The 230,686-nt window shown below is 44.5% G+C and carries 215 protein-coding genes, 13 tRNA genes, 1 rRNA gene, 2 pseudogenes, 4 riboswitches and 1 other annotated feature (1 of these 236 cut by a window edge); of the genes and pseudogenes, 56 read left to right on the forward strand and 175 right to left on the reverse strand.

Annotated features, from left to right (window positions below):
* Positions 1-30: 30 nt before the first annotated feature.
* The 25 genes from P343_RS25255 to acpS all read right to left on the reverse strand — a co-directional run bounded on the left by P343_RS25255 (position 31) and on the right by acpS (position 14,268).
* Positions 31-1,581: ribosomal RNA gene (locus tag P343_RS25255) — 16S ribosomal RNA — on the reverse strand.
* Between the two features lie 114 nt (positions 1,582-1,695).
* Positions 1,696-1,772, reverse strand: a tRNA-Ile gene (locus P343_RS25260).
* A gap of 10 nt (positions 1,773-1,782) precedes the next feature.
* Positions 1,783-1,856: transfer RNA gene (locus tag P343_RS25265), tRNA-Gly, on the reverse strand.
* 5 nt (positions 1,857-1,861) lie between these two features.
* Positions 1,862-1,938, reverse strand: a tRNA-Pro gene (locus P343_RS25270).
* 5 nt (positions 1,939-1,943) lie between these two features.
* Positions 1,944-2,020 (reverse strand) — tRNA-Arg (locus P343_RS25275).
* Between the two features lie 13 nt (positions 2,021-2,033).
* A tRNA-Leu gene (locus P343_RS25280) sits at positions 2,034-2,119 on the reverse strand.
* A gap of 13 nt (positions 2,120-2,132) precedes the next feature.
* Positions 2,133-2,217 (reverse strand) — tRNA-Leu (locus P343_RS25285).
* A gap of 6 nt (positions 2,218-2,223) precedes the next feature.
* Positions 2,224-2,295, reverse strand: a tRNA-Lys gene (locus tag P343_RS25290).
* A 3-nt stretch (positions 2,296-2,298) separates the two neighbouring features.
* A tRNA-Gln gene (locus tag P343_RS25295) sits at positions 2,299-2,373 on the reverse strand.
* Between the two features lie 49 nt (positions 2,374-2,422).
* Positions 2,423-2,498: transfer RNA gene (locus P343_RS25300), tRNA-Asp, on the reverse strand.
* Between the two features lie 21 nt (positions 2,499-2,519).
* A tRNA-Glu gene (locus P343_RS25305) sits at positions 2,520-2,594 on the reverse strand.
* Between the two features lie 6 nt (positions 2,595-2,600).
* Positions 2,601-2,692, reverse strand: a tRNA-Ser gene (locus P343_RS25310).
* A 1-nt stretch (position 2,693) separates the two neighbouring features.
* Positions 2,694-2,768 (reverse strand) — tRNA-Asn (locus P343_RS25315).
* A 153-nt stretch (positions 2,769-2,921) separates the two neighbouring features.
* Positions 2,922-3,398: a SprT family protein gene (locus P343_RS25320; protein ID WP_023509562.1), complete on the reverse strand. Its 477-nt coding sequence runs from the start codon at positions 3,396-3,398 to the stop codon at positions 2,922-2,924.
* A 24-nt stretch (positions 3,399-3,422) separates the two neighbouring features.
* Entirely contained in the window at positions 3,423-5,591 is a 2,169-nt protein-coding gene (locus P343_RS25325) for a Tex family protein (RefSeq protein WP_023509563.1), read from the reverse strand.
* Between the two features lie 241 nt (positions 5,592-5,832).
* Entirely contained in the window at positions 5,833-6,621 is a 789-nt protein-coding gene (sigB, locus tag P343_RS25330; RefSeq protein WP_023509564.1) for an RNA polymerase sigma factor SigB, read from the reverse strand.
* Positions 6,593-7,072 (reverse strand): anti-sigma B factor RsbW, encoded by a 480-nt coding sequence (gene rsbW / locus P343_RS25335; RefSeq protein WP_023509565.1) that lies wholly within the window; start codon positions 7,070-7,072, stop codon positions 6,593-6,595. The genes sigB and rsbW overlap by 29 nt, the downstream gene beginning before the upstream one ends.
* On the reverse strand, positions 7,065-7,403 hold the full coding sequence (locus P343_RS25340; RefSeq protein ID WP_023509566.1) for an STAS domain-containing protein: 339 nt from the start codon (positions 7,401-7,403) through the stop codon (positions 7,065-7,067). Before P343_RS25340 ends, rsbW begins: the two co-directional genes overlap by 8 nt.
* 63 nt (positions 7,404-7,466) lie before the next feature.
* The gene (locus tag P343_RS25345; RefSeq protein WP_023509567.1) at positions 7,467-8,468 is read right to left on the reverse strand and encodes a PP2C family protein-serine/threonine phosphatase; all 1,002 of its coding nucleotides are present in this window, start codon (positions 8,466-8,468) and stop codon (positions 7,467-7,469) included.
* 587 nt (positions 8,469-9,055) lie between these two features.
* A complete protein-coding gene (locus P343_RS25350) occupies positions 9,056-9,406 on the reverse strand; it encodes a type II toxin-antitoxin system PemK/MazF family toxin (protein ID WP_023509568.1) in 351 nt (116 codons plus the stop codon).
* Between the two features lie 3 nt (positions 9,407-9,409).
* Entirely contained in the window at positions 9,410-9,688 is a 279-nt protein-coding gene (locus P343_RS25355) for a CopG family ribbon-helix-helix protein (protein ID WP_023509569.1), read from the reverse strand.
* A 156-nt stretch (positions 9,689-9,844) separates the two neighbouring features.
* Positions 9,845-11,035, reverse strand: coding sequence for an alanine racemase (gene alr, locus P343_RS25360; RefSeq protein ID WP_023509570.1), 1,191 nt, complete (start codon positions 11,033-11,035; stop codon positions 9,845-9,847).
* Positions 11,036-11,280: 245 nt separating this feature from the next.
* Positions 11,281-12,288 carry a LolA family protein gene (locus P343_RS25365; RefSeq protein WP_023509571.1) on the reverse strand — a complete coding sequence of 336 codons (1,008 nt, stop codon included), beginning with the start codon at positions 12,286-12,288 and terminating at the stop codon, positions 11,281-11,283.
* A 47-nt stretch (positions 12,289-12,335) separates the two neighbouring features.
* Entirely contained in the window at positions 12,336-13,850 is a 1,515-nt protein-coding gene (locus P343_RS25370; protein ID WP_023509572.1) for a bifunctional ADP-dependent NAD(P)H-hydrate dehydratase/NAD(P)H-hydrate epimerase, read from the reverse strand.
* A 55-nt stretch (positions 13,851-13,905) separates the two neighbouring features.
* The gene (gene acpS / locus P343_RS25375; protein ID WP_023509573.1) at positions 13,906-14,268 is read right to left on the reverse strand and encodes a holo-ACP synthase; all 363 of its coding nucleotides are present in this window, start codon (positions 14,266-14,268) and stop codon (positions 13,906-13,908) included.
* Positions 14,269-14,487: 219 nt separating this feature from the next.
* Here acpS and P343_RS25380 point away from each other — a divergent pair, with 219 nt between their 5' ends.
* Entirely contained in the window at positions 14,488-15,099 is a 612-nt protein-coding gene (locus P343_RS25380) for a rhomboid family intramembrane serine protease (RefSeq protein ID WP_023509574.1), read from the forward strand.
* 132 nt (positions 15,100-15,231) lie between these two features.
* Positions 15,232-15,471 carry an indolepyruvate ferredoxin oxidoreductase subunit alpha gene (locus tag P343_RS25385; RefSeq protein WP_023509575.1) on the forward strand — a complete coding sequence of 80 codons (240 nt, stop codon included), beginning with the start codon at positions 15,232-15,234 and terminating at the stop codon, positions 15,469-15,471.
* A gap of 162 nt (positions 15,472-15,633) precedes the next feature.
* Here P343_RS25385 and P343_RS25390 read toward each other — a convergent pair whose 3' ends face one another.
* The 3 genes from P343_RS25390 to P343_RS25400 all read right to left on the reverse strand — a co-directional run bounded on the left by P343_RS25390 (position 15,634) and on the right by P343_RS25400 (position 18,100).
* On the reverse strand, positions 15,634-15,897 hold the full coding sequence (locus P343_RS25390) for a late competence development ComFB family protein (RefSeq protein ID WP_023509576.1): 264 nt from the start codon (positions 15,895-15,897) through the stop codon (positions 15,634-15,636).
* Positions 15,898-16,195: 298 nt separating this feature from the next.
* Complete coding sequence (locus P343_RS37660; protein WP_023509577.1) at positions 16,196-17,152, reverse strand: peptidoglycan-binding protein; 957 nt, start codon at positions 17,150-17,152, stop codon at positions 16,196-16,198.
* Positions 17,153-17,347: 195 nt separating this feature from the next.
* Positions 17,348-18,100, reverse strand: coding sequence for a DsbA family protein (locus tag P343_RS25400; protein ID WP_023509578.1), 753 nt, complete (start codon positions 18,098-18,100; stop codon positions 17,348-17,350).
* 280 nt (positions 18,101-18,380) lie between these two features.
* Between P343_RS25400 and P343_RS25405 the strand changes: the two genes are divergently transcribed.
* Positions 18,381-18,986, forward strand: a complete 606-nt coding sequence (locus P343_RS25405) for a DedA family protein (protein WP_023509579.1) — start codon at positions 18,381-18,383, stop codon at positions 18,984-18,986.
* 43 nt (positions 18,987-19,029) lie between these two features.
* On the opposite strand, the gene P343_RS25410 is transcribed toward P343_RS25405, so the two are convergent.
* The 13 genes from P343_RS25410 to P343_RS25470 form a co-directional block, all read right to left on the reverse strand.
* On the reverse strand, positions 19,030-19,929 hold the full coding sequence (locus tag P343_RS25410; RefSeq protein WP_023509580.1) for a DUF1002 domain-containing protein: 900 nt from the start codon (positions 19,927-19,929) through the stop codon (positions 19,030-19,032).
* A gap of 205 nt (positions 19,930-20,134) precedes the next feature.
* The gene (locus P343_RS25415) at positions 20,135-20,440 is read right to left on the reverse strand and encodes a Dabb family protein (protein WP_023509581.1); all 306 of its coding nucleotides are present in this window, start codon (positions 20,438-20,440) and stop codon (positions 20,135-20,137) included.
* 237 nt (positions 20,441-20,677) lie between these two features.
* The gene (locus P343_RS25420) at positions 20,678-22,540 is read right to left on the reverse strand and encodes a bifunctional homocysteine S-methyltransferase/methylenetetrahydrofolate reductase (protein WP_023509582.1); all 1,863 of its coding nucleotides are present in this window, start codon (positions 22,538-22,540) and stop codon (positions 20,678-20,680) included.
* Positions 22,540-23,727: a cystathionine beta-lyase gene (gene metC, locus P343_RS25425; RefSeq protein ID WP_023509583.1), complete on the reverse strand. Its 1,188-nt coding sequence runs from the start codon at positions 23,725-23,727 to the stop codon at positions 22,540-22,542. The genes P343_RS25420 and metC overlap by 1 nt, the downstream gene beginning before the upstream one ends.
* Positions 23,720-24,841 carry a PLP-dependent transferase gene (locus P343_RS25430; protein ID WP_023509584.1) on the reverse strand — a complete coding sequence of 374 codons (1,122 nt, stop codon included), beginning with the start codon at positions 24,839-24,841 and terminating at the stop codon, positions 23,720-23,722. Before P343_RS25430 ends, metC begins: the two co-directional genes overlap by 8 nt.
* Positions 24,842-24,977: 136 nt before the next feature.
* Positions 24,978-25,091: riboswitch (SAM riboswitch) on the reverse strand.
* An 82-nt stretch (positions 25,092-25,173) separates the two neighbouring features.
* On the reverse strand, positions 25,174-25,707 hold the full coding sequence (gene msrA, locus P343_RS25435) for a peptide-methionine (S)-S-oxide reductase MsrA (protein ID WP_023509585.1): 534 nt from the start codon (positions 25,705-25,707) through the stop codon (positions 25,174-25,176).
* Positions 25,691-27,001: a sensor histidine kinase gene (locus P343_RS25440; RefSeq protein WP_023509586.1), complete on the reverse strand. Its 1,311-nt coding sequence runs from the start codon at positions 26,999-27,001 to the stop codon at positions 25,691-25,693. Before P343_RS25440 ends, msrA begins: the two co-directional genes overlap by 17 nt.
* A gap of 8 nt (positions 27,002-27,009) precedes the next feature.
* Complete coding sequence (locus tag P343_RS25445) at positions 27,010-27,681, reverse strand: response regulator transcription factor (protein ID WP_023509587.1); 672 nt, start codon at positions 27,679-27,681, stop codon at positions 27,010-27,012.
* A 67-nt stretch (positions 27,682-27,748) separates the two neighbouring features.
* Complete coding sequence (locus P343_RS25450) at positions 27,749-28,912, reverse strand: ABC transporter permease (RefSeq protein ID WP_023509588.1); 1,164 nt, start codon at positions 28,910-28,912, stop codon at positions 27,749-27,751.
* Positions 28,912-29,598 carry an ABC transporter ATP-binding protein gene (locus P343_RS25455; protein WP_023509589.1) on the reverse strand — a complete coding sequence of 229 codons (687 nt, stop codon included), beginning with the start codon at positions 29,596-29,598 and terminating at the stop codon, positions 28,912-28,914. Before P343_RS25455 ends, P343_RS25450 begins: the two co-directional genes overlap by 1 nt.
* Positions 29,595-30,608, reverse strand: a complete 1,014-nt coding sequence (locus P343_RS25460; protein ID WP_023509590.1) for an efflux RND transporter periplasmic adaptor subunit — start codon at positions 30,606-30,608, stop codon at positions 29,595-29,597. Before P343_RS25460 ends, P343_RS25455 begins: the two co-directional genes overlap by 4 nt.
* Positions 30,609-30,972: 364 nt before the next feature.
* Positions 30,973-32,805: an APC family permease gene (locus P343_RS25465; protein WP_023509591.1), complete on the reverse strand. Its 1,833-nt coding sequence runs from the start codon at positions 32,803-32,805 to the stop codon at positions 30,973-30,975.
* Entirely contained in the window at positions 32,753-33,073 is a 321-nt protein-coding gene (locus P343_RS25470; RefSeq protein WP_023509592.1) for a hypothetical protein, read from the reverse strand. Before P343_RS25470 ends, P343_RS25465 begins: the two co-directional genes overlap by 53 nt.
* A 420-nt stretch (positions 33,074-33,493) precedes the next feature.
* Between P343_RS25470 and P343_RS25475 the strand changes: the two genes are divergently transcribed.
* From P343_RS25475 to P343_RS25530, 11 genes and pseudogenes are all read left to right on the forward strand, one after another.
* Entirely contained in the window at positions 33,494-35,698 is a 2,205-nt protein-coding gene (locus P343_RS25475) for an anthranilate synthase component I (protein WP_023509593.1), read from the forward strand.
* Between the two features lie 227 nt (positions 35,699-35,925).
* Entirely contained in the window at positions 35,926-36,669 is a 744-nt protein-coding gene (locus P343_RS25480; RefSeq protein ID WP_023509594.1) for a glycerophosphodiester phosphodiesterase, read from the forward strand.
* Between the two features lie 131 nt (positions 36,670-36,800).
* The gene (locus tag P343_RS25485; RefSeq protein ID WP_023509595.1) at positions 36,801-39,569 is read left to right on the forward strand and encodes a sigma 54-interacting transcriptional regulator; all 2,769 of its coding nucleotides are present in this window, start codon (positions 36,801-36,803) and stop codon (positions 39,567-39,569) included.
* Positions 39,570-39,751: 182 nt separating this feature from the next.
* On the forward strand, positions 39,752-39,994 hold the full coding sequence (locus P343_RS25490) for a hypothetical protein (protein ID WP_023509596.1): 243 nt from the start codon (positions 39,752-39,754) through the stop codon (positions 39,992-39,994).
* Positions 39,995-40,050: 56 nt separating this feature from the next.
* The gene (locus P343_RS25495) at positions 40,051-40,368 is read left to right on the forward strand and encodes a PTS sugar transporter subunit IIB (RefSeq protein WP_023509597.1); all 318 of its coding nucleotides are present in this window, start codon (positions 40,051-40,053) and stop codon (positions 40,366-40,368) included.
* 21 nt (positions 40,369-40,389) lie between these two features.
* A complete protein-coding gene (locus P343_RS25500) occupies positions 40,390-41,715 on the forward strand; it encodes a PTS sugar transporter subunit IIC (RefSeq protein ID WP_023509598.1) in 1,326 nt (441 codons plus the stop codon).
* A gap of 12 nt (positions 41,716-41,727) precedes the next feature.
* The gene (locus P343_RS25505) at positions 41,728-42,069 is read left to right on the forward strand and encodes a PTS lactose/cellobiose transporter subunit IIA (protein ID WP_023509599.1); all 342 of its coding nucleotides are present in this window, start codon (positions 41,728-41,730) and stop codon (positions 42,067-42,069) included.
* 447 nt (positions 42,070-42,516) lie between these two features.
* Positions 42,517-43,191 carry a ribose-5-phosphate isomerase RpiA gene (gene rpiA / locus P343_RS25515; RefSeq protein ID WP_023509601.1) on the forward strand — a complete coding sequence of 225 codons (675 nt, stop codon included), beginning with the start codon at positions 42,517-42,519 and terminating at the stop codon, positions 43,189-43,191.
* Between the two features lie 216 nt (positions 43,192-43,407).
* A complete protein-coding gene (locus P343_RS25520; protein ID WP_023509602.1) occupies positions 43,408-43,824 on the forward strand; it encodes an Rrf2 family transcriptional regulator in 417 nt (138 codons plus the stop codon).
* 57 nt (positions 43,825-43,881) lie between these two features.
* A complete protein-coding gene (locus P343_RS25525; RefSeq protein ID WP_023509603.1) occupies positions 43,882-44,520 on the forward strand; it encodes an NAD(P)-dependent oxidoreductase in 639 nt (212 codons plus the stop codon).
* A 156-nt stretch (positions 44,521-44,676) separates the two neighbouring features.
* Positions 44,677-45,130: pseudogene (locus P343_RS25530) on the forward strand (YceI family protein).
* Positions 45,131-45,199: 69 nt separating this feature from the next.
* Here P343_RS25530 and P343_RS25535 read toward each other — a convergent pair.
* The 11 genes from P343_RS25535 to argC all read right to left on the reverse strand — a co-directional run bounded on the left by P343_RS25535 (position 45,200) and on the right by argC (position 59,809).
* On the reverse strand, positions 45,200-45,586 hold the full coding sequence (locus tag P343_RS25535) for a hypothetical protein (RefSeq protein ID WP_023509604.1): 387 nt from the start codon (positions 45,584-45,586) through the stop codon (positions 45,200-45,202).
* Between the two features lie 15 nt (positions 45,587-45,601).
* Complete coding sequence (locus P343_RS25540; protein ID WP_023509605.1) at positions 45,602-46,837, reverse strand: multidrug effflux MFS transporter; 1,236 nt, start codon at positions 46,835-46,837, stop codon at positions 45,602-45,604.
* A gap of 527 nt (positions 46,838-47,364) precedes the next feature.
* Complete coding sequence (gene argH, locus P343_RS25545) at positions 47,365-48,753, reverse strand: argininosuccinate lyase (protein WP_023509606.1); 1,389 nt, start codon at positions 48,751-48,753, stop codon at positions 47,365-47,367.
* Positions 48,713-49,972: an argininosuccinate synthase gene (locus P343_RS25550; protein WP_023509607.1), complete on the reverse strand. Its 1,260-nt coding sequence runs from the start codon at positions 49,970-49,972 to the stop codon at positions 48,713-48,715. The genes argH and P343_RS25550 overlap by 41 nt, the downstream gene beginning before the upstream one ends.
* Positions 49,973-50,221: 249 nt before the next feature.
* Complete coding sequence (argF, locus tag P343_RS25555; RefSeq protein WP_023509609.1) at positions 50,222-51,181, reverse strand: ornithine carbamoyltransferase; 960 nt, start codon at positions 51,179-51,181, stop codon at positions 50,222-50,224.
* A gap of 5 nt (positions 51,182-51,186) precedes the next feature.
* Positions 51,187-54,423: a carbamoyl-phosphate synthase (glutamine-hydrolyzing) large subunit gene (gene carB, locus P343_RS25560; RefSeq protein WP_023509610.1), complete on the reverse strand. Its 3,237-nt coding sequence runs from the start codon at positions 54,421-54,423 to the stop codon at positions 51,187-51,189.
* Positions 54,407-55,495 (reverse strand): carbamoyl phosphate synthase small subunit, encoded by a 1,089-nt coding sequence (locus P343_RS25565; RefSeq protein WP_031263763.1) that lies wholly within the window; start codon positions 55,493-55,495, stop codon positions 54,407-54,409. The genes carB and P343_RS25565 overlap by 17 nt, the downstream gene beginning before the upstream one ends.
* Before the next feature lie 17 nt (positions 55,496-55,512).
* Entirely contained in the window at positions 55,513-56,709 is a 1,197-nt protein-coding gene (locus P343_RS25570) for an aspartate aminotransferase family protein (protein ID WP_023509612.1), read from the reverse strand.
* The gene (gene argB / locus P343_RS25575; protein ID WP_023509613.1) at positions 56,702-57,505 is read right to left on the reverse strand and encodes an acetylglutamate kinase; all 804 of its coding nucleotides are present in this window, start codon (positions 57,503-57,505) and stop codon (positions 56,702-56,704) included. The genes P343_RS25570 and argB overlap by 8 nt, the downstream gene beginning before the upstream one ends.
* Before the next feature lie 26 nt (positions 57,506-57,531).
* Entirely contained in the window at positions 57,532-58,749 is a 1,218-nt protein-coding gene (gene argJ / locus P343_RS25580) for a bifunctional ornithine acetyltransferase/N-acetylglutamate synthase (protein ID WP_031263765.1), read from the reverse strand.
* 22 nt (positions 58,750-58,771) lie between these two features.
* Positions 58,772-59,809, reverse strand: coding sequence for an N-acetyl-gamma-glutamyl-phosphate reductase (argC, locus tag P343_RS25585; protein ID WP_023509615.1), 1,038 nt, complete (start codon positions 59,807-59,809; stop codon positions 58,772-58,774).
* Between the two features lie 144 nt (positions 59,810-59,953).
* Positions 59,954-60,356, reverse strand: a binding site (T-box leader).
* A gap of 277 nt (positions 60,357-60,633) precedes the next feature.
* Between argC and bacA the strand changes: the two genes are divergently transcribed.
* On the forward strand, positions 60,634-61,437 hold the full coding sequence (gene bacA / locus P343_RS25590; RefSeq protein ID WP_023509616.1) for an undecaprenyl-diphosphate phosphatase: 804 nt from the start codon (positions 60,634-60,636) through the stop codon (positions 61,435-61,437).
* 85 nt (positions 61,438-61,522) lie between these two features.
* Here bacA and P343_RS25595 read toward each other — a convergent pair whose 3' ends face one another.
* The 3 genes from P343_RS25595 to P343_RS25605 all read right to left on the reverse strand — a co-directional run bounded on the left by P343_RS25595 (position 61,523) and on the right by P343_RS25605 (position 66,295).
* Complete coding sequence (locus P343_RS25595) at positions 61,523-63,994, reverse strand: SH3 domain-containing protein (protein WP_023509617.1); 2,472 nt, start codon at positions 63,992-63,994, stop codon at positions 61,523-61,525.
* A gap of 518 nt (positions 63,995-64,512) precedes the next feature.
* Entirely contained in the window at positions 64,513-65,322 is an 810-nt protein-coding gene (locus tag P343_RS25600; protein ID WP_023509618.1) for a C39 family peptidase, read from the reverse strand.
* A 43-nt stretch (positions 65,323-65,365) separates the two neighbouring features.
* Positions 65,366-66,295 (reverse strand): ketopantoate reductase family protein, encoded by a 930-nt coding sequence (locus tag P343_RS25605; protein ID WP_023509619.1) that lies wholly within the window; start codon positions 66,293-66,295, stop codon positions 65,366-65,368.
* Between the two features lie 295 nt (positions 66,296-66,590).
* Between P343_RS25605 and rnhA the strand changes: the two genes are divergently transcribed.
* On the forward strand, positions 66,591-67,049 hold the full coding sequence (gene rnhA, locus P343_RS25610) for a ribonuclease HI (protein ID WP_023509620.1): 459 nt from the start codon (positions 66,591-66,593) through the stop codon (positions 67,047-67,049).
* A gap of 80 nt (positions 67,050-67,129) precedes the next feature.
* On the opposite strand, the gene P343_RS25615 is transcribed toward rnhA, so the two are convergent.
* The 4 genes from P343_RS25615 to P343_RS25630 all read right to left on the reverse strand — a co-directional run bounded on the left by P343_RS25615 (position 67,130) and on the right by P343_RS25630 (position 72,914).
* A complete protein-coding gene (locus tag P343_RS25615) occupies positions 67,130-69,139 on the reverse strand; it encodes an FAD-dependent oxidoreductase (RefSeq protein ID WP_023509621.1) in 2,010 nt (669 codons plus the stop codon).
* Between the two features lie 163 nt (positions 69,140-69,302).
* The gene (nrdG, locus tag P343_RS25620) at positions 69,303-69,803 is read right to left on the reverse strand and encodes an anaerobic ribonucleoside-triphosphate reductase activating protein (RefSeq protein ID WP_023509622.1); all 501 of its coding nucleotides are present in this window, start codon (positions 69,801-69,803) and stop codon (positions 69,303-69,305) included.
* 67 nt (positions 69,804-69,870) lie between these two features.
* The gene (gene nrdD, locus P343_RS25625) at positions 69,871-71,769 is read right to left on the reverse strand and encodes an anaerobic ribonucleoside-triphosphate reductase (RefSeq protein WP_084297742.1); all 1,899 of its coding nucleotides are present in this window, start codon (positions 71,767-71,769) and stop codon (positions 69,871-69,873) included.
* Between the two features lie 287 nt (positions 71,770-72,056).
* The gene (locus P343_RS25630; RefSeq protein ID WP_023509624.1) at positions 72,057-72,914 is read right to left on the reverse strand and encodes a Cof-type HAD-IIB family hydrolase; all 858 of its coding nucleotides are present in this window, start codon (positions 72,912-72,914) and stop codon (positions 72,057-72,059) included.
* Between the two features lie 324 nt (positions 72,915-73,238).
* Between P343_RS25630 and P343_RS25635 the strand changes: the two genes are divergently transcribed.
* The gene (locus P343_RS25635; protein WP_031263774.1) at positions 73,239-74,573 is read left to right on the forward strand and encodes a gluconate:H+ symporter; all 1,335 of its coding nucleotides are present in this window, start codon (positions 73,239-73,241) and stop codon (positions 74,571-74,573) included.
* Between the two features lie 61 nt (positions 74,574-74,634).
* The gene (locus P343_RS37110) at positions 74,635-74,784 is read left to right on the forward strand and encodes a DUF5670 family protein (RefSeq protein WP_023509626.1); all 150 of its coding nucleotides are present in this window, start codon (positions 74,635-74,637) and stop codon (positions 74,782-74,784) included.
* 347 nt (positions 74,785-75,131) lie between these two features.
* Here the strand turns inward: P343_RS37110 and P343_RS25640 are convergent, their stop codons facing one another.
* Complete coding sequence (locus P343_RS25640; protein ID WP_023509627.1) at positions 75,132-76,430, reverse strand: aspartate aminotransferase family protein; 1,299 nt, start codon at positions 76,428-76,430, stop codon at positions 75,132-75,134.
* A gap of 227 nt (positions 76,431-76,657) precedes the next feature.
* Here P343_RS25640 and P343_RS25645 point away from each other — a divergent pair, with 227 nt between their 5' ends.
* Positions 76,658-77,542: a LysR family transcriptional regulator gene (locus tag P343_RS25645; protein WP_023509628.1), complete on the forward strand. Its 885-nt coding sequence runs from the start codon at positions 76,658-76,660 to the stop codon at positions 77,540-77,542.
* 30 nt (positions 77,543-77,572) lie between these two features.
* Here the strand turns inward: P343_RS25645 and P343_RS25650 are convergent, their stop codons facing one another.
* The 5 genes from P343_RS25650 to P343_RS25670 are packed head-to-tail and all read right to left on the reverse strand — an operon-like array spanning position 77,573 to position 82,512.
* Positions 77,573-78,298 carry an amino acid ABC transporter ATP-binding protein gene (locus P343_RS25650; RefSeq protein ID WP_023509629.1) on the reverse strand — a complete coding sequence of 242 codons (726 nt, stop codon included), beginning with the start codon at positions 78,296-78,298 and terminating at the stop codon, positions 77,573-77,575.
* Positions 78,285-78,962 carry an amino acid ABC transporter permease gene (locus P343_RS25655; RefSeq protein ID WP_023509630.1) on the reverse strand — a complete coding sequence of 226 codons (678 nt, stop codon included), beginning with the start codon at positions 78,960-78,962 and terminating at the stop codon, positions 78,285-78,287. Before P343_RS25655 ends, P343_RS25650 begins: the two co-directional genes overlap by 14 nt.
* 30 nt (positions 78,963-78,992) lie before the next feature.
* Positions 78,993-79,766 (reverse strand): transporter substrate-binding domain-containing protein, encoded by a 774-nt coding sequence (locus tag P343_RS25660; RefSeq protein WP_023509631.1) that lies wholly within the window; start codon positions 79,764-79,766, stop codon positions 78,993-78,995.
* Positions 79,767-79,823: 57 nt separating this feature from the next.
* Complete coding sequence (locus P343_RS25665) at positions 79,824-81,491, reverse strand: M20/M25/M40 family metallo-hydrolase (RefSeq protein ID WP_023509632.1); 1,668 nt, start codon at positions 81,489-81,491, stop codon at positions 79,824-79,826.
* Between the two features lie 31 nt (positions 81,492-81,522).
* Positions 81,523-82,512 (reverse strand): dimethylarginine dimethylaminohydrolase family protein, encoded by a 990-nt coding sequence (locus P343_RS25670; protein WP_023509633.1) that lies wholly within the window; start codon positions 82,510-82,512, stop codon positions 81,523-81,525.
* A gap of 345 nt (positions 82,513-82,857) precedes the next feature.
* A riboswitch (purine riboswitch) is annotated at positions 82,858-82,958 on the forward strand.
* Positions 82,959-83,215: 257 nt separating this feature from the next.
* Between P343_RS25670 and P343_RS25675 the strand changes: the two genes are divergently transcribed.
* Both P343_RS25675 and P343_RS25680 read left to right on the forward strand, forming a co-directional pair.
* On the forward strand, positions 83,216-84,553 hold the full coding sequence (locus P343_RS25675; RefSeq protein ID WP_023509634.1) for a 5'-deoxyadenosine deaminase: 1,338 nt from the start codon (positions 83,216-83,218) through the stop codon (positions 84,551-84,553).
* 133 nt (positions 84,554-84,686) lie between these two features.
* On the forward strand, positions 84,687-85,316 hold the full coding sequence (locus tag P343_RS25680; protein ID WP_023509635.1) for a superoxide dismutase: 630 nt from the start codon (positions 84,687-84,689) through the stop codon (positions 85,314-85,316).
* A 91-nt stretch (positions 85,317-85,407) separates the two neighbouring features.
* Here the strand turns inward: P343_RS25680 and P343_RS25685 are convergent, their stop codons facing one another.
* Complete coding sequence (locus tag P343_RS25685) at positions 85,408-86,061, reverse strand: helix-turn-helix transcriptional regulator (protein WP_023509636.1); 654 nt, start codon at positions 86,059-86,061, stop codon at positions 85,408-85,410.
* A 99-nt stretch (positions 86,062-86,160) separates the two neighbouring features.
* Here P343_RS25685 and P343_RS25690 point away from each other — a divergent pair, with 99 nt between their 5' ends.
* The gene (locus P343_RS25690; protein ID WP_023509637.1) at positions 86,161-86,412 is read left to right on the forward strand and encodes a YuzB family protein; all 252 of its coding nucleotides are present in this window, start codon (positions 86,161-86,163) and stop codon (positions 86,410-86,412) included.
* Positions 86,413-86,440: 28 nt separating this feature from the next.
* Here P343_RS25690 and P343_RS25695 read toward each other — a convergent pair whose 3' ends face one another.
* The 5 genes from P343_RS25695 to P343_RS25715 all read right to left on the reverse strand — a co-directional run bounded on the left by P343_RS25695 (position 86,441) and on the right by P343_RS25715 (position 90,515).
* The gene (locus P343_RS25695) at positions 86,441-87,481 is read right to left on the reverse strand and encodes a lactonase family protein (RefSeq protein WP_023509638.1); all 1,041 of its coding nucleotides are present in this window, start codon (positions 87,479-87,481) and stop codon (positions 86,441-86,443) included.
* Between the two features lie 64 nt (positions 87,482-87,545).
* The gene (locus P343_RS25700; RefSeq protein WP_023509639.1) at positions 87,546-88,397 is read right to left on the reverse strand and encodes a hypothetical protein; all 852 of its coding nucleotides are present in this window, start codon (positions 88,395-88,397) and stop codon (positions 87,546-87,548) included.
* Positions 88,398-88,400: 3 nt separating this feature from the next.
* Entirely contained in the window at positions 88,401-89,144 is a 744-nt protein-coding gene (nfsA, locus tag P343_RS25705; RefSeq protein WP_023509640.1) for an oxygen-insensitive NADPH nitroreductase, read from the reverse strand.
* Between the two features lie 91 nt (positions 89,145-89,235).
* Entirely contained in the window at positions 89,236-89,466 is a 231-nt protein-coding gene (locus P343_RS25710; protein WP_023509641.1) for a DUF1653 domain-containing protein, read from the reverse strand.
* 119 nt (positions 89,467-89,585) lie between these two features.
* Entirely contained in the window at positions 89,586-90,515 is a 930-nt protein-coding gene (locus P343_RS25715) for a manganese-dependent inorganic pyrophosphatase (RefSeq protein ID WP_023509642.1), read from the reverse strand.
* A gap of 295 nt (positions 90,516-90,810) precedes the next feature.
* Here P343_RS25715 and P343_RS25720 point away from each other — a divergent pair, with 295 nt between their 5' ends.
* The gene (locus P343_RS25720) at positions 90,811-91,941 is read left to right on the forward strand and encodes a glycerol dehydrogenase (protein WP_023509643.1); all 1,131 of its coding nucleotides are present in this window, start codon (positions 90,811-90,813) and stop codon (positions 91,939-91,941) included.
* A 72-nt stretch (positions 91,942-92,013) separates the two neighbouring features.
* Here the strand turns inward: P343_RS25720 and psiE are convergent, their stop codons facing one another.
* From psiE to P343_RS25760, 9 genes are all read right to left on the reverse strand, one after another.
* Positions 92,014-92,418 carry a phosphate-starvation-inducible protein PsiE gene (gene psiE / locus P343_RS25725; protein ID WP_023509644.1) on the reverse strand — a complete coding sequence of 135 codons (405 nt, stop codon included), beginning with the start codon at positions 92,416-92,418 and terminating at the stop codon, positions 92,014-92,016.
* Positions 92,419-92,645: 227 nt separating this feature from the next.
* Positions 92,646-93,116 (reverse strand): DUF2178 domain-containing protein, encoded by a 471-nt coding sequence (locus P343_RS0118665; protein WP_023509645.1) that lies wholly within the window; start codon positions 93,114-93,116, stop codon positions 92,646-92,648.
* On the reverse strand, positions 93,113-93,328 hold the full coding sequence (locus tag P343_RS25730; RefSeq protein WP_023509646.1) for a helix-turn-helix transcriptional regulator: 216 nt from the start codon (positions 93,326-93,328) through the stop codon (positions 93,113-93,115). The genes P343_RS0118665 and P343_RS25730 overlap by 4 nt, the downstream gene beginning before the upstream one ends.
* A 131-nt stretch (positions 93,329-93,459) precedes the next feature.
* Positions 93,460-94,122 (reverse strand): methionine ABC transporter permease, encoded by a 663-nt coding sequence (locus P343_RS25735; RefSeq protein ID WP_023509647.1) that lies wholly within the window; start codon positions 94,120-94,122, stop codon positions 93,460-93,462.
* Complete coding sequence (locus P343_RS25740; RefSeq protein WP_023509648.1) at positions 94,122-95,135, reverse strand: methionine ABC transporter ATP-binding protein; 1,014 nt, start codon at positions 95,133-95,135, stop codon at positions 94,122-94,124. The genes P343_RS25735 and P343_RS25740 overlap by 1 nt, the downstream gene beginning before the upstream one ends.
* A 12-nt stretch (positions 95,136-95,147) precedes the next feature.
* Complete coding sequence (locus tag P343_RS25745; protein WP_023509649.1) at positions 95,148-95,966, reverse strand: MetQ/NlpA family ABC transporter substrate-binding protein; 819 nt, start codon at positions 95,964-95,966, stop codon at positions 95,148-95,150.
* Between the two features lie 142 nt (positions 95,967-96,108).
* A riboswitch (SAM riboswitch) is annotated at positions 96,109-96,215 on the reverse strand.
* Positions 96,216-96,323: 108 nt separating this feature from the next.
* Positions 96,324-97,328, reverse strand: coding sequence for a UDP-glucose 4-epimerase GalE (gene galE, locus P343_RS25750; protein WP_023509650.1), 1,005 nt, complete (start codon positions 97,326-97,328; stop codon positions 96,324-96,326).
* A gap of 73 nt (positions 97,329-97,401) precedes the next feature.
* Entirely contained in the window at positions 97,402-99,084 is a 1,683-nt protein-coding gene (locus tag P343_RS25755) for a Ppx/GppA family phosphatase (protein WP_236620337.1), read from the reverse strand.
* A 25-nt stretch (positions 99,085-99,109) separates the two neighbouring features.
* On the reverse strand, positions 99,110-99,892 hold the full coding sequence (locus P343_RS25760) for a polyphosphate kinase 2 family protein (RefSeq protein WP_023509652.1): 783 nt from the start codon (positions 99,890-99,892) through the stop codon (positions 99,110-99,112).
* A 229-nt stretch (positions 99,893-100,121) separates the two neighbouring features.
* Between P343_RS25760 and P343_RS25765 the strand changes: the two genes are divergently transcribed.
* Positions 100,122-100,310, forward strand: coding sequence for a hypothetical protein (locus P343_RS25765; protein WP_023509653.1), 189 nt, complete (start codon positions 100,122-100,124; stop codon positions 100,308-100,310).
* 143 nt (positions 100,311-100,453) lie between these two features.
* Here P343_RS25765 and P343_RS25770 read toward each other — a convergent pair whose 3' ends face one another.
* Both P343_RS25770 and P343_RS25775 read right to left on the reverse strand, forming a co-directional pair.
* Positions 100,454-101,809 (reverse strand): PFL family protein, encoded by a 1,356-nt coding sequence (locus tag P343_RS25770; RefSeq protein ID WP_023509654.1) that lies wholly within the window; start codon positions 101,807-101,809, stop codon positions 100,454-100,456.
* 21 nt (positions 101,810-101,830) lie between these two features.
* Positions 101,831-102,100 carry an ACT domain-containing protein gene (locus P343_RS25775; RefSeq protein WP_023509655.1) on the reverse strand — a complete coding sequence of 90 codons (270 nt, stop codon included), beginning with the start codon at positions 102,098-102,100 and terminating at the stop codon, positions 101,831-101,833.
* Between the two features lie 189 nt (positions 102,101-102,289).
* Here P343_RS25775 and P343_RS25780 point away from each other — a divergent pair.
* Positions 102,290-102,360: transfer RNA gene (locus P343_RS25780), tRNA-Gly, on the forward strand.
* A 52-nt stretch (positions 102,361-102,412) separates the two neighbouring features.
* Here the strand turns inward: P343_RS25780 and P343_RS25785 are convergent.
* Positions 102,413-103,009: a histidine phosphatase family protein gene (locus P343_RS25785; RefSeq protein WP_023509656.1), complete on the reverse strand. Its 597-nt coding sequence runs from the start codon at positions 103,007-103,009 to the stop codon at positions 102,413-102,415.
* Positions 103,010-103,213: 204 nt separating this feature from the next.
* On the opposite strand from P343_RS25785, the gene P343_RS25790 reads away from it, so the two are divergent.
* On the forward strand, positions 103,214-103,780 hold the full coding sequence (locus P343_RS25790; RefSeq protein ID WP_023509657.1) for a sugar O-acetyltransferase: 567 nt from the start codon (positions 103,214-103,216) through the stop codon (positions 103,778-103,780).
* A 96-nt stretch (positions 103,781-103,876) separates the two neighbouring features.
* Here the strand turns inward: P343_RS25790 and P343_RS25795 are convergent, their stop codons facing one another.
* The 4 genes from P343_RS25795 to P343_RS25810 all read right to left on the reverse strand — a co-directional run bounded on the left by P343_RS25795 (position 103,877) and on the right by P343_RS25810 (position 108,648).
* Positions 103,877-104,842 carry an ABC transporter permease gene (locus P343_RS25795; RefSeq protein WP_023509658.1) on the reverse strand — a complete coding sequence of 322 codons (966 nt, stop codon included), beginning with the start codon at positions 104,840-104,842 and terminating at the stop codon, positions 103,877-103,879.
* On the reverse strand, positions 104,839-105,906 hold the full coding sequence (locus P343_RS25800; RefSeq protein ID WP_023509659.1) for an ABC transporter permease: 1,068 nt from the start codon (positions 105,904-105,906) through the stop codon (positions 104,839-104,841). The genes P343_RS25795 and P343_RS25800 overlap by 4 nt, the downstream gene beginning before the upstream one ends.
* Entirely contained in the window at positions 105,903-107,426 is a 1,524-nt protein-coding gene (locus tag P343_RS25805) for an ABC transporter ATP-binding protein (protein WP_023509660.1), read from the reverse strand. Before P343_RS25805 ends, P343_RS25800 begins: the two co-directional genes overlap by 4 nt.
* A gap of 136 nt (positions 107,427-107,562) precedes the next feature.
* Complete coding sequence (locus P343_RS25810) at positions 107,563-108,648, reverse strand: BMP family lipoprotein (protein WP_023509661.1); 1,086 nt, start codon at positions 108,646-108,648, stop codon at positions 107,563-107,565.
* Positions 108,649-108,994: 346 nt separating this feature from the next.
* Here P343_RS25810 and P343_RS25815 point away from each other — a divergent pair, with 346 nt between their 5' ends.
* A complete protein-coding gene (locus P343_RS25815) occupies positions 108,995-109,354 on the forward strand; it encodes a Lin0512 family protein (RefSeq protein WP_023509662.1) in 360 nt (119 codons plus the stop codon).
* Between the two features lie 96 nt (positions 109,355-109,450).
* Here P343_RS25815 and P343_RS25820 read toward each other — a convergent pair whose 3' ends face one another.
* A complete protein-coding gene (locus tag P343_RS25820) occupies positions 109,451-109,786 on the reverse strand; it encodes a MazG nucleotide pyrophosphohydrolase domain-containing protein (RefSeq protein ID WP_023509663.1) in 336 nt (111 codons plus the stop codon).
* A gap of 240 nt (positions 109,787-110,026) precedes the next feature.
* Between P343_RS25820 and P343_RS25825 the strand changes: the two genes are divergently transcribed.
* Complete coding sequence (locus tag P343_RS25825; protein ID WP_023509664.1) at positions 110,027-111,232, forward strand: MFS transporter; 1,206 nt, start codon at positions 110,027-110,029, stop codon at positions 111,230-111,232.
* Between the two features lie 211 nt (positions 111,233-111,443).
* Here the strand turns inward: P343_RS25825 and P343_RS25830 are convergent, their stop codons facing one another.
* The 36 genes from P343_RS25830 to P343_RS26005 form a co-directional block, all read right to left on the reverse strand.
* Positions 111,444-112,091 (reverse strand): DUF6612 family protein, encoded by a 648-nt coding sequence (locus P343_RS25830; RefSeq protein WP_023509665.1) that lies wholly within the window; start codon positions 112,089-112,091, stop codon positions 111,444-111,446.
* Positions 112,092-112,260: 169 nt separating this feature from the next.
* A complete protein-coding gene (locus P343_RS25835) occupies positions 112,261-112,644 on the reverse strand; it encodes a hypothetical protein (RefSeq protein WP_023509666.1) in 384 nt (127 codons plus the stop codon).
* 24 nt (positions 112,645-112,668) lie between these two features.
* On the reverse strand, positions 112,669-113,139 hold the full coding sequence (locus P343_RS25840) for a hypothetical protein (RefSeq protein WP_023509667.1): 471 nt from the start codon (positions 113,137-113,139) through the stop codon (positions 112,669-112,671).
* A 131-nt stretch (positions 113,140-113,270) separates the two neighbouring features.
* Entirely contained in the window at positions 113,271-113,903 is a 633-nt protein-coding gene (locus P343_RS25845) for a hypothetical protein (protein WP_023509668.1), read from the reverse strand.
* Between the two features lie 58 nt (positions 113,904-113,961).
* Positions 113,962-114,987, reverse strand: coding sequence for an ADP-ribosylglycohydrolase family protein (locus tag P343_RS25850; protein WP_023509669.1), 1,026 nt, complete (start codon positions 114,985-114,987; stop codon positions 113,962-113,964).
* A gap of 9 nt (positions 114,988-114,996) precedes the next feature.
* Positions 114,997-116,706 (reverse strand): ADP-ribosyltransferase, encoded by a 1,710-nt coding sequence (locus tag P343_RS37435; protein ID WP_023509670.1) that lies wholly within the window; start codon positions 116,704-116,706, stop codon positions 114,997-114,999.
* Positions 116,706-117,029, reverse strand: a complete 324-nt coding sequence (locus P343_RS25855) for a hypothetical protein (RefSeq protein ID WP_023509671.1) — start codon at positions 117,027-117,029, stop codon at positions 116,706-116,708. Before P343_RS25855 ends, P343_RS37435 begins: the two co-directional genes overlap by 1 nt.
* A complete protein-coding gene (locus P343_RS25860; RefSeq protein WP_023509672.1) occupies positions 117,029-117,733 on the reverse strand; it encodes a DUF5081 family protein in 705 nt (234 codons plus the stop codon). Before P343_RS25860 ends, P343_RS25855 begins: the two co-directional genes overlap by 1 nt.
* A gap of 2 nt (positions 117,734-117,735) precedes the next feature.
* Positions 117,736-118,053: a WXG100 family type VII secretion target gene (locus tag P343_RS25865; protein WP_023509673.1), complete on the reverse strand. Its 318-nt coding sequence runs from the start codon at positions 118,051-118,053 to the stop codon at positions 117,736-117,738.
* Between the two features lie 7 nt (positions 118,054-118,060).
* The gene (locus P343_RS25870) at positions 118,061-118,426 is read right to left on the reverse strand and encodes a hypothetical protein (protein WP_023509674.1); all 366 of its coding nucleotides are present in this window, start codon (positions 118,424-118,426) and stop codon (positions 118,061-118,063) included.
* A gap of 20 nt (positions 118,427-118,446) precedes the next feature.
* Positions 118,447-118,770, reverse strand: a complete 324-nt coding sequence (locus P343_RS25875; protein ID WP_023509675.1) for a type VII secretion EssA family protein — start codon at positions 118,768-118,770, stop codon at positions 118,447-118,449.
* A complete protein-coding gene (gene esaA, locus P343_RS25880; RefSeq protein WP_023509676.1) occupies positions 118,751-122,125 on the reverse strand; it encodes a type VII secretion protein EsaA in 3,375 nt (1,124 codons plus the stop codon). Before esaA ends, P343_RS25875 begins: the two co-directional genes overlap by 20 nt.
* A 39-nt stretch (positions 122,126-122,164) precedes the next feature.
* Positions 122,165-126,652 (reverse strand): type VII secretion protein EssC, encoded by a 4,488-nt coding sequence (essC, locus tag P343_RS25885; protein ID WP_023509677.1) that lies wholly within the window; start codon positions 126,650-126,652, stop codon positions 122,165-122,167.
* Positions 126,653-126,701: 49 nt separating this feature from the next.
* Positions 126,702-128,027 carry a type VII secretion protein EssB gene (gene essB, locus P343_RS25890; RefSeq protein WP_023509678.1) on the reverse strand — a complete coding sequence of 442 codons (1,326 nt, stop codon included), beginning with the start codon at positions 128,025-128,027 and terminating at the stop codon, positions 126,702-126,704.
* A gap of 12 nt (positions 128,028-128,039) precedes the next feature.
* Positions 128,040-128,279 carry an ESX secretion system protein YukD gene (yukD, locus tag P343_RS25895; protein ID WP_023509679.1) on the reverse strand — a complete coding sequence of 80 codons (240 nt, stop codon included), beginning with the start codon at positions 128,277-128,279 and terminating at the stop codon, positions 128,040-128,042.
* Positions 128,280-128,337: 58 nt separating this feature from the next.
* Positions 128,338-128,631, reverse strand: coding sequence for a WXG100 family type VII secretion target (locus tag P343_RS25900; RefSeq protein WP_023509680.1), 294 nt, complete (start codon positions 128,629-128,631; stop codon positions 128,338-128,340).
* A gap of 694 nt (positions 128,632-129,325) precedes the next feature.
* Positions 129,326-129,859: a chromate transporter gene (locus tag P343_RS25905; RefSeq protein ID WP_023509681.1), complete on the reverse strand. Its 534-nt coding sequence runs from the start codon at positions 129,857-129,859 to the stop codon at positions 129,326-129,328.
* Positions 129,856-130,476 (reverse strand): chromate transporter, encoded by a 621-nt coding sequence (locus P343_RS25910; RefSeq protein ID WP_023509682.1) that lies wholly within the window; start codon positions 130,474-130,476, stop codon positions 129,856-129,858. Before P343_RS25910 ends, P343_RS25905 begins: the two co-directional genes overlap by 4 nt.
* Positions 130,477-130,562: 86 nt before the next feature.
* Positions 130,563-132,170, reverse strand: a complete 1,608-nt coding sequence (locus P343_RS25915; RefSeq protein ID WP_023509683.1) for a gamma-glutamyltransferase family protein — start codon at positions 132,168-132,170, stop codon at positions 130,563-130,565.
* Positions 132,171-132,348: 178 nt separating this feature from the next.
* On the reverse strand, positions 132,349-133,233 hold the full coding sequence (locus tag P343_RS25920) for a M23 family metallopeptidase (RefSeq protein ID WP_023509684.1): 885 nt from the start codon (positions 133,231-133,233) through the stop codon (positions 132,349-132,351).
* A gap of 490 nt (positions 133,234-133,723) precedes the next feature.
* Entirely contained in the window at positions 133,724-134,716 is a 993-nt protein-coding gene (spoIID, locus tag P343_RS25925; RefSeq protein WP_023509685.1) for a stage II sporulation protein D, read from the reverse strand.
* Between the two features lie 269 nt (positions 134,717-134,985).
* On the reverse strand, positions 134,986-136,317 hold the full coding sequence (gene murA, locus P343_RS25930) for a UDP-N-acetylglucosamine 1-carboxyvinyltransferase (protein WP_023509686.1): 1,332 nt from the start codon (positions 136,315-136,317) through the stop codon (positions 134,986-134,988).
* 119 nt (positions 136,318-136,436) lie between these two features.
* On the reverse strand, positions 136,437-137,201 hold the full coding sequence (locus P343_RS25935) for a YwmB family TATA-box binding protein (RefSeq protein WP_023509687.1): 765 nt from the start codon (positions 137,199-137,201) through the stop codon (positions 136,437-136,439).
* Positions 137,202-137,312: 111 nt separating this feature from the next.
* Positions 137,313-137,549, reverse strand: a complete 237-nt coding sequence (locus P343_RS25940; RefSeq protein WP_023509688.1) for a DUF1146 family protein — start codon at positions 137,547-137,549, stop codon at positions 137,313-137,315.
* A 717-nt stretch (positions 137,550-138,266) separates the two neighbouring features.
* A complete protein-coding gene (gene atpC, locus P343_RS25945; RefSeq protein ID WP_023509689.1) occupies positions 138,267-138,695 on the reverse strand; it encodes an ATP synthase F1 subunit epsilon in 429 nt (142 codons plus the stop codon).
* A 48-nt stretch (positions 138,696-138,743) separates the two neighbouring features.
* The gene (atpD, locus tag P343_RS25950; protein WP_023509690.1) at positions 138,744-140,153 is read right to left on the reverse strand and encodes a F0F1 ATP synthase subunit beta; all 1,410 of its coding nucleotides are present in this window, start codon (positions 140,151-140,153) and stop codon (positions 138,744-138,746) included.
* 75 nt (positions 140,154-140,228) lie between these two features.
* Entirely contained in the window at positions 140,229-141,098 is an 870-nt protein-coding gene (gene atpG, locus P343_RS25955; protein WP_023509691.1) for an ATP synthase F1 subunit gamma, read from the reverse strand.
* A 322-nt stretch (positions 141,099-141,420) separates the two neighbouring features.
* The gene (atpA, locus tag P343_RS25965) at positions 141,421-142,935 is read right to left on the reverse strand and encodes a F0F1 ATP synthase subunit alpha (protein WP_023509693.1); all 1,515 of its coding nucleotides are present in this window, start codon (positions 142,933-142,935) and stop codon (positions 141,421-141,423) included.
* Between the two features lie 7 nt (positions 142,936-142,942).
* Positions 142,943-143,488: a F0F1 ATP synthase subunit delta gene (locus P343_RS25970; RefSeq protein WP_023509694.1), complete on the reverse strand. Its 546-nt coding sequence runs from the start codon at positions 143,486-143,488 to the stop codon at positions 142,943-142,945.
* Positions 143,485-143,973 carry a F0F1 ATP synthase subunit B gene (atpF, locus tag P343_RS25975; protein ID WP_023509695.1) on the reverse strand — a complete coding sequence of 163 codons (489 nt, stop codon included), beginning with the start codon at positions 143,971-143,973 and terminating at the stop codon, positions 143,485-143,487. The genes P343_RS25970 and atpF overlap by 4 nt, the downstream gene beginning before the upstream one ends.
* Positions 143,974-144,064: 91 nt before the next feature.
* On the reverse strand, positions 144,065-144,289 hold the full coding sequence (atpE, locus tag P343_RS25980; protein WP_023509696.1) for a F0F1 ATP synthase subunit C: 225 nt from the start codon (positions 144,287-144,289) through the stop codon (positions 144,065-144,067).
* A 70-nt stretch (positions 144,290-144,359) separates the two neighbouring features.
* Entirely contained in the window at positions 144,360-145,100 is a 741-nt protein-coding gene (atpB, locus tag P343_RS25985) for a F0F1 ATP synthase subunit A (RefSeq protein ID WP_023509697.1), read from the reverse strand.
* Positions 145,057-145,509, reverse strand: a complete 453-nt coding sequence (locus tag P343_RS25990; RefSeq protein WP_023509698.1) for an ATP synthase subunit I — start codon at positions 145,507-145,509, stop codon at positions 145,057-145,059. The genes atpB and P343_RS25990 overlap by 44 nt, the downstream gene beginning before the upstream one ends.
* A gap of 6 nt (positions 145,510-145,515) precedes the next feature.
* Positions 145,516-145,737, reverse strand: a complete 222-nt coding sequence (locus P343_RS25995; protein WP_023509699.1) for an AtpZ/AtpI family protein — start codon at positions 145,735-145,737, stop codon at positions 145,516-145,518.
* Positions 145,738-146,183: 446 nt separating this feature from the next.
* Complete coding sequence (upp, locus tag P343_RS26000) at positions 146,184-146,813, reverse strand: uracil phosphoribosyltransferase (RefSeq protein WP_023509700.1); 630 nt, start codon at positions 146,811-146,813, stop codon at positions 146,184-146,186.
* 99 nt (positions 146,814-146,912) lie between these two features.
* Positions 146,913-148,169 carry a serine hydroxymethyltransferase gene (locus P343_RS26005; RefSeq protein ID WP_023509701.1) on the reverse strand — a complete coding sequence of 419 codons (1,257 nt, stop codon included), beginning with the start codon at positions 148,167-148,169 and terminating at the stop codon, positions 146,913-146,915.
* A gap of 387 nt (positions 148,170-148,556) precedes the next feature.
* Between P343_RS26005 and P343_RS26010 the strand changes: the two genes are divergently transcribed.
* On the forward strand, positions 148,557-150,335 hold the full coding sequence (locus tag P343_RS26010) for a glycoside hydrolase family 66 protein (protein WP_023509702.1): 1,779 nt from the start codon (positions 148,557-148,559) through the stop codon (positions 150,333-150,335).
* A gap of 59 nt (positions 150,336-150,394) precedes the next feature.
* Here P343_RS26010 and P343_RS26015 read toward each other — a convergent pair whose 3' ends face one another.
* The 13 genes from P343_RS26015 to rpoE all read right to left on the reverse strand — a co-directional run bounded on the left by P343_RS26015 (position 150,395) and on the right by rpoE (position 163,919).
* Positions 150,395-150,967, reverse strand: coding sequence for a TIGR01440 family protein (locus P343_RS26015; RefSeq protein ID WP_023509703.1), 573 nt, complete (start codon positions 150,965-150,967; stop codon positions 150,395-150,397).
* Between the two features lie 220 nt (positions 150,968-151,187).
* The gene (locus P343_RS26020; protein WP_023509704.1) at positions 151,188-151,757 is read right to left on the reverse strand and encodes a manganese efflux pump MntP; all 570 of its coding nucleotides are present in this window, start codon (positions 151,755-151,757) and stop codon (positions 151,188-151,190) included.
* A 383-nt stretch (positions 151,758-152,140) separates the two neighbouring features.
* Positions 152,141-153,184: an L-threonylcarbamoyladenylate synthase gene (locus P343_RS26025; protein WP_023509706.1), complete on the reverse strand. Its 1,044-nt coding sequence runs from the start codon at positions 153,182-153,184 to the stop codon at positions 152,141-152,143.
* Between the two features lie 118 nt (positions 153,185-153,302).
* Positions 153,303-153,998, reverse strand: coding sequence for a stage II sporulation protein R (spoIIR, locus tag P343_RS26030; protein WP_023509707.1), 696 nt, complete (start codon positions 153,996-153,998; stop codon positions 153,303-153,305).
* A gap of 67 nt (positions 153,999-154,065) precedes the next feature.
* Positions 154,066-154,947 carry a peptide chain release factor N(5)-glutamine methyltransferase gene (gene prmC / locus P343_RS26035; RefSeq protein WP_023509708.1) on the reverse strand — a complete coding sequence of 294 codons (882 nt, stop codon included), beginning with the start codon at positions 154,945-154,947 and terminating at the stop codon, positions 154,066-154,068.
* Complete coding sequence (prfA, locus tag P343_RS26040) at positions 154,944-156,017, reverse strand: peptide chain release factor 1 (RefSeq protein WP_023509709.1); 1,074 nt, start codon at positions 156,015-156,017, stop codon at positions 154,944-154,946. Before prfA ends, prmC begins: the two co-directional genes overlap by 4 nt.
* 107 nt (positions 156,018-156,124) lie before the next feature.
* The gene (locus P343_RS26045) at positions 156,125-156,697 is read right to left on the reverse strand and encodes a thymidine kinase (protein ID WP_023509710.1); all 573 of its coding nucleotides are present in this window, start codon (positions 156,695-156,697) and stop codon (positions 156,125-156,127) included.
* Between the two features lie 191 nt (positions 156,698-156,888).
* A complete protein-coding gene (locus P343_RS26050) occupies positions 156,889-157,134 on the reverse strand; it encodes a type B 50S ribosomal protein L31 (RefSeq protein ID WP_023509711.1) in 246 nt (81 codons plus the stop codon).
* A gap of 320 nt (positions 157,135-157,454) precedes the next feature.
* On the reverse strand, positions 157,455-158,726 hold the full coding sequence (gene rho / locus P343_RS26055) for a transcription termination factor Rho (RefSeq protein ID WP_023509712.1): 1,272 nt from the start codon (positions 158,724-158,726) through the stop codon (positions 157,455-157,457).
* 488 nt (positions 158,727-159,214) lie between these two features.
* Entirely contained in the window at positions 159,215-160,510 is a 1,296-nt protein-coding gene (locus tag P343_RS26060; RefSeq protein ID WP_023509714.1) for a UDP-N-acetylglucosamine 1-carboxyvinyltransferase, read from the reverse strand.
* Positions 160,511-160,758: 248 nt separating this feature from the next.
* The gene (locus P343_RS26065) at positions 160,759-161,166 is read right to left on the reverse strand and encodes a response regulator (protein ID WP_023509715.1); all 408 of its coding nucleotides are present in this window, start codon (positions 161,164-161,166) and stop codon (positions 160,759-160,761) included.
* Positions 161,167-161,348: 182 nt separating this feature from the next.
* On the reverse strand, positions 161,349-162,947 hold the full coding sequence (locus tag P343_RS26070; protein WP_023509716.1) for a CTP synthase: 1,599 nt from the start codon (positions 162,945-162,947) through the stop codon (positions 161,349-161,351).
* A 510-nt stretch (positions 162,948-163,457) separates the two neighbouring features.
* A complete protein-coding gene (gene rpoE / locus P343_RS26080) occupies positions 163,458-163,919 on the reverse strand; it encodes a DNA-directed RNA polymerase subunit delta (protein ID WP_023509718.1) in 462 nt (153 codons plus the stop codon).
* Between the two features lie 506 nt (positions 163,920-164,425).
* Between rpoE and P343_RS26085 the strand changes: the two genes are divergently transcribed.
* Positions 164,426-165,688 (forward strand): phospholipase D-like domain-containing protein, encoded by a 1,263-nt coding sequence (locus P343_RS26085; protein ID WP_023509719.1) that lies wholly within the window; start codon positions 164,426-164,428, stop codon positions 165,686-165,688.
* Between the two features lie 67 nt (positions 165,689-165,755).
* Here P343_RS26085 and argS read toward each other — a convergent pair whose 3' ends face one another.
* Both argS and P343_RS26095 read right to left on the reverse strand, forming a co-directional pair.
* Positions 165,756-167,426: an arginine--tRNA ligase gene (argS, locus tag P343_RS26090; RefSeq protein WP_023509720.1), complete on the reverse strand. Its 1,671-nt coding sequence runs from the start codon at positions 167,424-167,426 to the stop codon at positions 165,756-165,758.
* 210 nt (positions 167,427-167,636) lie between these two features.
* Entirely contained in the window at positions 167,637-168,071 is a 435-nt protein-coding gene (locus P343_RS26095) for a YwiB family protein (RefSeq protein ID WP_023509721.1), read from the reverse strand.
* Between the two features lie 291 nt (positions 168,072-168,362).
* On the opposite strand from P343_RS26095, the gene P343_RS26100 reads away from it, so the two are divergent.
* The 3 genes from P343_RS26100 (at position 168,363) to P343_RS26110 (ending at position 171,465) form a co-directional block, all read left to right on the forward strand.
* The gene (locus P343_RS26100) at positions 168,363-170,369 is read left to right on the forward strand and encodes a transglycosylase domain-containing protein (protein WP_236620338.1); all 2,007 of its coding nucleotides are present in this window, start codon (positions 168,363-168,365) and stop codon (positions 170,367-170,369) included.
* A 159-nt stretch (positions 170,370-170,528) separates the two neighbouring features.
* The gene (locus tag P343_RS26105; protein ID WP_023509723.1) at positions 170,529-170,978 is read left to right on the forward strand and encodes a DMT family transporter; all 450 of its coding nucleotides are present in this window, start codon (positions 170,529-170,531) and stop codon (positions 170,976-170,978) included.
* Positions 170,979-170,991: 13 nt separating this feature from the next.
* On the forward strand, positions 170,992-171,465 hold the full coding sequence (locus P343_RS26110; RefSeq protein ID WP_023509724.1) for a DMT family transporter: 474 nt from the start codon (positions 170,992-170,994) through the stop codon (positions 171,463-171,465).
* 22 nt (positions 171,466-171,487) lie between these two features.
* Here the strand turns inward: P343_RS26110 and P343_RS26115 are convergent, their stop codons facing one another.
* Positions 171,488-172,018 carry a YwhD family protein gene (locus P343_RS26115; protein WP_084297745.1) on the reverse strand — a complete coding sequence of 177 codons (531 nt, stop codon included), beginning with the start codon at positions 172,016-172,018 and terminating at the stop codon, positions 171,488-171,490.
* Between the two features lie 452 nt (positions 172,019-172,470).
* On the opposite strand from P343_RS26115, the gene P343_RS26120 reads away from it, so the two are divergent.
* The 3 genes from P343_RS26120 to P343_RS26130 all read left to right on the forward strand — a co-directional run bounded on the left by P343_RS26120 (position 172,471) and on the right by P343_RS26130 (position 174,410).
* Positions 172,471-173,670: a glutathione synthase gene (locus P343_RS26120; RefSeq protein ID WP_023509726.1), complete on the forward strand. Its 1,200-nt coding sequence runs from the start codon at positions 172,471-172,473 to the stop codon at positions 173,668-173,670.
* Positions 173,671-173,886: 216 nt separating this feature from the next.
* A complete protein-coding gene (locus P343_RS26125) occupies positions 173,887-174,117 on the forward strand; it encodes a hypothetical protein (RefSeq protein ID WP_023509727.1) in 231 nt (76 codons plus the stop codon).
* A 65-nt stretch (positions 174,118-174,182) separates the two neighbouring features.
* The gene (locus P343_RS26130) at positions 174,183-174,410 is read left to right on the forward strand and encodes a YdbC family protein (protein WP_023509728.1); all 228 of its coding nucleotides are present in this window, start codon (positions 174,183-174,185) and stop codon (positions 174,408-174,410) included.
* Positions 174,411-174,536: 126 nt separating this feature from the next.
* Here the strand turns inward: P343_RS26130 and P343_RS26135 are convergent, their stop codons facing one another.
* The 4 genes from P343_RS26135 to P343_RS26150 form a co-directional block, all read right to left on the reverse strand.
* On the reverse strand, positions 174,537-175,055 hold the full coding sequence (locus P343_RS26135; protein WP_023509729.1) for a YwgA family protein: 519 nt from the start codon (positions 175,053-175,055) through the stop codon (positions 174,537-174,539).
* Positions 175,056-175,457: 402 nt separating this feature from the next.
* Positions 175,458-176,750 (reverse strand): HD domain-containing protein, encoded by a 1,293-nt coding sequence (locus P343_RS26140; protein ID WP_023509730.1) that lies wholly within the window; start codon positions 176,748-176,750, stop codon positions 175,458-175,460.
* Positions 176,751-176,883: 133 nt separating this feature from the next.
* A complete protein-coding gene (locus P343_RS26145) occupies positions 176,884-177,672 on the reverse strand; it encodes a PHP domain-containing protein (RefSeq protein WP_023509731.1) in 789 nt (262 codons plus the stop codon).
* The gene (locus tag P343_RS26150) at positions 177,662-178,345 is read right to left on the reverse strand and encodes a YczE/YyaS/YitT family protein (protein ID WP_023509732.1); all 684 of its coding nucleotides are present in this window, start codon (positions 178,343-178,345) and stop codon (positions 177,662-177,664) included. Before P343_RS26150 ends, P343_RS26145 begins: the two co-directional genes overlap by 11 nt.
* A 465-nt stretch (positions 178,346-178,810) precedes the next feature.
* On the opposite strand from P343_RS26150, the gene ilvD reads away from it, so the two are divergent.
* The 3 genes from ilvD to P343_RS26165 all read left to right on the forward strand — a co-directional run bounded on the left by ilvD (position 178,811) and on the right by P343_RS26165 (position 183,018).
* Positions 178,811-180,538, forward strand: coding sequence for a dihydroxy-acid dehydratase (gene ilvD / locus P343_RS26155; RefSeq protein WP_023509733.1), 1,728 nt, complete (start codon positions 178,811-178,813; stop codon positions 180,536-180,538).
* Between the two features lie 96 nt (positions 180,539-180,634).
* Positions 180,635-181,618 (forward strand): bile acid:sodium symporter family protein, encoded by a 984-nt coding sequence (locus tag P343_RS26160; RefSeq protein ID WP_023509734.1) that lies wholly within the window; start codon positions 180,635-180,637, stop codon positions 181,616-181,618.
* Positions 181,619-182,043: 425 nt separating this feature from the next.
* On the forward strand, positions 182,044-183,018 hold the full coding sequence (locus P343_RS26165) for a bile acid:sodium symporter family protein (protein WP_023509735.1): 975 nt from the start codon (positions 182,044-182,046) through the stop codon (positions 183,016-183,018).
* Positions 183,019-183,119: 101 nt separating this feature from the next.
* Here the strand turns inward: P343_RS26165 and P343_RS26170 are convergent, their stop codons facing one another.
* The 3 genes from P343_RS26170 to P343_RS26180 form a co-directional block, all read right to left on the reverse strand.
* Positions 183,120-185,108, reverse strand: coding sequence for a beta-glucoside-specific PTS transporter subunit IIABC (locus P343_RS26170; protein ID WP_023509736.1), 1,989 nt, complete (start codon positions 185,106-185,108; stop codon positions 183,120-183,122).
* Between the two features lie 368 nt (positions 185,109-185,476).
* Positions 185,477-186,268: a GNAT family N-acetyltransferase gene (locus tag P343_RS26175; RefSeq protein ID WP_023509737.1), complete on the reverse strand. Its 792-nt coding sequence runs from the start codon at positions 186,266-186,268 to the stop codon at positions 185,477-185,479.
* 165 nt (positions 186,269-186,433) lie between these two features.
* Positions 186,434-186,763: a GlpM family protein gene (locus P343_RS26180; protein ID WP_023509738.1), complete on the reverse strand. Its 330-nt coding sequence runs from the start codon at positions 186,761-186,763 to the stop codon at positions 186,434-186,436.
* Positions 186,764-187,386: 623 nt separating this feature from the next.
* On the opposite strand from P343_RS26180, the gene P343_RS26185 reads away from it, so the two are divergent.
* Together P343_RS26185 and P343_RS26190 are read left to right on the forward strand one after the other, a co-directional pair.
* Positions 187,387-188,343: an NAD-dependent epimerase/dehydratase family protein gene (locus tag P343_RS26185; RefSeq protein ID WP_023509739.1), complete on the forward strand. Its 957-nt coding sequence runs from the start codon at positions 187,387-187,389 to the stop codon at positions 188,341-188,343.
* Positions 188,340-189,533, forward strand: coding sequence for a glycosyltransferase family 4 protein (locus P343_RS26190; RefSeq protein WP_023509740.1), 1,194 nt, complete (start codon positions 188,340-188,342; stop codon positions 189,531-189,533). Before P343_RS26185 ends, P343_RS26190 begins: the two co-directional genes overlap by 4 nt.
* A gap of 97 nt (positions 189,534-189,630) precedes the next feature.
* On the opposite strand, the gene P343_RS26195 is transcribed toward P343_RS26190, so the two are convergent.
* The 3 genes from P343_RS26195 to P343_RS26205 all read right to left on the reverse strand — a co-directional run bounded on the left by P343_RS26195 (position 189,631) and on the right by P343_RS26205 (position 192,698).
* The gene (locus tag P343_RS26195; protein WP_023509741.1) at positions 189,631-190,089 is read right to left on the reverse strand and encodes a hypothetical protein; all 459 of its coding nucleotides are present in this window, start codon (positions 190,087-190,089) and stop codon (positions 189,631-189,633) included.
* The gene (locus tag P343_RS26200; RefSeq protein WP_051384731.1) at positions 190,089-191,156 is read right to left on the reverse strand and encodes a CotS family spore coat protein; all 1,068 of its coding nucleotides are present in this window, start codon (positions 191,154-191,156) and stop codon (positions 190,089-190,091) included. Before P343_RS26200 ends, P343_RS26195 begins: the two co-directional genes overlap by 1 nt.
* A 411-nt stretch (positions 191,157-191,567) precedes the next feature.
* Positions 191,568-192,698, reverse strand: coding sequence for a glycosyltransferase family 4 protein (locus P343_RS26205; protein ID WP_023509743.1), 1,131 nt, complete (start codon positions 192,696-192,698; stop codon positions 191,568-191,570).
* A gap of 508 nt (positions 192,699-193,206) precedes the next feature.
* Between P343_RS26205 and P343_RS26210 the strand changes: the two genes are divergently transcribed.
* Positions 193,207-194,286 carry a CotS family spore coat protein gene (locus P343_RS26210; protein ID WP_031263799.1) on the forward strand — a complete coding sequence of 360 codons (1,080 nt, stop codon included), beginning with the start codon at positions 193,207-193,209 and terminating at the stop codon, positions 194,284-194,286.
* A gap of 111 nt (positions 194,287-194,397) precedes the next feature.
* Here the strand turns inward: P343_RS26210 and queC are convergent, their stop codons facing one another.
* The 7 genes from queC to P343_RS26245 all read right to left on the reverse strand — a co-directional run bounded on the left by queC (position 194,398) and on the right by P343_RS26245 (position 199,580).
* Positions 194,398-195,090, reverse strand: coding sequence for a 7-cyano-7-deazaguanine synthase QueC (queC, locus tag P343_RS26215; protein WP_023509745.1), 693 nt, complete (start codon positions 195,088-195,090; stop codon positions 194,398-194,400).
* 93 nt (positions 195,091-195,183) lie between these two features.
* Positions 195,184-195,672 (reverse strand): preQ(1) synthase, encoded by a 489-nt coding sequence (gene queF / locus P343_RS26220; RefSeq protein ID WP_023509746.1) that lies wholly within the window; start codon positions 195,670-195,672, stop codon positions 195,184-195,186.
* Positions 195,673-195,684: 12 nt separating this feature from the next.
* The gene (locus P343_RS26225) at positions 195,685-196,356 is read right to left on the reverse strand and encodes a queuosine precursor transporter (RefSeq protein ID WP_023509747.1); all 672 of its coding nucleotides are present in this window, start codon (positions 196,354-196,356) and stop codon (positions 195,685-195,687) included.
* Positions 196,357-196,532: 176 nt separating this feature from the next.
* A complete protein-coding gene (locus P343_RS26230) occupies positions 196,533-197,156 on the reverse strand; it encodes an NUDIX hydrolase (RefSeq protein ID WP_023509748.1) in 624 nt (207 codons plus the stop codon).
* Between the two features lie 21 nt (positions 197,157-197,177).
* Positions 197,178-197,879, reverse strand: a complete 702-nt coding sequence (locus tag P343_RS26235; protein WP_023509749.1) for an isoprenyl transferase — start codon at positions 197,877-197,879, stop codon at positions 197,178-197,180.
* 14 nt (positions 197,880-197,893) lie between these two features.
* Positions 197,894-198,610, reverse strand: coding sequence for an HD domain-containing protein (locus tag P343_RS26240; protein ID WP_023509750.1), 717 nt, complete (start codon positions 198,608-198,610; stop codon positions 197,894-197,896).
* 130 nt (positions 198,611-198,740) lie between these two features.
* A complete protein-coding gene (locus P343_RS26245; RefSeq protein WP_023509751.1) occupies positions 198,741-199,580 on the reverse strand; it encodes an aldo/keto reductase in 840 nt (279 codons plus the stop codon).
* Between the two features lie 250 nt (positions 199,581-199,830).
* On the opposite strand from P343_RS26245, the gene P343_RS26250 reads away from it, so the two are divergent.
* On the forward strand, positions 199,831-200,661 hold the full coding sequence (locus tag P343_RS26250; RefSeq protein ID WP_023509752.1) for a lipoate--protein ligase family protein: 831 nt from the start codon (positions 199,831-199,833) through the stop codon (positions 200,659-200,661).
* A 92-nt stretch (positions 200,662-200,753) separates the two neighbouring features.
* Entirely contained in the window at positions 200,754-201,377 is a 624-nt protein-coding gene (locus P343_RS26255; RefSeq protein ID WP_422784809.1) for a L,D-transpeptidase, read from the forward strand.
* Positions 201,378-201,464: 87 nt separating this feature from the next.
* Here the strand turns inward: P343_RS26255 and P343_RS26260 are convergent, their stop codons facing one another.
* From P343_RS26260 to P343_RS26290, 7 genes are all read right to left on the reverse strand, one after another.
* The gene (locus tag P343_RS26260) at positions 201,465-201,716 is read right to left on the reverse strand and encodes a hypothetical protein (protein WP_023509754.1); all 252 of its coding nucleotides are present in this window, start codon (positions 201,714-201,716) and stop codon (positions 201,465-201,467) included.
* A 185-nt stretch (positions 201,717-201,901) separates the two neighbouring features.
* On the reverse strand, positions 201,902-202,858 hold the full coding sequence (locus P343_RS26265) for an ABC transporter permease (protein WP_023509755.1): 957 nt from the start codon (positions 202,856-202,858) through the stop codon (positions 201,902-201,904).
* Entirely contained in the window at positions 202,851-203,792 is a 942-nt protein-coding gene (locus P343_RS26270) for an ABC transporter ATP-binding protein (RefSeq protein WP_023509756.1), read from the reverse strand. The genes P343_RS26265 and P343_RS26270 overlap by 8 nt, the downstream gene beginning before the upstream one ends.
* Positions 203,782-204,474: an ABC transporter ATP-binding protein gene (locus tag P343_RS26275; RefSeq protein ID WP_023509757.1), complete on the reverse strand. Its 693-nt coding sequence runs from the start codon at positions 204,472-204,474 to the stop codon at positions 203,782-203,784. The genes P343_RS26270 and P343_RS26275 overlap by 11 nt, the downstream gene beginning before the upstream one ends.
* Positions 204,475-204,682: 208 nt before the next feature.
* Positions 204,683-205,054: a GntR family transcriptional regulator gene (locus P343_RS26280; protein ID WP_023509758.1), complete on the reverse strand. Its 372-nt coding sequence runs from the start codon at positions 205,052-205,054 to the stop codon at positions 204,683-204,685.
* A gap of 43 nt (positions 205,055-205,097) precedes the next feature.
* Positions 205,098-205,898 (reverse strand): hypothetical protein, encoded by an 801-nt coding sequence (locus tag P343_RS26285; RefSeq protein WP_023509759.1) that lies wholly within the window; start codon positions 205,896-205,898, stop codon positions 205,098-205,100.
* 136 nt (positions 205,899-206,034) lie between these two features.
* The gene (locus P343_RS26290; protein WP_023509760.1) at positions 206,035-206,994 is read right to left on the reverse strand and encodes a CPBP family intramembrane glutamic endopeptidase; all 960 of its coding nucleotides are present in this window, start codon (positions 206,992-206,994) and stop codon (positions 206,035-206,037) included.
* A 157-nt stretch (positions 206,995-207,151) separates the two neighbouring features.
* Between P343_RS26290 and P343_RS26295 the strand changes: the two genes are divergently transcribed.
* The 7 genes from P343_RS26295 to P343_RS26325 all read left to right on the forward strand — a co-directional run bounded on the left by P343_RS26295 (position 207,152) and on the right by P343_RS26325 (position 216,605).
* Positions 207,152-207,646, forward strand: coding sequence for a hypothetical protein (locus P343_RS26295; protein ID WP_031263806.1), 495 nt, complete (start codon positions 207,152-207,154; stop codon positions 207,644-207,646).
* A gap of 318 nt (positions 207,647-207,964) precedes the next feature.
* On the forward strand, positions 207,965-209,434 hold the full coding sequence (locus P343_RS26300) for an FTR1 family iron permease (RefSeq protein WP_023509762.1): 1,470 nt from the start codon (positions 207,965-207,967) through the stop codon (positions 209,432-209,434).
* Between the two features lie 8 nt (positions 209,435-209,442).
* Positions 209,443-210,600 (forward strand): iron uptake system protein EfeO, encoded by a 1,158-nt coding sequence (efeO, locus tag P343_RS26305; RefSeq protein ID WP_023509763.1) that lies wholly within the window; start codon positions 209,443-209,445, stop codon positions 210,598-210,600.
* Between the two features lie 20 nt (positions 210,601-210,620).
* A complete protein-coding gene (gene efeB, locus P343_RS26310) occupies positions 210,621-211,862 on the forward strand; it encodes an iron uptake transporter deferrochelatase/peroxidase subunit (RefSeq protein ID WP_023509764.1) in 1,242 nt (413 codons plus the stop codon).
* 263 nt (positions 211,863-212,125) lie between these two features.
* The gene (locus tag P343_RS26315; RefSeq protein ID WP_023509765.1) at positions 212,126-212,998 is read left to right on the forward strand and encodes an aminoglycoside 6-adenylyltransferase; all 873 of its coding nucleotides are present in this window, start codon (positions 212,126-212,128) and stop codon (positions 212,996-212,998) included.
* Between the two features lie 587 nt (positions 212,999-213,585).
* The gene (locus P343_RS26320; RefSeq protein ID WP_023509766.1) at positions 213,586-214,800 is read left to right on the forward strand and encodes a nitroreductase family protein; all 1,215 of its coding nucleotides are present in this window, start codon (positions 213,586-213,588) and stop codon (positions 214,798-214,800) included.
* Between the two features lie 611 nt (positions 214,801-215,411).
* Positions 215,412-216,605: an MFS transporter gene (locus P343_RS26325; RefSeq protein ID WP_023509768.1), complete on the forward strand. Its 1,194-nt coding sequence runs from the start codon at positions 215,412-215,414 to the stop codon at positions 216,603-216,605.
* Between the two features lie 71 nt (positions 216,606-216,676).
* On the opposite strand, the gene P343_RS26330 is transcribed toward P343_RS26325, so the two are convergent.
* The 3 genes from P343_RS26330 to pta all read right to left on the reverse strand — a co-directional run bounded on the left by P343_RS26330 (position 216,677) and on the right by pta (position 219,831).
* The gene (locus tag P343_RS26330; RefSeq protein WP_023509769.1) at positions 216,677-217,132 is read right to left on the reverse strand and encodes a GNAT family N-acetyltransferase; all 456 of its coding nucleotides are present in this window, start codon (positions 217,130-217,132) and stop codon (positions 216,677-216,679) included.
* A gap of 47 nt (positions 217,133-217,179) precedes the next feature.
* Entirely contained in the window at positions 217,180-218,451 is a 1,272-nt protein-coding gene (locus P343_RS26335) for an MFS transporter (RefSeq protein WP_023509770.1), read from the reverse strand.
* 387 nt (positions 218,452-218,838) lie between these two features.
* Complete coding sequence (pta, locus tag P343_RS26340) at positions 218,839-219,831, reverse strand: phosphate acetyltransferase (RefSeq protein WP_023509771.1); 993 nt, start codon at positions 219,829-219,831, stop codon at positions 218,839-218,841.
* A gap of 262 nt (positions 219,832-220,093) precedes the next feature.
* Between pta and hemQ the strand changes: the two genes are divergently transcribed.
* The 4 genes from hemQ to gerQ all read left to right on the forward strand — a co-directional run bounded on the left by hemQ (position 220,094) and on the right by gerQ (position 222,559).
* Positions 220,094-220,840, forward strand: a complete 747-nt coding sequence (hemQ, locus tag P343_RS26345) for a hydrogen peroxide-dependent heme synthase (RefSeq protein ID WP_023509772.1) — start codon at positions 220,094-220,096, stop codon at positions 220,838-220,840.
* A gap of 156 nt (positions 220,841-220,996) precedes the next feature.
* Complete coding sequence (locus P343_RS26350) at positions 220,997-221,311, forward strand: nitrous oxide-stimulated promoter family protein (protein WP_023509773.1); 315 nt, start codon at positions 220,997-220,999, stop codon at positions 221,309-221,311.
* A 249-nt stretch (positions 221,312-221,560) separates the two neighbouring features.
* On the forward strand, positions 221,561-221,983 hold the full coding sequence (locus P343_RS26355) for a cell wall hydrolase (protein ID WP_023509774.1): 423 nt from the start codon (positions 221,561-221,563) through the stop codon (positions 221,981-221,983).
* Between the two features lie 36 nt (positions 221,984-222,019).
* Positions 222,020-222,559 carry a spore coat protein GerQ gene (gerQ, locus tag P343_RS26360; protein ID WP_023509775.1) on the forward strand — a complete coding sequence of 180 codons (540 nt, stop codon included), beginning with the start codon at positions 222,020-222,022 and terminating at the stop codon, positions 222,557-222,559.
* 94 nt (positions 222,560-222,653) lie between these two features.
* Here the strand turns inward: gerQ and P343_RS26365 are convergent, their stop codons facing one another.
* The 3 genes from P343_RS26365 to P343_RS26375 all read right to left on the reverse strand — a co-directional run bounded on the left by P343_RS26365 (position 222,654) and on the right by P343_RS26375 (position 225,659).
* Entirely contained in the window at positions 222,654-223,028 is a 375-nt protein-coding gene (locus P343_RS26365; protein ID WP_023509776.1) for a DUF423 domain-containing protein, read from the reverse strand.
* A gap of 418 nt (positions 223,029-223,446) precedes the next feature.
* A complete protein-coding gene (locus tag P343_RS26370) occupies positions 223,447-224,316 on the reverse strand; it encodes an NAD(P)-dependent oxidoreductase (protein ID WP_023509777.1) in 870 nt (289 codons plus the stop codon).
* A gap of 83 nt (positions 224,317-224,399) precedes the next feature.
* On the reverse strand, positions 224,400-225,659 hold the full coding sequence (locus P343_RS26375; protein WP_023509778.1) for a glycosyl hydrolase family 18 protein: 1,260 nt from the start codon (positions 225,657-225,659) through the stop codon (positions 224,400-224,402).
* A gap of 278 nt (positions 225,660-225,937) precedes the next feature.
* Here P343_RS26375 and P343_RS26380 point away from each other — a divergent pair, with 278 nt between their 5' ends.
* Positions 225,938-227,125 (forward strand): aminotransferase class I/II-fold pyridoxal phosphate-dependent enzyme, encoded by a 1,188-nt coding sequence (locus tag P343_RS26380; RefSeq protein WP_023509779.1) that lies wholly within the window; start codon positions 225,938-225,940, stop codon positions 227,123-227,125.
* A gap of 59 nt (positions 227,126-227,184) precedes the next feature.
* Here P343_RS26380 and P343_RS26385 read toward each other — a convergent pair whose 3' ends face one another.
* The 5 genes and pseudogenes from P343_RS26385 to P343_RS26395 form a co-directional block, all read right to left on the reverse strand.
* Entirely contained in the window at positions 227,185-227,514 is a 330-nt protein-coding gene (locus P343_RS26385; protein WP_023509780.1) for a DUF1516 family protein, read from the reverse strand.
* Between the two features lie 273 nt (positions 227,515-227,787).
* Positions 227,788-229,179: an amino acid permease gene (locus P343_RS26390; protein WP_236620341.1), complete on the reverse strand. Its 1,392-nt coding sequence runs from the start codon at positions 229,177-229,179 to the stop codon at positions 227,788-227,790.
* A gap of 235 nt (positions 229,180-229,414) precedes the next feature.
* Positions 229,415-229,596, reverse strand: a riboswitch (Lysine riboswitch).
* Positions 229,597-229,835: 239 nt separating this feature from the next.
* Positions 229,836-229,973 (reverse strand): annotated as a pseudogene (locus P343_RS37440) (MFS transporter); the annotation flags it as partial.
* Between the two features lie 42 nt (positions 229,974-230,015).
* The gene (tnpA, locus tag P343_RS37775; RefSeq protein ID WP_422784808.1) at positions 230,016-230,213 is read right to left on the reverse strand and encodes an IS66 family insertion sequence element accessory protein TnpA; all 198 of its coding nucleotides are present in this window, start codon (positions 230,211-230,213) and stop codon (positions 230,016-230,018) included.
* 358 nt (positions 230,214-230,571) lie between these two features.
* The coding region annotated (locus P343_RS26395) for a LysR family transcriptional regulator (RefSeq protein WP_236620339.1) crosses the window boundary (this coding region is incomplete at its 5' end): on the reverse strand, positions 230,572-230,686 show 115 of its 915 nt. 800 nt of the annotated region lie beyond the right edge of the window.

The following is a 230,686-nucleotide window of genomic DNA, read 5'->3' on the forward strand; positions in this document are numbered from 1 at the left end:
CAAACGTTTCGCTATCGATCGTTTCCTTAGAAAGGAGGTGATCCAGCCGCACCTTCCGATACGGCTACCTTGTTACGACTTCACCCCAATCATTTGTCCCACCTTCGGCGGCTGAGTCCATAAAGGTTCTCGCACCGACTTCGGGTGTTACAAACTCTCGTGGTGTGACGGGCGGTGTGTACAAGGCCCGGGAACGGATTCACCGCGGCATGCTGATCCGCGATTACTAGCAATTCCGGCTTCATGCAGGCGAGTTGCAGCCTGCAATCCGAACTGGGGGTGGCTTTATGGGATTAGCTCGACCTCGCGGTTTCGCTGCCCTTTGTACCACCCATTGTAGCACGTGTGTAGCCCAGATCATAAGGGGCATGATGATTTGACGTCATCCCCACCTTCCTCCGGTTTGTCACCGGCAGTCACCTTAGAGTGCCCAACTGAATGCTGGCAACTAAGATCAAGGGTTGCGCTCGTTGCGGGACTTAACCCAACATCTCACGACACGAGCTGACGACAACCATGCACCACCTGTCACTCTGTCCCCCGAAGGGGAACGGCCTATCTCTAGGCTTGTCAGAGGATGTCAAGACCTGGTAAGGTTCTTCGCGTTGCTTCGAATTAAACCACATGCTCCACTGCTTGTGCGGGCCCCCGTCAATTCCTTTGAGTTTCAACCTTGCGGTCGTACTCCCCAGGCGGAATGCTTAATGTGTTAACTTCAGCACTAAGGGGTTGGACCCCCCTAACACCTAGCATTCATCGTTTACGGCGTGGACTACCAGGGTATCTAATCCTGTTTGCTCCCCACGCTTTCGCGCCTCAGCGTCAGTTACAGACCAGAGAGCCGCCTTCGCCACTGGTATTCCTCCACATATCTACGCATTTCACCGCTACACGTGGAATTCTACTCTCCTCTTCTGCACTCAAGCTTCCCAGTTTCCAATGACCGTTTGCGGTTGAGCCGCAAGATTTCACATCAGACTTAAGAAGCCGCCTGCGCGCGCTTTACGCCCAATAATTCCGGACAACGCTTGCCACCTACGTATTACCGCGGCTGCTGGCACGTAGTTAGCCGTGGCTTTCTGGCTGGATACCGTCACAGTACGAGCATTTCCTCTCGCACTCGTTCTTCTCCAGCAACAGAGCTTTACGATCCGAAAACCTTCTTCGCTCACGCGGCGTTGCTCCATCAGACTTTCGTCCATTGTGGAAGATTCCCTACTGCTGCCTCCCGTAGGAGTTTGGGCCGTGTCTCAGTCCCAATGTGGCCGATCACCCTCTCAGGTCGGCTATGCATCGCTGTCTTGGTGGGCCGTTACCCCGCCAACTAACTAATGCACCGCGGGCCCATCTGTCAGTGATGGCCGAAACCATCTTTCAACTCCGCACCATGCGGTGCGAAGGATTATCCGGTATTAGCTGCGGTTTCCCACAGTTATCCCGATCTGACAGGCAGGTTACCCACGTGTTACTCACCCATCCGCCGCTCACTTCAGGGAGCAAGCTCCCTTCTATGCGCTCGACTTGCATGTATTAGGCACGCCGCCAGCGTTCGTCCTGAGCCAGGATCAAACTCTCCAAAAAGTGTGNGTTCATAAGATCCATAGCAATTTTGAATTTATTAGGGGTTTGCCCTTTTAAATCACGCTTGGCTTTTGTTCAGTTTTCAAGGAACATTCATATACATTAAATTAATAATGGTGGGCCTGAGTGGACTTGAACCACCGACCTCACGCTTATCAGGCGTGCGCTCTAACCAGCTGAGCTACAGGCCCATTATGATAATGGAGCGGGTGATGGGAATCGAACCCACGACCAGAGCTTGGAAGGCTCTTGTTTTACCACTAAACTACACCCGCATATATGGTCGGGAAGACAGGATTTGAACCTGCGACCCTCTGGTCCCAAACCAGATGCTCTACCAAGCTGAGCCACTTCCCGATATATGGTGCGCCCTAGAGAAGTCGAATCCCCAACCTTCTGATCCGTAGTCAGACGCTCTATCCAATTGAGCTAAGGGCGCATATTAAATTAAATGGTGCGGTCGAGAGGACTCGAACCTCCACGAAGTTGCCTCCACTAGCCCCTCAAGCTAGCGCGTCTGCCATTCCGCCACGACCGCATATTAAATAAAATGGTGCGGGTGAAGGGACTCGAACCCCCACGTTGGAAAACACTAGATCCTAAATCTAGCGCGTCTGCCAATTCCGCCACACCCGCTAAAAATGAGCCACGAAGGATTTGAACCTTCGACCCTCTGATTAAAAGTCAGATGCTCTACCCCTGAGCTAGTGGCTCATGTGGCTGGCCCAGCTGGATTCGAACCAGCGCATGACGGCACCAAAAACCGTTGCCTTACCGCTTGGCGATGGGCCAAAAACAATTATGTATGCAAACACACATCGTTTTATCGTTATTTTTTAAATGGCGGATCCGAGCGGATTTGAACCGCCGATCTCCTGCGTGACAGGCAGGCATGTTAACCCCTACACCACGGATCCTCATATATTGTTTATTATTAATGGTGACCCGTACGGGATTCGAACCCATGAACCCACCGTGAAAGGGTGGTGTCTTAACCACTTGACGAACGGGCCATAAAATGGCGGAGAAGGAGGGATTCGAACCCTCGCACGATTTACACCGTCTACTCCCTTAGCAGGGGAGCCCCTTCAGCCGACTTGGGTACTTCTCCATGGCTCCACAGGTAGGGTTCGAACCTACGACCGATCGGTTAACAGCCGATTGCTCTACCACTGAGCTACTGTGGAATAAGTGGTTCAAAAAATCAAATGCATACGCTATTCTACACTGTGTTGTCCCAATTGTCAACAGCGATTTGAGCGACACAATCGCTTGTCCTTTTGACGACTTAAATAATTTAACACAGAATCAAATACCACGTCAACCCCTTTTTTTATTTCTTATGAAAAATGATCAATTCGCTTCTTGCTGATCAATCGAATTTTCCCTCCACAAGCGCCGCAAACGTATCGTTTGGTATCTAATTTTCGCTTTCTGAAAAAAGGTGTTCCGCATGACACGCATTGATATTGATAGCGAATACCCGAGTTATTTCCTGCATTCGGAATTGCTCCGCAAAAGCGTGAACCGCCTACCCTCTTTAACAGCGTTCGAAAATCGGCATCTCGATGCCGATATCCCATTCCGCAAAGATGAAGATGGTAATGGCACAGTTCATGCTTGACGATCTTAATAAATGCTTCTATACCAAAGTGCTGAAGCTGCTGAACGTTGAATTCCAGGCCGTGTGTCGACAGCAGATAGCGCCCGCCAGTAGTACGAAGCCGGGAATTAAAAACTGCTTGGTGACAAAAAGGGCGATGAAAGCTCTCTAGAGACACATGCTCAACAAGCTTTTGAAGCTCCTCATCGTTCATGACCACACCTCCAAACAAAGTCCATCACGCTTTTACTTTCTCCTTTGGAGCCACCATAGTTAGCGAAATACGTCCTTTCGCGATATCTACCTGCTCAACCCATACGGTCACAATTTCACCAACACGAACAACATCAAGTGGATGACGGACAAAGCGTGCGGCAAGCTTTGACAAATGGACAAGTCCGTCTTGTTTAACACCGATATCAACAAAAGCGCCAAAATCAACAACATTGCGTACGGTTCCTTCAAGCTGCATCCCAGGCATCAGGTCTTCCATTTTCAAAACATCTGTCTTTAATAATGGTTTTTTCAAGTCGTCGCGGGGATCACGGCCGGGACGAATCAACGATTGGATCATATCTTGTAAAGTCGGCTGCCCTATGGAGAGTACACCGGCAGTCCGGACAACGTCCAGCGCTTCAAGTTTTTCCTTCAATTCCGGAGTGCCAATTGCATCCATCGTGCCTCCCGCTGTTTCAACGAGTTTTCTCGCTACCTCATAGCTTTCCGGATGTATCGGGGTATTATCCAATGGATTGTCTCCGCCGCCGATCCTCAAAAATCCCGCCGATTGTTCAAACGCTCTCGCTCCGAGTCTCGGAACTTCCTTAAGCTGCGCGCGGCTTTCGTACCTTCCCCTTTTCTCTCTTTCAGCAACAACATTTCCAGCTACTGTTTTTGATAGGCCTGCCACATATTGGAGCAGTTGAGGAGATGCCGTGTTGACATTGACACCCACTCGATTGACAACTGTCTCTACAACAAATTGCAGCGATTTATTCAATTCTCGCTGCGACACATCGTGCTGGTATTCGCCAACGCCGACCGACTTAGGATCAACTTTAACCAACTCTGCAAGCGGATCCTGAAGACGCCTGGCGATTGATACGGCACTTCTTTCCTCAACATGAAGATTAGGAAATTCCTCTCGTGCAAGCGGAGATGCTGAATAGACGCTGGCCCCCGCCTCATTAACAATCATGTAAAAGAGTTTACGACCCTGTACCTCTTTCAGCGTTTCAGCGATGAAAGCTTCTGTCTCACGCGATGCAGTGCCATTGCCAATTGCAATAATGTCAACATGATATTTTTCAATCAATGAAAGAACTGTTCGTCTTGATCCTTCGATGTCCGATTTCGGCGGTGTCGGGTAGATCAGTGAAATGTCCAGCACTTTACCCGTCGGATCTACAACTGCAAGTTTGCAGCCTGTGCGGTACGCAGGATCTACACCAAGCACTGTTCTTTCTTTTAATGGCGATTGAAGGAGCAAACCGCGAAGATTCTCTGAAAAAATATGAATCGCTTGCTGTTCCGCTTTTTCAGTAAGTGCCTGCCGCAGCTCACGTTCAACAGCCGGAGCGACCAATCGGCGATAGGCGTCTTCACCACAAGCATCGAGAAGATTCGCTGCAGTGGTCTTTTTCCCGGGATTCAGCGCCTTTTGCATGGAAGAAATGATCGTATCTTCGGGAGCAGCGAGCGCTACCTTCAAAATATCATCTTTCTCCCCGCGGTTGATTGCGAGAATACGGTGCGGAACAATCTTTTTCGCTTGCTCTTCATAGTCATAATAATTCTCGTATACTTTCTTCTCATCAAGTTCCTTATGCTTTGCCTGAACTTGGATGACTCCGCGATCAAAGGTCAACTTGCGGGCCATCGCCCTAAGATCCGCCCGGTCAGCCAGCCGTTCTGCTATAATATCTTGCGCACCTTGGACTGCTTCCTGAGCAGATGCGACCTGCTGATCGTCAGAGACGTAGTGTTTTGCTATCTGCTCAATCGGGTCGGTAGGCAAAGTCATCAACCAATCAGCAAAAGGTTCCAGTCCCTTTTCTTTGGCGATGGCCGCCCGAGTCCGCCGTTTTTGGCGATAAGGGAGATAGAGATCTTCCACTTCTTGAAGAATCATCGCTCCATTAATTTTGTTTTTAAGCTCTGCTGTCAGCTTTCCTTGTTCCTCAATACGCTTGATCACTTCTTCTTTGCGTTTATCGAGTTGCTTGATATATGTATACGAATCTTGAATTTTTTCAATTTGAACTTCATCGAGCCCACCGGTCATTTCTTTCCGATAACGGGCAATAAAAGGTATGGTATTGTCATCGTCCAGAAGTTGGACCGTACGCGCCACCTGACCGGCACCAATATCCAGCTTTTTTGCAATATGTAAAATGACTTCATCCATGTTCATCGTCTCCTTCCTGTTTATCATAGCAGAATTTGCATACGTTCTGAAAAAGATTAACAGGAAAAAAGATGAAAAAATCCTAGCTTCATAAATCTGTATGAAACATCAGCATTGGATGAATTTTATTTTTTTCTCTGGTTCTGGCCGCACTTTAAGCTGTTGCGCAGTATCCTTCCTAAAATTCTCTTACCCGCACAAAAAAACAGCTCGTCCATGCAAGCTGTTTATGAACAAAACTTTATTTTGAAATGGATAAACCAATTTCATCTTTATTTGGAAGGTTGTCCCGAAGTTTGCGGAGCGCATTTCTTTGGAGACGCGAAACATGCATTTGCGAAATTCCAAGACGCGTTCCTGTTTCCTTTTGGCTGAGATTCTCAAAATACGTACAGATCAGAATTTCTTTCTCCCGTTCAGACAGCACTTGGAATGCTTTGCTTAGAATTAATTTCTTATGCACATATTCATATCCGTTATCCTGCCTGCCCACGACATCAAGTAGGGTCATTGCTGCGCCTTCGGATTCACCGTCGATCCTTGAATCGACAGACAGCGTATTGTACCCGCGCGCCATCTCCATTGTTTCCAGCACACTTTCCTCACTTTCGCCTACCGCTTCAGCAATCTCATCAATTCTCGGTGACCGCTGCAATGTTCTTGTAAGCTCTTCGGTCGCCTTGCGAATCTTAGGGCTTAGTTCTTTGACCCGTCTTGGAACGTGAACACTCCATGTTTTATCACGAATGTAACGCTTTATTTCACCAACTATAGTAGGAATCGCAAAAGACTCAAAGCTCCCGCCGACGGAAGCATCAAAACGCTTGAAGGCCGCGATCAGCCCAATCATGCCCACCTGATAAAGATCTTCCTGGACGTCACTGTTTTTCGCAAACTTCTTAGCCAGTGCTCCAACCATTTTTTCATAATAATGAATTAACATTGTTTGCAGATATTCATTTTCAGGGTTTTTTTGGAAGTCAGAGATCCATCTCAGAATCTCATTCTGTTGTTGAGACCTTGTCGACAATGTGCCCCACCCCGTCTCTGTTGAGAAACTTGATCATCTGGACAGCCACACCGTATTCCGTGCTAATCGTTACATGGTCCATCAGCGCATTAATCAAAAAAAGTCCCAGCCCTCCTTCACTAACTTCATCAAGGTCGGTTGAAGGATCCAGCGGTTTAAGCTCCTGAAGGACTCGGCTGGCATCAAAACTTTCTCCATTGTGTGTCACGGTAATCGTCATGGCGCCGCTGCCGCATTCCATCACAATGCCAATCTGTCCGTTGCCCATTTGTTTATAACCATGGCTGACCGCATTCGTACAAGCCTCAGATACCGCAACTTTGATATCTTCAATGGCATCAAATGAATAGCCCATTCTGCTTGCCGCTCCGGAACTCGCAAGCCGCGCAATGCTGACAAATTCCGGTTTCGCAGGTATCGTAAGCCGAATTACATCATTCGTTTCAGTCATCTGCGTTCCCCCCGTTTGTCTGTTCTCTCTTTAAAATGTCCATCAAACCGGTAATTTCAAAAAGCCTTTTGATCCGCGGCGTCAAGCCGGTTACCACAAATTGGCACTGATGCTTCGAAGCTGATTTTAATGCCGCTACAATCACGCCAAGTGCCGTACTGTCCATATACTTAGTCTCATTAAGGTCAAGCGTTAGCTTGCTCCCTATTATTTCTGTCAAAGGCAGCAATCCCTGTTTTAGTTCCGGAGCTGTAAAAACGTCGATTTCTCCTTCGACCGCGACAAGAAATAGATTTTCTCCATTCGCTTCTCGCTGAATAGAAATGTTCATGACCATCCTCCTGCGCTCATATTCTCTTTTTTAAGAGATACCCGTCCATGGATCGAGTCAAACTTAAAATTTCATGGCAATGAATGTAAAATCATCATGTAAATTAAAATGTTGCATTTTTTTCAGTTCATAAATGATTTGCTTTACCATTTTCGCGGCAGGAAGATGCATCGATTGACGAATTAAGTCGACAATATCTTTCCGCTCTATAAATCCATTATCGGTGCGCGCCTCGGTCACTCCATCTGTGAGGAGAAAAAGCATGTCTCCTTTTGCTATCTCCCGTGAATATTCCTTATAACGGGTTCCAGGTGCAAGGCCAAGGGATAATCCCCTCGCTTCAAGCTCCTCAAATTGGTCTTTGGATGCAGAATAATAGAAGCCCGGTTCATGTCCTGCAGAAGCAAATGAAAAAACGCGTGATAAAGGATCATAAACACCGTAAAACATCGTGATAAACATACTAGGATCCACGTTGCGCTCAACCACCCGATTAAGGCTTGAGAGTATAAAAGGCGGAGCTCCCTGACTATTTTCAGGGAGGCTGTCCATCGCATATTTAATCATAGACATACACATAGCCGCGGGGATGCCCTTCCCGACAATGTCGGCGATGGTGACCGCCAGCCTTCCTCCATCATTAACAATGCGATAATAATCACCGCTCATTTTCTTCGCCGGCTCGCTGATCGCACCGATATCTGCGAATGAACAGGCCGGCACCTTGCCTTCAAGCAATGCTTTTTGCACTTCCGCCGCCACATCAAGTTCCGTATCCAGCTGCTTCTGTCTATTTTTTAGCGTTTGGTGCTCCCGGTATTCCGATCCGTATCCCTCCATTATTTTTGATAGAAAATAAAGAGATCGAAGGGTTGCATTATCTAAATTGCTGCTTACATTTTTCAAAACATCGATATGCATGTTTACAAGATCATCCGGAGATACACCACGCGCACGCAATGCTCCGCTCAGCAGTTCGCTATCCTCCGACATCGAGTACGAATCCTGGGAGACATAGCGCATAAGTAAATTCCGATACGCAATAAGTTGAGGTTGATCCTCCATTTTCCCCGCTCCCCTCGAACCGCCATCATTCTACTAATTTTTCAAAAAATGAAAATTTTTACTATAGACAATAAAACGATATTAGGCACGAAAAGTTCGCTTTAAGGCATAATTTGAAAAGATACCGCTGTCATTTTATTATTTCATGTAATCACAATTATGGCAAAAAATACGACCGACAAAATTCATCATTTTTTCAAGTTTTTAAAATAAAATCATGTGTATTAGAGGCTACGCCTGGTCCTTTCCTGTCACTCTATATGCGGCTTTGAATCATCAATCTTGTGCTTAAACGACACTTCAGCTGCTCACTTGCCGCGGGCAGTCCGAGAGCCTCCTCGATCAACCGAGCCCCGCGGGGTCTCCCCTGACCTGCGATCAACAGGATCGCTCCGCAGGCGTCTCGCGCTTCCGTGTCCCGAACTTAATTTATTGAGGGAGCACCGCTTCGCACCGTATCAGCAAGCCCCAAATTTTATGCTTTCCTATCTTGTAAAAAAAACACGCCCTCAAACGAGAACGTGTTTTTACCGAAACCGATTCAATTATTTTTGAAGTAACAAAGCAGGATTCTCACAAACCACATCTTAAAAATCAATTAAGCTGAGGCTGATTTGAATTGCTTTATTTACCCGGCCCATCATTTCTTCATCCAAATGTGTGATCTTATCCGTCAGCCGCTGCTTGTCAATGGTCCTGATCTGCTCGAGCAAGATGACCGAGTCACGATCAAAGCCGTATCTTTTCGCGTCGATTTCCACATGAGTAGGCAATTTGGCTTTCTGAATCTGGGCGGTGATCGCCGCCACAACAACCGTTGGGCTAAATCGATTGCCAATGTCGTTCTGGATGATCAGAACAGGGCGTACGCCACCTTGCTCCGAACCAACGACGGGTGAAAGATCCGCAAAATAGACATCGCCGCGCTTAACAATCACTGGTTACACCCCGCTAACGGAGCGTTCCATAGTGATCTCTGCCTCCTCCTCAGCAAGAAATGCCTCAGAAGCAATGTTAAGGTTGATTTTAGCCATTTCCATGTAGCCCTGACGCATAATTTCACGGACATAGCCCCTGTTTCGCTCACGCAGATACAATCTGATGGCACGATGGAGAAATTCACTGCGGTTCATCTTATCTCGACTAGCCATTCCATCAATTTCATTCAGCAAATGTTGCGGCAAACTCAGCATGATTTCTTTTATCTTGGATTCCGACATGCCTGCACCCCCACCACTTTCGTCAGAGTATATCTTTTTAAATCTAAAATTTATGTTATCATTTCAAAAACGTTTTGCAAAGCTATTTTCGCCAAAAATCGAGTCCTTTTATGCTTAATTGTGAAATATTTTTCATTTTTTGGCGAAATTCCAAGTTTAGTTCGTGTTTGCACATGAGAGAATCGGATTGCAAATCTCAATTTTCTCGCCATTTTGCCAGTAGATCCTTGGAATTCGGGGGTGCACTGTGCATGTTATCTCATAATTGATCGTCTGCAGCTGCTCTGCGCGCTCGTCTGCCGTAATCTCTTCATTGCCATCTTTGCCAATAAGAGTGACTTCTGTCCCGACCGGATACGGCTGTGGAAGACGGCACATAAATTGATCCATACAGATGCGTCCAACAATCTGGCATCTTTGGCCATCAATCAGCACCTCAGTGTCATGGAAGCCTCTCAGCCAGCCATCCGCATAACCAACAGGTACGGTGCCAATCCATTCGTCTGTTTTCGCCTGATAGGTTGCGCCATAGCCAATGAACGATCCCGCTTCTACCTTTTTCACGTAAGTCAGGCGGCTATGCACAGACATCACCTTTTCAAGTTCAAATGGGAGATGTTTCACCATTTCCGGTGAAGGCGACAAACCATACATGGCAATGCCATAACGCACCATAGTAAACAAGTGGCGCTTTTCCGCCGGATACTTGAGTGTGGCTGCGCTGTTGCCGCAGTGGATCACCGTCGGCTTAACGCCAAGATCATGGATCCAGTCGACCATTTTTTCGAATTGCGCATACTGTTCATCAAAATAAGCTTCATCATCCTGATCCGCCGTCGCGAAATGGGTGAACATCCCTTCAATGACAAAGCGACGATCGAGACCTATCTCTTGAACGAGAGCCGCCGCTTCTTCCTTACTGCGAATGCCAATTCTGCCCATGCCCGTGTCACAAGACAGATGCAACAGCACAGGTTCACCCGAATCATCTGCTTCCCTCGCCTGTCTTACCCATTCCGGATCAGAGACCGTTAATGAAATATGATATTTCGCAGCAAGACCTGCGTGCTGCGCGGGGATGGGGGAAAGTACGAGAATTGGCGCGTTCACACCTTGTTTGCGAAGCGCAAGTGCTTCATCAAACAGGGCGACAGCCAGCCATTCCGCACCATTGTCTAGAGCAATGCGCGCGACCTGCAAAGCACCATGGCCATATCCGTTTGCTTTGACGACAGCCATCAACGCCACCTGCTCAGGAATGCGTTTCTTCATATTCACTACATTGCTTGCTACCGCATCTAGATCAATATCCGCCCATGTCTCTCTATAAAATGACGTCGCTTCCATTGTTTGCTCCGACCTTTCAATCTTTCAAAGTAAATAAATCCTTGATTCGACAAGGTTCTCTTTCTCTATTTAATCACTTATCGACAAAAAACGAAAGTTGCTTTTCAACGTTAATCTTTTTGGTATTCAATCATTATCTACTTTTATTTTTTCATTCTTGAATTTAGAAGACTACATAAAAAAAATAGTATTTAAACAGAAAAAGAGCGCCCGATTACTGCAATCGGTACGCCATCATTTGAACTTTATTTAGTCGCGATTCCGTTGACAGATTGAGCAATCGTCATCAGCTCACTCTGAGTTAATTTATCTGAGGCAAGAAAATAGTCTGTACCGCCATAGGACCAGGAAAGCGAACGGTTACCACTTGAACCAATCGCAAATCCGAGGTTTTCCGGGCTTCCCGTTGCGAGTGTAGGAACACTGGATACAGAAGTCTCACTTTTTGATTCAATTAACGTAAAAGACTTTTTCCCTGCATATTTCAGAACATAGCGGTCGCCTAATGTCGTAATCTCCGGCTTAATTGAAGCCAGTTTCGTGCCTGAGAGAATTGCGGTCGGCTGCAAAAGTTTGAAGGACGATGAATTTTCAGCTGTTGTTGTCTGCGTCTTTGAAATACGTGCAGCCGTCATGTTCTGTTTTACATCGAACGTCTTGTTATCAATGGACGGATTGACCTTAAATGATTTAAATTTAACCGTAACCACCACATTCTGATCCTTGTCCTTGATCTGCACCTTCTCAGGGGTCAAGTCTTTTTTCAGCGAAATGCTCTGATTGGCCAGTTGTGATGTATTGTAATTCGTCTTGGTTTCAAAAATATACTGATTATCCTTCGCCGTAAATCCTGGATTCGGATCATTCAAGATATCCTTCGCAAGGGAATGGAAGAGATATGCCTGACTGCGGTTATTCGGCCAGTTGCTGTCAAATCGGTAACTTTTATTCAACTCAGGAGTAAGAACAAATACTCCCTCGGGATTACGTAAGATCATTTGGTTATTTTCTTTCTTTCCGTCACTGAGCGCCACTTTATAATAACTTGGTTTCTTATAAGTGATATTTACCTGATACGTCTGCTTTTTTCCATTATGTTGGAAAGTCATGACCGCATCGGTTTTGTAGCTATTGATGTTTTCATATTGCTTATTCAGATCGTTAATCACATCTTTTTCCGATTTGGTGCCGCATCCGCTTAATAGTGCAAAAATCAGGATCGCTCCAAACCATAGTGCCGACCACTTTTTCATGTATCTCCAACCCCTTTGCCTCTATTCAGTGACAAAGGAGGGACAGTTTACCGGCACGCTGTATCGCTGTAAAGCTGATGCAGAACAGGAGGAATCGCTTCAATGACATCCGTCGCCAATACATCGAGCAGAGAATGACCGTTCCGGACTAGATGATCCGCAGCAGCACCGTGCAGATAAACAGCGTTGCATACTGCGTCCATGATCTGCTTGTGCTGCAGGAGAAACGCAAGCAGGATACCGGTTAGAACATCACCGGAACCGCCTTTCGCCATAGCCGCATTGCCGGTCGGATTGACGACTTGTCTCCCATCCGGCGCGGTCACTAAGGTATATTTGCCTTTTAACACAAGATATACATTATATTTTTCTGCAAATGCTTTTGAAATGCTGAATCGATGACTTTCGATATCCTTAACGGAGGTGCCCAATAAATCGGCCATTTCTCCCGGATGCGGCGACAGCACCGCCGGAATACTGCGCTGCCGAAGCAAATCCAAATGATTTTTTAGATGAAACAGTCCATCTGCGTCTATGACACAAGGGATCTCGCCGCAAGATTCAAGGACAAGACTGACTAGTCTGCCTTCATCGGGCTCACGCCCAAGCCCCGGGCCAATAGCTACACCTGTCAGGCCATCAAAGTTGATGTTCTCCCTGTGCATGAACATCGTCTCAGGCAAACGTCCCGCAACAATCGCTGCAATCTGATCTGGTACACTGACTTTCAGCAAGCCGATTCCCGAACGCAGCGCAGCTTTAGCTGAGAAAAAAGCTGCTCCCGGCATTTCCACTGCACCGGCAATCAGTAATCCCTTCCCGTGTGATCCTTTATGTGAAAAAGGATCACGTACAGGCAATGTACGGATAACATCCGCAAGTGTCCGCACTTCCCTCAGGATGTTGAGTTCTCGGAACACAGCATTTGGGATGCCAATGGGAAGCACCTGGACGTTTCCGAAGTAACGAGCTGCGGGTTGAACAAATTGAGCCAGCTTCGGGCATTCCAGTGTCATTGTCCGGTCGGCAAGAACAGCCGGGTGAGAAAAAATCTCGCCATTCGCTTGGACGCCGCTTGGCAGGTCGACAGCAACCACTTCCGCCTTTGACTGATTAATTTGTTTAATCGCGTCAATATATTCGGGATAGGGTTCCCCATGAATCCCTGTGCCAAGCATAGCGTCCACAATCAGTTCTGCCTGCCTTACATGCCTTGCGAAACGGTCCGGTTCGCCCGTCACCAGGCGCGCCTTGCCGCCGCAGGCAAAATAAGCCTTCATGTGGTATGCGGCGTCTCCGGTAATGCCCTCCGGATCTGTCATCAGCCATGTGTCGACAAAAGCTCGGCTGTCCAGCAACATCCGGGCAATGACAAAACCATCGCCGCCATTGTTTCCTTTGCCGATAATGACCATGACTTTTTCTCCTGCTTTTAAAAGCGGCTCGAGTGCTGCAAAGACTGCCCGACCCGCGTTTTCCATAAGCACCGGTCCTCCCAGCCCGATTTTCGCTATGGTGTGACGATCAATGTTCTGCATCTCTTCACGCGATACAACGTGCACAATGGTCCCTCCCAGCGTAGTAAACTATATGAGACAAGTTTCTTTAATATGCAGACTAGCATGACAAGCTTTCAATTATGGCCACTGCCGCCGCCCCATGATCTGTATGGGTTATCGACACGTGAATCGCACAGCCGTCTGACGTCCGGTCTGTAAGAACCGGTTTGCCCATTGAATCGTTGACAACGGTCAGGTCCTGAAAGGAGACTGATTTCCCAATACCGGTCCCCTTCGCTTTGGCGTAGGCTTCCTTCACTGAAAAATGTCCTGCCAAGAATTCAACTTTCCGTTTGTCTCCTAGATGGTCAAATGTCTCTCGTTCTGCCGTTGTAAGAACACGGTTGATAAAAGCATCATTATGAATGTGTTTTTCAACGCGTTCAAGCTCTATAAGATCAATGCCAATTCCAGAAATCATTTTTTCCCGCCTCGCATTCTTTTCATTACGGCATCAATGAAATCTCCCATCCATCAAGGTGTTGTGTAAAAGTACCTTTTTTCGGCCATGATGCAGGAGGTGGTGACCGTTCATCGAGATTTCATTTTGCCGCAAGACGAACGCCTTTTTTCTACCACTGTCGTCTATTTTACCCTATACTTAGTACAAGATCATTCTTCAAGGGGGTTTCATACTGCTTTGTTTATACGAAATGAACCGTTCAAACTTTTTTTAAAGCTCTATCCGGTCACCTCAATAATCCTTGCGGTCGATCTGTTGATTTATTTGATGTTTGTCGTTTCAGGTACCTGGGGTCTTGCGCCTGAATTCGCCTTTCGCGCGTTTGAATTTGCGGCAGGATCCAATGAAGCGATTCTTAATGGCGCATGGTGGCAGCTGATCACGCCAATCTTTCTTCATATTAATTTCTCGCATATTCTATTCAATGCGTTTTCTATCCTGATCTTCGCTCCGGCACTTGAAGCAATGCTAGGCAAAACACGATTTGTGACTGCTTTTCTCGGAACCGGCATTATTGCCAATATTGCTGCCTTATTTCTCGAGCCTGCCGGCTTTCGCCACTACGGAGCGAGCGGCGCACTGTTCGGCCTGCTTGGTATTTATATCTTTCTCGTAATTTTTCGCAGAGACACCATCTCTCGCCAGGATCAGACGATCATCTTTGTCATTGTGCTGATCAGCCTGATCAGTTCGTTTATTTCTGCTGATGTAGATGTGCTGGGCCATCTGATTGGTTTTCTGTCGGGACTAGTGCTGGCTCCACTGTTCTTTTTGAATAAGACTAGATAATACGGCAAAATTACCACACTTATCCAAATGCTGCGTAATTGTGGAAAAACAATTGTTTTTTGTTCAAAATTTGTCCATAATATTAACTATAAATACGGCTAAAGATTTCCATTTTGAGAGGAGCTCCTTACTATGGCTTTCGTTATCACTTCTGCCTGCGAAAATGAAAAAGCGGGCGAATGTATCGAAACATGTCCTGTTGATTGCATCGTTGAAGACCAAAAGCAAATGTATATCGATCCGGATGTTTGCATTGACTGCGGCGCTTGCGAAGCGGTTTGCCCGGTTGAAGCGATTTATCCCGAAGATGAGGTACCGGAAAGCGAACAAAAATACATCCAGATTAATCGCGATTTCTTCAAGTCGAGATAATCATCTTTAAATAGAAATCCCCGTTGCCGAATTGGGCAGCGGGGATTTTCTTTTATACTATAATCAAAAAGTTGTTAAGAAAAATAGTATCAAAGGTCGGATAAATAATGGAACTTCTCAGTACACAAGATCTTTCCGTTAAGATCTGTGAAGCCAAATTTTTCAATGATGCGGGTAAGCAGACACAACTTTAGCACTCTCAGTAATCGCAGTCAGAATGGTCGCCCGTGCCTGAGTAGTCATCAGATTGGCCTTTGCATACATGCTTCCCGACTGATCCCTGACATAATGGGGTTTGAGCCGATTCAAGCTTAATGCAAACACATCCGCTTTGCACGTCTCACAATGACAGGATACTGAAAGATTTCTCCAGTGTTTTTCAAGGAGATCCTTTACCGCTTCTTCCATAACGTTATGTACCGGCATACTTAAGCCTTCCTTCTTTCAGCGTATCAAAAAAACATAGCTGAGTGTACCCGCTGACGTACCTCGCCTCTATAAAATCTCTCTATTCATTCTGAATCGTAGCATAGAAGTAAAGATCCCTCAAGAACCATTTGGTATGAATTTCCTTTTGAGGAAAAACAATAAGATTCTGCTAGTAGATAGTGTTTATCTACGCGAAATACGGATCGTAATCAACAGAAGAAATGAACAGAGCCAACAGCAAAAAGACACCGCTGTTTCTCGCGATGTCCTGCCACTTTTCATAACTATTTAATGTTTAATCAAGAACTCTGACTTTAACTGTTCGTCTTCCCCACTGCAACGCATCCGAATTACTGTTAAAAAAGACATCGATCTTTCTGCCTTTAATTGCGCCGCCTGTATCGCCGGCAATTGCATAGCCGTACCCCTCTACATATAATTTTGTTCCTAGCGGGATAACGGAAGGATCAACAGCAATGACTTTCGTATTCGGATTTTTTATCAAATCGATACCTGTCGCTGTTGTGCCAGAGCAACCGGTACAACGCGCTGTATAGGCCGTGCTGTTCGCATAGAATTCTTTAACCGCCGCCACTGTCTCTGTCTTCCTGATGACACGAGTCTGTTTTTTCGGCTGATTTGTTGCAGGTTGGCTCTGCACCTGTTTTGATTGATCCTCAGTCTTCGTGGATTGAGTTGTATCCGGCAATGGCTTCGGGTTCTGCAACAGTTTTTCAATGCTTCCCCATGTCTGCTGCCCAACGATCCCATCGACTTGAATACTGGTCGCTTTCTGGAGCGTAAATACACTCTTTTCCGTTTGTTCACCAAAATAGCCGTCAACAGGAAGATTTATGAATCCTACCCTCTTCAGTATTTCCTGCAGATAGGCGACTTTATTCCCTTTTGCACCTCTGGACAGCATATCCATGTTTTTATTAATGTAAGCAATCAATGCTTCTTTCGTCTGAGCACCAACCACGCCGTCAGTAACCAAATCATTTTTCTCTTGAAACTGTTTTACCGCTTTTTCAGTATTATTACCGAAATAGCCGGTTGACTTGGCCAGAGGATAGTCACCTGTCGCTTTCAAGATGGATTGGATCGTTTTTATTTCATCGCTGTGCATGCCTTTATAAAGGACGGTATCATCGTTCAGATGTGCAGCTGCATATTGCGGCAGGATAAAAAATGTTGAGGTAAATGTTGCCGCAACTGCAGCACTTTTTGCAAGTGCAGTTCCGCTATACATTGATGTTTCCTCCCGTCTTTGATTCTCTTCTTTACTACTATGAACATAGGCAAAGGAACATACTTTACAATCACATGACAGGACATGCACTCATGCTTACTATTCATTAACTATGACCTGACAACCAATTCAGGATCAACAGTAAAAATAAAAAAAACTGAGAAACAGGTGTCTCTCAGCTGTGTCTTATTGTGTTTATTTTTTTTCACTAAGTGCTTTGTCGATTGCTTTCTTTAAGACCTTGTAATCCTGTCCACCATCAATCATCTGATCGCCAACAAAAATAACCGGTGTTCCCGGAACGCCGAGTGATTCAGCTAAATCATTGTCCTTATCCACTTCACTTTGGCGTGATTTGGTATCAAGTGCATTCTGGAACGCTTTGATATCAATGGACGGAACCGTTTTTTGAGCAATGGATGTGAGCAGCTTTTCGGTCACCCACTGTTCTTTTTCATTCTTTTGGGCGTCAAATACTGCTTTGTGGAATGCCCAAAACGCTTTCGGATTTTGATGATAAACTTCTTCGGATGCGTTGGCAGCTAGCACAGAGCCGGGGCCGAGAATGGTATCATTAATAAAGTAAAGGCTGATTTTACCGGTTTTCACATATTCTTTGTCTAATTCAGGAACCACATTTTCCTCGAATTCCTTGCAATAAGGGCAGCGGTAATCCGAGAATTCCACCACTTTTACCGGAGCGTTACTGCTGCCGATGAACGGCTGCCCTTCATAGTCAATGCGGGTTACTTTCTCCGTTCGATGTGTCGGCTCTTTTTTCTTCGGTTTCGCTTCATTACCATGCTGATTGCTGAAAATCATAAACGCAATTGCTGCGATGAGAACAATAACAATAACCGAACTAAAAATAACAATACGCCCGTTCTTTTGATCCTTATTATTCTTCTGATCAACCGCCCCTTTGTCGGGACGCTTTGTGTCTGACATGATCTCACCTCTCGCTTTTCTATCGTCAATCACGTCTTGCTCTATGTATTTTCCAAGATTTGCCGAACTGATCAGCCGGCTGCCGTCAGACAGTGATAGACCCCTTCGATTCTTTATATTATCAGGTTGTCCAGACTTTCAGCCAGCAAACAGTCTCATTTATTACCTAAAAATGTGTTTGTAATCATTGAAACGAAATTGCGGCTATAATTCTCGGAGATATTGACCATGCTGTTGCTAAGATCTGTGCAGCAGTTTATTAATTAAGTGGGGCCATAAAATGGAACATATTCAATCCTTATTTTATACATATGGTTATTTTGTAGTTTTTCTTTTCTTGTTTTGTGGCCTGATCGGCATCCCGGCAGCCGAAGAATCTTTTCTGCTTTTTATTGGCGTCACCCTTTCTCAAATTGCTGTCACCGACATTCGACTTAGTCTTACACTCTGCATACTTATGGGCGTGCTTGGCGCAACTTCGGGCATGGTCAGCGCCTACCTTATCGGATATTATATTGGCGAACCGTTTATCCTGAAATATGGCAAATATATCGGCCTGTCACCAAAGCGATGGAAGATCGCTCAAGATCGATTTCAGCGGCATACCTTTCTTGCAATCATCGTTGGCTATTTCATTCCCGGCATCCGCCAGATTAATCCCTATTTGGCCGGACTCAGCCGTGCACGCTTTGTAACCTATCTTTCGGCGAGCGTTTTTGGCGCAGTGATCTGGTCAACTCTATTTCTGTTGCTTGGTTACTTCATGGGCAATCAAATTCACCGTTTCCTTGGGTTCCGCCTGTTCCACGCCGTTCTAATTGGTGTTGTCCTATTTATCGGTTTTATTATTATTACAGCCTTTCAATTCAGAAAAAAGCGAGTCTGAACTTATAGAAAAGCGGCCCTTCATCCGGCCGCTTTTTACTCAATTAATGAAACAGTGATGAAATTGCATTGAAAATGGCGGAGAAAAAGTCGCCGATCGCTTTGAAAACTTGTGCTAAAAATCCTTTGGTCTGACTTGAATTAGCCAGCTGGCTGACTTTATCTTTGAGCTGCTGCATCTGGTTGCCGACCTGACCCCAGTCAATATGCAGTGTACGCATTTTATCAAAAAGATCTACCAGTTTTTGAATATCTGCGTCGCTTAATTTCACATTAACCTGATTGGCGGCATCGCGCACTGCCTGTTCGACATCTGCTCTGGAATTTGGTTTGTTTTTTGCGAGATTGTCCTTAATCGCTGTGACCAGTTCCGCAGCTTTTTCCTTGCCGACACCGTCCTTATTTGCGAGCTCGGCAGTCGTCACGACTTCCTCATTGGCTACTTGTTTCTTTGCCTCGGGAATAACTTCCCCGGTCTTTGCTTCGTATGCCTTGATCAGTCCGGTAAGCGCTGCTGTACCCGACACTGGGAAAGGCGCGGTCACGTATACATCGGCATCCTTCACGCCCGCTGTTGCCAGCGCATTAATGTACATGTCTTTTGAGACATAAGTGATATTATGCGTGCTGGCAGTTAACCCTGAACCTGATTTCCCAATCGTGATTTTCGACGAACTGATTGAGCGTGTGCCGATCTGTGCTTGAGACAGGTATTTATCCAGATATTTGTGTTCTTCACTATTGTTGACGGTAATGATCTGAGCTGAGTTCGCATCAACATCCATTTCATTCAAAATCGACTGACGCTGGTCTGCTGTCAAATTGGCACCCAAAGTTACGATGACATCACCAGGAGCGGCATCGGCGAATGCTTTAGCCGGTCCAAGAAGAGAGATTGTAAGAATTGCCGCGAAAACGAGCATTCCCATTTTTTTGAGTTTCATAGTCTTGTTCCTTTCTCGGAATCACAGCCGAATTGACGTAATCCCACAAAAATATTCACCTAATCTATTCGATGAAGCCCCATTTATTTTGACTTTAAACAAGGTCTCCATTTTTTAACAAGCTATGAAAAAAAGCCTGAAACAAGTCCACTCACTTCTTTCAGGCAACGATTACTCATTAGTACATGATTAATCAGTTAACTACTCAGTTCGCATCGGCGATTTCAAAATCAATCGCCAGCGAATCGATGAGTCCAACTTCTTTCAAGTAAGAAACACAAGCTTGATGTTCCGGTGAAGGTGTATAGAATTCATGGTCTGCCTTCGAACGGAAACGTGTGGTCAGTGCCATGGAATAGCCCTTTCCTCGGTCAGAATAATTCTGTCCCGCCTGAATATCCAGAATGCCCGGCAATTTATCCTTCAGTTCGCGCAACCTACGTGCACCCTCTTCTTTCTGTGCTTCAGTCGTCTCATCGCTAAATTTGAATAACACAATGTGTTCAATCATCCGTTTCCCTCTTTTCCAGATCTTCTCTATTACTTTCCGTTCCTATCATAGCATCTTTTGACTTGTGCGCACTTATTTTAAACAACTTTACACAGATTAATAAGACGTTAGACAGAAAACGGTGGCAGCTCCATTTATCCACGTAGATGATCCAGTAATTCAAAAAAAGAAGAACACCTTGATTGCCTCAAGAACTGTTCTCCTTACTGTAGAATTTATTTCAAGTTTCCGTGTGATTTATAATGTTACCCCGGCTCCGTTTGCCTGAACCGCAAGTTTGCTCTCTTTTTCCTTAATATATTTTATCAATTCAACGCTCATTGTATAGTGACCCATTGGAGTAATCAGATAGATGCCTCTGAAATGTTCCATTGCTGTATCAATCAATTCACGGGCAATGTCTAGGCTCACGCGGCGAGCTTCTTCCTTATCACGAGCAGCAGCCATACGGGCGCGTACATCATCTGGAAGACGGATTCCAGGTACTTCATTATGCAAGAACTCAGCATTGCGTGCCGAGGTCAGCGGCATGATGCCAATATAGATCGGCGCTGAGACTTCACGTGTTGCTTCGCTGATTTCAATAATCCGTTCCTTGTCGAATACCGGTTGAGAAATAAAGTAATCCGCACCGCATTCCGCTTTTCGCTCAAGCCGCTGCACAGCGCGTTCCAAATTGCGGACGTTTGGATTAAATGCTGCCGCCACCCGGAAATGGGTCGGTTGCTTTAGACTTTTTCCGGAATAAGAGATCCCTTCATTAAATCGTTTGATTAGCTTAATCAGCTCCATTGAAGAGACATCATAGACAGAAGTTGCTCCCGGGAAATCGCCGATCTTTGTCGGGTCTCCGGTAACAATCAAAAGATTGTGAAGACCAAGCACATGCAAGCCGAGTAGATGTGACTGTAGTCCGATCAAGTTCCTGTCCCGGCACGTCAAGTGGACGAGTGGAGGCACATCAAAACGATCCTTGATCAACCTTCCGATTGCGGCATTGCTGATTCTCGGGGAAGCGAGCGAATTGTCTGCCATCGTGATCGCGTCCGCTCCTGCATCCTGAAGCGCTTTGACACCTTTAAAAAAGTTTGCTGTATTGAGGTGACGCGGTGTGTCAAATTCAACAAATACAGAACGTCCGGTTAAGACCTTGTTGTAGAGCGACGATTCAGGAACATCACCTGAATTGCTTACCTTAATTACTTCTTGATGAAGCGTGACGACTTTGGATTCTAGAGGTTCAAGCTCTGAAATGCCTTGCTTGAACGCTTGAATCTGTATCGGCGTTGTGCCGCAGCAACCGCCAAGCAACCGAACACCTTCGTTTCGAAATTCGACCGCGTATTTTTTAAAATATTCCGGTTCATTTTCATAATGCAGCTTGCCTTCGCGGTAGTCTGGGAGGCTGCTATTCGGATAGGCCGATAGAAATGCTTTTTTCGGCAGTGGAATTCCGCGCAAGGCTTCAATCATATGAAACGGACCGAGCCGGCAGTTTGTGCCAACAATATCTGCGCCGAGTTCTTCCAAATTTTTTAATGCTTGCGAGAGTGTCATGCCATTGAGCAATACACCTGGCTCCTGCATCGACACGTGCGTAATGATCGGAAGATCGGTCAACGCCCGCGCAATTTGAAGCACTTCACGCAATTCATCAAAGTCATAATACGTTTCAAGTAGCAGACCATTAACGCCTTCACTGAGCAGCGCATCTGCCTGTTCACGAAAACCAGCGCGAATTTCTTGTAATTCAACGGATTGCTTCTGAAAGCCGCGAATACCGCCGATCGTACCGATTACATAGGTTTCCGGTCTTGCCGCCTGCTTAGCAAGCTGGACCGACGCGCGATTAAAGCGCGTGACTTCATGTTCAACGCCATAACGTGCAAGCTTGATTCTGTTTGCTCCATAGCTGTTGGTCTGAATGACATCGGCGCCCGCATTAATATATGCCTCGTGAACATGCCTCACCTCTTCGGCTTGAGAGACGTTGAGTTCTTCGAAACACCGGTCGATACCATATGAGTACAGCAGCGTACCCATCGCCCCGTCACCGATCAAAATTCTTTTATTCAACTCCTCAAGTAGTGGTGCCCGCATTATTCCCCGCTCCCCACTGCGAAACGCTCTTGATCTCGCACATACGCAAGTGCATCGCTAAAGTCTTGGATCAAGTCTTCCGCGTCTTCAAGTCCAACGGATAGACGCAACAAGCCACTGCCAATACCCGCTTTAACTCGCTCTTCTTCATTCAACTCTGCGTGAGACATTCTCGGTGGATAGGAGAGAATAGATTCTACAGCGCCAAGACTAACCGCAAACACCGGAAGTTTGACATGGTTAACAAACGTACGTGCACTCGCCTCATCCTTTAATTCAAACGAAAGCACAGCACCGCCGGATGCCGCCTGCCCGGCGTGCAGCCTAGCACCCGGATGATTTTTCAATCCGGGATAAAACACTTGGCGAACTTCCGGCTGTTTCTCAAAAAATTCGGCGACCTTTTGTGCGGAATCAGCAGATTTGCGGATGCGGACATCAAGTGTTTTCAACCCTCTCAGCAGCAACCAAGAGTCCTGCACACCAAGAATGGCACCAAGTGCATTTTGAAGAAAATACAATTTTTCTGCCAGTTCTTCTGATCCGGCAACAGCAAGACCTGCAACAACATCACTATGTCCGGAGATGAATTTGGTAGCGCTGTGCAGGACAAGATCTGCACCAAATTCTAATGGCCGTTGGAATACCGGTGTCATGAAGGTATTATCGACGAAGGTCAAACATCGATGGGCTTTAGCAAGTTTTACAATTGCACGAAGATCGGTCACGTATAATGTTGGATTAGAAGGAGTTTCAACATAAATGACCTTCGTATTCGGCTGAATCGCTTGCTCCACTTCCTGAAGATTGGTCGTATCGACAAAGGTATGCTCGATTCCAAATCTGCCCAGTACCTGGGTCAAGATCCTAAATGTTCCGCCATATACGTTCTTCGGAACAACGGCGTGATCTCCTTTCGATAGAAGCAGGAACGCCGTAGAAATCGCAGCCATTCCGGATGCAAAGGCGAATCCGCGTACACCACCCTCCAAGGCAGCAATCGCCTCTTCGAGTGCATCGCGCGTTGGATTTCCTGAGCGGCTGTAATCATATTTGCCGTAGTTGTCAAAATCTTTCTGATGGAACGTTGAAGATAAGTAAACCGGGACATTAGCCGCTCCGGTTTGTTCGTCAACCGTGACCGTTTCTTTAATAAGCTTAGTGGAAAAACCGATCGTTTCAGCCATGAAGAACAACACCTTTCTTAAGAGACAGGAACGCCTGGCTCAAGTCACTAATTAAATCATCCGGATGCTCAATACCCGTAGAGAGACGGAGAAGTGAATTTGATAAACCGTACTTTAAGCGCAATGCTTCTGGAATATCGGCATGTGTTTGTGTCGCCGGATAAGTAATCAAGCTCTCGACACCGCCTAGACTTTCAGCGAACGTGATCAAACGCAGGGCCTTAAGAAAAGGTTCAACATATTCTTTTTTGGTCAGTTCAAAGCTCACCATCCCGCCTTTGCCCGGATAGAGCACCTTCGTGATAATCGGTTGTTCGTTCAGATATGCAACAATTTTTTTAGCATTATCCTGATGCTGACGAATGCGCAGGGCTAATGTTTTCAACCCGCGAATGACCAGCCATGAATCAAAAGGATCCAGCACAACGCCGCATGAATTATGATAGAGACGCAGTTTTTCTGTCACCTTTGAAGAATTAGAAACCACTAGACCGGCCAATACATCATTATGTCCGGCCAAATATTTCGTGGCGCTGTGCACGACAATATCCGCACCTTGTTCAATCGGTCGCTGAAGAATAGGCGTGTAGAAAGTGTTGTCGACAATAAACAGCAGTTTATTTTTCTTCGTAATATAAGCTATTTCAGAGAGATCCACTTCATGCATCAGAGGATTCGTCGGCGTTTCAATAAAAATCGCCTTGGTTTCCGGACGGACAAGCGCTGCCAGTTCATCATAGTTTTCACCATCCCAATAGGAGAAAGCAAGATGATACTGTTTGCTCAGAATATCAAAAAAACGGTACGTTCCGCCGTACAAGTCCCTTGAGGCAATAATATGGGCTCCTGAGCTGAATAAAGAAAAAACAAGCTGAATTGCACTCATTCCGGAACTACAGGCAAAGCCTTCTTCTCCACCTTCAATATCTGCAATCGCCTTTTCAAGTATCGACCGTGTTGGGTTTCCTGTACGAATATAATCAAAGCCCTTCGAGATACCAATTCCTTCATGCTTATAAGCAGTAGATAAATAGATTGGTGCATTAACCGCTCCCAGTTCATCAAATCCATTTCCAATTTGTGTCAATTTAGTTTCTGTTTTGTACGATGACATGCTGCATTTCCCCTCTCACAACCTTAATAAAACGTAGAACAAGTGACTGATCTCTATTGGGTATTCTCAAAAGGACTTAAAAAAAGGTAAAATAAAAAGCCTTCCTCGATAAGAAGAAGGCTGTATGCCGAGTTTCTTCTTATCCCTCAGACGTTTTCCCGTCTGCTGGAATTAGCACCTTGTCGCTATTTTTATAGCGACGGTTGCTGAAGCGTCATCGGGCCAGTCCCTCGGCTTCTCTTGATAAGAATCGTAATCATCATGTTCAATTGACTAACAGTTTACATCAGCGATGGTAATTTTTCAAGAGTTTTATTGATTTTGAGACTAATTCAGTGTTTCCCCCACTTTTCAGTGATAAACGCATCGCGACCAGATTCGACCCGTTCTTCAGCATATCGGTCGGGATGTTTTTTATAAAACTTCTGGTGCTCTTCTTCAGCCGGATAAAAAGGAGCAGCAGGAAGAATACGCGTGACAATAGGTTTCGTGAAACGTCCACTTGCCGCTAGTTCCGTTTTGGACTTTTCCGCTAAGTTCTTCTGGGTTTCGTCATGATAGAAAATAGCTGTCCGGTAGTTTGAACCTCGGTCAAAGAATTGTCCTTCATCATCGGTTGGATCAACCTGTGTCCAATAAAGTTCAAGCAGCTTTTCATAGGGAAAAAGTTCAGGGTCGAATGTAACCTGAATAGCCTCCATGTGGCCTGTTGTACCTGTTTTGACTTGTTCGTAGGATGGATTTTCTACTGTTCCGCCTATATATCCAGAGACAACCTCTTTAATCCCCGGCAAGGTGTCAAATGGCTTCACCATGCACCAAAAGCATCCTCCGGCGAAGGTTGCTGTATCAACGTTCTGTGTCATCCGTCTTTTCCCCTCCATGATCCTCTTTCCTGTCTTCCGGTTCATTTTTTCTCAAAGGCAGCTGCACAATGAATGTGGTTCCTTTGCCCGGAGCGCTCTCCACTTCAATCTTACCGCGATGCTTCTTGACGATCCATTCGGCAATCGATAAGCCAAGACCGGTTCCTCTTTGACCGGTACGCGCACTATCTGCCTGATAGAAACGATCAAAGATGTGCGGAAGATCCTGATCAGAAATTCCACATCCGCTGTCGGAAATCATCAGCCGTGCATATTTATTCTCACGCGCGCAGGAAACTATGATTTTTCCAGTTTTCGGTGTGAATTTCATTGCATTATCCAAAAGGATAACCAGTAGCTGATGGATACGCTGCTCGTCACCATTAATATAAATCGGATCAGCAGGAACAGCAAGTTCAAATGATTTTTCTTCAAACTCAGCCATCTCCGCAAAAGGTTCAGTAACTTTTTTCATGATTGAACTGAGGTCCAGCGAGACAAGTGACACTTCGAGACGATTGGCATCCGACCGCGCCAAAGTCAGCAAATTCCCAACAAGTTTGGAAAGCCGACGTGTCTCGTCAAGCATGACTGCGATGTCTTCTCCGGTCTCCTGGATTTTCCGGCGCGGCTGTCTAAGCAATCCCTCGATTTTCAGCTGAATAATCGAAAGCGGTGTGCGCAGTTCATGTGAAGCATCGGCGACAAACCGATTCTGCCGATCCCATGCTGCTTCAATTGGACGAAGTGCACGACGAGCGAGAAAATAGCCGGCAATAATTGAAACAATTGCACCGCTGAGCAGTCCATAAATGATAATCGTAAAGAGTCGGTGCAGGATCATTTGCTCACGATCTACACTACGAATATAGAAAATATAATAATTACTCCCTTTTTCCATCAAGACGTTGTAGGCTTTTCCATGAATTTTTTTTAACTCAGCCTTACCGGCAGGCATACTCATCAAAAAATTGATCTTGGAAATATTATTGACCGGCTTGTTACTTTTCACGATTTGTGGCCAATTGACAAAAAATTTCTTTTGATCAGGGATGGCAATAATAATATACGACTGAGGAGGACCGAATGAAGTATCTGGACGTTTCATTAACATTGAATCTGGTCCAAATCTCTGTGGTCGGCGAGCATCATTCTCCAACAAGTGCGTACTATCCCTATAAGTAATCTTTTGTACGTAATAGTAGACTGCACCGCTCATTAAAGATAGAAGCAGAATTAAGAGCAATGAATTTATGATCGTCAACTTAATCAGTGTTTTTCGAAATAAAGTCATCGCTTCACTCACTTATCCGACAGCATATATCCGATCCCGCGAACGGTTTGGATATCGGCGTCATAGGAGTATTTTTTCAACTTTTTCCGCAGCTGATGAACGTAAACTTCGACGATGCCGACGGTCGTATCGGAGTCAAAGCCCCAGATCCGGTCGAAAATTTGTTCACGAGTCAGGATCTGGTCGACATTCTGAATTAAGTATTCCAGTAAATCATACTGTTTTGTGGTAAATGAGAGCGGCTCTCCATCAACAGTAATCTGTTTCCTTTTATTGTCAATTTCTATACCCTTGTAGCGAAGTGTATGATCAAGAGACATTGGTGAACTGCGTCGCAGGATCGCGGCAATTCTGGCTTTAAGTTCTTGATTCTGGAAAGGTTTCACCACATAATCATCGCCACCGAGATTCAAGCCTTTGACACGGTCATCGACGGCGTCACGTGCAGTCAAGAAAATAATCGGCGTTGAAATGCCGTTCTTCCTGATCCGCTCCGTAACTTCAAAACCATCCATTCCAGGAAGCATGACGTCAAGAACGATCGCGTCATAGATATTCTGCTCTGCCAAATACAATGCTTCATCGCCATCTTCCGCCGAATCAACCGTATACTCTTCAGAGAGAAGCCGAACGATTTCTTGAAGCAGATAGTTATTGTCCTCAACAACCAGAAGCCGCAACGTGAACACCCCACCTTATAAACTCTAGATCCATTGTACACTTATCAAACCATTGATGAAAAGCGGCTCAATCCGTACGAAGCGCTTCGATCGGATTGAGTTTCGACGCTTTATATGCCGGAAAAACACCGAAGATAATTCCGACAAACGCTGAGAATAAAAAGGCTGCCGCCATGACTTGCAGCGAGAAAACGATTGTACTTCCGGTTGCTGCCGCATAGATCTTTGCGGCTAGAATTCCGATACCGACGCCGCATAAGCCGCCAAGCATGCTGAGTACTGCCGCTTCAATAAGAAACTGAAGCATAATGTCCCGACGTTTTGCTCCGATCGCTTTTCGAATGCCGATTTCCTTTGTTCTTTCCGTAACGGAAACAAGCATGATATTCATGATCCCGATTCCGCCGACAAGCAATGAGATGCCGGCGATTCCTGCAAGCAGCATCGTCATGGTGCTGGTTACCGAACTCATTGTCTCCATGACATCTTGTTGATTCACAACACTGTAATCATCTGTACTGCTGTAGGTTTGGTTCATGACGCGCGTTATGCCGGCCATTGCCCAATTGACAGAACTCTGGTTTTCAGCCTGAGCATAGAACTGGGTAATATACGTTGTGCCGAGCAGACGCTGAGATGTAGAGAATGGAAGGTAAACAGCATCATCACTGTTTTGCCCCATCGAACCGCCTTTACTGTTAAGCACTCCGACAATGGTATAGCGTTGCCCGTCAATCAAAACGTCTTTATTGATTGGTGAACCATTCGGAAATAATGTCGTTGCAAGTTCGCTCCCAAGAACAGCGACCTTCTGCCTGAACGTGTCATCAAGTGACGAAACAAAGCGTCCATCTTTAACGGATAGCTGTCGTATGGATAAATAACTCGATGTTGTCCCGATCACACTGACTTGTGACGAAGTACTTCCATTACGCACTGTGCTTCTTCCACTCAGTACAGGGGCAACCGATTTGACTCCGACTGCTTGTTTTACCTGTTTTAAATCATCACGTGTAAAATGCGTGTCTGTGTTCGTTATGTTAACTGTAATTAGATTCGTACCAAGACTGTTCACACTATCTGCAACCGCCTTGCTGGATCCCTGTCCGATTGCAAGCAACGCGATCACTGAGGAAACCCCGATTATAATTCCGAGCATGGTCAAGAACGAACGCATTTTGTTAGCTCGAATATTTCGGCCCGCCATTTTTATTGATGTAAACACGTTCATTAGATATGCTCACCTTCTTGCAGCTTTCCGTCACGAATGCTCACGGTTCTTTTTGCTTTACGCGCCACATTCAGATCATGAGTGATCAAAACGATCGTTCGACCGTTCTCATTCAATGCAGTCAGCAGATTCATGATTTCTTCGCTCGTTTTACTATCAAGCGCTCCGGTTGGTTCGTCAGCAAGTAGGATCTGCGGTTCGCCGGCAAGCGCACGGGCAATTGCCACACGTTGCTGCTGTCCTCCCGAAAGCTGATTCGGCAGATGCGCGGCTCGATCTTTCAGTCCAACCATGTTCAAGCATTCCAAAGCGCGTGCGCGACGGTCCTTTGTCTTCACTCCCCGATAAAGAAGCGGCAATTCAACATTTTCTACAGCGGACAGCTTACCTAATAGGTTGAAGTTCTGAAAAATAAAACCGATCTTCTGATTCCTGATTTCTGCCAAATCCCTGTCCTTAAGTTGGTCGATATGGCTCCCACCGAGAATATATTTTCCCTTATCGGGTTTGTCGAGGCAGCCCATCATATTCATTAAGGTGGATTTTCCTGAGCCGGAAGGGCCAACGATGGAAATGAATGCCCCTTTCTCGATGCTCAGATCAATATGATCCAGCGCGTGAACAACATTGTCGCCTAGTTTGTACGTTTTCTCAATCTTGCTCATCGTGATTAACGATTCGGTCATTGTCCTGTGCCACCACCGTTTCCATTTTGCATACGGCGTGCGCCGCCATAGCCTCCTCCGAAGCCTCCCCCATTCATGGAGCGCATCATCTGGAACTGACTTTGGCTGTTTGACGAATTTGTGCCTGAAGATCGCGTAATTTCATTTAATTGAACGGTTTGGCCGGCTTCAAGCCCGGACTTAATTTCAATATATTTGTCATTATGAATGCCAATAGTTACAGTTTTCTGAGCGCCTCGTTTCGTTTCAACACCGCTGAAACGCCCCATACCTTGACTCTCTGTTCCGCCCGTATTTGAAGACAGGTAGACAAAATAGCCATTTGTGCTCTGATGTACGGCTCCTGATGGCAGATACAATATGTTCGACTTTTTCTCCAATACAATATTTCCGGTTGTCGTCATACCCGGTTTCAATCCTGAAGATTTTGAAAGATGCACCGTGACGTCAAAAGATGAAGTACCGTTGGAATCTGTACCTTCTTTCGCAATTGATGTGACCTTCCCTTTAAACGTTTTGTTTGGATAGGCATTGACGACTACGGATACCGTTTGTCCGGTTTTGATTTTCGGAATATCCAGTTCATCAATCGAAAGTATGGTATCCAAGTCGTTGTAATTGGTAATATGCGCGATTTTTTGACCGGCGTTGACACGGTTTCCCGCATACACGCTTGTACTCGTAATTGTTCCGGATTCAGGTGCTGTAAGTGTTGTTCCATCAGTAAACGTCAGCAGTTTGTCCCCTTTGCTCACTTTATCATTTTCCGAGACATCAACACTGTAAATAGTTTTTGATGCATCATCCGAACCAATGGTCACGTCCTCATCAATCGCTGGGGACAATGATCCTGAGCCGCTGACATCGGTCGAAATCGTCCCTTTCTGAACCGTTGTTGTCGGAATCATCGTTGTGTTCTCAGACGACTTGTCCCGTGTTAGCAACCAATAGGCCGCACCTCCTCCAATGACTACAACAACAACAAGAATCAAAATCCAAATCTTCTTCATGATCCAAACCCCTCCGCAATTTCAGATGTTTTATGGGTTTAGTTTAAAAGCCGATTCTTAAAATTTGCTTAAGCCAAAGACCGGACCAAAAATTTGTGCGCGAACCATCAGGATTTATGCGCGAAAACAACATAATTTGCACGAAATTGAGCATGGTTTGCGCAGCCTGCATTCCCGTAGAAGGCTTGCATATTCCGCTCGAATCAACATAGCTCTCTTTTTAAAAAGTAAAAAAACATCTTTGATGATCATGTTCTCGATCATCAAAGATGTCTCTATTCTGGCGCGCGTCTGATGCGCGTCATTCCACTATACTATTATGTGTTTTTTTGTGTAGCACCTACAACGTAGGATTTAAACATAGTTATTTTTTGAAGTGATACGGAACTGTCGCAATGACAACATCCTTATTTCGAATCAGAGTCGCTTTGATCAGCACACCGGACTGGTTATGCAGCAGACTTTGCCACCACTTTGCTGTATAGAACTGTGGGAATACGACTGTAACCGTCGCGCCTCGCTGATCTGCTTTGTATTTAACCGTACTGATAAATTTATCCAACGGACTGACGATGCTTCGATACAGTGAATGAAGGGTGATCAAACGTACGCCCGGATTCCAGTCTTCCCATTCCTTATTCATCTTTTCAATTGCTTCCGGGCTGTCTCCAACATATACAGCAATAACATTATCCGACAAAGATTTCGCATAGGTCAGCGACTGTTCCACAACTTTAGTGATACCGGCAACCGGAACCACAATCACATTGTCCGACGCATGAATCGTTGGCAATGGTTCAGAAAAATCAATGCGAAGCTGCTCAGCGACCAACATATAATGCTCGTGGATTTTATGAAAAATGAAAATAACAATTGGCACAAAGACTAAGACCGGCCAAATTTGCGGGAACTTCGTCAAGAAGAAAATGGCCAAAATCATATAACAGATGAGCGCCCCGATCAAATTAATCACGAGCTTGCCCACCCAGGCTCTTGGCCGTTTTTTCAGCCAGTGAACGATCATACCTGTCTGCGACAGAGAGAATGGGATGAAAACGCCGACCGCGTAAAGCGGGATCAGGTTTTCCGTCCTTCCTTTAAAAATAATAATTAGTAAAATCGACAATGCGCCCAATGTTATGATCCCATTGGAATAACCGAGGCGGTCTCCTCTGACCTTAAATGGCCGAGGCATATACTTGTCTTTCGCTAAATTAAAGGCGAGTAAAGGAAAAGCAGAATAACCTGTATTGGCAGCAAGAATGAGGATGAGGGCTGTAGACACCTGAATGATGTAATAAAAAAGGTTTCTCCCAAACAATGTTCCAGCAAGCTGGGAAAGAACCGTCTGGTCACTCGATGGATGAACGCCATACCAATAAGATAAATAAACAATACCTGCGAGTAAGACTGCAAGGATTCCACCCATCATTAACAGCGTTCGCGCTGCGTTCTTCGGCGCAGGCTCTTTAAAGCTCGGAATCGCATTTGAGATCGCTTCGACCCCTGTCAACGCCGAACAGCCGGATGAAAATGCACGCAGTAGTAAAAACAAGCCGACACCCATAACCGGTGTTCCAATTGACGGATGCGGGTGAATAGGAGCGGTGTGACCGGTAATGGCGGCGAATAGTCCCCCGCCGATCACGACCAACATCATCAAAACAAAAAAGTAAACCGGATAAGACAGTAAAGTAGCTGAATCGGTTAATCCACGCAAATTCAGAAGTGTAATGATAACAACGATTACAACCGCAACTGTGACGCTATGTTGATGAAGTGATGGAAAAGCGGATGTAATCGCGTCCGTTCCTGCCGAAATACTCACGGCAACCGTTAATATATAGTCGACCAATAAGGCTCCTCCGGCAGTAAGGCCGAAATTTGTACCCAAATTTTCTTTGGCAACCATATACGCGCCCCCGCCTTGAGGATACGCGAAAATGATCTGTCTGTAAGATAAAACAAGGGCGATCAAAAGTACAAGCACGCCGATAGCGATTGGCAACGAAAACCAGAGTGCTGTACTTCCGGCTGCCATCAGAACAATCAGTATTTGTTCAGGACCGTATGCCACGGAGGACAAGGCGTCCGATGAGAGAACAGCCAATGCTTTAAATTTATTTAATTTCTGACTATGCGATTCATTCGATTTTAACGGCCTGCCAATCAGCATCCGTTTCAATTTTGTCCACATGATTTGTACTCCCTTTATTACATTGTTTTCCATCGCAATTAATTGCCATCGGGCAAGAATCAAACGTATGATGCAGAAAAAGATAGAAGGCAAAGCTGAATGGGCCAAACCCACGGTTACCCTCTACTTGAATAGCGGCTTTTTTTACTTTTCCGCAGATTGATTGTATGCTGACAAACTTAATCGCGCAAGAACAAAAATCAACAGTTTTATTATTAAATTCGCGTGATTCGCCTTCATTTCCCAGGCAATAATCAGCATGCGACATTATTTTCTTCTATTTTGTTTCTGTTCAGTCTTTATATTCCTCTCTTTTGTCTGAGGCAGCACAAGGTAACGACGGTTCGAACACACCTGGATGGCCCAAGAATCGCATTTTCGAAAGGCGCCGCACATATTCAGCCAAGCTCTTTTTCGTCTCCAAACCTTATTCGTCACTTTTCATCTTAAATGGCAGCAATCAATGCGTCAATGTCACCAGCTGCTCATTCTTTATTGAATTAATCACTGATCCCTTGTATGATAGAGGAAGTCTAGTTTAGCACAGTTTAGCAGAGCAAAGAAGAGCAGAGTTGAGAAAAGAATAATGAATTTATGGTGGCTCATTCGGGACCACTTTGATTTGGCATCTTTTATTCTGAATCAGAATTGCTCTTCTGTATAACAACTTATACAGGAGGTTGATAAGATGAGTTTCTTATCAAATATAAACACATCCCATGCGTCCGTTCTCTATTCCACCGGCAAAGGCATGAACATCGCCCGAAGCCAGGTTCCCATCCCCGGCGAATCATCTATTTTGGAACTTCAAAGCAAGCTTGACGAGCACAAAGGAGTGCTGTTCTCCAGTGCGTATCATTTTCCAGGCCGTTATTCCCGTTGGGATATCGGATTTATTAATCCACCGCTCGAACTCACATCGAAAAAAAATAACTTTCAAATTAAAGCGCTCAACGACCGGGGAGAAGTAGTGATCGCATATCTGCTCGATCATTTAACACATCCCGACATTCATCTGAATCATTGCAGTTCTTCTGAATTGACTGGATCCATAAAAACAAGCGATGAAGACTCAATAAAGGAAGAAAACAGGACAAAACGTCCGTCAATCTTCACGCTGCTCAGAACACTTGAATCACTTTTTCACATTGATGATGAATTTATCGGCCTTTATGGCGCATTCGGATTCGATCTTGTTCTGCAATTTGAACATTATCCTCTAAATAAAGAACGGGATGCTGACCATAATGATTTACAGCTCTATCTACCTGATGAGCTGCTTGTTGTCGATCTTGAGAAGAATAAAGCCTTCAAACTTAATTATGAATTTACGTATGGCAAGCTAACCACGGAAGGGCTTCCACATTCCGGAATACGCTATCCTTATCAGATGCGGGCAGGCTCCGGACGCGCAACGGGCTATGCCGATAAAAAAGGCGATTACGCAGAACTTGTCCGCAAAGCGAAGGACGCTTTTGTCAGAGGTGATCTGTTTGAGGTCGTTCCAAGCCGTGTCCTGACTCAAAAATGCTCGAGCCGCCCATCTCAGGTCTTTCAGCGCCTGCAAAAAATCAATCCAAGCCCATATGGGTTTTTGATCCATTTAAACAATGAAGAATTTCTTATCGGTTGTTCCCCGGAGATGTTCGTTCGTGTTGACGGAGCAACTGTTGAAACCTGCCCGATCTCGGGCACAATCAGAAGGAAAGGTTCGGTAATCGAAGACGCAGAACAAATCAAGACCTTACTCGGATCCGAAAAAGAGGAATCGGAACTGACCATGTGCACAGATGTCGACCGTAATGATAAATCAAGAATCTGCGTCCCAGGTTCAGTGGAAGTTGTTGGTAGACGGCAGATCGAAGCCTATTCTCACTTATTCCATACTGTTGACCATATTAAAGGACAGTTAAAAGAAGGATTCGATGCCATTGATGCCTTTATCAGTCATATGTGGGCGGTGACGATCACCGGTGCACCGAAGCTTGAGGCGATGAGCTGGATTGAGCGCCATGAAAAGACAGCACGCGGTTGGTATGGCGGCGCCGTCGGCTGGATCGGATTCAATGGCAACATGAATACCGGACTGACATTAAGGTGCCTGCGTCTTCAAAACGGTGAAGCTCAGATCCGAGTCGGAGCCACCCTGCTTTACGATTCTGATCCCGAGAACGAGGAACAGGAAACACTCACAAAAGCCGGAGCGCTGATCGAATCGCTCAATCCTACTCTGGATAAATGCCAGAATTCCTTACATGAGCAGACTGCCGCCCGAGTTGTTTCGCGTCCTCTCCATCTTTTGTTTGTCGATCATGAGGATTCTTTTGTCCACACCCTTTCCAGTTATTTTCAATCACTAGGTGCAAAAATTACAGTCTTGCGCAGTCCTGCCGCCCGCAAACTCATCCGCTCAGGCAGCGAACCAATAGATTTGGTCGTCCTTTCTCCTGGTCCCGGACGTCCGGAACGTTTTAAAATGGATGAAACCATCCGCCTTTGCTTGGAGCATAGTCTTCCAATATTCGGTATATGTCTTGGTCTGCAAGGAATTGTCAGTTACTTTGGTGGATCGCTTGATATCCTGCCTGTCCCAGCTCATGGGAAATCATCAATCATCGTCCATGACGGTTGCTCAGCCCTATTCAAAGAAGTTCCACGGCGATTCAAGGCGGGACGCTATCATTCAATTTGCGTCGACCGTTTGCCGAATGAGCTGATTGCTACAGCCAAGTCTGAGGATCATGTCATTATGGCCATTGAACACCGAAGCCTTCCGATCACTGCCGTTCAGTTTCATCCTGAATCAATTATGACGCTGGATGAACAAGTGGGTATGAAGATTTTGGAAAACGTGCTGCAAAGCATCCGTTTGCAGCCGGCAGGTAACAGATGACATTTGATCGTCAGGATTCTTCTTTCATAAAGCATCTGCCGACTCGACTGCTTGCTTCGCCTTCTCATTCATCATGGCTCTTGTCAGACAAACATAGATTATGAATAAAGCTGTATCCCGAAAAATCTGCTCTCCATTTTTCTCGAACAGCCAGGTTCGCGCAACGGCTTTCGATTGTTGTGAAGAAAGAAAGCTATTGTTTGTTAACGGATGAAGGAGGATATGTCATGAGAACTGCGGTATTTGCCCATCGAGGCAGTAAAGCCAACCGTCCGGAAAATACGCTTCCATCATTTGAGGAAGCCATGCGAGTCGGCAGCGACGGCATTGAATTAGATGTCCACTTGACAAAAGATCAGAAAGTTGTGGTTATGCATGATGAAAAAATTGATCGAACCACAAACGGCAAGGGACAAATTAAAACATACACGTTAGATCAATTAAAACAGTTTGACGCAGGTTCCTGGTTTTCAGCTAAGTACAAGGGCGAGCAGGTGCCAACCCTTGTTCAAGTGCTTGAACTTCTGTCTGATTATCCAGGCGTTCTAAACATAGAATTTAAAACGGATCGCAATGTCTACCCAGGCATTGAAGCACGCGTTGCGCAGCTTGTCGACCGTTATCGGGCGAATTTGCCGGTCGTCTACTCGTCCTTCAATCACGAATCACTCATTCGCATGAAAAAAATAGATCCTAATGCTGAACTCGCCTTGCTCTTATGGGAGCGGCTAGCAGATCCTTGGCGATATACGCAACAAGTCGGCGCAACGGCCCAGCATTTGTGGCAGCCGTCCGCCCTCTCAGAAACGGCAGTGCAATTACATGAGCATGGAATCAAAGTGCGTGCGTGGACAGTGAACAAACCGAAACTGATGCAGCTTTCCTTCGAAATGGGCCTTGACGCCATTATTACTGATTATCCCGAAGTTGCCATTGACTTGCGCAAGAGCTATGAAAAAGCGAAAAAATGAGATGCCATGATGGCATCTTTTTTTTGAATAACTATAAAGACATGCTGGACATTGTACTTTAATCATAGATCTATTAAGTGTACAATTGAAGATAAAGAAACCGCTATCATTTTCTGAAAGAAGTCGATGCCATGCAGAAAATTGATCGAATTTACTCCAGCATAATGAAACAATCTGGTAAATGGTCCGGCGGTTTTACAGCCGCCGAGCTGGCAGCTTATTTTCAGTTGGACCGTTCAACAGCCAGTCGCTATCTGAATAGCTTAGCAAAAAAAAACAAACTGGAGAAAACGACGGGCAAACCTGTACGCTATTTTTGCCCGACATTGACTGATCATGATAAGAACTTTTCGCAACATGCCATACATGACAAAACCTCGCCTCCAGCCAGCAACACCATCCATTTTTCCGAGCAAATAGATCAGCACTTCATTGGCGCAGATGAGAGTTTGAAAATGGTCATCGAAAAAGGAATGGCAGCCCTTTTTTATCCGGAACAGGGGCTGCACATATTACTGTCCGGTGAAACAGGCGTAGGAAAAAGTTATCTGGCTGAGTATTTAGCTCAGATCGCTGCTGCTAAACCGTGGAATCGGATAAAAGCGCCTTTTATTACATTTAACTGTGCCGATTACGCGCAAAATCCTGAATTATTGATGGGCCATATCTTCGGCATTAAGAAAGGTGCTTTTACGGGGGCCGAAAAAAATGAAGTCGGTCTTGTTGAGCAAGCGAATAACGGTATTTTATTTCTTGATGAAATTCACCGCTTACCGCCAAGCGGTCAGGAAATGCTCTTCTATTTAATCGATAAAGGCTTGTACCGACGTCTTGGGGATACAGACAAAATGAGCCACGCCAAGCTTATTCTGATCGGTGCAACAACAGAAACGCTTGAGTCAACCCTATTGCCAACCTTGCTGCGTCGATTCACTTTAAAACTGTCAATCCCGCCTCTCAGAGAACGCACACACAAAGAACGTGAGGAATTCCTCACTTATTTTCTTAAATCAGAAGCCAAAAAAATGAAATTGCCCTTACTTATCGAAGATTACTGTCGGAAGGCTTTCTTAAAATATGCATGCCCGGGAAATATCGGACAACTGAAAAGCGATATTCAGATCTCGTGTGCGAGAGCTTTTATGCGTCACCTTCAGGAAGGTACGGAACAAGTCACCATTCAAAGAAATGATATTCCTTCACAAGTTCTAAGCAGCATGACAAGAAATGAATTTGAAGTCGATCATAAGACCAGTCACTTAGTCACATCGGGGAAGTCTAGCGGACCACTGCCCATTCAAACAATCTATTCAATCCTTGCCAAAATGAAAAAGGATGCCAATGACGATAACTTTGCCTCTTCATCCGAAAACTCAATGAAAACTGCTGTCGACCACTATCTTGAAGAGTTGAAGTCACTGTCAGAAAAGAGGCTTGAGTCAGAGCCTAGCTGGGTCAGATTTATTGATCATGACCTTCTCGATGCGCTCCGGGATTCAGAATTTTACTTTAAAGATGATTTTACCTTTGAGTACGGCTCAAAACAAACGATTGCCATTGGCCTTCATCTTGAAGCTTTCAGGCAGCAATCTTCAGATGCGCCGCGCTCCTCTCTTCCGGATTTACCGATGGCGAAACCTTTATACAGAAAAGCTGCGGCAAAGCTGGCAGAATTTCTGCAAAATCGAATACAGCTTGTTCTTCCAGCAAGTGAGATCGAACTGCTTGCTCATCTGATTGCCTCTACGACCATTCCAGAAAACAAACGGGAAGGCGGCGTGCTCGTTTTTCTCGTTACTCACGGGCGGTCAACAGCAAGCTCAATGGCTGAGGTTACTAATTATTTGCTTGGAAGTCCGATCATTCATCCCGTAGATATGCCGCTTACGGAGGCCACTGGAGTGACCTATAAAAAAGTGCGCCAGTTTATTGTTGATCAGGATGGGAAGTCGGGAATTCTTATGCTCGTGGATATCGGCTCTCTTGTGACAATGGGCGAATCACTCAGCCATGACCTAGGTATTCCTATTAAGACACTGGCCAACGTTAATATGCCGATGCTTATTGAGGCGGGTCGCAAGGCGCTGATCACTGAAAATGATCTGGAAACTGTGTATGAGGCGTCACGTCAAGCTTTTTTCGCTCTTGCTCCCAAAGACCAGCTTCCGGAGCAGCCAAAAGAAGTAAAACAGAGACTGATCGTAACCGTCTGTTTAACTGGAGAGGGTACGGCGCAATTGCTTCACGATTGGTTATCCGAACAGTTGCGTGCGGAAGACAATGATGTAGCGGTAAGAGCAATCCGAATCGACCCTGTCTCTCATGATTCTACGATGCTCAGTACTTTCCAGAAACAGTATCATCTGATCGCGATTGTCGGAACTGTTCCTGTCGCGTTTGAAAATGTGCCCTATATTCCTGCATTAGAATTGCTAAGAGACGACGGCCATTCAAGACTGCACCGCCTACTAGAAGTAACTCGTCCGCTCGGCGCACCTTATCAGAAGGAAAAGACACTCAATGACCAAGAAATGCGCGAATTGGCGCCCGTAGGATTAGGAAAAATTGTCCGTCATTTGAATCCAGTGAGCTACGCAAAAATCGCTTTCCCACATTATGAACGGATCAGTACATTTTATCAATGGGATACAGAAACCAAACTGGGTATGTGGATGCATCTAGGAAGCCTGGCTGATCAGATCATCGAGGCGCGGCTTGTTCACGGCCCGGATCCCGCCGTTCCAGATGAATTAAAAGAGCTTGACACTCAGGTGACGGAAAGAGATCTCACCGTTTGGGCTCCGCTTTTTGCTGATCTGGAATCCCAGCTTCATCTGAGTATTGATTTACACTTGCAGCATTCTTTGATTGTGCTTGGCAAGCAGCAGAAATCAGCTTGAAATTGCACAGATATTTATTTGCACACAAATTCCATTACACAGATCATGATGTGTGCAAAAGCATTTTTTTCAAACGATATAAGCCTTTTTTAACAGATCCGTTCGTGGATCTTGTTTTTTTATATTGGCATGAAAATTGCTTGAGATAATGTGTACGGGAAATGAATGTGGGAGGTGTGAAGGTGAGTCGATTCGCGAAGATTTATGTTAGCGTTTTCTCGGTGATTTGGATCGGTTATGGATGCTACAGTCTGATCATGAAGCAGCCGCACAGCTTGACTTTACTTTTGTTCGGCACAAGTTTTGCGATTGTTTTCTTTTTCGCAACATGGTTCAGCCAGTGGCTTCTAGGAAACTACAAACGTGTTGATGCGTTTAGCAAAAGCTTCTTCTCCAAGAAAGTCGCAAGCCGTAAACAGAATTGATGCACATGGCTCTTGCCTCACGTTCGCCCGAAAAAAGAAACAAAGGAGGAATTGGAATGAGTGAACCTATTAAACTCATCATCTTATGCAGCTGGGGAGCGACATCGAGCCAGCTCGCTGTACGTGTTCAGGATGCGGCAAAGAAAAGAAACATCGACCTGCAGGCCGACGCCGGCGGAACCGGAGAGTTCAAGAAAAAAGCTTCCCAATACACGGTTGCGCTTCTGGAACCGCAAGTCCGCCACTTGAAAAAAGAAGTAACAAAAATCGCCGATGCCAATCACATTCCATGCGATCTCGTTGATCAACGCGCCTTCGCACTGATGGATGGCGATAAGGTTTTGGATCAGGTATTAGGTCTAATCAAACAATAAATAGTCTGGGGGGAAATAAATATGAACGGTGTTCTCAATTGGGTCGAAGATAAATTGATGGGACCGCTTGGAAAAATGGCTCAGAATATTTACCTGCAATCCATTCGTGACGCTTTTGTTATTTTCGCTTTACCCGTTATTTTGACCGGTGCACTTTTTCTGATCATTGCTAACCCGCCGACTACCGTTAACTGGGGAATTATTCATGCTTGGGAGAACGGTATAAAGCCGATTCAGGCACAAATTATGTTCCCGTTCAATCTTACATTCGGGATCATGGCCGTTACCGTCGCATTTGGTGTCGGCTATAGTCTTGGTGAACGCAGAGGCCTCGACTCAGTAATGTCCGGAATTCTTTCCATGCTCGCCTTTTTCATGACCGCATTCCCTGTTACGGACATCAGCAAAGTGCCATTTGGACAGATCCTTAATTACCTGGGCGGCCAAGGGTTGTTTGTCGCGATTATTCTTGGTATTTTGACTACTGAATTTATGAGTTTCCTAATTAGCAAAGGATTCGCCTTTGAAATGCCGGCAGGTGTTCCTCCATACGTCATGCGTGTTTTCCGAGCGCTGGTTCCGTTTATGCTGACACTGCCGATTGTGTGGGCGCTTGAATGGATCGTGTGGGCAAACTTTCATATCACTATTCCACAAGCCGTGCTTGATCTCTTTAGCCCGCTCGTGTCTGCCTCCAACTCTTATCCTGCTGCCCTAGGCATGATTTTCCTGATGCTGCTCCTTTGGTCAATGGGTATCCATGGCATGAATGTTGTTTCATCCGTCGCTTATCCATTCTGGATGAGCCAGCTCGCAGCGAATACGAACGCTGTAGCTGCCGGCCATGTTGCTCATGGTATCGTGACGGAACCTTTCTTCCATATGTTCGCCCATATCGGCGGATCAGGTGCAACATTCGGCCTTGCACTCTTTATGTTATTCTCGAAATCTCAACAAATTAAACAGGTCGGAAAAACAGCGATTGTTCCAACGCTCTTCAATATCAATGAACCGATTCTGTTCGGGCTGCCAATCGTCCTGAATCCAATTATGTTTATCCCATTTATTATTGGGCCGATCATTATTGTGACTATTAATTACATTTTGTTCGCGACGCATCTTCTGCCACCGGTAATCATTCAGCCACCATTTACCGTTCCGATCTTCCTCGGCGGATTCATTGCCACTGGCGGTCACTTCTTTGCAGGCCTGATGCAGGTCATTGATGCCGCAATCGCTGCAGTCATCTACTGGCCATTCTTTAAGAAATACGAAGCAACACTTGTAGAACAAGAAAAGAAAGGTGCAGAACAAACCGCTTCTGACACTAATTCTGTAACATTATAAGGAGGATGAACCATGCCAGAACAAGCAGAAGAAGCCGTATTTAAACTCATCCTTCATGGCGGAAATGCCCGCGGTGAAGCTTACGAGGCATTGGATGCCGCGGAAGACTTCAATTTTGAAGAAGCTCAGAAACATCTTGATGCAGCAGAAGATGAATTTCTTAAAGGGCACAAATGGCAGACGGAAACCATCCGTAATGCCAATGCCGGGCACACGCCAAGCTTTCTGATGGTTCACGCGCAGGACCATGTCATGACCGCTCAGGCCGAACTAAATCTGATCAAACGGCTGGTCGCAAACTATGAACTGCTCGCAAAACTCGAAAAACGGATAGACGCTCTAGAGAGTAAATAATGCACCTGTTATTAGAAAATTACAGTGAGCATTAAAAAATATTAAAAGACGGCTCAAATGAATGGTAGCCGCCTTTTTGCGTATTCTAAATGCGTCATCCACTTCGTGCTCAAGATTGTACCAACTTGCCCTTTGGCTTCAGCAGCTGAGCAAATTCGAATTCTATCATCCGCGCGTATCTTACTCTGTTTCGCGCACATTTTCATTTTTCCGAGCACAAATCCCATTGGACTGCACATAAATCTTCTGCTCACGTGCATAAACTCTTCGGTTTCAAACTGAAAAGTTGCGCTTCTTTATTTATAAATCCTCTTACCATGCTGCCATGAATTCAAAAAATCGACATTGGAACCGCCAAACACTTTCGATATAATAAGTTGAGAACGATATCATACACCTCAAATGACAAAACGAGCTTAACGATACAAAGGAAGTCGAGGGATCATCATGAATGGAAAAGAAGCGGCAGGAAAAAAAGCGCTGGAAGAGATCCAAGAAGGAATGACTATTGGACTCGGCACAGGATCAACCGTCTATTTCTTTCTTAAGGCGCTTGCCGAGAAAGTGGCGGCGGGTTTTAAAATAACCGGTGTCGCAACTTCACAGCAAACAATCGAACTTGCAAAAAAGTGGAATATTCCGATGCGCGCCTTGAATGAAGTCACTACGATTGACGTGACGATTGACGGTGCCGATGAAGTAGACCCTGATTTAACCGGTATTAAAGGCGGCGGTGGTGCCCTTCTTTATGAAAAGATGGTAGCCAAGGTCTCAACCCGTCGCGTGTGGATCGTTGACAGCAGTAAGAAAGTGGAACAATTAGGTGCATTTCCTTTGCCAGTTGAAGTGATCCCATTTGGATGGAAACATGTTGAAGCCGCCCTTTCCGAGAAAGGCTATTTGCCGAAACTGCGGCGTGATTCTGAGGGACATCCATATGTCACGGATGCGCATCATTATATATTAGATCTTCATTTACATTCAATTGCTGATCCGGTTTTACTCGCTATTGAGCTGGATCATTTAACCGGTGTTGTTGAACACGGACTTTTCATTGGAATTACAGAAAAAGTATTGGTTGGCTATCCAGATGGTCATGTCGAAACAATGGTGAAGCATTAATCCTTCCAAATTCCGTTAAACTATACAGATCAATTTTTGACCATCCTGCTTTGGTGAGCCATGCCAAAGCGGGATTTTTATTTTGTTTGGCTACTACTTATCGGACAGAATTGAACCAAAAATCATTATTACGCTAATATTGCTTTTTAACGAATACAAAAAAATGATTGACAAACATTATAGTTGTAATTAAAATAGTTACAGGTGGTGAGGAAATTGATTAACACTCGAGTTGCAGTCGCCATTCATATTCTGGCGCTGATCGCTTCCAAACCGCAGACAGATCTTCCATCAGACTATATTGCCGGAAGTGTGAATACAAATCCGGTAGTCATTCGAAGAATCCTGGGCATGCTGAAAAAGGCTGGGTTAATTCAGACGACCGCCGGAAAAGCCGGTGCCTCATTAACCCGGCCGCCTGCAGAGATTTCGCTATTCGACGTGTATCAGGCTGTAGAACCGAAAGATCATCTTTTTGCAGTTCATGACAACCCGAATCCACATTGTCCTGTTGGCAAAGGTATTCGAAGCGTTCTCGATGAGGCATTTAATGAAGCTCAATCTGCTTTGGAAAGAACACTGGCCAAAGAAACAATTGAAGATGTACTTCATCGTCTCTTATTAGAACGATGATTTTCTTATCATCAAGTTGTAACCATATTTGTTACATCAATTCAGGAGGAATCATTTATGAACATTGCAATCATTGGTGCCGCTGGAAAAGCGGGTTCACGTATTCTTGAGGAAGCAAAAAAGCGAGGTCATCAGGTAACAGCAATCGTCCGAAACCCGGAGAAATTGGCTGATCCTGATCTCGCATTTATTCAAAAGGATCTCTTTGATTTAACTCGTGAAGATCTTGCATCCTTTGATGTGGTTGTTAATGCATTTTCAGCACCGCAAGACAAAGAGAATCTTCATGTTGAGGCTGGCCGAAAACTGATTCAATTATTATCCGGAGTTAAAGGTACACGATTAATCGTTGTCGGCGGAGCAGGAAGTTTGTATGTGGATGAGGCGAAGACACTACGCGTAGTTGATACGCCGGATTTTCCAAAAATCTTTTTCGCAACTGCCTCTAATCAGGCCAAAAATCTTGATGAACTAAAAACTACAACCGACTTGAATTGGACGTTCGTCAGCCCATCCGCTCTCTTCGCGCTTGGAAAAAGAACCGGTCATTACAAAACCGGAAAGGATCATTTACTCACGAACAGTGAGGGAAAAAGCTATGTAAGTTATGAAGATTACGCTGCTGCAGTTGTCGATGAAATTGAAAAGCCTGAACACTTGAACGAGCGATTCACGGTTGTTTCTGAAGAGAATTAATTTCTGAATCCGTTATTTCGCAATGAATTGGTTTGGCTTTTGCCAAGCCTGATTTATAATAATAGAATTAAAAAAAACCCTAATTGGGAGTGGATAAACATGACAAAATGGACGATTGACACAGCACACACAGAAACTGCATTTTCAGTAAAACACATGGGTCTTGCCAATGTAAAAGGAAATTTCAAAACAACTTCAGGAACAGTTACTACAGATGAAAGCGGCAAAATCAGTGCCGTTGATGTATCTATTGATGTTGCGAGCATTGACACACGAATTAAAGACAGGGATGACCACTTAAAGAGCGCAGACTTCGGAAATAAAATTTGTGTCAACAAAAGTGACTGCAACCGATGATGAAGAATATGCCATCGAAGGTACTTTGACAATCAAGGGAACGAGCAAGCCAGTAGTCTTTGAAGCTGAAGTTGGCACGCCAATTGATGATCCATACGGCTTGAAACGTGGCGGCGCAAGCCTCTCATTTGCCATTGATCGCCGTGATTTCGGTCTCGTTTGGAGCCAGTCACTTGCAAACGGCAACCTCGTTGTTGGCAATAAGATTAAGATTAATGTAGAAGCTGAATATACACAAAGTCCGCAAGCTTAATTAATAAACAATCAAGCCCGGAAGGTATCTAGCATGCCTTCCGGGCTTTTTGTCATTCAAAGATAAACGTCAGTCTTCCCCTTTTACTGCCCGCGCGCAGCGTTCAATCCATTGTTTCTCAAATTGCTCATGCGGAAGAATCCGATCTTTTAAATCATCAATGAAGATTACTTGTTCTTTACGGCACCACTCAAGACAGGTTTGATAGAGATCCATGTCCAGATCATCCGTATCCCAATAAACGGGAATAACTGAGATCTTCGCTTCACTATACAGAAAGGCCCTGGTGTGCCCATCGGTCAGGAATGCTTCTCCGCCATTTTTCTTAATTGGAAGCGGTGCGTTAAACCGAACATTGAGCGGATCAAATGCGCCTTTCAACCGCTCTATTTTTTCCTGATCCAAATAGAGCTGGCTCGGCCGAATTTGATATAAATCCATTAAAAATGATTTCATTATACCAATCTCTTTTCATTTTGCGATTTTTAGAGGTTTTCTCCGAATAAAGAACAAATAGATGATAAAAGCAGACAGCTCACAGAATAGAATCATCAATGCCATAGGGAAATACGTATGGCTGCCGCCAATTCCGACAACCGGCGAAAGAAGAGCGCCAACGGTATTCATGCCGAGACCGAGAATGGCTGATGCGCTTCCAGCCGCCTTTTCCTGGGTTTGCATGGCTAATGAAAAAGCGGTTGAATTGACGAGACCAACCATAGAAACTACAAGGAAAAGTGGAACAATCACCGCAATGAGCCGTGGCGGATTCAGCAACAAACTTGCAAATAGTGCGATGCTTCCGATCGTCGCAATGTAAATACCGGTTCTCAGAATCTTCCTAGCGTTCACACGGCCGGCAAGCAGACCGGCAAGCTGAGACATCACCACAATACCGAACCCATTCGTGGCAAAAAACAAACTGAAGCCTTGGGGCGAAACGTTAAACATGTCCTGAAGCACGAACGAAGACGCTGAAATATAGCAGAACATCGCGCCCATGACAAGGCCCAACACTAGAGCAAAACCGACAAACTGCTTGTCCCTGAAAATGCTGCCCATTGTTGAAAGTGTTGCGCTCAATCCGCCCGAGATTCTCTTCTCAACAGGCAATGTTTCCGGAATAGAGATCAGGGAACCAAGAAACAGCAGAAATCCTATCACGCATAGCACCACAAAAATGCCATGCCACGATGTGAATCGGAGCACAAATCCGCCTAAGATCGGCGCCAATATCGGAAAAATGCCGTTAATTGCCATGAGCATTGAGAAAAATTTCGTTAGTTTAGGACCGTTATACAAATCCCTGGCAATCGCTCGGGAAATAACCATACCGGCCGCCCCGGCCATGCCTTGAATTAAGCGCAGCAGGACCAGCCAGCCAATCGATGTGGTAATCGAGCAAAGAAATGACACCAAAGTAAATGTTATTAAACCGGCAAGCAAAGGTCTTTTACGCCCATATTTATCGCTGAGCGGACCTAAGATGATTTGACCTGCCGCAAGGCCGATCAAGCATGCTGTGATGCTTAACTGCGCTTGAGATGTCGTTGTTTGCAAATCTTTGGTGAGCGATGGCAATGAAGGGAGATACATATCCATTGATAATGGACCGAAAGCGCCTAACGCGCCAAGCACCAACACAAAACGGACATGTGCCCCTCGGCTCTGCCGCTCTGCTGCAAGATCTGTTTGAACTGCTTTCACTTTCAATCAGCCTTTCTATATCTACGTTTTCCTAAAAAGTGTCTGTTGCTATCATAGCAGAAAAAGAGATTATAAACCTGAAACTAGATTCGGCTCCACTTCCGATTTTCGTTCCTACTTTTACTCAATTAGTTACTACTTTCTCGGGTTTAGTTACTACTTTTCTTTCATTCGTTACTACTCATGATTTTCGTTCCTACTTTTACTCAATTAGTTACTACTTTCACAGGTTTAGTTACTACTTTTCCGTTGTTCGTTACTGTTCCGAATTTTCATAATTGGTTTTCACTATTCCTCCGGAACTTTCGCTTGTTCGATCTAAGCTTTGGTTTCGGCTCGACTATCAATACTGAGACTTTCTTAAGCAGCTGTCCAGTATTCGTCTGCCATCCATCAGGTAAAAAAAGACGGATACGAATGATTCGTATCCGACGCTTTATGAAACATTAAGCTAATTTAGGGGGGTACTCGCCTTTTGCGGGACGGAGAAAATGATTCCCTTCAAAAGGCTTTATGAAACAGCTGTCTCAGTTTTCATGATTCTGATGCAGCTTTGTTTCCGCAAGCTTTAGTTGCTTTTCGATCTGGTGCGGTGCAGTGCCGCCTTCGCTTTCGCGGGCACGCATTACATTTTCAGGTTTTAGCGCTTCAAAGATGTCTTCTTCAAACAGCGAATTAAACTGTTTGTATTCTTCGAGGTCCAGATCCAGTAGATACTTTTTATTTTCAATGGCGTAAAGGACCATTTTTCCGGTAACTTCATGTGCTTCTCGGAATGGCAGCCCTTTTTTGGCCAGATAATCGGCAATATCTGTTGCATTAGAATAATCTTTTTCAACCGCATGGCGCATCCGGTCTTTCTTTACCGTCATCGTTTCGAGGATAGGCGCGAGAAGCTGCAGTGCACCTTCCAGTGTTTTCACGGTATCAAAGATTCCTTCCTTGTCTTCTTGCATGTCCTTATTATAAGCAAGCGGAAGACCTTTAAGCACAGTCAGCAAACCGACTAGGTGCCCGAATACACGTCCGGTCTTGCCGCGAAGCAATTCGGATACATCCGGATTTTTCTTCTGCGGCATGATGCTGGAACCGGTGCAGAACGCATCGTCCAGTTCAATGAACTGGAATTCCTGGCTGCTCCAGAGCACCATTTCCTCGGACAAGCGGGAGAGATGAACCATGATCAGTGAGCAGTCTGCTAATGCTTCAACAACGAAATCACGATCGCTGACCGCATCCATGCTGTTTGGGTAGACATCGTCAAAATCGAGCAGTTCAGCGACACGGCGGCGGTTGATCGGGAATGTTGTCCCTGCCAAAGCACCTGCTCCAAGCGGCAACACGTTAATACGCTTGATGCTGTCTAGTAGACGCCCTTTATCACGTTCAAACATCCAGAAATATGCGAGCAGATGGTGTGCAAAGGAAATCGGCTGTGCACGCTGCAGGTGCGTATACCCTGGAAGAATTGTATCCACATTTGCCTTTGCTTGTTCAAGAAGCGCATATTGAACGTCTTCCAACAAGTCGATCAGCACGTTCGTTTTCTTCCGCATGTACAAGTGCATGTCGGTCGCGATCTGGTCGTTGCGGCTTCGTCCTGTATGAAGCTTGCCGCCTACCGGGCCGATTTCATCAATGAGCATCTTCTCAATGTTCATGTGAATGTCTTCCATGTCGGTTGAAAAATGTGCTTCTCCATCTTCCACCTTTTTCAGAATCGTGCGCAGACCTTGCTGTATCGTCTTCGCTTCTTCCTCAGTGACGACACCGCATTCACCTAGCATCTGCACATGGGCAAGACTGCCTTCAATATCTTCTTTTGCCAGTTCCTGATCGTACGAAATTGACGCGGTATATTCATCAACTAATTTATTAGTTGATTTCGTAAACCGGCCGCCCCACAGCTTCGCCATGATCTGCCTCCGTTTCAGCATCGTTCTTGTGGACTTCAGCGTTCACTTTGGTCGGAAGTCCCCACAGTTTGATGAATCCTACTGCCGCATTGTGATCAAAAGCGTCACCCTTCGTATAAGTTGCCAGTTTTTCATTGTACAGGCTGTTATCCGAAGCGCGTCCGACAACGACGTGATTTCCTTTGAAGAGTTTCACGCGAACTTTACCGGAAACAACTTGCTGCGTTTGTTCAACAAATGCCATCAGAGCTTCTCTGATTGGTGAGTACCAGAGGCCATCATAGATCACTTGGGCGATTTCCTTGTCAATCAGTGGTTTGAACTTCGAAACTTCTTTGGTCAGTGTGATCGTTTCAAGGGCCTGGTGCGCATTAATCAGAATCAACGCAGCAGGATTTTCATAAACTTCACGAGATTTGATGCCGACCAGACGGTTTTCGATGTGATCGATTCTTCCGACACCATGCAGACCGCCGAGTGCATTCAATTCTTTAATAATTTGAGTGAATGGTTTCTTTTCACCGTTCAGTTCAACAGGAACACCTTTTTCAAATGCAATTTCAATGTATTCCGGTGTGTCCGGCGTTTTTTCAATCGGATTTGTCCAAGCAAAAGCTTCTTCCGGTGGTTCGTTCCATGGATTTTCGAGTACGCCGGCTTCGCATGCACGTCCCCAGATGTTCGCGTCAATCGAGAATGGGTTGTCGAGATCAACAGGAATCGGAATACCGTTCTTTTCCGCATATTTAATTTCTTCATCACGTGTCATGCCCCATTCACGAACTGGAGCAACTACTTTAAGCGATGGATCAAGTGCCTGAATCGCTACTTCGAACCGTACTTGGTCGTTTCCCTTTCCAGTGCAGCCGTGAGCAACTGCTGTCGCGCCTTCTTTGTGAGCAACGTCAACGAGCAATTTTCCGATCAATGGACGAGAAAGCCCGGAAGAGAGCGGATATACGCCTTCATACAATGCATTCGCTTGAAGTGCAGGGGCGAGATAGCCTTCAGCGAGCAATTCCTTTGCGTCAACAACATAGGATTTAATTGCCCCGACATCAAGTGCCTTTTGTTTAACCTTATCTAGATCTTTGCCTTCTTCACCAACATCAATGCTTAGTGCAACCACATCGTAATTGTACTTGTCCTGAAGATACTTAATGCATACCGAGGTATCGAGACCGCCGGAATACGCCAAAACGATTTTTTCTTTTGCCATTGTTGAAGTCCTCCTAGGAGTAATTTGTTTTTTAAAAGGATGTTTAAAAAGTCCGGGAAAAGGTAAGAAGGTTCTTCTGCTAAAATCATGCACGTCCTGTGCATAACGCAGAAGTCACCGCGTCCTGCGGAAGTTCTGTGTCAGCTTGTTTCTTCACTCCTCACGTATTATTCACATACGCTCCGGTGCTCAAAACTGCGCTTCCTTGATCTTCTCGGCCCTTTTTGTCCTCCTTTTTGAACAGATTCTTTATGCGTTCTTTTCCATCAAACATTTTAGAATTGCCTTATGGGCGTGCAAACGATTTTCCGCTTCGTCAAATACAACTGAGTGAGCGCCGTCAATAACACTTGGTGTAACTTCCTCACCACGATGGGCAGGCAGGCAGTGCATGAAAATATGATCTGGCTTCGCTAGCCCGACAAGCGCATCGTCAACTTGAAAGCCTTGGAAGTCATGGAGACGTTTGTCTGCTTCCGCCTCATCACCCATACTAAGCCATGTATCGGTAATCACAATATCACAGCCCTCAGCTGCTTCCTGCGGAGAGTTGGTGAATGCGATGGTGCAGCCATTCTTCGAGCCTCTGGCTTTTGCTGCATCCAGAATTTCAGCATCCGGTTCGTAGCCTTTCGGGCTGGCCACTATCATATCCATGCCTACGGCTGCCGCGCCTTCCATCAGCGAATGCGCCATATTGTTATATCCGTCGCCAATGAAGCAAGCTTTGAGTCCTTCCAGTTTTCCTTTATGTTCATAGATCGTCAGCAGATCCGCAATGACCTGTGTCGGGTGATGGGTAGTAGTTAAACCGTTGATCACCGGCACATCGGCATTTGCTGCCAACTCTTCCACAATCTCATGACCAAACGTCCGAATCATGATGCCGTCGACCATTCTTGAAAGGACTTTCGCTGTATCGGCAATCGTCTCACCGCGACCAATCTGGATATCCTTGCTGCTTAAGTATAGCGCAGAACCACCGAGATGGTACATGCCTACTTCAAACGCAACACGTGTCCGGGTCGATGCTTTTTCAAAGATCATTCCTAGCGTTTGTCCCTGTAAAAAATGATGCGGAACACCTTGTTTTTGCATGGTTTTGAGTGCCACTGCAGTTTGCAAAAATGCCTTAAGTTCTTCTTCTGTAAATTCGGCAATAGTTAGAAAATCTCTGCCTTGCAATGTGGCTGCCGTATCGTTTGCCAAAAAGATCACTTCCCTTTATTCGTCATATAAGTCAAGTTCCGATAATCATCAAGCGTGTGCACTTGCTGCGAACGTTCTACTTTTGCGGCGGCTAATGCTGCCTCTAGTGTATCCGCGCATGTGTATACAGGCACCTGATAACGCAGTGCGAGCGCCCTGATCTTGAAACCAAAGGACTGCCTATTGCGCCCTGCTGTTGGAATATTGAATACGGCTGTTAGTTTACCGCTTGATATTTGAGCGGCAACCTCTGCTTCATCATCATCAACCTTTGTTACCGTAATTCCGGCGTTTTGGTAAGCATCGGCTGTTCCCGGTGTTGCAAAGATTTCGAAGCCTCGCTCCGTGAGCTGCTTGATCAATTCAAGGCTCTCGTTCTGCTGACTTGTTGTGACCGAACAGAAAATAGCTTTTCTCTCAGATTCGGATGAGAATGGGTTGAGTTCGTTCAGATAAACACCTTTCATAAACGCCTCTTCTACCGTCTGTCCCATACCAAGCTGTTCACCTGTTGATTTCATTTCAGGACCAAGTACGGGATCAACACCCTTTAACTTGGTAAAAGAGAATACAGGAGCCTTGACCGCAAAAAAGTCAGGTCTTGAGTAATAGCCATCTGGGAGATTCTGTTGATCCAGCCCTTGACCAAGCTGGATGCTCACCGCTTTTTCAACCATCGGAATGCCGGTCACCTTGCTGATGATTGGAACCGTCCGCGAAGCCCGCGGATTCACTTCAAGAACGAACACTTTTCCGGCTGCGATTACGAACTGAATGTTGATTAAGCCTTTAACATTCAGGCTGCGGCATATCTTTCGTGTATCCTCCGCAATCTCATCCTGCACCGCTTGATCAAGACTGAATGATGGAAAAATTGCAATGCTGTCACCTGAATGAACCCCTGCCCGTTCAATGTGCTGGAAGATTCCCGGGATTGCTGTCTGTTGTCCATCGCTGATTGCGTCAACCTCACACTCAACACCTGGCATGTAACGATCAACAAGCAGCGGAAACGACTGATCATTCAAGTTTCTTTCACTGGTTATATAAGCCTCCAATTCTTCCGGTTGATGGAATAAGAACATCGACTGCCCGCCAATCACGTACGAAGGACGGACAAGAATTGGATAACCGAGTTTTTCGCCAGCAGCAGGAAGATCTTCAAGCCGATGAATGGTGAGTCCTTGGATGTGAGGAATCTCAAGAGATTTTAGAAGATCATAGAATTGTTCCCGATCTTCTACTCTATCGATACTCTCTGTCGAAGTACCCAAAACCGTTATTCCCGCTTGTTCCAGCGCTTTCGCCACATTAACGGCCGTCTGACCGCCAAACTGAACAAGTACACCTTGAACGTTTTCCTTCTCTGCAACATGCAGGATATCTTCAACGGCAAGAGGTTCAAAATACAGCCGATCGGCAATTGAATAATCCGTGCTGACCGTTTCCGGATTGTTGTTAATCACGATGGCTTCATACCCGTTCTTCTTCACAGCCATTGTGGCCTGAACAGAACAATAGTCGAATTCAATCCCTTGACCGATTCGAATAGGCCCTGAGCCGACAATCAAGATCTTAGGCTTATCACTGACCGGAGCTTCATCAGCACCGAACCAGGTTGAATAATAGTAAGGCGTTTGAGCCTCAAATTCACCTGCACAGGTATCCACCAAATGGTAAGAAGGCGAAAGTCCGGCGGCATTTACGCATGCATCTACTTCCTCTAACGAAACCCTGAGCAAATCGGCGAGCCGCTGATTTCCTATATTCATCCACTTAGCATGTTCCCATTGCGCATCCGTTACTACTTTGATATCCATTCCGGTAAGTTCCATTTCAAAAGAAACAATCCCTTGAATGGCATTTAAGAACCACTGATCAATTTCTGTCTTTTGGTAAATATCCTCTACCGTTTGGCCGCGGCGTAAAAGTTCGCTGATCGCAAATAGACGCAGGTCTGTAGTGTTCTTCAAATGTTGTTCTAGAGCAGCGTCGGATTGGCTGCTAAGCGCCTTGCTCTCCAGTCCGGTGAATCCCATTTCCATCGAACGCACGCCTTTATTCAGCGCACCTTCAAAGGTTCGGTCAATCGCCATGACTTCTCCAGTTGCCTTCATTTGTGTGCCAAGGCTTCGATCCGCCTCAGTAAATTTATCAAATGGGAAACGCGGAATTTTGACGACAATGTAATCAATCGCAGGTTCAAATGACGCGTAGGTCGTTCCAGTGATTGGATTTAAAATTTCATCCAAGTGAAAACCGATTGCGCACTTAGCGGCTACACGAGCAATCGGATAGCCGGTTGCTTTGGACGCAAGAGCTGATGACCGGCTAACACGCGGATTGACTTCAATAATTGCATACTCATCAGAATTTGGATTCAAAGCAAACTGGATATTGCATCCGCCGACAATTTTCAAGGCCCGAATAATCTTCAGAGACGCATTGCGAAGCATCTGATATTGAACATCGGACAGTGTCTGTGATGGAGCGACAACTATACTGTCTCCTGTATGAACGCCAACCGGGTCCATATTCTCCATATTACACACGATGATACAAGTATCATTTGCATCGCGCATGACCTCATATTCAATCTCTTTCCAACCCTTGATGCTTTTTTCAATCAGCACCTCGTGAATCGGGCTAAGCTTAAGGCCTCTATGGAGTACAACATCCAAATCTTGATCGCTATAGGCAAAACCGCCACCGGATCCGCCCAGTGTGTATGCAGGACGAATGATTACCGGGTAACCGATCTCTTTGGCGAATGCCAACCCATCTTCGTATGAGCGAATAATTTTAGAATCCGGAATCGGTTCATGAATATCGAGCATCAAATCTTTAAATAGTTCCCGGTCTTCACCATGCTGAATGGAATCAACAGAAGTGCCAAGCAATTCCACTTCATATTTTGCCAGTATACCTTTTTCGTAAAGGGATACGGCAAGATTCAGGCCGGTCTGTCCGCCTAAGGTACCGATCAAACCATCCGGTTGTTCCTTCGCGATAATTTTTTCAATCGTCTCTATTGTTAACGGCTCAATGTAGGTTTTATCGGCGATCTGATCGTCGGTCATGATTGTTGCCGGATTGTTATTGATCAATACAACCTCGATGCCTTCTTCTTTAAGAGCGAGGCAGGCCTGCGTACCGGCGTAATCAAATTCGGCCGCCTGACCAATCACAATCGGTCCCGAACCTATGACAAGCACTTTTTTAATGTCAGTACGTAACGGCATGAGTCACTTCACCTTTGCTCTGTTTAATCATATGAATAAATCGTTGAAAGACCGGATGCGTATCATCGGGACCCGGATGAGCCTCCGGATGGAACTGAACTGTTTCAATAGGAAGCTTCTTGTGGCTCAGTCCTTCTACCGATCCATCGTTCACATTAAGATAGCTAATCGAAAAACGCTCTGAATCAACGCTGTCCTTCGCCACCACATAGCTATGGTTTTGCGAAGTCATCCAAACCTTGCCCGTCACCATTTCCTTAACCGGGTGGTTGGCACCGCGGTGACCAAAAAGCAACTTGCCGGTTTTCGCGCCATATGCCAATGCAATGAGCTGGTGGCCTAAGCAGATGCCTAATGTTGGATAGCTGGAGGTAATCTTCTTCACTTCTCCAAAAAGATCTTGCAGCTGGGCTGGATCGCCAGGGCCGTTGCTTAACATCACCCCATCCGGATGCAAGGCTGCGACTGCTGCTGAATTTGTGTTATAAGGGACCACCGTCACCTTGCAACCCTCGTCAAGTAACGCTGTAAGCATCGATTTTTTATAGCCATAGTCCAGCAGCACAACATGCGGACCGCTTCCTTCATAGACCTTGATGTTATCTGTCGACACCTGGCTGACCATATCTTGCGGGAGAGGCTGATTCCAGTCAATCTGCGCGAAATCGGGTGAATCGCTGATTGCGGCTTTCATCGTGCCACTCAGCCGCACCGCCTTAACAACTGCGCGCGTATCGATATTAGCGAGACCAGGAATTCCTGATTGTTTCAGCCATTGATCAACCGTTTTAATGGATTGATAGTGGCTTGGAAGCTCACATAGATTGCTGAAAAGCACGCCCTGCATCTGAATTTTGGCATTCTCGTTATCTTGTTGATTAATACCGTAATTTCCAATAAGCGGATAGCAAAAGGTCATAATCTGTCCGGCATAAGATGGGTCCGTCATGATTTCCTGATAACCGGTCATGCTTGTGTTGAAAACAATTTCACCCATTACAGAGGAAGAATCGCCGACGCGTATACCCGGGAACACTTGGCCCGACTCCAGAAGCAGGTATCCTTTTTTCATCATCAGCAGCCTCCTTATTATTGTTCTTTTAATACATCGTCAAAAGCAGCAATAAATTGATCAATTTCCGCTTCATTCGTTACCAGCGGCGGCAAAATGCGCAATACATGCTTTCCGGCTGTTAGGATGAGCACGTGATGCTTTTCTCTTAGTTCATTAACGACATCGATTGCCGGGGCGGCGGTCTCAACACCAAGCAGGAGACCTAAGCCGCGGACAGCCGTCAGTTTTTTCGCATATTTTTCTTTAAGATCATTCAACTTTTGTGTAAGATACTTCGCGTTTTTCAAGCACTGGGCAAGTACATCCTGCTTTTCAAAAGCTTCAATCGTTGCAACACCGGCTGTAGTTGAAAAAGGATTTCCGCCAAATGTTGACCCGTGTGTTCCTGGTGTAAAGAGTTCGGACACATGCTTTTTCGCAAGGAAGGCGCCAATCGGAATACCTGAACCAAGTGCCTTTGCTACCGTCAGGATATCCGGCTCAATGCCATATTGCTCATAGGCGAACAGTGTACCGGTTCTGCCCATTCCTGTCTGCACTTCATCAACAATCAGCGGAATACCTTTATCCTTGCTTACAGCTGCGAGCTTCTGAACCCATGTCTTGTCTGCAGGAATGACGCCGCCTTCACCCTGAACCATTTCCAGCATGACGGCGATGCAATCTTCATCATCAATGATCGCCTGTACGGATGCATCATCATTGTAAGAAAGATATTTAAATCCAGGAACAAGAGGACCGAAGCCGCTTTGAATTTTCTCTTGAGCAGTGGCGGTCATCGTCGCAAGCGTCCGGCCGTGGAACGAATGATTAAAGGTAACAATATGTCCTTCCGGCTTGCCCAGCACCAAATTGGCATAACGTCGCGCCAATTTGATCGCTCCCTCGTTCGCTTCTGCACCACTGTTACAGAAAAACGCCTGATCACAGCATGTGAGGCCGGTCAGCTTTTCTGCAAGTTTCTCTTGCGGTGCAATGTGATACAGGTTTGAACAGTGCCAAAGTGTATCGAGCTGTTTCTTCAGCGCTTCTTCAACAGCATCCGGTACATGACCGAGCGCAAGGACTGCAATACCTGCTGTAAAATCAAGATATTTTGTACCCTCACTGTCCCAAACATAGCTTCCTTTACCCTTTTCTATGGTTATTGGAAAACGTCCATAAGCAGCCATTACCGGTGCGATTTTTTCTTCAGATTTTGTTTTAAGCATGAAGTGCTTCCTCCTCAAGGAATATTTTTGTTCCGACTTCGACGCCCTTCGTATAATCAATCAGACATTCCGGCATCATCCCATTCACAATCACAACTTCCTGGACATTCTGTTTTAAGCTGTCTACCGCTGCTTTCGCTTTTGGAATCATGCCGCCGCTGATTTTTTTCATTTTAATCAGCTGTTCAATTTCCAGATCGGACACTTGTTTCAATCGCGTGAGTTCTCCGTCTTTTTCGACCAGAATGCCGGGAACATCACTGATAAAGCATAATTTTCCGTTCAATGATGCCGCAATCGCCGCGGCTACCTGATCCGCGTTTATATTGTAATGCTGGCCTTTATCGTCCATAGAGATTGGAGAGATCACAGGAATAAATCCTTGTTCACAGAGACAGGTGATAACGGTCGGGTCAACTGCTGTAATTTCACCAACATAACCAAGTTTCGATAATGCCATTGGCTTTGCCGTGAACAAGCCGCCATCGATGCCGCTAAGACCGATTGCTTTGCCACCTGATGCGCAGATATTCGAAACAAGCTGTTTGTTCATTGTTCCACTCAATACCATTTCTGCCACATCAAGCACTTCCTGTGTTGTCACACGAAGACCATGATGAAAAACCGTTGGAATGGCCAGTTTATCCAGCATCTGTGTGATCGCCGGACCGCCGCCGTGCACAATCACGGGAAGCCACTCACCCTCCGCCTGGATCGCCTGTATACTTTTATAAAAGGCGGGAGTCAGTTTATCAAAAACACTTCCTCCACATTTAATCACCAGATAACGGTTCATTGTTGTCCTCCTGACATCATTTTTTCTCACGAACGATAAGACGCATTAATTTTTACATAGTTATAGGTTAAGTCGCAGCCCCAGGCCACTGCTTCACCATTTCCCTCACCCAGTGTCGTTTTAATGACGACGCTGTCTCCGTTCAGGTACTCTGTCGCTTTCTCTTCATCAAATGCAACAGGCATGCCATCCTTAAAAAGGACAACGTCTCCAAGTGCCATCGATACTTTGTTTGTGTCAAAGGATTCGCCGCTGTATCCCATTGCGCAAATCACACGACCCCAGTTCGCATCGCTTCCAAAGACCGCCGTCTTGACAAGGCTTGAACCGACAATTGATTTGCTGATGACTTCGGCCGAGTGATCATCTTTGGCTCCGGACACTTGAACCTCGATCAGCTTCGTTGCGCCTTCACCGTCTGCGGCGATGAACTTGGCAAGCCCTTGGCAGACCATCTGAAGACCTTTAAGAAAGGCTTGCCATTCAGGGTGCTGTTCATTCAACAGCTTGTTCTCGGCCATACCATTGGCAAGTACAAGTACCATATCATTAGTGCTTGTATCGCCATCCACGGTGATCCGGTTAAACGTCTTATTGACCGCTGCCTTAAGCGCGTGACTCAGAGCATCAGGAGCAACTGCTGCATCGGTTGTCACAAATCCGAGCATTGTTGCCATGTTCGGATGAATCATTCCGGAACCCTTGCATGCCCCTCCGATCGTCACTTTCTTGCCGTCAATCTCGAATTGAACCGCCAAATGTTTTGGCTTTGTATCCGTTGTAAGGATCGCTTCTTCAAACGGGGCTTTCGGTTCGTTCAGAGCAATAGCGGCTATTCCCTTTTCCATCTTATCCATTTGCAGCTGCAATCCGATCACACCGGTAGAGGCAACGCCAACGAGATGATCAGGTATTCCTAAATGACCGGCCATCCATGCTCTTGTTGTATAAGCATTATCAATGCCTTCCTGCCCCGTACACGAATTCGCGCTCACCGTGTTAACGAGTACCGCCTGGAGTTTCTGTTCTTCAGCAATGCTGGCCTGAGTAACTTGAAGCGGTGCCGCCTGAAACAGGTTCGTCGTATAGACGCCTGCTGCCGAGGCCGGAGTGACTGAATAAATCCAGCCCATATCCGGACGTTTTGTGCGCAACCCGATGTTTTGCCCGCCTGTATGAAAACCTTTCGGTGTACCAACACTGCCATTTTCAACTTGAATGAATGATGTCTGTGTTTTTATCATTTCTTCCACTATTTTCGCCCTCTCACGGATAGATCGGGGTGAACGCGAGTCCCGTCTGCTCATCCCATTCCTTGATAATGTTCAGATTCTGTACTGCCTGGCCGGCAGCACCTTTAACCACGTTATCGATGACCGAAACAATGGTCAGACGCCTCGTTCGTCCATCAACATTTAATCCAATATCACAGAAATTAGAGCCAAGCACTTCTTTTGTTGATGGCCACGTACCAAGAGGCCTTATTCGAACAAAAGGTGAGTTTTCATAGAACTTTTCATAGTGGTCTAAGAGCTCTCGTGTTGAGAAGCCTTGTTCCAGCGTCGCATAGATCGTGCACATCAATCCGCGAGTCATCGGAATAAGATTAGTAGTAAATGTTATCGCGTGTTTTTCTCCGCTAATTTCCTCAATGGTCTGTTCAATTTCAGGTGTATGCTGGTGCTGTCCAAGTTTGTATGCCTTCACGTTCTCATTAACTTCGCTGAACAAGTTTCCGATTATTGCCTTTTTTCCTGATCCGGAAATTCCTGACTTTCCGTCGACAATGATGGAACTTAGATCAATGATCTTATTTTTGAGAACCGGTGCGAGACCAAGCAGCGTCGCTGTCGGATAGCAGCCAGGGTTAGAGATAAAGTTCGCACCCTGAATCTGCCTTCGGTTGATCTCCGACAATCCATACACTGCGTCATTGAGCAGTGCCGCATCTGCCGGATCTTTGTGGTACCAGTCAGCGTACTCCTGCGGATCTTTCAATCTGAAGTCACCAGAAAGATCAATGCAGATTAATCCGCGTTTCAGGCATTCAGGAAGTAGGTCCTTGCTGATTCCAGCAGGAGTGGCGAAGAATACGACCTCAGTCCTCGCTGCAAGCTCATCCGCGTCGAAATCCTCAAGCGTCTTTTCGACAATACCCGAAAGATGCGAGTAGATATTTTGAAGCTGCTCACCCTTAGTGGAATGAGAAATCAGCATTTCCAATTTGATTTGCGGATGGTTCAGCAGCAAGCGAATCAATTCAATGCCGCTATAACCATTTGCCCCAACAACGCCTACTTTCACCTGTAATGCCTCCAATTAACAAACAATATTTTCTTCCGATGTCTCATTAATACTTCAGAGAGATAAAATGCAATTGTGTAAAAGTCCTCAAACGAGTAGATTTTCGAGCAGAAAAAATTAAAAACGCCCGCCTCTTTTCTTTAGAAAAGAGACGAGCGTTGATCACTATGCCCGCGGTACCACTCTAGTTATTCCCACAATGAAGGTTCAAAAAGTCTGGGAAAAATCCCTGTCGCATCTCATCGTCAACTTGTTTCTCCGTTCCTCACGTATTCATGCATACGCTCCGGTGCTCGAAACTGCGTTTCCTCGATCTGCTCGGCTCTTTTTGTCCTTCTTTTTGAACACCGGTTCAAAAAGTTCGATTGAACGTCACTTCAAAAAGGGAATCTGCTTAAGACTCTATAACGGGAGTTCCCGGACAGTCCTACAATTATTCAGGCTGTCGCCTCCGAAGTGCGGTTCACAGTTTCAACTACGCCGGCTCCCATCAACCCGGCTCGCTTGTGCAGCATTCCACTGTTACTCTCTTCTTCATAGACTTTTAATGTTCCTATTACAGTCATTTCTGACTTGTGTGATATTCATTATACATTGCTCATGCGATAAGTCAACCCTTATTTGCAATTTGTTTTGCTTCGCTTATCTTTTTATCCACTCAATCAATCTATGCTGCAATCAATCTCTCTAGAAGTAAAAATTCTATTACAAATAATTAACCTGCCCCCTCTGATAAAGTTAAAGATACGAAACTTGATTATGCTATAATGTAAAGGCTTATTCGAAGAATACAAATATATCCGATTTTAAGGTTGGTGACATTATTGACTCATTTACTCATTGCAATCATTATGGGTGCAGTAGAAGGCTTAACTGAATTCGCCCCAGTATCCTCGACAGGCCACTTGATTCTTGCTGGAGAACTGCTCCATTTTACAAATGATACAGCAAAGACATTTGATGTTATCATTCAGTTAGGTTCGATTATGGCTGTAGTCGTTCTTTATTGGAAAAGATTGTGGAGTTTATTCGGCTTCTATCGTAATGAACCAAAAAACGGTCCGGAACATTTGAATTTACTACACATTATTATTGGAGGCATACCAGCCGGAATTCTCGGTATCCTTCTGCATGATTTCATTAAAAAGTATCTTTTTTCATATCAGAGTGTTCTTGTTGCACTCGTGGTCGGCGGCATTTTGATGATCATTGCCGAACGCATTACGAGCCAAAGATCTGGGATGGGAACAAAAGAATTATCTTATAAACAGGCGTTTGTCATCGGGTTATTCCAAATTTTTTCCATTTGGTCTGGCTTTTCACGATCTGGTTCAACAATTGCCGGCGGTCTCATTGCTGGTGTTGAGCGAAAAACAGCTGCGGAATTTTCATTTATTCTTGCTGTTCCAATGATGATTGGCGCAAGTGGTATTGATTTCGTAAAAAGTCTAAAGTTCCTGCATGCAAGTGATATTCCTCTTTTTGTGACAGGATTTGTCGCCGCATTTGTTGTCGCGATGCTTGCCATTGTTTTCTTCCTTAAATTACTAAGACGTTTCACTTTGGTACCATTTGCGATTTACCGTTTCATTCTCGCAGCTGTTTTCGCTGCATTTATTCTCCTTTAATGCAAAAGAAGAAAGTCAAAAAATTGATCGTATGAGAAAAGGTGTACGGAAGTTCAATCTTCCGTACACCTTTTTCTTTTGCTTATCAATTCGCATATTCAGGAACATCAAAAACTAAATTGTATTTAGAAATGATACTGTACATGCTGTCAATCATTGGTGTTTGCTTAACTGCCCAACCAACATCTGTCGCATATTGATGCGCGGCGTTCCCCATCACGAGTGCTTCCGGATTCCAGCGCATCTTGTACAGCGTATCCTGGTGGTAAGTTGAATTATAGACATAATTTGTAGCGATCCAAGCTGCACCACCTTCGATCGCTTTAGCAGGCGTCGTCCAGCCATGGCTATAGGCATAGGCGGCTCCGCTATTCACTGCACTTCCATCGTAAGCGCCAATCCCAAACATGTTGTAGACGGTTGTGCCGTTGTACACGACACCTTTTGAAAGTGTCGAGTTACCATTCCCGGTTTCAAGCAGCGCGTGAGCAACCAAGTATACCTCGTTCACTTTACTATCCGCCGCCGCTTGTCTAAATGCATCACCGTATCCTGAAAGAATGCCTTTACCATTCAAAAGTGCGTTCATATCTGCCGTAGAAATATTTGCTAGAGACGAAAGCTTTAGAAACTGATAGTATTCGACACTGCCTTTTGCAAAGTTCTTTGGATTTAAATAGTTCGCAAGATCCGCACTACTGTTCACTGCCTGTTCTTTCACTAACGCTTGTCCAAAGGAAATTGGATATTTTGTAGTGATGTAAGCAGAATTGCCGTCCTGAATGGTTGTTGTTGTCTCGTTTTTTAAATAATCTCCATAAACATAGCCGTCTTTTCCATCATAACTTATTTTTTTCCAGCCATCCGGGGCATCAGCAAGCATTTCAACGAGCGTCCCGGCTTTTAGCACACCGTAACTATTATATGAGGTTCCGGGTCCTTGACGAAAGTTGACGCCCGTTGTAATTAAGCCAAGCGTTGTTGATGAAGATGGAGAATCTGAAGATGATGAATCGGATGATGATTGACCGGATCCGCTGCTGCTATTGGGCTTTGTAACGTACGTTCCGGATACATAGGCAGTGCCGCCATTGTACTTGATTTTCAGCCAATCACCACTGACTTCGACCACCTCTATACTGCTTCCTTTTTTCAAAGTCGTCAGAACATTATTCGAAGTTGATGCCCCTGAGCGAACATTCAGGTTTGCAGTTGTGGTCCCCGTGTAGAGAACCGGTTCACTTGAGCTTCCGGATCCTGAATTGCTTGAGCTGTTTGTTCCGGAGTTACTTGAACTGCCGCTATCAGGCTTTTTCACAAAACTGTCAGACACATAAGCTGTTCCGCCGTTGTATTTGATTTTCAGCCAACCACCACTGACTTCAACGACCTCGACACTACTCCCTTTTTTCAAAGTCGCTAGAATCTTACTCGAAGTTGATGACCCTGAGCGAACATTCAGATTTGCAGTTGTGGTCCCCGTGTAGAGAACCGATTCACTTGAGCTTCCGGATCCTGAATTACTTGAGCTATTTGTTCCGGAGTTATTTGAACTGCCGCTATCAGGCTTCTTGACGTAGTCACTGGACACATAGGCTGTTCCACCGTTGTATTTGATTTTCAACCAATTCCCGCTGACTTCAACGATCTCGACACTGCTCCCTTTTTTCAAAGTCGTCAGGATTTTACTCGAGGTTGACGCCTCCGAACGCACATTCAGATTCGTGGTCGTGCTTCCGGAATAGAGGACCTTTTGCTGTGAATTGCTCGTTCCGGAATTGCTTGAGCTGCTGCCGGGCTTCTTGACGAAGTCACTGGACACATAGGCCGTTCCGCCATTGTATTTGATTTTCAGCCATTGACCATTTGTTTCAACAACATCCACACTGCTTCCTTTTTTCAAAGTTGTCAGGACTTTGCTTGAGGTTGACGCCCCCGAACGCACATTCAAATTCGCTGTTGTAGTGCCTGTAAAAAGCGTTGCGGCATTGGACGGAGTACTCACCGATGAAGTGCCCGCCTGTTTTATGTAATCGTTAGAAACATAAGCTGATCCATCTTTATATTTGATCTGAAGCCAACCATCGTTTGTTTTTCCTGTGACTGTTACGGTTGTTCCCTTTTTCAGAGTTGTCAAAACGGTTCCCTTCGAGGACGGCAAAAGGCGAACATTTAGATTCGCTGTTGTTTCACCCTGATAGTTCGCAATTGATTGAACGGACAATGTCGGTGTTTGCGTCTGTGCGTCCGAAGCATGTATCACATAATAACCATCAACATACGCTGTTCGACCGTCATATTTAATCTTCAGCCAGTTTCCTTTCTCGCTTTTCTTATCTATCCCAATAACATCAAAAGTCTGATTCTTCTTCAACATGCCAATTTGTTGCTGATCGGTGCTTGGTGTACTGCGTACATTCAAGTTCGCAGTTGCCTGTCCTTTGTACGGTGTGAAGTTATCTTCTGCTGATGCGTGCGAAGGTGCTCCAGTGACAGCGGCAACTGCTGCTGCCGCGGCGAAAGTGCCGATAATAGTTAAATTACGATTTGGGCTCATAATAAGCCACCCCCGAGTATAATAAAAATGATAGATTATATTTTTACCATTATATCGGAAAGTTATGGAAATTGTTTAGTCAAAACATTGATTTTACTAGGTTTTTAACAAAAAATTAATGAAAACGCATTAATCAATAGGTTGTTTGGCACAATCTTTTTATCCGTTTAGCATCTCACTGACACGTTCTAATCATAACGTTCAAGGCCATTAGCTACTTGTTTTTTTGTCGTCACCATGTTTTTTTCTCACTCTACACAGTTTTTGTTCATCGATTTACGATTCAGGTATTGCAAGTCACAGTTAATCAAAAAAGAAAACCCAAGCATGCATTATTGAAGAATCAATAATTTAGAAGCATTTGTGTGTTGTTCATGTTCCTTCCATACCCCTTTCTTTTATAAGTTAAACGGAGGCATCCAAAGTTTTTCACAGACTTAATTTTCATCTTTGTCCCAAAACTTTTTGCGAAAAACAGGCAATAAAAAAAGAGCCCCTCAAGGCTCTCAAATTGCATTTTATTTGGATGTATATGAAATGGCCTGATTGCCAAACTGTTTCCATGCTTGCACGAAAGAAGCTTTATTCGCTTTGCTTCCTGGTCCGCCCGCAAGCGGATCATTAAAATAGACATTCTTTTCATCATACCCTATTAATAGAACCGAATGCTCTTGAAAAGTGATACGTATCGTTCCCTGCCTTGTGCGCCATTCCCGCCATGCACTCTCTGGAACAGGTTGAAAGTTTATACTGGTGATCGTCCAAACCGGTTTGCCCGAAGCAATTTGTTTCTCTATTTGAGACCATGGTTTTCCCGTCAGATCGATCACTCGCCGACCTAAGTACTTCTGTGCCAGATCCGCCACAGGCCTATGGTAAACAGCATATCCTGGGTTACTGCGACTGCCGTGATACATATTGCCGACAAATCCCTCATTCGGATTCCCCATGAACTCGTCTGATTCAAAAGGTACTTTTTTTATCTGACTGGCCAGCGTCAGCTTATCAACGCTTATTCCGGCAGATTTCAGAAGCATAGTCAGGCTCGTGACTTCACAGCCGTTCGGCAGTTCGGGTTTTTGACTCACATAAGGCGCAGATAGCTTTTTTTCCTTTACTTCCACTTCAAACTTGCGCACTTTTTTTACAGGCTTGTCTTTCTGCGTAACTGATGTCTGATCCTTTGATTGCTGCTTCTCCGGATGACTTGCAGCAGCAGACAGCGTTTTACCTTCATCTTTATTATGCACCAAGAGCGTGATTACGAGTGCACATCCAAGAATGATTAATAGCATCGTGGCTGAAGCGATAAATTTCTGTTTGCCCATCCTGTTCTCCTTTTCATTGAAAAATTCCCGTGAAAAGTAGCGATTACGCTTTCTGGTTTTGACGATCCATAAAGCGAAGAAGATGATAGATGGTTTCAATTGTAGTCACTGAAACGTCATAGGTTTCGGCTGTCTTAATAACGAAGCCGAGAATCGCGTCCAGCTCCATCTCGCGTCCGTTCTCAAAGTCCTGAAGCATGGATGTTTTGTGATTCTGTACCTTTTCATCAGGGAACAGTAAATTCTCTTGATAGTCACGTCCTATGCTAATTCCAGCATGGTCGGCAACGGAAACAAATTCATCCTTAACACGCTGTAATAGTTTAGTAAGATCCGGATCAGCTAGCGCCTCGCCCACACGTGTACGCGTCAGCGCGGTCAATGGGTTATACGTAATATTCCATAATAATTTTTCCCATTTAATTTGACGTATATGGTCGGTCAGCTGAATACGGATACCCGCATTTTGAAACACTTTTGCCAATTCAGGAAGTGTTGAATCTGACGAATCATTTGTCTTCCATTCGCCAATGACAAGCCTGCCCTCACCGACATGATTGACAACTCCAGGTGCTTCACGAATTATTGAAATAAAGGCCGACCCACCGACCACATGCTCAGCACCAAATTCGTCTGCTAACCGTTCTTCATTGCCAATGCCATTAAGCAGGCATATAATCTTCGTCTTCGGACCGATCAAAGCTTTCAATTCAGGAATGACCGCTTCCAATGCTGTTGATTTTATAGCAAGCAAAATGTAATCAAAATGAGGATCATTTTCCAGATGCGTCGCATCACTTACTTGAACCGGCAGTGAAAAATCACCATAGATACTCTTAATGATCAGGTCATTGTCTCGTAATCTTTCGAGCGTCCGTCCTTTGGCTATAAAATGAACATCCATATTTTCTTTAGCCAGAAGTCCTCCATAATAGCAGCCAATCGCTCCGGCTCCAAGCACCGCGATTCTCAAATAAAACACTCCCTATCCCGTATCTAGAAGTCTGTTCCTCTGCTACAGTCCATCTATTTATCTCTCTATATCTTACTTTATCATTTTACAGTATTTCATCATTTTTTTCTCAATTAGATCCGAAGAAAACAGGTATGAAGAAAAGTGACACTCGAGCAATAGTTACCTCTTTGTTATACTGATTCATACAGGATTGTCATGCAATCTGTGAAATCCAATCACAAAGAGGATTTTTCCTGAACAACAGAGAAATGCTTTTGTGAAAATGAAAATCGGTAAAGATAGGTGAACATGAGTGGACGAAATTATTATTTATTGTGACGGCGGATGCCGTGGCAATCAAAGTGATCATAATGTCGGCGGCTGGGGGGCTATCTTAAGATATGGCGATCACATCAAAGAACTGCGTGGCGGAGCAAAGGACACCACAAATAATGTGATGGAACTAACAGCAGCAATTCGCGCATTGGAAGCATTAAAATCAGTACAGATCCCTGTTTCTTTTTATATAGACAGTGCCTATGTTGTCAACGGTATGAACAGCTGGATACCCGGATGGATCAAGAAGGGATGGAAAACTGCAGGCGGTAAGCCTGTTAAAAATAAAGAACTATGGATTCGGCTTAATGAGCTAGCACAAAAGCAGGAACAGATTACTTTCAACAAGGTTAAGGGGCATCATGGCGTCGAATTTAACGAGCGCGCCGACCAATTGGCGAACCTCGCCATGGACGATTTGGAAAAAAGCGAATGAGATCACACATAGAAACAGATGGAGCTCACACGTGGTAGTGTGCACTCCATCTGTTTCTTTTTTGATATTTTTTTAGAACATCAGCAATTCATGCCGATCTCATTTCCACTCCATACTGCGTTCATGATATTAGCTGCCTGATAAGCGTCACCAACCATGTACAGATCCGCTACTTTTCCATTGAGCCTATGATACAGCTTCTGATCGGGTTTAAAACCGACAGAAATGACCACTGTATCAGCGGACACAGATTGTCTTTGGAAATGTGTATTGGTCAACACGGCACCTTCATCAGTTACTTCAGTCAGCGAACTATTGGTTATCGTGGCCACCTTATATTTGTTTAATAAATCAACGAGCATAATCTTATTCATATGCGGAATCGGTTTTCCTCCGCCATTACTGAGTATTTGCTCTTGCGCTTCAACAATCGTTACTTTCTTTCCTTGCTGAGCCAAATATAATGCGGTTTCACAGCCTACTAGGCCGCCTCCGACAATTAGTACTTGATCACCAGCTTTTTTCTTACCGCCAAGTATGTCAATTGATGATGTAACTTTGTCCTTATCTGATCCGGGAAGATTGAGTTGAACTTCTTTTGCGCCTGTGGCGATAATGACAACATCTGGCTTTTCTTTCTCCACAAGTGCCTCTGTAACTTCCGTTTCATAGACAATCGGGATCGATAATCGCTTCATTTCATTCGTATACCACGCGATCAGCCTTCTGTCATCCACTTTAAAATCCGGTGTTGAAGCCGGAATAATCTGACCGCCCAATGTCTCACTTTTTTCATAAAGCGTAACTTGGTGACCGCGCATCGTTGCAATACGAGCAGCCTCCATTCCGGCCACTCCACCCCCAACAACCAGTACGCGTTTTGCCACTGATACAGGCTTAGGTTCATAGTACCGTTCTCTGCCGCAAGCCGGGTTCACCGCACAGCTCAAGGGCTTTCCTTCAAAGCCTCGCCCCAAACAGCCTACATGACAGCCAATGCATGGACGAATCTGTTCCTCCTGATGGTTCTGAACTTTCTTCGGCCAATAGGGATCCGTTAACAACGGTCTTCCTAGTCCGACCATATCAGCCGCCCCATCTATTAATGATTTCTCGGCTGTTTCCGGAACACCAAGCTTACCTGCAACGATAACCGGGATATTTACTGCTTCTTTCAATTTTTTTGTGTAGGGCAGGTATAGGCCTTCCTTTTGATAAATTGGCGGGTGCGACCAATACCATGCGTCATAGGTTCCCATATCTGTGTTTAATTCGTCATATCCTGCAGCTTCCAGAATTTGTGCAGCCTCAATGCCTTCCTCTAAGTCGCGTCCTTTTTCAACGTAATCCTCATCTGGCAAACCGCCCTGTCGCCAATCTTTAATGCAGCTCTTTACGCTATAGCGCAGCCCTACCGGAAAATCTTTACCACATCGCTTTTTAATTCCTTGAACAATCTCAATCGGAAGTGTAAGCCGTCCTCTGAGATCACCGCCATATTTATCCGTTCTTCTATTGAAAAGAGCAAGTGTGAATTGGTCAAGTAGATACCCTTCATGCACAGCATGAATCTCTACGCCATCGAAGCCTGCTCTCTTGGCTATGTCAGCGCTTTCGATAAACTTCTGGACAATCCATTCAACTTGATCTGTAGTGAGTGCATTGCATGTTACTGATGGCTTCCAATAGTTTGGAATACTTGAAGCAGATACTGGCGGTGCAGTCAATAATGCGCCTGGAACACCGCTTCTCCCGAATCCCATTGTCAATTGCAAAAATATTTTCGAGCCATACGCATGAACGCGTTCGGTCATTTCTGTCGAGGTCATTAAGAACCTGCCAGGATTTTCTGAAACAACCGGAATAATTCCCGAGACAACTTTATCTAACGTGTTCTCGACTTTAGTTATACTGGTGATAATCAGCCCAGTACCTCCCTTAGCTCGTTCCACATAGTAATCAATTGCTCGTTGACTGTAGCATCCCTCATTGTCGACCAAACCGAAAGCACCCATTGGAGCCATAGAAATTCTGTTTTTAACTTCCAGTTTCCCGATTTTAATAGGTTGAAACAAAGATTCATACATCATTTGTTGCCCCCTTATACTGGTTTCGGATCACCCCTTCGTTATAGCACTACAAAAATAGTATGTATGTTACATAATTCACATATTTTGAAAGCGTTTTCAACTTTAATGAATTTTATAGCCACCAATGTTTTTCTTTCGCTTGGTGACTATAGATCATTAACTATTAAGCTTGCAAAACGATTTGATCTTCTTTAATTGATTTTTTCACATTGATCACTCTTTGGTTGGATGATCCGCGGAACTTCAATTTCAGGTTTCTTTGCGTTATATCGAACTGCCCATCGACGAGCACATCAATGTGGTTAAGCATTTCCCGCCTCTTAGGATCATGCAGCAAGTCTTCGAACTGAAAACCTGTCCAGCACCAAATATCCTTACCCGCACATTCTTGGTTAACCCTTTTGACGAGCTTCGTCAATGTTTCGGGATGATCGAAGGGCTCGCCACCAAGTAACGAGAGACCTTGCACATTGACCTCAGGCAAATTCAAGTCTTCAATAATCTTATTCTCAACAGTATCGGTGTACAGCTGTCCGAAGTTAGGGTTCCAGGCGACCGCATTCCAGCATCCCTTGCAGTGGAAGTGGCAGCCACTGACAAAAAGTGAATGACGGATCCCCGTCCCATTCAAAAAATCGAAACGTTTATAATCAGCATAATTCATTTCTCTTTATGTGTCCGGCGAGTTGAAATCACGTATCCGCGCGCCGGCCTCCCTTCCGTTATTTCCCTCAGCTTTGCTGCTTCTCTCGACAATTGATTTCCTTCAGGCGTCCTTTAATCGGTTTGCGCTGGATTACTGAGCCGAGATACCCGCACAATCGGCGGATGCAGGAAGTGGTTTCCGGATTGTGATTGCCGCAGCTTGGGCATTTAAATCCTTCGGCCGTGGATTCAAACTCACCTTCATAGCCGCACTCATAGCATTTATCGATCGGCGTGTTCGTACCAAAGTATCCGATTCGGTCATAGGTGTAATCCCAAACCGTTTCCAGTCCCTCAGGATTGTTCAACAATGACGGAAATTCGCAGTAATGAATGAATCCTCCGGCTGTATACGGTTCATAGTCTTTCTCGAAATCAATTTTTTCAAATGGATTGATCTTCTTACGCACATCGTAATGGAAGCTGTTTGTATAATAATCTTTATCGGTGATATTCTCGATGCTTCCGAAGTGTTGCTTGTCTAGACGGCAGAAGCGGTCGGTTAAGCTTTCAGACGGGGTTGCGTAGACACTGAACGCATAGCCCGTCTTTTCCCGCCATTCCAATGATACTTCTTTAAAACGTTTCACAATATCGAGTGTGAACGCCTTAGCTTCGTCATTATGTTCCCAATCAGGTCCATAGAACACGGTTGCCGCCTCATAAAGCCCAATATAGCCCATTGAGACCGTTGCCCGTCCATTCTTGAATATATCCCGAACTTGTTCGTCGGCGTGCAGCCGCTTGCCGGTTGCTCCGTATTGGTAGAGGATTGGTGCGTTTTTGGCCTCCACTTTATCCAGCGTATGGATGCGGAACAGCAGCGCGCGGCAGACAAGATTCAGTCTTTCTTCAAAGAGGCTCCAGAACGCCGCCTGATCGCCGGTCGATTCGATGGCGATTCTCGGGATATTCAGGGTCACCACACCCATGTTGTTTCGGCCGTCCGTAACGTACTGTCCGTTCTCCTGATAGGAGGGGAGGAATGAACGACAGCCCATCGGCGCCTTAAAATCTCCGGTGACTTCAACGATCCGGTCATAGTTCAGGATGTCCGGGTACATGCGTTTTGTCGAGCACTCCAAAGCCAGTTTCTTAATGTCATAGTTCGGATCATCTTTGGTTAGATTCAAGCCGCGCTTAATGGTGAACACGAGTTTTGGAAAAACTGCGGTCTTGTGATCTCTGCCAAGGCCGATAATCCTGACCTTCAGAATCGCTTTTTGAATTTCACGTGCAAACCATGAGCGGCCAAGACCAAAATTAAGTGTGAAAAATGGCGTTTGACCGTTACTTGAAAATAGCGTATTTATTTCATATTCAAGAGATTGCATCGAATCATAGATCTCTTTTTCAGTCATCGAATACGCATATTTTTCCTGTTCTGCCGGATCTGATAGCCAATTTTTCGCTGTCCGCAAATATTTATCAAAGCTGGTTCTCGCAAAAGGTTCCAGCACTTCGTCTGCGCGGTTAAACGATGTTCCGCCATAAATATTTGAAGATACATTGGCAACAATCTGAGCGACCAAAGCAGTCGCTGTTTTGATGGATCGCGGCCGTTCCACATCGGCATTCCCTATTGAAAATCCTTTTTCCAGCATGCCTTTGAAGTCAATCAGCATACAGTTGTACATGGAGAAAAAAGGTGAGTAATCTAGGTCATGAAAATGGATAATCCCTTGATTATGCGCATGAGCGAATTCTTCCGGGAGAATATGGCGAAGGGCGTAATCCCTTGCCGTCACACCCGCAAGCAAATCACGCTGCGTATTAAATACTTTTTCATCTTTATTTGCATTCTCGTTTGCGACATATTCATCCATATTAATCAAGTCGCGTATTTTATCATCCAGCGTTTTCTCTTTCAGCACCGGTTCTTTAATCATCCCTGTCGACCCCCTACATCTTCCTATAAAAATCATTATAAAACAATATGTAGTATCTTCAAGAGAAGGTTCAATACAATATATAGGTCTAAAGGATGAGTCACGGAGATTTTCAGGATAATAGAGCGGAAAATGAACAACTCTTGCAGTTGTGACAACTTTGCGAACGAGGAGAACGATCAGAGGTATGTAACACTCATACGATACCGAAGCATAACAAATAATAAAAACTTAATCATTATATCGGTTGATGCGACAAAAATAATAGTATTGGAGCAAAAAAATAATGGCGATTTCGTGATCGTCATTATCTCTTATTCAGGTTATAGTTGAAATACGTGTTTCAAAAATTTATAAAGACCGTTCTCGGAATACGAGGCGTCCGTAACCCACTCCGCTTGCGCCTTCACATGCTCCGGCGCGTTTTTCATTGCAGCAGAGTGACCGGCGAATCGAAACATCGGCAAATCATTTTCTCCGTCACCAACCGCCATCGCATCTTCTGGAGAAAGATGATAATGATCAAGCAAGATCTGTATTCCGCTCGCCTTCGATACATTCTTTCCAACCAATTCAACATTGTTATGCGACGACGAGAAATAATCGAAGGCAAATTCGCTCTGCAAATCACGCAAATCATTCTTCCACGCCCGCATCGTTGGTACATTTCCGCTGAAAAAGTAAATCTTAACGATTTGTTCCAGCTCCTCATCGGTCAACCTGTCTTTCCAGACCATGTCCTCTAAGACCGCCTGCCTTCGCGACAGCCATTCGTTAATTGATACTGACTCAGGCTTCTCACCATGGATCTGATCGATCACGTAACGCTTATCGCGGCTCAAAATCGTCCTTCTGCCGCCGACCGGATGGAGCTGATAATACATTTTCTGTTTCCCCGAACGAACTAGCAATTTTCGAACGAGTCCATCGGGAAGGACGCTTTGAAAAATTTTCTCTTTCCCAGCAAAGACAGTCATCCCATTAGACGCGACCATCCCAGCAGCAGGAAAATCATCGGGCAGCACATTAAGCGCATCAATCTCCGAACGTCCTGTGACGACAAACACTTGCTTACCATGCGCACTTAATTTCTTCAGATAGTCATTTAACTCAGGCGTTACTTTATTATCCGGCGTCAGTGTTGTGCCGTCTAAGTCAAGCATAATGGTTTGAATAGCCATCCGTTTCACCTCTGCTTTCATCAGTTATGTTCATTGTATCTTTTCTGATATCCCATCGCATCTAACAGAACCTAAAACTGATCTATGTTTCATTTTTTTTCTAACAGGGTATAGTCACTATAAGCACTATATTTATCCCTCAGTGGGTTATCTCCTCGGCTTAATGAAAATAAATTTCAACGTACATGCACATGCCGCGTCTTCTTTTTTAGACTCGATCAGTCATCTTGCTGGTTTTTCATCAAAAACCACCACTTCGTATATGAAATAGATTTCAGTATTAGATGGCAAAAGACGTGAAAAAACAGTAAAGAAGTGATTTTTCTGCCTTTAATTATTGTCGCTCTCGGTGTAGTTGTCTTGCTCATACTGATCATGAAATTTAATGTGAATACGTTTATCTCATTGCTGCTTGTCTCTGTTTTTGTCGCCATAGGATTAGGCATTCCATTGACTAAAATCGTTGACGTTATTGAAAAAGGGATCGGTGAGCAACTCGGGGATCTTGTGCTGATTTTCGGTTTGGGCGCCATACTCGGAAAATTGGTTTCTGATGCTGGAGGTGCCCATCGCATTGCCCTATCACTTGCGAAAAAATTCGGTAAAAAAAGAATCCAGCTTGCTGTGATCATGGCCTCGTTTATCATTGGCATTGCCTTATTTTTCGAAGTTGGACTCGTTCTCTTGCTGCCTATTGTCTTTGAGATAGGCCTTGCTGTGGGCGTACCGCTGCTTTATGTCGGTATGCCGATGATTGCCGCTTTGATGGCAACACATGGCTTTCTTCCGCCGCATCCGGCACCTACCGCCTTGGTCCAAAGTTATCACGCGAACACAGCCTATGTGCTCTTGACTGGCATTTGTATTGCCGTTCCTGCCGTGCTAATTGGAGGGACCTTATTAAATAAGACGCTTTTTCATTTGAAGCCTGCTGTTTATGAACACTCCGGCAATGAGGAATTACTTGATAAGAAAAGGATCTTTGATGACAATGCAGTTCCTTCATTGGGACTCAGTATCTTCACATGCCTATTGCCCGTTCTCTTAATGATCGCCACAGCACTGATTAATGATCTTGTACCGCTCCCATCCCTTACCAGGCAAATTGTCGGGCTTGCAGGTTCGCCACCCGGAGCCATGATGATCAGCGTACTGTTCGCTTTTTACTCAATGGGTATTCGCCAAAGGCGCTCCATGGACGACATTGAGAAGACCATTACGAAATCTATTCGTCAAATTTCAATGCTCCTGCTGATCATTGGTGCAGGCGGTGCTTTAAAAGAAGTAATGATCGCCGGAGGTGTCGGCGATTATGTTGCACATTTATTTAGGGGGTCTCCGTTATCGCCGCTAATCCTTGCTTGGTTCGTCACCGTGCTTCTTCGCGTCTGCATCGGTTCAAGCACTGTCGCTGCACTAACCGCTGCCGGTGTTGCAGCGCCACTTGTCCATGCAACCGGGATCAGCCCGACATTAATTGTTCTCGTGACCGGTGCCGGCAGCATTTTCGGTGGACATGTCAATGATCCGGGTTTCTGGCTATTCAAAGAATATTTTGACCTGAATATCAGGGATACGTTTAAAACCTATACCGTCATGGGCAGTGTCCTGTCTCTGATTGGCCTTCTCTTGATCAGTATTGTTTCTCTCTTTTTCTGAATGCTGCGCCGATGCTTTGTTCATACTGTTAACGTACTTTTTGCAGAAAGGAGGAAGCATCATGCTCAGCCTGCTCTGGTCACTGATTGTTATCCTGTTCCTCATTTGGCTTGTCCTGTTGCTTTTAAAAATCGGCGGAACACTGATCTATCTCCTGCTCGTCGCTGCCGCTGTTTTATTTATCATTCAATTTTTCTTTCGGAAGAAGTGAGAAAAAACTAGGCTGCGCCTGGTCCTTGGCTATCACTCTTTATGCAGCTTTAATTCACCAAACTTGTGCTTTATGACACTTCAGTTGCTGGCATCAACTGGTGCGACCGCGGGCAGTCCGGGAGCCTCCTCGATCAACCGAGCATCTGCGGGGTCTTCTCTGGCCTGCGATCAACAGGATCGCTCCGCAGGCGTCTCACGCTTCCGTGTCACGAACTTAATTTATTGAGGGGAGACCACTTCGCGCCGTATCAGCAAGCCCCAAATTTTATACTTTCTTAGCTTGAAAGAAAAACCGGTTGCTCCCGAAAATCTGGGAGTCAACCGGTTTGTTGCAGTACCATTCAATTAGTTAACTTTTTGAGTAGCGTCCGTAAGTGATTCTTCCATACTTTCGCTGAAAATAGCGAAAGCATCGTCGATTTGTTCCTTAGTCACGATCAACGGCGGTATGAAACGGATAACGTTATGATTTACGCCGCAGTTAAGCAGGATCAGGCCTTTCTTAAGTGCTTTCGCTCGAATTGCAGAGACAATTTCACCATCCGGCTTTCCGTTCTGGTCGACAAATTCGATGCCGATCATCAGACCCAGCCCTCTAACCTCAAGCACTTCGTCGTGCTGCTCGGCCAGTTCAAGCAATTTCTGTTTAAAATATGAGCCCACTTCGGCTGCATGATCAACCAGACCGCCTTCCAGAAGTTCAAAAACTGCGACTCCGGCAGCGCAGGCTACAGGGTTCCCGCCGAATGTGCCGCCATGTGTTCCTGCCGGCCATTTATCCATAAGCTCACGTTTTGCAACCATAGCACTGAGCGGAAAACCGTTGGCAATCGCTTTAGCCAAACTCATAATATCTGGCTTCACATCAAAATTTTCATAGGCAAAAATTTTACCTGTACGGCCAAAACCGGTCTGAACCTCATCAAAGATGAGGAGAATTCCGTGTTCATCGCATATTTTCCGGATCGCCTGAAGGAAGGCCTTTGGTGGTACAACGTAACCGCCTTCACCTTGAATCGGTTCCATGATCATGCAGGCAACCTGTTCAGGCTCGATGAGATCGTGGAAAATCTCTTCAAGTTGCGCAAGACAACGGGAAACTTCCTGTTCTTCAGTGAGACCGGTGCGTGTTGCATACGGATACTCTGCATAATAGACACTTGGCAGGAGTCCTTCATAATTGCGGCGGTACTTCGCATTTGAAGCAGTCAGTGTGGTTGTCGCCAGCGTACGGCCATGAAAGCTGCGTTTGAACGAGATGATACCAGGACGATGTGTCACCTGTTTAGCTAGCTTTATCGCTGCTTCATTCGCTTCGGCACCGCTATTTGAGAAGTAGATCTTATAATTGCTTCCCACGTGCCCAAGTATTTTCTCAGCAAGTTTAATATAAGAGGCATAGTAGACGACATTGTGCCCGCCGTGAATCAACTGATCCATCTGTTCCTTCGCTTTTTGAACGACATACGGATGGTTGTGACCACAATTCACAACTGCGACTCCGCTGGCAAAATCAAGATACTTTTTGCCTTCTTCATCCCAGACATAGGCGCCTTCCCCTTTTACAACACCTAGTTGTGTTGCCCGTAAAGCGACCGGTGGAAAGAGATCCAATGATTTTTCATATAAGCTTTTTTCCGGCATAATACGTATACCTCTTTTTTAAAGGATTAGAAGAAACGAGATCCAAGACTAATGAAACAAACTTTAATATACGATTAAGAAAGTATAAAATTGTTAAAGAAACGAATATAAACGCTACTTTGGCTTCGCTCGCTTTAAGTCTTGGCGAAGCCAAGTTTTCTAAATATAATAAATTTAAACAATCATTTATTTACTTCTTTTAAGATCAATGGGTGGAGGAACGGTCCATGGAACTTAGGCATTTAAAAACTTTTCAGACAGCAGCCGAACTACTAAACTTCACGAAAGCAGCCAAAAAATTAAATTTCTCCCAGCCGACGGTTACCGCGCAAATCCGATCACTTGAGCAAGAAATCGGCCACCCTTTATTTTTTCGGATTGGCAACCAGACTTTTCTGACCGCGCATGGCGAAATCGTCAGGAAGTATGCAGACAAACTCTTTGCGACCATCGATTCAATGCATGCCGACCTGCAGGAAAAAAGCAGATCTGCGAGCAAATTAACCATCGCAGCATCAGAAACGTTTTGCACCCATTACTTTCCACCGATCATTCGCCAATTTCTTGAGGCCTATCCGGAGATTGGTATCAAACTGGTCTCCTGCACCAGTGATAAAGTCATTGCAGGCATCGACAGCAACGCTTTCGATATCGGCATTATTTCCGGTTCTTATAACAAAGCTGGTGTAACCAATGTCGTCATCTCTGAAGAGGAAGACCTCGTCTTGGTTGTCTCAAAAGAACTTCATAGCAAGCACTCAACCCAGGAACTTCTGGAACAGTATCCATTTATTAAGTATGAAATTGTCGGTCCCTTTGAGCAGCAAATGAACAGCTATATTCAGGAAACCGGTATCCGTTCCCGGAAGATCGTAGAATCAAGCAGCCTTGAAGCTGTAAAGAGTGCTGTCATGAATGCCATTGGTGTAGGCTTGATTAGCCGAAATCTTGTTAAAAAAGAATTGGCTTCACGCCAGTTATATGAAATCTTACTGAACAAAAAGCCAATTCGAATTCAAACCTCTTTAATCATTGCGACGCACAAGCTTGGTGATCAAAAAACCATGCATCTGATCCGGCTCATCGAACAAAATTGGAACACGATTCATTAAGCATCTTAGCAGATCTTTTTGAACAACATCTTAGAGGATCTTTTCCAAAAAATCCTTTGCACGTTCCGTAGTCGGATTGCTGAAAAAGGCTTCAGGCGTGTTGGACTCCAGAATTCTGCCATCGTCCATGAACACAACTTTGTTGGCCACTTGCTTGGCAAATCCCATTTCATGCGTGACGATAATCATCGTCATTCCGGATTCAGCAAGTGACTGAATAACATCGAGCACTTCCTTGACCATTTCCGGATCAAGTGCCGAGGTCGGTTCATCAAAAAGCATATAGTCCGGCTCCATAGCGAGCGAACGCGCAATGGCAACCCGTTGCTTTTGACCGCCTGAAAGTTTGTTCGGATACTGGTTCTTTTTCTCAAGCAGACCGACCTTATTCAAAAGTTCCTCTGCTTTTTTGACCGCCTCTTCTTTTGAGAGTCCTTTGACTTTCATCGGTGCGTAAATCAGGTTATCAAGCACGGTTTTATGCGGAAAAAGATAGAAATGCTGAAAGACCATGCCGACCTTTTCCCGTACTTTGATGACCTGCTTCGGTTTCATCGCTGTCATATTGTGTTCATCGACCATAACCGTGCCGGAGGTCGGACGTTCAAGCAGATTAAGGCAACGTAAAAAGGTTGATTTTCCTGAGCCGGAGGGACCGATCACGACAACCACTTCGCCCTGATTGATCTGTAACGAAACATCTTTTAAAACTTTGATGCTTCCAAAGTCTTTTACGATATGTTCAGCCTTGATCACTGCGGCTCAGCCTCCTTTCAATACGTCCGCCGATAAAAGTCAAAAGCAGGACGACAAGATAATACATGATAAATGCAACGAACATCGGCGGAAAATAGGTGTAATATTGTGCCGAAACAATCTGTGACCGCCGCATCATGTCGGTGACGGCAATCGTCGATACGATCGCCGAATCCTTGGTCAGGGTAATGAATTCGTTCATCATTGCCGGCAGGATGTTCTTGATTGCCTGTGGGAGAATGATGTCCTTCATCATCGACCAATAGCCGACACCGAGTGCGCCGGCCGCTTCAAACTGGCCTTTATCCACCGCATTGATACCTGAACGGATAATCTCGGACATATAAGCTCCTGAATTAAGTCCAAAAGTTATTATTGCGCACGTTGTCGGATCAACATCGTTCAATCCGATTAACTGCGGAATTGCGAGATATGCCAGAGCAAGCTGCATGATCAGCGGTGTCCCGCGGAAAATAGATGTATAGCCACGGGCGAATCCATTCAATAGTTTAATATTGCTGATTTTGCACAGAGACAGCAACGTTCCTAAGACAAAACCAATAATTGCCGCACCTAACGCAATCCCCAAAGTTACCCATATACCATTAACGATATAGGGAATCGAAGGAGCAATTGCTTTGAAACTGCTAATGAATTGTTCCATCGCCCCATTATCCTTTCAGTGCTTTTTCGCTTACTGATTTTTGATCCATTTGTTGACCAGCTTGTCTTTTGTTCCGTTCTTCGCAAGTTTTTGCAGTGCTTTGTCAAACTGAGCTGCAAGTTTACTGTTTTTCGGGAATGCGGCACTGATCGGATCGTATTGTGTTTTGCCGTCAACGACTGCGTTGAATTGTTGGAATGTCTTGTCTTTGCTTGTGTAACCATAAGCAACCGTGTCAACCGTAACAATTGCGTCCAGCTTGCCAGCGCGCATTGCTTCAACCATTTCGTTCAGCTTGTCCCAGGTTTGAATTTTCATCGGGATCGTTTTGCTGACTTTCTTCGCCAACGTTTCTTGAGTTGTTCCGAGCTGAACGCCGACCTTCTTGTTCTTCAAGTCTTCCATCGTCTTAATGTTTGTGCCTTTTCTTGTCAAAATAACTTGGAACGATTGGTAGTACGTTTTCGAGAAGTCTACTTGCTTGCGGCGATCTGGTGTGTCAACCATGCCAGCCATAACGAAGTCTACTTTCTTGCTGCCGAGTGCAGCGATCAGTCCGCTAAAGTCCTGATTTTTGATTTCCAATTTGTAGCCGAGTTCTTTGGCAACAGCCTTAGCCAAGTCAATGTCAAAGCCGACAATTTTATTGCCGTTTGCAGTGTCCACGGATTCAAATGGAGGATAGTCAGCACTTGTTCCCATAACAATCGTTTTTTTCTTATCCGAGCTACTGCTTGAGCTGCTACATGCTGACAATACAATCAGAAGCAGCGCCATCAATACTAAACTTAATTTTTTAACCATTTGTTATTCGCCTCTTTTTGATTTATTTATTTCCTTTTACAAGGAAGGAAAAACTGATTAAACTTGTGCAAATTCGGAAAGGATGCCCTCAGTCATTGAACGGATCAATTGAGGGAGCACGCCAAATGAATAAGGTTTGTACACACGCTCCATCCAAGTATGCGCGCGTTTACCATAGACACCCATATCCATAACCGGAATATTCAATTTACGGATTTGTTCTAGGGGAACACTGTAGGTTTTGCCCCACCCCGGAAAATTCCCCAATATTGACGCCGTTTCTTCCGCAGACTCACTCATCGCCAAGTAGCTGCTGTCCGCGAGATAAGGGAAGAAGCGTTTCTTGGAAAAAGTCTCTCCGGTTTCCTGCTCCGCCTGACGCAAAACGCGATCGAGAATTTGGTCACAGCGCTTTTCCGCCTCAACTTCTTCTCTCAAATAGTTGTGCGGGCAATAAGGCGGTGCAAAGAAAACAATGACTTTAGGACGATTATCCCCGGCATGCGCTTCAAGCGCTTCAATAATTTTAAAACTGATCTGCCGAAAATCCTCCTGCGGATTTTCCTGAATCACTTGATCCGTTATTTCTTCAACCGGAACACCTTTACTCTTCAATTCTCCTGCGAAATCTTCGTAACTCATCACAGCTGCAGACCAGTCTGGTGACTGTCCTTCCAACCCGCAATTTTCCGAGAAAACAGTGTACTGTTTCTTTAAAAACAGCTCGAGATCATCGCACACGTGCTGCGCCACGTCCTTCAGTTGGCCAAGTACTGCTTTTGGTGTACGTTCGTACAGAAAATAATTAAAGTAAAGAAAAGTCGTTCCTGCCGTCTGGACATTATAAAATGCCTTTCTGTCCCGAAGAAAGAGGCAGGACGGCGGGAGAATCACTTCATCGGGAATCTTCTCAGCGCAATCCATGTTGTTGTTCAAAACGCTGTTGATATTACTTGCAATCAGTGTTGGATCGATCCCGGCCAAAGTTTCTCCAACATGCGTTTCCCTGCCTCTTATATAGAAACAGCCAAGCAATTTTCCAGCAGAACCTGTATAAACATAGCGACGCGAATCACCCTTGTAGAGCGGGCTGACAAAATCGCCATTAATTGCCAACACGTAATCCAGATTTTTTTCCTTTTTCAATCGGATCAGTTCATCAACGGCTTTCATGACACCTTCATGGTCATTTTCCTCAACCGGGTTAAACATGGCAAGAATATTTCCATTCAACTGATCTCGATGTTCCGAGTAGAAAAGCAGATTGCATAAATGAACGGCATCGCCGCTCTTCATATCCAGTGCGCCTCGGCCAAACAACCAGTTTCCGGATGCGGCGTCCTGCTGAACATCACTGTCTTTTGAATAGTTCTCAAAATAGTGTTGCAGATAATCAGGATCCAACGCGTGCTCCTCAATTGATCCAAAATCATCAATGCCCACCGTATCCATATGACCATGATAAATGATGGTCTTATTATTTTCAAACCCACCTTCAAGCAAAGCGAAAACATTTTTTCTTCCGAGTGCGTCCCCTTCCAGAACTTGCGTCCACACTTGTTCAGGATGCTGCTTGAAATAGGGGAAGGAACGGAGAATAGATTCTAGTTTATCCGCCATGTTTATTTCGCCATTCGTGCCATTCACACTTTTGACACCGACAAGCGCTCTTGTTATTTTTTCCGCCTGATCTTTGATAGGTAGGCTTTTTATGGCTTCATACATTTAGAGTTTCTCCTCTTCTCTCTATTTACTTTTACACATTGTCACGCTGAAGCACGAGTGATGAACAATGAATGCCTCCACCCATCTTGTTGAGTTCATCAACTGGAATTGCGATCACTTCAACGCCCGCTTTCTCAAGCGCCTCAATTGTCCGTTCGCCAAGTGAGGTAAATAAAACCTTACCTGGTGCGAGGCATAGGCAATTCGTAGTCATCGGCGGATCGAGCGGATCGGTATAAATCAGCTTGATGCCTCGCTTTTGCAAATCTTGGAGGAACCAGTGCGGTAAGTTTGACGGATCGACTAGTGCTTTATCGACATCGACCATATTGAACACTTCATCAAGATGAATCATGCTGGAAGGAAGATCGACCACGATCAGCTCCATGCCTTGCCAGGAAAGGATCGCACGAAGCTGGTCAATACCGGCTTGATTGACACGAATAGAGCGGCCGACGATCGCAGTTTTCCGATCAAAGACCATAAAGCTGCCGCCTTCGACAAATCCTTGACCCTGGATTGAGGCAAGAACGGGCATGCCTATCTGGGCTGCTGTCTTCAACGTCCTGCGCGCTTCCCCATATCTGAATTTCAAGGCAAAGCGAGCCAGTATCAGGCCTCCCGGGATTACCATGCCGACATCTCTTGCGAAAAGATTGTTGGTCAGTAGTTCACCATCATCAATCAACGAGATGACTTCAACTCCCTCTTTTTTCAGAATATTGGTCATCCGATCATGCTGCTCTTGCATTTTTGCAAGGTCCAGCGGCTCTTTGCTTAAGCAGTAGCTGACAATCGCACCTTTTTCATCACGAAGAATTCTAGCCCCCGCTTCCGCCTCAAATTTCGCTTTATTCAGTTCTAGAATTTCATCACCCGGCCTGTGAACGAACACCTTTCTTACCTTCCCAACTGCGTTGGCGTTCCCCCAGTCTGCGGACCAATAGTTCTCTAACAGGTTTGCATTCTCAAATGAATCTTGAACCATGTTCTCATCAAGAAATTTATGCAGTACTGACAAACAAACTCCTCCTTTAAGACATGTATGGCTTCAATACATGTGACGGCACAAAAGCTTACACAAAATTTCTATTTCTATAATAATATAAAAATTTACAACAGCGTTATTTATAAATTTCTATGTCAGGTATATGATAATCCTATCGTCCAAGTTTTAAAAGGACTGAAGAGAACCTTAACTATTTGGAAAAAGGAATTTTTTTCTGATTTTTCTATCTATGAATGTTCCGAAATGCCAATTTTTCATTATATATTGTCAGATTAGCTGATCAATTAAATAAACAAGGTTAGATTTTCTGACAATAATATTGACGATTACTTAACATTCAACTATTATTATTTTTGTAAACTTCATCCTTTCTGTTTTCGTATATCCTTAATAATACGGTTTGAGGGTCTCTACCGAGGAACCGGAAATTCCCGGCTACGAAAAAATATGCATGCATATTTTTTTCGTAGCCCTTTTTTTGTTCCCACAACTCACAGACGCTGACATTCCTTAGTAGAGTCTGTTCGAAAAGGAGGACAAAAGGACCAAGAAGGTCAAGGAAACGCAGCTTTGAGCACCGGAGCGTATGCGAATAATACGTGAGGAGCGGAAAAGCAAGTTGACACAGAGATTCGCCGGTAATTTTTCCCGGACTTTTCGAACATCCTCTAACAATTAAACGGCTGCATATAGCCAACAAGCGGAGATGATCCATTTGAAACGAATATTGATTAAGAACGCGGAGCTCATCACGATGAATGAAAGTGAAGAAATCCTTCATGGAGACTTATTGATTGAGGATAACCGTATCATTTCGGTTGGTACGAAGGTCGAACCAAAACCCGAAGATCACATAATCGATGGGACAGGACGGACAGTTATCCCCGGATTCATTCAAACGCACATTCACTTGTGCCAGACTCTGTTCCGCGGCAAAGCAGATGACCTCGAATTGATGGATTGGCTGCGGACCCGCATCTGGCCTCTGGAAGCTTCTCATGACGAAGAGTCCATCTATATGTCGGCATTACTCGGCATCGGCGAACTCATCTCTGGTGGATCAACAACCATTGTCGATATGGAAACCGTCCACTATACAAACGAAGCGTTTCAGGCGATTGCCGAAAGCGGCATTCGGGCACTCTCCGGAAAAGTAATGATGGATAAAGGGACCGATGTGCCGCTTGGACTCCAAGAACAGACCGAAGCATCCATTCGCGAAAGTGTCGATTTACTTGAAAAATGGAATGGACACGACAACGGACGAATTCGTTATGCATTCGCCCCCCGATTTGTCATTTCTTGTACGGAGTCTTTGCTCACGCAGGTACGCGATCTCGCGGAGCATTACGATGTCTTTGTCCACACCCATGCTTCAGAGAACCGTGGAGAAATTGCGATTGTCGAGCAAGATACCGGCATGCGTAATATCGTCTATCTCGACCATATTGGTCTTGCCGGAAAACGCCTAATCCTTGCTCACTGCATTTGGCTGAATGAAGAAGAAAAGGAAATCATCAGACAGCGCGGCGTGCACGTCAGCCACTGCCCAGGCTCAAATTTGAAACTCGCCTCCGGGATTGCTCAAGTACCGCAAATGGCAGATATGGGTATTAACCTGGGACTTGGCGCAGATGGGGCACCTTGCAACAACAATTTGGATATGTTCAACGAAATGCGGCTAGCTGCATTGATTCATAAACCTGTACACGGACCGACCGCAATGAATGCCCATCATATTTTTCGAATGGCAACGATCGATGGCGCCCGAGCAGTGGGCATGGAAAAAGAAATCGGCAGCTTGGAACCCGGTAAAAAAGCAGATCTTGCCATACTTAATCTGAATAGTTTCCATTGTAACCCATCATTCGGTACCGATCCGATTTCTCGCATCGTTTATTCTGCCATGAGTTCGGATGTCGAGACAACCATCATTGACGGCAGGATCGTTATGGAAAAACGTATGATGAAAACCATTAATCAAACATTTGTTTTAAAAGAATCTGAGCGTGCCATCAGCCGTCTGATGAAAAGAGCAGGCATTCATGTTTAAACTTTCTCTGCCCGCCATCCTCCACCACGCATAATTGAGTTATTCCTGAGCAAAATAATTGCTTGAAATGCCAATTGTTGGTTTAATTAAAGCGTGGTTAATAAACTATTCGGTTTAAAAAGGAGGATGCCTTATGAGTCAATTTGAACTGCCTGAACTTGAATTTGCTCCCGATGCCCTTGAGCCGTACATTGATAAAGAAACGATGACGATTCATCACGATAAACATCATCAGACCTACATCACCAACCTAAATGCCGCATTAGACAAACATCCCGAGTTGAAGGATCACTCGCTAACGGATCTAATTGCCCATTTAGAAAAGGTGCCGGAAGACATTCGAACAGCCGTCCGAAACAATGGCGGCGGCCACTACAACCACAGCCTCTTCTGGAAGGTCCTTATTCCAGGCGGATCGAGCCAGCCAACCGGCGCATTGGCAAAAGCGATTGATGAACAGCTCGGTGGTTTTGAAGCATTTAAAGAAAAATTTTCTGCCGCCGCTGCCGGTCAGTTCGGCTCAGGTTGGGCATGGCTCACTGTGAATCAACTAAATCGGCTCAAAGTCACCAACACGCCTAACCAAGACAGTCCGTTGATGGATAGCGAAACACCACTGCTCGGCCTTGATGTCTGGGAACATGCATATTACCTAAAGTATCAAAATAAGCGCCCAGAATACATTAAGAATTTTTTCAACGTGATTAATTGGGATTATGTTAGCGATGTTTATGATAAGGTGCTAGCCAAAGTTGTCCAATAATATGATGAAAAATTCTTCCTCTAGCAAAAAGAGACGCCTCTCAGCGTCTCTTTTTATATGCAATTTTTTCTACAAAAATAAGCAGCAACACTTAATTCCGTGTTGCGGAAGGCTGATTAAACCGAATAACGAATCGGCAATAGGCTCCACCTTCTGCCCGGCAAATGGTCCGCTCCACATGCTCCGCCCCGAGGAAATCTTTAATTAATTCTGTTTCACGTGCGCAGGCAATCGGAAAATTCCGTGCCACTTCCATGATCGGGCAATTATATTCCGTCAGCACATAGCTGCCCTCACTCACTTTTTCCAACTGGCTCATGTAGCCCTTCGTATTCTGAATCACATTCAGCTTCGATGTCTTTTCTTCATGATCATTTCTGCCGATTACGTGAGATTGATACTCATCAAGAAGACGAATTTTACGATTAAGAAACAATTTTTCAATGGCTTCCTTACCAAAGGATTCTTCTATGTCACTTAAAAAGCGAACGGTCATTTCCCCGTAATTTTTCGGAAACAGTTCATCAGATCTCGGATTCAGTGAAAAGAACTGAACCGGCCGGCCAACGGCTTGTTTGCTGTTCTCTACATCAATAAAACCATCCTGAATAAGCGTGTTCAAATGCTTTCGGACACCCATTTCAGTCATGTGAAGGTAGTCTGCGAATTCGGCCGCAGATAGTTTTGGGTTCTTTTTCAGCAAATCCAGTATGCGTCCTTTTGTTCCCGTCAATCGATTGGACAAATCGCTCCCCCCATAGTGCATCCTTGATTTAAAGACCTTATTCTTTATAGAATATAAAGTATAGTTTGTTTTTGATCATGTCAACTCAGGAGGATCCCGATGAATGAAGGAATAGGTCTTGTCACCATTGAAGTCTGTGATTACGGTTCGCTTACCGTTGAGCATTTAAAAAAAATAGCCCGTCACCCGGAAGTCGCGGTGATGAACTATGATTGTCTTAACATTTGCGGCATGTGCAGCCTGAAGCCATTCGCCATCGTCAATGGACGAAGAGTTTTTGCCAACACTATTGAAGAATGCCTGGAAAAAGTTGAACGCACAGTTAATGAAGAGTTAAGTGCGCTTCAATAACATATGTCCTAGCAAATCAAGCCAACCATCAATGCAGGAACTTAATGCATACCGGGTCTGGCACTTCCAGCTTTGAATCAAGCACAGAAAGGCGCCCGGATTCAACATCCCGTTCATACAAAAATAAATCGCCGGAATTTTGATTTGCGACAATCAAAAACCGACCGCTCGGGTCAATTTCAAAATCGCGTGGCCAATCCCCCATTGTTTCTATATGCTCGACAAGTGCAAGTTTGCCGCTCTGCGGATCGATGCGAAAAACCGCTATGCTGTTATGTCCACGATTCGATACATAAAGAAAACGTCCATCAGCACTAATTTTAATCGCTGCGCCCTGACTATGCTCAGCAAAGTCTGAGGGCAGCGCGCTAACTGTCTGAAGAACTGCGAATCGACCGCTCCCCGCATCGAATTGAAGCGCGATCACTTCTGAACTGAGTTCGGTCATGACATAGGCATATGGAGCATCCGGATGGAAAGCGAGATGGCGTGGACCCGTACCCGGATCAAAATTAAGGACACTTTGCGCGATCCATTCATCATCAGACAACTTATACGTACTTAATTCATCAGTGCCGAGATCTACAGTAATTGCAAAATGTTCATCCGGAGTAAAATCAGCAAAATGAACATGGGGACCGTCCTGCCTTGACGAATCCGCCCCTGATCCACTGTGCTGAACATGAGCAGCTAGGTTTACCCCAGTCTCTTGATCAACCGAATACATGCTTGCCATACCGCTGTGATAATTAGCTGCCAAAACTCGGCTGTTCAATCGATTGACACCCACATAACAAGGAGACGGGCCTTCTTCTACCTGCGCGCCTAGCAGTTCAAGTTCCCCTGATTTGCCACGAGTATAACATGCAACACCGCCGCTCATTCCTTTTTTAATTACAGAATAAAGGTACCGGTTATCCTCAGAGATTGTAAGATAGGTCGGGTTATCTAATTGTGCCTCAACCTTTAAGGCGGTCAGCTTCTTGTGCTCAGTATCTAGAACAAAGGAATAAATACCTTCACTTTTTCCTTTAGTATAGGTGCCGATGTATCCTTTATAATTACTCACCGACGTTCCTCCTTTTCAACATTGTTTATTTTCACTCAGTCATCATTATCTATTTTAGTATTAATTACTCGTTCTTCATACGCCGCATCACAAGGTACAACAGATTACTGAGAAAATAAACAAGAAACGAGAAGAAAACGGATAAACTCAGCATCATCATCAACACGAAATTAAACCTGGCAATCCATTGCATCATCTGGCCATGCAAACTTGGATCAAGAAGAACACTAATTGCATTCGTTAAAAGAAAGAACAGAAACAGCGCTCCCGCTCCACTCTTGGCGCCACGAATGTCTTCAGCACTAAGAGACATACGTGAGGAGATACAAAGCGCTGCCAGTAAAAAGAGCCAAAAATAGGGATCAGCAAAATGTTGAACTGCAAACAAATGTTGAAACACCGTCTGCATGGCTCTCCCAAGCGCAACCCATGAGGGTAAATCAAATAACGAAAATAACCGTGGTGCACCTGATAAGTAACCTGAAAATAGTGTCGAAGTCCTGGGAACAAGCAATCTGGCACAAAGCGCGATCGCCAAACTGCCGCTGATTAACGGGGCAACACCGATAAAAAGATTGCCGATTCTCTGATAAAGGCTGCCCGGATTATAGGCGTGCCGGACATATCCGATTGTGCCGTCCGGTCCAATTGCCTGAAGAAGCTTGATTTCCGTAACTTTATGGCGAAAAATCAAGCACATGAACGCATGGCCGAGTTCATGAATCGGAGTGCCCAGCCATGCCGTAACATATATCCCTTTCATGCCGAATAAGCGAATCATTCTGATGTTCGCCTCACGCTCAAGCGTTCCTAGAATGAAACCGCAGGCGACAATTCCGCCAAGAAGGGAAATAAATTCAGATAAGGTGAGCCCGATAATCTTGACTGCAATCATTGCCCACTCTGCGCCGGACATTGCTTAACGCCTGCCCAGGTGCTGCTTTTCCAGGAATGGCTTGAGTGCCATGCGCGCCGGCGCACTCAACCCTTGAGCAATCTGACCGGTCCACGTCTCATCGCGATTCCCGCCTGTCCGTGAATGATAATAATCAGCGATCTGTTGATCATAGCCTTTCAACTCGTCTTCTGACATCCCTTTTCTGTACACATTTTTATGAAAAATGGATGTAAAAGGCAAGCGCGGCTTCTTTTCCGGTTCCTGATCCGGGTATCCAACTGCAAGACCGAATACTGGAAATGTGAACTCTGGCAGCTGCAAAAGTTCAGCTGTCTTTTTAACATCCCGCTGGATGCTGCCAATATAGCAAATGCCAAGGCCCATGGATTCAGCCGCAACGGCCATATTTTGAGCTGCGAATGCGGCATCGCCAAGCGCAACGATCAAACGTTGCGTAGTATCTAATACCGATGTATCTGTGTCAATATGTTCGCCAATCTGTTGATTGCGATATTGGTCGGCAACAAATACAAAGAAATAGCCATTCTCTTCCACATAAGACTGATCGCCGGAAATCTCCCTAAGCTGCTTCTTAATCAGGGGATCTTCAACACCAATAATGGAAAAGGATTGTGTAAAGCTAGATGTTGATGCCGCCTGCGCGCATTCCACAAGCAACTTTATCTGTTCTTCCGATAAGGCCTGATCTTTGAATTTCCTGATGGACCGGTGATTCAGCAATGTGCTGATGGTTTGGTTGTACATGTATCTAGATTCTCCCTTACAATGAAATCTTTTTTCTCATTATACGTGTTTCACCATTTTCGCGCATGAATGAGGCACCGGGACAATTAGGTTAATCTTGATAGTATTCAAAACGATATTTTTGTCCTGTCGGATTTTCTTTTCCTTCGTCAACTTCAGATAAGAACATTGTTTTTGGTCTAACCCATAGCTTGTTATCTCCATAAAGCGCTTGATAAACAACCATTTCTGTTTGTGTTTCCGAATCCAACGCAACGTCAATCACGTAATAGAATTTTCCTTTAAAATGACGATATAACGAACGGGACATAACGTTTCTCATTAATACACTCCTTTTATATTTTATATTAGCAGTCTGCTGCATTATTTACTCGTTTGGTGCCGAAAGCTAAAAAAAAACAGAGGGATCGGCTCCCTCTGTTCCTGGTTCTTGCAATATATTTATTTCGTCAGTTCTTCGGTTAAGACCGGAACGATCTGCTTTTTACGGGATACAACGCCCTTAAGTGTTGCAGTATTATTGTCTAAAGTCACCTTAAACGCACTTTCGGCTGCAGCAGCTGCTTTACCGAGGATTAGTGCTTCAGAATCGCTGGTTAAGATATTGGTTACAGCCAGTACAAACAGATCCAGGTTCTTCGCTTCGATTTCTTTGTTAATTACAGTTTCGAGTTCCGCCTGACGTGAGAGCACATCATTAATATCAACGACATTGACCTGGGCGATTTCCACTGCGTATTTGCCCATTTCAAAAGGCTTAACATCAATGGAGATCAGTTCTTCAGCCGATTTATCGGCAACGTTGGTACCTGCTTTGAGCATGTCCAGTCCGTAAGATTGTGCATCGACTCCGGAAATAGCTTCGAGTTCCTTAGCCGCTTTCACATCTTCTTCTGTGCATGTCGGTGATTTGAAAAGCAGGGTGTCGGAAATGATTGAGGACAGCATCAGGCCCGCAATCGTTTTGGAGATTTCCACGCCATTTTCTTTGTACAGCTTGTTAATGATTGTCGCTGTACAGCCAACTGGTTCAGCGCGGTAGTAAAGCGGAGCTTTGGTCTCAAAATTAGCAATGCGGTGATGGTCTACAACTGAGAGCACCTCAACATCTTCAATATCCTCAACGCTTTGCGGCCGTTCATTATGATCGACCAAATAGACAGCCGGCACTTCATTGGCAACAGTCTTTACAAAACGAGGCGCTTCCGTTTGAAAATGTTTCAGCACGTATTCCGTTTCACCATTCAAATCGCCAAGGCGAACGGGTTCTACTTCTTCTCCGAGTTTGTTCTTAAGTTCAGCAAATGCGATCGCTGAGCAAATCGCATCGGTATCAGGACTCTTATGCCCGAACACAAGCACTTTTCCCATTTTTTCTACCCCTTAGTTACGTATATTGGCTACTCACAGATGGTCCGTTCATAGTCTCTCAACAAAACATTACCTTATGTCAACCTGAATTTCAATAGCTGGAGGATTCACATTAACAAGCATGTTTTAAAAACCATTATTATTTATTTTGTCAATAACAAAACATTCATTAAGCAATGATAATCACGCTGAATTTGCACTTGTTCACATTTTATTCATTAATTTAAGCGCTTTCACTGGTATTCTGTGACCAATCATTTTATAATTAGGCTATCAAAAGGGAGGATGATCAGTCATGACAGATACTGCTATTTTAAAAAAAGGCACGAAGCTTGCGAAATCGGTCACATCACCAAAAAAATTCATTGTCGGCAAAGGCATACTTTCAAACATCAGCAGTTACATCAGTCCGTTCGGCGATAACGCCTACTTTATCTGTGACGAGTTTATTGTGGATCAAGCCGCAAAAGTCGGAGGCGCTTCATTCAACGCATCAGGCAAAACTGCTACGTTCGAGAAGTTTAACTACGAATGTTCACAGAATGAAATCGATCGCAACCGTAAGCTCGCAAGACTGGCTGGCGCTAATGTCATTGTAGGCATTGGCGGAGGAAAGACTTTGGATACAGCGAAAGCGACCGCCTACTACGAAAAACTGCCTGTCGTTATCTATCCGACCATCGCGTCAACGGACGCACCTTGTACGTCAATCACTGTAGTATATACCGACGAAGGGCAATTTGATCAGTATCTGTATTTGCCCAGCAATCCGGATATGGTTATCGCTGATACCGATATTCTCGCTTCGGCTCCTAAGCGTTTCTTTGCAGCGGGTATCGGCGATGGATTAACCACCTATTTTGAAGCCCGTGCCTGCTATCGCAGCAATGGATTGAACTTGGCAAATCTTCGTCCTTCTCTCATCGGTGTCGGCTTGGCTAAACAATGCTACGAAACAATTCTCCGCAACGCCATTCCAGCAATGCACGCAGTGGAGAAAAAACTGTCAACAACGGCAGTGGAAGCGGTCATTGAAGCAACCATCTACCTAAGTGGTGTGGGTGCAGAATCGGGTGGTCTTGCCGCGGCTCACGCGATTCATAATGGAATGACAGCCGTTCCATCGCTTCATCGCGTTCAGCATGGCGAAAAAGTGACGTTCGGACTCTTGGCTCAGCTCGTTCTCGAAAATGCGCCTCAGGAAGAGCTTGAAGAAGTCATTAACATCATAAAAGCAGTTGGCCTTCCGTTGACTTTACAGGATCTTGGCCTCACTGAATTCGTTGACGAAGAATGGCGCAACGTTGCCGAATTGTCGTGCTCGGTTAATGACACAATGGGCAATATGCCATTTGAAGTAACCCCAGATGATGTCTTTAACGCCATTGTTACCGCGGACGCAATCGCTCAAACCTATCACGATTGATTTTTTTGAAAGCGGTTTATTAATTTGAACTTATTTTCATGGCTCCCCTTCTTTTCCGAAGAGGAGCCATATTTACTCTCGTTTCAGCATCTTCGTATTTGCGATATACAGCGCTGCGACCAGCACAAGAATTGCGATCGCATACAGCAACACAGAATGCGGATTATCGTGGCTGACAATGATTAATCGAACAATCGCTGTGACACCGATATAAACAAAATAGCGCAGCGGAAAATGATAGTGCGCTTGAAAATACTTGATGATTAGCGCAATAAACTCAAAGTAAAGAAAAAATACGAGAATACCTTCAAGCAGATGATAATATGAGGCATTTTCGCTCAAGAAGAGATAAGTAAAAAATTGATAGGTTTCCTTGACCAACGCGACACTCAGCACAACCGCCAGCGCAATCAACACAATATTTAATGTCCACTGAAGCAGTGTGGTGAGCATCCAATCAATTTTTTTCTGTTCCATTAGATCCTCTCCTTTTTCAATCTAGTTTATCCTATTAGAGGGCGTTCGAAAAGTCCGGGAAAAATTACCGGCGAATCTCTGTGTCAACTTGCTTTTCCGCTCCTCACGTATTATTCTCATACATTCCGGTGCTCAAAGCTGCGTTTCCTTGACCTTCTTGGCCCTTTTTGTCCTCCTTTTCGAACAGACTCTATATTCTGTCTTGTTTCCATACCCATTTTTCTGCCTTAGGAACAATAGATATTTCTAACTTTAAAATAGTAAACCGTCACCTGAACCAAAGGAATGATAAGTAAAATAAATACAGGATAAGCCGGAAATAAATCGCGAACGACCGGATAAAAGACCATCAATCCTGCACAAAACGGAGAAACAATCCAAATGGTGCGAAATGCATCATAAGATGCTTTTGCGGTAATTGATCGCTCACGCTCGTCATCCGAAGGAGTCACAAGCGGATACATCCAAAAAGAAGGTCGTTTCTTTTTCTTCTTCCCAATATAAAAATCAATTCTTTCAATGACACTTAAGATGAGTAATGGGGCCATAGGCAAAAAGTTCATTTCAATAAAAAAATTTCCATGCGAATGAACCAACTCCTCAAAACCTTCCGCAAATTGAATGAGTGGGATCATTGCTAAACCAAATGCAAGAATCATTGCCACAGACATCACAAACGAAAAAACTAATCGTTTCACGTTTCATCCGCTCCCTTTTCCAGTTCAAATACCTCTTCCACGCGAAGACCAAACGCATCGCAGATCTGCATGCCAAGCAGGAGTGACGGGACATAGTCACCCTTCTCAATGGACGCGATCGTCTGCCGCGTTACACCAACCTTGTCTCCTAACTGCGCCTGCGTCCAATCATGTCGCGCTCTCAGTTCTTTCACTCGATTACAGATATGCAAGACGATTCAACTCACTTGATGTATAGTTTACCAAACATAATGTTAAGTTATATTAACATTATAAATTAAAAAAAGTACCTGTCAACACTCAAAGATAATATCTCCTCGTTGAACAGGTACCATTTTAGTCATTAGTTTTTCTTCAATTTCCTTGCGATCACATTACCCAGCGACTGAATGATCTGAACAATAATGATCAAGATTATAATAACAGCGTACATGACATCAGGCTGGAAACGTACGTAACCAAACTGATAGGCAAGATCGCCAAGTCCTCCGGCGCCGACAAAGCCGGCCATTGCCGTTTCACCAATCAAACCAATAATGGCGATCGTTAATCCGAGAATGATCGAAGACCTTGCTTCGCGGATAATCACATGCCAAATGATTTTTGGCGTCGAGATCCCCATCGACTGGTATGCCTCAATCACGCCCTTGCTTACTTCAAGCATTGCTGTCTCAAGCAGGCGGGCAATATAAGGCGCGCAGGCAACCACTAGTGGAACAATCACACCTTTGACGCCGATCGTCGTTCCGGCAACCGCCCTCGTAAACGGAAGAAGAAAGAATAAGAGAATAATAAACGGAATTGATCGTATCACATTAATTAATGAATTGACGATCGTATAAGCCGGAATACTTTCCCACTGACCGTTTTTCCGTGTCAGAACAAGCAGAACACCAAGCGGAAGACCAATGAGTATGGAGAATGCCAGGGAGATAAGCGTCATTTGGGTCGTCTGGATAAAACCTTCCCAAATCGCGTCACCCCATTGATTAAGAAAATCTGCCATTAACCGCTCACCTCTTCTACAAGTACATCCTGATCATGCAGGAACTGGATTGCCGTCTCTACTTTATTTTGATCACCCTTAAGATGAACGAGCAGATTGCCGACCGATTGATCTTTCAGCTGGTCGATGCCTCCGGCAATAATGCTTGGTAGCACATCAAACTGTTTAGCCAGTGTCGCAAGGACAGGATCCTTGGACGATTCACCAAGAAAAGTGAGTTTGACCAGCTTGCCTGATTCAAGCAGTTCACTCTTTAATTGTGCAGGGATCAAGAACTTCGACTCATTACTAATAAATTGCTTAGTCATTGCCTCTCGTGGACGCGTAAACACATCAACAACGGTTCCAGATTCAACAATTCGACCGTTTTCCATGACCGCCACCCGATCACAGATACGCTGGATCACGTTTAACTCGTGTGTAATCAGGAAGATTGTGATGCCAAGCTCTCTATTTACTTTTAACAAGAGTTCGAGAATGGCGTCCGTCGTATTCGGATCAAGGGCACTAGTTGCTTCATCACTCAGCAGCACTTCCGGTTCATGAGCAAGTGCGCGGGCAATGGCCACACGCTGCTTCTGACCGCCGGAAAGCTGACTCGGAAAAGCTTTGCTTCGATCAGTTAGTCCGACGATTTCCAGATATTTTTCGGTCCTCGCCTTGATCTCATCTTTCGGAACGCCTTCCAATTTCAACGGGATTGCGACATTATCATAAACATTGGCTGTCTCAAGCAAGTTATAGCCTTGAAAAATCATGCCAATTTTTCTTCTAAGCTGACGCAGCCCTCTTTTATCGAGTCCCAGAACATCCTGATCATCAACGAACACTTGCCCATCTGTTGGCCGTTCAAGTAAATTCACACAACGAATCAGCGTACTTTTCCCAGCGCCACTGAATCCAATTACACCGAAAATCTCACCTTTATTGACCTCGAGCGAAACATCCTTCAGGGCTTCGATTTTGTTTTTTCCAACACGAAACGTCTTCGACACATGCTGCAATTTAATCAAGATGCTTCCTCCTTACCAAGCAGGAACTACGGAACCGCCGAACTTCTTCTTAATGAAGTCTTTAACTTCTTTTGAGTGGTAGTATTTCTGAATTTGCTTTACAACTTTGTCATTCTTGTTTGCTGTACGGACAACAAAGTAGTTCGGGTATGGATTGTTCACTAATGGTTCATGGAAAATTGAATCTTTAAGAACAGTCAGTCCTGCGCCCATTGCGAAGTTGGTATTGATCGCTGATGCAGCAACTTCGTTCAATTGAGCCGGAAGCTGAGCCGCATCCATTTCAACAATTTGCAGATGCTTCGGATTGCCGACAACATCTCGCTTTGTCGCTGTAACATTCGAGCCTTTTTTCAGCTTGATCACGCCAGCCTTTTCAAACAGCTGCAGTCCGCGAAGTTCGTTCGCCGGATCATTAGGAACAGCAATCTTATCGCCGTCTTTCAAGTCTTTCAGGCTCTTGATACTCTTAGAATAGATACCCATTGGGAAAGCTACCGTTTTAAACGCATCGGTAATCTTATAGTTTTTATTTTCAATCTGATTCTTCAGGAACGGAAGTGTCTGATAGCTGTTCGCATCCAATTCCTTTTCATTCAGTGCGATGTTTGGTTGATTGTAATCGTTGAATACTTTCAGATGAATGGTCAGTCCGTCTTTCTTAGCTAGTTTGGCAACCTGTTCCATAACGATCTGGTGAGGGCCACCCGTTACACCGACAGTAATTTCCTTATCACTCAATCCTTTAGAAGAACCGTTACCACAAGCTGCCAAGACAAAAATCATAGAGAATGCCAACAATGCTGAAATAACTGCAGTAATCTTTTTCAATGCATTTTCCTCCTGTTTCTTTATCAGAATACTATGAATTCTAACCGCATATCCTTCAAATCTCCAGTTTGCCTCTCTCTGAGAACTAGGAAATGTAAAAGGCTTCCCTCGATAAGAGAGAAGCCTGATTATTCCATATCTTCTCTTATCTCTCAAAATCCAAACGGATTCTGCAGGAATTGGCACCTAAATTTACATTTGGGTTGCCGGGTTTCATCGGGCCAGTCCCTCCGCCACTCTGGATAAGAAGTATTCAATTGGTTAGTGATATGATTGTACCGCGAAATCAATTATGTGTCAAAACTTTGTCTCTAATTGTTAATAATTCCCTTTTTAAAGGAAGTGATCAACAACTCATTACTTTGCCAAGTCGGCTGAGGCATAACCTTTTGGATGACTGCTGTGCCATGCCCAAGCATCTGCCAAAATTTCAGGAATGTTGGTGTGTTCCGGCTTCCATCCAAGTACTCGTTTTGCCTTTTCCGGCGAAGCAATTAATGTACTTGGATCGCCTGCGCGTCTCGGAGCCAATTCAGCAGGAATCGCCTTTCCGGTCACTTTGCGGGCAGCGTCAATAATCTCTTTAACCGAGAAACCTTCGCTTGACCCAAGATTAAAGACATCACTCTTTCCTCCATCAAAGAGGTAGCGGAGTGCCAAACGGTGTGCGGCAATCAGATCCTCGATATGGACGTAATCCCGCACGCAGGTTCCGTCCTTAGTCGCGTAATCATCGCCAAAAATTGAAATATGATCCCGTTCACCGGCTGCAACCTGTAATACAATTGGAATCAGGTGTGTTTCTGGATGATGATCTTCACCAATTGGACCTGTTTTGCTTGCCCCTGCTACATTGAAATAGCGAAGAGCGACAAAGCGCATGTCATAGGCGCGGTCGCACCATTTCATCATCTTTTCCATCGCGAGCTTCGTCTCTCCATATGGATTGGTCGGCTGTGTCGGCATGTCTTCAGTAATTGGCACAACTTCCGGTTCGCCATAAGTGGCGGCCGTTGATGAGAATACAATGTGCTTCACGTTATTTTCATGCATCACTTCAAGCAGTACCTGCATGCCGTACACATTATTGTTAAAATACATCAGCGGCTTTTCAACTGATTCTCCGACCAATGAATTAGCGGCAAAGTGGATGACGCCATTGATCGTTTCTTTTTTGAACACGGAGTCCAAAAACGCCTTGTCACGAATATCTCCTTGGTAGAATGTCGCATTTGGATGCAACGCTTCCTTGTGGCCGGTCTGCAGATTATCGACGACAACAACGTCTTCACCGGCATCAATCAGCTGATATACAGCGTGCGACCCAATGTAGCCCGCGCCGCCTAACACTAAAATAGACATAAACGACCCCTTCCCGTCACAGTAATTCGATTAACCTCTCTTATTTTCCACCTTATTGGAAGTCTTGACAAGTCTACTCGTCAGCATTTTTAAATTGGATGGCCACCGATGTTTTCAAGGCTCTTTCAAGGTGTTTTTTATGTCTTTGCGCAGCCTGCTCTTCGAAGTAAGCATCATTATGATAATAAGCAGTGATCTGGACCTGCTTTTTCTTCGTAAGCTTTACCGATAATCGATCGACGACATGTAATTTCGTCCGGTCGAAGTCATGTGCAAGGCGAAGCACAGCCCCAAGTGTCTCGTATAATCGCAGTTCTTCCTTGGTCACCAGTTGCTGAAAAGGTTTGGCAAAATCAATGAGATTAGACCGATTCTTAAAAGAAGAAACAAGCGCGACAGCCAGCCGGTCATGGTGGCTAATTCCGTTTATGTTAATATTAGTAAGCAAATAAAATGTTTGCGCGCTGCTTGACTCATTATTTACAAATTCTCCAAGATAAGCGAGGTCGGCACTATGTGAAAGCAGCCAAGCAATTCGTCTATCAGATACTTTCTCTTTAAGTAAAACAAGAATACCTTCGAGCACTTGAAAGGCAAGTGTTTTTACGTATGCCGTATGATTGCTGTCCAGATTGAAATTCCTTCGCATTTGCCGTAGGCTTTCATTCAAAACGTATGGAATACGTTCCTCTCCTCTTTGCCCGAGTACCCACTCATAGAAGACTCCTTCGCGCAGTCCATCTCCACTAAGCATAAAGGTGTCTCCATGATTCATTTTCACGAGCATATTAATCACACCCGATGCCGGCAAGATTATATCTGCCCGATCTTTTGAAAGACCGTCCATACTTTCTCTTTCTTCGATTGTCATCGACGCCAATTTTTTCGTCAGTTCATCAAGCCGGCCCCGAGGTATGGTGTATTGATGCAGACCAACCATAGGATAATGTTCCTGAAGCTGATCAATGCGTGCCAGGTTGCGTGCAGTTCCGCCAATGCCAATAATCGGAAGTTGATTTCCGCACAGCCAGTCAAATGAAGAAAACGCCTTTTTTATGTATGCCTCCAGCTTTTCACCGGCGTTCGGATCCCCATTCTTGTAGAAAGTCTTGTACAGCGTTACAGCACCAAAAGGGAAGGAATGTGAATGGATGAGTTTACGATTCTTGAACATCGTAACTTCAGTGCTCCCCCCACCGATGTCGATTGAGATTCCATCTTCCACAAAGGTTGAATTAATAATCGCGTAATAGCCATAATAGGCTTCCTTTATCCCGGAGAGCAAGCGAACAGTCAAACCCGTTTGCTCCAGAATAAGTTTCAGCACCGCCTCGCGATTTTTTGCTTTGCGCATCGCGGCTGTCGCAAACGCATCGACAACAAGTACATCCCGTTCACGCTCGATAATGGACTGAAACCGTTTAAGTACGGTGAGGAGAACAGACGTGCCCTCTCTGCTTAGATTATTATTTTCATCTATGAAATTGCTAAGTCTTGCTACTGCTTTAAAATTTAACAGTTCTTTAAAAAAATAGTCACGGTCAACGCCAATGATTACAAGACGAATCGAATTGGATCCGATATCAATCATCGCATGCTTCTGAACAATCTCCAAAAGGTTCCTCCCCCTGCCCATTTCCGCCCGGAGAGCGCGAATCATTGCCATTCGCTCACTTTCACAAGCTAAAAAGTGTCCTGCTTCTCTTAAAGTATAGCGTAAAAAGGGGAGGTATATGGCATGAAAAATCTTACTCATCTAAAGAAACCTCTGATCCACTAAATCATTTGTGAAGCATTCCATCTCCAGATGACACCGGAATGGCCGTGACATCAACACCATTTATCTTTAAGTGTGCTTCAATCGATTTTGTCATTTGTTTAAGCACGGCGATACGGGCGTACCACTTACTGTTTGCCGGAATAATATGCCAGCGTGCATTTGGTTTATCTGTTTTATCAAACATTTCTTCGGCTGCTGTCACATACTCTTCCCATTTTTGACGATTTCTCCAATCCTCATCCGTAATTTTCCATTTTTTTAATGGATCTCCTTCGCGTTTCTTAAATCGCTCATATTGCTCTTCTTTGCTGATATGCAGCCAAAATTTCTCAATAATATACCGGTCACTCGTGAGCAGCTTCTCAAAGTTATTAATTTCTTTATAAGCACGTTGCCACTCCTCAGTTTCGGCAAGCTTCTCAACGCGCTCTACAAGCACCCGGCCATACCACGAACGATCAAATATAGCGATCTGTCCATATTGTGGGATTTTTCTCCAGAAACGCTGCATATAATTAAATCTTTTCTCATGAGGTGCCGGCGCGGCAATGGGCCAGACTCGTACGTTTCTTGGATCGAGGTTACCAACCGCACGCTTGATTGCCCCGCCCTTTCCTGCCGCATCCCATCCTTCAAAAACAAAAATGACCCCTAGTTTATTTTCCATAAGAAGATGCTGCATCCATAGTAATTTCAGTTGATACTTGACCAACTTCTTTTCATAAATCTCTTTTTGCTCAATCGCAACCTGTAAATCCTTCTTTGCTAAACGCCCTTTTTCCATATGTACTCACTCCTTTTGTCTCTTAGTGTAAATATAGCATATGGTGAATCATTCGCTTATATCCTCAGTCAGTTAAGTAGCCAAAAGCCGTACTCCAAAAGAATTTATCTGGGAACTACATGAGCAAAGTCTATGCAAAGTCATAAAAGAAAAAGCATAAATATATGAATTCCGCTCACACTATCACATGGCGATAACGCCAAAATAAAAAAAGAAAGCTGTGAACATCTTGGCTCAAAAGAACGAAAAAAACCCAAAGCCGTCAAAACAATTCAATCAGGAGTTTGCGCAACCGCTTGATGAACATTCTGTTGAAGAAAGAGAACGTGCCCAAAGAACCGGAGACAACGCAGATTCCAGTAATAACAAAGACCACAAACAGGATAACGAACAAAATCGCAATAATGACTGGAAATAATTAAAAAGAACGGAAACCGCGAGAAACGGTTTCCGTTCTTTTTATACAAATAAGAATGTATAAAATATAAAAGATTAGCGGTACCTGGTATAAGAAAAACTAAGGCTCAGCCGTTATTAGACTTGGCTTCGCCAAGTTTTTCTTTAATTTTTAAAGGAGTGGATTGGTGCAGGAATTCTGCCGCCTCTAGCAATAAAATCCGCTGAAGAATGATGATTGACATCCATCACAGGAGCATAGCCGAGAAGACCGCCAAATTCAACTGTATCGCCAACAGATTTTCCTAAAGCAGGAATGACCCGGACGGCGGTCGTCTTGTTGTTAATGACACCAATCGCCGCTTCATCAGCGATCATCGCGGAAATTGTTTCCGCAGGCGTATCGCCGGGAATTGCAATCATGTCCAAGCCCACGGAGCAAACCGCGGTCATTGCTTCCAGCTTCTCCAAGTTCAGAGCGCCTTTTTCGACCGCATGAATCATGCCTGCATCTTCAGAAACGGGAATGAACGCACCGCTCAGACCGCCGACATGGCTGCATGCCATGACCCCGCCTTTCTTAACTGCATCATTCAACAATGCCAGAGCAGCGGTCGTCCCATGCGTGCCCACGGATTCGAGTCCCATTTCTTCAAGAATATGTGCAACCGAATCACCGACAGCGGGTGTAGGCGCTAAAGACAAATCAACAATGCCGAACGGCACACCGAGACGCGTTGAGGCTTCGTGCCCAACGAGCTGGCCCATTCTTGTTATTTTAAATGCTATTTTTTTGATTGTTTCAGAAACAACGTCAAAAGGCTGCCCTTTGACTTTTTCAAGCGCTCTTTTAACCACACCCGGACCGCTTACGCCAACGTTAATCACACAATCCTCTTCGCCGACACCGTGAAAGGCGCCTGCCATGAATGGATTGTCTTCTACAGCATTAGCAAAAATCACTAATTTTGCACAGCCTAATCCTTGCTTATCGGCAGTCCGTTCAGCCGTCTTCTTAACAATGATCCCCATTTGCTTAACAGCATCCATATTAATGCCCGATCGCGTTGAACCGACATTTACAGATGAACAGACAAAGTCGGTCGTCGCCAATGCTTCCGGTATCGATTGGATTAGTCGCTTGTCTCCAATTGAGTACCCCTTCTGAACAAGAGCACTAAAGCCACCGATAAAATTGACACCTGTTGTTTTTGCTGCCTTGTCCAAAGTGCGGGCAAAATCAGAATAGTCCTCGTCCTGCGAGGCACCAGCGACAAGCGCAATCGGTGTGACGGAAATTCGTTTGTTAATGATCGGAATCCCGAACTCATTTTCAATCGCTTCTCCGGTCTTAACTAAGTTCTCGGCAAGGCGAGTGATTTTATCATAAATCCTGCCACGGGCCTTTTCTCCATCGCTGTCAATACAATCCAGCAGAGAGATGCCCATCGTGATTGTACGAATGTCCAGTTTTTCTTCTTCGATCATCCGAATCGTTTCCAGTATTTGTGTTGTTTCCATGATCTGCTGATTTCCTCCAACTTATAGACTGTGCATGGATGTAAAGATTTCTTCACGCTGAATCTTAATCTGAACACCTAAATCCGTTCCTTTTTCAGTAAGGAACTTTTTGATGTCTCCGAAGCTGTCTGTAGCTGCTGATAAATCAAGAATCATCATCATCGTAAAATAGCCATTCATGATCGTCTGTGAGACATCAAGAATATTCACATGAAGATCGGCAAGTTTACCGCTGACACCCGCAATAATTCCGACATTATCCTTGCCGATTACTGTTAAAATCGCCTTCACCGTCTGCCACTCCTTGTTGGTCAATTAGTTTTATACAAAAAAGGACAACTGATCTTCTTTTTTCGTGCTTTTCAAACATCGTTCTCTTTAGTTATTATCTCAGGAATATCACATGATGCAAGCTAATCACCGACATTGACAAAAAGAAGCCATTCTTATATGATAGGAAATGGTTTTTATATCCATTCTGCGGGTGTAGTTTAATGGTAAAATTAGAGCTTCCCAAGCTCTCGTCGTGGGTTCGATTCCCATCACCCGCTTAAATGAATCAATTTTTCGTGAGCGACAGCCTATCGCTCACTTTTTTGTTGTTTAGATACTGGTTACTTTACCAAACGCGCTGAGATGATCAATACAATTGTAATCAATGATCTTCCACGAGTCGCCAGATGTTTCAATGTGGCTGATGCACGTATTGAAAAGTTTTGTCTTTCCTGTCCCAATCTCGCCGTTCGAGAAGACAGCCAGAATCACATTAATTAAGCCTCCATGAGCAACAAGCAATACCGGCTGATCAGGAAATTGATCTTTGACCGTTGAAAGTCCTCGAAGCACACGTTTCTTAATGAGATCAAAGGACTCCATTCCAGGAATTTTTCCATCTGGGAAATGGCTGTCTCGTTCCGGAACGGTCATTCCTGAAGCCTCGCCATAATCCTTTTCAATAAAATCACTGTTTTCAATGAACGGCAGGCTGCCGACATAACGATTCACAATTTCAGCCGTTTGCTTTGCGCGCAGCAAAGGACTGGTGACAATGGCGGCAAACTCCGAATTCTTCAAAAAGGCCCCAACCATCTCTGCCTGTTTTCTACCGCGGTCATTAAGCGGTATATCTTCACGTCCTTGAAGCTTCCCTATCGCATTCCAATCTGTTTCTCCATGCCTGACCAGGCAAAGTGTTGTCATGATCCATCCTCCAAATATTCTTGCTGTTTAAAGCTGCCCAATTATGGCCTATCTAAAGCAGACTCTAAATGATCTTATCTCTTATTATAGCGAAAATTTATTTCCCATGTAGTGCCAAGTTATCTACTATACCTCCTCTCTATACGCGCATAGCAAATAGTTTGTTACTATAGAGACAGATGACCAGGAAAGAAGGATGATGAAATGGCTAGACAAACGGAAAAAGAAAAAATGATAGCCGGAGAATTATATAACGCCGGCGATTCTGAATTAACAGCAGATCGAAAGCAAGCCCGCATTCTTGTCCGTTCCTACAACACGTCTTTAGAAACAGAGCGCGATCAGCGGACAGCACTTCTGAAACAGCTGTTTGGCTCCACAGGCGATAAACTCTACATTGAACCAAATTTTCATTGCGATTATGGATACAACATTCATGTTGGAAATTATTTTTATGCCAACTTCGACTGCGTCATTTTAGATTGTGCGCCGGTCGTGATTGGAGATCATTGTCTGCTTGCACCCGGCGTACATATTTATACGGCCACTCATCCACTTGATCCGAAAAAAAGATTGGATGGATGGGAATATGCAAAACCTGTACGAATCGGCAACAATGTTTGGATCGGCGGACGATCAATTATTAATCCCGGCGTAACCATAGGAAACCATGCCGTCATTGGCTCAGGTTCGGTAGTAACTAAAGATGTTCCTGATTACGCTGTTGTGGCCGGCAATCCCGCAAAAATCATTAAGTGGATCAACCATTAACCGTGCATGTCCAGATATAAAAAAAGAATAGTTAAACCGCCGCCAGAGCTGGCGGCGGTTCATTTTTTTGAAACGAATGCAAATGTTTTTCTGTTGTTATCTTTGCCCTTTAATATAAGGTACACCGTCTGCTTTAGGTGCTTCGGCACGACCGACAAATCCGGTGAGCACGATCAAGGTCAGCACATATGGTGCGGTGAGCATAATTACCGAAGGCAGTCGATCCAGATATGGGATCTGCTGGCTCGTAATACTGAGCGCCTGTGCAAATCCAAAAAATAGAGATGCGCCCATGGCGCCGATTGGATGCCATTTACCAAAAACAAGTGCGGCAAGTGCAAGGAAGCCCTGCCCAGCGATTGTCGACACGCTATAGTTCGATGTGATCGTCACCAAATAAACGGCACCGCCGATCCCACCGAATACACCGCTGAGCGCTACACCAATATAGCGCATTCTGCTGACGTTAATCCCAAGTGTATCCGCTGCTGCCGGATGTTCACCAACTGAACGAAGACGCAATCCGAACGGTGTTTTGAAAATAATGAACCATACAAGCACCGAGACAAGAATTGCCAGATATGACGTGTAGGTCACTTGTTGGAAAAAGATAGGTCCTATGAAAGGAATTTTACTTAAGCCTGGAATACTGATTTTATCAATATTATGCGTAATATACGGTGTCTGACCTTTTCCCTCATAGATCATTTTTACAAGGAAGATGGTCAATCCTGCTGCAAGAAAGTTAAGCGCCACACCACTGACCGTCTGATCCGCTCGAAATGAAATGGAAACAACAGCGTGAATGAGCGAAAACAGTCCACCGGCAATGGCGGCAATTAAAATGGCAATCCATGGAGAAGCATCGCCAAATCCCGAATGTTCCAAAGCTAAGGTTGAGATGGCTGCTGTAAATGCACCAACCGACATTAGCCCTTCCAATCCGATATTGACAACTCCTGAACGCTCAGAAAATACGCCGCCTAATGATGTAAAGATCAAAGGAGCCGCGGTAAGCAGTGTCGAAGGAATAATGATCGTTAAGACTTCAAAAATGCTCATTTTTTATGCCCCTTTCTCGATAAGCGTTCAATCGCCCACTTAATGACATAACTAGAGCCGACAAAGAAAATAATCAGAGCAATGATGATTTGAATCAGTTCAACCGGAACACCTGCAACCGACTGCATGGTCAGACCTCCGGTTTGTAAGCCGGCAAACAGCGCACCCGCAAACACAACGCCAATTGGTGAGTTCAATCCAAGAAGTGCCACCGCAATTCCATTAAAACCTATACCTGTAAAAGCTGAATTAATGGTCATGTATTGGTACGTACCAAGCCCTTCCATTGCGCCGCCCAACCCTGCAAAAATACCAGATATCGTCAGCGATAGGACAATGTTTCGGCTGACATTCATACCAGCATATTTGGATGCATCCGGACTGAAACCAACAGCACGCAGTTCATAGCCTTTTGTCGTTTTCCAAAGGATGTACCACATCGCTATGACGGCAATAATTACTACAATAAATCCCCAATGAAGTCGTGATCCTTGGGTCAAATTTGCAAGGAAATTCGATGCTAGAGAAGCAGAAGCAGGAATTGTCGGTGTGCGCTCTCCTTCATGATATAAGAAGTTTTTAATGATGTAAGCTGTTGTATAAAGCGCAATGTAATTCATCATGATCGTCGAGATCACTTCATGAACTTTAAACTTGGCTTTCAACAAACCCGGAATGTAGCCCCATAAAGCGCCAGCCGCCCCTCCGGCAATTATGGACATAGGAAGCAGAAGGACTCTTGGAAGATGTCCAAAAATAATGGCGCATGCCACCGAGGCAAGCCAACCAACCATCAGCTGACCTTCTACACCGATGTTAAACAAGCCGGTCCGAAAGGCGAAAGCAACTGCAAGTCCCGCAAGTACCAGAGGAATCATCGCGCGAATCGTTTCTCCGCCATAATAAGGTTGAAGGAAAATCGACTCTACAATGGATTGATAAGCAAGTAAGGGGTTATAACCGATAATCAGCATAATCACTGCTCCGCAAAGCAAGCCAAGGATTACTGAAACAATGGGAATCAACAGAGTCATCCAATTGATCTTTTTCAAAAATCCGATCATGCCTGATTCCCCCCTTTCTTACGTCCAGCCATCAACAGGCCGAGTTCATTTTCATCCGTTTCCTTCGGATTAACAATATCAATGATGTTCCCCTCATAAATCACGGCGATTCGGTCACTCAAACGCAAAATTTCGTCTAATTCAAAAGAGACAAGCAAGACTGCCTTCCCTTTTTTCTTCTCATCAATCAGTTTGCCATGAATAAATTCAATGGCACCGATGTCCAGACCGCGCGTTGGCTGGGCGGCGATCAGCAATTCGGGGCTGCGATCGACTTCGCGTGCCACAATAACCTTCTGCTGATTTCCTCCGGAAAGTGACCGAGCAAGTGTCTTTTCACTTGGCGTACGGACGTCAAATTCTTGAATCAGCTGCTTTGCTTTTTTAGTAATCACTTTATTTTGTAGGATACCTAATTGAGCATATGGTTTTTTATAATACGTCTGAAGTACCATATTTTCACCGATTGAAAAATCCAAAACAAGTCCATGTTTCTGTCGATCTTCAGGAATATAGCCTAATCCAGCTTCAATGATTTTTCGTGTTTTTTGATTCGTCACATCTTGTCCGTTAATCTTGATCCTACCGTTTTTCACTTTTCTAAGTCCGGCAATGGCTTCGATCAATTCGGTCTGCCCGTTACCGTCCACTCCGGCAATACCGAGAATTTCTCCCCCATGAACAGTCAGATTGAGCTCCTTGATGACATTCACTTTTCTAGAATCAAGCACCGTCAGATGATCAACTTCCAAAACTTTTTCCTTTGGTTCATATGGTGCATCATTTACCTGGACGTTAACTTTTCGGCCAACCATCATACTCGCCAGTTCACTTGGATTCGTATCGGAAATGGCTACCGAATCAATGTTTTTTCCTCGTCGAATCACGGTACAGCGGTCACAGGCTTCAAAAATTTCTTTAAGTTTATGTGTGATCAAGATGATCGATTTGCCTTCTTTAACGAGGCGTTTCATGATTACAATCAGTTCTTGGATTTCAAGTGGTGTAAGCACAGCCGTTGGTTCATCAAAAATCAAAATATCAGAGCCTCTGTAGAGGGTCTTTAAAATTTCTACCCGCTGCTGCATACCGACCGTAATATCTTCCACTTTTTGATTCGGATCAACATCCAGTCCGTACTTCTCAGAAAGCTCTTTTACGATTTTGACCGCCTTCGCCATATCCAGTAAGCCATGCTTTTTCGGTTCTTTTCCAAGAACAATGTTTTCAGCAACAGTAAACTTGTCGATCAGCATAAAGTGCTGATGAACCATGCCTATGCCGAGCCGAGTCGCATCATTGGGGTCATGAATTACCGCCTTTTTACCATGGACATAAATTTCTCCCTGATCAGGCTGATAAAGTCCGAATAGAACATTCATCAGAGTCGATTTTCCAGCTCCATTTTCACCGAAGAGTGCATGGATCTCCCCTTCTTCAACCTGAAGGGTGATATCGTCATTGGCTACAATGCCGGGAAATTCCTTCCTGATATGTCTCATTTCAATTGCATAGGACATGCCCTCAGTCTCCCATCTCTGAATATGTAAGAAAAACTTGGCAAAGCCAAGTCTTTTGTGCGCAAGTCACATTTTATCATAATTATAAGTGATGGATGAGGCAGAATAATGCCTCATCCATCAGCAAAACAATTTATTACTTCAAATTAGCAAGATATTCTTTGTACTCTTTATCAGTTGTCGGTACAGTAATGGAACCGTCAATGATTTTCTTTTTGTATCCACTTACAGCGTCAAGTGCTTTTTTCGATACATTTTCTGTCGTTGGTGCAATACCCACGCCATTTTGTTCAAGTCCGTATTCAAGCACTTTGCCGCCAGGGAATTTTCCTGCTTTTGCTTGCTTTGTTACATCGTAGATGGCTTTATCCACACGTTTTACCATAGAGGTAAGCGTTACGTTTTCTGGAAGACCTTGATCATGTTGGTCTTTGTCTACGCCAATGACCCAAACCTTTTTACCGCTCTTGGTACGGTTCTTCGCTTCAGTGAATACACCGTTACCTGTAGCGCCTGCTGCCGAATAGATGATATCTGCACCTTTAGTGTAGAATGTCTGAGCAATTGCAGCACCTTTATCAGGAGCGTCAAACGCACCAGCATATTGTACATAAATGTCAGCTTTTGGATTAACTGCTTTAACACCAGCTTTGAAACCATTTTCAAACTTCTTAATCAAAGCACCGTTAATTCCGCCGACAAAGCCTACTTTATTAGTTTTTGTAGTAAGTCCGGCAACAACACCAACGAGGAACGAGCCTTGTTGTTCTTTGAATGTGATGCTCGCAACGTTTTTCAGAGGTTTGTTGTTCTTGTCAACTGCAACAGCATCAATAATTCCCAGGTGAGCTTTCGGATTTTGTTCAGCGATCTTCTGAACATCACTTTGCATCAGGAACCCGATACCATAGACTACATTGAAATTCTGGTGAACCATTGTGTTCAGGTTCGGTGAATAATCAGAAGCTTGAGTGGATTGCAGATATTTAACACCTGTACCTACTTTAAGGTTGTTATCCTTTGCAAAACTCTTCAAACCTTCCCAAGCGGACTGGTTAAAGGATTTGTCATCAACGCCACCTACGTCCGTTACTTCTCCTGCTTTGAACGCGGTTTGTTTCGTCGCGCTGCTACCGCTAGTTTTGCCGTTACCGCATCCTGCAAGAACTGATGCGAGAACAACAACAAAGGCTACGAGCACTGCTATTCTCTTTTTAAACACTGAAAAACCCCCCGTTAAATCTTTTGAATTTAAACTCACAGACATTACTATAGCTTATCTGAGTCCAAAAGGGAACAGAAAAATGTTGAAAAAGCGAAAATTCAGCAGAACTTTGAACAAATTGTTCGCCTTTACTTGATTTCCCTGCAGACACCTCATCGTTGTAGCTCTGCTTTTTATGTTCTCCTCAAACATTATTCCATATTAATTTTAGTTCTTATGCGAGAAACATGGCCGTTCTTGTCGGTTTTTCTTACAAAGATTTTTTATTGCGTAGTTCATATCACTACGGTGATTGTCCTCACTTTGCTATAATGAAGCTAAAAAATGTTGAGGAGGGCTAGATATGGATCAGCTTTTATTTATTGAAACAGGATTTGGCGTTGACGTTCACGGACAGGATGCCACAACTGCCGCAGTTCGTGCTGTAAGAGATGCGATACATAGGAACTCCATGCCGGGAATCGCCGGACTCCTGCCCGGAAATGACCTGAATAACATGAAGGTGACGATTCGATTGGCAGTCCCAATAGATAAAGAATCTCTTGATTTCGATAAAATAAAAGCAGAGATTCCTTACGGAACAGTCACCATCAAAGTGATGGATGGCGGCATGGCCGCGCCAAGCGGCATTATTTTAAAAGAGAAAAATGACAAAAATGATTTAATGTACATCGTGAATGCTTCGGTTGAAGTCGGTTATTAAAAAAGGTGTGGAATTTTTTCCATCACCTTTTTTAATGTTCTCTGTTTCTTGTAGATGCTCATTCATCTTTTCAAAAAAGTACCATGATCCGTCCGTTCAAAATTCTTCTTCCTTACAATTGAATCGATCACACAATTTCTGCCGGTGAGCTTTCATAGCATCTTCCAAATTAAGTTGATACAGGTTTGCGAGGATTGCCAGGTTAGAAATCATGTCACCGATTTCTTCTGAAAGATTTTGCCGGATTTCTTCCTGGGTTTTCTTTCCTTCTTCAGGATGATGATCTCGCCCAATTTCATAGGTACGTACTGCACGGGATACCTCGCCCGCCTCTTCCATCAGAAAACCAACGCGGATATACGGAGGCAAGTCCTTCCATCCATGTTTCTCATAAAAATTTTTTTCCCATTCCTGAACATCATGCAAGTTCAAAGGGTTCCCCCACTCTCTAACTAGAATTTCTTTTTTATAGTGTAGCACGTGATTAATAGTAGAAGAAAAAAATCTGCCACTCTATTATCTTGTGGCAGTAAAGCAAACAGTTTCTACAAGTGTCTTTACACCTGTAAATCAAATAATTATAATAGGAGCAGGCTTAATTACACATTATATGAACACGCGCTGTCGCATGAACTATGCGCAGATACCGCACTCATTAATCAGGAGGCTATTATGTCAATTACCAATCACACGTCAGAAAGAAAATTGCTTGGTGTTGCCGGGCTTGCCTGGCTGTTTGACGCGATGGATGTCGGCATGCTGTCGTTTATCATCGCCGCTTTGAAAACGGAATGGGACCTCAATGAAGTTCAAATGGGTTGGATCGGCAGTGTCAGCTCAATCGGTATGGCTGTCGGTGCACTCATCTTCGGAATGATGGCCGACCGGATCGGGCGGAAAAATGTCTTGATTCTTACACTGTTGCTGTTCTCTGTCGGTGGCGGGCTCTCCGCGCTGACAACCGGCATTTCCATTTTTCTCGTGCTGCGTTTCTTTGTGGGCATGGGACTCGGCGGTGAATTGCCTGTCGCTTCAACCCTTGTGTCCGAAAGCGTCTCCGCAGACAAGCGCGGGCGCATTGTCGTCCTACTCGAAAGTTTCTGGGCAGGCGGATGGATTGTCGCCGCTTTGATCTCTTATTTTATTATTCCTCAATACGGATGGCGGATTGCCCTGATCATCGGTGCGCTGCCTGCATTCTACGCGATTTATCTCAGATGGAATATTCACGATTCCTCAAAGTTTATCGCAAAAACAAAAGAGAACAAACCAAGCTTATGGCAAAATATTGCTGAAGTCTGGTCCCAAAAATATGTACGCCGGACCGTGATGCTTTGGGTGCTCTGGTTCTGCGTGGTCTTCTCCTATTACGGCATGTTCCTTTGGTTGCCAAGCGTTGTCGTCCTGAAGGGCTTCAGTTTGGTTCGAAGTTTTCAATATGTCTTAATCATGACGCTCGCTCAGCTTCCTGGTTACTTCACTGCCGCCTGGCTGATTGAAAAATGGGGCAGAAAGTCTGTGCTGGTTGTTTATCTGCTTGGAACTGCAGTCTTCGCCTATTTCTTTGGCACAGCAACCACACTGCCGCTCTTGCTGACTTCCGGTATCCTGCTTTCGTTCTTTAATCTTGGCGCTTGGGGTGCCCTCTATGCTTACTCGCCGGAACAATATCCGACCGTTATTCGCGGGACAGGGACCGGAATGGCAGCAGCGTTTGGACGAATTGGCGGCATTTTCGGCCCGCTTCTTGTCGGTTACTTGATTGTCCGCCATATCTCGATTACTTCTATATTCACCATTTTCTGCGTGTCCATCATTATCGGCGTGATTGCTGTTCTGGTTCTTGGAAAAGAAACCAAAAACAAAGAACTTGCTTAAATTGATGATGATACAAAAAGAATCTTCCGTTAAATGACGGAAGGTTCTTTTTTGTTCATTCGTTTTCGGAATTTAATTTTATTAGCTATCCAGTCCTATTAGTATTCCGGGCCCAAGACGTCTGCTGATTCTGAATCGACGTTAATCACATGATGCATTATCTGGTCATAGAAAGCAGTTTGAGCTATCGAGAAAACATTAACTTTCCTCATTAGAATTGCCCTTGTAGCCGGCTGGCATCTATATCAATCGCTTTACTCTTTACATCAGCAGGAATCGTCATCGTTTTGAGCTGGTTGATTTTTGAGAAATCCGAATGAACAGTCATCTTTAGAGAACCTGAACCTTGATCGTTTTTCGGCTTCGCAGTAAACGAGACATTCAATGATTTTGGCTGATACGTTTTCTGACCAACCACATACGTATACTTCATGGACGTAAAATTCATGACATCCAATGAACGCTGAAGCGCCTGTTGCTTGTTAGCATTAAAATTTTTCAGCATTGCTTTCTGAATAAATGCTCTAAGTTCTTTTTTGTTTCCACCAAACCGGATGACATAATTGCTTCCGCTTTTTTTCAGGTCCATATTTTTCTTGAAGCTTTTCAGGAGCTCTAGCTGTGTTGAGGGATTCGTCTCTGCGTGCTTTTTTGAGCACCCTTCGGCGAGTTCGATGTCCATACTCATGTTCATTTCCATATTTTTAATTTTATTCGTTTGATTAGTCGTCTTTATAATAACGGTGTCGGCATTAATCTTCGGCTGATTCGCCGCACCTCCTTTAGAATTGTCAGCAGCACATCCGGCTAAAAGTAAACCCGCCGTCAATAAAATTGCTAAAACTACTTTTTTAAGCATATGTAATTCTCCTCTGCACATCCTCCGACTGGGGGACAATTTTTTTTACTTTGCAATGTAATTGGAAAATTTTTGGTAATAGGTAAACTGAAAATGGGGCTGCTTACGGAACAGGTAAATGGAGAGTAGATAACTTGGACGTCGGCGATGATACTCGATTACTGGAAACTCAATCTTCTACTTCCAGCTTAAACCAGGATTTAATCGAATAGAAGACGGTTGCGAGTAAGCCAAGTACTCCAATAGCGCTAAAAAGCATTTTTAACGCACTGACTTCTGTTGCTCCACTAATAATTACTAGAATGAGTGAAACAAACAGCAGTACAATACAGGTTGGATTCGTCTTGATTTCAACAGCGTCATTGTCTTTCACTTCCAAGTCATTGCTGCCGAAGAACCATTGTCTTGCTTTCAATTTCACACTGCTTTTTTCTGTGGAGACGACATATTCTTCATTGGTTTTCAGCTTTGCTTCGTCTTTTTCATTTACAATCAACACTATCTTTGAAGTTCCACCCATGATTCCTGTGCTGCGTTTGACTTTAACTTCCATTTAACCCACCTCTTAAAGTTATGATTATATTAAATTTGCAAGATAAGTTTTTATGTCTTTATGATCAATCTTGGTTCTTTCTTCTTTTTGATCCTTAAATTTTAAAATGGGCTTTTTTATTTCAATTAATGCGTCAATGTCATCTAAGGGAATAGACCTGTCAAAAACAAACGGCTCTTTTCTTATGAATCCATAGTTTCTTGCTATATCACGATCGCTTGTGGAAACAGTTATACTCTTCTCGTCTAGTGAAAACTTACCCACTGCCAGTGGTAGAAACTCAACACCCTTATATATCAATTTGTAATCCAACTCATATATCATCTCAACGTCGTCAAAATTAACCTCATTATTGAATATATCTTTATGGATATTCCCTGCTAAATCTACTAATTCAGAAAATTCAGAATCGAGCTTTCTTGATTTTAATCTAATAGGGGAGTTTCTCATGTTTGCTTCATACACCTTACCCTTATAGACAGCATATTTACTCATTTCATTATTCTCCTGGTAAAACCAACAATTACCAATTAGTCAAACAATAGTTTTTCAGTTCTAACCCTTTTTATAAAATTATCCAATGCCTTTTCTTCATCATCATATTTTGCTATTGAACCCGATAGTAATTAAGAGAGAAAAAGCGCATAATCACTATCAGTAAATTTTTCAGTAATTTGTGACTTAGCCAGCATTTCCTTTTCTTTTTTATCCAATAAAAATAATAAATACACAAACTTATAAACCGTGTAATACAATAGCCAATTCTCCATTATAGGTGTTGTAAATACTATGTTTCCAGTTCTTCCTATATAGCTCAAGTCACCTTCACTGTTGTTTTTTTTCAACACAGAGATACTGTGGGCAGTTTTCTCGTTTTGAAAGCAATAAAATTTAGGAGGTATTTTTAATCGGGTAAATGATTGCTTTAAATTTTCAAACGAAAAATTAGGTTCACCAACATTAATATCTTTATTCTTTTCATCAAAATCATAAATATATTTTTGATAGTACTCTCTGGACAGCTCAAAAATATAGTAATATTTTCCAGCACTTGCTTCATCCTTAAATACTTTTAGTACTTCTTCCTCACCCTCACTATTTTTTTCACAGTTTACAAATATAAATTCCCAGTGCCCATTTTGAAAGGCAAGTTTATAGAAGTTTTCATCTTGATCTCTGTATTCTTCAATGCTATTTGATTTAGTGACTTTCTTTATATTTTCATCATCTAGTAATTGGATGACCTGGGTTATTCGCATATTATTTCTCCCAATATATCAACGCAATAGAAATTTTACTGTTTACAGAACCTAAACATTAAAGGCTTCCATATTCTTCTATAATTGCTTTATCAGCACAAAATTCATAGAATTTTTTAATTAGATCATCGATATCCTTTTTTCTTGCGATTTTTTCTAGCCATTCATTTGGAATTCCATCCATTTTGTAATACATTCCCGCTAATGAACCCGTTAATGACGCAACTGTGTCGGTATCTCCACCCAAATTCACTGCTTTTAATACGGCTTCTTTAAATGAGTTTGTAGTTCCTAAACACCAAATTGCGGCTTCTAAAGTATGAACTATATATCCATCTGATAAGATCTCTTCTTGTGGTGTTTTAAAAAAGTTTTCATTGAAAATTCTCTTGTAAGATCTTAACTCTTTTAGATATACATGATCTTGAGCAAAATTTTCATTGAAAAGCTCTTGTATTTCTTTAATGGACTTTTCAAAATAATTATTATGATATAGTCTTACTAAAAATTCAATGTAGATAATAGAGCCCACTATAGCACGGGGATGTGCATGTGTAATTTCCGTATACTGTTTAATTATCTCGGCTTTTTTAATAAAATCGAACTCTTTATACAACATAAATACTAATGGCGAAATTCTCATAATCGCACCATTACCGTTATCATACTCTGACCGTCCTCCGCATTCCGACGGTAAGACACCCTTTTTGAATCTTGAGATTGCTTCAACTGTAGTTCTACCAATGTCAAACATGGTTCCAAAAGGTGTCCAATATCCTTTATCTTGATACTGAACAAATTTCCGCATTAAATTCTGTATGCTTTCTTTTTCCACTATGTTTTCTACTAAACAAAGAGTTAGGGAGGTATCATCAGACCACGTCCCAGGCGGTTGGTTATACGTTCCATATCCACTCACATCATCTATTTGAAATGTATCTCTTTGTCTAAATTCAACTGGAACACCTAACAGATCACCAATAATTCCACCATACATAGTTGGAAGTACTCGTTTTTTAATATTTAAAGCGAGAAAAATTTTATTATCATCTTCCCACCTATCTATCATCCTTCTGCCAGTCATTTCTGCCACCTACTTTTTTAATATTAGATCTAAGACTACTTGTAGTTTTCCAGCATTATCAACATTTACACTTTTTATCATCATTTCTTGTCCTGCGTTCAGAAGCAACTCTGCCTCATTAGGATATTGACTAATCTTGCCAACATAAGCAGCATTAGCTCCTTTTGGAACATTTATTTCCCATGAGACATTCATATAACCAAAAGAGGATTCTTTTACAATTGCAGTACTAACAAATCCATCATCTTTGATTGACTTACCTATTAGCGAATCAGAATTTATTTTTCCATCTTTACCTATTTCGAGTAAATCTTCAAAAGGCTTAATATCTGTTCCTCTGTATACTTGCATATTATGTGGAACTCTCGCTTTATCCAATCCACTCTTAATATCATTGATCACATGTAAATCTACACCATCTAAAGAATCACTTAATCCTCTCAAATAGGTATTTATTTTTCTATAATCATTACCAGTATATTGCTTAATGCCATTTTTTTCACTTTCAGTTAATGATTCTATCCAACTATTGTAATAATGACTCCCCCATCGGTGAGCTTCTTCTAAATTATTGAGGGAATATTTAGCTTCACTTAATTCACTAATCGCATTGTCTTCCCTACTGCTAACTCCCGCACTCTTAGTGTTTGTTGCTCCTTCACCAACTTTTTGAACTCTAGCACGCTCTACACTCTTAATCTTCTCAATGACTTTTCGAGTTCCATCTTTGACACCAGCTGCCATGCGGATTGCAGGAGTCTTCAAGGTTAAAAGTCTTATTTGCCCTGTCCGTTTCAATCCCTGTGACAGCTCACCCACTGTGTTGAGACCTTTTGTCCCTGTACGCCCTAATGCACTGAAAGCTCCTGCACTACGAAGTGCGGCTGCACCAGGGGCAAGATCAAGCAAACCAAATGCACCCTCAGTAATGCGTTCTTCGGTGCTGAGCTTGCGGCCGGAAATCATGCTCGTACCGGTGACTGCATCGGTCATCTGCATCACGCCGTATGTGATACTGGCAACCGCTCCGGCAGGCGGGCAGGCGATGGTCAGAATCACAATCGCTGTTCCGATGCCGAGGTTGACCCAGAATTCCTTATCGATCTGTTTATCTCTTATCGATTTGTAGTTGAAGCCGCGGCTGTACTGAATCGCTTCCTTATATTGATCGAACGTGACCTTCTCTGCTTTCTTGGATGTTGCCATCGCTTTGAACGTCTCGTATTCGCTTTTGAGCGATGTTTTCATCAGACTGCTGTTGCTAAAGATATCGTCCAGTGTGATCTCTTTTTTCTTAACCTTTTCATAGGTAGCGACAGAGGCCAGTTGACTGGTCGACTGTAGTTCTTTCACATTGAGCGTGTTCTTCGTTGTGATTTTATCAATTGAGATCTTTTCCATCGCTTCAACGAACGCGTCCATTTTCGTGAAAAACGGATGATCAATGTGACGGCTGACCGCCTCGCCGGCCTCACCGGTGAAGTTGTATAGTTTCTGGTAATCATCATTTAGTTTATCTAAAGATCCGGACATGCTTTTATAGGAAAAATGGATGCGATGATCTTCATCAAGATCATCCACCGTATCACGGAGATCGCGAAAGACCTGATCCATAGCGCGCATTCGGTCAAAAATACCGCTGCGCCAAGCGGACATCCGGTTAATCGCATCACCCATATCATTCCACGCGCCTTCTTTATAAGAAACACTGTGGCCCATTATTGCACCGCCCCCTCATCAAACGACGATGCCAGTGCTTCATCCTGGGCACTCATGACTTCAGCCACGAGCATGAGCATTTGCGCGCTTCGCATATAAAAATCACCGATATCAAGCAGTCGTTCCAGTGCTTTCCGATAAATTGAAAATGCATCAGCAGCCTCCCCGTCCTCATAGAATCTAAGACTGCTCAAGCGTTCAATTTGAGGACTAATCCTGTTCTGGAAGATTTCCGAAATCGCTAGCGCACGCTCCGCAAAGTGCTGTAACTCATCGGGGTTCAGTGAAATCGCTACGCCTCCACCTTCTTCCATGGCTCTCATTAGGCATGCGCCTCCTGTCCATAAGGAATACCTAGCCAATCAAATAATTCTTTATAGAGATAAAACAGGCTGACTTTTCGCGTTTGCTGACTCATGACATCCTTCCGAAACAATTCGCAACCGATTGGCAGATAAAGAAAATGGCTGTATGTCCGTAATAGATTTGCATCCGGCCTCGGCATCCACTCCATAGCAAGAAGGTCGGTTTGATCGATGTGAACAGACGCCACCTTTTTTTCTTCTTCATCGGTGATTCGTTTTAGCAGAAATTTATGTTCTGCCTCTGTTGGCTGGCGGTTCAAAAAGGGATGCGTGTGAAACAGCTGCGTGACAAAAAGACTTTTCGGCAGGACTTCCAATCGGTAGCTGCGCCATTTACTCTGTTCGGTTAGCACGATCAAATCTTTGCTTTCCTTGTTTCGGAAGGCAACCATCTGTTCATTGATTCTGACATACGCAGAGCTCTTGGCATAAATGTCCAGCATTTCGATTAACAAAACAGCTTGATCGGTTAACGCACCCGATTCCTTTAGCAACCGTTTTTCCTGTAAACTGCGTTTCGCCTTTTCAAAGATCTGATCATCAAGCATTAATAGTTGTTGAGGTTCCGGTAATCCAAACAATTGATTAACATCAAGGGCTGTGCCAAGCACATAGAGTTCCGCTGGAGAAAAACCGTCAATCACTAATTGTTCTACAGCCATCTTTACACTCCCTTTATCTTCGACACTTCATCCGTTTGCGAGAACGTGGATATATGTGTTTGCAGGGATTTCAGAGAATCGGCATGCTTTGTTGTGATTTTCGTCATCTGGCGTTGATACTGAAGTACGATATCCATGAAGGCGATAAAAGCTTTTTTGTTCTTGCCGGACCAGTCCGCATTTCCCACGATATCGTCATTCAGCGCCTCGCCCTTTGCTAATGCACTTTTCAATGCCTCTTCGATTTGCTGCATGCATTGAATGGCATCCTCAAGCTCGCCGCCTTTAATTTCAATGTGGCTTTTTCCTGCTCTCCCCATGTTCACGTCACCTCTTTTTCCTATCTTCCTCTGCTGCTAACTGTTTATAGTGGTCATAGGCTAGTTTTGCTTCCCTTTTGGCCGTTTTCGCTTCAGCAAGTTTCTTCTTTAACGTGTTCCGTTTCGTCTTAAGCCGCTCATCAACGCGTTCACGTGACGCGCTGAATTCAATACCGGGCACTTTTGTTTTAGTCACATGAACCCCAGAATAGCTGCTGATCATCCTGTTGATTTCAGAAAGATCTTGTTCTGCCTGTTCAACATACATGCTGATATTCTGATACAGCTGATGATACTTTGAACGTTTACGTTCGTTCGTTGTTACGCCAATCCCGAAAAAGTTGCCGATTTGATCAAAAATCGATTCGCCCAAGAGATCATCCTCCCTTGTGTTTATTGAAACAACCCCAGCCGCTCCGCTTCCTTTTTCACATTCACTTTTTCTGTTTTACCTGGAGTTAAAAACAGTCCTTTGATGATTTTTTCATCCTGATGGGGCTGGATGAATGTTAAGCTACGTACTTCGCTTGGTATTTTATGATAAGAATTGGCCATATCTGTATTAATTTCGTCTGTATTGATGGTCGTGTTCTGTTTTTTAAAATGATTGGGCTTGACGTTTACATTTGACTTGCTTTCCCCATAACCGGAGATGAAAAGAAAAGCGGTTAGCGCCAAACTGATGAGCAGAAGCCGATTACATGATTTCCGTCTCATGCGCCTTCTCCTCTCTCACATGCTGAATGATCGCCCGGATTCCGATTACCGCAAAAACTGGAACGAACAACCCGACAATCGCCATCAATCCTTTATAGAATGGAAGATAATCAGGTCCATAGGCAATCGCCATATAGACATCTGCCGCCGGATTTTGGAACGCGAAACGATCCAAGCTGTTTCGGAGCAGCGGCAGTGTGAAGATAACGATCATCGCTGTCAATATGAGCACACCGACAATTTCCGATAATTGATAGGCTTCACGAATCCACGCCGACATCACTGCGATCAAGCCAACGGTAAAGATGCTCCACATGATTGCAGCTGTACCGTCCAACCCATATTGGGAAATCCCGTAATAAATGACAGCCGAAGACGTAACCAGACCAAGCAAAATGGAGATCAAAGCATTTGCGGTCACGCTCAAATTGCGATAATGATAGCTAAAGAAGCCGGTCAGAATGCTGGCAATGAGTACAGCAAGCAATGTCAGGAATGGCTGCGTCACAGGAGTTGTCGGCGTTGTATCATTACTCGTCGTACTCTGATCCTGATTCTGTGTCTGATTGTTCGCGTTGCCGACCTGAACACCTGCAAGATTAACAGGACTGGCCAACTGCTGGTATGCATTCTGATTACGATTACCAGGTTCGCCGGTGTTCCCAAGTGTCTGGGAAATAGTGCTACCCAGTTCTGCGGTTGCATTCAGGTTTTGCCCCCAAGAACCGGTTAATTGGTTTGCCCCGCCCTGGACATCGTTTACCAGTGACTGGACGTTTTGTGAATCCTTCAAAATTAACGATTCATTGTCCGAGATGTTTTGAAGTGCTTCATCAATTGTATTCAGTTGGTCAAAGGTATTGCTCTTGAATGACAATGCAAAACCATTATCTACATTGTCGAAAGTAGGATCTGGTTCTGTCACAACAAGCGGTTTAGCGATGGAAGCAACCTGTTGTTGTACATCATTCATATTACTTGTCAACGTATTTTCGACTTTTCCCAGTTCGGTTTTTTGATTTGTTAATGCATCATTGTATCGTTTTATGGCGGAATTATATTGATCTTGTATCGATCGTTGGGTGTTTGTTAAAGTCTCAGTCTGATTAACTGGTTGCGCTGTTGTTTGTATTGTTCCTAAAGATGTGACCGATGAAGTGAGTTGACCTGTTGCCTGGTCAACCCACTTAACATTAGTATTCAATGCATCATATATCGATTGAGTAGGATCAGTTGGTTTATTGGGTTCCGTAAGTTCAGGATCGGCAGGCTTTGTAAGACCAGGATCAGTTGGTTTAGTAAACTTAGGATCAATAGTAGGTTTCGTAAGTTTTGGATCCAACGGTTTAGTCAGCTTAGGATCAGTTGGTTCAGCAAGCCCTGGATCAATAGGTTCAGTGAGCTCTTTAGGCCTATTAGTTACAAAATTTAACAGTTTGTTTAAACTGTTAAAAGTATGATTAAGCATTTCCTGATAAACCTTTAAAGTCGTTTCATCATAATTATTTGCCTCCGAAGGATTGATGAATAATGATGGATTTTCATATTCAGTATCATTGTCAATATTATCTAGATACGGAGTGAGTTCACTAATACTTTTTATTTCTTCATTATTAGCAAGTCCTGATGAACCTCCAATATCATTTTGAGTTTTACCAATACTTTTAAGAACATCTTGCTCACCATCCCACTTCGTAGTACTGGAAAGCGGAGTAGGTTTCGTTGATTCTTTAAGATTCTCTATGTCATCTTTTACATTATTAATTGCATTATCATTCGCCATTTTGTAGAGTGTCTGATTTTGGTTATAGATATCTTGTTCTTGGCTGTAAAGGGTCTGCGCCTGGTTATAAAGTGTCTTTCCCTGATCATAGCGAGTATATACCTGATCATAAAAGGAATTTGCCTGATTATAATAACCGTACAGCTGATCAAATAAGTTATCGGTCTGGCCATAAATACCATAGGCCTGATCATAAAGGGTATGAGCTTGCTCATAAAAGGTATCTGCCTGATGATAGTAACCATATAACTGATCGTATAAGTTATTATTCTGACCAAAAAAGCCATAGGATTCATCATAAAGATCATGGGCTTGATCATAATAGCTATTGGCTTGTGTAAATAGATCCTGTGCCGATTTATTAAGGGTATTCACTTGCCCAAATATGTTATTAGAATCACTTGCATTGTCGGGATTAATTACAGCATTAAGATTGTCCTTAGATATATTAATCTTTGTGATTAGTTCATCAACAGGTGTAATTAAATGATCCGTATAGGCGTTTGAAATGCCCCCTAACTGATCAGTTGATTTAGAATTAATCGTTGAAAGGCTTGTATTTGCCCCATCAATCAAATGGTTTAATCCCGTTAGTTCATTTCCAGTATCCAATGGATTCTCGATCGTAACCGCCGTGCTCAGTGGGTCAACCATCCCATTATTAAATGTATTCACGACTTTTGTAAGATTGGCCTGGCTTTGAGTTGTAGCATCGTCCACCAGTTGCTTGTTTGCGTCTCTTGTTTTTTCGAGTGCCTGGATCTGCTGATTCATCTGATCGCTTAGTTTGTTCAGAGCATCCAGCTGCTGGCTGACCCGAGTTTTTGTATCCGTCAGGGTTGACTGCCGGTCACTTAAGTCTCCAGCTGTTTGTTTTGTTTCACCAAGCAACTCATTGATTTGGTTTAATTGTGCATCAAATACCTGTGCCATATTTTTTGAGGACGGCTTGTAGAAATCAGACATCGCTTGAAGATACTGTTTATCCTTGTTCACTACATCTGAGAAATTGCCTCGAATATAGCTGAGTTTGTCGGAAATAATCCGCCAGTAGATTTTTGAAAACTGCTGATTCAGCGTCCCTTTCACCTTTTGCATTTCGGTCTGGATTTTGGCGGTGTCCTCAGCCGTCAGTTTCGGATTTGCCTGATAGGAAATAACCGCTGCTTTTGGGTTTGAATTAGTATAAGTAAAAATATTAGTTGTGAAATTGGAAGGAATATAGAATACTGCTTGATAATCGCCTTGCTTCAAGCCGTTGTCGGCAACACTCCGACTGACGGTCTCCCATTGGTAATCATCGCCGTTAGAAAAAAGTGGAACGACCTGGTTTCCCAGATTCAAGCGCTGACCGCCGAGAGTTGCTCCCTGGTCTTCATTTACGATTGCTAGATGGTCGATTTTCGTGGTTGGTGTACTTGTTTTTGTGCTATTTTTCTTTACCGTCTGTTGCGGCTGTGCAGCCGGTGGGGTCAAATAGCGGGGCAGGGCTCCGGAAATGCAAACAATCACGATAAATACGATCGCTAGTGATCCCCATTTCTTTAAACGGCTGATCCATTGTTCATTCATGTCGATGAGCTCCTTTAATTAGAGTAGATTTTCAATTCTTTATCGATTTGCTGTATCAAAAGCTGGGGCATCGGTCCGCGGAATCATTAGCCGACGGTCCTGACCTTGATGAATCAGATAGCCAAAACCAACGTCCAGCGCCTGTTCCTTGCTTATATAAGGCAGTGTGAATACGGATTGATCGGTTTTGCGAACAAGAAGCAGTGCGTCTTTCGCATTCTTCAGCTCTGCAACAAGCGGGTCGTAGCCTTTCCATTCCAACTGATTTCCTGACGCGATCACACAAAATCCGATTGGCGCGAATCGTTTCATTAGATTGATAATCCTTGTCTGAAGACGGCTGTCAATTTTGCGGAGGAATGTGTCCAATCCGTCAATCAACAAATAATAGGCAGGATAATTCGCCACAATATCCGCGCGCGTCTGACCGGTCTCCAGCATCTTTTCCTTAACTTCCTGCTCTCTTGCCGCGAGCGTATGTTCCAATTGGTCGGCGTACAATTCAACCATGTCGCTGTCATCCAGATACATCCAACCATGATTTTCTGCCGCCTTGGCAAAAACAAGTTCTTCCGAATCACTGATTGCAATCATTGCTTGATTCTGCCTCATGATTTGCTCCAAAATGAATCGGATGATGTTAGTTTTCCCTTTTCTTGAATCACCGACAATGATGAACGCATTCATCTGCCCGATGCTGATGCCCAGCGGTTTGACAGATTCCTCGTCAAGGCCGAGATAGATCGTTTGTGTATCCAGCTTCTTGTAGTTAAGAAATTCAGATACATCCAGTCGTTCCGGCAGCATCGGCACATGGTAAATGGTCTCGCTTTCCGGATAGATCCGGTTGCAGGCGCGCATTTCCTCACGCAGCCGTTCAAGATGCTCGCCTGCCGTTTTCGCTTCAAAGGGCAGATACATCTGTACCGTTTCTAATTCATCAATCTTAATCAGTGCCCTTCCTGGTATCGCTTCAACGTTTTTCTTAACGGAACCGCTGAAAATCGTATAGAATTCCGACTGATCCGTCATGTAATGAGACAAACGGATTGGTAGGCTGGCCAGCAGATTCGGGCGGATGCCGTTCGCACGTGAGACGGACAGGACAAATTGAATGCCGAGACTTCCGCCTTCCCTTGCCCAGCGAACAAAGGCTTCTTCCATCGAATCAGCCGCCTCTTCGCGCAAGGCTTCAAAATTATCAACAATAACTTTGATATAGGCCAATGGATCCGTTTCCTGTTCGTTAAATAGTTCAATGTTCGGTACCCCTGTACGGCGAAGCAAATCCTTGCGTTTTTGTATTTCCTGATTCATCCATTTAGCGAACTTATCCATTTTCTCTTTTTCATCAAGACGGAAATAGTCGCCCGTGTGGTGCAGCGCCCTGAACGAAAGCAGGCCACCGCTGCCGAAATCAAAAATATAAAAGTGCACCTGGTCGGGTGAATAACGTCTGGCTGCCTCTAGCAGATAAGATGAGATGGTCGTTGTTTTTCCAAATCCCGACGCGCCAAACAGGGCTATATTTTTTTCCTTCCTCAGATTCAGATAAACCGGTGTCTGTTCCTGCTTCTCCGGATGATCCGCAAGTCCGATCATAAAGCGGTCGTCTTTTTTCAGATTCTCCGCAAGTGCCGGACGAACAAGATGAACAGGCAGCGGTGCAATCCATGGACTCTTCAATCGTTCGAGCCCCATCTCTTGATAGAGATCTGCGATGGCTTGAACAACGGCTTCCAGCTCGGTCTCCTTCTTTGCCTGCACCTCTTTCTTCGCGTGCACCTCTGAAATCGGGTACAGGCCGGTGTCTCTTACATAAAAGACATCATCTTCAGATGTATAAATGTTCTTCTCATAAGGCGCGCCGCTCCAGGCAGACTGGAACAGTTCATACATTTCATTGTTTCCGACTTGCAGATAACCGCGTCCGACCTGCTTGAGTTCAGCAGCATCGCCATTGCCGAGAATGTCATTGCTGTCCGATTTATCCTGGACACGTAAGGCGATTTTAAAACGTGAGTTGCTTCGGATCTGGTCGTCAACGACACCTGCTGGTTTCTGTGTTGCTAGAATCAAATGGATACCAAGGCTTCGGCCGATGCGCGCCGTTGTAACCAGTTCGCGAATAAAGTCCGGCTCCTCTTTTTTCAATTCCGCAAATTCGTCAGAAATGATAAAGAGATGCGGTAATGGAAGTTTAACCTTGCCTTGTTTATAGAGCAGCTGATAGTCGTTGATATGGTTAATGTTATTTTCCGAAAAAAGCAGCTGGCGTCGACGCGATTCACTCTTTACTGCAGCCAGTGCCCGATCACTGAAATTCTTTTCGTCATTGATATTGGTCATCGTTCCAAGCAAATGGGGCAGCTTTTCAAAAAGCTGGGCCATTCCGCCGCCTTTAAAGTCAATCAGCAGGAAGGCGACATCATGTGGATGAAAGTTAGTGGCCAGTGCTAAAACATAGGATTGAAGGAATTCACTTTTCCCGGAACCGGTAGTTCCTGCCAGTAATCCGTGCGGGCCGTGTGCTTTTTCATGAAGGTTCAGTTCAAGCACATCATTCTTGCTGCGAAGTCCGACCGGAACCGCTAGTGACTGGATCGGATCATGCTGCGCCCAGCGTTCCTTAATGTGCAAGTCGTGAACATCCTCCGCGTGCATCATCTCAAGGAATGTGACACTGTCCGGAATGGAATTGGTGTACCCGCTTCGGTGATTCAGTGATGCGAGTCTTCTTGCGAAACGTTCGTTACCCGCTTTTTTGAACGGATCAATCTGGAACGTCTGTCCATTCGCCACTTTATTCAGAATCAAGACGTCGCCTGCATGTTCATTGACATAGCGGACTATGGTCGAAACATTTTCATTCAAGTTATCTTTCGTGTTCGCCAGAAAGATTGAACTGACGCCGATATCGGTAAAATCTTTGCTCAGAAATTCGGTGATTTCATGCTCATGAATCAATTTGTCTGACGCAATCACAAAGACAAGGTGCGGTAAAAAGATCTTTTTTTCCTTCTTATCCGTGTGTGCTCTTTCTTTCATTAATTCATATACGCCGGAGAGCAGCTGATCACGCGTCTGTTCACTATAGACCATGCTGCGTCCTTGTGTATTCAGGCTCTTAAGATGCGGCAGCCACTTCAACCATGCCCATTCCGTGTATTCCTCTTCATCGAAGAGAACGACAAAACGCAAATCATGGTAGCTATGGAAAAAGACAAGCTGTAGAACCATCTGCTGCACCGCTTTTCTGATAATCGAGTGCTTACCGACAAGGCCGAGCGGACCGTCCAACAAACGGATGGTCAACGGCACATCGTTAATTTCGCGGTAATGGTCCAAAATCGTTTTCGCCTCGCGATAGAGCGCGTCAAATGAACGATTGGAAAGATCCTGTTCACTGCCCTGAATTTCATAATCCGGTGGCAATGTCGTGACACCCAGGCGAATATCAAGAAAATCATCGTCCTCCCGGCTGCGCTCCCAAATGCGCGGGCTCAGCTGATTCGCAAGCTCTTTCAATTTTGCGCTGTTCGGGAACTGGTAACGGAGTACAAAACGCTGTTTTTCATAGAGCTGATTTAACTCCTCACGCTTTTCCTTCAGATAATTGGTATAGTTTTCCTTGCGTTCTTTTCTTCGTTCTTTCGTCTGCCTCGACTCCCTAACATACTGATAAACGGAAGTCACAATCGTTGAGAGAAACATTACGATCGAGATCAGCATATAAATGCCGCTTGGCTGAACAAAAAGCACAACCGCCATAACAATCAGCATGATCACCGGCGGCAAAATCATCATCCAGAGATTGCGGCGATTGTCGCCGTCTGAATCTGAGGGCCATGAAAATTTCACCTTATCGTTTGGACGTTCATAAATCAGCCTCGGTATTCTTTGGTAGTCCGGATATTTGTCGGCGAGCATCGTTTTAGGATTTCGTGTTGGCGCAAACCGAGTTTCAAATGCGTTACCCGCAGTCACTACGAGCAAATCTTCCGATTCCAAAATCCACTCATTCAAGCCCCAGAACAGAACATCACCAGCTTCAAGCGGCGCACTTTGATGCACACGCTCTCCATTCAAATAAACAGGAATGCCTTTGGATGAAGAAAAAATGCGCCAGATTTTCCCTTCTTTGCTCAACTGAAAACCCGGATCATCTTTATACTCCGGAAATGAGAAGTCAGCTGTTTCTGATGCTGATATCGACAGTTGAATGTCACTGCCAATATAGTACCCGGATGCCTCCGGAGCATCATCTGCCTGCTGACAAAACATATTCACTTTGCCGGTCTGCAAGGGTTCAGTGATGCTCACTAACCATTTGCTTTGAGCATATTGCTTATGCAGTTTCCAGTTGTTATCTTCCTGATCCCAATTCAACCGGATCTTCTCATCCAATGTGTACGAAAGGGTGATGGTGTCCGACCATTCATTTCCAATAACCACTTCTTTTTTATGAAAAGGCTGAAGATCAATGACTTGAGCATGCTCTTCTGTAAACAGCCATAATTTTTCCAAAAATGCTCCCCTCCTCACGAGGTCGTTCATATGCTATATCCGTGTAGGCTTACTTTTTGCTCGAATCTTTTCCAGTTGAACTACCGTCTTTCTGTGATGACGATCCATCTTTCTGCCCACTGCTTTGAGTCTGGTTGGAGCTTCCACCACTTCCCCCCTGCGGGTTTTGATTTACATCCGCATTGGTGTTAATACTGCTACCGTCCGAAGTGCTCGCTTGCGTTTTCTGAGGTTTAACGTTATATTTCTTCAATTCTGAATCAATGCTCTGCAGTCGTTGTTGTTTTTGTTGACCGTTCATCGACAGATCGTCTTGAATTGCCCGTTGTTCTTTAACCAGTGCATAGGCGATCAGAGTACGGTCATTGAGCGATCGTGCTGTATTCAAGGCACCGGCCGCTTCGCCACGCCCAACCTGAATCCAATATTGATAATAAAGTGCATTACTTTGGAGGGTTAGATCATTTAATATGTTGTTGTGCTGCTCGTCGGTAAGGTTTTCATTTTTCACATAAGATACAGCGAGCTCGTAGCGGACAACTTTCGGCATTTTGCTGTAGGCAACGGAATTTAATGTTGTCGCTACATCGCTATACTGATTTTCCAGGAAAAATTCATGACTCTGCTGGAACAAATTTTCTCGGGGAAGCTGTATGACAAAGGCATAAACCGTAAGAATAAGAAGAGGAATAAGAACTGCAAGACTACCAATCAGCATTCCATTCCGAGTTCTGTTCCTTTTTTTCGGGAGTCTGATGCTCTGTTTTTCAGTAACAATCTCTTTTTTACGTTCCTTCTCCACCAGAGCAGCCAGAGAATGAAAACTTGAACAACGAAAAAGATCTTTCACGAAACGCGTTGACTTTGCCGCGAAATCGAATTTCACATATGTATCGAAGCTGTTGGATGCATCAAACAAGGTCGCAATAACCGCCTTGACTTGTTGCAGTGCGGCTTCTTCCTCATAACTTAGAGGCGGTAGACTGTCTTTTACCCCATAATGAAGAAATACAGGCTGGAAACCTGTCGTAAAAAAGAGATTTTCCGGAAAACAAACCGGAATCAAGCGTGCGGGTTGGTAATGCTCAAAAAAGCGAATAAGATTGCTGGCAAAGATTAATTTTTCCGTGATGGTTTCCGAAGTCAGTTCTGTGAATCTTCTCAACCCGGGTACATTTGCCGAATGAATCACGATTTCATCTTCTGTTGATTCTACCGTTCGATTGATGCCATCATGAATACTTTGCAGAACGCCTAATTCGTCCACATGGCGCATTGGAATTTTTGCACGTTGAAAAGTGAGGGTGTATTGGCTGTCCTGAACTTCCGCTTCTGCTTCAAATTTAGATTGAAAAAAGCTGTTTGATAGTGCCATAACTATTCTCCTTCACAGTACAGTCAGTTTGTCTCCATCAGAAATCTTTTTGTCACCTAAAACATCAAAGCCACGAATCATTTGTGACTTATTCGCTACGCGCACCCAGTACCCTTCTCGCGGAGGCGACTGTATGCCGGCAATTCTCCATACCGTCCGGATGAGCTGTTTGACAGGCTGACGGTCAGATATTCTCAGATCGAGAGGTTCTCGCCTGTAATGCGATAAATCCACAGTTATATTGATGTACATTCTATTTCACCACGTTTAAAAAACCGAAACTCTATCAAGAGCTCCGGCATGATTTGAATTACGCATTGATCTGTCCGGCAATCTGCTGGTCGGTATCTTCCAAAATGGTAGCTGTTTTCGAAAGTTGATGATTGACATCTTCGAGGAGCTGTTGCATTTGTTGGAAGGATGGGCGTAGCCGTTCATACTGATCCTTGAACGCCCGGCTTGAAGCGCCTTCCCAAACCTGGGCCAGCTGGTTGATCATGCCATCCAGTCTTCCAATTAATTCACCGGTATTTGAAGATTCCTGCCCATATTTTGCTGCATAACTGCGTAGTTCTTCCGGGGTTAAGCGAATTTGTCCTGCCATGATTAAATAACCTCCTTATTTTTTGCATACGCATACATTCGCATGCCGGAACTTCCACAGGATGTGGTGACTTCGACGTTACGTACTTCCCCGCAGGATGCGGTCGCTTCCGCGTTGTACGCAGGACGTTCTTTCACAGGATGTGATGGCTTTCACGTTACGTACAGGACGTACGTGCGTTAGCGAACGTTCCTTTAGTTCGTCGAAACCACTCTATCTATGAAATCCGTCAATGACGGTATTCCGCTGTATTCAATTGGCACAATTAATTTAGCTATAGCATGGAATTACAGATAAAAAGCTTCTTGAGGTGCACTTCTGAAGTAAACTGCCGCGGTCACTTTGTCACAGAAAATACTAACTTGTTAACTTTTCCCACACATTATATAAAAAAGCCTACTGCTCTGAACACGGTCTAAACTCCTGAAAAACCCCGAAAAATCCCGCATCGCAAAGATTTGCCGACAACCTTCGACAAGAAACACCGGGACAAATTTACTACGCCGATTTGTTAACGCTTTCATTTCGCTTTTCAGATCATAGAAAAATCCATTGGCTTCACTTTGCCAATGGATCGTAAGTTTGTTAGTTGTTGATCATTTTTTTAACTATGACAAATGGCTATATTCACATCACTGTTCACTAGGCACTGAGCATGAAATTTTCTACCATAAAGGTCCTGCTTCTTGAGTTTTCAGCCCATAAAGGCAGCACCGATCAGTAATGCCCCGGCAATGACAAAAGCCGGATGAATCCGAAAACGCTGTATCAGAACGAAACTTACGGCTCCAATCAAAACGAGTGGAAGCCATCCGGATGACTGAAACGAGGTCGAAAAAAAGTTATAGGCCATCATCCCGAGCATGACGACGATAATCGGCCGAATCAATAAGGTAAGCCACTTTACTTTGGGCGAATCTTTAAATTTGTAGAGTAGCCGCAGCAGAACAATGAGCAAAATCAGCGATGGTGCGATTGTTGCAAACAGAGCAACGAAAGAACCTGGAACGCCGGCAACCTGGTAACCGATATAGCCGGCCATTTGCGGCGCGATCGGGCCTGGCAATGAATTTCCGAAGGCTAGGACATTACTGAACCTTGTGACTGTCATCCAGTGATAATGGCCGACCACTTCGTTTTCAATCAGTGGAATGGATGCCGGGCCGCCGCCATATCCAAGAATTCCCGGTATAAAGAAAGCAAGGAACACGTGCCATAGAAGGATCATTTGGAATCACCTTCCGAAACGGATTTCCGCTTTGAAGGTTTCAGCAGCACATAGGCGAGCACCAAAGCAATCAGGATCGGCGGCTGAATGTTGATCACTTCAATCAGGACGAAGCTGATTCCGACCAGAATCAGGCTGATTGGCCAGCCCAGCCCTTTTTTTGCATTCGACAAAAATTTCCAAGTTAACTGGGCCATCATTATTCCGACTACCGGCAGCACAGCCTGGGTCATCCCGCGCACCCATCTCTGATTCTGAAAAGATGTCATGAAACCCAGCAGCACGATCATGGCCACAACCATCGGACCGACACTGGCAATCAGTGCTGTAAGAAGCCCGCCGATACCCTTAAGCTTCCAGCCGATATACCCGGCGAGCTTAGTGTTGACCGGGCCCGGCAACGCATTAGCGATAGCCACCAAATCGCCAAACTCCTCAAGCGACATCCATTTATATTTTTTAACCACTTCTGTTTCAATCAGAGGTATTCCGGATGGCCCGCCGCCGAAGCTCAGAATGCTCGACCGAAAAAAAGCCACTAGTATGTCTCTATACCGGACTTTAGCCGGAACCTGTTTTTCCTTCTCTTCCAATCTCTTATTTTTTTCCTGATCCATCTAATCAGCCCTTCTATATCTAAGTTGTGCAAGCTACATCAACTATTCTGTTATGATGTCCTCGTGTAGGGTTCTACTCCGATACCTTACCACGCGGCGACAAAACCATCGGCTCTAGATTCACTGCCGCCACTTAATACTCCGGTCTTAGGATCACGCAAGATGATCTGTCCGCGTCCGAAGGATCCTGTTTCCAACGCAACGCGTATATCGTGACCACATCTGGAAAGCGCTTGAGCAGCTGCATTTGGAAAATTCGATTCGACCCACACTGTTTTACCTTCAATCCACTGCCATCTCGGTGCATCAAGCGCGGCTTGAGGATGAAGATGATCATCAATCAAATGACTGACAACCTGAAGATGGCCTTGCGGCTGCATGTACCCGCCCATGACTCCGAACGGACCGAGCGGCTGTCCGTCTCGAGTCAAGAATCCAGGAATGATTGTATGATAGGTTTTTTTACCCGGAGCAAGCGCATTCGCATCCTTAGGATTTAGTGAGAACGTATGCCCGCGATTTTGCATTGAAATGCCGGTATCAGGAATCACGATACCCGAGCCAAAGCCCATAAAATTGCTTTGAATGAAAGAAACCATTGTCCCATCGCTATCCGCCGTTGCTAAATAGACGGTGCCGCCTTTAGGCAGTGTTCCAGGAGCGGGATCCAGAGCTGTCGATCCAATAAGTCTTGCGCGAGCTGCAGCATAATTTTCACTCAGAAGTGCAGCAACCTCTTCACCCATGTCACGCGGATCGGTAATATAAGCCTTTCCATCGGAAAAAGCGAGTTTTAATGCCTCAATCTGCTTGTGATAGGTATCTATGTAATTCTTCTCGCCCAGATCAAATTGCTTTAAAATATTTAAACCGAGAAGTGCCACAAGCCCTTGCCCGTTCGGTGGGAGTTCCCAGATATCATACCCGTGGTAATTAATGGAGATCGGATCCACCCACTGCGGCCGATAATTCTCTAAGTCGCTTTTACGCAAAAAACCACCATGTTGACGAGAGAATCGATCGATTCGATCCGCTAATTCTCCCTTATAAAAGTCCTCTGCATTGGAATCTGCGATTGCCTTCAGGCTGCGGGCATGTGCCGGAGAGGACCATAATTCACCGGCTGCGGGCGCTTTGCCATCAGGTGCAAACGTGTTGAACCAAGATTCGAACATTGGATCCTTGAACGTTTTCGTATAGCCCTTAAATGCATGCTGCCAGTTTCTAGCTACAACAGGAGAAACCGGAAATCCATTTTCCGCATAGTCAATCGCAGGCTTTAAAACCTCAGATAAAGGCAACCGCCCAAATCTTCGCGAACATTCCGCCCAAGCAGCCGGAGCGCCAGGGACAATCACAGGCTCAAGACCATGCACAGGCATCGTATCATAGCCCCGAGCACGGATCGCCTCAATAGAAATGCTTTGAGGTGCTACCCCGCTGGCATTGAGTCCATGAAGCTTGCCCTTTGTCCAAATCAGCGCAAACGCATCACTGCCGATGCCGTTGGATGTCGGTTCAACGACAGTCAGGCAAGCAGCCGTGGCGATTGCAGCGTCAACTGCATTGCCCCCTTTTTTCAGCATGTCTAAGCCGGCTTGTGCCGCAAGCGGCTGCGCTGTTGCCACCATACCTCTTTGTGCAACAACTGAATTTCTTGGCTGGCGATACGGGCTGAAGTCATAGTCGAACATGCTTTTCGGCTCCTTTTTTCATGGCGTCTTTGCTTTCATTTTACTCCAGCCTGAACCAGTCTGTATATCTTGTTTTCATTGATTCTCTTTTTTCATCAATAGATTATCATGGCTTATGTACGTTTTGCACAAAAAAACAGCACCTATGACAGGCGCCGTTTCCTTGTATTCTTTTTAATTAGTTGTGCGTGTCCAGTGAACTTTTGTCGATTGTTGACCCTTTGCTTGAATCGCTTTTCGTCCCTTTGGTGTTCGATTTGCTTTGGTCTTTCGACTTACCAGTATCCTGTTTTGGTGTTTCTGTGCTGCCTTGATCTTTAATTTTTTCAGAGGCTGAGGGGTTAGCTGTTGTTGATTGAGCACCAACTTTTACAGCTTTGACATCCGAAGCGCTCTTATTCATATAGTTCTCAGGGCTGACCGGCACGTCATTTTTACGAATTTCAAAATGAAGATGAACGCCCATTGCTTTGTTCAAAGCTTCTGTTCCGGCTGTGCCGATTTTTTCACCTTGAGCCACTTGTTGTCCGACCGCAACATCAACGGATGCCAAGCTCTGGTACATGGTCTTAACACCATTTTTGTGCTGCAATGTTACTTTATAACCGAGTACGTCATCCTTCTTTGCTTCCGTGACTTTTCCGCTCATTGCTGCTGTAACTGTAAACGATTTCTCATCATTCGCGCCAATGTTAATGCCTGTATTTTGGACGTATGAATTGTTATAGTTTACGAGAGCGGCTTGCTGATCCTGTTCAGTTCCTTTTGCATCATAAAAAGGTTGGATGACTTGTGTGTCTTCAGCCGATGCTGGCCATTCAAACACTTCATCACCCGCATTCAGGGGATGGGAAGACGGCTTGTCTTGATTGAAAACCACTCGGTCCCGCGCATCCTGACTCGCTTGATCTGAACTGTGCATCTGGAAAAGCAGCACACCGGTGAGAATTAAAGACGCGGCGCATAAATATAAAGCGGGATAGAACCAGCGCCGTTTTGCTAGTTTTCGCAGACCGGACAGCTCTTTTTCCTGCAATTTCTTTTGATCCTTGTTATCTGTCAATTTGTATCACCTCAGCAACATTCTGATCAGAATGCCGCTGATCTATACATATAAATTGTGAAATTCTACCTTTTTCTGTACAAAATTAAAGAATTTAATAAAAATAACGGCTTTTTCTGCTATTTTTTTAGATTCCATCGGTTATTTGATAGGTGTATTCTTTTTATTTTGGCTCTCTTATTAGATAGTGCTGATAACGCAACATGCATTCACATCAATAGGTGCGGCCGCAGGTGATCCGCAAACCTCCTCGCTCTGGCACCTTGCCGCGGGATCTCCTCTAGCTCGCCATCAATAGGAACGCTCAGCTGGAGTCTCGCACTTCGTGTTAAAATCAGAACTTTTACACCGCTAATATAAACCCTGAGCCCTCAAACTTTTATACTTCTTTTCTTTTAAAAAAAGTGCCCAATTTTGGACACCATACTGAAAAGTAATAATTTCAAACTTAGAAAAGATAGTTAAACACTTCTCGCAATAAGTCATGCTGTCATTTTTTAGCAATTGCTCCTTGTTTTTTGACGGTCATTTTGCTGATCTGCGTTCCTTGGTAAAAATAAGTGATAATCTGCTTAGCACTCTTTCCTTCACGAGCCATTCCTTCAGCTCCATATTGGCTCAGGCCGACGTCATGGCCGCTCCCCAATGTTAAAGCCTTTATTGTATCTCCGTTCTGGGTGAGCTGGAAATCGGTCGAACTTAAATTTAATTTTTCACGTATCTGTCTGCCAGTAAATTGCTTTCCGCCAAGTTCGTAAAGCGCAACATGATCCGTTGCGGTCTTTCGGATCACTTTTCCTAAACTACCTTTGTTGCTTCCAATACTGACACCAAGTGCCTGCTCAACGTCGGCTGCGCGTAGTGTTTTCTCAATTTTGTATTTTGGTGAGAGTTTATCCCAAGGGCTGGACACCGATTTGAGATAAGGAACATCTGTCGTCCAATAATCCTTCGCGTTCTCGGTCTGTCCGTTGCTTGTTGAAAAAAACACAGGTGAAATCAGCTTGCCACCATAAGTGACCACTTGATTATTTGTCTCTGCGACCGCCTGTTTTACCTTTTTCATTTTCCACCCATAGTCTTTGCCCCAGATTTTTTTAAACTCTTCTGGACTATGATAGACTTGATTTTGGACGGTATCTGTGACACGGACATTTGGATTTTCAATAATTCGTGCCATAATATAAGTACGGGCCGCTATTGCTTGAGCTTTCAGCGCCTCAATTCGAAATTTGGCTGGCATTTCTGAACCGACTACCCCGATCAGATAGTCGTTAAGCGCCACCTGATCGGTCCGTTTTTCAGTCGATCGATAGACAGTAACGGAAATCAACGCATGTCGTGCCGCACTATTCTGTGTCTGACTTACTTTTTTCTGCGGTTGTTCCTGAGCAGCCTTTTGCGTGAACGGAATAACAACCACTGCGGGGATAATAATAATAACAAGCGCGAAGAGGAAGATGAGCACAGCGGCTTTCTTCATATGGTTTTTGCCTCCAGGAGAATGATATGTTAAAAATTATGCATCCCCTGAATGAAATAGAACAAGCTATGGATGCATTATTCGCAACAAAGAGCATATAATCCTGTTTGGATACCTCTGATCGCTTTTATTTTTCTGAAGATTGCAAACTCGAAAAGCATTTTTTGTTTAAGGATCAACTTTTTATTTCTGTAAGCACAGCTTTATAAAAATAAAAACCCGACCAAAATGGTCAGGCGGTAAAATAGAGAGGTAAGAGTACCTCAAAATTAAGCAAATTTTGGATTGATTCCAAGCTGTGTCCGGACCTCTTCGGTAGCAGCAACCGGTTGCTCAGCTTCATTAATACGCACACGTTCAATGTCTGCGCCAAGCGCACGTAATTTTCCGGCTAAATCAACATAGCCACGGTCAATGTGATGAAGTCTGCTCACCTTTGTATAGCCCTTTGCCACAAGACCGGCAATTACAAGTGCCGCTCCGGCACGAAGATCAGTCGCCGCAACTTCGGCACCCTGAAGATCGCACGGACCACTAATTACGGCAGAACGACCATCAATTTTAATGGTGGCATTCATTCTTCGGAATTCTTCAACATGCATAAAGCGATTTTCAAATACCGTTTCGGTAATAACAGATGTGCCTTTCGCTTTTAAAAGCAAAGCCATCATTTGTGCCTGAAGATCCGTTGGGAAGCCAGGATGTGGCATGGTTTTCACATCAGTTGCCTGAATGAAATCACTGCCAATAACACGTATGCCAGCCTCTTCTTCCTCAACGGTAATGCCCATCTCGCGCAATTTGGCAATTAACGGACGAAGATCTTCAATATCGGCGTCCTCAATGAGTACATTGCCACCTGTGATGGCAGCAGCGATCATGTATGTGCCTGCTTCAATACGATCAGGAAGAATTGCGTGTTCTGCACCATGCAGTTTTTCAACGCCTTCAATCGTAATTCTGCCGGAACCCGCCCCATTGATTTTTGCACCCATTGCATTGAGGTATTGCGCCAGATTGACAATCTCCGGTTCACAGGCTGCGTTTTCAAGAACGGTTTCTCCTTCTGCAAGTGATGCCGCCATGATGATATTTTCTGTCGCGCCAACACTTGGAAAGTCCAAGTAAATAACTGTGCCCTTAAGTTTTCCATTTACGCTGGCTTCAATCGAACCGTTTCCGATTGTTACCTGTGCGCCCATCGCTTCAAAACCTTTGAGATGTTGATCAATCGGCCTGGAGCCAATTGCACATCCTCCAGGTAAAGCAATCTTTGCATGACCTACCCGAGCCAATAATGGCCCCATAACCAAAAAAGAAGCACGCATTTTTCGAACATATTCAAATGGCGCTTCAGTAAATAATTCCGCCATTGCGTTAACCATGATTGTCTTGTTTTCGTAATTCACCGACGTATTCAAATAGCGCAAAACTTCATTAATCGTGTATACATCTGCCAATTCCGGTACATTATATATTTTGCTTGTGCCTTCAGAGGCAAGCATCGATGCGGCAATGACAGGAAGAACAGCGTTCTTTGCGCCTTCAATTTTCACAGAGCCCGAAAGCCGTTTCCCTCCATGAACGATAATTTTTTCCAAACTTTTCCCCTCCGCGTCCATTTATCTCTTCGCTCGATCCGGAACATTCTTCCGTGCCGCGTATTTTACTGTATCGAACCATAACGGGGAGCAAAACAAGAAATAATTTCATTCCCATTTTAATATTCCACCGTGATGATCGGTGAGCCAAGGACAATAATGGTCCGGTCTCCATCATTTCTCAAGGCTGCCTGAATGTTCATTTTTTTGTTCCCAGTATAAATGGCATTGTTCCATATCTTAGTGTATGCGGAAATCGATACAAAGGTTTTTTCTTGCAGTCGTTCAATAGGAGCGCCTGAGAAAAGCTTAATATACCGTTTTCCCTCTTTAATTAAGCCAATTTTCATTTTAGCACTGCGATCCGCTCTTACACAAGTGTAGATGTGCTCTTGCCCATGGAAAATTCTTTTTAATTCCGCATTAATATCTTTTTTTTGCTGCGTCCATTTAACCTGATTAAAAGATTCGCCAACAACCCGATAAAGTATGACTGCCTGGTAATATTTCCCCTGTGGATAAGCAGTGTATGTTACTCTCATTTGAATATGCTCAGGAGTATTTTTAACGCCTTCCCATCCAATCGAACCTTCATTAGGTTTAAGTGCAAGCCATTTGTATTCATCCAGCTTCGCTCTTTGAATTGCTGCTTCACGGACAAATTGCTTTTTTGTTACGACAGATGATTGGGTTTCCCGCGCATAAAGCGTCCATTTTTCTACTTTAGCCTTTTGTTTTTCGAGAACATGTGCAAAAAGTGCGATACGGTTAAGCTCATCAACATGATTTTTCGTCTGCTCAGCCACAGCACGTTCTTGAAAATTTGACGTAAACAATAGAGAACAAAACAATAAGATCATTATTAGAAATAATTTCCGAATCATTAACGTACGCCCCTCTCCCTTATTCAGTATTGCCTGAAGGTAGAGGAAGCCATACGAGGAACTTTTCGTCAAAAACTGACGTATTCATCGCAAAATTGCATCGCCAAAACGTCAATTATAAATTTGTGGCAACATCAATGACCAGATAACGTAATCAAGAAAAAATTTTGCCACCGGATAACTAATGGCAATAGCCAATAGAACATATAAAATTCTGGCCTGCAAACTTTTCGGATTGCGAATCGCTGCATCTAATTTCAAACTTTGCAACGCCCACCACGTCAAAGCAAGAAAGAAAAGATGAAACAATATGCTGATCATTGCCTGAAGACCTGAATTGCTGATCAATCAAGCCACCGCCTGTGAAATTATTTGAACAAGTACATCAGGGACTTTCGATGTTCAAGCACCTGTTCATTTATGTAATGCCGCTCTCTGTTTCCGTACGAATTTTTATGCACAAAACATTCTTCGCTTGAGAAAAAGAGACTATGCATCCATCTCCTTGTTTGTCATGTAATTGTAATCTTTTTTTAATTAAATGATAATATTTAGTTTATGAAACCATTTTAGCGCGGATCGTATAAAATAACCACACTTTTCCCGATATTATTTTTTTCCAAAAATAAGCGAAAATGAGAATTATTTTAATACCTATGCCTTATTTATTGATACTTTTAAAAATTATACTGAATAAATCTGAACAAGTTTTGAACAAGTATCTAGAAACATTTTATGACTGATTTTTTTAGAAAAACCAGGCAATCCCTTGGATATACGCATGAGTGCCGACTTTTGAACGTCAATCCGTGCCTGATCACACTCCAGTTGCTCGCTTTCCGCGGGCGATCCGTGAGCCTCCTCAAACAAACAGTAATCTGCGGGGTCTCACTTGTCTCGCGATTCCCGCAGGAGTCTCGCACTTTCGTGCTTGATCAGAGTTTTTTCCAAGCTTTTCGCCGCTGATAGGAATTTTGAGCCCATTCAAAAATTATACTCTTGCTTATGAAAAAAAGATCCTTCCATTGGTTTGGAAAGATCTTTTTTTGTAAAAGTTAATTATAATTATGCTTCTGGAATTGTATCATCGATTGCTGCAGTTGATAGACGAAGTTCAGAGCGTTTCAGCTTCAGCAAGGCTTCGGCATACCCTTCGGAGGTTGCGTGAAGTGTGTTGAGTTGACTTTTAGCTTCAGCATTTGCCTTTTTAGCACGTTCAACATCAATAGAAGACTTCGGTTCAGCAGCTTCAGATAAAATCGTAATGTTTTCGCGTCCTACCTGAATAAATCCGCCATGAACGGCAACGTAATCGACAATTTTTTCGTCTTCATGCTTCAGGCGGACGAGAGCGATCTCGAGCGGAGCGACAATCGGCATGTGATGCGGCAAAATCCCTAACTCACCGCTTTTGGAACGCACACATACCATGTGAACGTCTCCTTCGTACACTTTGCCCGCGGGTGTGACGATATCCGTATGCACCGTACTCATCAGCCAGCCCCCTTCATTTGGTCTGAGCAGTCATTGTTGATCCGCTCATCAAACCAGTTGCTTTGCTCTTTCCAGAACGTCATCAATCGTTCCTGTGTTTCGGAACGCTTCTTCTGGAACATCATCGTATTTGCCGTCAAGGATACCCTTAAACCCTTTAATTGTATCCTCAACAGAAACATACGATCCAGGAACACCAGTAAATTGTTCAGCAACGTGGAAGTTCTGGCCAAGGAAGAACTGAATGCGACGTGCGCGGCTAACGGTCAGCTTGTCTTCGTCGGAAAGTTCATCCATACCGAGGATTGCGATAATATCCTGCAATTCACGATATTTCTGCAAAGTCATCTGAACACGCTCAGCTACTTCATAATGTTCTTCTCCGACAATATCCGGAGAGAGAGCACGCGATGTAGAGGCGAGCGGATCAACGGCAGGATAAATACCAATCTGTGTCAGCGAACGTTCCAGGTTGGTTGTTGCGTCCAAGTGAGAGAACGTCGTTGCCGGAGCCGGGTCGGTATAGTCATCGGCAGGCACATATACAGCCTGAATTGATGTAACAGATCCCTTTTTCGTCGATGTAATCCGTTCCTGCAGACGGCCCATTTCTGTAGCCAGCGTCGGCTGATAACCAACGGCTGACGGGAGACGGCCGAGTAGGGCTGACACTTCAGAACCTGCTTGAGTGAAACGGAAAATGTTGTCGATGAACAACAATACGTCCTGGCCATCCACATCACGGAAATATTCAGCCATTGTCAAACCGGAAAGAGCCACGCGCATACGGGCACCCGGCGGCTCGTTCATTTGGCCGAACACCATCGCCGTTTTCTTAATAACACCAGAATCAGTCATTTCGAAATACAAGTCATTACCTTCACGAGTCCGTTCACCAACGCCTGCGAATACAGACACACCGCCGTGTTCTTCGGCTATATTATGAATCAGTTCCTGAATCAAGACGGTTTTACCTACACCGGCACCGCCAAACAGGCCGATCTTACCACCCTTAATATATGGGGTCAGCAAATCAATAACTTTAATACCTGTTTCAAGAACTTCAGTTTTCGTAGATAGTTCTGCGAATTTTGGCGGATCTCTGTGAATTGCGTGCTTCTCAACTTCAGAATCCACTGGTTTTCCATCGATTGCTTCACCAAGGACGTTAAAAACGCGTCCTAGTGTAGCGTCACCAACTGGTACTGAAATAGGTGCACCGGTATCGATTGTTTCCATGCCTCGAACAAGTCCGTCCGTTGAGTCCATGGCGATTGTTCGTACGGAATCGTCGCCGAGGTGAAGTGCGACCTCAAGCGTCAGATGAATGTCCGCTTCATTGGAGGACTGAGCTTTATAATTTACGGTCAGAGCGTTGTATATTTCAGGGAGATTGCCGCGTTCAAATTTAACATCGACAACAGCGCCCAGAACCTGAGTTACATACCCTTTGTTCATTAAACTACCTCCTATCTGAGAACGTTCAAAAATAACCTTTTTGAACAGGCTCTATCAGCTTTTTCTTACAGTCATTTATTCGAGAGCGGCGGCACCGCCAACAATCTCAGTAATTTCCTGTGTAATTGCGGCCTGACGGGCGCGGTTATAAGACAGAGACAAGTGATCGATGATGTCGCTTGCGTTATCTGAAGCGCTCCTCATCGCTGTCATGCGGGCAGCCTGTTCAGCAGCTTTTGCATCAAGTAGAGCACCGTAAATCTGCCCCTCTGCATATAGAGGAAGCAGGCTTTCCAGTACTTCATCTTCATCAGGTTCATACGCATAGTTCACTTTTTCCGTCGGCTTGCTTTCAAGATCCTTCAACGGAAGCAGCTGCTTGTCAACCAAGGTTTGTGAGATCGCATTAACAAAGTGATTATAAATCAGATGCAATTCATCAATTTGCTTGGTATCAAACAATGTAATCGTCTGCTTGGCAAAAGCCAAAACATCATCGAATGAGAAATCATCGGAAATATCAGTTTTGCTGAAAGCTACGGGATAGCCGCGCTTTTCAAAGTAATTCAGCCCGACTTTTCCTGTAACAATGATCAAATACTCATCCTGTGACTGATGCTTTTCACGAATCAGGTTCTGAGTGTATTTCAGCACCGTGCTGTCATAGGCGCCGGCTAATCCACGATTCTCCGTAATGACCAAATAAGCTGTCTTTTTCACGGGCCTGGTAGCCAGCATTGGATGCTTGCTGTTGCTCCCCTTTGACGCGGTGCTCGCGATACTTGCCACGACCTCGCGCAACTTATCTGCGTAGGCTGAGTAGTCCTGCGCTGTTGCCTGCGCGCGATTCAGCTTTGCTGCCGCCACCATTTGCATTGCTTTGGTAATTTTGCGCATCTGTTTCGTTGACGCGATTTTTTCCTTAATATCACGCATTGAAGGCATGTTCGTTCACCACCCTTGAAAGCCGTTTGAACTTGATTATGGACAAGCCATAATTATTCATCGGGCCAATCTTCAGAAGAATACGCGTTCTTCCGATGCCAAAACATCGGATTGCTTTTTTGACTTTGTAAACTTGCCTGTTGATTTTCGCTCCATGTGCTCGCTTTCCGCGGGCGATCCGCGAGCCTCCTCGCTCAATACTTCGCTGCGGGGTCTCGCCCGGTTCGCATCAACAGAGGCAATCCCGCAGGAGTCTCGCACCTTCCGCTCCAATCAACATTGAGCTTTAACATAGCCTTTTCATTAAATGCTGAACTATCGCTTATTCAGCTTTTGAAGGAACAAAAGTCTTTTTGAAAGCGGTAATGGCTTCAGCAAAAGCTTTGTCGTCCGGCAGCTGTTTCGTGTTGCGAATGCTTTCAAGAATTCCGCTGTCATTCTGTTCAAGATATGCCAGCAGTTCTTTTTCAAAGCGTTTAACATCGGAAATTGCCACGTCATCAATATATCCCTTGGTCAGCGCATAGAGTACGGCTACTTGCTTTTCAACAGGATATGGCTTGTGCAGGTCCTGTTTCAAGATTTCAACGGTACGAGCACCACGATCAAGTTTCGCTTTTGTAGCTTTATCAAGATCCGAACCAAATTGCGAGAATGCTTCCAGTTCTCGGTAAGAAGCCAAGTCGAGTTTCAGCGTTCCTGCAACCTTCTTCATCGCTTTGATCTGCGCAGCACCACCGACACGGGATACGGATGTTCCGGCGTCAACGGCCGGGCGGATACCTGAGTAGAAGAGATTGGATTCAAGGAAAATCTGTCCGTCTGTGATCGAAATAACGTTCGTTGGAATGTAGGCTGAAATATCCCCGGCCTGCGTTTCAATAATCGGCAGCGCAGTAATCGAACCGCCGCCTAATTCATCACTCAGTTTCGCTGCACGTTCCAGCAGTCTTGAGTGCAGGTAGAAAACGTCGCCCGGGAATGCTTCACGGCCCGGCGGACGGCGAAGCAGCAAGGAAAGTTCACGGTATGCCGCCGCCTGCTTGGACAAATCATCATAGATGATCAAAACGTGCTTGCCATTATACATGAACTCTTCGCCCATTGTTACACCGGCATAAGGGGCCAGGTAAAGCAATGGAGCAGGTTCAGAAGCTCCGGCAGAGACTACGATGGTGTTATCCATACAGCCATATTCTTTCAATGTGTTTACAACACCGGCAACCGTTGACTCTTTTTGACCGATAGCGACGTAGATACTAATAACGTCTTGATCTTTTTGGTTAATGATCGTGTCAATTGCGATCGCGGTCTTACCAGTCTGGCGGTCACCGATAATTAATTCACGCTGGCCACGGCCAATCGGAATCATCGCATCAATAGCTTTAATACCAGTTTGCATCGGTTCGAATACCGACTTACGCTCCATAACACCCGGAGCCTTTTTTTCAACCGGTCGCGATTTATCCGTAACAATTGGGCCTTTGCCGTCAATAGGCTGCCCTAGAGGATTGACAACCCGGCCGAGCAATGCTTCGCCGACAGGAACCTGCATAATTCGTCCTGTACGTTTTACCGGGTCTCCTTCATGAATATCTGTAAAAGGGCCGAGAATGACGATACCGACGTTGTCCTCTTCAAGGTTTTGGGCCATACCCAGGACGCCGTTGGAAAATTCGACAAGCTCGCCCGACATAACACTGTCAAGGCCGTGGACGCGGGCGATTCCGTCGCCGACAGTGATGACAGTGCCGACTTCGCTCACTTCAACGGTTGATTGATAATTCTCAATCTGCTGTTTGATTAATGAGCTGATTTCTTCCGCTTTAATGCTCACGATATTTTCACCCCTGTCTCCCTACTTTAATCTCCTGTTTGAAGCCTGCCAGTTTGCCGGCAATTGTTCCGTCATAAAGACGGTCACCAATGCGCAGCAGGATGCCTCCGATGATTGCCTTGTCAACTTTAACGTGGATACTTAACTGCTTTCCAAGCGCCTTACCGAGCCGCTGCGCAAGATCTTGTTCTTCTTGTTCTTCCAGAGCTACGGCAGTCGTTACGGTGACGTCAAGAATGCCACGTTTCTCATTTGCCATGTGTGTGTAGGCTTCAAGCACTTCATCGATTATGGCTTCGCGTTTGCGGTCGATGAGCAGTCTCAGCAGATTCAGAACTTCAAGACCTGCCTGATGTTCAAACAGTTTATTCAAAAGCTCTTTTTTGTTATCACTGCTGACCTGAGGATGCATCAGTACCCGACGAAGATCTTCGTTCTCAGCAAGACCTTCGGCTACGGTGTGCAGTTGAGATTCGATCGCATCAATGGCATCGCGCTCTTCTGCAACTTCGAAAAGCGCCTTAGCATAACGGTTCGCTACGATTTCGCTCATCGCTGATTCCCCACCTGCTTTATTAACTGGTCAATCTCTGTTGAATAATCTTTTGGATTAATTTCCTTCTCAAGCACTTTAGACGCGAGCAGAACCGACAGGTCAGCGACTTCATCGCGGATCGCGGCAATCGCCTTTTCTTTTTCAAGGCTGATTTCTTCATTCGCATCTTTAATCAACAGATCAGAACGGTTTTTCGCCGCTTCAATAATGCTTTTCGCTTCAGCATTTGCCTGGCTTTTCGCCTGTTCAATAATGCCGTGAGCTTCTTCACGAATACGTTCAACTTCCGCTTTCTGCTCTGCTAAGTAAGCTTCTGCATCCTGGCGGTTTTTTTCCGCTCCGTCAATCTGATTGTTGATATATTTTTTACGCTTTTCCATAACCGAGACGACCGGTCGTACGCCAATAATCGTGACGAAAATCATCAACAAGATCATGACGACTAATTGGAAAATGATATTTCCTAAAGAAAATGACAGCACAGCTCTTGCCACTCCTTTCAATCTTCAGATTTTCTCGCTCATTCCGGTCGTAAAAAAAGAGCACCAGTAATTCTAATACATGTCTGGCGGATCAGATAATACCGAAGAGTACCAGAATACCGAAAGCGATTGAAATGACTGGTAATGCTTCAACAAGACCAAGTGCGATCATTGATTGTCCGAACAGAGTACCCTGCGCTTCAGGCTGACGGGCGATACCTTCCAAGTAACGGCTGAAAAGCACACCGTTGCCAATACCTGCTGCAAGCGCACCAAATGCGATCATGATACCACCAGCTAGAACTGCTAAACTCATAACAAGATTCCTCCTAGTTTGTCTATGTTTTTAACCTTCGCCCGCAGTGGGAAGATAGAATTCTTAATTATCATTCTTCTCCCACCTTTTGAGCGATATACACCATTGCCAGCACTGTGAAAATGTACGCCTGGATACATCCGACGAACACTGAAAAGCCCATCCAGGCAAAGAGCGGAATCCCAGTGAAATAAAATGTGCCTTCGCGAAGAATCAAAATTAAGACTTCACCGGCGAAAATATTCGCCCAAAGTCGCAACGCGTGCGTTGCAGGTTTCGATACTTCGTCAATAATGTGAATCGGAAGCATCCACCAGAAAGGCTTCACGTAATGGTGCAGATAACCGAGCGGACTTTTGGCAATGCCTGCAAAATGTGAATAAAGAAAAATTGCACCGGCCATTGCCACTGTTACGTTAATATCTGACGTCGGTGATTTGAACCAGCTGACTGAGTCTGTCAGTTTCAAGTCAGCCGCACTAATGCCAAGCGATGGAATTGGGCCATGCGCGGTCGCCGTTACCATGACGACAACACCAAGCAAATTGGCCACCAGAATGAAAAGAAAGGTTGTCAGTGCAAAGCTCAAATATCTCGCCGACTCTTTCTTCTCAAGCATCATTCCAGTAATGCCGCTGACAAAGTCAATGATGTATTCCATCACATTTTGACGACCATTAGGCCGTACGGTCAGGCGGCGGCTCAGCAGAAACACAATGAGCATGACAATTAATGCGGAAATCACTGATCCAATCATCAACGTGACATCAAATGTCAGTCCGAGAAATTTCACTTTCGGAGTCAGATCCATGAATCTCCCCCCCTTCATCTGAAGAAGTCGTGCCATTGCCTCTTAAGTAATAATAACTCATCACCGTCACAAGCAACAGATAGCCAAACAATAGAGACAGCACGAAGGTTCGATAATCAATCCAGGTTGGAAATCGATAAACCATCAATGCTCCAAAAACGATTGTCAGGACACGGACGGTCATATGTAGCCCCGCCAATTTGCGAGTACCTGATTGAACCCGAAGTCCGGCTATCCTTAGTCGAAACGATAAATGAAAAACATTATATAAACTGATTAATCCGCCGAGGAGAAAGCCGCTGGCCAGCGCTCTCGCCGGTCTCAAAAACCAGATTAATCCAAATACGCTGACATAAATAACTGCAACAATCAGCACAACGCGTGAAAACCATTCCATGACCGGTTTCATCGCTAATCATTCCTTCATTAGTGATTTCAGCGTATAGTAACAACTGAATAGCCCTAGAAAAAATCCGGCAACCGCACAAATCGGCAACCACAAATGTCCCGTTCCGAATCGCACATCCAGGTAGTTTCCGCCGAGCGCACCAATGATGATAAACGCGAAGATTTCAAACCCCATCGCGCTGACCGTTGCCGCTATTTGTAAAGCGTTGGGCTCTTTTTTTTGTTTCATGGAAGGCCCTCCTCAGAACAAATTGTCTTCAGCCGGGTTCCGGCAAAAGAAAAAGCTCAACTGATTAACCATTCGAAACCGGATGTCTGGAACTGGAGTCGGACATAAATCTTTCACAAGGCAATTTTGTTTGATCGCAGTCTTTATATTTACAGAATGCATGATTAAGATACATCCACAAAAATTAAAGTTCTTTTACATTTTAGCGAAAGCGCTATCTTTATGCAATCATTAAGAAGGAAAATGTGATATTAATCACTGCGAATTTAAATTCATGTTCCACATAAAAGTTGGTCATGTACATCTTTATAAATAGAATTTTAATCATTTTTACTACGATCGGCACAATACAATTGTGACAAATCACCAACAATGAAAATAATCCTCACATGGGATGTCAATTAGCGAAATAAAATTTCAAACGCTTCCAAACGGTAATTAGATTGTTATTTCGTCCCAAAGAGCCGATCGCCGGCATCACCTAAACCAGGTACAATGTAGCCATGTTCATTCAGTTTTTCATCAAGCGCAGCTAAATAAATATCCACATCGGGATGCTCTTTCTGGACTTCCTTGACCCCTTCAGGAGCACCAATCAAGCACATCAATTTGATGTTGACGCCCCCACGCTGCTTTAGTGAAGTAATCGCTGCCGCTGCAGATCCTCCTGTTGCCAACATAGGATCAACTATGATCAGATCTCGTTCTGAGATATCGGCAGGCAGCTTAACATAATACTCTACGGGCTTAAGCGTCTCCGGATCACGATAAAGGCCGACATGCCCGACTTTCGCAGCTGGGATCAATTGCAGAACTCCGTTTACCATGCCCAATCCTGCACGAAGAATCGGCACAATGCCTAACTTTTTCCCGGCAATTTCATAAGCTTTTGCCTTCGCAACCGGGGTTTGAACTTCAACTTCTTTCAAAGCAAGGTCGCGGGTAATTTCAAAGGCCATCAAAGTGGCGACTTCGTCCACTAATTCACGAAATGCTTTTGTTCCTGTTTTATAATCTCTAATCATTGTCAACTTGTGTTGAATCAACGGGTGATTCAATACGATCAGTTTACCCATGTTCTTCCCCCGTCATAGTAAAAGATTTCTTGTATTCTCTCCACTTGAATCAAATAAATAAGGGAGAATGAATTCTCCCCATTTCAAGCTTGTGCATAATCAGGCAAATGTGCCTGTCCCATTGGCATAAAGCGGATATTTTTCCGTCAGTGTCTTAACGCGTTCTGCCGCTTTTTCCAAAACTGCTTCACTCTCAGGATTCTTAAGTGCGTCGGCAATAATTGAGGCAACTTCCCTCATATCTTCTTCTTTGAATCCTCTCGTTGTCACTGCAGGTGTTCCCATACGAACACCACTGGTAACAAAAGGTTTTTCCGGATCAAATGGAATTGCGTTTTTGTTTGTCGTAATTCCGGTGCTGTCCAGTACAGCTTCTGCTTTTTTGCCAGTAATACCAAGGTTCCGCACATCAACCAAAACCAAGTGATTATCCGTTCCTCCTGAGACAAGAGTCAGCCCTTCGTCTTGCAGAGTCTCTGCAAAGGCCTTAGCATTTGCAATGATCTGAGCCGCATACTCTTTGAATTCCGGCATAAGTGCCTCTCCAAGAGCAACTGCTTTGGCGGCGATGATATGCATCAATGGACCACCCTGGATACCCGGAAAAATTGCTTTATCCAGTTTCTTTGCAAACTCTTCTTTGCAGATGATCATGCCCCCACGCGGTCCGCGCAGTGTTTTGTGCGTTGTTGTTGTAACAAAATCCGCATAAGGCACAGGGCTTGGATGAAGACCAGCTGCAACAAGTCCGGCAATGTGTGCCATATCGACCATCAAGTAGGCGCCGACGCTATCGGCAATCTCACGGAACTTTTTAAAATCAATCACGCGCGGATATGCACTTGCACCAGCAACGATCAGTTTTGGTTTATATTGTAAAGCCTGGCTGGCCACTTCATCATAATCAATTGTTTGCGTTTCTTTAGTCACTCCGTAATCAACGAAGTTATAAAGCTGCCCGCTGAAGTTTACCGGACTGCCATGTGTCAGGTGTCCGCCATGCGCAAGTCTCATACCAAGGACCGTATCTCCCGGTTTCAGGATGGTCTCATAGACTGCCATATTGGCCTGTGCTCCTGAGTGAGGCTGAACATTAACATGCTCACCACCGAACAGTTTGAGTGCCCGATCCCTTGCAAGGTCTTCAACAACATCGACAAATTCACAGCCACCATAATAACGGTGTCCCGGATAGCCTTCCGCGTATTTATTGGTTAGAACTGAACCGGCTGCTTCAAGCACCGTTGTGCTGACAAAATTCTCAGATGCAATCAGTTCAATTTTATTCCTCTGTCTGCCCAATTCTTTTTCAATGGCTTGAAACAATTCAGGATCGTTCGCTTTAATACCCTTCATGAAATGCGTGCAACTCCTCTCAAGTCTAATTCAAGTAAAGTTTATCACATTTTATTCATTAAAAGTGAATTAAATCGATCTGGGACGAACCAAAGATGTCATCAATTCGTTTATCCGATTTTTTAGTATGGCCAATTCTTTCAATCCATGACCTCTTTCAAAAGAAAACGTTAATTAGTGTTGCAACCTTAATGTGCTCTTTCAGAAATAGGTAGATAATTTCTATATTTTACCATCCGTTTTTCATTTCGTCATTTAGTCCCTTGAAAATAGCAGTCTATTCATCTTATACTAAACGTTCTTTAATAAGTTTCATCCGTAAAACCGCATAAAGTTTGACAGCCAGCGAATTCTAAATACGCGATTTCTCTCCGAGGTGTTGTTTTCATGCGAACAAAATATATTATCGTTCTTACCCTGCTTTTTATAGTCGCTGTTGCTATTGTCGTCCCGTACAGTTGGCACGCGCAGAAAAAAGTGTCGCAGCTCAGAAGGAGCAGTCAAGTTTTTTCATCGCTTGCTACAGATCGATCAGTTTACGTTCCGGGACAAAAAGTAGCTTTCTCTCTTAACACAAAAGGGAAATCAATTAAATTACACGTTCGTTATTATCATTTAGATAAAAAAATTGGCGAACAAACGAAGACGCTCCCGAACGCAAATCATGTTAAATGGACATGGCAGCCCCCAAAGACAAATGGCAGGGGCTATTTAGCCACTGTCTCAGTAACGGCATCAGGGAAGGTTCAAACTGAAACCATCGCTGTTGACGTGTCACGCGACTGGAGCAAATTCCCGCGTTACGGATTTCTTAGCAATTTCCCCAAAATGCCGCAAAGCGAAATCCAGCATAATATATCACAATTGAATCGCTATCATATTAATGGTCTTCAATTTTACGATTGGAGCGAGAAACATCATCAACCGCTAACGGTAAAAGATGGAAAGCTATCCTCCACATGGACGGATATCGCCAATCGTCCAATTGAAGAAAAAACGATCCGATCTTATATCAGTGCTGCCCATCACCGTCAAATGAAAGGCATGTCCTATAACTTAATTTATGGAGCACTTGCACAGTCCGAGCAAGATGGGACAAAGCGAGATTGGTTTCTTTTCAAGGATCAGAACCATGATCAAGTAGACGTCAATCCTCTTCCGTCAGGATGGAAAAGCGACATCTACCTGATGAATCCGGCGAATCCCGGATGGCAGGACTATCTGATCAATCAGCAGAAGATCATTTATCGATACCTGCCCTTTGATGGCTGGCATGTTGACCAGCTTGGCGATCGCGGTAATGTTTATGATGAAAATGGACAGTCCGTATCGCTTTCGGATAGTTTCGGACCGTTCTTGAACAAAATCAAAGCGGCCGATCCAAACAAAGACCTGGTGATGAATGCCGTTGGACAGTTTGGCCAGGGGAGCATCGCTTCGTCCGGCGTCAACTTCCTGTATACGGAGGTTTGGGACAATACCCGTCCAAATTATCAAGATCTGAAACAGGTGATCGATGAGAACAACAACCTCTCTTCGGATAAGAAAAATACTGTACTTGCTGCATACATGGATTACAAGAAAGCCGATCAATCCGGAACGTTTAACGAACCTGGCATTTTGCTGACTGATAGTGTCATTTTCGCTTCCGGAGGCGATCATATTGAGCTTGGCGAGCACATGCTTTCAAAAGAGTATTTTCCAAATGCTAACCTATCAATGTCTCGTGGCTTAACAAATAAGTTGACCCACTATTATGATTTTCTGACCGCCTATGAAAATCTGCTGAGGGATGGAACAAAGGACAGCGAAGCGGCACTTCATTCCGAAGAACAGCTGCCTATATCAGACACCCCTGAACAGAACCATATTTGGGCTTTCGCTAAAACAAAACCTCATCATAAAATGATTCACCTGATCAATTTTCTTGACGCAAACTCAATGAAATGGCGAGATACAGACGGTTCTCAGGCTGCACCACAAGAGCGAAGAGCACTGAATTTTACGATTGATGAGTCTAAACCTGTTGAAAAAATGTGGATGGCCTCTCCAGATTATCGCAACGGGGTTCCTATTGCGATCCCATTCCATCAAAAAAACGGCAAATTGTTCGCAACTGTTCCCTCACTTCTGTATTGGGATATGCTTGTTCTCGAATACCGATGAAACTAAAAGGGCTGTCTCGTCAGTCGATTTTACGACTATTGAGACAGCCCCAATTATGATTAAATTTGCCTTATTCTCTCTTTTTCAGGATAGATTGCCCGCTCGCCGCCAATCAGTTTCGGACGCGTTCTCGCCATCACCAAATGTGCGTGTCCGATCTCGCGGATTTCACTCCTCACCGGAACTGCAACATGTTTGAGATGCATGCCAATTAATGTGTCACCAATATCCAAACCGCCATCAGCGCGGATAAATTCAACGATAACCGGATCCACCATATGTTCATAGGCATACGTAGCCATCGCCCCGCCCGCATGACGAATCGGTCTTACGGTCACTTCATCATAGCCGCGATGCTCTGCTACAGCCCGGTCGATGACAAGTGCCCGATTTAAATGTTCACAGCATTGAAAAGCAAAATGGACTCCGGTCTGTTCATGGCATTTTTTTAGTGCGGCGAAAATTGAAGCCGCTGCATTCATTGAACCTGACGTTCCAATACTTTTTCCGCTGACTTCACTCGTACTACAGCCGACAACGAGCAGCTTCCGGTCATTAAATGGCATCGCCTGTTCAAGATCATTAAGTGCCCTGCTGACTGCTTCAACAATTTTCTGATCCAATTCTTCCATGATCTGATCCTTCCTACAAAAGCATATTCCGACACTATTTTACCTGTCTATTATAGCAGGTTGCTCAGTTGAAAGACGAATGATTCACTGATACCAACACTTTTTGTCAGACAGACCGTCTATGTGACAATTACCCGGGAAATATAATGACGAATAATTGGACATGAACACTATTTGTGAAAAACAGTCGGGAATAATTGACGATATTGATGTTCTTTGACTACATATGAAAATGCAGAAGGAGTTTTAATCCCAGGAAAAATAGGATAATGCCGCCTAACGCTTCACCATAACGTCCAAAATAGCGTCCAGTTTTTCTTCCAATGTAAAAACCGAGCCAAGCCATAATCATGCTCGTGATTCCAAACATAAAAACAGCCGCCAGCATTTTTGCGCCAAACAACCCCATACTGAGCCCAACAGAGAAACTGTCAATGCTGACACTGACGGCAAACAATAGAAGGCTGGTATCCGATGAATACGCGAGGTCAGATCTGACTTGATTATGTTTGGCAACGGAAAGAATCATTTGAAATCCAATGAGAAGCAGAAGCAATCCGCCGGCCATCTCCGCTATCTCTCCAAATCGACCAGACAACATCTGTCCTAATGTCATACCAAGAAGCGGCATGAATAGATGAAAAAGTCCGATCCACATGCTGGCCCAAGCTGCCTTTCTCAACCGAAAGACAGTCATTCCCATCCCTACGCACACTGAAAAAGCATCCATGCCCAAAGCAATAGCCATCACGCAGAGTGCCAATCCCTGGTTAATCAGATCCGCAGCCATGTCCGTTCCTCCTTCTTGTCCATACGGACAATCTATGCACGTCCCTTGAAGAATAGAAGGTTATAGCCATGAATAAAAAAGAGTTTAGCTAGAGGGATTAATCTAGAACCTATAGTTAAAAAACTTCTACGATTGTTTTGAAGCGAATGACAGAGAGTACTAGATTTTCAGGTTCCGGTTTCACTTTTGTTCCCCATTCGGTATTACCTTTGGATTTCGGTATAACTTTACTCACTTTCGGTCTAACTTTCAATTAATTCGGTTCTATAGCAATAAAAAAGAACCGGGAGTCAGCACCTCCCAGCTCTTCTTCAAATAATATTTTCATGTTCTTAATAAACGGATCATACTTGCGAATGATCTTCGTGATCATTCACAGAAGATCACTCAATCACTCGTCCTCCGGCGGCCTTCGATAGACGATTCATGATCGCCTTGCCTATGCCGTCTTCCGAAAAAGTTTCACTATAAATGGCATCCACTTTTTTCTGATCAAAATGGCGAAGCACATCAAACAGATTATGTGCCACGGTCTCCGGTTCACTGCGTCTGCCGCAAACAAGTACAACATCAGCCTCAGGATAACTGTCGCGATTTTCTTCTGTTGTTAGTACACCGATTCGCCTGTCATTGTTTTTCTCGAAAGCAATCAATTCACTAATTCTATCTTTACCTGCGGGAACAAGATACATCGTTGCTTCCGGCGCGTAATGCTTATATTTCATACCTGGTGCCTTTGGCGCCTGATCAGAGCGTGTCAGTCCTGGATCTTCCGCTACAGCTCCAACTGCTTCAATCAATTGCTCTTTCGAAATACCGCCAGGACGCAGAATGGTAATAGGTGTTGTCGTACAATCTACAACCGTAGATTCAACGCCAACTCCCGTCTCACCACCATCTAGAATTCCTGCGATGCTTCCGTCCAAATCATGAAATACATGATCCGCTCTTGTCGGGCTCGGCCTGCCTGACCGGTTGGCCGAAGGAGCAGCAATAGGCAGATTGGATGCCAAGATTAGTGCTCTTGCAACAGGATGACTCGGCATGCGTACCGCAACTGTGGACAATCCTGCAGTAACTGCATTGGACACTTCCCCGCGTGAGGGCAGGACTAAAGTCAATGGCCCAGGCCAGAATGTATCAATCAGTTTTTGGGCAATTGGGTGAATCTCAGTACAGATGTCGCGCACCTGTTCCAAGGTTGCAACATGAACAATCAATGGATTGTCGCTCGGTCGCCCTTTGGCTTCATAAATTTTCCGAACAGAATCTTGTAATTTGGCATTCCCGCCTAAACCGTATACCGTTTCGGTAGGAAAGGCGACGATTTCACCTTGTGCCAGTTTTTCCGCCGCAGCGATAATCTGTGGTGCATGTTCAAGATCGGGGGCATCAGGATCTACTCGCCATACTTGCGTCTCTACCATAAAAAATTCCCCTTTTTTCTATCTATTCGTTCATCCATTCGAATAAGGCCGTTTTTTCGCCGACCTTGCATCGCTTCCGTATACACCATACCATTCACTTAATCAGCTTGCAACGTCTTTAACCTGCAATGGAGTGCCAAACTTTAGAGAAAAAGTCAGCGATAAACGAATGAACTTCCACTTTATCTGCTTTAGCAGCGGGTTGTTCTGGAGTCTCCTGCTTTGGCTGCTGATTAACTTGAGTTCCTGTATCTGCCGTCTTTTCAGCACTTTGTGGGGCTGTTTCAGTCTTTGCAGCCGCATTCGGATTAGCGACGGCCTCGCTATTAGAAAAATCTAAGAAACAGAGCGGTGGGAAAAGCACGCACCACCAATTGGCACCTCTGCCGTCACCCAACGTAACAACTAATGCATCATATTTACCCGCTGGATAAACGAAATTACCATACATTTTTGTTGGAAAATCCGCTTTCCCGAGTTTTACTTTAAACGCACTGTCTGCATGTGCTTTGCGAAGAGTCTGGTCAATGGTCCGGCGAATTTCAGGCATATGCGAGCGAATAACCTGCTTTGCCTGATCTGTCGTTTTCAAGCGTTGCACCCAGCGTGTAATATTGGCATTCACTGCATCCCGGACTTGCCGCTTAACCGTCTGATCAGCGAGCGAATCACTATTAGCGAGGATGCGCAGCCGAATGGCATCTTGCGGGATCGGTCCCTTTTGATCCGCTTTCGTTGTGCTGTATTGCCAGAAAAAGAAAACAACTGCTAGATTAATAGATAATAAGAGCATTAACATCAATGGCTTTTTCATTATGCCCGCCTCCTTACCACACATTGTGGTCAGGAAAGCATTAATCTAAACATGTTCATGTAAATTATTACAATGCTGGTTTTCGAAGCACAGCCAGCACATTGCGATCATATCCGGCTATATCTTTTTCAATGGACAGAGATTCAATATGGTGAGGAAAAGCGCTGTGTATCAGTTCCTTCACTGCTTTGCCCTGATATGCCCCGATTTCAAAAGCTGCAATAAAATAAGGTGACTGACCAAAGATCAGCGGTAAATCGTTGATGATGCGCCGGTAAAAATCCAGGCCGTCCTCTCCTCCAAACAAAGCAAGATGAGGCTCAAAATGACTTACCGTATCATCCAAACGATCCATTTCCTGACTGGTAATATAAGGCGGATTTGAAACAAGCAGATCAAAAGATTCGCCATTTAACGGTTCCAGCAAATCGCCTTGACGGAAGTTAACCTTCGCGCCAAGTAACGCAGCATTTTGTCTTGCCACATCTAAAGCCTTTGCTGAAACATCAACTGCAGTTACGTGCCATTCCGGATGTTCCAGCGCGAGTGTTACTGCTATTGCTCCGCTTCCTGTCCCAATGTCACAAACCGCTAGCTGCTTTTGATTTGAAAAATAACGGTCTGCCCATTGGCCAACGCGCCATACAAGCTCCTCCGTTTCCTGACGCGGAATAAGCACATCGGGGGTAACTTTGAATGACCGCCCGTAAAAGGGGGCAGAACCAATCATATATTGAACCGGAGTGCCATGATACACATGATCGGAAACACATTCACGGACCCATGACGCATCCTGATCCGAAACCGGTTCTCTAAGACCTGCAAGAAGAGCTGTCCGCGAGATCTGTAACCGCTCACAAAGAAGAATTTCACCAATATTTGTATCGCGATGATGTGCTTTTAACAATGCAGATGCCCAATTTAATAATTCGTACCTTTTTTCTGTCACCGGGCATCCGCCTGTTCCATTTTTTTGGCTTGATCATTTAAGATTAACGCATGAATGATCTCATCCAGTTTTCCATTCAGTACTTGGTCTAATTGATGAATCGTCAATCCGATCCGATGGTCAGTAACACGATTTTGAGAAAAATTATAAGTACGAATGCGTTCCGAACGATCACCCGTTCCAACCGCTGATTTTCTCGTTGAATCGTATTCCGCCTGTGCTTCTTTCTGGTATTTGTCAAAAACACGTGCACGTAATACTTTCATCGCTTTTTCCTTATTCTTAATCTGCGAACGTTCTTCCTGGCACGATACAACAATCCCTGTTGGAATATGGGTCAGCCTAATTGCAGACATTGTCGTGTTTACGCTTTGTCCGCCTGGTCCGCTTGAGGCAAAACGGTCGACACGGATTTCCTTCTCATTCAATTCAAACTCGACTTCCTGAGTCTCAGGAAGAACCGCAACCGTTGCGGTAGACGAATGAATACGGCCGCCTGATTCCGTCTCAGGCACTCTTTGCACACGATGTGCACCGTTTTCATACTTCAGCTTCGAGAAAGCACCCTTCCCAGAGATCATGCAGACAATTTCTTTATACCCGCCGATTTCATTAGGGTTTGCATCAATGACCTCCGTCTTCCAGCCCTGTTGTTCGGCAAAACGCGAATACATTCGAAAAAGGGTACCGGCAAAAAGCGCTGCCTCATCGCCTCCAGCAGCACCACGTACCTCAAGAATCACGTTTCGTTCATCATTCGGATCTTTAGGAATCAGCAGCTGCTTGAGTTCTACTTCAAGTGCCGACTGCTCATGCTCCAATCGGCTGATCTCATCATTCACCATGTCCCTCATACTGTCATCCAGCGAATCTTCAAGCATCGTCTTGGCGTCTGCCAATTCTGACTCAGTTTGTTTATAATTACGGTAAACTGCAACAATTTCTTGTAAATCCGACTGTTCCTTTGAATACTTGCGCAGTTTCACCGGATCACTGATGACATCCGGATCAGCAAGGAGCTGGTTCAGTTTTTCATAGCGTTCGTCCATGGACTGCAAACGTTCAAACATCTTATCCACCCCATCTTAATTGCAAAAAACCTTCTCAGTCCGCATCTCATTCCAATTATTTATTATATTATAGCAATCTTTATAGGGTCAAAAACATACAGCAAGCATTAGATAGGCGGATGGCTGTAACAGTGCCGACAGACCGGATAATAACTCTCATTACCGCCAATCTGAATTTGATCACCGGTATATACTGGCTTTCCGTTACTGTCAATTCGAAGGTTCATGATTGCCTTCCGCTCGCAGAACCAACAAATTGTCTTCATCTCTTCAATTTTATCAGCGTAGAGAAGCATGTATTTGCTGCCCTCAAACAACTCATTGCGAAAGTCATTTTTTAAGCCAAATCCCATTACCGGAATATGCAATTGATCAACAATCTTTGCAAGTTGGAGAACATGTTCCTTTGATAAAAATTGAACTTCATCAATAAGCACGCAATGCGGACGTGGGTGATAGTTACTGACCATCTCATACATATCGGTCGTCTCAAAGATTGGGACCGCACGTCGTTTAAACCCAATCCTACTGGAAATCGAGCCCACTTCATCTCGATTATCAACGCCCGATGTAAACAAAAGGACCGATTTCCCTTGTTCCTCATAATTATGTGCAACCTTGATTATCTCAATTGATTTTCCGCTGTTCATTGCACCGTATTTAAAGAAAAGTTGAGCCATCACTCGTTCGCCCTCTCATGATTTCCATCTTTCCATGATGGTTTCAAGTTGTTAAAAAGCAGGCAGAATGTCCTGCCTGCGGTGTTCAATATATAAAAAAGCCTGTCCTAGGTAAAACAAAAACGGCCAATTCCGCACCACTTTTGCATTGCACCGGAAATGCCGTTTTCTGTCTGGACTTCAAATAAATCTTATTTAAGATTATATTTCTGTTTAAACCGATCGACACGTCCGCCTTTGTCTGCAAATTTCTGACGGCCTGTATAGAATGGATGCGAATCGGAACTAATTTCGACTGTAATCAATGGATATTCGTTTCCGTCTTCCCATTGAACCGTTTGATTCGATGTCTTCGTTGAACCGCTCAAAAATTTAAAACCGGTACTTGCGTCCATAAATACAACTTTGTGATAGTCAGGATGGATGCCTGCTTTCATCTCATTCATCTCCTTTGCCCTGATTATTCTCTCAAACCAGAGTTTGATAGAGGATGTTCAAAATGTCCGGGAAAAATTGCTGTCGAATCTCTGCGTCAACTTGTTTCTCCGCTCCTCACGTATTTTGTGTATACGCTCCGGTGCTCGAAACTGCGTTTCCTTGATCTTCTCGGCCCTTTTTGTCCTCCCTTTTGAACTCACCCGTTGTGCATAACGCACAACGAGTATTATATCAGGACAATAGCGGGTTTGCAAGCAGCATTTTCCCTTGCAAATCTTCCTTTTGGCATATAACTATTGAGGCTTCCGTCAATCCCAAATTATTTAACCTGTACGCCGCCCTTTTTCTCCTTCTCAAAAAGGTCGAAAAATTCCTGATTGGTTTTCGTGTCTTTAATACGTTTATAAAAATGTTCTACAAATTCCTGTGATTCATCCATGGTCTTGCGCATCGTCCAAAGCTTATCCAGATGATCCTGATCCACAAGCAATTCTTCCTTACGAGTGCTGGAACGGCGAATGTCAATGGCAGGGAATACACGACGTTCAGCGAGACGGCGATCAAGATGCAATTCCATGTTTCCGGTACCTTTAAATTCTTCGTAAATCACATCGTCCATACGTGATCCTGTGTCAACTAAGGCAGTTGCAAGGATTGTTAGGCTTCCGCCTTCCTCGATGTTTCGAGCAGCACCAAAGAATTTTTTCGGTTTGTGAAAAGCAGCGGGATCAATACCACCGGACAATGTTCGCCCACTTGGCGGAATGACCAGGTTGTAAGCTCGTGCCAGACGGGTGAGGCTATCCATTAGGATAACAACATCTCGCTTATGTTCTACTAAGCGCATCGCCCGTTCAAGAACAAGCTCGGACACTTTAACATGATTTTCCGGGACCTCATCGAACGTTGAACTAACGACATCACCCTTAACCGAGCGTTCAATATCCGTTACTTCTTCCGGACGCTCATCAACAAGTAGAACAATTAATTCAACTTCAGGATAATTGACGGTGATGCTGTTGGCGATCTCTTTCAGCAACGTGGTCTTACCGGCTTTTGGAGGCGCAACAATCATCCCTCTTTGTCCAAAGCCGACCGGGGAGATCATATCAATAATCCGGGTCGAAAAATGTTCTCTCGTCGTTTCAAGAACCATGTGCCTGTTTGGGTAGAGCGGTGTAAGTGCAGGAAAATGCACCCGTTCCTTAGCTACATCTGGGTTTTCTCCATTGACAGCTTCAACCCGGAGCAAACCAAAATAGCGCTCATTTTCCTTTGGTGGACGTACTTTCCCCGTAACCTTGTCCCCATTACGTAGATCAAAACGGCGAATCTGTGAAGCGGAAATGTAGATGTCTTCAGAACTTGGTGAATAATTGATCGGGCGCAGGAAACCAAATCCCTCAGTCGGAATAATTTCCAATACACCTTCCATGAGCGATAGACCATCTTTTTCGGCTTGTTTTTTCAAAATTGAGAAAATCAATTCGCGTTTATTGAGCTTGCTATAATACGACACTTTATATTCTTTGGCGTGCTCGTATAATTCTTTAAGTTTCATATTTTCCAATTCTGCTAATGTTATCGGCATTATCGCACCACACTTTTTTAATTTATCATTAGTTTCTATATAAAGGCACACTTGTATAGAGCTGTATCTTTTGTTCTTTTTTTCGTAATCAAAGCCGGAAATTGCACAGAACTGTGCATCTGAGGGAGGGGAGGAATTAAGTTGAAAGAGCGCGACACGATAATCCGAGCGATTTCAAATCCTTCACGAATAAAGGCACAGTTTGAGAAAAATAATGACCTTTCAAAAACAACTGCATGCAATATTTTTTTCTTATCGTTATAAATAATTCTATCTCATTATTAGCATATTATGCCCTTTTAATCAACTATTATTAGAAACTTGGTCTATGGGTGGGGTTTAACAGACGTTTCCAGTATGTCCGGCCATTTAATCCGAACATTAGATTTAAACATAGCCTTCTATAAAAGAGCAAGATAATGTCCCTAAGCAGATACAAACGGATCCGCATAAAAGCAAAGGTGCTCTTATACGGATCCGCGTTACGGTTATTCCTGCTCTTTTATGCTGTCTCTGGCTTCTTCTTCAAGCATGGGTTCACGCCAAATCGTCGCGCCAATCTTTTGCAGTTTCTCCATAATATGGTCGTATCCTCGATCAATATGTTCAACACCGGCAATTTCGGTAATTCCTGCTGCCATCAGACCGGCAATAACAAGTGAAGCGCCGGCTCGCAGATCAGTTGCCCGCACTTTTGCGCCTTCGAGGTGAGTCGGGCCGCTCAATATAGCCGAACGTCCTTCCACCTTCACGTTTGCACCCATCCGGCGAAGTTCATCGATATGTTTAAAACGGGCGCCGTAAATGGTATCCGTAATGATGCTGGTTCCTTCTGCCTGTGTAAGCAAGCTGGTCAACGGCTGCTGGAGATCTGTCGGAAACCCTGGATATACAAGTGTCTTCACATCCGCACTTTTCAACTGAGCAACACTTCTCGAAATGAGAATCTGATCTTCACCGACTTGTATATCGGCGCCCATTTCCCTAAGTTTCGCTGTCAGTGATTCAACATGTTGGGGAATCACGTTGTCAATCAAAAGATTATCGCCCCTGGCTGCGCCTATAATCATGAATGTTCCTGCCTCAATACGGTCAGGAATAATCATGTGCCTGCACCCATGGAGATGCTCAACGCCTTCAATACGAATAACATCTGTCCCGGCTCCCTTAATTTTTGCGCCCATGCTGGTCAGAAGTGTGGCAACATCGATAATTTCCGGTTCTTTCGCTGCATTCTCAATAATGGTCTGACCCTCTGCTTTCACAGCAGCAAGCATAATGTTAATGGTGGCGCCAACGCTGACAACATCTAGATAAATGCGAGCCCCGTGCAAATCGTCCGCGCGCAAGTAAATGGCCCCCTGCTCGTTCGTCACTTTCGCGCCAAGTGCCTCAAATCCCTTAATATGCTGGTCAATTGGACGCGGACCCAAGTTGCATCCGCCTGGAAGGCCGATTACCGCTTTGCGGAACCTGCCGAGCATCGCTCCCATTAAATAATAAGAAGCTCGCAATCGTTTCACTGATCCGTTCGGAAGCGGCATGTCCACCATATTTCTTGGATCGACAACGAACGTATGATCATCAAAGGATACCGTACCGCCAACTTCACGCAATAACTTACAGAGCGTGCGCACATCTGAAATATCGGGAAGCTGGTCAATGGTAACTGGTGAATCAGCAAGAATGGTGGCCGGAATCAACGCGACAGCACTATTTTTCGCTCCGCTTATTTGAACAGTACCACTTAAGGTAGTGCCGCCTTCAATAAGTAATTTATCCATGGTCAGAATACTTCCTTTTCCTTTACATCAATTAGTAAGCGCCTATTCTGTAAACCTCACTTGTGAAAACAAACGGGCTAAACCATTATATGTACATCAACAAATAAATGTCCTGATAAGAAATAAAAAAACTGAACTTCTAAGAAAAATATCAAAGATCTAAACAATCAAACATTCTTTTAGCATTATAGCATAAACCGTCGAGAGGTGTCTTTGTCTGCGCACCGAAAAGATACTGTCTTACGATATCATCGATCACATTCGTTTTGAGGACATTCTTTTTCTACAGATGTGATTAACTCGTGAAGATCAAAAGGCTTTGAGAAATGCGACATGGCGCCGTTCCGCAATGCTTCCTTAACAATGTCGCTTTCGCCATAAGCAGTCATCACCATCACTTTTAGATCCGGTTTCACTTTTTTTATTTTTTTGAGAATCTCAAGTCCACTCATCCCCGGAATTTTCATGTCCAGCAATACCAGATCCACATTATTTTCTTCTATAATTTCTAGTGCCTGGTTGCCGTTAGACGCTGTCAATATGCTGTAGCCTTCCTTTTTAAACACTTCTTCAAGCAGCATTCTTATGCCTGCCTGATCATCGACGACCATGATCTTTGTCGCACGTTCTGCTGCTTCAGCAACTTCATTATTCATTATATTGCCCTCTTTCTCAAATATCTGCTCATACAGCATAGAAGGTTTTACGCATTAGACTTCTATAATTTGAAATGATATTCCTTCTTAATTGATGAATATAGAAATAAGAAGACCGGTAGTTGGATTCACCACCGGTCTTCTTATTTCTATTATCGCAGCTCCATTTTCAGAGCAAATCATTATTCATTTTCAAGAGATGCCTTAATGAAATCGTGGAACAATGGTTCTGGCCGTGTCGGACGAGACTTGAATTCCGGGTGGAACTGGCAAGCCACAAACCACGGATGATCTTTCAGCTCGATCATTTCAACTAGACGATTGTCCGGACTAAGTCCCGAGAAAACCATGCCTTGCTCCGCCATATTTTGGCGGTACTGGTTGTTGAATTCATAACGATGGCGATGACGTTGATAAATAATTTCTTCATCATACGCGTCAAACACCTTCGTATCTTTAGTGATTTTACACGGATAGAGTCCTAATCGTAGTGTGCCGCCTAAATCTTCAACATCCAATTGTTCTGGAAGGAGATCGATAATCGCCTCGTCCGCATCTTGATTGAACTCTGCAGAATCCGCACCATCCAAGCCCAGCACATGGCGGGCAAATTCAATTGTGGCCAACTGCATGCCAAGGCAAATACCGAAGAATGGCACTTTATGTTCGCGTGCATATTGAATGGCCAGAATTTTCCCTTCAATACCTCGATCTCCAAAACCACCGGGAACAATGATTCCCTGGCAATCCTTCAATTGATCCTCAACATTCTCCGGCAGCAGATCTTCAGAATTGATATATTGGACCTTCACTTCCGTATCAAAGCTGTATCCACCATGCTTGAGTGCTTCGACAACGGAAATATACGCATCCTGAAGTTCAACATACTTGCCGACTAAACCGATTTTTACGTGCTTTTTCGGATGAAGGACCTTGTCCACCAGATCATGCCACTGGCTCATATCCGCTTCACCCTTAGGCAAATCAAGCTTTTCGCAAACAATATCATCCAAATGCTGATTCTGAAGCTGCAGGGGAACCTGATAGAGTGTTTCTGCATCACGACATTCAATGACCGCCTCTTTATCAATATCACAGAAGAGGGCAAGCTTTGCTTTCATTTCTTCGGACACAGGAAGTTCTGTACGCACAACAATGACATTCGGCTGAATACCCAAGCTGCGCAATTCCTTAACGCTGTGCTGCGTCGGCTTCGTTTTCATTTCACCGGCGGCTTTAATATAAGGGATCAATGTACAGTGGATGTACAAGACATTATTCACGCCGACATCACTCTTAATCTGGCGAATCGCTTCTAGGAACGGGAGACTCTCAATATCACCAACTGTACCGCCGATTTCCGTAATGACCACATCTGCACCCGTGGTTTTCCCTGCGCGGAAGACGCGATCCTTGATTTCATTGGTGATATGAGGAATGACCTGCACGGTCCCTCCCAAATAATCACCACGACGTTCCCTCTTCAGAACAGTGGAATAGATTTTTCCGGTTGTCACGTTGCTGTTCTTGTTCAGGTTAATATCAATGAACCGTTCATAGTGGCCAAGATCGAGGTCGGTCTCAGCTCCGTCATCGGTGACAAACACTTCTCCGTGCTGATACGGACTCATCGTTCCGGGATCCACGTTAATGTATGGATCAAACTTCTGAATAGTCACTTTTAAACCACGGTTTTTCAAAAGCCGTCCAAGCGACGCTGCAGTAATTCCTTTTCCTAGAGACGAAACCACGCCTCCGGTCACAAAAATGTACTTCGTCATCCTTGTTGTTTTCCCCCTTTTTGAAAGGCTTTGTTAAATTGCTGTTGTTTTTTACCACTAGCCGCAGCTTCCGGTGCTCGCTTGCCGCGGGCGATCCGGGAGCCTCCTCGGACATGACATTTGTCTGCGGGGTCTCCCCTGGCTCGCAATCCCGCAGGCGTCTCGCACTCAGGCGGCTTCGTTTTTATAAAAAAAGCAACATTATATTTAAACACAGCCTTTAGAAAAATTGACAAAGCCAAGCTTATTGCACAGACATGAGTGATCATGGCAAAGGATCGCCATTCGTGGTCAATCGACCGGATTCGACCCGTTTTTCTTGCCTTTTTTTGTAAAAAAGCAAAAGCGGTACGCTCCCCTTTCGGAGGGCTCGCTTTTGCTTCAAAATTCGATTCTATTTATCGCCCTTTGCAATTCTAACAAACTTAAACGGCTGAATCAAGAGCACGATTTAGGAAAAATAGACCTGTTTTTGTCAGGTTTAGATGATGCATGCAAAAATCGCCAAACTTATTCTTCTTCGTCGTCAATGACAGCGTTTCTCTTGATTCGTTGAACATCATCATCTTCATAATCATCGTCGTCATTGATGTCTTCATCATCATTTTCATCTTCGTCGTCCTGATCAAGAACATCTTCATCATCGATATCTTCATAATCATCGAATCCATCGTCTGCAACTTTGTGTTTCTTGTGATGAGAGTCGCCCAGTGTTTTGGCAACATCATCTTCACGCTGTTCCAGTGGATACCAGTTACGCAATGCCCAAAGATTATGCCCGACGCTCAGAAAACGACCGTCAAGGATAAGCGTTGTATACAGTCGCGCTAACGACTCGCCGCCATCTGCTTCAATTTCGCCTTCTTTATAAACCATGTCCGTCAGTTCATAGAAGGTTTTCGGGTCTTTGCCTTGGGACAATATATCGTAGAATTGATCAACTTTTGCTTTTTCAACCGTGTGTTCTGTCAATGGAAACATCCTTTCCCTTTATCAATACTCTCGCCAAAAAATGCCTAGGTGCGGCCGACGGAATCTTGCCATTATGCCGGATATCCGCATACCAAGAAAAAATCCGTAAATCTTTTATCCAAAAAACGCATTTGGTAACCTGTACCAAGAAACGTTTGGAAAAACGCACACTAAGACTCATTGTAAAGTTATACATTAAATACAATAATCCGTTCATGGATTAAAATCAAGTCTAGATAAAGAAAAAATTGGTGAAACCAAGCCTCGCGCAGGCTGAGCTTCCACAGGATGTGGTGACTTCGACGTTGCTTACAGGACGTAAGCGAAGTTAGTCGAAGTTCCTCTTTCGTTACACTTATACTAGGTACCGCTACTCTCTTATATTTTATACATGCTTATTTGTACAAGAAAATAGTGGTTCAATCTTTTTTATTCATTTTTTTACCACTCTAATGATCAGCTAAAGATAATCCATTCAAGATACATTCGCGAAAATGGGATATATTATGAACAAGACAATCATTATGCAGGCCTATCCGATCGGAGGACATGTGATGCACCTTGTATTCAACACACTATTCATTATTCTGGCGCTTGCCATTTTAATCCCTGTAGCCATTTTGGTCGATATCTTCTCAGGACAAAAAGCCAAACATCCGCTTAATCCTGATCGCAAACCGGTAGCAGGTTTTAACCATTTCCATTATTTCACGAACGGCCATGAGCTTTTTGAGGATATGAAACAAAGTATCAGTCATGCCAGGCACCACATTCATCTTTCCTTCTTTATCTTTACTGCCGATGAAATCGGAAACGAATGGTTGCAGTTGCTGAAAAAGAAGGCAGGTGAGGGCGTCGAAGTCCGGTTGCTTGTCGATAGCCTTACCGGCTTAGGCTTGCGAAAAAAAAGAGCGGAATTAGCTAAAGCCGGTGTCAACCTCGCTTTTTCAGGAAAAGTCACTTTTCCGTTCACCTTCTACTACCTGAACCGTCGTAACCACCGAAAAATTATGGTTATTGATGGCGAGATCGGGTATTTTGGCGGTTTTAATGTAAGCCGAGATTATATCGGCCGTCGGCCAGAAAGAGGAGCGTGGCATGATAATCACATAAAGCTACTCGGTGAAAGCGTTCATGAACTGCAGCGCCAGTTTCTCGAAGACTGGAAGACAGCCACTAAAAGTGATTTGATGAATAACGAGACCTATTTTCCAACAGTTGAGAAAGGTCCGTCGCAATTGACATTGATTGCAACTGACGGCAAGCAGATTGAAGATTATTTCGTTGAAAAATTAAGTAGCGCCAAAGTTTCCATCGTGATCGGATCCCCTTATTTCGTGCCAAGCAAGAAACTGATGGATGCGCTCATGGATCGGTTGAGCTGCGGTATCAAGCTGACCATCCTTTTACCAAAGAAAAAAGACCACATATTAGTGCAGCCTGCATCATTTTTGTATCTAAAACCGCTTGTTCAAAAAGGTGCCCGGTTGTTCCATTTTTATCAAGGCTTTTATCATTCGAAGATCTTTGTTGTTGACCGAAAACTATGCTATATCGGCACAGCAAACTTTGACCAGCGCAGTTTATTTTGGAACGACGAACTATCCGGTTTTACTGATGATCCTGTACTTATCCGGCATGCACTTCAGAAACTGGAAAAGGAAATTGAAAACTTGTCTATGCCTGTTACATTGGATCAAATTGAAAACCGTTCACCACTTGATAAACTAAAATCGCTCTGCTGCGGATGGTTCAGCTTCTTCCTGTAAAACGGATTATGATCAGCACACTAAAAAACAGCTCCCGACTCGGAAGCTGTTCTTTATATGTCATAAGTTACATTTTTTCAGGTGCGTCGACGCCGATTAATTCCATTCCGTTCTTCAGTGTGATGCGTACGGCCTTCATTAGCGCCACTCGGGCCTTGCTTAATGCTACATTGCTCTCGTCGAGTACTTTTTCCGCATTATAGAAACTATGCAAGCAAGAGGCAAGATCGAATAGATAGGCAGGGACGTGCTGGATTGCAAGCTTTGCCGCGCTGTCGGCGACAACTGCAGGGAAATCGCCCAATTTTTTCAGTAGATCGACTTCTTTCTCACCGGAGAGCAAGTTTAAATCTAGGTCTGCAATATGATCATGTTCAAAGTTTTCAGCACGTTTCAGCATGCTGCTGATTCGCGCATACGCATATTGAACGTAATACACCGGATTCTCGTTTGAATGTGAAATGGCAAGATCCAGATCAAAATCAAGATGGCTGTCCGAGCTGCGCATTGCGAAGAAATAACGAGCAGCATCAACACCGACATCTTCCATCAATTCACGCATCGTCACAGCTTTTCCGGTACGCTTGCTCATCTTCACCTTCTCGCCGTCTTTAAAAAGATTAACAAGCTGAATGATCTGAACCGTTAACTGATCCGGATCGTAACCTAGCGATTGAATGGCTGCTTTTAACCGCGGCACGTAACCATGGTGATCCGCGCCAAACACATCAATCAGCTGTTCGTAACCACGATCGAGTTTATCCTTGTGGTAAGCGATATCCGGCATGAAGTACGTATAACTGCCATCGGACTTGACCAGAACACGGTCTTTGTCATCCCCATATTCAGAAGTTTTCAGCCACAAAGCGCCGTCCTTTTCATACGTTTCGCCTTTATTTTTCAGAAAATCAAGAGCCTCTTCAACCTTGTGCTCCTCATAAAGGGATCGTTCCGAGAACCATTGATCAAAATGCACGCGAAAATCTGCAAGGTCTTTCTTAATGCCGCGCATTAGATGTTCGACACCAAAGTTGCGGAAGAAACGGATTCGTTCTTCTGTCGGTTTCGACGAGAGTGAATCCCCATATTGGGCAATCAGCTGTTTTGCCAACTCAATGATATCTTTGCCGTGATAGCCATTTTCAGGAATTTCCGCATCTCTTCCTAGTTCTTGTAAATAACGCGCTTCAATAGAAACCGCCAGATTCGTGATCTGGTTTCCGCCGTCATTAATGTAATATTCCGGAACAGCATGATAACCTGCTTTGTTCAGCAATTTGCATAAAGCGTCGCCAACCGCTGCCCCGCGGCCATGGCCCAAATGCAAGCTTCCGGTTGGGTTCGCAGAGACGAATTCAACCAAGACTTTCTTGCCTGCTCCACTTTCTGAAGCGCCATAACCGTCACCCGCTTCAATAATAGTTGGAATGAGATCCGTTAAATACTGATTATCAAGAAAAAAGTTAATAAAACCAGGTCCTGCAATCTCGATCTTGCGAATATGACCCTTCTCTTTGTCAAAACTGCTGATTAATTCTTCGGCAATCTTTCTCGGCGCCTTTTTCGCGATCCGCGCGAGTTGCATGGCCATATTTGCAGCAAAGTCGCCATGCGCTTTATCCTTCGGGACTTCAAGTACCACATCCGGAACCTGCTCCGGTTCTGCCAGTCCCGCTTTAATGACTGCGTTAATAATTTCTTCCTTCAACTGATTCTTGACTTGTTCAACAATCGTCATCTTATAACCTCCAAAAAATCGTGCTTGCTCATGTCGTACACTATTTTGTCAATTTGGCTTTATTCATAGATAGTGTTGACCAACGCGAAATTCACTCGCATCAACAGGCGCGACCGCGTGCGATCCCGCGAGCCTCTCTAAACAACAGTAGAAATGAACAGAACCATCTATTTAAAAGCTCCGCAAGCCGCACCTTTCTATGCGCAGCCTTTAATTAACCATGTAGTGATAATCAAGCGTCAGTTTTCCCACTGACTGTCCTTGCATATTCAGTTCATAAACAAGATGAACCGATCCTGAATTTCCGGACGAATCGGAAACTGTTTCTATTTTCTCGGCGGTTGCCTTTGTTTCCATGAGACCAAATGCTGTTTCGTACGTTCCATCCATTGTTGTTCCAAGCAACAACGGCTGCCTCATCGGCAACGCACCTTTGCGCAGGATGAGCGCCTCATTTCCACTTATTCTTACTGTATAATCAGCCGGGCCAACGTCAGCAATCTTATCGCTAAAACTTAAATACAGGCTGGAACCGCTCACACCAATCCGCCCGCGGAGGACAGCCGTTGTTTTTTGTTCCTGATCCGATTGCCCATGTCCGTTCATCCGGCTTGTAAATACAATCTCGGCGTTACGCGTTTTCATTCAGCCGCCTTCCTTCATGACCGCATGTCCCCATACTTATACTACTATAAAATATTGACTATCTCTGAGCAAGGTTAACTCCACTATTTTTCCAAGGATTCTATTTTTTTCTTACATTTATACCTGAATTCGCCCCTTTCAGTCCTCAATGTTTAGAATAAGGTTGCTTTATCCATAATGTTAAAAGTAAATAAACTGCAAGGCTTTGCCTACGGCTGCCTATTTTTCGGATTGAGGAGGTTCTGATTTATGTTTTCTGACATGAGGATCCGAAAAAGGAAGAATAGCTTTATGAGGTGGTCAGTTTGGTTCATCGCACTTTTGCCCGCCATGCTGCTGCTTGGCATCTTTGTTCTTCTGCTGTCTGCAAAGATTGCTGGCCCAATGAATATTCCGGCATCTCGCCCCGCCATTTTCTATGACAGTCGCGGCCAATTTATCGGCAAGTGGGACACAACGAACAGGCGTTGGACGGATATCGAAAAAATGGCTCCCTCGATCAAATTGGCCACACTCGCAGTTGAAGATCGTCGATTCTTCCAGCACCATGGATTCGATTTCCGTCGAATCGCACAGTCTGCCCTGATCGATATGCGCAGTTTTACCAAAGCTCAAGGCGCAAGTACGATCACGATGCAGTACGCTAAGAATCTTTTTTTAACCAATGACAAAACGTGGCTGCGCAAGTTCTCCGAAATGTTCTACACCGTTCGACTTGAAATGAATGAATCGAAAAAAGATATTCTCGAAGGCTATTTAAATACGATTTATTATGGACATGGCGCCTACGGAATTGAGTCAGCAGCAAAAGTATATTTCAATAAAAAGGCTGAAGATCTATCACTCGCTCAATCCAGTATGCTCGCTGGTATTCCAAACGGTCCCAGCCTTTATTCACCGTTTCTCCATTATGATCAAGCAAAGAAACGGCAGAAAGTCGTTTTGGATACCATGGTGAAAAGCGGCTTTCTGACAAAGAAGCGCGCTGAGATTGCCTATCATGCCCCTCTGCAATTGACGCACTCAGACATACAAAAAACGGAGGAAGCGCCCTATTTTCAAGACGCAGTTCGACAAGAATTAACGGATGATCTGCATATCAGCCGTAAAGAACTGGCATCGGGCGGAATCAAGGTCTATACAACGCTCGATTCTGAAACCCAGAAAACAGCCGAGTACTGGGTGAAGTATGCTATACCGGACACATCGAGCATCCAAACAGCGCTGATCGCTCTCGATCCGAAAACCGGCGGTATCGTCGCAATGGTTGGTGGACGCGACTACCAAAGCAGTCCGTATAACCGGGCGATGAACGCGAAACGTTCACCAGGATCTGCTTTCAAGCCGTTTCTCTATTACGCGGCATTGCGAAACGGATTCACACCCGCTACCCGGTTAAAAAGCGCGCCTACCGAATTTACTTTTGATCACGGACATTCGGATTATGCGCCGAACAATTTCGGCGGCTACTACGCGAACAAACCGATTACCATGGAACAGGCGCTTGCTCTTTCCGACAACATTTTCGCTGTAAAAACGCATTTGGCAATTGGCATGGAGAAGCTAGTGAACGCGGCACGAAAAGCCGGGATTACAAGTCCCCTTGCCCCGATCCCTTCACTCGCGCTCGGTTCAAAACCAGTAAGCGTGTTGGAACTTGCTCGTGGCTACGCAACACTTGCTAATGAAGGCGCGCGCATCAAGCCAGCACTGATTACTCGGGTCGTTGATGGAAAAGGGCATATACTCTATGAATGGCAACCGGACAGAAAGCAGGTACTCAATCGGCAGACATCCTTTGTTCTTTCACAGATGATGACCGGCATTTTTGATACAAAGCTGAATGGGTATACGAAAGTCACCGGCGGTCCTGTCGCCGGCTTACTGACTCATAAAGTGGCAGCAAAGACAGGATCAACATCCACAGACAGCTGGATGGCAGGATTCACGCCGGACCTAGTTGCCGCAGTGTGGGTCGGGTATGACAAAGGTGAAACCATTACCACCTCTCCAGACACTGGTTATGCCAAAACCATTTGGAGCCATTTTATCGAATCTGCGCTCGAAGGCACGCCAAAGAATCGATTTAAGCCTCCGAAAGGTGTAGTTAGTGTCAGTATTGATCCAAAGAGTGGCCTTCGGGCAAGCAAAGCCTGTCCGGGACGATCAACCTATTTTGTTAAGGGAACTGAGCCAACAACATATTGCGGCGATTCAAAGAAAAAAACAGCAGATCAACGTAAAGAAAATAAAGCGCATCGTTCCATTCTAGACCGCCTGTTCCACTGGTGGAAATAAGTAAATATGTAATAGGGACTTTCCATCAATAATAAGGAAAGTCCCTGTTTTATCTTATTTGTTGAAAATATTTCCAAGTTATAGAGTCATTTTATTTCTCTTTTTCGAAGTTCTTCTTTTATACTTAATTACGTTTAGAACACACGAGAGGTTACATATATGATTATTTTATTTCTGACTGGCGGTTTGATCGCGGGCGGCATTATTCCGGTGCAGACATCGATTAATTCCAAGTTAGGCCAGCAAGTGGGGTCACCTTTTCTGGCCTCTTTTATTTCTTTTTTTACCGGAACACTGACTCTAATCATTCTTTCTCTAGCAATTGATCACCGGATCGCCTTCGACCCAGCTGCTTTTTATAATCATCCTTGGTGGATATGGATCGGCGGTGGCATGCTCGGCGTCTTTTACCTGACAACAAACATCCTGCTTTTGCCGCGATTGGGTGCAGCGCTTACCGTTGTCGTCACATTGTGCGGCCAAATGATTATGGCCATTGCCATCGACCAGTTCGGCTTGTTCAATGTTCCAGTGCATGAACTAAACATTCCGAGACTAATTGGTATCACATGCATGTTCGCGGGTGTCTATCTGATCAAGAGATTTTGAAGGGAGTACACCAATGACTATTAACCGAAAAAAATACCTGTTTACCAGTATCTTGCTCATCTGGGGCCTGGCCGCGGGTATGGTTTCGCCCGTTCAGACATCTATAAATACCCAATTACGGTATGCCGTCCGGTCACCTTTTATTGCTTCGCTCATCTCATTTACAACCGGAACCATTATTCTAGCTCTGCTTACGCTGATTATCGACCACACAATGAAGATGGATTGGCGAATCGTTCCACAAGCACCTAAGTGGATCTGGGTCGGCGGCATGATGGGCGTTATTTTCGTCACATCTAATATTTTGCTGCTCCCTGTTCTCGGCTCCGCGTTGACTGTTGTCTCCGTGCTTTGCGGGCAAATGACCCTTGCAATGGCCGTTGATCATTTTGGCTGGTTTGGTGTCCAGCAGCATAAACTGAATTGGCCGCGTATCACCGGTCTCACACTGATGATTATCGGTATTGTCCTGATTCAGCACTTTTAACTCTTAAAGTGGATATTAATCATTATTCAGTTTCAAGCTGTGCCTTCAATTCAGGATTCGCTTTCTCCCACTGGCCAGGAGCAACGCTCTTCAGAAATTCGCCCAGCACTTTTTTGGATTTCGTATCCATTTCACTTAAATCTACATTGCCCTTCAATGCCTTATCCATTTTGTTTACATGGTCGGCCAAAATTTTATATCCGCGTTTGATCTCGCGATGAATAATCATTTCAGCGGCGGCAGCTCCTGAGTAATGAGGTCCTTCTTTTGTCACCTCAGTGTTCACCCACACGAGCCAGTACTTCTTGCCACCGCCCTGGAGATCTGCTTTATTAGCCGAAAAGCGAATTCTACGCTCGATATCACTGCGTGCGTGAAGCGCACCCATATCAACTGCAGCCGTACCTGCCTCCACATCAATAATGACCGGAGACATGTTGTCCAGGTTGATCAAGCCAGCGCCGAATCCGCCGTGTCCTTTTGTTGAATCGCCTTTTATAATATTAAATCCTGATTTTTTTCCATCTTGGTGAAAAATGTCCAAACGGATCACCCTTTCGAAAAGTGATTAATCTCACTGTCGTTATTCTATCACAGGAATGTCAAGAACGCTCATTTAAGCTCAATCGACGAAGCCTTGACACCATTTCCTGATTTCCAGCATTTTATACTTTGGCGGAAAACACTTGTGACTCGAGTCATAAGATGAATGCAGAACGGCCTTGTACAACCACAATGAATAAAAACAGAGCAAGGCTTTGTCGTCAACGGTTAAATTAATTGAATCGCACTCGCAGATCATTTAGACTCAAGAGTAGTAAATCCATGCTGTGTTTATTTAAGTATTAGCTCTGTTCTTAGATCGTGTTGATCAATGCGAAATTCCTCGCTATCAACGAGTACCGTTCCTCAGGAATCTCGCAAATTTCGTATCTCTAAAAATGGACCATGATCAACAGTAGAAATGAACAGAACCTAAGTATTTTAAGAATGCGAGGAAACGATATGCTCAATAAAAGGCCCTTTTCCATCCATCCATTATCCGTTCACGGACAGTTCGGTCTAGAGCGGGAAAATTTAAGAATTGATGCGAATGGGGCATTAGCATTGACCCCACATCCACAGGCATTCGGCGATAAGCTGACTAATCCGGAAATTACGACTGACTTTTCGGAGAGCCAGATTGAACTCGTCACTCCTGTTGCTCCATCTATTCAGAAAACACTGGAACATGAGAAAAGACTGACTAGAAAAGTCTTCACCAGCATTAAATCTGAATTATTATGGCCGCTTAGCAGTCCGCCTACACATCTGCCGCCGGAAGATCAGATTCCAATTGCCGATTTTGGACTGGAAGGCAAAGAAAAAACGGACTATCGGATCTATCTATCAAACAAGTATGGAAGACGGAAACAGCTTTATTGCGGTATTCATTTTAATTGCTCATTTGCAGATGATCTGTTTGTGAGCCAGGATGAACGTAACAGATTTTATTTGGACCTTGCCCAACAAGCGCTCCGCCACCGCTATTTTCTCGTTCACCTGCTGGCTGCGAGTCCGGAAAAAATCGGAGAGGTTTGTTATCGTTCTGCCAGACTCAGCGTCCATGGTTATAAAAACGACCAGCCGGTCTATCCAGATTACTCTAGTCCCAATGCCTACATTCATTCATTGCGTGCTGCTGTAAAAAACGGAGCAATTGAAAGTCCTCGTGAACTTTATCAGCTTGTCCGCATCAAAGGAGAAGGATTCGAGGATCTTGTTGATGATCCGAATGCAACCCGTGTTGAAGTGCGCATTCCGGATCTCAACCCGCTTTTTCACACAGGGATCAATCCGAGCGATCTTTATTTGATGCATCTCTACCTGCTCTGGTGCAGCCAAAACGAAACGCATGCCTTCACAATGCCTGAGCAGAAAGAAGCAAATGCGCTATCCGATGAGGCAGCTATGCTGAATGTTTCCCCAGCTTTTACAGATAAGATGAACGTGTTATTTGACGTGCTGCAGGCATTCGTCGAACAACAAGAGCTGCCTGACGTCTATGAACAAGCGCTTAATCAGGCAGAAATGCGCTGGCGAAATCCTTCTATGAGGTATGCTGAGCAAGTTCGCGACTGTTTAGATGCAGACAGTGAAGCAGCCATGAACTGGGCACGGCAAATGAAGCATACCTATATGCACACTTGCCGTTCTTCACAATAATACAATGGTCCAATCAATCCAATCGACAGAAACAATCAAAGATCATGCTTAACAACGCATGCCTTGAGTCCCAGCCATTGCCAAATAGCCATGCAACCCTTATTCTAAATGTAGCGATGTCCTAATGATCAGAAAATCCTGTCGTCCCGAGCGTTTATGGCGTCATTTTTCTTGATATCAGGCAAATGCAGGCTGTTTTTGGAGGATTTGTGAAACATGATCTTGGTCAGATGCATTAAGAATGTGTATGGGGAGACCGTGGAGGTTCCTCTTGATTTTATGGAGGCACGGCTGCTTTTCAAGGTAAACAATTTTTACATGGCAGAACAGGATAAGGAAGGACATCTTGTCACTCAGGACGAAGAAGGCGAACCGCATATTATCGCCGACAGCCGTGAAATCTTGAGTGGTGATTCTTGGTTTCATGAACATTTCATATTAATGTAAGTCATTCATTTATCGATGTTCCTTTTATTATCCTCATTAGTCAAAAGTCTAGGAAGGTGCAAGTGATGAGCAGTATTCAATTTGAACTGGTTAAGAAGATTGGAACCTTAACCGAGTCTTCAAGCGGATGGTCGAAACAACTGAACATGGTTAGTTGGAACGGACGAGCTCCAAAATATGACTTGCGAGACTGGGCGCCGGACGGCGAAAAAATGGGCAAAGGCATCACACTCAGTCTGGATGATTTAAAAGCCTTAAAGACACTGTTAAATCAACTTGAAGAACTAGATTAACTAAGCAAACGGATGGTACTCAAGCCATCCGTTTTTTATTGTCAAACCTATTCATTTGTACACACATACGGATGACACCGCCTGCATTGAAAGTGATCGACCTATCTTTCGATACGAAGTGAGTATTCAGTGAGGCATGGGCTGTTCAATTGATTGGAGAACACGGAGCTCATCAATGAAAGAAAAGGTGCGTTCTAGGTCTTCCTGAATCGTTCTTTTTTCGATGGATTCAACTTTCTTAACGGCTTCATTCCGGGGCAAGTAATCAAAGTAAAGCAGTATGGCAACACGTTCAAGAAACCACGTATTCTGATCCATAACTTTTTGTGTAAGACTCCGTACGCTGGGTAAGATGTTTTTGTAATGGGACAGAAATCCTTCTCCCGCTTCGGAGAGACGATAATGACATTTTTCTTCTTCACCCTTATCCTCCCTGTTTTCGATCAAAAAACCGAAATGACATAATTCCTCAAGCTGTACGGACAGTTCTTCTGAGTAAGGGCCATAAAAATGAAAGTGAAAAATCTGGTCAAAAGGATATCCGAGTTTCTGCAGTATGTAGACGACTTTTTGAAGCTTCTTGCTTCCTGAAATTTCACCGGCTTGGTGAATCAGCGACGCAATTTTGGCGTGATCTTCCAACATGTTACTATTCCCCCAAGTAGTTCCTAATCTCTTTTAGAGGATATTCAAAAAGTCCGGGAAAAGGTAAGAAGGATCTTCTGCTAATAACGTGCACGTCTTGTGCACAACGCAGAAGTCACCACATCCTGTGGAAGTTCTGCGTCAACTTGTTTCTCCGCTCCTCACGTATTAACAGGGGAACTCCAACTAAGAACGCGTACGTCCTGTACGCAACGTTGAAGTCACTACATCCTGTAGAAGTACGCTCCGGTACTCGAAACTGCGTTTCCTTGATCTTCGACGCACAGGACGTGCTAGTGTCAGGTATGCCACAGGACGTGGCGTTTTGCCTTACCTCGGCCCTTTTTGTCCTCCTTTTTGAACAAGCTCTACTATAGATTTTCTTCTCTATTCGCGTTGGTCTTAGATGCCTAAAATCTCTCTTATCTTCCGCTTCGACTGTGAATCGTCAGGTAAGTCAAGCACTCTGTCTTTTGGGTAGTAGAGTTTGCAGTCCGTTCGGCGCATGCCTGTGATCGAACCGACAACATCTGATTCTTGGGACAGTTCATGAAGCGTCCCATCGGGCATTAGAAGCTGGATCGGCTGTCTCTCGCCTTCCTCACCCGGCCGATATAAATCGTATGGAGAATTTGACGATGAATCGACTTCCAAATAATAGTCCGGATCAATACCCGCTTCTCTGAATGCTCCGGTCAGCTCATCCTTTGAACCAATTAATTCAGGTGTAAATTCAACATACTTGAACAAGCGCCGGTTCATAAATCGGCAGCACAGATCACTGAGAATTGTGTCCTTTTCTTCTTGCCAGGCTTGAAAGAAATACATAATAACCGACTCGTCCAGCTTAAGGTAATCACGGAGTTCCATTTCTCCTTCAAAAAGCTTGATCAAAGGTGTTGGCGTATGTTTGAAACGAAAATCATTTTGATACAGCACTTTCGCTCTGTGAAGAATCTGAGTGAGAATGACTTCCGCACTGCGCGTCACCGGATGGAAGTAAACTTGCCAATACATCTGATAGCGGCTCATGATGTAGTCTTCCACCGCATGCATCCCAGACAGTTTATAAACAATTTGATCATCTTGAGACCGCATCACCCGCCAAATGCGTTCCATATCAAAATGACCGTAGCTGACCCCTGTGAAATAGGCATCGCGAAGCAAATAGTCCATGCGATCGGCATCAATCTGGCTTGAGATCAGGCTGACTACAAGGCGATTCGGATAAGTTTTTCCGATCACATCCGCCACTTTTTCAGCAAACCCATCCCCCTGCTCGTTTAGAAGGCGATGGATTTCTGTGTCGCCAAGAATAATTTTCTGCGTATATTTTTCATGATCGGTGCCAAAGACTTTTTCAAAAGAATGCGAGAATGGTCCATGGCCCACATCATGAAGCAGCGCAGCGCACAGGGCGATCATCGTTTCTGAGTCATCCCAAAGACTTCGATATTTGAAAATATCAATCACGCGCCGGGTAATCTCATAGACACCGAGTGAATGTCCGAAACGGCTGTGTTCTGCACCATGGAAGGTTAAGAAAGTCGTTCCTAACTGACGGATCCGCCTTAAGCGTTGAAATTCAGAAGTGCCGATCAGATCCCAAATCAGTCGATCACGAACATGAATATAGCGATGTACAGGATCTTTAAATACCTTTTCTTCATTCAATTTCTGAAATGATCGGGTCAATGTCACCACATCCTGTTCGTTTCTCGCTCAGACAGATCCTTCGCTTGATAAGTCAAAGTGTACTGCGATTATTATATCTTTCTTTAGAAAAAAATAAAAACAGCCGGTTATATCCGTTAACTAAAATTCCAGTTTATTGCAGTTGGTCTACTATTCTTTTTCTGTTTTTAAAATAAACTGGAGTAAGCTGATATTCTTTTGCCATCGCCAGGCCTAACGGATATTTTATGCCAATTGTATCCGGTGAATGGTTGTCGCCACCAATCGTCACGTATTTACCACCCAACTCTCGATACCGGCGAACGATGCTTTCAAGTCCCTCCCTGAATGAGGGCTGATCAATCAGGCGAAGATTGATCTCCAGGCAAATATCATTCTCAATCAGTGTAAAAAGAAAATTGTCAATCAACAGCGGAAAATCTTCATAACGGAGCACGTTATCTGAATACGTGAGATAGCGACACGGATAGTCGATATGCGCAAACGTGTCGATATACGGATTTTGATGGATCGTGTTCTCCGCATAAATCAGATACTGTGAAAAAAAGTCCTGTTTGGAGAGGAAATTTTTCGTACGATCACTGTACATGTCATAGTCCTGAAGATTGTGAACAGAACCAATAACCATATCGAAAGGATGTGATTCTGCTATCGTTCGATTACGTGTTATGTAATCAGGACGATTATCCAACCCTAGCTCGATTCCGAGCAATAATCGTTCGCCACGAAATGATGAATACGCTTCAAAATAGCGATCAATTTCGAAGTCAACCGGTCTGCCGTCTTCTTGTTGTTCGTTCAGATCATAGTGTTCGGTAAGCACTAAATTCAAATTATACTTTTCCGCTTCCTTCAGTGCATCTTGGATGTTCATATCCGCATCAAATGAAAAATGTGTATGATTATGTGTATCAAATGGCATGATGGTCGTTTCCTCCATTCATCTGTCCGTTTTTGCTTACAAATCCTTCAAACATATGTCTGTCAAGATAGATATGGTGCACGGTTTTGACGTCAAATCGGCACAATTTAAACGTTGCTTGAACAAAAATACCAATCAAAGAAACCATGATGACCGTGCCGATTCCAACTGAACCGCCAAGGATCCAGCCAAGCAGCAAGGCAACGCCTTCGTTGCAGGTTCGAATCAGACGAACGGACTGCTTGGTCTTGCGCGCGAGCACAACCATCAAACCATCTCTTGGACCCGCGCCGAAACCCGCGCTTATGTATAAATAGGTACCGAAACTGATGATTACCAGTCCAGCAAGAACCATCAGAATACGGGCAGAAAGGTTTTGAAACTCGGGCACAAGGTGATTCAGCATAAGCATATCCATAAAAAGACCGATGAACAACATATTTGCCAATGTGCCAAATCCTATTTTCTCTCCAAAAATCCTGTTCACAATGACAATGAGGAACGCCACGAGAATGTTGGCCATTCCGATCGTCATGTGCAGGGTTCTGGAAAGCCCCTGATGCAGCACATCCCACGGCTGCAGGCCTAAATGAGCGTTGATGGTGCAGACAGCGCCCAATGAGAACAAAAACAGACCGAGAAAAAGCTTGGCCAGATTCATTGTTATTTTCAAAACATCAACTCCTATTCCATGTGTCAACGAATAAAAACGTTCGCACAAACATATTTTCTCCGAACATCACTAGACTCGTCCTTAAAGTATAAATTTAATTACACTTTGAAACAATGAATGTCAAAAATTAATTTCCTTGATCTATTTCTGCATCCGGAACCTCATATAGATGCTCGCTTTCTACCCTATCAACTTTTAGAAATGACTGTTGACGAACGTAAAATCGAGTGCTATATTTGACCATACGAAAATTCTTATTTATTTTAAGAGGCTGATTATTATGTTATTCCTATCCCATTCTCGAGTCTTGATTATTATCTAGGATCCTGGCAATCGCTGAAAATTTAAAACGATTGTCCGGGTCCTCATTGGCATTGAATGGGAGCCGGACAAAACTCCCATTGTATTTCAAATGGGAGTTTTTTAATTTCCAGATTTTATTTTCAAAGAGAGGATGAACAAACATTGAGAAGCGATGAAATCAAGAAGGGCGTGGATCGAGCTCCAGCGCGAAGCCTGCTGCGAGCAACCGGTGTTGTAAGAAACGAAGAGGATATGCACAAACCGTTTATCGCGGTATGTAATTCCTATGTGGACATTGTTCCAGGCCATGTTCATTTAAGAGAATTGGCTGATGTCGCAAAGCAAGCGATACGCGAAGCAGGCGGCATTCCATTTGAATTTAACACGATAGGCGTTGATGACGGCATTGCAATGGGCCACATTGGCATGCGTTATTCGCTTCCGAGCCGTGAACTGATCGCGGACGCAGCTGAGACGATGATCAACGCGCACTGGTTCGACGGCGTTTTCTATATCCCAAACTGTGATAAAATCACGCCTGGTATGCTGCTCGCAGCTGTCCGAACCAATGTACCCGCCATCTTCTGTTCTGGAGGACCAATGAAAGCGGGACTGTCCGCTCAAGGGAAGGCACTGACCCTGTCATCCGTATTTGAAGGCGTAGGCGCTTTTAAAGAAGGCCAAATCACAAAAGAACAGTTCCTGGATATCGAAGCTTCCGCATGTCCAACCTGCGGTTCTTGCGCCGGAATGTTTACCGCCAATTCGATGAACTGCTTGATGGAAATGCTCGGTGTCGCCCTTCCAGGAAACGGTACAGCCCTTGCGGTATCTGAAGAAAGGCGTGACCTGATCAAGCAATCTGCCTACAAATTAATGGATCTTGTAAAAAATAATGTTCGGCCAAGAGACATCATCACCCCTGAAGCTGTCGATGATGCATTCGCACTCGACATGGCGATGGGCGGATCGACCAATACAGTGCTGCACATGCTCGCTGTCGCTTCCGAAGCCGGTATCGACTATGACCTCGATCGAATTAATCACGTAGCGAAAAAAGTACCCTATCTAGCAAAAATAGCCCCAAGCTCATCATTCTCGATGCAGGATGTTCATGAAGCAGGAGGCATCTCCGCAATTATCAAAACGCTTGCCGACATGGGCGGTGTTATTCATCCGGACCGGATTACTGTCTCCGGACAAACACTTCGAGAAAATGTCGCCGATGCGGAAATCAAGAATCCGAAAGTCATTCATCCACTGAATGAGGCGTACAGCAAAACCGGCGGATTATCAGTTCTCTTTGGAAACATTGCACCAAAAGGCGCGGTCATCAAAGTCGGCGGTGTTGATCCTTCGGTCAAAACATTTACCGGCGAAGCCATTTGTTTCAACTCCCATGATGAGGCGGTCGAGGCGATCGACAACCATACCGTCCGCAAGGGCCATGTTGTCGTCATCCGATACGAGGGGCCAAAAGGCGGTCCGGGCATGCCGGAAATGCTGGCACCTACCTCGTCGATTGTCGGACGCGGACTTGGCAAAGATGTAGCTCTGATTACCGACGGACGTTTTTCCGGTGCAACTCGCGGCATTTCAGTCGGGCATGTATCACCAGAAGCCGCAGCCGGTGGACCGATCGCACTTATTCAGGACGGAGAAAAAATCACAATAGATCTGCTTGAGCGAACCGTACATCTTGACGTAACTGATGCCGAACTTGCTGCACGGCGCAAATCGTTAAAAGCTTTTGTTCCAAAGGTCCGCTCAGGTTATCTCGCTCGTTATGCTGCGCTCGTAACTTCCGCCCATACCGGTGGTGTCATGCGTCTCCCAGAAGCATGGTCTGACAGCAACAAGGCCGAAAAAGAAACCGATACTGTTAAATGAAAAGAGCACGAAATGCCACCTTAAGTCTGATCATCGCTTCAACACGCGATTGAATAGAGAGAAAGAATATACGAAAATCGAAAGGATGTTTGAATAATGAAAGTTGTTGTTTCAACAGGACAGTTCTTAGGCAAGTATTTCGCACTCTTCGTTTTGGCAGCGGCAGCTGTCAGCTATTATCAACCAAATCTGATCACTTGGGTACTCCCTTATGTCAACTATCTACTCGGCATAATCATGTTCGGGATGGGTATGACTTTGAAAAGATCAGATTTTGCCGCTGTTTTTAAGCGCCCTAAAGATGTCATCATCGGCGTTTGTGCCCACTATCTAATCATGCCGCTCGTTGCTTTCGCCCTCTGTTTTGCATTTCATCTTCCTCCGGCCGTTGCCGTTGGCGTCATCCTCGTTGGTTGCTGTCCAAGTGGTACGGCTTCCAATGTAATGTGTTTTCTGGCAAAAGGCGACGTCGCGCTCGGCGTTTCAATCGGCGCTGTTTCGACCTTGATTGCTCCGGTAATGCTTCCTCTTATCCTTTGGCTATTAGCGGGTCATTGGGTAAAGATTCCGACAAGTTCACTTTTTGTCAGCGTTGTGGAAATTGTGATCGTGCCAATCGTTCTTGGCGTTTTGGTTAATACCTTCTTTGGCAAGAAGGTTCACAAGGTGACTGCCGCACTGCCGCTCGTTTCGACTGTGGCCATTATCCTGATCGCCGGTGGTGTCGTTGCGGCTTCTAACAAAAATGGCGACTTGCTGACAGCCAGCACGTTAGTGATTATACCTGTCGTTATCCTGCATAATCTGCTCGGCTACTCATTAGGTTTCTTTTTCAGCCGCTTGCTTGGCATGAATCATTCTAAGAGTCGCGCAATCACATTTGAAGTTGGAATGCAGAACTCAGCGCTCGGTGTTGCACTTGCTATGGCATTTTTCTCGCCGGTCGCCGCTATACCTGCTACCCTGTTCAGTATCTGGCATAACATGTCCGGATCCCTTCTCGCTTCTTTCTGGGCAGGAAAAAAAGGGACTTACTCAAAGAATACGAATGTTGACGCTGCTACGAGTGCAGCAAACTGATTGTACCGGATTCAATTAATTTAAGGATTTGGCAACCGTTAAAAACTGGCATTTCAGAAAATGCGAAATTATGTTGACATTATTCCTTGCAAGATGATATAGTTTCATCACCAAAATTGTTTTGCAAGGAGTTAGCAATCATGGTTTTCCTATTCGATGTACGAGTCAATGAAATCGTCTTGATTTTGTAGGATCCAGGCAACCGTTAAAAATAACGTTTGTCCGGGTCCTCATTGGCATCGAATGGGATCCGGAAAAAGCTCCCGTTCGCATCATGTGGACGGGAGCTTTTTTAATATTTATAGAGGAAGGAGATTCAGACACCTTGCAGTGACACCATTTGGATGAGTAATGATTCAAAGCAGAGAGAACGATTCACAGATTCACAACAAAGGATAGTCGAAAACAGAAGGGATGAATGACGAATGAATCGAATTGTTAGCCTTGGACGCTTTATAAGCGGACATTTTGTCTGGTTTGTCCTTGCAGCCGCCGCCATTGCCTATTTCCAACCTGCACTAGCTATCTGGGTTGTTCCCTATGTTCCTTATTTGCTGGGAATTGTCATGTTCGGCATGGGCATGACCCTGAAACGCTCCGATTTTGCAGATGTTTTCAAAGCGCCAAAAGAAGTTGCACTAGGAGTAGCCGCGCATTACTTGATTATGCCTTTGACTTCGCTAGCAATTTGCACACTGTTTCAGCTGCCCGATGCGATCGCCGTCGGCGTTATTCTTGTCGGTTGTTGTCCAAGCGGCACTGCGGCCAACGTGATGTGCTATCTGGCAAAAGGCGATGTTGCTCTCGGCGTTTCGATCGGCACGGTCACGACTTTTATTGCACCTCTGATGCTGCCCGTTCTGCTTCTGCTCTTAGCTGGGCGCTGGGTTAGCATACCTGCTGTTTCTATGTTTATCAATGTCCTTGAAATTGTTGTTGTGCCTGTCATTCTTGGGCTTCTCGTCAATACATTTCTTGGTGAAAAAGTTAGAAGAGCAACCGAGGCGCTTCCTCTTGTGTCAACATCTGCAATCTTGCTAATTATTGGAGGAGTCGTTGCCGCAAACAGTGCCAACTTATTTAAGCGTGAGATGCTTATTCTAATCCCAGTCGTCATCATGATTAACTTAATTGGTTCAGCAATTGCCTTTTTCGCAAGCAGGTTGTTAGGCATCGACCATGTCAAGAGCCGGTCGATTTCTTTTGAAACCGGAACGCAGAATTCTGCACTCGGGCTTTCTCTTGCACTTGCCTTCTTTTCACCGGCTGCGGCGATCCCCGGTACCTTGTTCAGTGTCTGGCAAAATATATCCGGACCGATGCTTGCATCTTACTGGGCAGGAAAAAAAGCTATAAAAGCTGAGAAAAAAACAAACAGTGCCCCTGATCCTGTTAACTGAACCTTGACGGAATAAATAGATAAGTAATTTTAAAATTTGGAAAGCAAACAGTCCGTGAGCTTGTTTATGCTCACGGACTGTTTGTTTTTTATTACCTACATTTATTTGTTATAGATCTGAATTAATGATTTTTCTGCAGTAGCATTTTCCTTCAGGTTTGGAACAACTGCTTCAAACTCATTGGTATTGGTTACAATGACCATCGTCGTTGTGTCATAACCCGCATCCTTGATCTTATCCGGTTCAAACAGAGTCAGAACGTCACCTTTTTTTACCTTGGCGCCATTTTCTACCTTTGGATCAAAGTACTTTCCTTTGAGTTCAACTGTATTGATACCGATGTGAATCAGGATTTCCGCCCCAGAGTCCGATTTGATTCCATAGGCGTGACCAGTTGGGAAGGCAACCGTTATCTCACCATCAACTGGTGACACACAAGTTCCTTGAGATGGAATCACGGCTGCTCCGTTTCCCATCGCTCCTGAACTAAATACCGGATCATTAACTGAACTTAATGCCACTGGCTTGCCTTCAATCGGGCTGTAGATCTCATCTGCCAGAGTCAAACCGGTCGTATCAACGGTTGGTTCCTCGGTTTTCACCGATTCAGCAGCGGCTGCCGCTTCATCTTCTGTATCCAGACCGAGCTTCGCCGTCTTCTTCTCAGTCAAACTCTTCTTTCCCGAGGTTACTTTTGCAAACAATTTTTCAGTGTTACTTTCATTGAATCCGAAGATGATAACAAGTAAGAACGAGCAGAGCCAAGCAGCCCACCAAGCAGCAAAGGCCAGCCACATACTTGAATTTTTGCCAATAAACAGCGGCATTTCAAACCAATTCATAATCGGCGTATATTGAAAGCATTTAACACCAGCTGCACCAATAAATGCACCGCCAATTGCTCCACCGACCAGTCCGAAAATAAACGCTTTTTTGTACTTTAAGTTTATGCCATAAATCGCGGGTTCAGTGATGCCGAAAAATCCACTGATAGCTGCTGAAAGAGCAATGCTCCTGTTTTTACTTTTCTTGGCCTTGATTATCGCTGCCGTTACAGCACCGAACTGTCCAGCAACCGCGCAGAACATCACAGCGAGTAGCGTATCATAACCGTAGTTTTGAATATTAATGAACGATATTGGTAGGATGCCCCAGTGCAATCCAAAAATGACAAAAATCTGAAAAGTGCCACCCAAAATTGCACCGGCCACCAGAGGGCTTAAATCATACAGGAATTTATATCCGTATGCTAAACCTGTACCAACTTCGGTGCCAAGCGGCCCGATAATGAAAAAGGTCAATAGTCCGGCTACAATCAGTGTAAAAAAAGGAACAAATACCAATTGAGTCACTGCTGGCAAATGCTTTTTAAACCATCTTTCAATATAACTTTCCAGCCAGATGGCGAGAATTGTTGGAATAACGGCACCGCCATATGTTTTGAAATCAACGGGGTAGCTTCCTAAATGAGCAATTTTCGGAATAGTAGCGTCTGTCAACGGATAAATCATAGCAGCTGCCAACGCCACGGCTATATATCGGTTGGTATTGAACTTGTCTGCCGCGGTAATTGCGATAAAAATCGGAAGCAACACAAACATACCGGTTGCCAGTGCATTGATGCTGATATAAATCGGCGATGAAGTCCAATGTGGCTGGGCACTCGCCATCAAAATAGCAATCCCCTTCAGCACACCTGCTCCGGCAAGCACTGAAATAAATGGTGTGAATATCCCGGAAATAACAGCGACAAAGCGTTCAAACCAACTATCTGATTTAGCCGGCTCAGATGCTTCGTCAGTGCTGTCTGCATCCGATTTGGCATCGGCAGCGCTGAACCCATATTGTTTCATGATTGCTTCAAAAACTGGAACCACTTCGTCGCCAATAACGACTTGATACTGACCTCCGGCACTGACAGCAGTCAATACATTGGGCAGATCTTCCAGCACTGATTTATTAGCCTTGCTTTGATCTTTGAGTCTAAATCGCAGCCGTGTCGCGCAGTGAATCAATGAATTGACATTTTCTTTACCCCCGACATTAGCAACAATATCATTTGCCAACTGGGTGTAATCTTTTTTACCCATTTAAAATCCTCCTATAAACCGTTTTCAACAATGTCTGCATTAATAGAAGAAATTGCTTTCAAAACGACCTGTGCGAAATGCTCGTCCGATGAATCCGCCCATGAATCGTTTTAAAAATATATAGATCCATTCATCAATCTTTTGTTATTCCATACAACAGTTATTCACCCAAGAGATATGCCGAGCGAACGAACTAAGTTTAGAATAAAAACGCTTTCTTGTCAAATTAATTTTCGTAAAATATAATTTTTTAATGCAATAATTTCGTCTTCAATATCAAGGCGTATAAAGTCGAATTATGTATCATTGGGTAAACGTCAAACAGGCTGCCGGCGTGCAGCCGACAGCCCTTTCGTACAAGTATACGTTTAATAGTTAACCATCATCCATTTTTCAATAGCTTCAAATCCTAATTTTTGATAGATCCGTCCAGCCGCCGGATTATCATAGAACAGGCAGGGCTGTTTATGTTCGGCGCTGAGTGCGCTGAGCGTTTTGATCAAGCAGCTTGTCGCAAAGCCCTGATGTTCGTACTCTTTCTTCGTACAGACGCCAACGATCATCGCAGCACCTTTTGTTTCAGCCGCTGTTGACACGCTGCTGACCGGCTCATTATTTCTCTCAATATAATAAGTTCGTGAGACACCTTTATCCATGTTTTTCCGAAGCGTTTCCGAGTGTTCGGTGTATCCAGTAAATATGGAATTGCGTAGCTGAACGACTTTCTCAGCCTCTTCCGGAAATAACATCTTCACATCGCCGCGCATCTGCTCCTTGTCGAGTGGAAGCTGCACGTCACGTTTCGCATAATAACATAGTTTCTTTTTTTGCACAGATGTTTCAATATACGGAACAATTTTTTCCACGAGGTTTTGTAGACCCGAAAGATGCTTTAGTTTACCGCTTTTTAGCATCACGTCCGCCCAAGCCTTTCCGTCTAGAACATCAGGATTTTGCGCATAGGGGATAAAATTTTCAAGGTATCGGAGCAGTATGCTGAGTAAATTTCCCTGTTCATCGTAGTCTCCCCACAAAGTGACTGAATCGCTCTCAATGCCAAATGCTTCAATGTCTCCAAGAATAAATAAATTCTCCGCCGGCCGATCTCCGGCGAATTCAAGCACACTGTCTCTGTCTTTCTCTGTAAGTTGCCGAATCATAAGCACGGCCCCCCTCTGTCTCATATATTCTGAACTAAAGATACAGCAATTGATCCAATTATTCCATAATTATGTCTAGTAGTGTCGAATGCGCACTTTATAAATGAGGCATCAAAAGAAATTAGGCACAACAAACCATTTGTATGGAACGCCTTCTCTCCATCTTCACAAAAAGTACTTGCACATCAGCATATAAATCAAATAGATTGCTAAGGAAATAAGTACGGCATGAATGGGTTTGATCCAATTCGTCAAGATGAACACGGACAGGAGCAAAATTACGGCTCCGATCGCACCAAAGATTGCATTACGCTGCGTCAACCTGAAATCTTTGAGGGTCATATTTTTCATCTGTAATCTCATATTGATCAGCGTCATGATTGGGAGCAGCGTTATGATTCCTGACAGGAACAGGTGTCTGGATCTGCTGAAATAGGTTGCCAGGACGATGATCGTTCCGCCTAAGATAAGTTTCAGCACATAGTCTAAAAACACGTGGTAGTCCCCCTAATTTTATTCTTACATTTTAGAACATTACCTCTGCAAATAAAGTGACGGGCGGCACACTATGTATAAAAGTTCTCAATCATTACAACTGAACTTTTCAAGTGAAAATTGCGTTACTGACGATGGATTTCTATAGACAAGTTACTGTATCTCTGCCCAAACATAGAATGAAAAAGACAGTTCCTGCAGAAAGTTCTACGTTAGCCGAGCCCTGTCTTTTCATGTCGCAGGGCCGGTATCAAGGGCACTGCAACTTAGAGAGTCTGTTCAAAAGAAGGACAACAGGAAAGAAGTAGGCGAAGCCTAGCATTCACGGCCGTCTTGGACGTCAGGCATAACACCACAATCGGATCCAGCATGACAAATAGATTCGTCTGTGAGCTATAGGAGATGCAAGGAAAATTTGATGCGGTGATTTTGATCTTGTGCAGCGTGCACGTTCTTAGCCTGAAGATCCTGTTATTTATTTACAGAGTAACCTTCTCATCCTCTTCCTAGAATCATTGAACAGTCTTTTAAAGGATGGAGGTAAGCTTTATGGATATTTGTGTTGTCGGCGCAGGTTATGTGGGTCTGAAATACGGTTTTTACTATGTGGGAGTTGGAAGATCATGAACATATTAGTGACAGGTGCTGCCGGATTTATCGGTTCTCATTTATGTGAACGATTGCTGCAAGACAAGAAGCATTCGGTTATCGGAATTGATGGATGGATCAGCAATAAATCAATCAAGCAGCGTAATCTGTCAGCTTTATTAGATGCTAAAAATCCCAAATTCCGCTTTTTACGTGCAAATCTACTCGATGCCGATCTTCATCGCTTGCTAAGCAATATTGATGTTGTTTACCATCTTGCCGGCATGCCCGGTGTACGATCAAGCTGGGGAAATGATTTTCAGCAATACGTTTCCAATAATATTTTGGCCACCCAGAGACTTCTGGAAGCATGCAAAGGCCAACCGTTAAAGAAATTTATTTATGTATCCACTTCTTCCGTATATGGAGAAAAGGACGGCAAGGTCTCTGAGGATGCATCAACGAATCCGCTTTCGCCATATGGTGTCAGCAAACTGTCCTGCGAACATTTATGCAAAGTATATCAAAAAAACGAAGGGATCCCGGTAGTCATTTTGCGGTATTTTACCGTTTACGGCCCGAGACAGCGTCCGGATATGGCCTTTCACCGCTTTGTGCATCGCATTCTCCAGGGCAAACCGGTTCCTGTGTACGGTGACGGCAGACAGCGCCGCGATTTCACCTATATTAGTGATTGTGTGGCCGGAACTGCCTCTGTCCTTGAAGCTGAAGATGTGATTGGAGAAACCCTGAATATCGGCGGAAAAGAACGAGCCTCAGTCTTGGACGTCATTGATATTTTACAGGAGCTATTTCATCAGAAGATTGAGATTGATTTTATCGGAGACCCAAAAGGCGAACCCAAACAGACATGGGCAGATATTGAAAAAGCAGGGAAACTATTGAACTATCATCCGTTGATGCCACTTCGTTCAGGACTGGAGCAAGAAATCGGTTATTTAAAAGATTTTTACAAGGAGCGAAAAGAATGAAACTGGGTTTGATCTGTACTGAAAAGCTGCCCTCGCCGGCTGTAAGGGGCGGGGCGATCCAGACGATGATTGACGGCGTTTCACCTTTTCTGGCGAAGCAGCATGACCTGACGATTTTCTCGATCACAGATCCTTTGCTGCCCGATCGTGAAACAAGGAACACTGTTCATTATATACGTTTTCCAAGTGAGCATTATGCCGATGACGTTGCCCAGGAATTAACCCAGCACAATTTTGACGTGATTCATGTCTTCAACCGTCCGAATCAGATTGTCAATTATAAAAAAGCAGCCCCTGACAGCAGATTTATCCTCGGTCTGCACAATGAGATGCTCAGTGAAGCGAAAATTTCCGACGAACTTGGTCAGGAAGCAGTCCGTTTGGTGGATCAGATTGTGACAATCAGCGGTTATATTAAAAAGACAGTGGTAGATCGATTTCCGGATGCGGCATCTAAAATTCGAGTCGTCTATTCCGGAATTGATCTTGATCGGTTTACACCCTCATGGACGCGTCAAGGCGTTGACATCCGTCAGCGCATGCGTCAAAAGTACGATATTAACCATCAAAAAGTCATTCTTTTTGTCGGTCGGCTGAGTCGATCTAAAGGTCCTCATCTCCTGATTGAAGCCATGAAACAGGTCGTGACCAACCATCCCGACACTGAACTTGTCATCGCGGGCGGAAAATGGTTCAGCGATGATGGCGTGAATCCGTATGTTCGGGCTCTGTATCAACTAGCCGCTCCGTTAGGTGACCATGTCCGCTTTACAAAATATGTCCCTTTAGAACAAATTCCCGAGTTATTTTCGATTGCAGATGTCTTCGTCTGCAGCTCGCAATGGCAGGAACCACTGGCTCGCGTTCATTATGAAGCAATGGCCGCCGGAGTACCGATCATCACAACAAACCGAGGTGGAAATTCAGAAGTAATCAAGGACATGGAAAACGGTTTGTTACTGGACGATTATAATAAAGTCAACTCTTTCGTTGGCTCGATTGATTTTCTGCTGAGCGACCCCCAGACTGCGGAAACACTTGCCCGTCGTGGTCGGAAATTTGTCACGGCCCGTCATCAATTTTATCAGGTTGCCAAGCGTCTAGATGATGTGTATAACAGTGTACATGCGGGGAGATTGACGTCTGAACCGTCAATTCAGATGAACAGTGAGACAGATCCTGTTGTCTAAGTGCGAACGGTGCAAATTAAGATGGATGTAGGCGTTTCTTCCAATTGTTCAATTGAACTTAGTAAGAAAGAGCGGACGACGAGTATCCGCTCTTTTATTACTTATATAATGAAACTATATTTTTTGCCAGCCATGGTTTGGCAGGCGGGTTCGTGTCAATGATATATCCTTCATTCTCATCCTTTTCCCGTTCATCTGTGATCTGATCTTCGCTGCTTTCCGATAGCCCAGTCTTCTGTATAGCTTTTTCTGCTGCAACTGACGATTCTTTTTTATTTTTATCCCGGCTAACGTCCGGCACCGTTCTTGGAATGGATTTTTCCAGTGTTTCAAGATCTACCTTACGGTCCGGTGATGCCGAGAGTTCCTCCAGTTCAGTCGATGGCACACTGGGTGGAGAAAAGGATTCAGATTGAACAACTGCTGCTTCCGGATGATTTAAAATGTGCTCATACTCAGCTGCACTCCAGCCCATTGATCCCGGCGGAGAAAACCGGTACGCTTCAAGATCAACCTTGCGGATTTTAAACTCATCATGATCTACACTTTTCGCCATCAGCTTTTCTCCCCCTTTATGTTTTGATAGATTTGATCAAATTGACTAAGAAATGCCTCTTTAGAATTTTCAACGGCGATTATATTTCGAAAGTTCATGAGGAACTTTTCATCTCCCCATGACTTTTTTTGGCCAAGATAATATTTGTGAGAAATAGCGCAAAAAAGATGAGGAAACTTCAGATCCGTCCATAAAACACGATATTGATCTTCACTAAGCGGATGGACGCGGTCATAAGCACTAAGTAACTCACTAACGACATCCGTATCCCAGACAGCCAATTTTTTCATGAGTTTGTTTAAGATAATTCTCAAGTCTCTGGCCGGAAGATCAATGGTAATTGAGTGCAGGTCTTTCATAACCGCCTGCTCATCTTTAACAATCATACGGGCCATTGTATCGTCCTGTTGGCAGAACATTCCGGATCGGATCGTTTCCTCACTCCATTGGGTGAAACCGGGCCGGTCGAGTTCTTCCAAAGCTTCATAACCGCGTTTGAGCATGCGGTCGACGTTCTCGAGAAATAAACGTGAAAATTCATCTTCTGGATCTTCTTGCGCGATTTTTTTGTTATCTTCAAGTTCCTGGATTTTCCATCGGTACAGTTTCTTCCACTTTCCGGTTCGCGTCCGCCGTTTGCTTCCGGGCGGAGGGAGATAGCCTTCTGAAGCTTTGTGAAATGCACCGGTGAACGCCATCGTTTTCATCATCTGACTTTTATTATAATAAAGAAGCGGTTCTCCTTCTCGTGCTTCATATAAAAGGTAGACATGATCGCCTCCGGACAAACAAAGACCGCCGCGTTTTGTCGGAATCAGTTTTGCGATCGGTAGGCCTTTGTTTTGCAGATGCCAGTGCGCACCTACAATAAACAGCATCCTTTTTGGATTAATATATTCCTGCCTTAAAATCAAATTCCCTTGATCTGATTCAATCAGCCATTTTGACCGTCCGCCGCGCGTGAACAGCAATTTGATCGATTTCGGATCGATTGGGTAATACTCTAGCACGGTTTTCAGATCATCATGGCTCTTCGCCAGTTTCTTTTCATAGTTTTCGTTTTCCACCCTGACTCCCCATTTCACAGCGTGATTTAGATTAGAAAAACCTGGTAATGCCAGTCCTTGGCTGTCACTCTTCTGCGGCTTTAATTCACCAAATTTATGCTTCAATGACACTCCAGTTGCTCGCATCGACAAATGCGGCCGCGGGCGATCCGGAAGCCTCATCGGTCAACCCACTATCTGCGGGGTCTCCCTTGGCTCGCATCAACAATACCAGTCCCGCAGGAGTCTCGCACTTTCGTGTTCGAACCAGAACTTTTTCCAAGCAATACGCCGCTGATATGAACCCTGAGTTCATTCAAAATTTTAAATACTTTCTTTTCCTGTTAGAAAACTTGCTGACAAGCAAGCCTATGGCGCGGACCGATTCTTAGTTGTACATACTGTAATTTTTCACATGAGGATCGGAGCAGCTCAGACCGTCTGATACGCGTCCAGCAGCTGGTCCGCTACTCTCTGCCAGCCGTACTTCTGCTCTGCAATGCTTCGTCCGCTGCCTCCCATCTGTTTCCTCTTTTCCTCGTCGTCAAATAAGCTGTTTATGATCCGGGCATATTCATGCGGATCGTCGAATCGATCAATGACGATCCCATTTTGCCCCTCCTCAATAACTTCCGCATTTCCACCCCGGTTGGTGGTAATGATTGGCAGACCGGCGGCCATCGCCTCATAGTGGACGCGCGCCAGCGGTTCCTGCCATTGCGAGCAACATACAAAAATATCCGACATAGAATAGAAGTTAGGAATATCCTGTGGTTTGATAAATTTGATAAACGTCACATGATTCAGATGCATGGCGCCGAGTGTATAAAGATGTCGGACATAATTATTTACTTTGTCATCATCAAACCATTTTGAACCGACGAATACGAGCATTGCGTCCGGATGTTTTTCGATGATTTCGGGAATGGCTTGAAGAAGAATATGGGGCCCTTTTACTTTGCTTAATCTGCCGACAAAGAGCGCAATCTTTTTTCCCTCAAGCCCCGCCCGTTCCCTCATTCGTTTTCTGATTATATTACCTTGATCGGTCCACGCCGGATGATACGCACCCAAATCTACACCCGAGTAGACGGTCCTTGTCTTGTCTTTCGCATCGGGAAACCGCTGCGTAATCGTATTTCCAATAAAATCGCTAACCGTCACAATACCGGAAACATCGTTAATGCATGTCTCCCCATCCTCCTTGGTGATCTTCCCTTCCGCGAACATTTCGTTGTGTACACTTAGAATAAATTTGCTGTCCGGTGTCACTTGTTTCAGCGGTTCGACCCATGCCGGTCTGTTGCAAACATGAATCAAATCATAATGAGTTTTCTTAAGTTCTTCCGTTAACGCGCTCAGATAATGTTCTTCATCTAAGCGAATATAGTGGACACCTTGAGCGGCTTCATCGTCCTGCAGGTGAGGATCTCTGATCGAAAAAACGGTCACCTGATGCTTTTGAGCGATGATTTCAGCAGTTGATTGAAGGTAGATTTGTATGGCCCCTCCCCGAATAGCTGGCACAGGCAGCTTCTCAGTTGCGATCATTGCGATATTCATAAAGCTCCCCCTAACTCAAAAGAATTTACCGTCCCTTATTCATCATGATACGGATAACAGGACATTGACGTGCGGAATTCCCATTGCCTAAGCAAAAAAGGGCAATCATCCATGGTTCAAATCCCCAAATGTTGAAATGGAGGGCGAAATAATCGCAATTAGCAGCGCTCAGCCATACATTATGGTATATATGATTTTTTTAAAAGGAGGACAAAAAGGGCCGAGAAGATCAAGGAAACGCAGTTTCGAGCACCGGAGCGTATGCAAACAATACGTGAGGAGCGGAGAAACAAGTTGACACAGAGATTCGACAGCAATTTTTCCCGGACTTTTTGAACTCCTATATAACCGTTGAATTGGAGGTAAGACCATGCAGAACAAAACCCCCGGCCCCCCTCTCTTAAATAACTTCCCTGAATTGAAAAGCATTCAATTGACGGCAGATGACAAAGACAACGGACATTCGACTAAAAGTACCAAAAAAACAACGACCAGAGCTCAGATCGCTATGTCCAAGTCTGTAAAACGGCCGGAAAAAGAAGAGGAAGAAGACAAAGAGAAGGAAAATGATCTGACACCTGAAATGACGGAAAAACTGATCAAACTGGCTTCAACCATCCTGCACTACTGGGATATAAGCGTACAGGAGATTGAGTTGATCCAAGGAGGGCAAATGGCACTTGTCTGGAAAATCATCACAGATAAAGGGCCGTTATGCTTAAAGCGCATTCACCGCCCTGAAAAAAAAGCGCTTTTTTCGATTCATGCACAAGATTATTTAGCCAAAAAGGGATCTCGTGTACCGGGCATCATTCCAAATAAAGAAGGCGGTCTGTATACGAAGCAAGGGCCGTTCTTATTTGTCGTATATGACTGGATCATTGGCAGACCTTTTGATTTAACCGTTCCCGAAGATCAGGCATGGATCATGAAAGGCTTAGCACAATATCATTTAGATTCAGTCGGCTATCTGCCTGAGGAAGGTATACCCGTTTTTTCTAAGCTTGGAGAGTGGCCGAAGCATTATATCAAACGCTGCCAACAGATGGAATCATGGAAACAGATTGCTGCCGGAACACCGGACGATTCTTTTTCACAACTATATTTATCGGAAATCGATCAGCACATCGAACATGGACGATCCGTCTTAAAAGAACTGCAAGAATCCTACTACCCGGAATGGGTTGCCAAGTGTGAGCTCAAACCTAATCTGTGTCATCAGGATTACGGTACAGGGAATACACTGCTTTCAAACGATCAGATCTGGATTATCGACCTAGATACGACAACTTATGATCTGCCGATTCGTGATTTGCGCAAAGTGATTATTCCGTTAATGGGGGATCAAGGCGCGTGGGATCAGGAACTTTTCAACCATATGCTTGCATCCTATGAGAGCGTTGCTCCGCTTAGCATGCAGCAGAAAAAGGTCATGTTCATCGATATGCTTTTCCCGTATGAACTCTATGAAACAGCCAATGAAAAGTTTGGCAGAAAGAATGAACTTCCTCCTGAAGAACTCATGCAGGCGTTCGATTATGAGAAGAGAAAAGGTGAAGAAATCACAAGTATGATTAGTAGTCTGTAAAAACAAAAAATGCCGATTACCTCAGGCACAGCCGGAGGTTAATCGACAATAGAATTACGGACAAGCAAATGAGCGGAAAACCTGGTCCCTACTCATTGTTTTTAATATGCTTTAATTGAGCCAGTCAATTGGAATCCGATACGAAATCGGATCAATTTGTCCCGCTTCTTTAAACCCTTTAATCCGCAAACGGCAGCTGTCGCATGTCCCGCATGCTTCTTCTTCGCCATTATAGCATGACGTTGTGAGTTGATACGGGACGCCAAGCTCTGTTCCCAACCGAATGGTCTCTCCCTTAGTCAAATGCATCAGCGGTGTTTTTATGGTCAGATGGTGATCCGTGACCCCCGATTTGGTCGCCAGATTAATGGTTTCACTCATGCTTGCAATAAATTCTGGTCGGCAATCCGGATACCCGCTGTAATCAACAGAGGACACGCCTGTAAAAATTGTTTCTGCTCCGATCACTTCCGCATAAGCGCTGGCTAGTGAGAGAAAAATCATATTTCTTGCCGGCACATAGGTCACGGGGATCCCCTTTTCCTCCCCGTCATCAGGAACTTCAATGGATTTATCTGTCAGGGCACTGCCGCCGAGCTGTTTAAAAAAATCCAAATCAACAATGCGATGCTCAGAGACTCCATAATATGCGGCAATCTTTTTCGCTTGCTCGACTTCACGCTGATGACGCTGGCCATAGCTGAAGGTCAAAGGATAAAGCTCATAGCCCTCACGATTCGCAATCCCCATGCATGTTGTGCTGTCCAAGCCGCCGCTTAGCACCACTACCGCTTTCTTCGCCATATTTATTTTCTCCTATCAAAAATATAATTTAATGTGCAAAAAACTCGCTCAGCTCTCCTAAGCGAGTTTTTTATTCTTTTAATCGCTTAATCTTCAACGATTGTCAATTTTTTCCGGGTAAAGGTCATGTTTGCTCAGCCGGTCAAAAGCGACTTCTTCCCACCGCGTACCCTTCTTGCCATAATTCACATAAGGATCAATGCTGATTCCGCCCCTTGGCAAGAATTTACCCCAAACTTCTAGGTACTTTGGATCCATCAGCCGAATCAGATCATCGGCGATCTTATTGACACAATCCTCATGAAAATCACCGTGATTGCGGTAGCTGAATAAATACAGTTTCAGTGATTTACTTTCGACCATGCGCTCTGCCGGTACATAACTAATATGAAGGGTCGCAAAGTCCGGCTGGTGGGTAATCGGGCAAAGACTTGTAAATTCAGGGAAATTGAATTTCACAAAGTAGTCGCGATTGGGGTGGGCGTTTTGAAACGTCTCCAGCAACTCCGGATCATAATCAAATATATAATTTGTGCCTTTATTGCCAAGCAAAGTAAGGCCTTCTTTTTTTCGTTCGGTCATCGTAATTCCCTCTCAGTCTAGGTCGGTTAGCGGCTCAACCCGAATTTTCTTACTGCCGCGTATCCAGCGGACAATCAGGTATATTAGCGGAACACCAATAACCGCGTATGAAAATTTAAGCACATACTCTGTTCCAATAGTTGTCAGTATCGCAGTTACCGGCAAAACGCCGGCAAACCCAACAAACATAAATACAGTCGAATCAGCAAGCTGGCTGATCGCTGTGCTTAATAAACTGCGCAGCCAAAGCATCCTACCTTGAGTCCGTTTTTTTAGTCCAACAAAAATCGTAACATCCAGCGTTTGTGAAATGGCATAGCCGCACAGTGAAGCAAGCACGACTCTCGGCATAGCGCCAAGAACAGTTGCGTATGCTTCCTGGCCTTTCCAGAACGGTGCGGCGGGCAGGTGAATCGCCAGCTGCAGAAGCAGAACAAACAGAATATTTGCGAGCAGCCCGACCAAGATAATCTTCCTGGCAACCGGCTTGCCCCAGCATTCGGTTATGCTGTCTAAAATTAGAAAAGTTAAGGGATAAATGACAATTCCCGATGTCATCGAGAATCCATCGATAGAAAAAAGCTTCGAGGCAACAAGATTTGCGGCAATTAAACAGGTGATAAAAACCATAGCCAAAAAAATGAGTTTAGAAGGAACATCAACTTTCGTTTGAATCGGATCCATAGTGATCACTCCCGTAGTTTTTTTGGTAAAGCAGAGGAGGGTTTCGAACTCTGCCAAATTTGTAACCTCTTGATTATATAGGCTGCACCAGCCGGTGGCAAGGCTTCAGGTAAAATCGATTGAGGCACTATTGTCTTTTTTTAAGGCTTTACTAAACTTGCCTGTTGATTTTCACTTTAGATGAGCGGCATTTGCGATAATTTTTCAGCAAGTTGAAGAAAATAACCTTCGCTGTGCGGCACACACAAAGCCATGTCAATCCTTTTCTCCAATTCGATCCTATAGCCTTGTGATTCATCGAATCCGGAAAGATGCAGGTCATTAATTTCGCCTCGAGCGAACGCTATGAATTCATCATAAGATGCTTTATAAAGCCCGGACACCTCTTCCTTCTGGAGCTTGAATTCTTCCAATCTATAGTGATTCGCACATAGAAACATATGGCAGAACTCGCGATCAACAAAATGATCCAAGGCAATCTCATCGCTGAGCACCCCGAGAGAAACCAATTCTTCCAATCGAACCGGAACACCGAGTTCTTCGTGGATTTCACGAATGGCTTCTCCGACATTTTCGTCAGATTTAATATGACCGGCAGCCGTAATATCATATAAATCAGGAAAATCCTTTTTCTCATGACAACGCTGCTGCAAATAAATAAACTTTTCTTGTCCTGTCTTTTCAACAAACCAGCAGTGGAAGGTCTCATGCCAATAGCCTTTCTCATGAACCTCATCTCGAGGCTTTACTCCAATCGGTTCACCGTGCTCATCAAAAATCCGAACCATTTCCGAACTCATCCACTTGCGCCTCCTATTTCCTCAATTAAATCGTTTCTGCTTTCTCTGATTAACCTCTTCAATTGCCTGAATCAATAACTGCTTGTTAAAATCGGGGAAATAGGTGTCTGTAAACCACAACTCTGTACCGGCAATCTGCCACAATAAAAAATTGCTTAATCTCTTTTCACCACCAGTTCGGATGAATATATCAGGGTCGGGTAGATTCTTGGTGTATAGATTCTTTTCCAGCAATGTTTCGTCGATTTCTTCAATAGAAACTGACGATGACTCCACATCCTGAACCAATGACCGGACGGCCATCCGTAGCTCATCCCGACCTCCATAATTCAAAGCAAAATTTACGATCATCCTGTCGTTGTCTTTTGTCTGCTGAACTGCCTTTGTTACGGCTTCACGGGTATGTGTTGGCAACCTGCTTAAATCTCCTGAAACAATTATTTTCATTTTTTTCTTCCTGAACTTAGGAAGTTTTTTCTTCAAAAAAAGGGCAGGCAAATCCATCAGCGTCTTTACCTCATGCTCAGGCCGTGTCCAATTTTCCGTTGAGAAGGCATACAGTGTTACAATTTTAATGCCTAACTCCAGACAGCTATCCAAGATCTCCTCCATTGCTTTGGCTCCGGCAATATGACCTTCACTCCGTGTACGGCCTTGTTTCTGGGCCCACCGTCCGTTTCCATCCATCATAAGTGCGAGATGCATCGGCACACTTTTATCCATATAGAAGCCTCTTTTCACATACTTTTGGAAGTGTTGGCTTTTTTACATTGAAATTGCTGCAGCTCCTGAGCATGCCAGCAAGCCTCGTCATGACTTTCTCGAAAGAACTGCTCCAGAAATTGAACCATAAAGTGATGGCGCTCCTCAGCTATCTTTTTACCCGTTTCTGTATTCATGCGATCTCGTAGAAGTAACAATTTTTCATAGAAATGGTTCACCGTTGTCGACTGCTGCGCTTTGTACTCGGCCGCTGTCTGATGTGACTGCAGAAGAATTTCCGAATCAAACATCTCTCGATTTTTATAACCACCATAAGCAAATGCGCGTGCAATGCCTATTGCCCCGATCGCGTCCAATCGGTCAGCATCCTGTACAATCTTACCCTCCAAATTATCCATCGGTGTCGGCACTCCCGCCCCTTTAAACGACAGATGGCGAATAATCTTGCATACCGATTCGATTACTGAGGGGCTTGCTTGCTGCGATTCAAGCCATTCCGCTGCAGCACTTGGGCCCGCTTCATCATCGCCATTATTGAATTTCCAATCGGCGATATCGTGAAGCAATGCAGCAAGCGCAACAACTTCCTTATTCACGCCATCATGATGCTCGCGTTCCATGATCTGAAGACTCGTCTCATACACGCGATGAATATGCCACCAGTCATGACCGCTCCCTTCACCATAAAACTTCGATTTCACATAATCTGCAGTGCGCGACACAATGTCCATTCACCTTCGCCCCATTCTACTTTTTTCTTACATTCTATTATACAGAACGACCTCTGTATATTTCGGTGAGCAGGCAGAAGAATAGCGGAGTACCCTCTGAAATAGAGTTCCCCGCTATTCTCGTCTTACTTTAGTTTTCTTCAAAAACTTCATCGGGTACAGGGCCATTGCGTCCGTCTTTACGGTCAAGCGCGTCAATTTCCTTGAGCTCATCTTCCGTGAGCACGAAGTCATAAACCTCTGTATTCTGCTTGATACGCGACGGTGTCTGTGATTTTGGAATGACAATCGTACCGCTCTGCAGATGCCAGCGAATGATGACTTGCGCTGGGGATTTGCCATATTTCTCAGCAATTCGGCTAATAGTCGCATCACTCAGTACTGCGCCTCGACCGAGCGGGCTCCATGCCTCAGCAGCAATATCATTTGCTCGCAAATAGTCACGCAAAGCAGACTGCGTAAAGTACGGATGTATCTCCATCTGATCAACAGCCGGTTTTACGTTGGCCCTAGCAGCCAATTGCTCCAAATGGTGCACTTCGAAATTACTTACACCAATTGCCTTCACCAGCTTTTCATCGTATAATTTCTCAAATGCCCTCCAAGTTTCAAAGAAATGCTTCTTGCTCGGCCAATGGACGAGAATTAAGTCGATTTGCTCAAGCTGGAGGTCCTTCAATGACCGTTCGATCGCCCGCAGCGTGCTGTCGTAACCTTGTAGCGGATTGTCGATTTTGGTCGTGATAAACAACTCATTTCTTGGTACCTCTGATTCTTTGAGTAGCGTGCCAAGCAAAGCTTCATTTTTATAAAACTCTGCCGTATCGAATGCGCGGTAACCGGAACCCAGCGCTTGACGTATTGCTGCTCTGCCTTTATCTTCATCTGTAATCAAATAGACACCAAAGCCATGAAGCGGCATCTCCAAACCGTTATTCAGCCGTACAGTATCATTAATTGATGTGACCATTTCGCGTGACACCTCTTTCTGTTCATTTATAAGAATGGCGCTATACACCTATCTATCCATTGCAAGTATAGACATATCATGAATGCGCTTCAAACAATAGGTCTTCATGTCAATGGATTGTCACACTGCTTCAGGCAAGCAATCGCCATGGCATCACTTTGCTTGTCGGTTTCATTCGAGCCAATTTTACGGTTGAATCGGTAATCGCTTGCTATAATAGATTAAGGAATAACTGAAGGAGGCGTTTCTTGTGTCCTTACTTGATCAGCCGGCCTGGCGCGTGATTGATCAATCGGCCCTAGGTGATGGTTTTGACGGCAGGCAGTCTTTCGCGATTGATGACGCTATCTGCCAATCTGTAGGCGCAGGCGAGTCCCCAAGTACCATCAGATTGTGGGTTCATCAAAGAACCGTGATGCTCGGCATTCAAGACACAAAGCTCCCACACTTAGCGGATGGACTCTCAGCCTTACGTAAAGCCGGATTTAAGTATATCGTTCGAAATTCCGGCGGCCTTGCTGTTGTGTTAGATAGCGGGGTACTCAATCTTTCCCTCATTTTTTCTGAAAAAAACCGTTCACTTTCTATTGATGAAGCGTTTCAGGCCATGGTAGATTTTATTCGCACGATGCTCACTCCATTTGGCATCGCATTTGAGAGCGGTGAAATTGTGCGTTCCTATTGTCCTGGAAGGTATGATCTCAGCTGCGGCGGTCGCAAATTTGCCGGCATCTCGCAGCGCAGAGTCAAACAAGGCGTCGCTGTCCAAATTTATTTATGCGTTTCAGGAAGCGGGTCGGAACGCGCGCAATTGATCCGCGACTTTTATCATTTCGGGCTGAAAAATGAACAAACGCGATTTACATACCCGGATATTGATCCGGACGTGATGGCTTCATTGGAAGAAATTAGTGGAACGACACTTGATTCTCGGACAATGGTACACGCTTGCTTGCACACACTACAGTCCTTGGGGCCGATCATTTCCACCTCAACACTTTCAAGTGAAGAAATTCGTCAATTTGGCGTATACTATGATCGAATGATTCGTAGAAATGAAAAAGCGTTCGACATGAATTGACGTCATTCGCCCCAGTAAGAAAAAAATGCTGCGAAAAATATATCTGATGGAACATCTGTATTGAGGAGGAAAGCGGCTTAACCATGAAATTGATGATCAAAGGGTGCCGGATTGTGACGGCGCTGTTTCTGCTCCTGACGATAACCGCATGTTCGTTGCCCTTTCAATCAAATACTCTATTGAATTCCCCAGCTAAGCAGGGCTCTCAAAGCGCCGCATCAACAGCAAAGCCAAGAGCGGACAGAAAACCAGCAGCGCAAAAAGCCGTACCCGTTAGCTGGGACAAGCCGTCAGGCGGCACGTATCCTGTTCTAAAAAAGAATGAATCGATCTGGCTTGATGTATCAATTAAAGATCAGAAAGTGTACATAAAAGAGGGCAACAATACACTGTACACCATGATCGCTTCAACCGGTCTGGATACGAACCCGGACACCACCACACCGACTGGCACTTATTATATTCAAGCCGAACGCGGTAAGTGGTTCTACGCTCCGAAATACAACGAAGGCGCGAAATACTGGGTGTCATGGAAAAATCACGGTGAATTTCTATTCCATAGTGTACCTATGGATGCGGATCAGCATATTCTAACTGCTGATGCTGAGAAGTTAGGCGAGAAGGATTCGCATGGATGCATCCACCTAACCGTCCCTGACGCGAAATGGATTTATGAGCATATCCCCTATAATACAAAAGTGGTCATTCACAGTTAAACGTTTTAAAACACAAGCAGCTGATGGTTCCTGCTCGGAACCATCAGCTGCTTTACTATTTTTTCTTTTCCTTGTATTACTCATCTTTCATGCCAAAGCAAACGATTTTCTCAGTTGCTTCACTCGGTTTCCCTCAACAACTACTAGGCATTCTTCTCCATCGGACAAATGATCAATCAAGAACGTCAGCCAATCTGAAAGCTTGTGTATTTGCTTCACTTGATTTTTTCCGTAAATGTATACATTTTGACCTAGTTTTTCGCAATATTTGTAAAATCGAATCATCTGTTTCACACGAAATGCAGCAGCGCAGATTTTGAAAGAAAAAATATTCTTCATGATTCGTTCTCCTCCTTGAATCGTCCACGAATCTTTTCTTAAGCTCTTTTAGCTTACATGTTAATTATGAACATTATCTTAACGAAAAGCGGGAGATTGTGAGAATTTCATCAACCATGAAAAATTTTCCATAAAAAAGAAAACCGAGCCTCTTGACCCGGTTTTCAGAACAACTCTTTGAAATTTTAGGCTTTGATATCCCGTCTGGTGTAAAATGCCCAGCCGATCAATACAAAGATAACATAATACACTGCAAGTACAATGAGCGAGAAGCCAAGCGTCATTTCGCTACGCAGAGGCGAGCCAGTAGTATATTGCGTCAGATTTGTGTTTGCGAACAGAACATATTTGACCCAATCATATCTTTGCAGCAACTGGACAACAATATTGGAAGCCATCAACGTAAAGATTGATAACCCAATAGCGAGACCACCATTTCGAAATGCTGAAGCAATGAGTCCGGCGAAGGTGACCATCATGAAGAGCGATACACAGTTTAACAAATAGCCCTTCCAGATGTCGAGCGTCCAGCTTGATTGATAAACCGTGCCGTTATTGTACAAGAGATGGGCTTCGCTTGCCCCGCCGAATCCAAATAATATTCCGCCGAGGAGCCATGAGGCGATGAACAGCGTGATCAGGCAGACAACCGTGAATAGCAATGCCGAGATGTATTTAGACAGCAGGATCTCCGTGCGGTAAATCGGTCGGATGAGCAGAAGCTTGATTGTTCCCGTGTCGAATTCGCTGGCGATTGACGTTGAGACAACAATGATGGTAAAAATGCTGATGACGATCACAAGATTGTTCGCAGCACCCTCAACAAAAGTCCACAACGTCACACCTTGCTCCGGTTTCAAATTATGATCAATGCGATATTGATTGATAGCGATGGTTTTCTTGAAATAGTCGGATGCCTGTTTGTTTCCTTTCACCTGTGCCTGTTGTTTTTTGATCGCCTCATTTTCTTGGACAAGTGTCTGCTTCCAATGTGGGTCACTTTTTGGCTGATCCGAACTGAATTTGATAATGAGTCCGGCTGTCAATATCAGTCCTAATAGAATGATAATCATGACCTTGGCTGAACCCCTGCGATAAATTTTCATATTTTCATTTTGTAGCAGTCCGAAAAAATTACTCAACGCTCTTCCCTCCAGTCACTTCCAGGAATCTGTCTTCCAAGGATTTGGCAACAGACACCACACTGTAAATCTTTATTTTTGAAACTACCAGTGTGTCAACGATAACCGGTATTTTTTCGTGATCGATCGGCAATTCAATTGTTGTCTCATCGATTACGTCTGCATCAATTGATAGCTTTTGCTTAACGACTTGTGCGGCAATCCGTCCCTCATCGACCGTAATCCGGACTTTAGAAGCTCCTTTTTCAAGGAAATCGCTCACCGTTTCCACACCAATCAGCTTGCCCTTCTGTATAATCCCAATCCGATCACACATCAGCTGCATTTCAGAGAGCAGGTGGCTGGAAACGATAACAGCCACACCTTCTTCACGCGATAGATTATGTAGATAGTTGCGCAAATCGTGGATGCCTTGTGGGTCAAGACCGTTCGTCGGTTCATCAAGAATCAGTACCGATGGTTGATGCAGCAGTGCCTGAGCGACACCAAGACGTTGGCGCATACCGAGTGAATAACGTTTTACTTTTTCATGAATCCGGTCTTGAAGTTCAACCAATTCAATAACCTCTTGAATACGTGCCTTACTAATGCCAGGAATCATTCGTGCATAATGAATCAGGTTCTGGTAGCCGGTCAAAAATTTATACATTTCCGGATTTTCTACAATCGCTCCGACCTGGCGAATTGCTTTTTTAAATTCGCCTTTGATGCTGTGCCCTTGTATAAAGATATTGCCATTTGTCATCCGCATCAAGCCGACAATCATTCGGATTGTTGTCGTCTTTCCGGCGCCGTTCGGTCCAAGAAAGCCGAAAACCTCACCGCCATAAATCTTAAAGCTTAAATCATCGATAATCGTTTTGCCGCCAATTTTTTTGCTGACGTGTTCGAGTTCCACTGCCGGCTTGTTTGCCGTTTCGGCATTATTGATCATACTTTTCCACCATCCAATCTACTAAACTTAAATTTTCGTTGGAACGAATATCTTCCACACTCTTCTGGTCAAGAATCTCACCGTTTTTAATCAGGATCACCTCGTCAAGCAGCGGTTCGATCTCTTGCAATTCATGTGTGGTTAAGATCACCGTCTGCTTTTCCAGATCGATAAAAGAAATTAACCCTTTAATAATTGAACTGCGCACCATCGGATCCAGTCCTGAAAGCGGCTCATCCATAAGGATAAACGGCACTTCGCGGGCAAGCGTAACGACGATTTTGAGACGCCCGCGATTTCCTTTAGAAAGGTGCTTGACATTCTGAGTTCGATCCAGTTTCATAAAGTCGAGCATTTCTTCGGCCTTTTCACGATTAAAATCGCTGAAGGTCTGTTCGTAGAAATCAACGGTCTGCTTCACTGTAAAAAAAGAATAATAGGCATCGAGTTCTGACAGATAAGCGATCTTTCGGCAAATGCGGCGGTTCGCCATTTCGCCATCAATGAGTACCGTGCCCTTTGTCGGCTGAAGAAGACCGGAAATCAGTTTTAACGTTGTTGATTTTCCGCTGCCATTTGAACCGATCAGTCCGACGATATGTCCCGGCTCAATTTGAAGGCTTATCCCATTCAATGCTTTTTTGGTCAAATAACGCTTTGTTACTCCTTCTAATTGAATCATTGATTCTCCTCCTTTTTATCTAGGCTCTCTTAATTTTTAATGTTGTTTATTGTCTCTCAGTCTGTTCACGCTTCGGTGCTCGCATCAACAGGTGCGGCCGCGGGCAGTCCGGGAGCCTCCTCAAACAATTTAGTCACCTGCGGGGCTCCCTTGGCCTGCATCAACTGGTTCGATTCCGCAGGAGTCTCGCACTACGCGTTCTTCAGATTTAAACATGGCCTCTATCTAAATAGAGTTTAAGTCCGTCAAGCATCTCTGTTTCCGAGTAACCCATCTCGCGCATTTCAGAAACAAAAAGGGTAATATGGCTTGCTTTCAATTCTTCACGCATTTGATGAAGTATTGCCGGATCCTCGGTGACAAATGTGCCCTGCCCTCTTTTTTTCTCCACGATTCCGGTCTCCTCCAATTCTCGGTAGGTCCTCTGCACCGTGTTCGGATTCACACCTGAGTCAATGGCCAGATCGCGGACGGATGGCAGCCGTTCACCCATTCCGATTTCTCCGCGGATGATTTTATTCTTGATGCGTTCACACAATTGAAGATATATAGGAACAGATGGATTAAAAAGTTCTGCCATCTTCATTAGCCTCCTTGCTGTCATTCACCGCTTGCCTCGCCACTTAAGATGCCTCCAGCTCATGATCCATTAGCCATGTTGTGATCAAGAAAAGAATTCCCGTGATCAACAGATCAAATACAAAGCTCCCAATATACACCGTATCTACACTGAAACTCCCATTAGCAGATGGTTTGAACAAATACCCACTAGGGACAGTTGATCCATTAGGGACAAGGAAATGATAAAAGAAAGATTGCGGTATGCGTCCCCAATGCGTAAGCGCGTCGATCACTCCGGACTGATAGAGTTTCGTATCGATATAAGTGTAAACTCCGATTCCGATGATAAGCACGACCCACGCCAGTTTTCCAATTCGTGATTGCATCATCCGTAAGATCGTCCAAAGAAACAGGAAATTGACCCCGCCGCCTACCGCAGTCCAGTACAGTACAAGCGTTGCCAAAATGGCGACACGAAATAAAGAAAATCCTTCAGACCCATCAATAATTCTAATTAAGCTGATCCACGTGTACGTACCAATAACAACAAGTGAACCGGTAAAATAGATCAGAGATCCTGACAACTTTGCAAGCAGCATGGACCAAGCCGAAAGCGGATTCTGCATCCAAAGATGAAAGGTTTTTCTTTCCTGAATCACATTAAAAAGGAGATACACCGGCACATAGAGCAGGAGACTTAGCGTCAGCGTAACGCCCATAATAGCCATTGCTGCATTCGAGCCGCTTCGATAATTAAAATACACACCTACGCCCATCAAAAAGACCTGAAGGATGAGAAAGATCAAGAAACCCATACTTCCTAGACGCAGTTCTTTTTTAAATAGTGCAAACCAAACAGCCATGCTTCACTATCCCCCATCAAACAATATATCACTGTGTTAGTTACATAGTACACTAATCAAATAGAATCGTCAATAACAAAAAAGAGTACCGAAAAATGTCGGTACTCCGCGTTTATATTTTGATTTTTTGTGTTACTTAGAGCTTTTCTAGGCCCAGAAGTGTCACAACGATGTTAGAAACAAGCAGCAAGATCATTGGTATTGACGTGAAGAAGTAGAGCCATATTCTCCGCTCAGGAAGGTGGCTCCGCCAGGCTTGCACCCAGTTCAACCAAAGCGCTCGCTTCTTATAAATAAACAAACTCATGACAAGAAGGAGCAGAACAAATAGGCCGTAATACAGTAAGGCGGTCAGCAAATTAGAAGGTAAAGCGCTGAAGAGTTCGCTGATCGAATTATTAGCCACATGAATGAGGATGGTCAACCAGATCGAGTAACGTCTAGCCAAATAGCCAAAGATGAGTCCTACGCCAACCGCCATCGGAAGCTGAATGATATTTCCGTGCATCATCCCAAATAGTAAAGCAGAGATAGAAATCGCGAATACTCCACCGAATTTTTCCAGGCTGCGCAAGACAACGCCTCGATACAAAAATTCTTCAAAGATTGGCCCAACAGCACACGTATACAAAAACATGCTCCAAGTCGTCGACCCCTCAAGAATACTCTCTGATGGTTTTGCTGTGTAGCCAAAAAGATTGAGCAGCCACTCTACCGGCACCATCACCGGTGAAAGCACCATATTAAGTCCCAAAACAAAAACAAATCCAAGGACGAAGGCTTTAACCGTGATCCTTCGGTTCTTTTTTCTTAAATCATTATTGAAAAAGGCCTTGTTTCTGTAAATAAGCATGGGAATAAAAGCAATAAGAACAGCCAAAATCATTGGCCATCCGCTTTGTTCTAAGACAGTACTGATGTGTTTGTCAACGTCGCTTGCACTTGCGCCAAAATGAGACAACATTGATTGAACGACCAGAACAATGCCATAAGCGATAACGACCACCCACACCAACGCTTCCTGAAAAAGGAGAGATATGCCTAAGCCTCTAAATTTTTTCTTTATTTGCTTTCTCTCGGCTCTTCGTTCATCCACGCGAGCTCCTCCCCGCATTTCTTGTATTGGTTTGATCGTACACGGGTCGTTATTTACTGTCAATTGTGATTCGGAAGAACTGTCCAAGATCTCCAATAGCGGCGGCGTTATCATTCCCGCGCGGGGTATGCTATAATGAACCGACCAAACTTAGAAAATGGAGTTGAAGAAATCTTTGCTACTTGATTACAGCCAGAAACTGGCGATTGTTGAATCATTTCCAGAACTGGAGAAAAAGGATGTCTCACTCGGACGCGTCAATTTTCAGTATCCAGAAAGTGCAGCAGACAAGAAAACCGTTGTCTATCATTTACATCCGAACGGCAACGGTTATGTATACGCGAAAGGCATCGAAGGTTATGATGCCGATCCGAAAGGCATGGTAAACATACGTGATTTTTCCGAAAGTGAGCTACAGACTCTTTTGAAAAAAGCAATCTTCGCGCTTTCTCCCGAAGGTGTTTATGAAAAAGAAACAGCGGACGGAAACGATCACGAACTGTGGGTGACTCCAAGTGGCAGACAGCAGCTTGAAGTCATCTATGATAACGAACTATGGAATGTTTATGCTGGCGACTTGCTTGACGGTACATTCCGGACCTACAAGGAAGCCATTGAATATTTAGATGAAGAAGGGTTCATCAGAAAGTGAGACGCTGCGTGGAGCAGCGTTTTTTTAATTTACTTGAAAAGGATACACACATTTTTAGCATATTTAGACATGTGCTTACTACTTTCGATCATTTAGTTTCTTCTTTTTCAGGATTGGTTACCACTCCGATTACGTGTCTATATTTTCCTACTTTGCATAACACCGATTAATATTTCTTCACACGCCTCCGTCAATGATATAGATCACAAATATCCGCAATTTCCCCATATTCATATTGACAGTCCCCCTGTATGCTACTAAACTTATAATTGTTTAATTGAAAATGATTATCATTACCATCTACGGAGGTGTTTCTATATGAGATTCGGCCGGTGTATCGGGGCATTTATCATCGCTGCCTTTTTAGCTGTACTATCCATACATCCGTTACCTGCTTATGCAAAAACAACAGTTGATGTGTCCCCTGCACTTAGCGATCTTAATCATGTGATTACTGCTTTACAGAAGGGGAAATCCGCAGATCATGATTTTTCCTCATTTAAAGAATGGTGGCAGCAGCACAAAGCAGCTGTAACCAAGAGTTCACTAGATGCATCCATTCAGCTGAGTCAGGATATTAGCGCAGCCTCTCTTGATTTGCTCAATGGTGACCGGAAACAAGCCATCAAAAGTATCGGTACCCTCAGGCAAACGTTGCAAGACTATCAAAGTGGACTATACGGCGGAACCGGAAAATCAGGCCAACACTCCCTATCTTCCTACATAACTGAACTCGGGAATACCAAACAATCCATGGACAAAAAGGATTGGGTGACTGCTGCATCTCAGGTCAAACAGCTTCAGCAAGATTGGTTATCCGTTGAAGGTGACGTCGTCAGCCAGTCGCAAAGCATCTATACTGAGTCTGAAAAAAACCTGGTGATGATGGATGCCTACCTTGCAAATCCGCAGACGCGTAAAAAGGCAGTGCCGCTCATTGAAGAAATGATCATCAGCCTGAAACCGCTCGTCTCAGCCAATTACGGACTATGGGATGCAGCACTGATCCCCATTCGTGAAGGACTGGAAGCATTGCTGGTCATCGGCTCGCTTCTGATGTTCGCACGAAAAGCAAATTCAAGGCCGGCTAAACTATGGGTCTGGGGCGGAACAACGCTTGCCGTTCTTGTTTGTCTGACAGTCGGCGCGATTGTTTCTTTTCTCCTCTCCGTCGCTGCTTTTGGCAACAATAATTCGCTCATTAGCGGCTGGTCCGGTGTGCTTGCGAGCCTCATGCTGCTCTATGTTGGCTATTGGTTGCACAGAAATGCCGATATCAAACGCTGGAAGGCTTTTATTCAATCAAAAACGAGCCAGGCAATCAGCACGCGTAAAATGGTTTCGTTCGCTGTGCTCGCTTTCATCGCAGTTTTGCGCGAAGGAATGGAGACCGTCATTTTTCTGATCGGCATGACCGGACGCATGCCGGCATCCGAGCTGATCATGGGTATTGCTGTGGGATTCGGCATTCTGATTGTTATCGGATTTTTCATGCTGAAATTGGGTGTTCTTCTGCCCATGCGTCCCTTCTTTCTCCTTTCAAGTTTTGTTGTCTTTTATCTCTGCTTTAAATTTATGGGTTCGGGTATCCACAGCTTGCAGATGGCCGGTGTACTGCCTTCGTCTGTTTCGGACGCCCTGCCTTCGGTAAATAGTTTGAGCATTTTCCCGTCATGGTACAGCACCATTCCGCAGGCGGTGTGCCTGTTCCTATTTATCCTCATCATCATGAAAGAGTTGCCTACGGCGGCATCACATAAAAATCAGAAACACACCAAGGAGGCTTAATTATTACGATGAATCACCAAAAGAAGATCATTTTCCTATTATTCATTGCTTTACTGCTATTGCCCGTCATCAGCGCATGCAGTACCAACACAAAATCCGGCAGCCAGAAAACAGCTCAATCGACAAATGATCCGGTAAAACAAGGCACAACGAAGTTGAAACAGCTAAACAACAAGCTCCAAGCAGCCCTGAAAAAGAATGACACTGCCGCAATCAAAAAATACGGAAAGCAAATCAACACGCAATGGCTCTCTTATGAAAACGGTGTTCGTGACCGCTTCCCGCTTCAATACGCCAAGATCGAACGGTATCAGCAACCGATCTATGCTCAGTCTAATTTATCAAATCCGGATGTCGCACAAATGAAAGAAAACAGTGAAGCCTTAACCGAACAGTTGGATGACCTGCTTACAGCAAAAGAAACAAAAGCAAAGCCATCGAAGCAAATGGATCAAGCTGTTAACGATTATCTCAAGTATGCGGATGAACAAATCGATATACTTGTCAAAACAACCAAACCTTTCGTTAAAGCCGTGGAAGATGGAGATATCGAAAAAGCGAAGAAACTCTATACCCAACCGCGTATTTATTATGAACGCGCCGAACCGATTGCTGAAAGTTTCGGAGACTTGGATCCTGCCATTGACGCGCGCATCAACGATGTTGATGATCCGTCCAAATGGACCGGTTTCCATGAAATTGAACGTGCCCTTTGGGAAAAGAACAGTTTGAAAGGTCAGAAGAAATACGCGCAGAAGTTAATGGCCGATGTTTTGAGTCTCCAGAAAGAAGCGAAATCGTTCAAACTGACGCCGAAAGCAATGGTTGCCGGTGCCATGGAATTACTGGAAGAAGCCGCGACAACAAAGATTACAGGCGAAGAGGAACGCTACTCACATACCGACCTTTTGGACCTTCAAGCGAATGTTGACGGATCCGAAGCCGTTTATCAGGCAGCCATCCCAGCCCTGAATGAAGGACATAAGGATTTGGCTGCTGAGATTGACAAACAATTCCAGGCCTTTGACAAACAGATGTTGAAATACAAGAAGTCGGAAACGGAGTATGAAAACTATACGAAGCTGAGCAAGAATGAAATTCGGAAAATCAGCAATGAACTTAGCAAACTATCGAAACTGATGGCCCAGACTGCGAAAATTTTCTAATCAAGAAGGGATGACCCCAATTGGATAAAGAAGAGCTTGGCACCTCAGAACAGAAAAAGGGGTACTCCAGACGAGAAATGTTAAAAATGACAGCTTTGGCCGGCGGTGGCATCGCACTTGGCGCAAGTGGACTCGGTACCGCTTTGGAATTACTCGGCAAGGATCATTCGAGAGACGCGGAAAAACAGTCAATGGTCCCCTTTTTCGGCAACCATCAAGCAGGCATTACGACAACTCATCAAAGCTACGGCTATCTCGCTGCGTTCGACATCGATCCTTCGATTCACGATGTTGCGAAAATCATGGCGCTTTTCATTTCATGGACGCGCCTTGCCGCAACGCTGACACAGGGTAAGAGAGAAGCCAACAGTTCCAATAAAGAACTGCCGCCTATTGATACCAATGAGGCGCGAGATCTAGGCGCAGCAAATCTGACGATCACGTTCGGACTCGGGCATTCCTTTTTCATCAAAAACGGTACCGACCGGTTCGGAATCGCGGCAAAAATACCTAAGCAGCTGACACCAATGCCGCGTATTGCCCATGAGACATTGGATCCCGGCATTTCAAACGGAGATCTTTGCGTTCAAGTTTGTGCCGATGTCCAGCAAGTCGCCTTTCATGCCTTGCGCAACCTGATCAAAGAGGCACTCGGCACCGCAAACATCCGTTGGATGGAGTCCGGTTTTCTGAACGCGGCAAAAGGCAAAACCCCGCGCAACTTATTTGGATTTAAAGACGGCACGGCAAATGTCACGGATCCCGAGGAACAGAAAAAAGTGATCTGGACCGCTAATAATGAACCGGCATGGATGCGGGGAGGAACGTATCTCGGCTATCGGAAAATCAAAATGATGATCGAAACTTGGGACCGCGACGCGTACAGCGATCAAGAGCACGTCTTTGGCAGAAAAAAGGATTCCGGTGCCGCATTTGGAAGAACACATGAACATGAGCCCGTTATGCTTAGCAAGCAACCGGCTAATTCACATGTCGGACTCGCACATCGAACAGGCCAAAAAATTTACAGGCGTGCCTATTCGTATACAAATGGTATCCAGCCATCGACCGGAAATCTGGACGCCGGGCTGCTCTTCATCTCCTATCAGAATAAACCGCAGGAGAGCTTCATTCCGATGCTTCGTGTGCTTGGCAAAAGCGATGCGCTCAATGAATATACGGATCATGTAGCTACGGGACTTTTTGCCATACCTTCAGGGATCAAGAAAAACGAATACTTCGCTCAGCATTTATTTGAATAAGCGATTCAAAACCACCGTCTTTGAGCAAAGACGGTGGCTTTTTTAATTGAGCTAAGTATGTTTTTTACACGCTGTTCGTTATAATAAGCGTTAATAGATAATCTCTTCTTTACATATTCCGTTCCTCTTAAAAAACAAAAAATAGCCTGGAGTGGTCTGAATGAAAAAAAGAATGAATCGATTATAGAGTGTTGTCTTCCGTTCACGATCACCACCGAACCTTCTTGAAATTCAGATTCACACTTATAAGGAGGTTTCAGGAAATGAGAAATGAACAAGAAATGATTGATTTGATCTTGAGCACGGCCAAAGAAGACAATCGGATTCGAGCCGTGATTATGAATGGTTCACGTACGAACTCAAACGCGCCTCGTGATTGCTTTCAAGATTACGATATTGTCTATGTGGTTAGGGATATTCAGTCGTTCACATCCGATCATCGCTGGGTGGATCGTTTCGGGAAGCGAATCATTATGCAAATGCCGGACGACAGCAGTCTCTTCCCGACTTCGGATAGAGATAGCTTTGCCTATCTCATGTTATTTGAAGACGGCAATCGAATCGATCTAACCTTGATGACCGCTGACAAAGCGAATGAGTGGGTCAGTGGGGACAGCCTGAGCGTACTTCTTCTCGATAAGGATGGGATCATTACGCCTATTCCACCTTCTAACGATCAGGATTACCAAGTGCAACCGCCGAATGCAGCTCAATTCGCGAGTTGCTGCAACGAATTCTGGTGGGTCTCACCTTATGTGGCTAAAGGATTGTGGCGCGACGAAATCCCTTACGCAAAAGCAATGCTTGAAGAACCCGTCCGTGATATGTTACTAAAAATGCTCGGATGGTACGCCGGTGTACGCACCGATTTCACGGTCAGCATCGGGAAATGCGGGAAATATTTGAACCGTTATGTTGAGGCACCCGTGTGGAGCGACTACCTGCTCACCTATCCGGACGCCAATTTCGAGCACATCTGGCAGTCATTATTTAAAATGGGTGAACTATTCCGTACCATTGCGAAACAAGTAGCCGACCATTTTAGCTATACTTATCCGGAAGATGATGATCGACGCGTCTTCACCTATCTGAAGCATGTCCATCAGTTGCCGGCTGGTGCAACAGAAGTTTATTGATAACAGAAAAATCGGGTACTTAAAACAGTAATGGGTTCCGTTTTGATGTGCAAAAAAATAAATCACAAAGGTTTTCACACGTGAATTCACATATGAATTCACGTGTTTTTTTTGATGTATCAATGAAAATGTACATATCACGTGTTAATTCACAATCCAATTTACAACTTATTTTAAAGTGACACTACTTATTGTACAGTGGGAACGTACTTGCGATAATGCATGTGAATTCAATTGTGATTGGGAGCGTGAAAACTTTGGAATTTATTAAGCCGAAGAATGAAAACGAGGAATGACAACCTGGTTCTTTATTAAGAACTCTGTCTATTTTCATTTTTTTTTGTTTATTAGTACATAAATTCAATATTTCACAATAAGGACGAACTGCGTTAGAGCAACCGTAATGAACGCTTTCCTTCATAAAAAAAGTCTGGACATTAGTTTTTTATAGCCTTTGAGTTCGGCTGTTTTTTATTCATTCAGGTTGACCTGATTTTGCAGGATTTATAACTGATTTTGTCGAAGTGATCTCCAAGAGTTTTGGGTGAATATCCCGTAAAAATCCATGTATTGGGAGGCTGAATTGCATGAAAAAAGATGTTGAAAATAAACTGGCACCAGAAATCTTACAGAGAAAAAGTGTCTCCCATTGGAATGGAAAAAAATGTTCAGAGGAAATATGGGACTTGCTCATTGAGGCGGCACGCTTAGCACCATCATCCTGGAATCATCAGCCTGCGCGGTATATTATCGTTAAAGATGAAAAGAATATTAGAGCACTCTCCCAATGTCTTCATCGTACAAATCAATGGGTTTCGGATGCCTCCGGATTAATCGTTCAGGTAGCTAACCCGGAAGAGGATGATTGTATGGACGGAAAAGACTATTATTTGTACGATTGTGGTCTGGCGATGATGAGCCTTATTTATCAGGCACAAATCATGGGTTTGACGTGCAGACAGATGATTGGTTGGGATGAACAGCAAGTGAAACAACGATTGGGCATACCGGCACCTTATCGAGTGGTTGTCATCACTGCACTGGGTTTTCCCTCTAGATCAGTGTTCCGATCGACCGTACAGGATTTGAAACGGAATCTTACACAACAGAATAGAAGGTATAAGGCGAATCAAGTTTTCTTCTGGGAAAAATGGAATGGAAAGACCAGCCATGAATCGTATTGCGAATATGCCCCATCTTTCCTTCTATCACCCTCTACAAGAAGAAAGGTTCAACATGTTCGATTGTACACAGATATTATAGGCTTACTCATCGTCTACACGTTTGGTCAATGGTTTCCGGCATCCGTTCAATGGATCATATCTATTTACACAATTTTCGCCTGGATTACAATTTTAACGATTGATCCTTCAAGACTCCCCGATGCCGCAGCAACAAGACAAAATCAAAGAGAATCCTGGATTTATTTTTTTAGGTATATTTTTCTAATTGGCATTGTATTTAGCATAGTCTGGCATTTAGATAAGTCTCATGCGCTTGGGGTGCCAACTATCGGCAGTGCAATACAATTAATCATCTTAGCCTGCATGATTGAACTTTTTTATCGAAATATTTTACAAGTTAAGTTGAGGCAGTTTGGTTTCCCAGTCTATTTGTCTGTCATGATACAAAGCTTTTTTTTCTCCGTCCCTTTCTATATATCCAGTCAATCACTCGTAATTGCACTTGGTGCATTCATTATCGGACTTATAAACGGTCATATCGTGTACAAAACTCGGAGTATACACCCCAATTTTATCATAACCATCGTATGGTTAGTTTTTTTTCCACTATACAGTTAACCAGATTGATTATAGGTAGAGTAAATTTTATTAATTAGATTTGCGAAAATTGCATATGACACTGATTTTCTGACATCATGACTTAGAATCATTTATTTCATCATCCGAAGCTTACTTAACTTCCATTGTGATGTTTCGCTGTATCCGGTAACTCTGAACTTAATTGTGCTTACCTACAACCATGCAAAACACCGTTGACTCATAATTAATCAACGGTGTTTTAGTGATAAATAGGTAGATATTTTGTTGTGATTTTATATGCGGGTTCGTGTGTGTGTTACTATGCGAATTTGCATGTTTACACCTCAAAACGGAACCCATTGCTTAAAACAGTGCCCGATTTTTTTTGCATGTCTAGTCATCTGTATATTGACAGTAACTGTTTATTCAAAATATAATCATAGTGTTTGAATGAATTGGGAGGAATGACCATGCCAAGGGTGATCGCAATGCACAAAAATCAAGTTTACACAACACGTCTGTCCTTTTTTATAAACAATGTAAACTTGAGCGATCGCTCCGCGGCATCAGGAACTTCACCTGCTTGACTCTAAAAAGTAACGAAGTCCTCCTAAAGCCGTGGATGCACGCGGCAAATCGGAGGTTTTTTTATGGATAAAACACTGTATCGCAACCCACACTTCATGATCTATCTCACCGGAATTTTCATCTCAGGACTTGGTTCAAAACTGACAACAATCGCACTGGCCGATAAAATTTTTTCACTTACCGGAAGCGGCACCTATATCACACTCGTCTACCTTCTCCAGGGTCTGCCCGCACTGTTTTTCGGATTATTTGCCGGGCATCTCGTCGATCGTCACAGCAAAAAAGCAGTTTTCATCATGATCAATGGCGCATTGGCGCTATTTTCTGCACTACTTGCGATGGCTGATCACACGCTTATCCTTTTTGCAGTTGTCTTTCTGATTGGTATGGCTGATGCTTTTTACAGTCCTGTTTCAACAGCACTGCTACCTCTGCTCGTTGGAAGAAAGCAGCTGGCCTCTGCGAACGGACTCAAGATTTCTGTCATTGGCGTCAATATGATCATCGGCTATGCAATCGCCGGACTGTTTGTAGGATTTTGGGGTCATACCCTTCCCTTTATCGTTGACAGTTTCTCTTATTTGTTTATTTCCTGCAGTGCATTTTTTCTCAAACTCAGTGCAGTCCATCCAGAGGACGTTCCGGAAAATAAGGGGCATTTCAAGGAAAGCCTGATGTTTATTAAAAATCAGCCGGTCATCCGCAGACTGTTTCTGATCGATCTGTTGACCCAGTTTATCATTGCTCTACAGATCCCACTTACCTATATCTTTGTTTCGGAATACTTAGGCGGAAAGAATGTTATGGCCGACAGAACCGGCATTCTCTTTTCTGCTGCCGGAGCTGGAATGGCTCTTGGCGGACTCTTTTTAAAGAAGTTTGCTCAGAGAAATAAATTGAGGCTGCTTTCTCACGCGTTGATCTTCGACAGTATCTTCGTGTTTGCCTTCACCCTGAATCGCTTTTTCCCGGCCACAATCCTCATCTATGGTGCCATGGGCGTGATTGGTGCATTTATGGGTAGCCTCCTGGAGACGGCGGTTCAGGAGAACACTCCTCAGCAGATGATTGGCCGCGTCTCCGGCTTTATCCATTCTATTGCCGACCCGGTCAGTATACTGTCACTGCTCATCGGAAGCTTGCTTGTACAGTTCATCAATGTTCAGTGGATTTTCCTGATCTGCGCTCTGGCCGAATGCGTGACTGGCATTTATTTCACCTTGCGAAAAGGCGTAACATTACAATCACGCAAATAGGATGACCAGCTTCAGTATCCATAGGCCAGAAAACCGGACACTTTTTTCGTGTCCGGTTTTTTGTATCCTGATCAAAACGTTTTCCGCATAATTATTCTGTCTTCGTTGACAGAGTAGCCTTTTCTCCCATAGAATTTGTGCGCGACCCCATTCTTTTCAGTGATCAAAAATAACGAATGAATTTTTCTCTTTTGTAACTCTTGTTCTAGGAAGGACAGCAACCTCGATCCATATCCTTTTCCTTGAATTTTATTATTCACGCAAAACTCAGCTAAATAAAAGGTTAATCCTTGAAAAGAAACTTTGCTATAGCCGGCAATAAACCCGACAATCTCTCCATTGTCCTGTACAGTAAATCCTAAAAAATTTGGTGTATGGATGATGTCCGACAGTCTCTGATAGCCGGCATCGTATGCCCAGTCTTCATTCCAGGGCTCGCTTCTAAAAACGTTAATATACAGTTCTGTACATGCTTCTAAATACTCAGTTGTCATTGGCAAGATGTCCGTCAAAATCGTTTCCCTCATTTCTAATTGTCCTACTATAGGTAATCATTTTTGTTCATATATGTGAGTTAGCCCTGGAAATTTTCCTCATATGCCGCTTTACTGCTGATTAATCGGACGACCAGCCCAATGATAAGAAAACCAACAAATGAAAACGCGATGACGATTATTGAAGATGCGTATTGGAAAAGGATGCCGTAAATGAAATAACCTAATGGCTGGAGTGCGGTTGCGCCAACCATCATGATTGTAAAAACGCGTCCTTGATAGTTGGCCGGGATTGTTTTTTGCATATATGTTGTTATCGGAACGTTAATGAAGACTAGCACCACGGCAATGATAAAATTAATCAGCCCGAAGATCGAGGTAGACAGCCAGGAGTTCATCGAAATGATCAGAGGGATGATTGCGAAAATGATGGGTAGCCCTTCGAGTATTAGTGCTCTGCTGACCATTCCTATCGGATTGCTGTCTACCGACAGTTTCGAGGCAACTAAGCCGCCGGCAACGAGTCCCAAGGAAAATAATGCTTCCGTCAAACTGTACTGAAGGTTTTGCATATGTAACACATGAATAATCAAGTATGGAAATCCAACAGTGAACACACCGCATAAAAAATTGAGCAGTGATGCTACGACAACCATATAGAGGAGCAATGGTCTCTTTTTCACATAAATCAACCCTTGCTTCATTGATGTCCACATCGTTTCTTTCTTTGCACCCGCTTGTTCTTCCTCTTTGATCAATTGAAAATTCATGCTGAGAACGATGCCTACAACAATGAATTCAGCGGCTATCTCAAAATAAATAAACGATTGAAACGGAACGAATGAGAAAACTGCACCTGCGACTATTGGGCCGAGAATATTTGCTAATGAAGTGGACGATTGCTCCAAGGAATTCAATTGCTGTATAAACGGTTTGTCCACCAACCGCGATACCGCAGCCAAATAGGTAACGCTGAAAATACGTGTGTTCAACCCAAGTGTTGCAACCATAACCAGTACCATCAAATAATGCCACTGCCCCAAAACTGGAAAGAATACACTATAGACAACAAGCAGAACAATGCAGCCCAGTTGTGTACGGATCATCACCTTTTTGTGATCATTGTGATCGGCAAGATAACCAATCAGCGGCGAGAACACAATTCCGATCAGCGGACCAATTAATAAGGTTGTTCCAAAGTTCATGGCTGAACCAGTCAATTTTAAGATGTATAGACTAATCGCGAAATTAAATAAAGAACTGCTGAAACTACAAATAAAGTCACTGGTCACTGCTTTCTTGATTTGCTTTTGTGATGCACGCTTCAAATAATATTCTCGTTCGGAATCCATCCGCTCATCTCCACAGAGTAATCATTAACTTCATATTATAGGCATCTACAAAGGATTTGAGAAGAATATTCTGAAAAATAGCGAAAAAGAAACACAGGAATGCTTATTCAATAACACAGCACAAACTTGAACTTCGCGTGCATAAAACGCTCATCTTCTGGCGCTCGCGCATAATTTATTCCTTCGCGTGCATATTTTTACTTTTCGCTCATAAATCCCGTCATGTCGCTCATAAACTTGAACTTCCGCTGCATAACCCCGCTGCGCCGCGCACAAACCACAGGTCGCTTTTTATTAGGCAACAAAAAAACGACTCAAATCCAATTGTGACGGTTTGAGTCGCTTCTTCTGATTTATCGATTAGATTTTCCCATGAATGTGTGGTAATCACGCATTCTGCGTCTGGACTGTGCTCATTGCTTGCTTTGCAGTAATTAGGGCAAGCTTATAGACGTCATCTGCTGAGCAGCCGCGCGAAAGATCATTCACCGGTTTACCCAAGCCTTGAAGAATCGGTCCAATCGCAGTGTAACCGCCGAGACGCTGAACCATTTTATAACCGATGTTGCCGGCGTCAATGTTTGGAAAAACGAAAACGTTCGCCTTACCGGCAATCGGTGAACCCGGAGCCTTCTTCGCCGCAACTTCAGGCACGTAGGCAGCGTCAAACTGCAGCTCGCCGTCAACCAAAAGTTCCGGGGCTTTCTCTTTAACAATTTTTACTGCTTCAGTCACTTTGTCAATTGAAGGATCTTTTGCAGATCCTTTCGTTGAAAAGCTGAGCATAGCGATTCTCGGATCAATCCCAAACATTTTCGCTGTTTCAGCAGATTCAACTGCGATTTCAGCCAACGTTTCGCTATCCGGTGAAATATTAATGCCGCAGTCAGCAAAAACGAATTCCTTATCTCCTTTTACCAAGATAAATGAACCGGAAATCCGTTTTTTCCCTGGCTGTGCTTTAATAATCTGAAGCGCCGGTCGAACCGTTTCCGCAGTAGAATGCGCTGCTCCGCTGACCAAACCGTCGGCTTCCCCCAAATAGACGAGCATCGTGCCATAATAACATGGATCTTTCAACCATTCCGCCGCCGTCGCCGCATCCGTTTTCCCATTTCTGCGAGCAATAAGCGCTTGGATCATCGGTTTCATATTGCCATCTGTTTCAGGATGCCTGAACAGAATTTTGTTTTCCGCAGCAAGCTTCTGAACATCAGGTGAAGCGTCTTCCACTTTACCAATTAAAATCGGTACAATAACGCCTTCTTGTGCCAGATTTTGAACGGCTTCTACAACACGATCATCTTCGCTTTCAGGAAAAATGATCGATGGTTTTCCTTTTTTTACTTCTGCTTTAACTCTGTCAAATAAGTCGGCCATTGTTCCATCCGCCCCTTCATAAAATGCTATCTATTAGTTAAGTATAAACCAATTCAGCTTGTCCTACATTTGGAAAGTTATTTTCTTATGCATCCATTCCTATGCTCTATCTATGCTATATTAGATTACGTGAAAAAGAAAACTTGCCGATTGATCCTTTGGCGTTAACAGAACGTCCACAGGACGCGGTACCTTATCGCTTATATTCGTTTCCTTACAAATTTTATTTTCTTTATAATAGAACGAGAAAGAGGTGTTCACTATGTCTGAAGCAGCCCAGACACTAGACGGGTGGTACTGTCTTCATGATTTTCGGACAATAGATTGGTCAGAATGGAAAACAAAATCTGAATGGGAGCGGCAATCTGCTCTGATGGAATTCAATCAATTTCTTACCCAATCAGAGCTGAATGAGGAGGCACGCGGTGGAAGCTTCGCCATGTACTCCGTACTTGGTCAGAAAGCAGATTTTGTAATGATTTCACTTCGTCCGACAATGGACGAGCTGAGTGACCTGGAAACTGAATTTGATAAATCAAAGCTCGCTGAAGTAACTAATCCTGCTTATTCTTTTGTCTCAGTTGTGGAGCTGAGCAACTATCTCGGGAAAGACGGCGGCGATCCTTATGCCAATCCCCGCGTTCAGGCACGACTTAAGCCCATTCTACCAAAAACGGATTATTTCTGTTTCTATCCGATGGATAAAAGGCGCGAGCATGGGGACAACTGGTACATGCTCCCTATGGAAGAGCGGCGCGAGATGATGAAAAGCCACGGTCAAATCGGTCGTAAATACGCCGGAAAAATCCATCAGATCATCACAGGATCCGTTGGTTTCGATGACTGGGAATGGGGCGTGACACTCTTTTCAGACGATCCGCTCCAGTTTAAAAAAATCGTCTATGAGATGCGTTTCGATGAAGCCAGCGCCCGATTTGGTGAATTTGGTACGTTCTTTGTCGGTACGCAGTTAACTCAAGAATCATTTAGTCAAAAGTTTTCATTATAAAAGGTTGGTTTCTCTCCATAATGTTGGCTTTAAACAAGTTCCTCTTCTTACTTCAGAGGAACATTGTTTTTTTACAAGGCAACTGCGATTAAGAGCGGAAGCCATAAACCATGAGCAGCTGCCGCACCATTTCTTTAATGAAGGAGCGCTTTTGTCTTGTCACGAGCATTGAACAACGGACCTGTAATTCGGCAAGAAAAAGACACGGTTAAAAAAATGATCGCGATCTACTGTCGGAAAAAACATCATCATCAGGAACTGTGCGATGAATGTCGAGATCTGCAGCTCTATGCTTTGAAAAGGCTATCGCATTGTCCATTTGGTGAGAAAAAGACAGCCTGTTCCAACTGCGAAGTGCATTGCTACAGCCCGATTTATCGAAAAAAAATCAAAACTGTGATGCGCTGCGCCGGCATTTGGATGCTTTTGTACCATCCCGTCTTCTCAGTCAAGCATCTGTTAAAAAAATAAAACGTACAGGCTACTACTACCTTTGAGAAATAAAATAAACTCTCTTTAAACCAATGAATGGACGCCGTCTTCGGCGCCCATTTTTTCATGGAAAATGCGTGTGAAGGTCGCAGCTTTTTCCGTATGCTTCACTATTTGTCATCATTTGTTCCGTCCAGCATAGGCTTTAAGTGTAATAAAAAACAGGAGAGTGCTTATACATCGAAATAAGGTATGAATTGCGTCTGATACAAAGGAGGATGAACGGCGATGGCCGTGGTTCAACACAACTCGAGTGATGTCTCACTCCTCGCCCGACTGATGCGAGCAGAGGCAGAAGGTGACGGCCAGCTGGGCATGCTGTTGGTCGGCAATGTCGGTGTGAATCGTGTGCTCGGCAACTGCCTTGACTTTGAGGGACTGAGAACGATCCCACAGATGGTCTTTCAAAGCCCGGGTGGGTTTGAAGCGACACAAAAAGGTTACTTTTATCAGGCTGCTCGATCGCAGGATAAGCGGCTCGCCCAGCGTGTTCTTAATGGCGAACGATTTAATCCGGCGACAAATTCACTTTGGTTTTTCCAGCCTTCGGGAGCCTGCCCTGCACAATGGTATAACCAATGGAATACCGGACGTTTTAAAGCGCACTGCTTCTTTGCACCTTCTCAATCCGTTTGCCCGAATGTCTATTGAAGATATTCATTTTATAGTTAAGGAGTGAATCTACTTATGGGTGTTCAATTTCCACCAGACAGCTGGCCTTATGGCGCTGCATTCAGTCCCGAAGCCGGCAACACAGCAGACTGGGACGCATCAAGGCAACAAGTTGCACCGCAGCAAACAGGAACTGGCACATTTCCTTTTCAGGGGCAACTGACACAGCAGACAGGACCAACGCCGCCTGTAGCCCAAACCATGCCCTATCCGTTTCCGTCTTACACGGTACCGGTGCCACAGGCAGGCCAGCCGCCAGTACAGGTTATTCCGCCGCAGGGCTTGCCTCTCCCTTTAGTTGAACAATCATACATTGAGAATATTTTACGGCTCAATCTTGGAAAAACGGCGACCGTCTATTGTACTTTTGAAGGAAACAGTCAGTGGAATGCCAAGAAATTTACAGGCACTGTCGAGGCAGCCGGACGTGACCATGTGATTATCGAAGATGAAGCAACCCGAATCCGCTATCTCATCCCAATGGTTTTTGTGAATTACTTTGAGTTCGTCGGTCCCCTCAACTATGAATACCCCTATGGACCACAGAGACCTTGATGAAGAACCTTCCTTTTGCTGAGCGATCGTATGAATCATTCGCTTAATCGTCTTTAAACAACGGAGCATGCCGTCATGGGCATGCTCCGTTTTTTCATGTACGTAATGCGGCAAGGACAACAAGCACCCAGCTTACTAGAAAAGCAACGCCGCCGATCGGCGTAATCGCTCCAAGTACACGGACTCCGCTCAGCGTTAACGCGTAAAGACTGCCGGAGAAAAGAAGGACACCGACCGCCATTAGCCATCCTGACCACGCGAGCAAGGTTCCTTGGCCACTGAAAACAGTCAATGCAAGAATACCAATAATAATTAATCCCAGCGCATGAACCATTTGATAATGAACACCTGTTTGAAACACCGCAAGGTCTTGGTCATCGAGACGTGTCTTTAATACATGCGCCCCGAAAGCTCCGAAGACCACGGATAAAAAGGCCAGAACGGCCCCGATTATGATGAATAGTTTCATGAACTCATTCCCCTCACTGCTTGTTCTTGCACCTATTCTATCATTGTTTCCCAAAATCGTTGTCATCAACGCTCGATTAGGTAGTGAATCGTTGATGCGATCCTTATGTCTCTGCCTTTTAACCTCCCGTTAAGAAAAACCGGGCAAAAAGCGCCCGGTTCGTACTCCCGCAAGACGCGGTGGCTGGGCACTAACCTTGACTACGCTCCGATTGCTCGCTTTCCGCGGGCGATCCGTGAGCCTCCTCAGACAGGCGGTAATCTGCGGGGTCTCACTTGGCTCGCGATTCCCGCAGGAGTCTCGCATCTGCGCGTTTGATCATCAACTTGGTTTTGCCAAAAATCGTATACTTTCTTTACTTGAAAAAAAGCGGTCACGGGAATGATCTTCCGTGATCGCTCTGATGCTCTTTTATCAATTATTCTTTCCAATATTTTTTGAAGATTGCTTGTGTGCCGCTGTTTTCCTCGCCTTGTTCTGCCAGCTCATCATAAATCTTCTTGGACAAAGAAAGTCCCGGCGTTTCGAATCCCATGGCTTCCGCTGATTCCAGAGCAATACGCTCGTCTTTTATTAAATGTTTGACGTAAAAACCAGGTTCGAAATCACCCTTTAGCATACGGCGACCGAGATTGGTCAGTGACCAGCTTCCGGCCGCACCGGTTTCAATGCTCTCCATCACTTTATCTGTATCCAAACCGGCGTGTTTTGCATAGCCAAGCGCCTCAGCAACACCAATCATATTCGAGGCAATCGCGATCTGATTTGCCATTTTAGTATGTTGGCCTGCTCCAGCTTTTCCTTGGTAGACGATCTTCTTACCCATCGCTTGAAACACAGGCGCGAGTGCCTCGGCATCTTCTTGATTACCGCCAATCATGATCGAAAGTGTTCCATTTTGCGCACCTACATCGCCGCCGGAAACCGGTGCATCCAGTGCGTGCAGTCCTTTTTCTGTGGCCGCTTCATAAATTTTTTCTGCCAATTGCGGCGAAGAGGTTGTCATATCAATCAGATAAGCTCCGGATTTGGCATGATCAATAATCCCATTGTCAAAATAAACAGAAGCCACATCTTTAGGATAGCCGACTATCGTAATGACCACATCGGCACCTTCAGCGGCTTCCGCAGGACTTGACTTCCAGACGGCACCCTCTGCGAGGAGATCCTCCGCCTTGCTTTTTGTTCGATTGTACACCTGAAGCGTAAAACCCGCTTTCATCAGATTGCGGATCATACCTTTGCCCATGACCCCTGTACCAACAAATCCAATGGTTTTCACTGCCATTCGTCCCACTCGCTTTCATGTCTTTATCGCATACGTTTACGATAGCATGAACCGCGCTTGTTTTCACGTTATATGCAAAACGATCATACTTTCCGGATTTGGAAAAAGTGGGTGAATATCCAAGGGTACTGCGGCATAGCAAAGTTCAGCTGCCAGGTGCCAATCCCTCCAAGTCTTGAATTATAGACAATCTGCGATTTTGCAGACAGGCTGCGTACATCCTCAAACCAGACAACATGATTACGGCCCAAGTCATCCGTGTAGTAAAAATAAGCGGCTTGATCTGCCACAGAATAATTAATCGGCACTTGTTCACTCATCGCAAGATTAATAGCCGCTTGATAAGGAATTGCTCGGCCGGGCGTCTGGCTTGAATAGGGAATGACCCAATCATAGCCATAAAACGGAGTACCCATGATAATTTTATTACGATCCATCAAGCTCGCAGCGTAATTCACAGTATCTCTAACATTCTGAATCGGTGCGGTAGGTCCAGGTTCACTACCCGCATGATGCCAGTCATAGGCCATGATGAAAAATTGGTCGACAATGGCTCCAATCGCCGCATAATCATAGCCGCGTACCCAAGGCACCGTGTCGTCAGTCTTCGCCGGAACCGCGATGCTGAGATTCAGCCCAGCCGCCTGCGTACGCTCCTTCAATGCTTGGAGAAACATGACAAAGGCGTTTCGGTCAGCAGGAAGCACCCCTTCAAAATCAATATTAATTCCACCATATCCATTGGAGGTTGCATAATTAATCATATTGTCGATAAGCCTCTGCTGAACATCCGGCGTGTTCAGTACGCGCTGTACAAGTGCTGAATTAAATCCGGTCGCCGTCAGATTCGTTACTGTTATTACCGGCGTGACCCTGCCGCGCCATGAAGCGAGAACAGCCGCGTTATCATTAAGTGTGCTAAGATCGCCGTTCCAATTAAAATGGATCTCGAACAATCCAATATAGGTGAGGTACGGCGCATTATCAGCAATCACCGCCTGATCAACCGCCGGTGTTCTCAGCTGCGTATAACTAAAATGGGTTGCCACATGACGTTCAATCGTCGGCAAATTAATTTTTTGTCCCGGGCTTATCTGTTCGGGATTTATTCCGGGATTCGCCTGAATCAACGCGTTTAATGGCACATAAGCCATTCGTGAAATGATCCAAAGACTGTCGCCCGGCTGTACCGTATACACATCAATAGGCACCAGTAATGCCTGACCAGTGACAATATTGGTAGCTGTCAGTCCATTTGTTGCTCTTAATGTATTCAGAGGAACATCAAATTTCTGGCTGATTCCAAATAACGAGTCCCCAGTCTTTACTGTATAGACAAACATAGTTCCACCCTTCCTCGCGCGCCACGATTTGCAGGCATACCATATTCTGCAGATGCATAGGCATTTCTCTCTATTTTATTCAGCATAAGCGGAACGGTTCCAAAAGAGACCATAGCGGTGCAGCGAAAAAAAGGTTATTATTAAGGACGCTGCTAGTTTTATAGCATAACTCGGTTACGCTAAGTTATTGTTCCTCGGCTCGCAACGAAGCATGAACGAACGATTTTATTTGGCCATTCATAGAGTATAGAAATAATGGAAGGAAATGAGGTTTGTTTATGGCTGAATTCATCCCATCTCGGCAGGTTCAATCGCTACCTGCCAATTACTTCACAAGTATGGACCGCCGTATTAATTCGGTGGTCAAGCAAGGTATTGATGTTATTCATCTTCATACCGGCAGCCCTGATCAGCCCACTCCCAATTCGATTATCCAAGCGATGAATAAAGCTGCCCAAAATCCGGAAAATCAAGGCTATCCACCCGCCGGTGGCAAATCATCCCTTAAAGAAGCGATCAGTGAATTCTATAGGCGTGAATATGGTGTTTCTATTGATCCGGAGACTGAAATTACCGTGTTTGACGGAGCAACCGTCGCCATTGCGGCCTTGCCACAGGCAATGCTGAATCCGGGAGACGTCATGTTGACCACCGATCCCGGGTATCCGATGTATTTTGTTTGCCCTTCTCTTGCCGGAGCTGAGGTTTACGGTATACCGGTTCGCGCAGAAGACGACTTTTTACCGAATTATAAAACAATACCAGAAGACACGCTGCAAAAGGCTCGCCTTTTGATGCTGAACTACCCGAACAATCCGACCGGAGCGATGGCAACGGAAGAGTTCTTTGCCGATACCGTTCGTTTCTCACAGGAACATCATATTCCGGTCGTTCATGATTTTGCCTACGGTGCTTTCGGTTTCGACGGCAAGCGCCCACTCAGTTTTCTACAGACACCGGGTGCAAAGGAGCAAGGAATCGAAATCTACACATTTTCAAAAACGTATAATATGGCCGGATTCCGTATCGGATTCGCGGTCGGCAACGCTTCAATCATCCGAGCGTTAAGCCAATTCCATGATATCGACCATTCAGACGTTCCGAGTGCTATTCAAGATGCCGCTGCTGCTGCTTTGCTCGGATCGCAGCAATCCGTTCAAGAATTATGCGCGCTCTATGAACGGCGTCGTAATGTGCTCGTTTCCAGCATGCGTGCCATCGGCTGGGATGTTCGGGCACCTAAAGGCTCGTTTTTCTGTTGGTTCAAGGTCCCGGAAGGTTACACATCTGAATCCTTTGCCGACGCTCTGCTTGAACGCGCGCATGTTGCAGTTGCGCCAGGTGCCGGCTTTGGCGCACATGGCGATCAATTCGTCCGTGCCGGCTTGCTAGAATCAGAGGACCGCCTGCGCGAAGCCGCGGAACGAATCAAAGCGTCCGGCGTCTTGCAAACACTTAATGTATGAAAAATGAACCAAAAAAGAAGGAACTTTTCGCCTGTTCAAGTGAAAAGTTCCTTCTTTTGTTAAATAATCTTGTAACCGATCAACAAAATCAAAATCAAGTCTATGGCAAGCAGCACGAGAAACGGTACCGTTGACTTTTGTTTCTTCCTCCTGCCCAGCACCATCTCCATCAATCCGATGAGCAGGATGGCGAGAACGCCTTTTAGCAGAAAGATGATCGGGAAATGAATCAGAAACAGCAGCCAAATTCCTGTGATGATCATGACCAGGTAGGAAAGACGCAGCCCCATGATCCAGCCTTTTTGCCGATAGAACGCGAAACTGAAAATAAACAGCAGAACTAAGATACCCCAGACCCCGCTATGTATTTGCAGCACTACTTCTTTCATTAAGAAATCCCCCCTGTCCAGGTATGATGCCAATTCCTATATTTATTCTATCATGAATTCGGCAGGAACCTCATATTTTGACCTTCTGTCATTCTGTCCAGCATGTTCATGAATTTACCGGCAAAATACCGTGCAATCACAGCCCATGCAGATTGAAAAATCGATATTCGACAAACGAATCGCGATAAATCAGTAATTACTACAAACCTAAACTTCTCTTTAAGAAAAACCGAGACGATTGCGCCTCGATTTTTTCATCACATACTTTAATTTTTATTTTTCCTGATGACGTGAAATGTCGCATTTTTCAAGAGGAATCAGCTTCGCCTTCATTTTCCACTTTGCGATTAACCAGACTGCGAGGAAAATAGGAATTCCAATATACGCTGCAATGATTCCGCCCCAATCAATTTTGCCGCCTGAAAAAGCGCCAAAGCTCTGTCCAATCACTACAATCATACATACCGCAAAGGCAAACAATGGACCGAATGGGAACCATTTTGCACGATAAGGCAAATCGCTAAGCTTCCCGCCTTGTGTGACATACGCGCGACGGAAACGGTAATGGCTGACCGCTATACCGAGCCAGGCGATAAAGCCGCACATTCCTGACGCGCTCAGCAGCCAATTGTAGACAACGCCATCACCAAAACCTGAAGCAAGGAAAGCAAGCAGTCCGAAAGCAGCTGTAACAATCAGTGACCAGATTGGAATACCGTGACCCGTTACATAGCCAAGAAACCTCGGTGCTTTGCCTTTCTTAGCCAATGCGTAGAGCATACGTGTCGAGGCATAGAGTCCGGAATTACCCGCTGAAAGCACCGCCGTTAAAATGACGGCATTCATGACAGACGCTGCAATAGCAAGTCCCGCTTTTTGGAAAACGAGTGTGAATGGGCTGACCATGACCGTATCCGTTGCTGATAGGTTATGGCTGGTATACGGGATTATCATCGCAATGATAAAAATGGCTAGAATATAAAAGAGCAAGATCCGCCAAAAGATCGTGTTCATCGCTTTCGGTACCGTTTTCTCCGGATTTTCACTTTCTCCTGCGCCGACACCGAGCAGTTCAGTGCCCTGAAACGAGTAACCGGCCGCCAGGAAAACTCCAAATGCCGCTAGAAAACCACCATGGAAAGGTGCGTCGCCCACAGTGAAATTACTGAAGCCAGGTACGCCTCCGCCTAGTACTCTAAAAATCATAAGCAAACCAAGAATAATAAAAATAATAACGGTTGCCACTTTAATAAAGGCAAACCAATATTCCGATTCCCCATATCCTTTTACCGTTAACGCATTCAGCAGAAAAATGATGAGCAGAAACAATCCGCTCCACAGGGTGGATGGGCTATTCGGAAACCAGAATTTCATGATCAAAGTGGCCGCGGACAGTTCACTTGCAATCGTGATCGCCCAGTTATACCAGTAATTCCAGCCAAGTGCAAAACCAAAGGACGGATCAACAAAACGCGTAGCATAGATACTGAATGAACCGCTCGTTGGCATGTAGGTTGCCAGTTCTCCAAGACTGGTCATCAGGAAATAAACCATGACGCCAGTTAATCCATAGGCAAGAAGTGCGCCCCCGGGACCTGCCGTATAAATCGCATTTCCACTGGCGAGAAACAGCCCTGTTCCGATCGCACCGCCGAGCGCGATCATCGTTAGATGTCGCGACTTCAGTCCTCGCCGTAATTGATTTGATTTTTCTTGTCTCAAGTTTTCTCTCTCCCTCTCTGTATTTCGGAGGAGATGTGAAGAATATAAGAATGGATAATAAAACGTCCGCCGAAAGCAAAACGATGCCTTCAGCGGACGAGAACATTTTATAGAAAAAGTTTATAAGATCTGTTTGATTCAATACAGGTCGATCTATCCACTTACTCCACGCACATCTTCCACCGATAGCACAACACATGCATTGACGCATGTGACAGTCCCGCCCCTTTTCGGAAACGGTCCCAGCATGCCTGACAAGGGTGCCAGACACACTTCGGCGGCAGTTCCTTACGCGCACCTTCTACGGCTCCCCTTAGCCTCGGATACGTTCATCATAAATGCCGCGCCTCTACCCCCTCTTGGATCTTGCGAGGAGATCTTGTAAAAACCAACAGGACTTATTGTATCTGTTCAAACGAATATTTTCAACTGGGAATGATTGAGCGGGCAGTGAATCCACGAAGAGCTGCCGATCCACATTTTTTTCGAAAGTCATCTCGTGTATCGATCGGTTTTTTGGATTTATCGATCAGTTTGAAAATTATTTCGATCTCTTCTCAAATTATATCAGTCATTTCAATTTTGGCGGATGATTTTTCTGCAAAGCAGGCATAACCTAGGGCATAGGCACTGACAAGCCATCCTGAAATACTCGTAGGGATTTGATAATACTTGAAGCGAGTTGGTAATAATGGAGCAATTAAGAACGTATCGGTGCCAATGAACGGATGAAGCATATTGGAGATAGCGCTGTGACCACGTCACGAAGCAGCTCCGGTTCAAAACCGGAGCAAACCTCGATTCGCGCAACCCCGATTTGGATGTGAAGCGAATCGGGGGATGTGGGTGGATGGAGGTGGGACAGTATCCGGGCGGAAGGTCATAGCGGAGGACGCCGGTCTTTTTCGTTGAGCTTTGTAAAGCCAGTATTTTAATTGATGAACGGTCAGGTTCTGCTCCGCACACCAGGCTTTCATGGTTTGTCCGCTGGTCTGATACGCATGAATGCGTTCTGACCCTATTGCCTATAGATTCGTCTCCATTCGCGATTCATCCTTTCACATACGTGATGAATTCATTGTGACGGATTCGAACACGTTTGGACAGGTGTGCTAGGTTTGACGCTTACGGATGTCTGTCCTCGACTGCATAAATAATTGCTTCTATGAGAGCCATCCTTATTGCACTTTTGGGCAGTTAAGTGATGTAGCAAATTTATCATCGCAGTGTGTGAAAAAACTTTCAGTTAGGGAGTGATGGATNATCCTTATTGCACTTTTGGGCAGTTAAGTGATGTAGCAAATTTATCATCGCAGTGTGTGAAAAAACTTTCAGTTAGGGAGTGATGGATGTCAATAATTCGTTTTTTAGAAAATGGTACAATGCACGGCTCGCTGGAAGCATCGGAAGCTTATCAGTTTGATATAGAAAGCCGGTTGTCATATTAATT

This window comes from Sporolactobacillus laevolacticus DSM 442 (genome assembly GCF_000497245.1).
GTDB classification, from domain to species: domain Bacteria; phylum Bacillota; class Bacilli; order Bacillales; family Sporolactobacillaceae; genus Sporolactobacillus; species Sporolactobacillus laevolacticus.

Coding starts and splice junctions, on each gene's coding strand:
- P343_RS25320 (WP_023509562.1), bottom strand. CDS start 3,398: ATGAACGATGAGGAGCTTCAAAAGCTTGTTGAGCATGTGTCTCTAGAG.
- P343_RS25325 (WP_023509563.1), bottom strand. CDS start 5,591: ATGGATGAAGTCATTTTACATATTGCAAAAAAGCTGGATATTGGTGCC.
- rsbW (WP_023509565.1), bottom strand. CDS start 7,072: ATGACTGAAACGAATGATGTAATTCGGCTTACGATACCTGCGAAACCG.
- P343_RS25340 (WP_023509566.1), bottom strand. CDS start 7,403: ATGAACATTTCTATTCAGCGAGAAGCGAATGGAGAAAATCTATTTCTT.
- P343_RS25345 (WP_023509567.1), bottom strand. CDS start 8,468: ATGGAGGATCAACCTCAACTTATTGCGTATCGGAATTTACTTATGCGC.
- P343_RS25355 (WP_023509569.1), bottom strand. CDS start 9,688: ATGTCGGAATCCAAGATAAAAGAAATCATGCTGAGTTTGCCGCAACAT.
- alr (WP_023509570.1), bottom strand. CDS start 11,035: ATGGAAGCGACGTCATTTTATAGAGAGACATGGGCGGATATTGATCTA.
- P343_RS25365 (WP_023509571.1), bottom strand. CDS start 12,288: ATGAAAAAGTGGTCGGCACTATGGTTTGGAGCGATCCTGATTTTTGCA.
- acpS (WP_023509573.1), bottom strand. CDS start 14,268: ATGATTTCTGGAATTGGCATTGATCTTATAGAGCTTGAACGCGTTGAA.
- P343_RS25385 (WP_023509575.1), top strand. CDS start 15,232: ATGGCTTTCGTTATCACTTCTGCCTGCGAAAATGAAAAAGCGGGCGAA.
- P343_RS25390 (WP_023509576.1), bottom strand. CDS start 15,897: ATGCCGGTACATAACGTTATGGAAGAAGCGGTAAAGGATCTCCTTGAA.
- P343_RS37660 (WP_023509577.1), bottom strand. CDS start 17,152: ATGTATAGCGGAACTGCACTTGCAAAAAGTGCTGCAGTTGCGGCAACA.
- P343_RS25400 (WP_023509578.1), bottom strand. CDS start 18,100: ATGTCAGACACAAAGCGTCCCGACAAAGGGGCGGTTGATCAGAAGAAT.
- P343_RS25405 (WP_023509579.1), top strand. CDS start 18,381: ATGGAACATATTCAATCCTTATTTTATACATATGGTTATTTTGTAGTT.
- P343_RS25410 (WP_023509580.1), bottom strand. CDS start 19,929: ATGAAACTCAAAAAAATGGGAATGCTCGTTTTCGCGGCAATTCTTACA.
- P343_RS25415 (WP_023509581.1), bottom strand. CDS start 20,440: ATGATTGAACACATTGTGTTATTCAAATTTAGCGATGAGACGACTGAA.
- P343_RS25420 (WP_023509582.1), bottom strand. CDS start 22,540: ATGCGGGCACCACTACTTGAGGAGTTGAATAAAAGAATTTTGATCGGT.
- metC (WP_023509583.1), bottom strand. CDS start 23,727: ATGGCTGAAACGATCGGTTTTTCCACTAAGCTTATTAAAGAAACGGTC.
- P343_RS25430 (WP_023509584.1), bottom strand. CDS start 24,841: ATGTCATCGTACAAAACAGAAACTAAATTGACACAAATTGGAAATGGA.
- msrA (WP_023509585.1), bottom strand. CDS start 25,707: ATGACACAGAACGTTGATACAGCAACCTTCGCCGGAGGATGCTTTTGG.
- P343_RS25440 (WP_023509586.1), bottom strand. CDS start 27,001: ATGACTTTATTTCGAAAAACACTGATTAAGTTGACGATCATAAATTCA.
- P343_RS25450 (WP_023509588.1), bottom strand. CDS start 28,912: ATGAACGTGTTTACATCAATAAAAATGGCGGGCCGAAATATTCGAGCT.
- P343_RS25455 (WP_023509589.1), bottom strand. CDS start 29,598: ATGACCGAATCGTTAATCACGATGAGCAAGATTGAGAAAACGTACAAA.
- P343_RS25460 (WP_023509590.1), bottom strand. CDS start 30,608: ATGAAGAAGATTTGGATTTTGATTCTTGTTGTTGTTGTAGTCATTGGA.
- P343_RS25465 (WP_023509591.1), bottom strand. CDS start 32,805: ATGTGGACAAAATTGAAACGGATGCTGATTGGCAGGCCGTTAAAATCG.
- P343_RS25470 (WP_023509592.1), bottom strand. CDS start 33,073: ATGTCGCATGCTGATTATTGCCTGGGAAATGAAGGCGAATCACGCGAA.
- P343_RS25475 (WP_023509593.1), top strand. CDS start 33,494: ATGAGTTTCTTATCAAATATAAACACATCCCATGCGTCCGTTCTCTAT.
- P343_RS25480 (WP_023509594.1), top strand. CDS start 35,926: ATGAGAACTGCGGTATTTGCCCATCGAGGCAGTAAAGCCAACCGTCCG.
- P343_RS25485 (WP_023509595.1), top strand. CDS start 36,801: ATGCAGAAAATTGATCGAATTTACTCCAGCATAATGAAACAATCTGGT.
- P343_RS25495 (WP_023509597.1), top strand. CDS start 40,051: ATGAGTGAACCTATTAAACTCATCATCTTATGCAGCTGGGGAGCGACA.
- P343_RS25500 (WP_023509598.1), top strand. CDS start 40,390: ATGAACGGTGTTCTCAATTGGGTCGAAGATAAATTGATGGGACCGCTT.
- P343_RS25505 (WP_023509599.1), top strand. CDS start 41,728: ATGCCAGAACAAGCAGAAGAAGCCGTATTTAAACTCATCCTTCATGGC.
- rpiA (WP_023509601.1), top strand. CDS start 42,517: ATGAATGGAAAAGAAGCGGCAGGAAAAAAAGCGCTGGAAGAGATCCAA.
- P343_RS25525 (WP_023509603.1), top strand. CDS start 43,882: ATGAACATTGCAATCATTGGTGCCGCTGGAAAAGCGGGTTCACGTATT.
- P343_RS25535 (WP_023509604.1), bottom strand. CDS start 45,586: ATGAAATCATTTTTAATGGATTTATATCAAATTCGGCCGAGCCAGCTC.
- argH (WP_023509606.1), bottom strand. CDS start 48,753: ATGGCGAAGCTGTGGGGCGGCCGGTTTACGAAATCAACTAATAAATTA.
- P343_RS25550 (WP_023509607.1), bottom strand. CDS start 49,972: ATGGCAAAAGAAAAAATCGTTTTGGCGTATTCCGGCGGTCTCGATACC.
- carB (WP_023509610.1), bottom strand. CDS start 54,423: ATGCCGTTACGTACTGACATTAAAAAAGTGCTTGTCATAGGTTCGGGA.
- P343_RS25565 (WP_031263763.1), bottom strand. CDS start 55,495: ATGAAAAAAGGATACCTGCTTCTGGAGTCGGGCCAAGTGTTCCCGGGT.
- P343_RS25570 (WP_023509612.1), bottom strand. CDS start 56,709: ATGCTTAAAACAAAATCTGAAGAAAAAATCGCACCGGTAATGGCTGCT.
- argB (WP_023509613.1), bottom strand. CDS start 57,505: ATGAACCGTTATCTGGTGATTAAATGTGGAGGAAGTGTTTTTGATAAA.
- argJ (WP_031263765.1), bottom strand. CDS start 58,749: ATGATAAAAACACAGACATCATTCATTCAAGTTGAAAATGGCAGTGTT.
- P343_RS25595 (WP_023509617.1), bottom strand. CDS start 63,994: ATGAGCCCAAATCGTAATTTAACTATTATCGGCACTTTCGCCGCGGCA.
- P343_RS25600 (WP_023509618.1), bottom strand. CDS start 65,322: ATGGGCAAACAGAAATTTATCGCTTCAGCCACGATGCTATTAATCATT.
- P343_RS25615 (WP_023509621.1), bottom strand. CDS start 69,139: ATGATGTATGAATCTTTGTTTCAACCTATTAAAATCGGGAAACTGGAA.
- nrdG (WP_023509622.1), bottom strand. CDS start 69,803: ATGAATTATGCTGATTATAAACGTTTCGATTTTTTGAATGGGACGGGG.
- nrdD (WP_084297742.1), bottom strand. CDS start 71,769: ATGATTTTTATAGGAAGATGTAGGGGGTCGACAGGGATGATTAAAGAA.
- P343_RS25630 (WP_023509624.1), bottom strand. CDS start 72,914: ATGGCTATTCAAACCATTATGCTTGACTTAGACGGCACAACACTGACG.
- P343_RS37110 (WP_023509626.1), top strand. CDS start 74,635: ATGCTCAGCCTGCTCTGGTCACTGATTGTTATCCTGTTCCTCATTTGG.
- P343_RS25640 (WP_023509627.1), bottom strand. CDS start 76,430: ATGCCGGAAAAAAGCTTATATGAAAAATCATTGGATCTCTTTCCACCG.
- P343_RS25645 (WP_023509628.1), top strand. CDS start 76,658: ATGGAACTTAGGCATTTAAAAACTTTTCAGACAGCAGCCGAACTACTA.
- P343_RS25655 (WP_023509630.1), bottom strand. CDS start 78,962: ATGGAACAATTCATTAGCAGTTTCAAAGCAATTGCTCCTTCGATTCCC.
- P343_RS25660 (WP_023509631.1), bottom strand. CDS start 79,766: ATGGTTAAAAAATTAAGTTTAGTATTGATGGCGCTGCTTCTGATTGTA.
- P343_RS25665 (WP_023509632.1), bottom strand. CDS start 81,491: ATGTATGAAGCCATAAAAAGCCTACCTATCAAAGATCAGGCGGAAAAA.
- P343_RS25680 (WP_023509635.1), top strand. CDS start 84,687: ATGAGTCAATTTGAACTGCCTGAACTTGAATTTGCTCCCGATGCCCTT.
- P343_RS25690 (WP_023509637.1), top strand. CDS start 86,161: ATGAATGAAGGAATAGGTCTTGTCACCATTGAAGTCTGTGATTACGGT.
- P343_RS25700 (WP_023509639.1), bottom strand. CDS start 88,397: ATGTCCGGCGCAGAGTGGGCAATGATTGCAGTCAAGATTATCGGGCTC.
- nfsA (WP_023509640.1), bottom strand. CDS start 89,144: ATGTACAACCAAACCATCAGCACATTGCTGAATCACCGGTCCATCAGG.
- P343_RS25710 (WP_023509641.1), bottom strand. CDS start 89,466: ATGAGAAACGTTATGTCCCGTTCGTTATATCGTCATTTTAAAGGAAAA.
- P343_RS25715 (WP_023509642.1), bottom strand. CDS start 90,515: ATGGGAAAAGTGCTTGTGTTCGGGCATAAGAGTCCTGATACCGATGCG.
- P343_RS25720 (WP_023509643.1), top strand. CDS start 90,811: ATGACAGATACTGCTATTTTAAAAAAAGGCACGAAGCTTGCGAAATCG.
- psiE (WP_023509644.1), bottom strand. CDS start 92,418: ATGGAACAGAAAAAAATTGATTGGATGCTCACCACACTGCTTCAGTGG.
- P343_RS25735 (WP_023509647.1), bottom strand. CDS start 94,122: ATGGCAGATTTTCTTAATCAATGGGGTGACGCGATTTGGGAAGGTTTT.
- galE (WP_023509650.1), bottom strand. CDS start 97,328: ATGTCTATTTTAGTGTTAGGCGGCGCGGGCTACATTGGGTCGCACGCT.
- P343_RS25755 (WP_236620337.1), bottom strand. CDS start 99,084: ATGAGTAAGATTTTTCATGCCATATACCTCCCCTTTTTACGCTATACT.
- P343_RS25760 (WP_023509652.1), bottom strand. CDS start 99,892: ATGGAAAAAGGGCGTTTAGCAAAGAAGGATTTACAGGTTGCGATTGAG.
- P343_RS25770 (WP_023509654.1), bottom strand. CDS start 101,809: ATGGAAACAACACAAATACTGGAAACGATTCGGATGATCGAAGAAGAA.
- P343_RS25785 (WP_023509656.1), bottom strand. CDS start 103,009: ATGACAACACTTTGCCTGGTCAGGCATGGAGAAACAGATTGGAATGCG.
- P343_RS25790 (WP_023509657.1), top strand. CDS start 103,214: ATGGCTAGACAAACGGAAAAAGAAAAAATGATAGCCGGAGAATTATAT.
- P343_RS25795 (WP_023509658.1), bottom strand. CDS start 104,842: ATGAGCATTTTTGAAGTCTTAACGATCATTATTCCTTCGACACTGCTT.
- P343_RS25800 (WP_023509659.1), bottom strand. CDS start 105,906: ATGATCGGATTTTTGAAAAAGATCAATTGGATGACTCTGTTGATTCCC.
- P343_RS25805 (WP_023509660.1), bottom strand. CDS start 107,426: ATGTCCTATGCAATTGAAATGAGACATATCAGGAAGGAATTTCCCGGC.
- P343_RS25815 (WP_023509662.1), top strand. CDS start 108,995: ATGGATCAGCTTTTATTTATTGAAACAGGATTTGGCGTTGACGTTCAC.
- P343_RS25825 (WP_023509664.1), top strand. CDS start 110,027: ATGTCAATTACCAATCACACGTCAGAAAGAAAATTGCTTGGTGTTGCC.
- P343_RS25830 (WP_023509665.1), bottom strand. CDS start 112,091: ATGCTTAAAAAAGTAGTTTTAGCAATTTTATTGACGGCGGGTTTACTT.
- P343_RS25835 (WP_023509666.1), bottom strand. CDS start 112,644: ATGGAAGTTAAAGTCAAACGCAGCACAGGAATCATGGGTGGAACTTCA.
- P343_RS25840 (WP_023509667.1), bottom strand. CDS start 113,139: ATGAGTAAATATGCTGTCTATAAGGGTAAGGTGTATGAAGCAAACATG.
- P343_RS25845 (WP_023509668.1), bottom strand. CDS start 113,903: ATGCGAATAACCCAGGTCATCCAATTACTAGATGATGAAAATATAAAG.
- P343_RS25850 (WP_023509669.1), bottom strand. CDS start 114,987: ATGACTGGCAGAAGGATGATAGATAGGTGGGAAGATGATAATAAAATT.
- P343_RS37435 (WP_023509670.1), bottom strand. CDS start 116,706: ATGGGCCACAGTGTTTCTTATAAAGAAGGCGCGTGGAATGATATGGGT.
- P343_RS25855 (WP_023509671.1), bottom strand. CDS start 117,029: ATGAGAGCCATGGAAGAAGGTGGAGGCGTAGCGATTTCACTGAACCCC.
- P343_RS25860 (WP_023509672.1), bottom strand. CDS start 117,733: ATGGCTGTAGAACAATTAGTGATTGACGGTTTTTCTCCAGCGGAACTC.
- P343_RS25865 (WP_023509673.1), bottom strand. CDS start 118,053: ATGGGGAGAGCAGGAAAAAGCCACATTGAAATTAAAGGCGGCGAGCTT.
- P343_RS25875 (WP_023509675.1), bottom strand. CDS start 118,770: ATGAGACGGAAATCATGTAATCGGCTTCTGCTCATCAGTTTGGCGCTA.
- esaA (WP_023509676.1), bottom strand. CDS start 122,125: ATGAATGAACAATGGATCAGCCGTTTAAAGAAATGGGGATCACTAGCG.
- essB (WP_023509678.1), bottom strand. CDS start 128,027: ATGGCACTATCAAACAGCTTTTTTCAATCTAAATTTGAAGCAGAAGCG.
- yukD (WP_023509679.1), bottom strand. CDS start 128,279: ATGTACATCAATATAACTGTGGATTTATCGCATTACAGGCGAGAACCT.
- P343_RS25900 (WP_023509680.1), bottom strand. CDS start 128,631: ATGGCAGGACAAATTCGCTTAACCCCGGAAGAACTACGCAGTTATGCA.
- P343_RS25905 (WP_023509681.1), bottom strand. CDS start 129,859: ATGATCCTTCTATGGCACGTGTTCCTTGCTTTCTTTATACCGGGAATT.
- P343_RS25910 (WP_023509682.1), bottom strand. CDS start 130,476: ATGGATCAGGAAAAAAATAAGAGATTGGAAGAGAAGGAAAAACAGGTT.
- P343_RS25915 (WP_023509683.1), bottom strand. CDS start 132,170: ATGTTCGACTATGACTTCAGCCCGTATCGCCAGCCAAGAAATTCAGTT.
- spoIID (WP_023509685.1), bottom strand. CDS start 134,716: ATGAAGAAAGCCGCTGTGCTCATCTTCCTCTTCGCGCTTGTTATTATT.
- P343_RS25935 (WP_023509687.1), bottom strand. CDS start 137,201: ATGATTCGGAAATTATTTCTAATAATGATCTTATTGTTTTGTTCTCTA.
- atpC (WP_023509689.1), bottom strand. CDS start 138,695: ATGAGTACGGTGCATACGGATATCGTCACACCCGCGGGCAAAGTGTAC.
- atpD (WP_023509690.1), bottom strand. CDS start 140,153: ATGAACAAAGGGTATGTAACTCAGGTTCTGGGCGCTGTTGTCGATGTT.
- atpG (WP_023509691.1), bottom strand. CDS start 141,098: ATGCCTTCAATGCGTGATATTAAGGAAAAAATCGCGTCAACGAAACAG.
- P343_RS25970 (WP_023509694.1), bottom strand. CDS start 143,488: ATGAGCGAAATCGTAGCGAACCGTTATGCTAAGGCGCTTTTCGAAGTT.
- atpE (WP_023509696.1), bottom strand. CDS start 144,289: ATGAGTTTAGCAGTTCTAGCTGGTGGTATCATGATCGCATTTGGTGCG.
- atpB (WP_023509697.1), bottom strand. CDS start 145,100: ATGGATCTGACTCCGAAAGTGAAATTTCTCGGACTGACATTTGATGTC.
- P343_RS25990 (WP_023509698.1), bottom strand. CDS start 145,509: ATGAAACCGGTCATGGAATGGTTTTCACGCGTTGTGCTGATTGTTGCA.
- P343_RS25995 (WP_023509699.1), bottom strand. CDS start 145,737: ATGAAACAAAAAAAAGAGCCCAACGCTTTACAAATAGCGGCAACGGTC.
- upp (WP_023509700.1), bottom strand. CDS start 146,813: ATGGGTAAACTGATCGTATTGAATCACCCGTTGATTCAACACAAGTTG.
- P343_RS26005 (WP_023509701.1), bottom strand. CDS start 148,169: ATGAAGGGTATTAAAGCGAACGATCCTGAATTGTTTCAAGCCATTGAA.
- P343_RS26010 (WP_023509702.1), top strand. CDS start 148,557: ATGCGAACAAAATATATTATCGTTCTTACCCTGCTTTTTATAGTCGCT.
- P343_RS26015 (WP_023509703.1), bottom strand. CDS start 150,967: ATGGAAGAATTGGATCAGAAAATTGTTGAAGCAGTCAGCAGGGCACTT.
- P343_RS26020 (WP_023509704.1), bottom strand. CDS start 151,757: ATGGCTGCGGATCTGATTAACCAGGGATTGGCACTCTGCGTGATGGCT.
- P343_RS26025 (WP_023509706.1), bottom strand. CDS start 153,184: ATGGTAGAGACGCAAGTATGGCGAGTAGATCCTGATGCCCCCGATCTT.
- spoIIR (WP_023509707.1), bottom strand. CDS start 153,998: ATGAAAAAGCCATTGATGTTAATGCTCTTATTATCTATTAATCTAGCA.
- prfA (WP_023509709.1), bottom strand. CDS start 156,017: ATGTTTGAACGTTTGCAGTCCATGGACGAACGCTATGAAAAACTGAAC.
- P343_RS26045 (WP_023509710.1), bottom strand. CDS start 156,697: ATGGCTCAACTTTTCTTTAAATACGGTGCAATGAACAGCGGAAAATCA.
- P343_RS26050 (WP_023509711.1), bottom strand. CDS start 157,134: ATGAAAGCAGGCATCCATCCTGACTATCACAAAGTTGTATTTATGGAC.
- rho (WP_023509712.1), bottom strand. CDS start 158,726: ATGCCGATAACATTAGCAGAATTGGAAAATATGAAACTTAAAGAATTA.
- P343_RS26060 (WP_023509714.1), bottom strand. CDS start 160,510: ATGGATAAATTACTTATTGAAGGCGGCACTACCTTAAGTGGTACTGTT.
- P343_RS26065 (WP_023509715.1), bottom strand. CDS start 161,166: ATGAATAATGAAGTTGCTGAAGCAGCAGAACGTGCGACAAAGATCATG.
- P343_RS26070 (WP_023509716.1), bottom strand. CDS start 162,947: ATGACGAAGTACATTTTTGTGACCGGAGGCGTGGTTTCGTCTCTAGGA.
- P343_RS26085 (WP_023509719.1), top strand. CDS start 164,426: ATGAACAAGACAATCATTATGCAGGCCTATCCGATCGGAGGACATGTG.
- argS (WP_023509720.1), bottom strand. CDS start 167,426: ATGACGATTGTTGAACAAGTCAAGAATCAGTTGAAGGAAGAAATTATT.
- P343_RS26095 (WP_023509721.1), bottom strand. CDS start 168,071: ATGAAAACGCGTAACGCCGAGATTGTATTTACAAGCCGGATGAACGGA.
- P343_RS26100 (WP_236620338.1), top strand. CDS start 168,363: ATGAGGTGGTCAGTTTGGTTCATCGCACTTTTGCCCGCCATGCTGCTG.
- P343_RS26105 (WP_023509723.1), top strand. CDS start 170,529: ATGATTATTTTATTTCTGACTGGCGGTTTGATCGCGGGCGGCATTATT.
- P343_RS26110 (WP_023509724.1), top strand. CDS start 170,992: ATGACTATTAACCGAAAAAAATACCTGTTTACCAGTATCTTGCTCATC.
- P343_RS26120 (WP_023509726.1), top strand. CDS start 172,471: ATGCTCAATAAAAGGCCCTTTTCCATCCATCCATTATCCGTTCACGGA.
- P343_RS26125 (WP_023509727.1), top strand. CDS start 173,887: ATGATCTTGGTCAGATGCATTAAGAATGTGTATGGGGAGACCGTGGAG.
- P343_RS26130 (WP_023509728.1), top strand. CDS start 174,183: ATGAGCAGTATTCAATTTGAACTGGTTAAGAAGATTGGAACCTTAACC.
- P343_RS26135 (WP_023509729.1), bottom strand. CDS start 175,055: ATGTTGGAAGATCACGCCAAAATTGCGTCGCTGATTCACCAAGCCGGT.
- P343_RS26145 (WP_023509731.1), bottom strand. CDS start 177,672: ATGCCATTTGATACACATAATCATACACATTTTTCATTTGATGCGGAT.
- P343_RS26160 (WP_023509734.1), top strand. CDS start 180,635: ATGAAAGTTGTTGTTTCAACAGGACAGTTCTTAGGCAAGTATTTCGCA.
- P343_RS26165 (WP_023509735.1), top strand. CDS start 182,044: ATGAATCGAATTGTTAGCCTTGGACGCTTTATAAGCGGACATTTTGTC.
- P343_RS26170 (WP_023509736.1), bottom strand. CDS start 185,108: ATGGGTAAAAAAGATTACACCCAGTTGGCAAATGATATTGTTGCTAAT.
- P343_RS26175 (WP_023509737.1), bottom strand. CDS start 186,268: ATGATTCGGCAACTTACAGAGAAAGACAGAGACAGTGTGCTTGAATTC.
- P343_RS26185 (WP_023509739.1), top strand. CDS start 187,387: ATGAACATATTAGTGACAGGTGCTGCCGGATTTATCGGTTCTCATTTA.
- P343_RS26190 (WP_023509740.1), top strand. CDS start 188,340: ATGAAACTGGGTTTGATCTGTACTGAAAAGCTGCCCTCGCCGGCTGTA.
- P343_RS26195 (WP_023509741.1), bottom strand. CDS start 190,089: ATGGCGAAAAGTGTAGATCATGATGAGTTTAAAATCCGCAAGGTTGAT.
- P343_RS26205 (WP_023509743.1), bottom strand. CDS start 192,698: ATGAATATCGCAATGATCGCAACTGAGAAGCTGCCTGTGCCAGCTATT.
- P343_RS26210 (WP_031263799.1), top strand. CDS start 193,207: ATGTCCAAGTCTGTAAAACGGCCGGAAAAAGAAGAGGAAGAAGACAAA.
- queC (WP_023509745.1), bottom strand. CDS start 195,090: ATGGCGAAGAAAGCGGTAGTGGTGCTAAGCGGCGGCTTGGACAGCACA.
- queF (WP_023509746.1), bottom strand. CDS start 195,672: ATGACCGAACGAAAAAAAGAAGGCCTTACTTTGCTTGGCAATAAAGGC.
- P343_RS26225 (WP_023509747.1), bottom strand. CDS start 196,356: ATGGATCCGATTCAAACGAAAGTTGATGTTCCTTCTAAACTCATTTTT.
- P343_RS26230 (WP_023509748.1), bottom strand. CDS start 197,156: ATGAGTTCGGAAATGGTTCGGATTTTTGATGAGCACGGTGAACCGATT.
- P343_RS26235 (WP_023509749.1), bottom strand. CDS start 197,879: ATGGATAAAAGTGTGCCGATGCATCTCGCACTTATGATGGATGGAAAC.
- P343_RS26240 (WP_023509750.1), bottom strand. CDS start 198,610: ATGGACATTGTGTCGCGCACTGCAGATTATGTGAAATCGAAGTTTTAT.
- P343_RS26245 (WP_023509751.1), bottom strand. CDS start 199,580: ATGGTCACATCAATTAATGATACTGTACGGCTGAATAACGGTTTGGAG.
- P343_RS26255 (WP_422784809.1), top strand. CDS start 200,754: ATGATCAAAGGGTGCCGGATTGTGACGGCGCTGTTTCTGCTCCTGACG.
- P343_RS26260 (WP_023509754.1), bottom strand. CDS start 201,716: ATGAAGAATATTTTTTCTTTCAAAATCTGCGCTGCTGCATTTCGTGTG.
- P343_RS26270 (WP_023509756.1), bottom strand. CDS start 203,792: ATGATCAATAATGCCGAAACGGCAAACAAGCCGGCAGTGGAACTCGAA.
- P343_RS26275 (WP_023509757.1), bottom strand. CDS start 204,474: ATGATTCAATTAGAAGGAGTAACAAAGCGTTATTTGACCAAAAAAGCA.
- P343_RS26280 (WP_023509758.1), bottom strand. CDS start 205,054: ATGGCAGAACTTTTTAATCCATCTGTTCCTATATATCTTCAATTGTGT.
- P343_RS26285 (WP_023509759.1), bottom strand. CDS start 205,898: ATGGCTGTTTGGTTTGCACTATTTAAAAAAGAACTGCGTCTAGGAAGT.
- P343_RS26295 (WP_031263806.1), top strand. CDS start 207,152: ATGGAGTTGAAGAAATCTTTGCTACTTGATTACAGCCAGAAACTGGCG.
- P343_RS26300 (WP_023509762.1), top strand. CDS start 207,965: ATGAGATTCGGCCGGTGTATCGGGGCATTTATCATCGCTGCCTTTTTA.
- efeO (WP_023509763.1), top strand. CDS start 209,443: ATGAATCACCAAAAGAAGATCATTTTCCTATTATTCATTGCTTTACTG.
- P343_RS26315 (WP_023509765.1), top strand. CDS start 212,126: ATGAGAAATGAACAAGAAATGATTGATTTGATCTTGAGCACGGCCAAA.
- P343_RS26320 (WP_023509766.1), top strand. CDS start 213,586: ATGAAAAAAGATGTTGAAAATAAACTGGCACCAGAAATCTTACAGAGA.
- P343_RS26325 (WP_023509768.1), top strand. CDS start 215,412: ATGGATAAAACACTGTATCGCAACCCACACTTCATGATCTATCTCACC.
- P343_RS26330 (WP_023509769.1), bottom strand. CDS start 217,132: ATGAGGGAAACGATTTTGACGGACATCTTGCCAATGACAACTGAGTAT.
- P343_RS26335 (WP_023509770.1), bottom strand. CDS start 218,451: ATGGATTCCGAACGAGAATATTATTTGAAGCGTGCATCACAAAAGCAA.
- pta (WP_023509771.1), bottom strand. CDS start 219,831: ATGGCCGACTTATTTGACAGAGTTAAAGCAGAAGTAAAAAAAGGAAAA.
- hemQ (WP_023509772.1), top strand. CDS start 220,094: ATGTCTGAAGCAGCCCAGACACTAGACGGGTGGTACTGTCTTCATGAT.
- P343_RS26355 (WP_023509774.1), top strand. CDS start 221,561: ATGGCCGTGGTTCAACACAACTCGAGTGATGTCTCACTCCTCGCCCGA.
- gerQ (WP_023509775.1), top strand. CDS start 222,020: ATGGGTGTTCAATTTCCACCAGACAGCTGGCCTTATGGCGCTGCATTC.
- P343_RS26365 (WP_023509776.1), bottom strand. CDS start 223,028: ATGAAACTATTCATCATAATCGGGGCCGTTCTGGCCTTTTTATCCGTG.
- P343_RS26370 (WP_023509777.1), bottom strand. CDS start 224,316: ATGGCAGTGAAAACCATTGGATTTGTTGGTACAGGGGTCATGGGCAAA.
- P343_RS26375 (WP_023509778.1), bottom strand. CDS start 225,659: ATGTTTGTCTATACAGTAAAGACTGGGGACTCGTTATTTGGAATCAGC.
- P343_RS26380 (WP_023509779.1), top strand. CDS start 225,938: ATGGCTGAATTCATCCCATCTCGGCAGGTTCAATCGCTACCTGCCAAT.
- P343_RS26385 (WP_023509780.1), bottom strand. CDS start 227,514: ATGAAAGAAGTAGTGCTGCAAATACATAGCGGGGTCTGGGGTATCTTA.
- P343_RS26390 (WP_236620341.1), bottom strand. CDS start 229,179: ATGATCGCGCTCGGCGGTGCGATCGGAACAGGGCTGTTTCTCGCCAGT.
- tnpA (WP_422784808.1), bottom strand. CDS start 230,213: ATGAAAGCCTGGTGTGCGGAGCAGAACCTGACCGTTCATCAATTAAAA.